The organism is uncultured Sulfitobacter sp., from assembly GCF_947497275.1.
Classification (GTDB): Bacteria; Pseudomonadota; Alphaproteobacteria; order Rhodobacterales; family Rhodobacteraceae; genus Sulfitobacter.
Genome location: NZ_CANMFS010000002.1, coordinates 111,802 through 341,645, shown reverse-complemented (window position 1 = coordinate 341,645; position 229,844 = coordinate 111,802). Strand labels below are relative to the sequence as shown.

At 60.4% G+C, this 229,844-nt stretch carries 209 protein-coding genes, 5 tRNA genes and 4 pseudogenes (2 of these 218 only partly in view); 135 read left to right on the top strand and 83 right to left on the bottom strand.

The window, feature by feature from the left end; all coding sequences use genetic code 11:
* The 4 genes from fabD to Q1A06_RS05580 all read left to right on the top strand — a co-directional run.
* Positions 1–580, top strand: the 3' portion of a protein-coding gene (fabD, locus tag Q1A06_RS05595) for an ACP S-malonyltransferase (RefSeq protein ID WP_299559770.1). Its footprint begins 353 nt before the window's first position; only the last 580 of its 933 coding nucleotides appear in the window; the start codon falls outside the window, past its left edge; its stop codon occupies positions 578–580.
* A 40-nt stretch (positions 581–620) separates the two neighbouring features.
* Entirely contained in the window at positions 621–1,358 is a 738-nt protein-coding gene (gene fabG, locus Q1A06_RS05590; RefSeq protein WP_299559767.1) for a 3-oxoacyl-[acyl-carrier-protein] reductase, read from the top strand.
* A gap of 206 nt (positions 1,359–1,564) precedes the next feature.
* Positions 1,565–1,798, top strand: a complete 234-nt coding sequence (locus tag Q1A06_RS05585; RefSeq protein WP_299559764.1) for an acyl carrier protein — start codon at positions 1,565–1,567, stop codon at positions 1,796–1,798.
* Between the two features lie 164 nt (positions 1,799–1,962).
* Positions 1,963–2,496 carry a GNAT family N-acetyltransferase gene (locus Q1A06_RS05580; RefSeq protein ID WP_299559762.1) on the top strand — a complete coding sequence of 178 codons (534 nt, stop codon included), beginning with the start codon at positions 1,963–1,965 and terminating at the stop codon, positions 2,494–2,496.
* Between the two features lie 10 nt (positions 2,497–2,506).
* On the opposite strand, the gene Q1A06_RS05575 is transcribed toward Q1A06_RS05580, so the two are convergent.
* On the bottom strand, positions 2,507–3,016 hold the full coding sequence (locus Q1A06_RS05575) for a YetF domain-containing protein (protein ID WP_299559760.1): 510 nt from the start codon (positions 3,014–3,016) through the stop codon (positions 2,507–2,509).
* A 165-nt stretch (positions 3,017–3,181) separates the two neighbouring features.
* Here Q1A06_RS05575 and fabF point away from each other — a divergent pair, with 165 nt between their 5' ends.
* The 21 genes from fabF to cysE all read left to right on the top strand — a co-directional run bounded on the left by fabF (position 3,182) and on the right by cysE (position 21,143).
* The gene (gene fabF, locus Q1A06_RS05570; RefSeq protein ID WP_299559757.1) at positions 3,182–4,441 is read left to right on the top strand and encodes a beta-ketoacyl-ACP synthase II; all 1,260 of its coding nucleotides are present in this window, start codon (positions 3,182–3,184) and stop codon (positions 4,439–4,441) included.
* Positions 4,442–5,626, top strand: a complete 1,185-nt coding sequence (mltG, locus tag Q1A06_RS05565; RefSeq protein WP_299559754.1) for an endolytic transglycosylase MltG — start codon at positions 4,442–4,444, stop codon at positions 5,624–5,626. It begins immediately after the preceding gene.
* 213 nt (positions 5,627–5,839) lie between these two features.
* On the top strand, positions 5,840–6,193 hold the full coding sequence (locus tag Q1A06_RS05560; RefSeq protein WP_299559751.1) for a hypothetical protein: 354 nt from the start codon (positions 5,840–5,842) through the stop codon (positions 6,191–6,193).
* Between the two features lie 52 nt (positions 6,194–6,245).
* Positions 6,246–7,472, top strand: coding sequence for a terminase family protein (locus Q1A06_RS05555; protein ID WP_299560561.1), 1,227 nt, complete (start codon positions 6,246–6,248; stop codon positions 7,470–7,472).
* 194 nt (positions 7,473–7,666) lie between these two features.
* Positions 7,667–8,839, top strand: coding sequence for a phage portal protein (locus Q1A06_RS05550; RefSeq protein ID WP_299559748.1), 1,173 nt, complete (start codon positions 7,667–7,669; stop codon positions 8,837–8,839).
* Entirely contained in the window at positions 8,832–9,053 is a 222-nt protein-coding gene (locus Q1A06_RS05545) for a hypothetical protein (protein WP_299559745.1), read from the top strand. Before Q1A06_RS05550 ends, Q1A06_RS05545 begins: the two co-directional genes overlap by 8 nt.
* Positions 9,054–9,079: 26 nt before the next feature.
* On the top strand, positions 9,080–9,712 hold the full coding sequence (locus Q1A06_RS05540) for an HK97 family phage prohead protease (RefSeq protein WP_299559742.1): 633 nt from the start codon (positions 9,080–9,082) through the stop codon (positions 9,710–9,712).
* Positions 9,709–10,884 carry a phage major capsid protein gene (locus Q1A06_RS05535; protein WP_299559739.1) on the top strand — a complete coding sequence of 392 codons (1,176 nt, stop codon included), beginning with the start codon at positions 9,709–9,711 and terminating at the stop codon, positions 10,882–10,884. Before Q1A06_RS05540 ends, Q1A06_RS05535 begins: the two co-directional genes overlap by 4 nt.
* 195 nt (positions 10,885–11,079) lie before the next feature.
* Complete coding sequence (locus Q1A06_RS05530) at positions 11,080–11,676, top strand: head-tail connector protein (protein ID WP_299560559.1); 597 nt, start codon at positions 11,080–11,082, stop codon at positions 11,674–11,676.
* Complete coding sequence (locus Q1A06_RS05525; protein WP_299559736.1) at positions 11,673–12,011, top strand: phage head closure protein; 339 nt, start codon at positions 11,673–11,675, stop codon at positions 12,009–12,011. The genes Q1A06_RS05530 and Q1A06_RS05525 overlap by 4 nt, the downstream gene beginning before the upstream one ends.
* The gene (locus Q1A06_RS05520; protein ID WP_299559733.1) at positions 12,008–12,418 is read left to right on the top strand and encodes a DUF3168 domain-containing protein; all 411 of its coding nucleotides are present in this window, start codon (positions 12,008–12,010) and stop codon (positions 12,416–12,418) included. Before Q1A06_RS05525 ends, Q1A06_RS05520 begins: the two co-directional genes overlap by 4 nt.
* 40 nt (positions 12,419–12,458) lie before the next feature.
* A complete protein-coding gene (locus tag Q1A06_RS05515) occupies positions 12,459–12,887 on the top strand; it encodes a phage major tail protein, TP901-1 family (RefSeq protein ID WP_299559730.1) in 429 nt (142 codons plus the stop codon).
* A 2-nt stretch (positions 12,888–12,889) separates the two neighbouring features.
* A complete protein-coding gene (locus Q1A06_RS05510) occupies positions 12,890–13,204 on the top strand; it encodes a gene transfer agent family protein (RefSeq protein WP_299559727.1) in 315 nt (104 codons plus the stop codon).
* On the top strand, positions 13,201–13,410 hold the full coding sequence (locus Q1A06_RS05505; protein WP_299559724.1) for a rcc01693 family protein: 210 nt from the start codon (positions 13,201–13,203) through the stop codon (positions 13,408–13,410). The genes Q1A06_RS05510 and Q1A06_RS05505 overlap by 4 nt, the downstream gene beginning before the upstream one ends.
* Entirely contained in the window at positions 13,403–14,062 is a 660-nt protein-coding gene (locus tag Q1A06_RS05500) for a phage tail tape measure protein (RefSeq protein WP_299559721.1), read from the top strand. The genes Q1A06_RS05505 and Q1A06_RS05500 overlap by 8 nt, the downstream gene beginning before the upstream one ends.
* Before the next feature lie 15 nt (positions 14,063–14,077).
* Complete coding sequence (locus Q1A06_RS05495) at positions 14,078–14,710, top strand: DUF2460 domain-containing protein (protein ID WP_299559718.1); 633 nt, start codon at positions 14,078–14,080, stop codon at positions 14,708–14,710.
* Entirely contained in the window at positions 14,710–15,597 is an 888-nt protein-coding gene (locus tag Q1A06_RS05490; RefSeq protein WP_299559715.1) for a DUF2163 domain-containing protein, read from the top strand. The genes Q1A06_RS05495 and Q1A06_RS05490 overlap by 1 nt, the downstream gene beginning before the upstream one ends.
* Positions 15,594–16,034, top strand: a complete 441-nt coding sequence (locus tag Q1A06_RS05485; protein WP_299559712.1) for an NlpC/P60 family protein — start codon at positions 15,594–15,596, stop codon at positions 16,032–16,034. Before Q1A06_RS05490 ends, Q1A06_RS05485 begins: the two co-directional genes overlap by 4 nt.
* On the top strand, positions 16,034–19,966 hold the full coding sequence (locus Q1A06_RS05480) for a glycoside hydrolase/phage tail family protein (RefSeq protein ID WP_299559710.1): 3,933 nt from the start codon (positions 16,034–16,036) through the stop codon (positions 19,964–19,966). The genes Q1A06_RS05485 and Q1A06_RS05480 overlap by 1 nt, the downstream gene beginning before the upstream one ends.
* A 17-nt stretch (positions 19,967–19,983) precedes the next feature.
* On the top strand, positions 19,984–20,256 hold the full coding sequence (locus tag Q1A06_RS05475) for a hypothetical protein (RefSeq protein WP_299559707.1): 273 nt from the start codon (positions 19,984–19,986) through the stop codon (positions 20,254–20,256).
* Positions 20,257–20,330: 74 nt separating this feature from the next.
* Complete coding sequence (gene cysE, locus Q1A06_RS05470) at positions 20,331–21,143, top strand: serine O-acetyltransferase (protein ID WP_299559704.1); 813 nt, start codon at positions 20,331–20,333, stop codon at positions 21,141–21,143.
* A gap of 153 nt (positions 21,144–21,296) precedes the next feature.
* Here the strand turns inward: cysE and Q1A06_RS05465 are convergent, their stop codons facing one another.
* The 6 genes from Q1A06_RS05465 to Q1A06_RS05440 all read right to left on the bottom strand — a co-directional run bounded on the left by Q1A06_RS05465 (position 21,297) and on the right by Q1A06_RS05440 (position 27,080).
* Complete coding sequence (locus Q1A06_RS05465) at positions 21,297–22,643, bottom strand: pyruvate dehydrogenase complex dihydrolipoamide acetyltransferase (RefSeq protein ID WP_299559700.1); 1,347 nt, start codon at positions 22,641–22,643, stop codon at positions 21,297–21,299.
* The gene (locus Q1A06_RS05460) at positions 22,643–22,897 is read right to left on the bottom strand and encodes a hypothetical protein (protein ID WP_299559697.1); all 255 of its coding nucleotides are present in this window, start codon (positions 22,895–22,897) and stop codon (positions 22,643–22,645) included. The genes Q1A06_RS05465 and Q1A06_RS05460 overlap by 1 nt, the downstream gene beginning before the upstream one ends.
* Positions 22,898–22,909: 12 nt before the next feature.
* Entirely contained in the window at positions 22,910–24,289 is a 1,380-nt protein-coding gene (locus Q1A06_RS05455; protein WP_299559695.1) for a pyruvate dehydrogenase complex E1 component subunit beta, read from the bottom strand.
* A gap of 3 nt (positions 24,290–24,292) precedes the next feature.
* Entirely contained in the window at positions 24,293–25,312 is a 1,020-nt protein-coding gene (gene pdhA, locus Q1A06_RS05450) for a pyruvate dehydrogenase (acetyl-transferring) E1 component subunit alpha (protein WP_299559692.1), read from the bottom strand.
* Positions 25,313–25,439: 127 nt separating this feature from the next.
* Positions 25,440–25,730 carry a septum formation initiator family protein gene (locus tag Q1A06_RS05445; protein ID WP_299559689.1) on the bottom strand — a complete coding sequence of 97 codons (291 nt, stop codon included), beginning with the start codon at positions 25,728–25,730 and terminating at the stop codon, positions 25,440–25,442.
* 156 nt (positions 25,731–25,886) lie between these two features.
* Positions 25,887–27,080: a phosphoglycerate kinase gene (locus tag Q1A06_RS05440; RefSeq protein ID WP_299559686.1), complete on the bottom strand. Its 1,194-nt coding sequence runs from the start codon at positions 27,078–27,080 to the stop codon at positions 25,887–25,889.
* Between the two features lie 131 nt (positions 27,081–27,211).
* Between Q1A06_RS05440 and Q1A06_RS05435 the strand changes: the two genes are divergently transcribed.
* Entirely contained in the window at positions 27,212–27,718 is a 507-nt protein-coding gene (locus tag Q1A06_RS05435; protein WP_299559683.1) for a peptidylprolyl isomerase, read from the top strand.
* Positions 27,711–28,265, top strand: coding sequence for a peptidylprolyl isomerase (locus tag Q1A06_RS05430; protein ID WP_299559680.1), 555 nt, complete (start codon positions 27,711–27,713; stop codon positions 28,263–28,265). Before Q1A06_RS05435 ends, Q1A06_RS05430 begins: the two co-directional genes overlap by 8 nt.
* 147 nt (positions 28,266–28,412) lie before the next feature.
* Here the strand turns inward: Q1A06_RS05430 and Q1A06_RS05425 are convergent, their stop codons facing one another.
* The 4 genes from Q1A06_RS05425 to Q1A06_RS05410 all read right to left on the bottom strand — a co-directional run bounded on the left by Q1A06_RS05425 (position 28,413) and on the right by Q1A06_RS05410 (position 31,675).
* Positions 28,413–28,919 (bottom strand): polymer-forming cytoskeletal protein, encoded by a 507-nt coding sequence (locus Q1A06_RS05425; RefSeq protein WP_299559677.1) that lies wholly within the window; start codon positions 28,917–28,919, stop codon positions 28,413–28,415.
* Complete coding sequence (locus Q1A06_RS05420) at positions 28,909–30,225, bottom strand: M23 family metallopeptidase (RefSeq protein ID WP_299559674.1); 1,317 nt, start codon at positions 30,223–30,225, stop codon at positions 28,909–28,911. The genes Q1A06_RS05425 and Q1A06_RS05420 overlap by 11 nt, the downstream gene beginning before the upstream one ends.
* A 182-nt stretch (positions 30,226–30,407) precedes the next feature.
* Complete coding sequence (locus tag Q1A06_RS05415; RefSeq protein ID WP_299559671.1) at positions 30,408–31,217, bottom strand: ferritin-like domain-containing protein; 810 nt, start codon at positions 31,215–31,217, stop codon at positions 30,408–30,410.
* A complete protein-coding gene (locus tag Q1A06_RS05410; protein ID WP_299559668.1) occupies positions 31,214–31,675 on the bottom strand; it encodes a peroxiredoxin in 462 nt (153 codons plus the stop codon). The genes Q1A06_RS05415 and Q1A06_RS05410 overlap by 4 nt, the downstream gene beginning before the upstream one ends.
* A gap of 129 nt (positions 31,676–31,804) precedes the next feature.
* Between Q1A06_RS05410 and Q1A06_RS05405 the strand changes: the two genes are divergently transcribed.
* From Q1A06_RS05405 to uvrA, 9 genes are all read left to right on the top strand, one after another.
* Positions 31,805–35,197, top strand: coding sequence for a DUF3971 domain-containing protein (locus Q1A06_RS05405; protein WP_299559665.1), 3,393 nt, complete (start codon positions 31,805–31,807; stop codon positions 35,195–35,197).
* A 10-nt stretch (positions 35,198–35,207) separates the two neighbouring features.
* Entirely contained in the window at positions 35,208–36,263 is a 1,056-nt protein-coding gene (gene queA, locus Q1A06_RS05400; protein ID WP_299559662.1) for a tRNA preQ1(34) S-adenosylmethionine ribosyltransferase-isomerase QueA, read from the top strand.
* Positions 36,264–36,342: 79 nt separating this feature from the next.
* Positions 36,343–37,614 (top strand): MFS transporter, encoded by a 1,272-nt coding sequence (locus Q1A06_RS05395; protein WP_299559659.1) that lies wholly within the window; start codon positions 36,343–36,345, stop codon positions 37,612–37,614.
* 154 nt (positions 37,615–37,768) lie between these two features.
* Entirely contained in the window at positions 37,769–38,347 is a 579-nt protein-coding gene (locus Q1A06_RS05390) for a DUF924 family protein (RefSeq protein WP_299559656.1), read from the top strand.
* Between the two features lie 57 nt (positions 38,348–38,404).
* On the top strand, positions 38,405–38,599 hold the full coding sequence (locus Q1A06_RS05385) for a hypothetical protein (RefSeq protein WP_299559653.1): 195 nt from the start codon (positions 38,405–38,407) through the stop codon (positions 38,597–38,599).
* 83 nt (positions 38,600–38,682) lie between these two features.
* On the top strand, positions 38,683–40,077 hold the full coding sequence (lpdA, locus tag Q1A06_RS05380) for a dihydrolipoyl dehydrogenase (protein ID WP_299559650.1): 1,395 nt from the start codon (positions 38,683–38,685) through the stop codon (positions 40,075–40,077).
* A gap of 107 nt (positions 40,078–40,184) precedes the next feature.
* A complete protein-coding gene (locus Q1A06_RS05375) occupies positions 40,185–40,703 on the top strand; it encodes a methyltransferase domain-containing protein (RefSeq protein WP_366523496.1) in 519 nt (172 codons plus the stop codon).
* Positions 40,703–41,857 carry an MFS transporter gene (locus tag Q1A06_RS05370; protein WP_299559644.1) on the top strand — a complete coding sequence of 385 codons (1,155 nt, stop codon included), beginning with the start codon at positions 40,703–40,705 and terminating at the stop codon, positions 41,855–41,857. Before Q1A06_RS05375 ends, Q1A06_RS05370 begins: the two co-directional genes overlap by 1 nt.
* Positions 41,858–41,938: 81 nt before the next feature.
* Positions 41,939–44,800: an excinuclease ABC subunit UvrA gene (gene uvrA / locus Q1A06_RS05365; RefSeq protein ID WP_299559641.1), complete on the top strand. Its 2,862-nt coding sequence runs from the start codon at positions 41,939–41,941 to the stop codon at positions 44,798–44,800.
* A gap of 179 nt (positions 44,801–44,979) precedes the next feature.
* Here the strand turns inward: uvrA and mmsB are convergent, their stop codons facing one another.
* The 4 genes from mmsB to Q1A06_RS05345 all read right to left on the bottom strand — a co-directional run bounded on the left by mmsB (position 44,980) and on the right by Q1A06_RS05345 (position 49,617).
* Positions 44,980–45,864, bottom strand: coding sequence for a 3-hydroxyisobutyrate dehydrogenase (gene mmsB, locus Q1A06_RS05360; protein ID WP_299559638.1), 885 nt, complete (start codon positions 45,862–45,864; stop codon positions 44,980–44,982).
* A 12-nt stretch (positions 45,865–45,876) separates the two neighbouring features.
* Positions 45,877–46,908, bottom strand: coding sequence for an enoyl-CoA hydratase/isomerase family protein (locus Q1A06_RS05355; protein WP_299559635.1), 1,032 nt, complete (start codon positions 46,906–46,908; stop codon positions 45,877–45,879).
* 4 nt (positions 46,909–46,912) lie between these two features.
* Positions 46,913–48,055 (bottom strand): acyl-CoA dehydrogenase family protein, encoded by a 1,143-nt coding sequence (locus Q1A06_RS05350; protein WP_299559632.1) that lies wholly within the window; start codon positions 48,053–48,055, stop codon positions 46,913–46,915.
* Between the two features lie 62 nt (positions 48,056–48,117).
* Positions 48,118–49,617, bottom strand: coding sequence for a CoA-acylating methylmalonate-semialdehyde dehydrogenase (locus tag Q1A06_RS05345; RefSeq protein WP_299559629.1), 1,500 nt, complete (start codon positions 49,615–49,617; stop codon positions 48,118–48,120).
* Positions 49,618–49,730: 113 nt separating this feature from the next.
* Between Q1A06_RS05345 and Q1A06_RS05340 the strand changes: the two genes are divergently transcribed.
* From Q1A06_RS05340 to coaD, 3 genes are all read left to right on the top strand, one after another.
* On the top strand, positions 49,731–50,654 hold the full coding sequence (locus Q1A06_RS05340; protein ID WP_299559626.1) for a LysR family transcriptional regulator: 924 nt from the start codon (positions 49,731–49,733) through the stop codon (positions 50,652–50,654).
* Positions 50,655–50,717: 63 nt separating this feature from the next.
* Positions 50,718–51,152 carry a CBS domain-containing protein gene (locus Q1A06_RS05335; RefSeq protein WP_299559623.1) on the top strand — a complete coding sequence of 145 codons (435 nt, stop codon included), beginning with the start codon at positions 50,718–50,720 and terminating at the stop codon, positions 51,150–51,152.
* Positions 51,153–51,221: 69 nt separating this feature from the next.
* Positions 51,222–51,716 (top strand): pantetheine-phosphate adenylyltransferase, encoded by a 495-nt coding sequence (gene coaD, locus Q1A06_RS05330; RefSeq protein ID WP_299559620.1) that lies wholly within the window; start codon positions 51,222–51,224, stop codon positions 51,714–51,716.
* Positions 51,717–51,829: 113 nt separating this feature from the next.
* Here coaD and Q1A06_RS05325 read toward each other — a convergent pair whose 3' ends face one another.
* Together Q1A06_RS05325 and gap are read right to left on the bottom strand one after the other, a co-directional pair.
* Positions 51,830–51,973, bottom strand: coding sequence for a hypothetical protein (locus tag Q1A06_RS05325; protein WP_299559617.1), 144 nt, complete (start codon positions 51,971–51,973; stop codon positions 51,830–51,832).
* A 58-nt stretch (positions 51,974–52,031) separates the two neighbouring features.
* Positions 52,032–53,033 carry a type I glyceraldehyde-3-phosphate dehydrogenase gene (gene gap / locus Q1A06_RS05320; protein WP_299559614.1) on the bottom strand — a complete coding sequence of 334 codons (1,002 nt, stop codon included), beginning with the start codon at positions 53,031–53,033 and terminating at the stop codon, positions 52,032–52,034.
* Positions 53,034–53,227: 194 nt separating this feature from the next.
* Here gap and Q1A06_RS05315 point away from each other — a divergent pair, with 194 nt between their 5' ends.
* Positions 53,228–54,208 (top strand): DUF808 domain-containing protein, encoded by a 981-nt coding sequence (locus tag Q1A06_RS05315; protein WP_299559610.1) that lies wholly within the window; start codon positions 53,228–53,230, stop codon positions 54,206–54,208.
* Here Q1A06_RS05315 and Q1A06_RS05310 read toward each other — a convergent pair whose 3' ends face one another.
* Both Q1A06_RS05310 and tkt read right to left on the bottom strand, forming a co-directional pair.
* Entirely contained in the window at positions 54,209–54,394 is a 186-nt protein-coding gene (locus tag Q1A06_RS05310; RefSeq protein WP_299559607.1) for a hypothetical protein, read from the bottom strand. It lies immediately after the preceding gene.
* A gap of 231 nt (positions 54,395–54,625) precedes the next feature.
* Positions 54,626–56,641: a transketolase gene (gene tkt / locus Q1A06_RS05305; RefSeq protein ID WP_299560557.1), complete on the bottom strand. Its 2,016-nt coding sequence runs from the start codon at positions 56,639–56,641 to the stop codon at positions 54,626–54,628.
* Between the two features lie 260 nt (positions 56,642–56,901).
* On the opposite strand from tkt, the gene Q1A06_RS05300 reads away from it, so the two are divergent.
* Both Q1A06_RS05300 and Q1A06_RS05295 read left to right on the top strand, forming a co-directional pair.
* Complete coding sequence (locus Q1A06_RS05300; protein WP_299559604.1) at positions 56,902–57,423, top strand: hypothetical protein; 522 nt, start codon at positions 56,902–56,904, stop codon at positions 57,421–57,423.
* Positions 57,423–57,815, top strand: coding sequence for a cell division protein ZapA (locus Q1A06_RS05295; RefSeq protein ID WP_299559601.1), 393 nt, complete (start codon positions 57,423–57,425; stop codon positions 57,813–57,815). Before Q1A06_RS05300 ends, Q1A06_RS05295 begins: the two co-directional genes overlap by 1 nt.
* Before the next feature lie 315 nt (positions 57,816–58,130).
* Here Q1A06_RS05295 and grxD read toward each other — a convergent pair whose 3' ends face one another.
* Together grxD and Q1A06_RS05285 are read right to left on the bottom strand one after the other, a co-directional pair.
* Positions 58,131–58,493, bottom strand: coding sequence for a Grx4 family monothiol glutaredoxin (gene grxD / locus Q1A06_RS05290; protein WP_299559598.1), 363 nt, complete (start codon positions 58,491–58,493; stop codon positions 58,131–58,133).
* Between the two features lie 109 nt (positions 58,494–58,602).
* Positions 58,603–58,839: a BolA/IbaG family iron-sulfur metabolism protein gene (locus Q1A06_RS05285; protein WP_299559595.1), complete on the bottom strand. Its 237-nt coding sequence runs from the start codon at positions 58,837–58,839 to the stop codon at positions 58,603–58,605.
* 144 nt (positions 58,840–58,983) lie between these two features.
* Between Q1A06_RS05285 and Q1A06_RS05280 the strand changes: the two genes are divergently transcribed.
* The 6 genes from Q1A06_RS05280 (at position 58,984) to Q1A06_RS05255 (ending at position 66,678) form a co-directional block, all read left to right on the top strand.
* Positions 58,984–59,964, top strand: coding sequence for an XdhC/CoxI family protein (locus Q1A06_RS05280; RefSeq protein ID WP_299559594.1), 981 nt, complete (start codon positions 58,984–58,986; stop codon positions 59,962–59,964).
* Positions 59,961–60,956, top strand: a complete 996-nt coding sequence (locus Q1A06_RS05275; protein WP_299559591.1) for a molybdopterin-binding protein — start codon at positions 59,961–59,963, stop codon at positions 60,954–60,956. The genes Q1A06_RS05280 and Q1A06_RS05275 overlap by 4 nt, the downstream gene beginning before the upstream one ends.
* A 114-nt stretch (positions 60,957–61,070) precedes the next feature.
* The gene (locus tag Q1A06_RS05270) at positions 61,071–61,556 is read left to right on the top strand and encodes a (2Fe-2S)-binding protein (RefSeq protein ID WP_299559589.1); all 486 of its coding nucleotides are present in this window, start codon (positions 61,071–61,073) and stop codon (positions 61,554–61,556) included.
* A gap of 128 nt (positions 61,557–61,684) precedes the next feature.
* Positions 61,685–64,048: a xanthine dehydrogenase family protein molybdopterin-binding subunit gene (locus tag Q1A06_RS05265; protein WP_299559586.1), complete on the top strand. Its 2,364-nt coding sequence runs from the start codon at positions 61,685–61,687 to the stop codon at positions 64,046–64,048.
* A 118-nt stretch (positions 64,049–64,166) separates the two neighbouring features.
* Entirely contained in the window at positions 64,167–64,961 is a 795-nt protein-coding gene (locus Q1A06_RS05260; RefSeq protein ID WP_299559583.1) for a xanthine dehydrogenase family protein subunit M, read from the top strand.
* A 160-nt stretch (positions 64,962–65,121) separates the two neighbouring features.
* Positions 65,122–66,678: an OmpA family protein gene (locus Q1A06_RS05255; protein WP_299559580.1), complete on the top strand. Its 1,557-nt coding sequence runs from the start codon at positions 65,122–65,124 to the stop codon at positions 66,676–66,678.
* 72 nt (positions 66,679–66,750) lie between these two features.
* Here Q1A06_RS05255 and infC read toward each other — a convergent pair whose 3' ends face one another.
* Positions 66,751–67,299, bottom strand: coding sequence for a translation initiation factor IF-3 (gene infC, locus Q1A06_RS05250; protein WP_366523503.1), 549 nt, complete (start codon positions 67,297–67,299; stop codon positions 66,751–66,753).
* A gap of 203 nt (positions 67,300–67,502) precedes the next feature.
* On the opposite strand from infC, the gene Q1A06_RS05245 reads away from it, so the two are divergent.
* Positions 67,503–68,516, top strand: a complete 1,014-nt coding sequence (locus tag Q1A06_RS05245; protein ID WP_299559577.1) for a translation initiation factor 3 — start codon at positions 67,503–67,505, stop codon at positions 68,514–68,516.
* Between the two features lie 82 nt (positions 68,517–68,598).
* On the opposite strand, the gene Q1A06_RS05240 is transcribed toward Q1A06_RS05245, so the two are convergent.
* Complete coding sequence (locus tag Q1A06_RS05240; RefSeq protein WP_299559574.1) at positions 68,599–69,447, bottom strand: ferredoxin--NADP reductase; 849 nt, start codon at positions 69,445–69,447, stop codon at positions 68,599–68,601.
* A 208-nt stretch (positions 69,448–69,655) separates the two neighbouring features.
* On the opposite strand from Q1A06_RS05240, the gene Q1A06_RS05235 reads away from it, so the two are divergent.
* Positions 69,656–70,117, top strand: a complete 462-nt coding sequence (locus Q1A06_RS05235; protein WP_299559571.1) for an Lrp/AsnC family transcriptional regulator — start codon at positions 69,656–69,658, stop codon at positions 70,115–70,117.
* Here Q1A06_RS05235 and Q1A06_RS05230 read toward each other — a convergent pair.
* Positions 70,114–71,295, bottom strand: coding sequence for a cytochrome P450 (locus Q1A06_RS05230; protein ID WP_299559568.1), 1,182 nt, complete (start codon positions 71,293–71,295; stop codon positions 70,114–70,116). The two genes, Q1A06_RS05235 and Q1A06_RS05230, sit on opposite strands and share 4 nt — an antisense overlap.
* 60 nt (positions 71,296–71,355) lie before the next feature.
* Here Q1A06_RS05230 and Q1A06_RS05225 point away from each other — a divergent pair, with 60 nt between their 5' ends.
* The 5 genes from Q1A06_RS05225 (at position 71,356) to Q1A06_RS05205 (ending at position 77,715) form a co-directional block, all read left to right on the top strand.
* Positions 71,356–73,104: an ATP-binding protein gene (locus Q1A06_RS05225; RefSeq protein WP_299559565.1), complete on the top strand. Its 1,749-nt coding sequence runs from the start codon at positions 71,356–71,358 to the stop codon at positions 73,102–73,104.
* Complete coding sequence (locus Q1A06_RS05220) at positions 73,101–74,330, top strand: sigma-54 dependent transcriptional regulator (RefSeq protein WP_299559562.1); 1,230 nt, start codon at positions 73,101–73,103, stop codon at positions 74,328–74,330. Before Q1A06_RS05225 ends, Q1A06_RS05220 begins: the two co-directional genes overlap by 4 nt.
* Before the next feature lie 249 nt (positions 74,331–74,579).
* Positions 74,580–75,581, top strand: coding sequence for a DctP family TRAP transporter solute-binding subunit (locus Q1A06_RS05215; RefSeq protein ID WP_299559559.1), 1,002 nt, complete (start codon positions 74,580–74,582; stop codon positions 75,579–75,581).
* Between the two features lie 72 nt (positions 75,582–75,653).
* Positions 75,654–76,334: a TRAP transporter small permease gene (locus Q1A06_RS05210; protein ID WP_299559556.1), complete on the top strand. Its 681-nt coding sequence runs from the start codon at positions 75,654–75,656 to the stop codon at positions 76,332–76,334.
* Positions 76,335–76,338: 4 nt separating this feature from the next.
* Positions 76,339–77,715 carry a TRAP transporter large permease gene (locus tag Q1A06_RS05205; protein ID WP_299559553.1) on the top strand — a complete coding sequence of 459 codons (1,377 nt, stop codon included), beginning with the start codon at positions 76,339–76,341 and terminating at the stop codon, positions 77,713–77,715.
* 68 nt (positions 77,716–77,783) lie between these two features.
* Here Q1A06_RS05205 and tpiA read toward each other — a convergent pair whose 3' ends face one another.
* Positions 77,784–78,533, bottom strand: coding sequence for a triose-phosphate isomerase (gene tpiA, locus Q1A06_RS05200; protein WP_299559550.1), 750 nt, complete (start codon positions 78,531–78,533; stop codon positions 77,784–77,786).
* A gap of 120 nt (positions 78,534–78,653) precedes the next feature.
* On the opposite strand from tpiA, the gene Q1A06_RS05195 reads away from it, so the two are divergent.
* Entirely contained in the window at positions 78,654–79,562 is a 909-nt protein-coding gene (locus tag Q1A06_RS05195) for a 2-oxoglutarate and iron-dependent oxygenase domain-containing protein (protein ID WP_299559547.1), read from the top strand.
* Positions 79,563–79,867: 305 nt separating this feature from the next.
* Here Q1A06_RS05195 and Q1A06_RS05190 read toward each other — a convergent pair whose 3' ends face one another.
* From Q1A06_RS05190 to Q1A06_RS05165, 6 genes are all read right to left on the bottom strand, one after another.
* Positions 79,868–80,230, bottom strand: coding sequence for an iron-sulfur cluster assembly accessory protein (locus Q1A06_RS05190; protein ID WP_299559544.1), 363 nt, complete (start codon positions 80,228–80,230; stop codon positions 79,868–79,870).
* Positions 80,231–80,284: 54 nt separating this feature from the next.
* On the bottom strand, positions 80,285–81,007 hold the full coding sequence (locus tag Q1A06_RS05185) for a DUF3307 domain-containing protein (RefSeq protein WP_299559541.1): 723 nt from the start codon (positions 81,005–81,007) through the stop codon (positions 80,285–80,287).
* Positions 81,008–81,037: 30 nt separating this feature from the next.
* On the bottom strand, positions 81,038–81,658 hold the full coding sequence (locus Q1A06_RS05180) for a hypothetical protein (protein ID WP_299559538.1): 621 nt from the start codon (positions 81,656–81,658) through the stop codon (positions 81,038–81,040).
* Positions 81,659–81,784: 126 nt separating this feature from the next.
* Positions 81,785–82,147, bottom strand: a complete 363-nt coding sequence (locus Q1A06_RS05175) for an SUF system Fe-S cluster assembly protein (protein WP_299559535.1) — start codon at positions 82,145–82,147, stop codon at positions 81,785–81,787.
* Between the two features lie 89 nt (positions 82,148–82,236).
* A complete protein-coding gene (locus Q1A06_RS05170; protein WP_299559532.1) occupies positions 82,237–82,512 on the bottom strand; it encodes a hypothetical protein in 276 nt (91 codons plus the stop codon).
* A gap of 2 nt (positions 82,513–82,514) precedes the next feature.
* Positions 82,515–83,405, bottom strand: a complete 891-nt coding sequence (locus tag Q1A06_RS05165) for an SPFH domain-containing protein (protein WP_299559529.1) — start codon at positions 83,403–83,405, stop codon at positions 82,515–82,517.
* Between the two features lie 110 nt (positions 83,406–83,515).
* Here Q1A06_RS05165 and tgt point away from each other — a divergent pair, with 110 nt between their 5' ends.
* Positions 83,516–84,643: a tRNA guanosine(34) transglycosylase Tgt gene (gene tgt, locus Q1A06_RS05160; protein WP_299559526.1), complete on the top strand. Its 1,128-nt coding sequence runs from the start codon at positions 83,516–83,518 to the stop codon at positions 84,641–84,643.
* Between the two features lie 739 nt (positions 84,644–85,382).
* The gene (locus Q1A06_RS05155) at positions 85,383–85,565 is read left to right on the top strand and encodes a hypothetical protein (protein WP_299559523.1); all 183 of its coding nucleotides are present in this window, start codon (positions 85,383–85,385) and stop codon (positions 85,563–85,565) included.
* A gap of 4 nt (positions 85,566–85,569) precedes the next feature.
* On the opposite strand, the gene pcaF is transcribed toward Q1A06_RS05155, so the two are convergent.
* On the bottom strand, positions 85,570–86,775 hold the full coding sequence (gene pcaF, locus Q1A06_RS05150) for a 3-oxoadipyl-CoA thiolase (protein ID WP_299559520.1): 1,206 nt from the start codon (positions 86,773–86,775) through the stop codon (positions 85,570–85,572).
* Positions 86,776–87,147: 372 nt separating this feature from the next.
* On the opposite strand from pcaF, the gene lon reads away from it, so the two are divergent.
* The 3 genes from lon to Q1A06_RS05135 all read left to right on the top strand — a co-directional run bounded on the left by lon (position 87,148) and on the right by Q1A06_RS05135 (position 90,350).
* Positions 87,148–89,559: an endopeptidase La gene (gene lon / locus Q1A06_RS05145; RefSeq protein WP_299559518.1), complete on the top strand. Its 2,412-nt coding sequence runs from the start codon at positions 87,148–87,150 to the stop codon at positions 89,557–89,559.
* Positions 89,560–89,837: 278 nt separating this feature from the next.
* A complete protein-coding gene (locus Q1A06_RS05140; protein ID WP_299559516.1) occupies positions 89,838–90,185 on the top strand; it encodes an HU family DNA-binding protein in 348 nt (115 codons plus the stop codon).
* A 90-nt stretch (positions 90,186–90,275) separates the two neighbouring features.
* Positions 90,276–90,350: transfer RNA gene (locus tag Q1A06_RS05135), tRNA-Val, on the top strand.
* Positions 90,351–90,396: 46 nt separating this feature from the next.
* Here Q1A06_RS05135 and Q1A06_RS05130 read toward each other — a convergent pair.
* Together Q1A06_RS05130 and Q1A06_RS05125 are read right to left on the bottom strand one after the other, a co-directional pair.
* Positions 90,397–91,263 carry a carbon-nitrogen hydrolase family protein gene (locus tag Q1A06_RS05130; RefSeq protein WP_299559514.1) on the bottom strand — a complete coding sequence of 289 codons (867 nt, stop codon included), beginning with the start codon at positions 91,261–91,263 and terminating at the stop codon, positions 90,397–90,399.
* A gap of 29 nt (positions 91,264–91,292) precedes the next feature.
* A complete protein-coding gene (locus tag Q1A06_RS05125) occupies positions 91,293–92,282 on the bottom strand; it encodes a LysR family transcriptional regulator (RefSeq protein WP_299559512.1) in 990 nt (329 codons plus the stop codon).
* An 86-nt stretch (positions 92,283–92,368) separates the two neighbouring features.
* Between Q1A06_RS05125 and Q1A06_RS05120 the strand changes: the two genes are divergently transcribed.
* The 10 genes from Q1A06_RS05120 to Q1A06_RS05075 all read left to right on the top strand — a co-directional run bounded on the left by Q1A06_RS05120 (position 92,369) and on the right by Q1A06_RS05075 (position 99,938).
* Complete coding sequence (locus Q1A06_RS05120; RefSeq protein WP_299559509.1) at positions 92,369–93,718, top strand: aspartate aminotransferase family protein; 1,350 nt, start codon at positions 92,369–92,371, stop codon at positions 93,716–93,718.
* Positions 93,719–93,746: 28 nt separating this feature from the next.
* On the top strand, positions 93,747–94,778 hold the full coding sequence (locus Q1A06_RS05115; protein ID WP_299559507.1) for a histone deacetylase family protein: 1,032 nt from the start codon (positions 93,747–93,749) through the stop codon (positions 94,776–94,778).
* Between the two features lie 245 nt (positions 94,779–95,023).
* Positions 95,024–96,028 carry a TRAP transporter substrate-binding protein DctP gene (dctP, locus tag Q1A06_RS05110; RefSeq protein ID WP_299559505.1) on the top strand — a complete coding sequence of 335 codons (1,005 nt, stop codon included), beginning with the start codon at positions 95,024–95,026 and terminating at the stop codon, positions 96,026–96,028.
* Between the two features lie 79 nt (positions 96,029–96,107).
* Positions 96,108–96,722 carry a TRAP transporter small permease subunit gene (locus tag Q1A06_RS05105; protein WP_299559503.1) on the top strand — a complete coding sequence of 205 codons (615 nt, stop codon included), beginning with the start codon at positions 96,108–96,110 and terminating at the stop codon, positions 96,720–96,722.
* Positions 96,719–98,011: a TRAP transporter large permease gene (locus Q1A06_RS05100; RefSeq protein ID WP_299559501.1), complete on the top strand. Its 1,293-nt coding sequence runs from the start codon at positions 96,719–96,721 to the stop codon at positions 98,009–98,011. Before Q1A06_RS05105 ends, Q1A06_RS05100 begins: the two co-directional genes overlap by 4 nt.
* Positions 98,012–98,484: 473 nt before the next feature.
* The gene (locus Q1A06_RS05095) at positions 98,485–99,057 is read left to right on the top strand and encodes a histidine phosphatase family protein (RefSeq protein WP_299559498.1); all 573 of its coding nucleotides are present in this window, start codon (positions 98,485–98,487) and stop codon (positions 99,055–99,057) included.
* Between the two features lie 41 nt (positions 99,058–99,098).
* Positions 99,099–99,174 (top strand) — tRNA-Val (locus tag Q1A06_RS05090).
* Between the two features lie 30 nt (positions 99,175–99,204).
* A tRNA-Asp gene (locus Q1A06_RS05085) sits at positions 99,205–99,281 on the top strand.
* Positions 99,282–99,418: 137 nt separating this feature from the next.
* On the top strand, positions 99,419–99,733 hold the full coding sequence (locus tag Q1A06_RS05080) for a hypothetical protein (protein WP_299559495.1): 315 nt from the start codon (positions 99,419–99,421) through the stop codon (positions 99,731–99,733).
* A 128-nt stretch (positions 99,734–99,861) separates the two neighbouring features.
* Positions 99,862–99,938: transfer RNA gene (locus Q1A06_RS05075), tRNA-Asp, on the top strand.
* Positions 99,939–100,009: 71 nt separating this feature from the next.
* Here Q1A06_RS05075 and Q1A06_RS05070 read toward each other — a convergent pair.
* On the bottom strand, positions 100,010–100,798 hold the full coding sequence (locus Q1A06_RS05070; protein WP_299559492.1) for a hypothetical protein: 789 nt from the start codon (positions 100,796–100,798) through the stop codon (positions 100,010–100,012).
* Positions 100,799–100,880: 82 nt separating this feature from the next.
* Between Q1A06_RS05070 and Q1A06_RS05065 the strand changes: the two genes are divergently transcribed.
* On the top strand, positions 100,881–101,753 hold the full coding sequence (locus Q1A06_RS05065) for a glycosyltransferase family 2 protein (protein WP_299559489.1): 873 nt from the start codon (positions 100,881–100,883) through the stop codon (positions 101,751–101,753).
* Positions 101,754–102,086: 333 nt separating this feature from the next.
* On the opposite strand, the gene Q1A06_RS05060 is transcribed toward Q1A06_RS05065, so the two are convergent.
* Positions 102,087–102,830 carry a DsbA family protein gene (locus Q1A06_RS05060; RefSeq protein WP_299559486.1) on the bottom strand — a complete coding sequence of 248 codons (744 nt, stop codon included), beginning with the start codon at positions 102,828–102,830 and terminating at the stop codon, positions 102,087–102,089.
* 7 nt (positions 102,831–102,837) lie between these two features.
* Positions 102,838–104,169, bottom strand: coding sequence for a M48 family metalloprotease (locus Q1A06_RS05055; protein ID WP_299559483.1), 1,332 nt, complete (start codon positions 104,167–104,169; stop codon positions 102,838–102,840).
* A gap of 23 nt (positions 104,170–104,192) precedes the next feature.
* Here Q1A06_RS05055 and Q1A06_RS05050 point away from each other — a divergent pair, with 23 nt between their 5' ends.
* The 6 genes from Q1A06_RS05050 (at position 104,193) to Q1A06_RS05025 (ending at position 112,821) form a co-directional block, all read left to right on the top strand.
* A complete protein-coding gene (locus tag Q1A06_RS05050) occupies positions 104,193–105,335 on the top strand; it encodes an aminotransferase class I/II-fold pyridoxal phosphate-dependent enzyme (RefSeq protein WP_299559480.1) in 1,143 nt (380 codons plus the stop codon).
* A gap of 72 nt (positions 105,336–105,407) precedes the next feature.
* On the top strand, positions 105,408–106,622 hold the full coding sequence (locus Q1A06_RS05045) for an N-acetylmuramoyl-L-alanine amidase (protein WP_299559477.1): 1,215 nt from the start codon (positions 105,408–105,410) through the stop codon (positions 106,620–106,622).
* Between the two features lie 106 nt (positions 106,623–106,728).
* On the top strand, positions 106,729–109,272 hold the full coding sequence (locus Q1A06_RS05040; RefSeq protein WP_299559474.1) for a PBP1A family penicillin-binding protein: 2,544 nt from the start codon (positions 106,729–106,731) through the stop codon (positions 109,270–109,272).
* A 103-nt stretch (positions 109,273–109,375) separates the two neighbouring features.
* Positions 109,376–110,500, top strand: coding sequence for a peptide chain release factor 2 (gene prfB, locus Q1A06_RS05035; protein WP_299560514.1), 1,125 nt, complete (start codon positions 109,376–109,378; stop codon positions 110,498–110,500).
* Between the two features lie 97 nt (positions 110,501–110,597).
* A complete protein-coding gene (locus Q1A06_RS05030; RefSeq protein ID WP_299559471.1) occupies positions 110,598–112,031 on the top strand; it encodes an amidase in 1,434 nt (477 codons plus the stop codon).
* The gene (locus Q1A06_RS05025) at positions 112,024–112,821 is read left to right on the top strand and encodes a DUF2189 domain-containing protein (protein WP_299559468.1); all 798 of its coding nucleotides are present in this window, start codon (positions 112,024–112,026) and stop codon (positions 112,819–112,821) included. The genes Q1A06_RS05030 and Q1A06_RS05025 overlap by 8 nt, the downstream gene beginning before the upstream one ends.
* 388 nt (positions 112,822–113,209) lie before the next feature.
* Here Q1A06_RS05025 and ilvN read toward each other — a convergent pair whose 3' ends face one another.
* Complete coding sequence (gene ilvN, locus Q1A06_RS05020) at positions 113,210–113,770, bottom strand: acetolactate synthase small subunit (protein WP_299559465.1); 561 nt, start codon at positions 113,768–113,770, stop codon at positions 113,210–113,212.
* Between the two features lie 153 nt (positions 113,771–113,923).
* On the opposite strand from ilvN, the gene Q1A06_RS05015 reads away from it, so the two are divergent.
* Entirely contained in the window at positions 113,924–114,250 is a 327-nt protein-coding gene (locus Q1A06_RS05015; RefSeq protein WP_299559462.1) for a hypothetical protein, read from the top strand.
* A gap of 246 nt (positions 114,251–114,496) precedes the next feature.
* Here the strand turns inward: Q1A06_RS05015 and Q1A06_RS05010 are convergent, their stop codons facing one another.
* A complete protein-coding gene (locus tag Q1A06_RS05010) occupies positions 114,497–116,248 on the bottom strand; it encodes an acetolactate synthase 3 large subunit (RefSeq protein ID WP_299559459.1) in 1,752 nt (583 codons plus the stop codon).
* Positions 116,249–116,748: 500 nt separating this feature from the next.
* Here Q1A06_RS05010 and Q1A06_RS05005 point away from each other — a divergent pair, with 500 nt between their 5' ends.
* Positions 116,749–117,027: a hypothetical protein gene (locus tag Q1A06_RS05005; protein WP_299559456.1), complete on the top strand. Its 279-nt coding sequence runs from the start codon at positions 116,749–116,751 to the stop codon at positions 117,025–117,027.
* A gap of 102 nt (positions 117,028–117,129) precedes the next feature.
* On the opposite strand, the pseudogene Q1A06_RS05000 reads toward Q1A06_RS05005, so the two are convergent.
* Together Q1A06_RS05000 and Q1A06_RS04995 are read right to left on the bottom strand one after the other, a co-directional pair.
* A pseudogene (locus Q1A06_RS05000) lies at positions 117,130–117,732 on the bottom strand (response regulator transcription factor).
* Positions 117,729–118,733: pseudogene (locus Q1A06_RS04995) on the bottom strand (cache domain-containing protein). The pseudogenes Q1A06_RS05000 and Q1A06_RS04995 overlap by 4 nt, the downstream one beginning before the upstream one ends.
* A 343-nt stretch (positions 118,734–119,076) precedes the next feature.
* On the opposite strand from Q1A06_RS04995, the pseudogene Q1A06_RS04990 reads away from it, so the two are divergent.
* Positions 119,077–119,365: pseudogene (locus Q1A06_RS04990) on the top strand (TRAP transporter large permease subunit); the annotation flags it as partial.
* A gap of 406 nt (positions 119,366–119,771) precedes the next feature.
* Here Q1A06_RS04990 and Q1A06_RS04985 read toward each other — a convergent pair.
* The 4 genes from Q1A06_RS04985 to Q1A06_RS04970 all read right to left on the bottom strand — a co-directional run bounded on the left by Q1A06_RS04985 (position 119,772) and on the right by Q1A06_RS04970 (position 123,998).
* Positions 119,772–120,206: a PaaI family thioesterase gene (locus Q1A06_RS04985; RefSeq protein WP_299559453.1), complete on the bottom strand. Its 435-nt coding sequence runs from the start codon at positions 120,204–120,206 to the stop codon at positions 119,772–119,774.
* A gap of 103 nt (positions 120,207–120,309) precedes the next feature.
* Positions 120,310–121,485, bottom strand: coding sequence for an acetyl-CoA C-acyltransferase (locus Q1A06_RS04980; protein WP_299559450.1), 1,176 nt, complete (start codon positions 121,483–121,485; stop codon positions 120,310–120,312).
* Between the two features lie 118 nt (positions 121,486–121,603).
* Entirely contained in the window at positions 121,604–122,770 is a 1,167-nt protein-coding gene (locus Q1A06_RS04975) for an acyl-CoA dehydrogenase family protein (protein WP_299559447.1), read from the bottom strand.
* Between the two features lie 13 nt (positions 122,771–122,783).
* Positions 122,784–123,998, bottom strand: coding sequence for a CoA transferase (locus tag Q1A06_RS04970; RefSeq protein ID WP_299559444.1), 1,215 nt, complete (start codon positions 123,996–123,998; stop codon positions 122,784–122,786).
* A 149-nt stretch (positions 123,999–124,147) separates the two neighbouring features.
* On the opposite strand from Q1A06_RS04970, the gene Q1A06_RS04965 reads away from it, so the two are divergent.
* The 11 genes from Q1A06_RS04965 to Q1A06_RS04915 all read left to right on the top strand — a co-directional run bounded on the left by Q1A06_RS04965 (position 124,148) and on the right by Q1A06_RS04915 (position 138,899).
* The gene (locus Q1A06_RS04965) at positions 124,148–124,882 is read left to right on the top strand and encodes an IclR family transcriptional regulator C-terminal domain-containing protein (RefSeq protein WP_299559441.1); all 735 of its coding nucleotides are present in this window, start codon (positions 124,148–124,150) and stop codon (positions 124,880–124,882) included.
* A gap of 465 nt (positions 124,883–125,347) precedes the next feature.
* Positions 125,348–126,970, top strand: a complete 1,623-nt coding sequence (locus Q1A06_RS04960) for a carboxyl transferase domain-containing protein (protein WP_299559438.1) — start codon at positions 125,348–125,350, stop codon at positions 126,968–126,970.
* A gap of 6 nt (positions 126,971–126,976) precedes the next feature.
* A complete protein-coding gene (locus tag Q1A06_RS04955; protein ID WP_299559435.1) occupies positions 126,977–128,965 on the top strand; it encodes a biotin carboxylase N-terminal domain-containing protein in 1,989 nt (662 codons plus the stop codon).
* On the top strand, positions 128,962–130,113 hold the full coding sequence (locus Q1A06_RS04950) for a nitronate monooxygenase (protein WP_299559432.1): 1,152 nt from the start codon (positions 128,962–128,964) through the stop codon (positions 130,111–130,113). Before Q1A06_RS04955 ends, Q1A06_RS04950 begins: the two co-directional genes overlap by 4 nt.
* Entirely contained in the window at positions 130,110–130,967 is an 858-nt protein-coding gene (locus Q1A06_RS04945; RefSeq protein ID WP_299559429.1) for a TIGR03084 family metal-binding protein, read from the top strand. The genes Q1A06_RS04950 and Q1A06_RS04945 overlap by 4 nt, the downstream gene beginning before the upstream one ends.
* 16 nt (positions 130,968–130,983) lie before the next feature.
* The gene (locus Q1A06_RS04940) at positions 130,984–131,793 is read left to right on the top strand and encodes an enoyl-CoA hydratase/isomerase family protein (protein ID WP_299559426.1); all 810 of its coding nucleotides are present in this window, start codon (positions 130,984–130,986) and stop codon (positions 131,791–131,793) included.
* Positions 131,790–133,616 (top strand): acyclic terpene utilization AtuA family protein, encoded by a 1,827-nt coding sequence (locus Q1A06_RS04935; protein WP_299559423.1) that lies wholly within the window; start codon positions 131,790–131,792, stop codon positions 133,614–133,616. Before Q1A06_RS04940 ends, Q1A06_RS04935 begins: the two co-directional genes overlap by 4 nt.
* Positions 133,613–135,703: an acetate--CoA ligase family protein gene (locus tag Q1A06_RS04930; RefSeq protein WP_299559420.1), complete on the top strand. Its 2,091-nt coding sequence runs from the start codon at positions 133,613–133,615 to the stop codon at positions 135,701–135,703. The genes Q1A06_RS04935 and Q1A06_RS04930 overlap by 4 nt, the downstream gene beginning before the upstream one ends.
* An 89-nt stretch (positions 135,704–135,792) precedes the next feature.
* Complete coding sequence (locus Q1A06_RS04925) at positions 135,793–136,896, top strand: hypothetical protein (protein WP_299559417.1); 1,104 nt, start codon at positions 135,793–135,795, stop codon at positions 136,894–136,896.
* Between the two features lie 18 nt (positions 136,897–136,914).
* Positions 136,915–137,394: a TRAP transporter small permease subunit gene (locus tag Q1A06_RS04920; protein WP_299559414.1), complete on the top strand. Its 480-nt coding sequence runs from the start codon at positions 136,915–136,917 to the stop codon at positions 137,392–137,394.
* A 182-nt stretch (positions 137,395–137,576) separates the two neighbouring features.
* On the top strand, positions 137,577–138,899 hold the full coding sequence (locus tag Q1A06_RS04915) for a TRAP transporter large permease subunit (RefSeq protein ID WP_299559411.1): 1,323 nt from the start codon (positions 137,577–137,579) through the stop codon (positions 138,897–138,899).
* A gap of 198 nt (positions 138,900–139,097) precedes the next feature.
* On the opposite strand, the gene Q1A06_RS04910 is transcribed toward Q1A06_RS04915, so the two are convergent.
* The gene (locus Q1A06_RS04910) at positions 139,098–140,156 is read right to left on the bottom strand and encodes an acyl-CoA dehydrogenase family protein (protein ID WP_299559409.1); all 1,059 of its coding nucleotides are present in this window, start codon (positions 140,154–140,156) and stop codon (positions 139,098–139,100) included.
* Positions 140,157–140,167: 11 nt separating this feature from the next.
* Positions 140,168–141,373, bottom strand: a complete 1,206-nt coding sequence (locus tag Q1A06_RS04905) for an acyl-CoA dehydrogenase family protein (RefSeq protein ID WP_299559407.1) — start codon at positions 141,371–141,373, stop codon at positions 140,168–140,170.
* A gap of 343 nt (positions 141,374–141,716) precedes the next feature.
* Between Q1A06_RS04905 and Q1A06_RS04900 the strand changes: the two genes are divergently transcribed.
* Together Q1A06_RS04900 and Q1A06_RS04895 are read left to right on the top strand one after the other, a co-directional pair.
* Positions 141,717–143,858, top strand: coding sequence for an acetate--CoA ligase family protein (locus tag Q1A06_RS04900; protein WP_299559404.1), 2,142 nt, complete (start codon positions 141,717–141,719; stop codon positions 143,856–143,858).
* Positions 143,845–144,333 carry a MarR family winged helix-turn-helix transcriptional regulator gene (locus Q1A06_RS04895; protein ID WP_299559401.1) on the top strand — a complete coding sequence of 163 codons (489 nt, stop codon included), beginning with the start codon at positions 143,845–143,847 and terminating at the stop codon, positions 144,331–144,333. Before Q1A06_RS04900 ends, Q1A06_RS04895 begins: the two co-directional genes overlap by 14 nt.
* 497 nt (positions 144,334–144,830) lie before the next feature.
* On the opposite strand, the gene Q1A06_RS04890 is transcribed toward Q1A06_RS04895, so the two are convergent.
* Complete coding sequence (locus Q1A06_RS04890; RefSeq protein ID WP_299559398.1) at positions 144,831–145,118, bottom strand: DUF2218 domain-containing protein; 288 nt, start codon at positions 145,116–145,118, stop codon at positions 144,831–144,833.
* A gap of 126 nt (positions 145,119–145,244) precedes the next feature.
* On the opposite strand from Q1A06_RS04890, the gene Q1A06_RS04885 reads away from it, so the two are divergent.
* From Q1A06_RS04885 to Q1A06_RS04870, 4 genes are read left to right on the top strand one after another with little or no spacing between them, the layout of a single operon-like run.
* A complete protein-coding gene (locus Q1A06_RS04885; RefSeq protein WP_299559396.1) occupies positions 145,245–146,135 on the top strand; it encodes a siderophore ABC transporter substrate-binding protein in 891 nt (296 codons plus the stop codon).
* Positions 146,136–147,083 (top strand): iron chelate uptake ABC transporter family permease subunit, encoded by a 948-nt coding sequence (locus tag Q1A06_RS04880; RefSeq protein ID WP_299559393.1) that lies wholly within the window; start codon positions 146,136–146,138, stop codon positions 147,081–147,083. It begins immediately after the preceding gene.
* Positions 147,076–148,020 carry an iron chelate uptake ABC transporter family permease subunit gene (locus tag Q1A06_RS04875; protein ID WP_299559390.1) on the top strand — a complete coding sequence of 315 codons (945 nt, stop codon included), beginning with the start codon at positions 147,076–147,078 and terminating at the stop codon, positions 148,018–148,020. The genes Q1A06_RS04880 and Q1A06_RS04875 overlap by 8 nt, the downstream gene beginning before the upstream one ends.
* Positions 148,017–148,769, top strand: a complete 753-nt coding sequence (locus Q1A06_RS04870) for an ATP-binding cassette domain-containing protein (RefSeq protein WP_299559387.1) — start codon at positions 148,017–148,019, stop codon at positions 148,767–148,769. Before Q1A06_RS04875 ends, Q1A06_RS04870 begins: the two co-directional genes overlap by 4 nt.
* 36 nt (positions 148,770–148,805) lie before the next feature.
* Here Q1A06_RS04870 and Q1A06_RS04865 read toward each other — a convergent pair whose 3' ends face one another.
* The 6 genes from Q1A06_RS04865 to Q1A06_RS04840 all read right to left on the bottom strand — a co-directional run bounded on the left by Q1A06_RS04865 (position 148,806) and on the right by Q1A06_RS04840 (position 156,644).
* Positions 148,806–150,746, bottom strand: coding sequence for a TonB-dependent receptor (locus Q1A06_RS04865; RefSeq protein ID WP_299559384.1), 1,941 nt, complete (start codon positions 150,744–150,746; stop codon positions 148,806–148,808).
* A gap of 209 nt (positions 150,747–150,955) precedes the next feature.
* A complete protein-coding gene (locus Q1A06_RS04860; protein WP_299559381.1) occupies positions 150,956–152,896 on the bottom strand; it encodes a TonB-dependent receptor in 1,941 nt (646 codons plus the stop codon).
* Between the two features lie 321 nt (positions 152,897–153,217).
* Positions 153,218–154,501, bottom strand: a complete 1,284-nt coding sequence (locus tag Q1A06_RS04855; RefSeq protein WP_299559378.1) for a TRAP transporter large permease — start codon at positions 154,499–154,501, stop codon at positions 153,218–153,220.
* Entirely contained in the window at positions 154,494–155,021 is a 528-nt protein-coding gene (locus Q1A06_RS04850) for a TRAP transporter small permease (RefSeq protein WP_299559375.1), read from the bottom strand. The genes Q1A06_RS04855 and Q1A06_RS04850 overlap by 8 nt, the downstream gene beginning before the upstream one ends.
* A 53-nt stretch (positions 155,022–155,074) precedes the next feature.
* Positions 155,075–156,055 carry a TRAP transporter substrate-binding protein gene (locus tag Q1A06_RS04845; RefSeq protein WP_299559372.1) on the bottom strand — a complete coding sequence of 327 codons (981 nt, stop codon included), beginning with the start codon at positions 156,053–156,055 and terminating at the stop codon, positions 155,075–155,077.
* Between the two features lie 166 nt (positions 156,056–156,221).
* Positions 156,222–156,644 carry a hypothetical protein gene (locus Q1A06_RS04840; protein WP_299559370.1) on the bottom strand — a complete coding sequence of 141 codons (423 nt, stop codon included), beginning with the start codon at positions 156,642–156,644 and terminating at the stop codon, positions 156,222–156,224.
* A 211-nt stretch (positions 156,645–156,855) separates the two neighbouring features.
* Here Q1A06_RS04840 and Q1A06_RS04835 point away from each other — a divergent pair, with 211 nt between their 5' ends.
* From Q1A06_RS04835 to dmpG, 6 genes are all read left to right on the top strand, one after another.
* Positions 156,856–157,638 carry an IclR family transcriptional regulator gene (locus Q1A06_RS04835; protein ID WP_366523502.1) on the top strand — a complete coding sequence of 261 codons (783 nt, stop codon included), beginning with the start codon at positions 156,856–156,858 and terminating at the stop codon, positions 157,636–157,638.
* Positions 157,639–157,801: 163 nt separating this feature from the next.
* Entirely contained in the window at positions 157,802–158,812 is a 1,011-nt protein-coding gene (locus Q1A06_RS04830) for a TRAP transporter substrate-binding protein (protein ID WP_299559364.1), read from the top strand.
* Positions 158,813–158,944: 132 nt separating this feature from the next.
* Positions 158,945–159,424, top strand: coding sequence for a TRAP transporter small permease (locus tag Q1A06_RS04825; RefSeq protein ID WP_299559361.1), 480 nt, complete (start codon positions 158,945–158,947; stop codon positions 159,422–159,424).
* Positions 159,421–160,704, top strand: coding sequence for a TRAP transporter large permease (locus Q1A06_RS04820; protein WP_299559358.1), 1,284 nt, complete (start codon positions 159,421–159,423; stop codon positions 160,702–160,704). The genes Q1A06_RS04825 and Q1A06_RS04820 overlap by 4 nt, the downstream gene beginning before the upstream one ends.
* A 31-nt stretch (positions 160,705–160,735) precedes the next feature.
* Positions 160,736–161,650, top strand: coding sequence for an acetaldehyde dehydrogenase (acetylating) (locus Q1A06_RS04815; protein ID WP_299559355.1), 915 nt, complete (start codon positions 160,736–160,738; stop codon positions 161,648–161,650).
* Positions 161,650–162,699: a 4-hydroxy-2-oxovalerate aldolase gene (gene dmpG, locus Q1A06_RS04810; protein WP_299559352.1), complete on the top strand. Its 1,050-nt coding sequence runs from the start codon at positions 161,650–161,652 to the stop codon at positions 162,697–162,699. Before Q1A06_RS04815 ends, dmpG begins: the two co-directional genes overlap by 1 nt.
* 615 nt (positions 162,700–163,314) lie before the next feature.
* On the opposite strand, the gene guaA is transcribed toward dmpG, so the two are convergent.
* Positions 163,315–164,892 carry a glutamine-hydrolyzing GMP synthase gene (gene guaA, locus Q1A06_RS04805; RefSeq protein WP_299559349.1) on the bottom strand — a complete coding sequence of 526 codons (1,578 nt, stop codon included), beginning with the start codon at positions 164,890–164,892 and terminating at the stop codon, positions 163,315–163,317.
* A 195-nt stretch (positions 164,893–165,087) separates the two neighbouring features.
* Between guaA and Q1A06_RS04800 the strand changes: the two genes are divergently transcribed.
* Entirely contained in the window at positions 165,088–166,626 is a 1,539-nt protein-coding gene (locus Q1A06_RS04800) for a trimethylamine methyltransferase family protein (protein ID WP_299559344.1), read from the top strand.
* Here Q1A06_RS04800 and Q1A06_RS04795 read toward each other — a convergent pair.
* Positions 166,619–166,927, bottom strand: a complete 309-nt coding sequence (locus tag Q1A06_RS04795) for a DUF6477 family protein (protein ID WP_299559341.1) — start codon at positions 166,925–166,927, stop codon at positions 166,619–166,621. The two genes, Q1A06_RS04800 and Q1A06_RS04795, sit on opposite strands and share 8 nt — an antisense overlap.
* A gap of 237 nt (positions 166,928–167,164) precedes the next feature.
* Between Q1A06_RS04795 and Q1A06_RS04790 the strand changes: the two genes are divergently transcribed.
* Complete coding sequence (locus Q1A06_RS04790) at positions 167,165–168,289, top strand: DUF6456 domain-containing protein (protein WP_299559338.1); 1,125 nt, start codon at positions 167,165–167,167, stop codon at positions 168,287–168,289.
* A gap of 155 nt (positions 168,290–168,444) precedes the next feature.
* A complete protein-coding gene (gene lipA, locus Q1A06_RS04785) occupies positions 168,445–169,407 on the top strand; it encodes a lipoyl synthase (protein WP_299559335.1) in 963 nt (320 codons plus the stop codon).
* Positions 169,408–169,947: 540 nt separating this feature from the next.
* Here lipA and Q1A06_RS04780 read toward each other — a convergent pair.
* Positions 169,948–170,151, bottom strand: a complete 204-nt coding sequence (locus Q1A06_RS04780; protein WP_299559332.1) for a hypothetical protein — start codon at positions 170,149–170,151, stop codon at positions 169,948–169,950.
* A complete protein-coding gene (gene hpt / locus Q1A06_RS04775; RefSeq protein WP_299559328.1) occupies positions 170,144–170,689 on the bottom strand; it encodes a hypoxanthine phosphoribosyltransferase in 546 nt (181 codons plus the stop codon). Before hpt ends, Q1A06_RS04780 begins: the two co-directional genes overlap by 8 nt.
* A 69-nt stretch (positions 170,690–170,758) precedes the next feature.
* Between hpt and Q1A06_RS04770 the strand changes: the two genes are divergently transcribed.
* Both Q1A06_RS04770 and Q1A06_RS04765 read left to right on the top strand, forming a co-directional pair.
* Positions 170,759–171,202: a type II toxin-antitoxin system RatA family toxin gene (locus Q1A06_RS04770; RefSeq protein ID WP_299559324.1), complete on the top strand. Its 444-nt coding sequence runs from the start codon at positions 170,759–170,761 to the stop codon at positions 171,200–171,202.
* Between the two features lie 33 nt (positions 171,203–171,235).
* Entirely contained in the window at positions 171,236–172,507 is a 1,272-nt protein-coding gene (locus tag Q1A06_RS04765; protein WP_299559320.1) for an MmgE/PrpD family protein, read from the top strand.
* A 5-nt stretch (positions 172,508–172,512) separates the two neighbouring features.
* Here Q1A06_RS04765 and Q1A06_RS04760 read toward each other — a convergent pair whose 3' ends face one another.
* Genes Q1A06_RS04760 through Q1A06_RS04750 form a run of 3 tightly spaced genes read right to left on the bottom strand, consistent with a single transcriptional unit; the run spans position 172,513 to position 174,609 of the window.
* Positions 172,513–173,004, bottom strand: coding sequence for a CinA family protein (locus Q1A06_RS04760; RefSeq protein ID WP_299559316.1), 492 nt, complete (start codon positions 173,002–173,004; stop codon positions 172,513–172,515).
* The gene (locus Q1A06_RS04755; RefSeq protein ID WP_299559312.1) at positions 172,991–173,482 is read right to left on the bottom strand and encodes a phosphatidylglycerophosphatase A; all 492 of its coding nucleotides are present in this window, start codon (positions 173,480–173,482) and stop codon (positions 172,991–172,993) included. The genes Q1A06_RS04760 and Q1A06_RS04755 overlap by 14 nt, the downstream gene beginning before the upstream one ends.
* Positions 173,479–174,609 carry a bifunctional 2-C-methyl-D-erythritol 4-phosphate cytidylyltransferase/2-C-methyl-D-erythritol 2,4-cyclodiphosphate synthase gene (locus Q1A06_RS04750; RefSeq protein ID WP_299559309.1) on the bottom strand — a complete coding sequence of 377 codons (1,131 nt, stop codon included), beginning with the start codon at positions 174,607–174,609 and terminating at the stop codon, positions 173,479–173,481. The genes Q1A06_RS04755 and Q1A06_RS04750 overlap by 4 nt, the downstream gene beginning before the upstream one ends.
* A gap of 196 nt (positions 174,610–174,805) precedes the next feature.
* Here Q1A06_RS04750 and dusB point away from each other — a divergent pair, with 196 nt between their 5' ends.
* The 5 genes from dusB to Q1A06_RS04725 all read left to right on the top strand — a co-directional run bounded on the left by dusB (position 174,806) and on the right by Q1A06_RS04725 (position 182,018).
* Positions 174,806–175,783, top strand: coding sequence for a tRNA dihydrouridine synthase DusB (gene dusB, locus Q1A06_RS04745; protein WP_299559304.1), 978 nt, complete (start codon positions 174,806–174,808; stop codon positions 175,781–175,783).
* A complete protein-coding gene (locus Q1A06_RS04740; protein WP_299559301.1) occupies positions 175,780–176,910 on the top strand; it encodes an ATP-binding protein in 1,131 nt (376 codons plus the stop codon). Before dusB ends, Q1A06_RS04740 begins: the two co-directional genes overlap by 4 nt.
* Before the next feature lie 3 nt (positions 176,911–176,913).
* Positions 176,914–178,281 (top strand): sigma-54 dependent transcriptional regulator, encoded by a 1,368-nt coding sequence (locus tag Q1A06_RS04735; RefSeq protein ID WP_299559298.1) that lies wholly within the window; start codon positions 176,914–176,916, stop codon positions 178,279–178,281.
* A gap of 142 nt (positions 178,282–178,423) precedes the next feature.
* Entirely contained in the window at positions 178,424–180,598 is a 2,175-nt protein-coding gene (locus Q1A06_RS04730) for a PAS domain-containing sensor histidine kinase (RefSeq protein WP_366523494.1), read from the top strand.
* Between the two features lie 22 nt (positions 180,599–180,620).
* Positions 180,621–182,018 carry a sigma-54 dependent transcriptional regulator gene (locus Q1A06_RS04725; protein ID WP_299559293.1) on the top strand — a complete coding sequence of 466 codons (1,398 nt, stop codon included), beginning with the start codon at positions 180,621–180,623 and terminating at the stop codon, positions 182,016–182,018.
* Positions 182,019–182,082: 64 nt separating this feature from the next.
* Here the strand turns inward: Q1A06_RS04725 and Q1A06_RS04720 are convergent, their stop codons facing one another.
* On the bottom strand, positions 182,083–182,544 hold the full coding sequence (locus tag Q1A06_RS04720; RefSeq protein WP_299559290.1) for a hypothetical protein: 462 nt from the start codon (positions 182,542–182,544) through the stop codon (positions 182,083–182,085).
* A 132-nt stretch (positions 182,545–182,676) separates the two neighbouring features.
* On the opposite strand from Q1A06_RS04720, the gene trkA reads away from it, so the two are divergent.
* The 5 genes from trkA to Q1A06_RS04695 all read left to right on the top strand — a co-directional run bounded on the left by trkA (position 182,677) and on the right by Q1A06_RS04695 (position 187,781).
* Positions 182,677–184,053 carry a Trk system potassium transporter TrkA gene (trkA, locus tag Q1A06_RS04715; protein ID WP_299559287.1) on the top strand — a complete coding sequence of 459 codons (1,377 nt, stop codon included), beginning with the start codon at positions 182,677–182,679 and terminating at the stop codon, positions 184,051–184,053.
* A gap of 63 nt (positions 184,054–184,116) precedes the next feature.
* Complete coding sequence (locus tag Q1A06_RS04710) at positions 184,117–185,622, top strand: potassium transporter TrkG (RefSeq protein ID WP_299560507.1); 1,506 nt, start codon at positions 184,117–184,119, stop codon at positions 185,620–185,622.
* Between the two features lie 126 nt (positions 185,623–185,748).
* Positions 185,749–185,988, top strand: a complete 240-nt coding sequence (hfq, locus tag Q1A06_RS04705; protein ID WP_007119530.1) for an RNA chaperone Hfq — start codon at positions 185,749–185,751, stop codon at positions 185,986–185,988.
* Positions 185,985–187,283 (top strand): GTPase HflX, encoded by a 1,299-nt coding sequence (gene hflX, locus Q1A06_RS04700; RefSeq protein WP_299559282.1) that lies wholly within the window; start codon positions 185,985–185,987, stop codon positions 187,281–187,283. The genes hfq and hflX overlap by 4 nt, the downstream gene beginning before the upstream one ends.
* A 96-nt stretch (positions 187,284–187,379) precedes the next feature.
* A complete protein-coding gene (locus Q1A06_RS04695) occupies positions 187,380–187,781 on the top strand; it encodes a DUF2177 family protein (protein WP_299559278.1) in 402 nt (133 codons plus the stop codon).
* A gap of 103 nt (positions 187,782–187,884) precedes the next feature.
* Here the strand turns inward: Q1A06_RS04695 and Q1A06_RS04690 are convergent, their stop codons facing one another.
* Complete coding sequence (locus Q1A06_RS04690; protein ID WP_299559273.1) at positions 187,885–188,472, bottom strand: pseudouridine synthase; 588 nt, start codon at positions 188,470–188,472, stop codon at positions 187,885–187,887.
* Positions 188,448–190,916, bottom strand: a complete 2,469-nt coding sequence (locus Q1A06_RS04685) for a penicillin acylase family protein (RefSeq protein ID WP_299559270.1) — start codon at positions 190,914–190,916, stop codon at positions 188,448–188,450. Before Q1A06_RS04685 ends, Q1A06_RS04690 begins: the two co-directional genes overlap by 25 nt.
* Before the next feature lie 77 nt (positions 190,917–190,993).
* Between Q1A06_RS04685 and Q1A06_RS04680 the strand changes: the two are divergent.
* Positions 190,994–191,884: pseudogene (locus Q1A06_RS04680) on the top strand (NAD(P)-dependent oxidoreductase); the annotation flags it as partial.
* A gap of 70 nt (positions 191,885–191,954) precedes the next feature.
* Here the strand turns inward: Q1A06_RS04680 and Q1A06_RS04675 are convergent.
* Complete coding sequence (locus Q1A06_RS04675; RefSeq protein WP_299559267.1) at positions 191,955–192,521, bottom strand: YSC84-related protein; 567 nt, start codon at positions 192,519–192,521, stop codon at positions 191,955–191,957.
* Positions 192,522–192,899: 378 nt separating this feature from the next.
* Here Q1A06_RS04675 and Q1A06_RS04670 point away from each other — a divergent pair, with 378 nt between their 5' ends.
* The gene (locus tag Q1A06_RS04670; protein ID WP_299559264.1) at positions 192,900–194,033 is read left to right on the top strand and encodes a hypothetical protein; all 1,134 of its coding nucleotides are present in this window, start codon (positions 192,900–192,902) and stop codon (positions 194,031–194,033) included.
* A 3-nt stretch (positions 194,034–194,036) separates the two neighbouring features.
* Here Q1A06_RS04670 and hemB read toward each other — a convergent pair whose 3' ends face one another.
* On the bottom strand, positions 194,037–195,035 hold the full coding sequence (gene hemB, locus Q1A06_RS04665) for a porphobilinogen synthase (protein ID WP_299559261.1): 999 nt from the start codon (positions 195,033–195,035) through the stop codon (positions 194,037–194,039).
* A gap of 119 nt (positions 195,036–195,154) precedes the next feature.
* Here hemB and Q1A06_RS04660 point away from each other — a divergent pair, with 119 nt between their 5' ends.
* Both Q1A06_RS04660 and mfd read left to right on the top strand, forming a co-directional pair.
* Positions 195,155–195,682, top strand: coding sequence for a component of SufBCD complex (locus Q1A06_RS04660; RefSeq protein ID WP_299559258.1), 528 nt, complete (start codon positions 195,155–195,157; stop codon positions 195,680–195,682).
* 32 nt (positions 195,683–195,714) lie between these two features.
* Positions 195,715–199,179, top strand: a complete 3,465-nt coding sequence (mfd, locus tag Q1A06_RS04655) for a transcription-repair coupling factor (protein WP_299559255.1) — start codon at positions 195,715–195,717, stop codon at positions 199,177–199,179.
* On the opposite strand, the gene Q1A06_RS04650 is transcribed toward mfd, so the two are convergent.
* The 4 genes from Q1A06_RS04650 to Q1A06_RS04635 form a co-directional block, all read right to left on the bottom strand.
* Entirely contained in the window at positions 199,176–200,375 is a 1,200-nt protein-coding gene (locus Q1A06_RS04650) for an MFS transporter (protein ID WP_299559252.1), read from the bottom strand. The genes mfd and Q1A06_RS04650 overlap by 4 nt on opposite strands.
* A gap of 131 nt (positions 200,376–200,506) precedes the next feature.
* Complete coding sequence (locus Q1A06_RS04645) at positions 200,507–200,938, bottom strand: adenylyltransferase/cytidyltransferase family protein (protein WP_299559250.1); 432 nt, start codon at positions 200,936–200,938, stop codon at positions 200,507–200,509.
* Between the two features lie 308 nt (positions 200,939–201,246).
* Positions 201,247–201,885, bottom strand: coding sequence for a DsbA family oxidoreductase (locus tag Q1A06_RS04640; RefSeq protein ID WP_299559248.1), 639 nt, complete (start codon positions 201,883–201,885; stop codon positions 201,247–201,249).
* A complete protein-coding gene (locus Q1A06_RS04635) occupies positions 201,882–203,396 on the bottom strand; it encodes a class I adenylate-forming enzyme family protein (protein ID WP_299559246.1) in 1,515 nt (504 codons plus the stop codon). The genes Q1A06_RS04640 and Q1A06_RS04635 overlap by 4 nt, the downstream gene beginning before the upstream one ends.
* 66 nt (positions 203,397–203,462) lie before the next feature.
* On the opposite strand from Q1A06_RS04635, the gene Q1A06_RS04630 reads away from it, so the two are divergent.
* Positions 203,463–204,086: an XRE family transcriptional regulator gene (locus Q1A06_RS04630; RefSeq protein ID WP_299559244.1), complete on the top strand. Its 624-nt coding sequence runs from the start codon at positions 203,463–203,465 to the stop codon at positions 204,084–204,086.
* Between the two features lie 22 nt (positions 204,087–204,108).
* Here Q1A06_RS04630 and Q1A06_RS04625 read toward each other — a convergent pair whose 3' ends face one another.
* The gene (locus Q1A06_RS04625; RefSeq protein ID WP_299560503.1) at positions 204,109–205,827 is read right to left on the bottom strand and encodes an extracellular solute-binding protein; all 1,719 of its coding nucleotides are present in this window, start codon (positions 205,825–205,827) and stop codon (positions 204,109–204,111) included.
* Between the two features lie 406 nt (positions 205,828–206,233).
* Here Q1A06_RS04625 and Q1A06_RS04620 point away from each other — a divergent pair, with 406 nt between their 5' ends.
* Positions 206,234–207,019 (top strand): 3-hydroxybutyrate dehydrogenase, encoded by a 786-nt coding sequence (locus tag Q1A06_RS04620; protein WP_299559242.1) that lies wholly within the window; start codon positions 206,234–206,236, stop codon positions 207,017–207,019.
* A 40-nt stretch (positions 207,020–207,059) separates the two neighbouring features.
* On the opposite strand, the gene Q1A06_RS04615 is transcribed toward Q1A06_RS04620, so the two are convergent.
* Positions 207,060–208,694 carry an NAD(P)-binding domain-containing protein gene (locus Q1A06_RS04615; RefSeq protein ID WP_299559240.1) on the bottom strand — a complete coding sequence of 545 codons (1,635 nt, stop codon included), beginning with the start codon at positions 208,692–208,694 and terminating at the stop codon, positions 207,060–207,062.
* Positions 208,695–208,850: 156 nt separating this feature from the next.
* On the opposite strand from Q1A06_RS04615, the gene Q1A06_RS04610 reads away from it, so the two are divergent.
* Positions 208,851–209,885 (top strand): patatin-like phospholipase family protein, encoded by a 1,035-nt coding sequence (locus tag Q1A06_RS04610; protein ID WP_299559238.1) that lies wholly within the window; start codon positions 208,851–208,853, stop codon positions 209,883–209,885.
* Positions 209,886–209,889: 4 nt separating this feature from the next.
* Here Q1A06_RS04610 and Q1A06_RS04605 read toward each other — a convergent pair whose 3' ends face one another.
* The 4 genes from Q1A06_RS04605 to Q1A06_RS04590 all read right to left on the bottom strand — a co-directional run bounded on the left by Q1A06_RS04605 (position 209,890) and on the right by Q1A06_RS04590 (position 213,374).
* Positions 209,890–210,630, bottom strand: a complete 741-nt coding sequence (locus tag Q1A06_RS04605) for a DUF502 domain-containing protein (RefSeq protein ID WP_299559236.1) — start codon at positions 210,628–210,630, stop codon at positions 209,890–209,892.
* A gap of 92 nt (positions 210,631–210,722) precedes the next feature.
* A complete protein-coding gene (locus Q1A06_RS04600; RefSeq protein ID WP_299559234.1) occupies positions 210,723–211,628 on the bottom strand; it encodes a pseudouridine-5'-phosphate glycosidase in 906 nt (301 codons plus the stop codon).
* A complete protein-coding gene (locus tag Q1A06_RS04595) occupies positions 211,625–212,509 on the bottom strand; it encodes a PfkB family carbohydrate kinase (RefSeq protein ID WP_299559232.1) in 885 nt (294 codons plus the stop codon). The genes Q1A06_RS04600 and Q1A06_RS04595 overlap by 4 nt, the downstream gene beginning before the upstream one ends.
* A 46-nt stretch (positions 212,510–212,555) precedes the next feature.
* Positions 212,556–213,374, bottom strand: a complete 819-nt coding sequence (locus Q1A06_RS04590) for a DUF4198 domain-containing protein (protein WP_299559230.1) — start codon at positions 213,372–213,374, stop codon at positions 212,556–212,558.
* Here Q1A06_RS04590 and Q1A06_RS04585 point away from each other — a divergent pair.
* Entirely contained in the window at positions 213,373–214,491 is a 1,119-nt protein-coding gene (locus Q1A06_RS04585) for a HupE/UreJ family protein (protein ID WP_299559228.1), read from the top strand. The two genes, Q1A06_RS04590 and Q1A06_RS04585, sit on opposite strands and share 2 nt — an antisense overlap.
* 10 nt (positions 214,492–214,501) lie before the next feature.
* On the opposite strand, the gene Q1A06_RS04580 is transcribed toward Q1A06_RS04585, so the two are convergent.
* Positions 214,502–215,125, bottom strand: a complete 624-nt coding sequence (locus tag Q1A06_RS04580; RefSeq protein WP_299559226.1) for a thiamine phosphate synthase — start codon at positions 215,123–215,125, stop codon at positions 214,502–214,504.
* Between the two features lie 133 nt (positions 215,126–215,258).
* Between Q1A06_RS04580 and Q1A06_RS04575 the strand changes: the two genes are divergently transcribed.
* The 4 genes from Q1A06_RS04575 to Q1A06_RS04560 all read left to right on the top strand — a co-directional run bounded on the left by Q1A06_RS04575 (position 215,259) and on the right by Q1A06_RS04560 (position 219,213).
* Positions 215,259–216,005: an RNA methyltransferase gene (locus tag Q1A06_RS04575; protein ID WP_299559224.1), complete on the top strand. Its 747-nt coding sequence runs from the start codon at positions 215,259–215,261 to the stop codon at positions 216,003–216,005.
* A gap of 55 nt (positions 216,006–216,060) precedes the next feature.
* Positions 216,061–217,215, top strand: a complete 1,155-nt coding sequence (gene ctaA / locus Q1A06_RS04570; protein ID WP_299559222.1) for a heme A synthase — start codon at positions 216,061–216,063, stop codon at positions 217,213–217,215.
* Positions 217,212–218,687 carry a carboxypeptidase M32 gene (locus Q1A06_RS04565; protein WP_299559220.1) on the top strand — a complete coding sequence of 492 codons (1,476 nt, stop codon included), beginning with the start codon at positions 217,212–217,214 and terminating at the stop codon, positions 218,685–218,687. The genes ctaA and Q1A06_RS04565 overlap by 4 nt, the downstream gene beginning before the upstream one ends.
* Positions 218,688–218,844: 157 nt before the next feature.
* Positions 218,845–219,213 (top strand): hypothetical protein, encoded by a 369-nt coding sequence (locus Q1A06_RS04560; protein WP_299559218.1) that lies wholly within the window; start codon positions 218,845–218,847, stop codon positions 219,211–219,213.
* A gap of 87 nt (positions 219,214–219,300) precedes the next feature.
* On the opposite strand, the gene gyrA is transcribed toward Q1A06_RS04560, so the two are convergent.
* Entirely contained in the window at positions 219,301–222,054 is a 2,754-nt protein-coding gene (gyrA, locus tag Q1A06_RS04555; RefSeq protein ID WP_299559216.1) for a DNA gyrase subunit A, read from the bottom strand.
* A gap of 201 nt (positions 222,055–222,255) precedes the next feature.
* Between gyrA and Q1A06_RS04550 the strand changes: the two genes are divergently transcribed.
* Positions 222,256–222,525 (top strand): usg protein, encoded by a 270-nt coding sequence (locus Q1A06_RS04550; protein WP_299559214.1) that lies wholly within the window; start codon positions 222,256–222,258, stop codon positions 222,523–222,525.
* Between the two features lie 181 nt (positions 222,526–222,706).
* Here the strand turns inward: Q1A06_RS04550 and Q1A06_RS04545 are convergent, their stop codons facing one another.
* Positions 222,707–223,654, bottom strand: coding sequence for a radical SAM protein (locus Q1A06_RS04545; RefSeq protein ID WP_299559212.1), 948 nt, complete (start codon positions 223,652–223,654; stop codon positions 222,707–222,709).
* A gap of 240 nt (positions 223,655–223,894) precedes the next feature.
* Here Q1A06_RS04545 and zwf point away from each other — a divergent pair, with 240 nt between their 5' ends.
* From zwf to pgi, 3 genes are read left to right on the top strand one after another with little or no spacing between them, the layout of a single operon-like run.
* A complete protein-coding gene (gene zwf, locus Q1A06_RS04540; RefSeq protein WP_299559210.1) occupies positions 223,895–225,364 on the top strand; it encodes a glucose-6-phosphate dehydrogenase in 1,470 nt (489 codons plus the stop codon).
* The gene (gene pgl / locus Q1A06_RS04535; RefSeq protein ID WP_299559208.1) at positions 225,361–226,035 is read left to right on the top strand and encodes a 6-phosphogluconolactonase; all 675 of its coding nucleotides are present in this window, start codon (positions 225,361–225,363) and stop codon (positions 226,033–226,035) included. Before zwf ends, pgl begins: the two co-directional genes overlap by 4 nt.
* Complete coding sequence (pgi, locus tag Q1A06_RS04530) at positions 226,032–227,624, top strand: glucose-6-phosphate isomerase (RefSeq protein WP_299559206.1); 1,593 nt, start codon at positions 226,032–226,034, stop codon at positions 227,622–227,624. Before pgl ends, pgi begins: the two co-directional genes overlap by 4 nt.
* Before the next feature lie 42 nt (positions 227,625–227,666).
* On the opposite strand, the gene Q1A06_RS04525 is transcribed toward pgi, so the two are convergent.
* From Q1A06_RS04525 to Q1A06_RS04510, 4 genes are all read right to left on the bottom strand, one after another.
* Positions 227,667–228,149, bottom strand: a complete 483-nt coding sequence (locus tag Q1A06_RS04525) for an acyl-CoA thioesterase (protein WP_299559204.1) — start codon at positions 228,147–228,149, stop codon at positions 227,667–227,669.
* Between the two features lie 53 nt (positions 228,150–228,202).
* A tRNA-Gly gene (locus tag Q1A06_RS04520) sits at positions 228,203–228,276 on the bottom strand.
* 113 nt (positions 228,277–228,389) lie between these two features.
* The gene (locus tag Q1A06_RS04515) at positions 228,390–229,025 is read right to left on the bottom strand and encodes a BA14K family protein (protein ID WP_299559202.1); all 636 of its coding nucleotides are present in this window, start codon (positions 229,023–229,025) and stop codon (positions 228,390–228,392) included.
* Positions 229,026–229,242: 217 nt separating this feature from the next.
* Positions 229,243–229,844: the 3' end of an ASKHA domain-containing protein gene (locus Q1A06_RS04510; protein WP_299559199.1), read on the bottom strand. The gene runs 1,426 nt beyond the window's last position; the window shows 602 of its 2,028 coding nt (coding positions 1,427–2,028); its start codon lies beyond the right edge, outside the window — the gene reads right to left on this strand; the stop codon is at positions 229,243–229,245.

Genomic DNA, 229,844 nt, shown 5'->3' with positions numbered 1-229,844 from the left:
GGGTCGCGCGATGCAGGCGGCTGTACCGCAGGGCGAGGGCGCGATGGCGGCGATCCTGGGCCTTGGCGCGGATGAGGTGACGCGCATCGCAGCGGAGGCGGCGGGCGATGGTGTCTGCGCACTGGCTAACGAAAACGATCCCACCCAGAACGTGATCTCAGGCGATAAGGAAGCCGTCGAACGGGCGATCGCGCTTGCCAAGACAGCGGGCGCCAAACGGGCGCTGCCGTTGCCGGTGTCGGCGCCGTTTCACTGTGCGTTGATGGCGCCCGCTGCCGACGCGATGGCGCAGGCGTTGGGCGAAGTCACGTTGAACGATCCCGCCGTGCCGCTGGTGGCGAATGTCACGGCGCAGGCTGTGGGTACCGCCGGACCGATCCCGCAGCTTTTGGTGGATCAGGTCACGGGTCGGGTGCGCTGGCGGTCGTCTGTGGAGTGGATGGTCGCACAGGGCGTTACCGAGTTTTGGGAGATTGGTGCGGGCAAGGCGTTGTCCGGCATGATCCGACGTATCCACAAGGACGCGACGCTGCGCACCGTCGGCACCGCGGACGAGGTTCAAGACGCGGCCCAAAGCTGATCCGTCGTACGCCGGAGATTACTGGAATAAAGGAATCCACATGTTTGATTTGACAGGAAAATGCGCGTTGATCACGGGCGCATCCGGCGGGATCGGAGCGGATGTCGCGCGCGCGTTGCACGCACAGGGCGCTGTCGTTGGGCTTTCCGGCACGCGTACCGAACCTCTTGAGGCGTTGGCGGCGGAGTTGGGGGAACGGGCACACGTGCTGCCCTGTAACCTCAGTGATATGGCGGCGGTCGAGGCCCTGCCCAAGCAAGCAGTCGAGGCGATGGGAGCCGTTGATATCCTGATCAACAACGCCGGGATCACGCGGGACAATCTGTTCATGCGGATGTCCGAGGATGAATGGCAGTCGGTGCTCGACGTGAACCTGACCGCGACCTTCAAGCTGTGCAAGGGTGTGATGCGCGGCATGATGAAGGCGCGTTGGGGCCGGATCGTGAATATCTCATCCATCGTCGGGGCCACCGGAAATCCAGGGCAGGCGAATTACGCCGCATCGAAAGCGGGGATGATCGGGATGTCGAAAAGCCTTGCCTATGAAGTGGCAAGTCGCGGCATCACGGTGAACGCCGTCGCGCCCGGTTTCATCGAAACGGCGATGACCGACAAGCTGACCGACGATCAGAAATCGGGGATCATGGGGCAGATTCCGGCCGGCCGCATGGGCACGCCGAGCGAAATTGCCAGCGCGGTCGTCTATCTCGCCAGCGGTGAGGCAGGTTATGTCACGGGTGCCACCTTGCATGTGAATGGCGGTATGGCCATGTTGTGAGGGCGCTGTCGTGAAAGCGTTTGCGTCCCTAGCATCATATGCTAAAGGAAGCGCAGATTAACCCAGACGGGCGCTTGATTGTGACCCGCGCCTTGTGCGAGCAAGGAAAACGAGCCGCCCCTTTTGGGGCATTCTCCGGCCCTTCGAAATCTGGGAGGGCGGAAACCAAAAGGGGCCATGTGGCCTGATTGAGCGAGGACCAAAGTATGAGCGATGTCGCAGAACGCGTAAAGAAGATCGTTGTAGAGCATCTGAGTGTTGAAGAAGACAAAGTTGTCGAGAACGCATCGTTCATCGACGATCTGGGCGCTGACAGCCTCGACACGGTCGAGCTGGTGATGGCGTTCGAAGAAGAGTTCGGCATTGAGATCCCGGACGACGCGGCGGAGAACATCCAGACGTTCGGCGACGCCGTGAAGTTCATCAAAGAAGCTTCCTGAGTCCGTTCAGCCGTAATTGTCGGCAGAAAAATTCCAAGACGGCGCCACCCTTTGCGGATCGGCGCCGTTTTTCGTTTTTGGCCGAATTCTTGCTTGTCGGCGGCGCGCGTATCGGGTGAGGGTGACCGCCTGAGCACACTGCAAGAGTGAAGGTCATTCACCGGATGTCACGCACGATACCTACGATAAATACCTCCCGGCTGACGCTGCGCGCGATGCGCACCGAGGACTTTGCCCGATTTGCCGAGATATGGGCGAAGCCGGAAGTCGTGGCGCATATCAGCGGGAAACCCTGGCCCAAGGCGCGCAGCTGGGATTCGTTTCTGCGCAATGCCGGTCACTGGCAGATCACTGGGTTTGGGCAGTGGGCTATACAGGTTCACGGTGAGGCGTTGATGGCCGGGCAGACCGGCTTTTTCTTCGGATCACGCGGATTGGGAGACGAGTTTGATCCGTTCCCGGAAGCCGGCTGGGTTCTGGATCCGGCGGCGCAGGGGCGCGGACTGGGGATGGAAGCCGCGAATGCGGCGCATGATTGGTTCGACCGGGTCGTGACGGGACGAACCGTCTGCATGATCACGAAAGGCAACGTGGCCTCGCGCAAAATTGCGCATACATTGGGCTACAAGGACTTGCGCGACGCGCAGGTCGATGGCGAACAGGTGACGCTGATGACACGCAAGGGGCCGCCGGTTTGACGACGCACTATCATGTTGCCGCGCCACGCTTCACCCCGTCCAGCACTTCATGTGATATCTTTGGTCCGTCCTTCGGGCCGTGCAAGACACTGACGTCACCGGTCGTTTCCATGACAACGGCGCGCACATAGTCAAGGTTATAGGCGTTGGCTTCGCGCAACTTTGCCCAGAGATCGGATTCGGTCATGCCAACACGCTTCATGTTCTCGGCGATCATCCTGCCGTTTTCCATCACAAGCATGGGCGGGTTGTCGACGGCTGCCCGCATGGTCTGGACGCGGACACGCAGTTGCGAAATGACGATCTGGACCACGAATAACGCAGCGAAGGCGCCAATAAATACCCAGAGTTTGGTGCCCGAAGTCGTGACCGCACCTGCAAGAACCGACCCGATTGAAACGGTGATCGCGAAATCGAAACCCGACATCTTAGAAAAACTGCGCAGACCGTGCAGACGGGTGAGCAGGATAATTGCAGCTATGCACGCAATGGCCCTGAGAAGAATATCCAGCACGTCCATGAAGTTCGCTCCTTTTTGTGAAGAGCCAACTGGCAGTGACGCGCAAGGTTCCGTCGCGATTGATTTTGGCGGCAATCCGCGCGCGGGGGATGGCCTGCGCCCTTGAACAAAACCGCTTTTGCACGGTATAGCCGATCAAGCAGTAAACACCGGAAGGCTTAGCAGATGCGCAGAGTGGTCGTGACAGGTTTGGGATTGGTGACACCGTTGGCGGACGGTGTCGAGGAAAGCTGGAAGCGGATCCTAGATGGCCGATCGGGCGCGGGCACGATCACGGGTTTTGACCCAAGCCGCCTTGTCACCCAATACGCTTGCGAGGTGCCCTTGGGCGACGGGACCGATGGTACGTTCAACGCCGATAAATACATGCAGCCTAAAGAGCAGCGCAAGGTCGATACATTCATCATGTTCGGCATCGCCGCCGCGCAGCAGGCGGTGGAAGATGCCGGTTGGATGCCGGAGGACCGCGAGAGTCTGGAGCGCACCGGTGTCCTGATCGGTTCCGGCATTGGCGGGCTCAATTCCATCGCAAACACGGCTGTCATGATGCAGGAAAAAGGCCCGCGTCGGGTGAGCCCGTTTTTCGTACCGGGGGCATTGATCAACCTGATTTCCGGTCAGGTTTCGATCCGGTATGGGTTCAAGGGGCCGAACCATTCGGTGGTCACGGCCTGTTCCACCGGTGCGCATGCTATTGGTGATGCAAGCCGTCTGATCCAGTACGGTGACGCGGACGTGATGGTTGCAGGCGGCGCGGAGGCCGCGATTTGCGAGATCGGGATTGCCGGTTTCAATGCGTGCAAGGCGCTGTCGACCAAACGCGGCGACGCGCCGCAGAAAGCAAGCCGGCCCTATGATGCGGACCGCGACGGGTTTGTCATGGGCGAAGGCGCGGGCATCGTTGTTCTGGAAGAGTACGAGCACGCCAAGGCGCGCGGCGCGAAAATTTACGCCGAAGTGATCGGCTATGGCCTGTCCGGCGACGCCTACCACATCACCGCGCCGTCCGAGGACGGGGAGGGCGGCGAGCGGTCGATGCGGGCGGCATTGCGTCATGCGGGCAAGGAACCGAAGGATATCGACTATATCAACGCGCACGGCACATCGACCATGGCCGACACCATCGAATTGGGTGCCGTTGAGCGAATGATGGGGGAGCATGCGGGCAAGGTAACCATGTCGTCGACGAAATCCGCGACCGGGCATCTTCTGGGCGCCGCTGGCGCGATCGAAGCGATCTTCTCGATCCTCGCGATCCGCGACCAGATCGCGCCGCCGACGATCAATCTTGAGAACCCGGCGGTGGAGACCAAGATCGATCTGGCGCCCAACAAGGCGGTGAAGCGTGAAATCAACGTCGCACTGAGCAACTCGTTCGGGTTCGGTGGGACGAATGCGAGCGTTCTGTTCGGGAAGGTCGATTAAATGTGGCGACACATTGCGGCCAATGCGATCACGTTTCTCATGCTTGGCCTTTTCTTGCTTGGGGGGCTGATCATCTGGGGCAAGTCGCAGTACGACTCTCCCGGGCCGCTGAGCCAGGCGATCTGTGTGCAGGTCGAGCGGGGCTCTTCGATGGGCAGGGTCAGCGAAGACCTCGCGGAGCAAGGGGCGGTGACATCCTCGGCGATCTTTCGCATCGGTGCGAGTTATGAGGAAAAGACCAGCAAGCTGAAGGCCGGCAGCTTTCTGGTAGAGCCGGAAGCGAGCATGCAAGAGATCGTGGATGTCGTGACACGCGGCGGCGCGAGCACATGCGGTACCGAGATCGTCTATCGCATCGGTGTGACCCGCACGAGCGTTCAGGTGCGCGAGCTTGATCCGGCGACGAACCGGTTTGTCGAGCGGGCGGAGTTCACGCCGGGCGAGGAAGAAACACCTGACGAATACACCGAGATGCTGGCGAAAGCGGACACGCGGCTGCGCATAGCGATGGCTGAGGGCGTCACGAGCTGGCAGGTTGTGAACGCGCTTAACGGTATGGAAGTGATGAGCGGTGAGGTGTCGGATGTGCCCGCCGAGGGCGCGCTTGCGCCTGATAGTTACGAGGTGCGCAAGGGCGATGACCGCGCGGCCCTGTTGGCACGGATGGAAGCCGCACAGGAGGCGCAATTGGCCGCCGCATGGGAGGCACGTGATCCGGAGCTGCCCATCGAGAGCCCGGAAGAGCTGTTGATTCTCGCATCTATCGTTGAGAAGGAAACCGGTGTGGCCGAAGAGCGCGGACAGGTAGCGAGTGTGTTCGTCAACCGTCTCAATCAGGGGATGCGGTTGCAGACGGACCCGACCGTAATCTACGGCATCACCAACGGAGAAGGGGTGCTGGGGCGGGGACTGCGGCGCAGCGAGTTGCGGCGTGAGACGCCCTACAACACCTATGTCATCTCGGGTCTTCCGCCCACACCGATCGCCAATCCGGGTCGTGCGAGCCTGATGGCGGCGGCCCAGCCGGAAGAGACAGGATACATCTTCTTTGTGGCGGACGGTACCGGCGGGCATGCATTTGCGACGACGTTGGCCGAGCATAACGAGAACGTCGCACGCTGGCGCCAGATCGAGGCGGAACAGGGTGCTGCGGCCGCAGGGAACGCATCTACAGGCGGCAACTAGAGTTACCGCGCCGAGCGGTCAATTAACGATTTTGTCAAGCAACGCACGGGGTTAGCAGTTTATGTTAACCCCGTTTTTCTTGACTTTTCGTCCTTTTCTCGATAGTAATATTCCTTGCTAGGAGAACTGGCAGAGCGGCTGCGTCATTCCTGTCGTGACCCGCTGTGCCACTTTTTTCGGTTGGAGATACCCAAGCGGAAGGACCGATATCGGATGACTGTTAGCACCCCGGCGTATCACCTCGACGAGCTTGCCGACGCAGAAGCCCTGTTTGCCTCTGTCAAACGCACGTTGGGCGAGTTGAGAGAAGAAATAGAGAGCCTGAAGGAACGGGCCAGAGCCGGGGAGGATATCAATGCAACCGCAGCGGCCAAGACAATCAGTGCTGCCACTGATGTCATCGGGCGCTGCCAGAAAGCGGAGCTGATGCTGTATGACTGCCGAAACAGAAAAGCCGGAATTGCACGTGGCGGGGTCGCGCTTGACCTCGACCGGGTGCGGGCTGACATCGGGTGCAAGCTGGATCGGCTCCGCAGCGCCATCGGTACAGGAACAATTCCTGAATGAGCTGGGGGAGGGGGAGCTTCGTGCTCTCCCTTTTTTATTCGATTTCTGGGCGATGCCGCACCAGTTGCCGCCGGAGGGAGACTGGCGGTCCTGGGTCATCATGGGCGGGCGCGGTGCGGGCAAGACGCGGGCCGGCGCCGAATGGGTGCGGTCGGTCGTCGAGGGATCGCGACCGCTGGACAAGGGCCGTTGCAGCCGAGTGGCGCTTGTCGGCGAGACAATAGATCAAGTGCGGGAGGTCATGATATTTGGAGACAGTGGGATATTGGCCTGCTCGCCCGAAGATCGCAGGCCGGATTGGGAGGCGACGCGCAAGCGGCTTGTGTGGCCCAATGGGGCGATAGCGACCGTTCATTCGGCGCATGATCCCGAAGGCCTGCGCGGTCCGCAATTCGACGCGGCCTGGGTGGACGAGATCGGCAAATGGAAGAAAGCGCAGGAGACGTGGGATATGCTGCAATTCGCGCTGCGGCTGGGGGATCGCCCGCAGGTTTGCGTGACAACGACGCCGCGCAATGTTGGCGTGTTGAAGGACTTGTTAAGGTCGCCCTCGACGGTGGTGACACACGCGCCCACCGAAGCCAACCGCGCCAATCTGGCGGCGTCGTTTCTGGAAGAGGTGCGCGCGCGCTATCGCGGTACGCGGTTGGGGCGCCAAGAGCTTGACGGCGTTCTGCTGGCGGATGCCGAGGGAGCGTTGTGGACATCGGCGATGCTGGAGGCGTGTCGGGTCCGCAATGTACCAAGGCTTGACCGGATCGTGGTCGCGGTGGACCCGGCAACGACCTCCGGCGCGGCGGCGGATGAGTGCGGGATCGTCGTGGCGGGCGTGCAAAGCAGCGGACCGCCGCAGGACTGGCGGGCCTTCGTGCTGGCCGATTGCACGGTGCGCGGACAGGGGCCGAGCGGATGGGCGCGCGCGGCGATTGCCGCGATGGAGCAATTCGGCGCGGATCGTTTGGTGGCGGAGGTCAACCAGGGAGGCCAGATGGTGCAGGAGGTTATCCGGCAGATTGACCCACTGGTGCCGTACAAGGGAGTTCACGCGACACGGGGCAAGGTGGCACGTGCCGAACCCGTCGCTGCGTTATACGAGCAGGGGCGGGTACGTCATCTACCGGATCTCGATGCGCTGGAAGACCAGATGACGCGGATGACGGCACGCGGCTATGAGGGGGGCGGGTCGCCTGACCGTGTCGACGCGCTGGTCTGGGCGTTGCACGAACTGATGATCGCGCCCGCTGCGAAATGGCGGCAGCCCGGCGTACGTACCCTTTAGGGGGGAAGTGTCTTGCGTTTGACGATGGGGAGGGCTTCGGTCCTCCCTTTTTTCGTTTCGGGCAGGGTCCGCCCGCGCAACGCACGGTGTGGTCCGGTGGGTTTAATCCTTTGGTGAGAGATTGTGTTTCGAAGCGTTGAGGCAGTCACGGCTGCTGCGGGACATGGGCAAGACTTGGGCAAGGAGCGAGCGGGATGATGTTTGATTTTCTACGGCGCGGGGCGGAAGAAGTGGCGGAGGTGAAGGCGTCTGCCACGGGGCGGGTCGTGTCGGTGCAAAGTGCCGGGTGCGTGGCGTGGAGCCCGCGTGACACGGTGTCTTTGACGCGGACGGGGTTCTTGGGCAATCCGGTTGGCTTCCGGTCTGTCAAGCTGATTGCGGAGGCGGCTGCGGCGCTGCCTCTGGTTTTGCAAGACACGACGCAGCGGTTCGAGACACACCCTTTGCTGGCGCTGCTGGCGCGGCCGAACGGCGCGCAGGGGCGGGCGGAACTGCTTGAGGCGCTCTATGCACAGCTGTTGCTGTCGGGTGATGGGTACGTCGAGGCGGTGGGCGGTGAAACCGGTGTGCCGCTGGAGTTGCATGTGCTGCGATCCGACCGGATGTCTGTGGTGCCGGGGGCGGATGGCTGGCCGGTGGCGTATGAATATGCGGTCGGGGCGCGCAAGCACCGGTTTGATGCCACCCAGGGCATGCCTGTGTGTCATGTGCGCAATTTCCACCCCCAGGACGACCACTACGGCTTTTCGCCGATGCAGGCTGCGGCGATGGCGATGGACGTGCACAATTCCGCATCGCGGTGGGCGAAGGCGCTGCTCGACAATGCGGCGCGGCCTTCTGGGGCGATCATCTACAAGGGCGCCGAGGGGCAGGGCACGCTGAGCAATGACCAGTACGACCGGTTGGTGAGCGAAATGGAGAGCCACCATCAGGGCGCGCGCAATGCCGGACGTCCGATGCTGCTGGAAGGTGGACTGGACTGGAAGCCGATGGGCTTTTCCCCGTCCGACATGGAGTTCCAGAAGACCAAGGAGGCTGCGGCGCGCGAGATCGCGCTCGCCTTTGGGGTGCCGCCGATGCTGATCGGTATTCAGGGCGACGCCACCTATGCCAACTATCAGGAGGCAAACCGCGCGTTTTACCGCCTGACCGTCTTGCCGCTTGCGACGCGGGTGACCGCGGTGCTGGCGCATTGGCTCTCCGGCTTTACCGGCGAAACGGTCGAGGTGAAGCCCGATCTGGACCAGGTACCGGCGCTGAGTGCGGAGCGCGATGCGCAGTGGGCGCGGGTTGCGGGGGCTGCATTCCTGACCGAGGCAGAGAAGCGCAAGCTGTTGGGATTGCCTGCGGTGGCCGCCGATGAGTGAGCATCCCGTCGAGCGGTTTCAATGCGCGCCGGGAATGAAATTGCAGGCGCACGAGCAGGTCAGTGCGATCCATTTTGCCAACCTTACACACAGGTTGAACCGGATCGAGGTGATGATCGAGCGATTGGAGCGTCGGCTTTGGCTGACGGTCTACGGGGTGGTCGCGGTCATCCTGGCGCAGGCGGTGCAGTCATTTCTGGTGGTCGCACCCTAGGCGAAAAAATCAACAAGGAGACATCCATGATTATGAATGGAAACGACTTCGGGCTGGTCCCGGAGACCGGCGGCGGGTTGCCCGGTCTCGAGCGAAAATTCATTGCGCTTGACGAGGTGGCGAAGGTGGACAGCGGCGTCGAGATAAGCGGCTACGCCAGCTTTTTCGGAGCGGTCGACCAGGGCAATGATGTGGTCGAAGCCGGTGCTTACGGGACGAGCCTGAAGGCACTGGCGGCGGCGAAGCGCGGTGTGAAAATGCTGTGGCAGCACGATCCCGCACAGCCCATCGGCGTCTGGGACGACGTGCGCGAGGACGCCCGTGGCCTGTTCGTGAAGGGGCGCATCCTGAAATCGGTTGGGAAGGGGCGTGAAGCGATTGCCCTGATCGAAGCAGGTGCGATCGACGGTCTGTCGATCGGCTACCGCACGGTGAAGGCGACGAAAAATACCAAGGGCCAGCGGCTCTTGCAGGAACTGGAGCTTTGGGAGGTGTCGCTGGTGACTTTCCCGATGCTGCCCAGTGCGCGGGTGGCGGCGAAGGCTGGCGGTTTTGTCAGTCTTGGTGAGATCCTGCGCGACATGGCGGCAGATTTCGATGCGGCGCGGGCCGAATTGAGATCGCCGCAGACAGCAACCAAACGGGGGAAATGCGCATGAGCATGACCGAAGAGAAGGCCGTGGGAAATGACTTGTCCCCGGCTGAGGACGTGCGGCGGGCCGTGACCGGCTTTGTCCACGAATTCAAAGGCTTTCAAGCCGACATTGAAACGAAACTTCAACAAACAGAAGAGCGAATGAACATGCTGGACCGCAAATCACTGAACGCTGCACGCCCTCCTTTGGCGGCTGCCACCGATGCGGGCGCACCGCATGAGAAGGCCTTTAACGCCTATGTGCGTACCGGCGATGACGACGGCCTGCGCGGTCTGCAGCTCGAGGGCAAGGCGCTGTCCACGGCGGTAAATTCCGACGGGGGCTATCTTGTTGATCCGCAGACATCGGACATGGTGAAATCGGTGCTTAACACCACTGCGTCGATCCGCGCGATCGCATCCGTGGTTAATGTGGAGGCGACGTCCTATGACGTGCTCGTTGATCATTCGGACGTCGGTGCCGGATGGGCCACGGAAACGTCGACCATCGGCGAGAGTGACACGCCGCAGATCGACCGCATCACCGTACAACTGCACGAGTTGAGCGCATTGCCTAAGGCGTCGCAGCGTCTGCTTGACGACAGTGCGTTCGACATCGAAGGCTGGCTTGCGGGCCGTATCGCGGATAAATTCGCGCGGGCCGAGGCGAGCGCGTTCATCAACGGTGATGGGATCGACAAGCCCAAGGGTGTTCTTGCGCACAGCACGGTCGACAATGATGTATGGGCCTGGGGCAATCTGGGTTACGTGCCGACGGGCGTTTCTGGCGAGGTTACAGCCGATGCCATCGTGGATGTGGTCTATGCGCTGGGTGCACAATACCGTGCCAACGCGAGCTTCGTGATGAACTCCAAGACAGCCGGAATCATCCGCAAGCTCAAGGATATGGATGGCCGCTTTTTGTGGTCCGATGGTCTGGCGGCGGGCGAACCTGCGCGTCTGATGGGGTATCCTGTGTTGATTGCCGAAGACATGCCTGATGCGGACGCGAATGCGACGGCGATTGCGTTCGGTGACTTCGCTGCGGGTTACACCATCGCCGAGCGCCCCGATCTGCGTATCCTGCGCGACCCCTTCAGCGCCAAGCCGCATGTCCTTTTCTACGCAACCAAGCGTGTGGGCGGCGATGTAAGCGACTTTGCGGCGATCAAGCTTCTGAAATTCGGCGCTTCCTAAGACGGAAGAACCGAAGCCGGTGCGGGGGCATTCCTTCGTGCCGGTCCGGGCGCGCGTCCCTGTCTAGACCCTTCGTGTTGTCTAGCAAGCTCCCCTCCGACCGAGCAACGCGGAGGGCGGGACGGGCGCCCGGTACTGGGAAGCCTCCCGCATGCGGGGCGGCCGGAGTTGAGCGAAGTTGAGAGAGGCTTTGAGATGTTGATCGAAGAGACAAACGTGCCGGACGATGCCCTGCCGGTGGATACGTTCAAAGCGCATATGCGCATGGGAACGGGGTTCGCCGATACCGAGGTGCAGGACGTCGTTTTGCGTGGATTTTTGCGCGCTGCGATGACGGCGATCGAAGCCCGCACCGGCAAGGCATTGATCGAGCGCGAATTTACCCTGTCGGTCAACGCGCTGCGAAACAGCCAGGCGCTGGCGCTGGGTATGGCACCGGTCACTGTGATAGCTGCGCTGACACTTGTGGCCCACGACGGCGCGAGCCAGGAGATAGATCCGGCTGCGTATTGGCTGGAACGCGACACCCAAACGCCGCGCTTGAGAGCGGCTGGAGCGGCTTTGCCCTGTCCGGATAGGGGTGGGGAGTTGCGGCTGCGTTTTCTGGCGGGTTTCGGACCCGATTGGGACGACGTGCCCAGCGATCTTCAGCAGGCGGTGCTGATGTTGGCCGCGCATTATTATGAATATCGCCACGATACCGGGCTGAGCGGTGGCTGCATGCCATTTGGCGTGACCAGCTTGATCGAGCGGTACCGCAATCTGCGTCTAGGCGTCGGAGAGCGGGCATGAGCGCGCCGCGACTGAACAGGCAGCTCGTGCTCGAAGCACCTGACCTGTTGCATGACGGAGCGGGCGGTTTCGTAGCGGGATGGGTGCCACTGGGCGTCCTGTGGGGTGAGATCGCCGCGCGCACGGGGCGCGAAGCCGCGTTGAGCGGCGCGCCGGTCAGCCGTATGACATTCAGGATAACGGTGCGCGGGGCACCGGTTGGCAGCGCCGAGCGGCCTACTGCCCAGCAGCGGTTCCGCCTTGGCACGCGGATTTTCACGATCGAGGCGGTGGCGGAGCGCGATGTAAGCGGACGTTATCTGACCTGTTTTGCGCATGAGGAGCAGGTGGTATGAGCTATGCGGTTTCAGCGGCACTTCAGACCGCCGTTTTCGACGCGCTCAGCGCAGACGCCGCGCTTGCGGCGGAAGTGGGGGCGTCGGTCTACGATGCGGTGCCCGCCGGCAGCGTGCCCGACATCTACGTCCAGCTGGGCAGCGAGACTGTCCGCGATGCGTCAGATGGCAGCGGCGGGGGCGCGGCGCACACACTCAACGTCTCGGTCATCACGACGCTTCCTGGATTTGCCCGCGCCAAGCGTGCCGCGGCCGCGATCAGTGACGTTCTGCACAATGCCGATCTGGATCTGGTGCGGGGGCGTCTTGTCTCGCTGCGCTTTGACCGGGCAACGGCGCGTCGGATCGATGCGGCGAGCGCGCGACAGATCGATCTGCGGTTCCGTGCGCGGGTGCAGGACGACTGAAGACCCGACTGATTTCAAATTTCTTAAAGGAGTACACAGAATGGCTGTTCAGGCAGGCAAGGATCTTTTGGTCAAAGTGGACATGACCACCGATGGCAATTTCGAAACGATTGCTGGACTGCGCGCGACGCGGATCAGTTTCAACGCCGAGGCGGTGGATGTGACATCGCTCGATTCCGAAGGCGGGTGGCGTGAATTGCTCGCAGGGGCCGGGGTGCGGTCTGCGGCGATCAGCGGATCGGGGGTTTTCCGCGACGAGAGCACGGACGAGCGGGCGCGCCAGCTGTTGTTCGACGGGCTGACGCCGGATTTCCAGATCGTGATCCCCGAGTTCGGTGTGGTCGAAGGGCCGTTTCAGCTGACTTCGCTGGAATACGCGGGTCAGTTGAACGGCGAAGCAACGTATGAGCTGTCGCTCGCGTCAGCCGGTGTGCTGCGCTTTGTTCCCTATATCGAGCCGGTCGTCTGAGGATGGGTAATCGGTGGCGCGGAGAGGTGGCGTTGACGATTGATGGTCAACGCCACCGGATGAAGCTGACGCTGGGTGCGTTGGCTGAGTTGGAGGAGGCCCTTGAGGAGCCGTCGCTGGTGGCGCTGGTCGAGCGGTTTGAAGGGGGTCGCTACGGCACACGCGATGTGCTCGCGCTGCTGGTGGCGGGATTGCAGGGTGGCGGTGTGCGCATCGACGCGCGCACCCTTGCGCGGGCCGACATCGACGGCGGCCCGATGGCCGCGGCGCAAGCGGCGGCGGAGCTTTTGGCGCGGGCGTTCATGGTGCAGGCGTGAGGGCCGGTTTCGACTGGCCGGCGCTGATGCGGGCGGGATTTCACGGGCTCAGGCTGACGCCGGACGCGTTCTGGGCACTGACACCCGCAGAGCTGCAGCTGATGCTGGGGGCAGGCGGCGGCGGTACGGCGCCGCTGCTGAGCGGAGGACTGGATGCGCTGATGGCGGCCTATCCGGACAAGCAAAAGGATCACGATCATGGATGACGAAACCATTGACGCGCTCGGGACGGATGCGCAATCGCTCAACCAGACGTTGGGACAGACCAGCGTTCTGGTGTCCGGCTTCGACAGCGAATTGCGCCGGATGCGGACATCGCTGGCTGGGACGGGCAAGGACGTAGCCGCGCTGGAGCGCGGGCTCAGCCGCGGGTTGCGCAAGGCGTTCGACGGTGTCGTTTTCGACGGTATGAAGCTCTCGGATGCTCTGACAACGGTGGCGCAATCGCTGTCGCGCTCGGCCTACAGTGCCGCGGTCAAGCCAGTGACCGATCACTTCGGGGGGATGATCACGCAAGGGGTCACGGGACTGGTGCAGGGGATACTGCCCTTTGCGAAAGGCGCGCCGTTCAGCCAGGGGCGTGTGATGCCCTTTGCCGATGGCGGTGTGGTCAGCCAGGCGACGCATTTCGGTATGCGGGGCGGCATGGGCGTAATGGGCGAAGCGGGACCGGAGGCGATCATGCCGCTGGCGCGCGGCCCTGATGGCAAGCTTGGTGTGCGCGCAGGCGGGAGCGGCGGTGCGCCGACGGTGGTGATGAACATCTCCACCCCCGATGCGGCGAGCTTTCAGCGATCTCGCGCCCAAATCGCCGCACAGATGACCCGCGCGCTGAGCGCCGGTCAGAAAAACCGTTAAGCGAGGGGATGAGAGATGAATTTTCACGAGGTTCTGTTTCCGCCGGATTTGAGTTTCGGCGCGTTGGGCGGTCCGCAGCGCCGGGTCGATGTCGTCACGCTTGCCAATGGCTATGAAGAGCGCAACACGCCCTGGGCGCATTCGCGCCGGGTCTATGACGCGGGGTTGGGCATGCGGTCGCTCGATGACATCGAGCGGGTCATCGCCTTTTATGAGGCTCGGTTCGGACAAATGTTCGGTTTCCGCTGGAAGGATTGGTCAGACTATAAATCGAGCCGCCCGTCGGCGGCCATTGCCTATGACGATCAGGACATCGGCACCGGCGATGGTACGCGGACGCAGTTCCAGATCATCAAGACGTACCGGTCCGGCGGTCATGCCTATGCGCGGCCCATCACCAAACCGGTGGTCGGCAGCGTCCTGGTTATGGTGGAGCAGGACGAAAAGCGTGAGACGATCGATTACACACTGAACTCAAAGAGCGGAATGATCGTGTTCAATCATCCGCCCGATCCCGACACGCGGGTGTACGCGGGCTACGAATTCGATGTGCCGGTGCGTTTTGACAGCGACAGGATCCTGACCAACATCGCAAGTTTTCAGGCCGGGCAGGTGCCGGATATTCCGATCCGCGAGGTGCGCGTGTGATGGTTGATTTCAATGCAGAGCTGGCGGCACACCTGAAGGGCGGTCCGACCACCGTGTGCCACGCCTGGGCGATCACCCGCCGCGATGGCAAGGTGTTTGCCTTCACCGATCACGATCTGCCACTGTCCTTCGCGGGCATCACCTTTCGTGCGGATACCGGGCTGAGCGCGCTTGCGCTTGCGCAGTCGACGGGCCTGTCGGTGGACAACACCGAAGCCCTGGGTGCGCTGAGCGATGCGTCGCTGCGCGAGGATGAGATCGAGCAGGGGCGCTTTGACGGCGCGGACGTGCGCGCGTGGCTGGTGAACTGGGCTGATCCGTCCCAGCACTGGCTGAATTTTCGCGGCTCCATCGGGGAGCTGACGCGGACAAACGGTGCCTTCCGTGCGGAATTGCGCGGGCTGACCGAAGCGTTGAACCGTCCGCTGGGGCGGGTCTATCAGAAACCGTGTACTGCTGTGCTGGGCGATACCTCGTGCCGCTTCGATCTGGGGCGCGACGGTTATGTGCACGCGTTGCCTGTCGACATGGTAAAGAACGCACGGCAGTTTGTGTGGGATAATTTCCTGTCTTTCGATGCGGATTGGTTTACGCGGGGACGTCTCGAGATCCTGACCGGTCCGGGCGCAGATCTTTGGGGGACGATCCGGAGCGACCGTATCGAAGACAATAAGCGCATTGTCGAGTTGTGGGAGCCGCTGCGCGGGCCGGTCGAGACTGGCACGCAGGTACGGCTGGTCGCGGGATGTGACAAGCGCACGGAAACCTGTCGGCTGAAGTTCAATAATTTCGACAACTATCAGGGCTTTCCGGATGTGCCCGGTGAAGACTGGGTGGTGTCCATTCCGGCGAGCAGCAAATCGAACACTGGCGGATCGCTCCGGTGATCCGTGCGGATCTGATCGCCGCTGCGCGCGGCTGGGTCGGCACGCCCTACGTGCATCAGACCTCCACCAAGGGCGCGGGCTGTGATTGTCTGGGGCTGGTGCGCGGTGTCTGGCGCGAAATCTATGGCCGCGAGCCCGAAGCGATACCGGCCTATTCGATGGATTGGTCTGAACCGCAGGGCGAAGAGCGGCTTTGGGCGGCGGCTCTGCGGCACCTGACGGCGAAACCCGTCGGCGCCATGCAACCCGGTGATGTTGTGCTGTTCCGGATGCGTCAGGGATCCGTGGCAAAGCATCTTGGCTTGCTCTCGCAAACCGATGACCGGCCCCGGTTCATCCATGCCTATTCCGGTCACGGCGTGGTGGAAAGCCCTCTGAGCGTACCGTGGCACCGACGCATTGTGGCGTGTTTCGAATTTCCCGAGGAGGTTACCTGATGGCGACGATATTATTTTCAGCAGCGGGTGCGGCTGTAGGCGGCTCGATCGGGGGCACGGTGGCGGGAATCTCGTCCGTCGCCGTGGGGCGTGCCGTTGGCGCGACATTGGGGCGCGTCGTCGATCAAAAGATACTTGGGTCCGGCGGGCAGGCGGTGGAGACGGGCAAGGTCGACCGATTCCGTCTGACCAGCGCCGGCGAGGGCGATCCTGTCAACCGGATCTACGGGCGGCTCAGGTTGGGCGGGCAAGTGATCTGGGCGTCCGACTTCGAGGAAGTCGTCACGAACAGCGGCGGCGGCAAGGGCGGCAGCCCGGAGCCGCGCACCTCGCAATACAGCTATTCGGTCAATTTGGCGATTGCGCTGTGCGAAGGCGAGATCACAAGCGTTGGGCGTGTTTGGGCCGATGGTGAAGAGATTGCGCCCGATAGCCTGAACATGCGGGTCTATACCGGCAGTGCATCGCAATCGCCCGATCCGCTGATCGAGGCGATCGAGGGCGCGGGCATGGTGCCGGCCTATCGCGGGACGGCCTACGTCGTCATCGAGGCACTGGCGTTGCAGCGTTTCGGCAACCGTGTGCCGCAGTTCTCGTTCGAAGTGATCCGGCCCGAGCAACGCGGCGCACCCGGCGCGTCGCACGCTCTGAGCTACGGTGTGGAGGGGGTCGCGCTCATTCCGGGAACCGGAGAGTACTCGCTTGCGACGACACCTGTCAGCTACGAAGGCGACAACAACGCGCGTTGGAGCGCCAACATCAATTCGCCGTCGGGAAAGACCGATTTCCTGACATCGCTGGAGGCACTGACAGAAGAGCTTCCCGAACTGAAGGCCGCGTCGCTTGTCGTGTCCTGGTTCGGCTCCGACTTGCGGATTGCTGAATGTACCGTGCGTCCCAAGGTCGAAGATACGGAGATAGACGGCGACGAGATGCCGTGGCGCGTTTCGGAACTGCCGCGCAGCGCGGCGGAAGTTATCACGCGCGGGGCCGACGGGCGCCCGATCTATGGCGGTACGCCTGCCGACGCATCGGTTATCGAAGCGATCCAGGCGATGAATGCCCAGGGCAAGGCCGTGATGTTCTATCCCTTCATCCTGATGGACCAGCTTGACGGCAATGATCTGCCCAATCCCTACACCGGCGGGCAGGGACAACCGGCGCTGCCGTGGCGCGGTCGGATCACGACTGAACGTGCGCCCGGACAGGCCGGCTCCACGGACGCAACACCAGCCGCCGCCGATGAAGTTGCCACATTCTTCGGGACTGTCACGGCCGCGGATTTCACGATGGAGGATGGCGTCGTCAGTTATACAGGCCCGGATGAATGGACGCTGTCGCGCTTCATCCTGCACTACGCGGCCCTGTGTCATGCGGCGGGTGGCGTCGATTCCTTCTGCATCGGATCGGAATTGCGCGGCATCACCCGCATTCGCAGCGCGCGCAACGTCTTTCCGGCGGTGGATGCCCTGCGCGCGCTGGCCACCGAGGTGCGCGCGCTGGTGGGAGGCCAGACGAAAATCAGTTATGCAGCCGACTGGAGCGAGTATTTCGGATTCCAGCCCCTCGATGGCAGTGGCGACCGCCTGTTTCACCTTGATCCGCTTTGGGCGGATCCGCAGATCGATTTCATTGGGATCGACAACTATATGCCGCTGTCCGATTGGCGCGAAGGCACCGCGCACCGCGACGCACAGGAGTGGGATTCAATTTATAACCTCGATTACCTGAAATCGAATATCGAGGGCGGTGAAGGGTATGACTGGTATTATGCAGCGCCCGAAGAGCGCGAGGCGCAGATCCGCACGCCGATCACCGATGGTGCACATAACGAGCCCTGGATCTATCGCTACAAGGATATACGCAACTGGTGGGGTAATCTGCATTATGATCGGATAAACGGCGCGCGGCAGAACACGCCGACCGGCTGGGTGCCCGGGCTCAAGCCGGTGTGGTTCACCGAATACGGATGCGCGGCCATCGACAAGGGCACCAACCAGCCGAACAAGTTTCTGGATGCAAAATCTTCCGAAAGCCGTTTGCCACAGTATTCCGACGGTTCGCGCGATGACTATATGCAGATGCAATACCTGCGTGCGATGATCGACTATTGGGCGAAACCCGAGAACAATCCGCAGGGCATCGAATACGAAGGCCCGATGGTCGACATGCGGCGCGCGTTTGTCTGGGCATGGGATGTGCGACCCTATCCATTCTTTCCCGGCAACCGTGATCTGTGGAGCGACGGCGACGCCTACGCGCGGGGCCATTGGCTGAACGGGCGTGTATCCTCGCGCAGTCTTGCCTCTGTCGTCGGCGAGATCTGCCGCCGGGCGGGGGTGGAATCCTACGATACCACGACGCTATACGGCGTTGTCCGTGGGTATGGGGTGGCAGAGGTTGGTGACGCGCGCGCGTCCTTGCAGCCTTTGATGGTGCGATACGGCTTTGACGCTGTCGAACGCGATGGAACGCTGGTTTTCAGGATGCGGGACGGATTGCGCGACACCGCTTTGGATCCCGACACCTTTGCAGTCAGTAGCGAGATTGACGGCACGCTTGTCCAGACACGTGAAGCCGAAGCTGCGCTGTCGGGGCGCGTGCGGGTCCGTTTCATACAGGCGGACGCGAATTACGAGGTCATCACCGAAGAAGCGGTGCTGCCGGATGAGCGTACCCATGCGGTCTCTGCCACGGAATTCACGATGATGCTCACCCGCGCCGAGGGCCGTCAGGTCGCCGAGAGATGGCTCAACGAGGCACGCATTGCGCGCGACACCGTGCAATTTGCACTACCGCCATCAAAGCTTTCGGTGCGGGCCGGCGACGTCGTGCGTCTGCCAGCGGATCAGAACGAGGGGCCATCGCTCTACCGTGTGGACCGGGTTGATCAAGCGGAGTTTCAGCAGATCGAAGCCGTGCGCGTCGACCCGCAGATTTACGAGGCCGCACCGATGGAGGACGATCAGGTGCGTTTGCGGCCCTTCGTAGCGCCGGTTCCGGTCCTGCCGCTGTTCCTCGACCTGCCTTTGCTGAAAGGCGATGAGGTGCCTTTCGCCCCCTATATCGCCGCAACTGCGATGCCCTGGCCGGGGAGTGTCGCGCTCTATAGCAGCCAGACGGAGCAGGATTTCGGTATCAACACGGTCCTGCCAATCCGCGCGACCATCGGGGTCACGCGCTCGCCCCTGCGCGCGGCAGCCGCTGGCTTGATTGATCGGGGCGATGATCTGGAGGTCAGGCTGGTATCCGGTCGTTTGGAAACTGTGACGGAACAGGCGCTTCTGAGCGGGGCGAATCTGGCAGCGATCGGGGACGGCAGTTCGGACAATTGGGAGGTGTTCCAGTTTCGGCGCGCCGAGCTTCTGGCACCGGGGACCTACCTGCTGGGCGGGCGTTTGCGCGGGCAGGCGGGGTCGGACGGGTTGATCCCCGGTGTGTGGCCGGCGGGATCGCAGTTCGTGTTGCTCAACGGTGTACCGCAGCAAATCGAGCTGGGGCGGAACCTGCGCCGGGTCGCGCAATACTACCGGATCGGACCGGCCCAGCGGGCCGTCAGCGATCCGTCTTATCGGCAACTGCAGCGAGCGTTTGACGGCAACGGATTACGCCCCTATGCGCCAGCGCACCTAGCGGCGACGCGGCGGTCGGATGGCGATATCACGTTCGGCTGGATCAGAAGAACGCGCATCGACGGCGATGATTGGGAAGGTCCGGAAGTGCCTCTGGGAGAGGAAAGCGAGAGCTATCTGCTGCGGATTCTGAAAGACGGCGAGACCCTGCGCGAGGTCATTGTTTCACAGCCGGAGTACACCTATTCCGCCCAACGACAGGCATCTGACGGGGCTTCCGGCGAAGTTGCGGTAGAGGTTGCCCAGATCTCCGCCACCTACGGGGCGGGTCTGTCGCAGCAACTTTCCATCGCGATTTGATGCGGCGGATCGGTCTGATGGATCTGCACCACGCTGCGCGCGCGGTGCAGATGGTGCCGCCGCCCGCGCGCCGTGCCTTTAGCGACGGTCTGCTGATGCGTGCACATGCGGCGGATAAATACGTAAAGCGTCTGCGCAAACTGCATCCGCTGTGGGGCGACGGCAGCCTGCGCGCCGCCGCTCTTGCTTGTGCGCAGGCGGATGACAGCGCGCCGCACGATCCATCCTTGCGCGGATGCTATCACTTGGTCCTGCAATCCATTGACTGCAGGGCACCTATGGGCCGATAATTGCGGCTCTTCGTGTTTGCGTTTCGTGACCGCGTGCTAAATAGAAGAGGTAAGTGCGAAAAGGAGCTGCAGTCATGGCTAACCCGAAACCGAACATTGCCTCCGTCGATCCCGTTTGGGAGCGTATCAAACACGACGCGGAAACGGCCGTGGCCGATGAACCGCTGATCGGTGGCTTCGTCCACGCAACCATCCTGCATCATCCTTCACTGGGCAGGGCATTGAGCTACCGCATGGCGGCAAAGCTGTCGTCGAACGAGATGTCGATGATGGTGGTGCGTGAGGTGGTCGATGATGCCTATGCGGACGATCCATCGTTGGTGAATGCCGCGCGCGCCGATCTCCTGGCAATCTACGAGCGTGACCCGGCCTGCCACCGTCTGTTGCAACCGATTCTGTATTTCAAGGGCTATCAAGCCGTGCAGGCCTACCGCGTTGCGCATTATCTTTGGGTTCAAAAGAAATACGATCTGGCTTATTTCGTGCAGATGCGGGTGTCGGAGATTTTCGGTGTCGATATCCATCCGGCGGCGCGGATCGGCAAGGGTATCATGATCGACCACGCCCACTCTGTCGTGATCGGCGAAACCGCCGTTGTCGGTGACAATGTGTCGATGCTGCATTCCGTGACCCTTGGCGGGACCGGCAAGGAAGAAGAGGACCGGCATCCGAAGATCGGCGATGGCGTCCTGATCGGAGCGGGGGCAAAAGTGCTTGGCAATATCACGATCGGTCATTGCAGCCGTATCGCCGCCGGATCCGTCGTGCTCGACTCTGTTCCCGCGTGCAAGACCGTAGCGGGCATTCCCGCGCGCATCGTAGGTGAGGCGGGATGTGACCAGCCTGCAATCTCGATGAATCACATGCTCGGACCGTGGGACGAATAGAACGCGCCCATCATAGTGTTATCCCACGGTCCGGGGGCACTGACTTGGATTAACCGAATATGCGACCAGACGGAAACCTTCGGGGCCGTCTTGTTTACGCAAGATTGCCCTGTAATTGCTGGGCAACGCAACGCGGGGCGACCTTAACGGTGATCAAGCGAGCATGGTCATCGGCGCTTCGAGATTGTCCTTGATCGCTCCGAGCAATTCTGCGCCAAGCGCACCGTCGATAACCCGGTGATCGACCGACAGGGTCACGGACATTACAGTCGCGACGGACAACTCGCCATCCTTGCCCACAACCGGCTTTTTCACACCCGCACCGACGGCGAGGATCGCACCGTGTGGTGGATTGATCACCGCGTCGAAATTGTCGATGCCGAACATGCCAAGGTTCGAGATCGCAAAGCTGCCTCCTTGGTATTCCTGCGGGCTCAGCTTGCGGTCGCGGGCACGCCCCGCGAGATCCTTCATCTCCGCGCTGAGGGTTGAGAGCGACTTGTGGTGCGCGTCGCGCAGCACCGGCGTGAACAACCCACCGTCGATGGCCACCGCCACCGCGACGTCAGATGGGGTAAGCTGCAAGATCCGGTCGCCCGCCCACACAGCATTCGCCGTTGGCACCTGTTGCAGGGCCAGCGCGCAGGCCTTGATGATGAAATCGTTGACCGACAGCTTCACACCCCGCGGCTCAAGTTGCTTGTTCAGCTGCGCCCTGAACGCCATCAGCGCATCAAGCTGGATATCACGGCGCAAGTAGAAATGCGGCACGGTTTGCTTGGCTTCCGTCAGGCGGGCGGCAATCGTTTTGCGCATCCCGTCGAGTTTAATTTCGGTATAATCGCGGCCTTCGTACATCTTGGCCACCGCGTCGGCGGACGGACCCGGCGACATGGCAGCGGGGCTGGATGCTTTGGCTTCCTTTGCCTCCTGCGCCGTCGCCGTCGGCACATCCGATTTGCTTTGCCCCTCTACATCGGCTTTCACGATGCGGCTACGCGGACCGGAGCCTTTGATCCCGGACAGATCCAGACCTTTCTGAGCGGCGATCCGGCGCGCAAGCGGTGACGCGAAAATGCGATCGCCCTTTTCATCCGTGCCCGCAGCCGGGGCTTTCTTCGTGTCGTCCGACGCATCTGTTTCGCCACGCCCGTATCCGGCCGCTGGTTCGGTTTTCGACGAAGCTTCGGCAGGTGCTGGGTCGGACGCCTCGTCCTCTTTCGGTGCCGACGTATCGCCGATATCATCCGCGCTTTCGCCCTCTTCCAGCAGCACGGCAATAGCGGTGTTCACCTTGACGCCTTCGGTCCCGGCCTCGATCAGGATCTTTCCAATGGTGCCTTCATCAACCGCCTCGAATTCCATCGTGGCTTTGTCAGTCTCGATCTCGGCAAGCAGATCGCCGGAGGATACAGTGTCGCCTTCCTTGACCAGCCATTTGGCCAAAGTACCTTCTTCCATCGTCGGAGAGAGGGCGGGCATCAGGATTTCGGTTGGCATCAGTTGATCTCCTCGATCATCAAACGGCCCCACGGAGCCTTCACGATCCCGCCGCTTTGCTTGGCCATGCAGGCCTGTAGGATCTGCGGAAAATTGGCGCGCAAAAAGTCGAAATGCGCGGCCTCGTCCGCATCTCGCCCCAGTTCGTCCGCAATCATGTCCAGCGGGACAGAGATACGGTGGTGCGTGCCGGCTTCCTCGATCGTCATGACATAGGCGTCTCGGGCGGTGTCGAATTCGAACTTGTCTTTCATTTCGCGCGCCTCTTAGCGGTAGGTGACTGTTTTGACGGCCTCGATCACCTCTTGCGTGGTGACAAGCGCGTGCTTTTCAAGGTTCGCGGCATAGGGCATTGGCACATCCTTGCCGGTGCAGCAGATGACCGGCGCATCAAGGTAATCGAACGCCTCCTGCATCACCACCGAAGAGATATAGTTGCCCACGGATCCCTGCGGCCAGCCTTCCTCGACCGTTACCAGACGGTTGGTTTTCTTGACCGATTTGAGGATCGCGCCGGTATCCATCGGACGCAGGGTGCGCAGGTCTATCACTTCGGCCTTGATGTCGTCCTCGGCCAGTTTGTCCGCCGCCTCGAGCGCGTAGGTCATGCCGATGCCAAAGCTCACGATGGTCACATCGTCGCCCTCGCGCCAGATGCGCGCCTTGCCGAACGGCACGGTGTAATCGTCCAGTTCGGGCACGTCGAAAGAGCGGCCATAGAGGATTTCGTTTTCGAGAAAGATCACTGGGTTGGGATCGCGGATCGCGGTTTTCATCAGCCCTTTGTAGTCGGAGGCCGCATAGGGCATTGCGACTTTCAGACCGGGGATCTGCATGTACCACGCGGCATAATCCTGGCTGTGTTGGGCGCCGACGCGCGCTGCCGCACCGTTTGGGCCGCGAAACACCATCGGCGCGCCCATCTGGCCACCGGACATATACAGCGTCTTGGCGGCCGAGTTGATGATGTGGTCGATCGCCTGCATCGCAAAATTGAAGGTCATGAATTCGACGATGGGCTTCAATCCGCCGAACGCCGCGCCCACACCGATCCCGGCAAAGCCGTGCTCGGTGATTGGCGTGTCGATCACGCGTTTCGCGCCGAATTCATCCAGCATCCCTTGGGTAATCTTGTACGCCCCCTGATACTCGGCCACCTCCTCGCCCATGATGAACACGGTCTCGTCCCGCCGCATTTCCTCGGCCATGCCGTCGCGCAATGCCTCGCGCACCGTCTGCTGCTTGAGCGTCGTGCCCTCGGGCCAGTCGGGCGATGTATCCGTCTCAGGCTCGGGATGGGTCTTGCTTTCCGCAGGTGCGGTCTCCGATGACTGCTCCTTGTCGGCGGCGACAGGGGCGGAGGCTGCCTCGGACTTGGCGCTTTCGATGTCGTCCTCGCTTTCGCCTTCTTCAAGCAGGACGGCAATGGGCGTGTTGACCTTCACGCCCTCGGTTCCGGCTTCGATCAGGATCTTGCCGATGGTGCCCTCATCCACGGCCTCGAACTCCATCGTCGCCTTGTCGGTTTCGATTTCGGCCATGATATCGCCGGACGACACGGTATCGCCTTCCTTGACCAGCCACTTGGCCAGCGTGCCTTCTTCCATCGTGGGGCTCAGGGCGGGCATCAGAATTTCAGTTGCCATGGATCAAGCCTCCTGCGGGATTTCTGTGGCGTAGATATCGGTCCAAAGCTCATCGAGGCTCGGCTCGGGGCTGTCCTTGGCAAACTCGGCGCTGTCGTTGACAACGGCCTTGATTTCCTTGTCGATGGCCTTGAGATCGTCCTCCGAGGCGTGCTTGCCGGTCAGCAGCATGTTGCGCACCGCCTCGATGGGATCACGCTCGTCGCGCATCTTCTGCACTTCCTCGCGCGTGCGGTATTTTGCCGGATCCGACATCGAATGGCCGCGATAGCGGTATGTCTTGATCTCAAGGATATAGGGACCCTTGCCCTCACGGCAGTGCTTGACCGCCGTCTCGCCAGCGGATTTCACCGCCAGCACGTCCATCCCGTCGACCGCCTCGCCGGGGATGCCGAACGCCTTGCCGCGCTCCCAGATCTCCGCGCTCGAAGTCGAGCGTTGCTGCGAAGTGCCCATCGCGTATTGGTTGTTTTCGATCACAAAGATCACCGGCAATTTCCACAGGGCGGACATGTTGAACGTCTCATACACCTGACCCTGATTGGCTGCCCCGTCTCCGAAGTAGGTGAAGGTGACGTTGTCGTTGCCTTTGTATTTGTCGGCAAACGCGATGCCGGCTCCCAAAGGCACGTTTGCCCCCACGATCCCGTGCCCGCCATAGAATTTCTTTTCTTTCGAGAACATGTGCATGCTCCCACCCTTGCCCTTGGAATACCCGTCTTCCCGGCCGGTCAGTTCTGCCATGACGCCGTTGGGGTCCATGCCGCAGGCCAGCATGTGCCCGTGATCGCGGTAGGTCGTGATGCGACTGTCGCCATCCTTTGCCGTCGCCTCAAGTCCCACGACAACAGCTTCCTGACCGATATAAAGGTGGCAGAAACCGCCGATCAGACCCATACCGTAAAGCTGTCCGGCCTTCTCCTCGAACCGCCGGATAAGCAGCATGTCACGGTAGTACGCCTTGAGCTCTTCGGCAGAGACATTCGACGGCGCAGCTTTATCGCTGGGCTTTTTAGCGGCCATATGGCGATCCTCCCGGTGGTGCGGCGCGCGGTGCGCCACAAAATAGTTTAACGTTAAACTATAGCTTACCGGATTCGAAACGGGATGGCGAGAGGGGTTCTGCGCCCGCGTTTCGCACTGCGCGAAATCAGCGGATAACGATCTCGTCGGCGCGCACCATGCCTAGGACGCGCCGCGCCTGTTCATCGAGCAAATCAAGATCGAGATAGTCGTCCGACAGCCGCTGTGTCAAGTTTTCCATCCGAGCCACATCCGCGCGCACTTCGATCAGTTGGGCGCGCAGATCGTTCGCTTCACCGATGATTTCCGCACGGCGGAAAAGCCCGTAGTCCCCCTGCACGGCCGCGAACGTGAAATAGAGGCTCAACGCAAATGCGATCGCGAAAAAGAGAAGGGGGCCGAATGCCGGTCTGCTCATGAATGTGCCTCGATATGCCTGTATGAAACGCTGCCCGCGAACCACCTCTTTGCGGGTGATGATGCCACTATGGCACAGGCGATTCGCGATGGGAATCCCCCGCGATTCGTTTCGGCGGAAAAACTGTACGCACGCCATGTATCGTTCGCTGCCGGGCTAGCCGCCCAGTGCCGCAACGCCGGGCAGGGTCTTGCCCTCCATCCATTCCAGAAACGCGCCGCCTGCGGTTGAGATATATGTAAAATCCTCTGCCGCACCGGCCTGGTTCAGGGCAGACACCGTATCTCCGCCGCCCGCGACGGAGATCAGCGCAGCCTCGCGGGTCCGTGCGGCGGCATGACGTGCGGCAGCCACAGTCGCGGTATCGAAAGGGGCGATTTCGAACGCGCCCATCGGTCCGTTCCAGATCAGGGTCTTCAGCCCGTCGAACGCGGATTGGACCAACGCGATGCTGTCGGGACCGGCATCCAGCACCATTTGATCCGGATCGAGAACCGTGTCTGCCCCAAGCTGTACAACCGCGTAATCCGCACCTTCCTTGAATTCCCGCGCGACCAACCCGTCTACGGGAAGCAACACCCGGCATCCTGCAACTTCCGCTTGCGTCATGATATCCCGCGCGACTTCGAAGAAATCAGGTTCGCTCAGCGACGCGCCCAGTCTTGCGCCTTGTGCCGCAAGAAATGTGTTTGCCATGCCCCCACCGATCACCAGCAGATCGAGCCGGTTCACGAGGTTCTCAAGCAGCGCGATCTTGCTTGATACCTTTGCACCGCCGACAACCGCACCTACGGGACGCTCCGGCGTAGACAGCGCCGCTTCGAGGGCCGACAGTTCTGCTTGCATCAGCCTGCCCGCACAGGAGGGCAGGTGGTGGGCCACCCCTTCGGTGGATGCATGTGCGCGATGCGCCGCGGAAAACGCATCGTTGCAATAGACATCCCCCAAAGCGGCGATGCGCGCCGCGAACGCGGGGTCGTTCTTTTCTTCGCCCGGATAGAATCGGATGTTCTCCAGCAAGATCACATCTGCGCCTTGCGCCTCGACCGGCATCTTCTCGGCCCCGTCGAGCGTCTCAATGAACGCGACTGAGCACGCCAGCGCGTCGCGCAGCGCGGGAAGCACCTGCCGCAGGCTCATGTCGAGGTTCACCTTGCCCTTGGGGCGTCCGAAATGCGCCATCAGCATCGGTTTTCCGCCCTTGGCGAGGATGTCGCGCACGGTCGGCACGATCCGCTCGATCCGCGTTGTGTCGCTGACCCGGTCGTTCTCCATCGGTACGTTGATGTCGACCCGTACCAGCACACGCTTGTCGCGCAGTTCCATATCATCGAGTGATTTCCAGCCCATGCCCGCCATCCTTGTCGTTACGTCGGTTCCGGGTGCTGTTTTGCCGTTATATCGCCGAGGGTCAATGGACCCGCTTGGCAAATGTTGCCGCGCACCTTAGGTAAACAGTAATAAAATAATAGGAGCGCCCAATGGCCGAGATCAAAGACCCCGAAAATACCATTCTGATGGAACTCAAGGACGGAACCGTGACGATCGAACTGCTGCCCGACGTCGCCCCGAAACACGTCGAGCGGATGAAGACGCTTGCCCGCGCAGGTGCTTACGACAATGTTGCCTTCCACCGCGTCATCCCCGGTTTCATGGCGCAGACTGGCGATGTCCAGCACGCCAACATGGAAAAGGACTACAACCCCGGTCGCGCCGGTACAGGTGGGTCCGAGCACCCCGATCTGCCCGCAGAGTTCTCCAAGATCCCCCACGCGCGCGGCTCCTTGGGGGCGGCGCGGTCCGCCAATCCGAATTCGGCGAACAGCCAGTTCTTCATCAACTTCAAGGACAATGATTTCCTGAACGGGGAATACACCGTCTACGGTCTGGTTATCGACGGCATGGCCCATGTGGACAACATCGCCAAGGGCGAGCCACCGGCCAACCCCGATCGCATGATCAGCGTCAAGGTAGCCGCAGATGTATAAGCTTCTGACAGGCGCGGTCTGTGCCGCATGTCTCGCCTTGCCAGTGGGGGCCACCGGCATCGAGATCGTGATCGAGGGGGAGGCGAATGGGACTGTTACCGTCGATCTGTTCGAGGAAAAAGCGCCGCAGCATGTTGAACGGATCACCACGCTGGCGGCGAATGGTACATACGATGATGTCGTGTTTCACCGCGTGATCGACGGCTTCATGGCGCAGACCGGCGATGTCGAACATGGCCGTGTAGGCAACGATATGCGCCGTGCGGGGACGGGCGGATCTGACATGCCGGACCTCGCGGCCGAATTTTCCGACCTGCCGTTCGAAAAAGGTGTGATCGGCATGGCACGGGCGCAAAGCCCCGATTCCGCCAACAGCCAGTTTTTCATCATGTTCGATGAAGCGCCGTTTTTGAATGGTCAATACACCGTCGTCGGCAAGGTCACGGACGGGCAGGATGTGGTCGACGCGATCAAGCGCGGCACCGGCCCGAACGGTGCGGTCGTCGGCGCCCCCGACGTCATGAAGTCGGTGACCGTAACCGACTGAACTCAGCCATAACCGAATGAGAGAGGGCGCGCCGGTGCGGTGCGCCTTTTTCTTTGTCTCGCCGCTGATTGCCGCCAGTCAGCGGAACGCAACAAAAAAGCGCCGCACAGAACCTGCGGCGCTTTCGCGTGAACAAAATGCGGTCGCTCAGGACGCCGGGTTGGGCTTTTGCGCCGGTGCGGATTTCGCACCCGGATTCAGCGGATCGTCCTGGCGCTGCACGGAGCCTTCGAAATGCGCGCCGCTTTCGATCGCGATGGTCTTGTGGATAATGTCACCCTCGACACGCGCGGTAGATGTCAGGCGCACTTTCAAACCGCGCACCCGGCCGACGATACGGCCGTTGATCACCACATCATCGGCGACGACCTCACCCTTGATCGTGGCTGTTTCGCCGATGGTCAGCAGATGCGCCCGGATGTCGCCCTCGACCGTGCCTTCGACCTGGATGTCGCCGGTGGTTTTCATGTTGCCGGTAACATGAAGATCTGCGGACAGAACCGAGGCCGGCGGCTTAGCCTTGGGCGCGCTGGCCTTGAATTCATTCTGCTTTTGCGCAGGCGCCGGAGGCGTCGAAGGCGACGCAGGCGAAGCGGTCTTGTTCGCATCACCGGAGCTTGGCGCGGGATCGTTTATTTTGCTCTTAGAAAACATCGTTTGCTGCCTTGATATAGATCATTGGATTGACAGGTTGCCCGCCCACACGCACTTCGTAGTGAAGATGCACGCCGGTGACCCGTCCTGATGCACCCATATCACCTATCCGCTGACCGCGCGACACTCTTTGCCCGACTTTCACACGCATTTTCGACATGTGTGCGTAGCGGGTTTCGATCCCGAATTCATGCTGAATCTTGACCAGACGTCCATATCCTGAACCCCAGCCGGCGTGGGTCACAACACCGTCCGCCGTAGCATAGAGAGGCGTGCCCATACCTGCGGCAAAGTCGACGCCGCTGTGCATCCGGCGGCCCCCTGTCTTGGGGTCGCGGCGAAAACCGAACTGCGAGGTAAAGCGGAACGAATCCTGCACGGGATTCGCGAATGGCGCCTTGGCCGCCGCGATGCGGTACAGGTTCAGCTTGTCCATCTGGTTAAGCAGTCGATTGGCGCGCAGGGTATCCACCGTCGGCTGTTCCCCGCGTGTTGTAAAGCTGAGCGGTGTAAGCGGACCGCCCTGACCGGAATAACCCTTGCGCACGGTGTTCAGGATCCGGTCCGTGGGCATGCCGGCGGCGCGGAACATGCGGTCCAGCGGCGCAACGGAAACGGTCATCGCTTCTTCGAGCTGGCGAAAGATCGCGTCATTCTGTTCTTCCATCAGCGTAATTTTCTGCGTCAGCTCGTCAGCCTGCAACAGCGCATCCTGCGCGTCGATGATGACCTGATCACGCTCCGCTGCGGTGCGCGACAGCGCGTCAGCCAGAAATTCGACAGGGGCCGTACTGGCCGCGACCTGAACGGCGCCGCCACCTTCGTCCATCATGCCCGCGATCTGCGTGCGCGCGGCTTCGCGGTCCTTCATGGTGTCGCGCAGGGTCGTCTGGATCACGTCGATCCCGGTCTCAAGCTCCCGGCGGCGGTTCTCTGAATTGAGCAGTTCGGACTGCATCACTGAAATCTGGGCGAGGGCTGCGTTGAAACGCTCCTGCGCGGCAAGAGCCTCTTCCGCGCGACCGTCGCGCTGTGCGCTCAGATCGTTCAGCCGGGCCTGATAGGTGCGTTGATCGCGTTTCGCCTGTTCGCGGAAATTCCCTGCGCCGATGCTGTCCATCAGCACGATCGCGGTGGCGATGATTGCCCAGGCGACCAATGCTGCCGATCCGGCAAAGGCGACCAGCTGTGTCGCGGGTCGCAGACGGATAAATCGGGTATCGTTGTCTGATTTGAGAAATACGCGGCGTTCCGGGAAGTATTTTTCCAGAATGGCATGAGTTTTAATCGCGAGCTGTGTTCGCACGTCTATTATATCCCCTTGGTCCTCTGACAGAAACATGTGTCCCGCATGCCTCTGTTAGGAATATTGCAATATCTAGGGGGAACTCATCGGGCAACCCTCGGAGACGCACCGGACGATTCGTTGCCGAAAAATGATGCAAATGGGCAAAAATCCGCCGATGTCAGGGCCTTGGCGCACCTTCTTTACCTGCTGTCGGCCAAGGGCCAGTAAAAATCCGGCGGAATCCCCGCCTCGGCACGCTTTTCCTCGTTGAACGGTGGCTTGAGCTGGCCGTGAAAATACTGTCTCACGAGGGCGTGGAATTTCTCAGTCGGGTCAAGCTCGTGGCGACCGCACAGAAAATGAAACCACTTTGACCCGTACGCGACGTGGTGGACTTCCTCCGCATAGATCGTCTCAAGCGCCGCGATGGCGCCTGCGTCTTTCGCACGTTTGAACACTTCGATCATACCGGGTGTCACATCCAGCCCGCGCGCCTCCAGAACCATCGGTACCACGGCAAGCCGGCCCATGAAGTCATCGACCGTGTCTTCGGCCGCCCGCCACATGCCCGCATGGGCGGGCAAAGCACCGTAAAAGCTGCCCGCCGCTTCAAGGCAGTCACACATCAGGTTGAAATGTTTGGATTCCTCGTCCGCCGCCTTGACCCAGTCATCGTAAAAACCGATGGGCATCTTCGTATCGGTAAACCGGGCGATGATGTCCCAGTGCAGATCGACGGCGTTGAGCTCGATATGCGCGACTGCATGCAGCAACGCGATGCGCCCCTCTGGCGTACCCGGACGCCGGCGCGGCACATCGCGCGGGCTGAGCAGTTGCGGCGCGGCGGGCCGCGCGGGATGCAGCGGCGGATCGGCGCGCCCGATCTCGGGCATCCCGCCGTCCGCGCGGGCACTGCGCCACTGCGCGGCAAAATCGTGCGACAGGGCAGTCTTTTCGCGGCCATCCGCCGTGCGCAGCACCGCTTCCGCCATCTGGGCCAGCGCGATCACAGCGCGCGCGCCGCTTCAAGCACTTCATCGACATGCCCGTCCACTTTGACCTTGCGCCAGATCCGCGCAACATTTCCCTGATCGTCGATCAGATAGGTGGCCCGTTCAATTCCCATCGACTTTTTGCCGTACATGTTCTTCTCGACCCAGACACCGTAGTCTTGCGTCACCGAACCTTCCTCGTCAGACAAGAGCGGCACGTCGAGCGCGTGCTTGGCGGCGAAACGGTCGTGTTTGGCCATCGTGTCACGCGAGATCCCGAACACCTTGACGCCTGCGGCATCGAACTCCGCCAGCCGGTCGGAAAATCCCACGCTTTCCCTGGTGCAACCCGGCGTGTCGTCACGCGGGTAGAAATACAAAACCACCGGCGCGCCTGGCAGGTCCGACAGCGTGACAGAGCCGCCACCGGTAACGGGCAACGTGAAATCGGGAGCGGGTTGGGATATCTCGGGCATCAGACTACTCTTAATGTGAGGGGCGCGGCCTTGGACCGCCTGTCGGCCTCTGTCATAGTAGGGTGAGGGGGGCAAAGTCCAACCCCCGCCCAGCGTATCTGTACCGGCTTTTTGAGTGACCCCCGCGCGATGACCGACCCCGCCCCCCCAGAAGAGACGCGGCCCCCGGTTCCGCGACGCAAGCGCAAGCGGTTCTTGCTGCTGCACGGTGCGGCCTACGCGGTATGGACGATGGGTGTGCTGGTCACGGTTCTGATCGTCGCGGGCATCTATTTTATCTATGAACGCCCGCTTGTGGCACCGGACTGGATCGAAGCGCGGATCGAGGCGCGGCTGGCCGAGGATCTGCCGCAGGCGCGGGTGACATTCGGTGAATTGCGCCTGCTGGTGGAGGAGGGCTGGCGACCGCAGATCCGCCTGCGTGACGTGTCCGTGCGCACGTTGGGCGGAGAAGAGATCGTGCGGTTCTCGGAAAGCAAGGCCAAGTTCTCAATGTCCGCACTGCTGGGGGGCAGGATCGCGCCCAGCGAAATCACGATGACCGGCGTCTTCGCCACACTGTTGCGCGAGAGCGACGGCAGTTTTGCGCTGCAATCCGAATTCTCAAGCGCGGGTGGGTTGCGGTTCGAGACACCCGGTGATGCCGTCGACCAGATCGACGCGCTGCTGTCGCAGCCGGGGCTTTCCGGTCTGGACCGTGCCGAGCTGCGCGGGCTGACCCTGCAATTCATCGACAGACGGGTGCAGCGCGCGTTTACCCTGGATGGCGGGCGCCTGATCGCGACGCGCAATGGTGACACCCTGTCGGTCGATGCCGATCTGGCGCTGTTGGGCGAGGGGCCGGGCGTCACGACGCTCGCGGCCAATTTCAACAGCGTGATCGGGACGCCAGAGGCTCAGTTCGGTGTGACTCTCGACAACATGTCCGCTGCCGACATCGCTTTGCAAAGCCCCGCCTTCGGATGGCTCGGTGTTCTGCGTGCGCCGATCTCGGGTGCCGTGCGTGCGGGCGTGCGGCCCGACGGCACGCTTGCACCGCTCTACGCGACGCTTCAGATCGCGAAGGGATCGGTGCAGCCCACGGACCAGACCCGTCCAATCCCTTTCGACGCCGCGCGCAGCTATTTTTCCTATGACCCCGCAGAAGGCGTGCTGCGGTTCGATGAGCTGTCGGTGCAAAGCCCGTGGATCACGGCCCGCGCCGAAGGCACGGCGACGCTCACGGGGCTGAGCGCCGGAACGTTGGAGCAACTCGTCGGCCAGTTCGACATCACCGAGCTCAGCGCCAATCCAGCCGATCTCTACCCGCAACCCGTCAAACTTGACCGCGCCAGCATGGATTTCAGCTTGCGCCTCTCTCCCTTCGTGCTTGAACTCGGCCGGCTTGAGATCACCGATCAAGGCCGGACCAGTCGTGCCATGGGCAAGCTTTCGGCCGAACCGGAGGGTTGGAAACTGGCGCTGGATGCGCGTGCAGAAAGTATCGGTTACGACCGCATCCTCGATCTGTGGCCCGAACAGGTCAAGTTGAAGACCCGAAAGTGGCTGGGAGAGAACCTGACCGGCGGGCGGATCAGCGATGCCGATTTCGCGTTGCGGCTTTTGCCTGGTGAGGCACCGCGCAGTTTTCTATCCTTCGGGTTCGAGGACGCGACGGTGAAGGCGTTGAAGACCTTGCCGCCGATCACGCAAGCACAGGGTCGCGGCAGCCTTGATGCGAACCGTTTCGTCATATCGCTGGACGCGGGCCGGATGACAACGCCCGAGGGCGGCGTGCTGACTATCGACCGCACCGCGTTCATCATTCCCGATACCACCGTAAAAGACGGCGCGCCCGCCGTGGTGCGGCTGAACGTGCGCTCGGACGTCACGTCGGCGCTTTGGGCGCTGGACCAACCCCCGATGCAGGTGATGCGGCGCGCGGGCCTGCCAGTGGCGCTGGCCGACGGGCAGGTGGATATGGCCGGAACGCTCGCGTTTCCGCTGCGGCGGGGCGGAGACCCAAAAGACGTGGTTTTCGATGCGACAGCCGTAATCACCGATGTGCAAAGCGACACGCTCATCAAGGGTCGCGCGCTGCGCAGCCCCCGGCTGGCCGTCACCGCGAACAACGAAGGGGTTGAAATTGCAGGCGCAGGGACCCTTGACGGAGTGTCGTTCGACGCGAGCTGGCGCCAACCCATCGGCGCTGGAAGCACCAAGAGCACGCTGAGCGCAACGGCCACCCTCTCGCCACGGGCGTTGGACGCTTTCAACGTGGCGCTGCCGTCCGGCACCGTTTCGGGGACTGCTGAGGCACAGATCTCCATAGCACTCGAAAAAGGGCAGCCCCCGCGCATGTCGCTGCGATCGGATCTTCGGGGGCTCGCGTTGAATGTGCCGCAGTTGGGATGGCGCAAAGCTGCGGCAACGGCTGGAACGCTCGATCTTGACGTGATCCTGGGGGCCACCCCCACCGTGCCGCGCCTGTCACTTGCCGCCGCCGGTCTCGACGCGCAGGGCAGTGTGACGCTGGCGGCGAACGGTGGCGGCCTCGAACGGCTGCGGCTGGACCGGTTGCGACTGGGCGGTTGGCTGGATGTGCCGGTTGATCTGATCGGGCGCGGCGCGGGGCGCACGCCGCAGGTCGCAATTCGCGGCGGCACGTTGGACCTTCGCCGTGCGCAATTCGGATCGGGCGGCGGAGCTTCTGGACCGGCGGGTCCCCCAATCGAGGTGCAACTTGACCGGCTTCAGATCTCGGAAACGATCTGGGTGGCCGGGCTTTCAGGCACATTTTCTACCCAGGGCGGTCTTTCGGGGCCGTTTCAGGCGCAGCTCAACGGGGGGACGGCGATTCGCGGGACCGTCGTGCCGCGCAATGGCCGCAGCGCCGTGCGCGTGCTTTCGCAGGACGCGGGCGGTCTGTTGCGCTCTGCGGGCGTGTTGCAGCAGGCGGTCGGTGGCGCGCTGGATCTCACCTTGGTCCCGGTGGGCAGCGGCGGCGCCTTCGACGGCAGGCTCAAGATCGACGGCTTGTCAGTCAAGGATGCGCCGGCGATGGCGGCGCTGGTCAACGCGATTTCCGTCGTGGGGCTGGTTAATGAGATGAACGGCGACGGCATCTATTTCACCGAAGTCGAGGCCGCGTTCCGGCTGACGCCGAACCGGATGACCCTCACCAGTGCCAGCGCCGTCGGTGCGTCGCTCGGCCTGTCGATGGACGGCGTATATGCGACGGATACGGGTCAGATTGCGATGCAGGGGGTGATCACGCCGGTTTATCTGCTCAACGGCATCGGCTCCTTGCTGACCCGCAAGGGAGAAGGGCTGATCGGTTTTAACTACGTGCTACGGGGCGATGCGAAATCGCCCGACGTCTCGGTGAATCCCCTCTCGGCACTGATGCCGGGAGGGCTACGCGATATTTTCCGTGCGCCGCCGACCGAATTGCCGCAGGTAGACGGCGGCACGGGCGACGCTCGGACGCCTGCCGAAAAAGCATCGCCAAGCCCCGTTGTGCGCGGGTTCGAAGGTCGCTAGATGCGGCTGCATGAAACTCAGTGAATTCGATTTCGACCTGCCCGAAGACCTGATTGCTGTGCGTCCCGCGCAACCGCGTTCTGCCGCGCGTATGCTGATCGCCGACGGGGACGCGACCCACGACGCGCATTTCCGTGATCTGCCCGACTGGCTGCGCGCGGGCGACCGGCTCGTGCTGAACGACACCCGCGTTATTCCCGCGCGTCTGTCGGGCCTGCGCCACCGCGAGAGCGGGCAGGGCCCCGTGGCCGCCCGGATCGAGGTGACGCTGCTGGAGCCGCAGGCACAGGCCGGGGTGTGGTCGGCGCTGGTCAAACCGCTGCGCAAGCTGAAGATCGGCGAACGGATCGTGTTCTCCGACGCGCTTTGTGCGACCCTGAAGGACACGGCGGATGGCCAGGCGTTTCTGGAATTCAACCTGACGGGCGATGATTTCGACACGGCGCTTAACGCCGCAGGGGCCATGCCGCTGCCGCCGTATATTGCCGCGAAACGGGCTGCGGATGCGCGCGATCACACCGATTACCAGACCGTTTGGGCCAGGAACAAGGGAGCGGTCGCAGCCCCCACAGCCTCGCTTCATTTCGATCTGCCGTTGTTGGAGCAGGTGTCACGGATGGGTGTCGAGATCACCTATGTCACCCTGCACGTCGGTGCCGGTACCTTTCTTCCGGTCAAGGTGGACGACGTCGCCGATCACAAGATGCACAGCGAATGGGGTCAGGTAAGCGCGCAGGCCGCCGCCGAGATCGCGCAGACCAAAGCAGCCGGCGGACGGGTTATCCCGGTGGGAACCACGGCGTTGCGGCTGGTTGAGACGGCGGCACGCGGCGGCACGATTACCGCTTGGGAAGGCGACACCGACATCTTCATCACGCCGGGATTCCAGTTTCGCGTGACGGATGCATTGATGACAAATTTCCACCTGCCGCGCTCCACACTGATGATGCTTGTCTCGGCGCTGATGGGGCAGGACCGGCTGCGCGGGATTTATGCGCACGCGATCACGAATAAGTATCGTTTTTTCTCTTACGGAGACGCGTCTCTGCTGATACCGGCGCGCTAGCGTCCGAAACTGTCGCAAGTGAACCCGACAGGCGGTGCGCGGCACCGGTAAGGCTGGCAAGAGATTAGAGGTAGGCGATATGTTTCAGGTCCTTACAAGCGCGTGGGCACTCCTGTTGGGGATGTGCCTGCTGATGGTTGGAAACGGCATGCAAGGTACATTGCTCGGCATCCGTGGCGGTATCGAAGGCTTTGATACCTTTGCAATGTCCATCGTGATGTCGGCGTATTTCGTGGGCTTTCTCGGCGGATCGCGTTTGGCACCCGGCATGATTCGCCGGGTCGGCCATGTACGCGTCTTCGCGGCATTGGCCTCGCTGATCTCGGCAGTCATGATTCTCTATCCGACGTTTCCCAACATCGTCATCTGGTCGATCGGTCGGGTGCTGATAGGCTTTTGCTTCTCGGCGGTCTATGTCACGGCGGAAAGCTGGCTCAACAATGCGGCGACGAACGACAACCGGGGCCAGGCGCTGTCGCTTTACATGATCGTGCAAACGGCGGGCATCGTCATCGCTCAGGGCCTTCTTCTGGTGGCTGATCCGGGGGGATTTGTCCTGTTTGTCATTCCATCGGTTCTGGTGAGCGTCGCGGTGACGCCGATTCTGCTCTCGATCAGCCCGACACCGGCGTTCGACAGCACCAAACCGATGAGCCTGCGCGCCTTGGCCGGTTTCTCGCCGCTGGGTTGTGTCGGCATGTTCCTGTTGGGCGGGGTGTTTTCGGCCCAGTTCGGCATGGCGTCGGTCTACGGCGCCGAGGCGGGGCTGAGCGTCCCCCAGATTTCAACGTTCGTCGCCACCTTCTTTGTTGGCGCGATTATTCTGCAATATCCGATCGGCTGGATTTCCGACCGCATGGACCGTCGCGGTCTGATCGTTATCGTCTCGGCCATCGGTGCGGGCGGGTCTATTCTGGGCATGGTGATGGGCCATGTATTCCCTTTGCTGCTTGCATCGGCCTTCGTCGTCGGCGGTATGTCGAACCCGCTTTACTCGCTGCTTATCGCACACACGAACGACTTTCTGGACCGTGACGATATGGCGGCGGCGTCCGGCGGGCTGATCTTCATCAACGGCCTTGGCGCGATTGCCGGGCCCGTGATCACCGGTTGGATGATGGGAACGACGCTGGGGCCGGGCGGTTTTTACCTCTTTACCGCGATCCTTTTCGTCGCGTTGGTGGTCTATGCGGCCTACCGCTCCACCCGTCGCGATGCGGTGCCGGTGGAAGAAACCGGCAGTTACGTGCCGATCTATGCGTCGGCCACACCTGTGGCACTCGAGATCGCGCAGGAATACGCGAGCGAGCACGCGCCCGACGACGATAAAAATGTCAGTGAGGCGTCATGACCGGCAAATCACCGCTGCCTATGGGAAACAATTAAACAGATCAGGGCATTGATTGCGCTAAACATGTCCGTTTGTTGCAAAACGTGTGTGTTCAAAGCACCTCCAAACCGGTTAACCTTGGGTAAATACGCGCACAAAGAGAAGGAGTGCGAGCATGGTAGGTCCTGAGACAGTACTGGAATTCTGGCTGGACAAGGTCGGACCCGACGGCTGGTATGCGGTGGACGACGCCCTGGACGCGGAAATACGCGAGACTTTCGCCGGGGCATTGGACGCCGTGCGCGACGGCGGGCTTGGCATGTGGTTGACCTATCCGTCCGGCACGCTGGCCTATCTGATCCTGACAGACCAGTTCCCCCGCAACATGTATCGCGGAAGCGCAGAGGCTTTTGCGTTTGATGCCCATGCGCTTGCTGTCGCCAAATCCGCGATCTTCAAGGGCTGGGACCTGAAAATAAACGCGCCGGCGCGACAGTTCTTTTACCTGCCGCTGATGCATTCGGAAAATCTGTGCGATCAGGACCGGTGTGTGCGTTTGCTGGTCGAGCGGATGCCGGAAGGCGGAAACCTGCTGCACGCGCAGGCGCACCGCGAGGTTATTCGCGAATTCGGACGCTTCCCGTATCGCAATGAAGCGCTGGGGCGCACGGATACCCGTTCTGAAATCGCTTATGCCGAAAAAGGCGCCTACGGGCACACCTTGCGCGAGTTGCAGCAGGCGCACGCCGCCTGAGGTACGGAACAGATGCTGCGAAAGGGCGTTTCTTCCTAAAGTGAGAAGGAGAAAAATATGTCTGGTCGTGTCTTGTTATGGCTTTCAGTCGCGGTTCTTTTGGCGGGCGTGGCAATCGTCACTCTGGCGCCGTCGGTACCTGCGGAAACCGGTCCCGGAGACGGAATTGCATGGCTGATCCCGGTGGGGTACTTCACCACGCTTTTGGGCGCTGTCGGTCTATGCATCGGCTGGTTTCGCAAGCAACGCTGATGAGGCGGGCCCCCATTGCTGAGCCTCGGAATATGGTTTAATGCTAAACCATATTTGCCCGACACTTACCGCGAGGTGCGCCAATGGCCGAAACTAACTATGACCTGATCGTGATCGGTGCAGGGCCGGGCGGATACGTCGCGGCCATCCGGGCGGCACAGTTGGGCAAAAAAGTCTGCATCGTCGAACGGGAAAATCTTGGCGGCATATGTCTGAATTGGGGGTGTATCCCGACCAAGGCGATGCTGCGGACCTCGGAAGTTTTCCACCTCATGCAGAGGGCAAAGGAGTTCGGGCTGAAGGCGGAAGGGGTCGACTACGATCTCGATGCGGTCGTCAAGCGGTCGCGCAAGATCGCCGGTCAACTGTCGGGCGGCATCGGGCATCTGATGAAAAAGAACAAGATCGCCGTGGTGATGGGGGAGGCCAGGATCACGGCAAAAGGCAAGGTCAGCGTCAAGACGGACAAGGCAACCGAAGCCTTGGCGGCCAATGACATCGTTCTGGCGACCGGCGCGCGGGCGCGCGAATTACCCGGGCTGGCAGCGGATGGAAAGCTGGTCTGGACCTACCGGCACGCGCTGCAACCGCCGCATATGCCGAAAAAGCTGCTTGTGATCGGGTCCGGCGCTATCGGTATCGAATTTGCAAGCTTTTACAATACTTTGGGTGCGGAAACCACCGTCGTCGAGGTAATGGACCGTGTCCTTCCGGTCGAAGATGCGGAGATTTCCGCCTTTGCCAGGAAAGCCTTCGAAAAGCAGGGCATGAAGATCATGCAAAAGGCGATGGTCAAGAAGCTCGACCGCGCCCAAGATAAGGTCACTGCCCACATCGAGGTAGGCGGCAAGGTGGAGAAACTTGAATTCGATACCGTTATCAGTGCTGTGGGGATTGTTGGCAACGTGGAAAACCTCGGCCTCGAAGATCTGGGCGTTAAGATCGACCGCACGCATGTCGTGACCGATGAATACTGCCGCACAGGCGTCGATGGTCTGTACGCGATCGGGGATATTGCGGGGGCGCCATGGCTTGCCCACAAGGCCAGCCACGAAGGTGTCATGGTGGCCGAATTGATCGCGGGCAATCATGCCCATCCGGTCAAGCCGGAAAGCATTGCGGGCTGTACCTATTGCTATCCACAGGTCGCATCCGTTGGCTATACCGAAGCCAAGGCAAAGGAGCTGGGGTTCGAGATCAAGGTCGGGCGCTTCCCGTTCATCGGCAATGGCAAGGCCATTGCGCTGGGTGAGGAAAGCGGCATGGTCAAAACCATATTCGATGCGAAAACCGGCGAACTGTTAGGCGCGCATATGATTGGCGCCGAAGTGACCGAGCTTATTCAGGGGTATGTCGTGGGTCGCCAGTTGGAAACCACCGAAGAGGACCTGATGAACACTGTCTTTCCGCATCCGACGCTGTCGGAAATGATGCACGAATCCGTGCTGGATGCCTACGGGCGCGTGATCCATATGTGACGCATACGTCGTCGGCGTTGCGGCCACTGGACGGGAACGGGAGCTGCTGACATAGTTCAGCCATGGGTAGTCTGAACCGAGTTGTCATGGGTCCCGCGTCGCGCCGAATGATCCAGGAGATGAAACCTCAGCGATTGAAAGTCGCTGAGATTTCAGGGAATTATGGCGAGCAGTTCGACTTCAAAAGCTACGAGCAGTTCCGCTATCCGGAGCATGATATCTGCGCCGGTCCCTACATTGATCCACAGACGGGCAAGCCGCGCAAATTTGATCTGATCATGGCCAATCAGGTGTGGGAACACCTCGACAGGCCCTATACCGCGACCAGACACGTGCGCCAGATGCTCAAGAAAGGCGGCACCTTCTGGGTCGCGGTGCCGTTCTTTGTGCCGTTCCATGCGGCCCCGATGGACAATTCGCGCTGGTCGGCGCGCGGCCTTAAGAACCTTCTCGTCGAGTGTGGTTTCGAGGAAGATATGGTTCAGTCCTTCCAATGGGGCAATCGCCATGTGGCGCAGCGCAATCTGGAACAGTCCTGGCCACCCGAATATGACGAGGCCACGGACGACATCGAAAACGATCCCGACATGCCTGTGTGCGCCTGGGCGATGGCTGTCCGAAGCTGATGCGGGGCTCTTGGCCGCTGATCTTTGCGCTTTGGGGCGCAGGACTGGGCGCGGCGGGGCAATACGCGAAAATTTCCGTCATCTACGACCTTCTCGGCGCGGCCTATCCCGATGGCGGGGTGCTTCTGGGCTGGCTGGTGTCTGCCGTCGGTATGGTAGGCATCGTGCTGGGCGTTGTGGCGGCACTGCTCGTGGCACGGATCCGCTACCGGCGTGCGCTGCTGAGCGCACTGTGGCTCGGTGCCATTCTCTCTGCCGTGCAAGCGTTGTTGCCCCCGTTGCCGGTGATGCTGGGTCTGCGCCTGATCGAAGGGGTTTCTCACCTTGCCATTGTGGTCGCAGCGCCCACCCTGATCGCGCAGATCGCAACCGACCGCCAGCGCGGGCTGGCTTTGACGCTTTGGGGGACGTTTTTCGGGGTGGCGTTCGCAGTGATGGCGTGGGGCGGCAGGCCGTTGGCCATTTTCGCAGGATTGCCTACACTGTTTGCGGCGCATGCGGTCTATATGGCCGCCTTCGCGCTGTATCTCGCACCGCGCCTGGTGGCGTTGCCAGACCGAAACAACAGCCCGCCCATGTCCGTGCGCGTCATATTGCGCACCCACGCAATCATCTACCGCTCTCCCTCGATTGCAGCACCCGCGATCGGCTGGCTTTTCTACACGTTCTGTTTCGTCTCCATCCTGACGGTCCTGCCACCCTACTTGCCCGATCAGATTCGTGGTGCCGTGATGGGCGCAATGCCATTGGTCAGCATTGCCGTCTCCATGACACTTGGCGTGGGGCTGCTGCGACTTTTCCGCGCCGTCGAGGTTGTTATTTTCGGGTTCGGATTTTCGGCATTGGCGGTTTTCTGGCTCTGGGCGTCGCCCGCTTCACCGGCCGCATGCCTCGCGCTGGCGGCCGCGATGGGGCTGATTCAGGGCAGCAGCTTTGCTTCCGTCGCACAGCTGAATACCACACCGGAGACACAGGCCCAGGCGAACGGGGCTATGGCGCAAATGGGTAATCTTGGCAATACGTTGGGCACCCCGGTGATGGCGCTCGCCCTCGCACAATGGGGCTATGTCAGCTTGCCTGTACTGGCCGGTGCGGCCTTCTTGATGGGCCTGACGCTGCATCTCTTTTTCGACGCGTGCCGCAGAAACGCATGATGTTTACCATTTGTTCGCTTTTTCGCATTGGAGAATCCCGCCACTGCGCCTATATCGCGTAGGAATGACGGGGGTGTCTGAATGGCCGAATTGAAGAACATCGAAGTGCGCGGCGCGCGCGAACATAATCTGAAAAACATCGACGTGGACATCCCGCGCGACCGGCTGGTGGTGATCACCGGACTGTCCGGGTCCGGTAAATCTTCACTCGCGTTCGATACGATCTATGCGGAAGGCCAGCGGCGCTATGTCGAATCGTTGTCCGCCTATGCGCGTCAATTCCTTGATATGATGCAGAAACCGGACGTGGATCACATTTCCGGCCTCAGCCCCGCTATTTCCATCGAACAGAAAACCACGTCAAAGAATCCCCGTTCGACCGTCGGTACGGTGACGGAAATCTACGACTACATGCGTCTTCTGTTCGCGCGCGTCGGCACGCCCTACAGCCCCGCAACGGGCAAACCGATCGAGGCGCAGCAGGTGCAGGATATGGTTGACCGGATCATGAAAATGGAAGAGGGGACCCGCGCCTATCTGCTGGCCCCCATCGTCCGCGACCGCAAAGGCGAATACCGCAAGGAATTTCTCGAGCTGCGCAAATCCGGTTTCCAGCGGGTGAAGGTGAACGGCGAGTTCTACGAATTGGACGAGCCGCCGACGCTCGACAAGAAGTTCCGTCACGACATCGATGTGGTGGTCGACAGGATCGTCGTCCGCGAAGGGCTTGAAACACGTCTGGCGGACAGTCTGCGCACGGCGCTGGATCTGGCGGACGGGATAGCGATCCTTGAGACCGCGCCAAGCGAGGGGGAGCCGGAGCGGTTTACGTTTTCGGAGAAATTTGCCTGTCCCGTCAGTGGCTTCACCATCCCCGAGATCGAGCCACGGCTGTTTTCCTTCAACGCTCCCTTCGGCGCATGCCCGTCGTGCGACGGCCTTGGCAAAGAGCTGTTCTTTGATGAACGCCTCGTTGTGCCGGATCAGAACCTCAAAATCTACGACGGTGCGCTGGCGCCATGGCGTAAGGGAAAATCACCCTATTTCAAGCAGACCATCGAAGCCATCGCCAAGCACTACGGCTTTAGCCAGAGCGCGAAGTGGAAAGACATCGATCCAAAGATCCAGAATGTCTTCTTGTACGGGTCCGGCAAGGAAGAGATAAAGTTCCGCTACGATGAGGGCGGGCGTGTCTACGAAGTCAGTCGCGTGTTCGAAGGTGTGATTCCGAATATGGAACGCCGCTACCGCGAGACCGACAGCAATTGGATCCGCGAAGAGTTTGAACGCTATCAGAACAACCGTCCATGCGGCACGTGTGATGGATACCGATTGCGCCCCGAGGCGCTGGCGGTGAAAATCGCGGGCCTGCACGCGGGCGAGGTGGTGCAAATGTCGATCCGCGATGCCGCGGACTGGTGCGAAAAAGTGCCTGCGGAACTGTCGCAGCAGAAAAACGAGATTGCACGGGCCATTCTCAAAGAGATCAGGGAACGGCTGGGGTTCTTGAATAACGTTGGATTGGAATACCTTACACTCGCACGTTCAAGTGGCACATTAAGCGGTGGCGAGAGCCAGCGTATCCGGCTTGCCTCCCAGATCGGCTCTGGTCTGACCGGCGTTCTCTACGTGCTCGATGAACCCTCCATCGGTTTGCATCAGCGAGATAACGACCGTCTGCTGCTGACCCTTAAGAACCTGCGCGACCAGGGCAACACGGTGATCGTCGTCGAACACGACGAGGAAGCGATCCGCGAGGCTGACTATGTCTTTGACATTGGGCCGGGGGCGGGGGTGCACGGCGGGCAGGTCGTCGCCAAAGGGACACCTGCCGAAATCGCGTCGAACGAAAACTCCGTGACGGGGCAATACCTGACCGGCGCGCGCGAGATTGCCGTCCCGGCGAAGCGCCGCAAGGGTAACAAGAAGAAAATTCAGGTCGTCAAGGCATCGGGCAACAATCTGCACGATGTCACGGTCGATTTCCCGCTGGGCAAATTCGTCTGCGTGACAGGCGTGTCGGGGGGCGGCAAGTCGACGCTGACCATTGAGACCCTGTTCAAGACGGCGTCGATGAACCTCAATGGCGCGCGCCAGACCCCGGCACCCTGCGAGACGATCAAAGGGCTAGAGCACCTTGATAAGGTGATCGACATCGACCAGCGCCCCATTGGACGCACCCCGCGGTCCAACCCCGCCACCTACACCGGCGCGTTCACCCCGATCCGCGATTGGTTCGCCGGTCTACCGGAGGCGAAGGCGCGCGGTTACAAACCCGGCCGCTTCAGCTTCAACGTAAAAGGTGGACGCTGCGAGGCCTGCCAGGGGGACGGCGTAATCAAGATCGAGATGCATTTCCTGCCTGACGTCTACGTGGAATGCGAAACCTGCAAGGGTGCGCGGTATAACCGCGAGACGCTCGAGATCAAATTCAAAGGCAAAAGCATTGCCGACGTTCTCGATATGACGGTGGAAGATGCGCAGACGTTCTTTGCCGCCGTTCCGTCTATCCGCGAAAAGATGGACGCGCTGATGCGGGTCGGGCTTGGCTATATCAAAGTGGGCCAGCAGGCGACGACCCTGTCAGGGGGCGAAGCACAGCGGGTGAAGCTTTCCAAGGAGCTGGCACGCCGTTCGACGGGCCGCACGCTTTACATACTTGACGAACCGACAACAGGTCTGCATTTCGAGGATGTGCGCAAGCTGCTGGAAGTGCTGCATGAATTGGTCGATCAAGGCAATTCCGTCGTCGTTATCGAGCACAATCTGGATGTCATCAAAACCGCCGATCATCTGATCGACATCGGACCCGAAGGGGGGGATGGCGGCGGCCGCGTCGTGGCGACCGGCACGCCCGAGGATGTCGCGGAAGTGGCAGAAAGCTACACCGGTAAGTATCTCAAACCGATGCTCGCCCCACAAAAGAAAGTCGCGGCAGAGTGACCTTGAAGCCCTGAAGTATACGTGGGGTCGGGAGAAGGGCGTCGCGTTCAGGTTGTTCAACCATGAACCGGCGCCCTCGTCCTTGCTGCGAAGGCATTACCCCGTCGCAGGCGCGAAGAGCTTGCCGTTGCTGTCTTCCGCCATTTGCCAACAGGTATAACGAGAGCCTGCTCGCGGTATCATCCTTGTCGGCTACGGCCCTCCAGCCTCGGAAGCATGGCGGAGAAATCCTTGCCGCGACCGTCTTCCTCTTCGACGAATGTCGCATATAGCTCGCGGGCAAGCGCACCCATCGGGGTGTCGGCATCCGCTGCCTCGGCTGCCTGCTGGCTCAGGCCCAGATCTTTCAGCATCAATTCCGCGGCAAAACCCGGAGCGTATCCGTTATCGGCCGGCGATGACGGCCCGATACCCGGCGCAGGGCAGTAGGCGTTCATCGACCAGCTATAGCCGGAGGAGGTGCTGACCACGTCGAACATCTTTTGGCGATCGAGGCCCAGTTTATCGGCCAGAGCAAAGGCTTCGCAGGTGACGATCATCGTCGCACCAAGGATCATATTGTTGCAGATTTTTGCTGCCTGACCGGCCCCCGCGGTGCCACAATGTACCGCCTTTTGCCCCATGACCTCAAAGAGTGGGGCCGCGCCGGCAAAAGCGTTGTCGGTACCGCCGGCCATGAACGTGAGCGTTCCCGCAGATGCACCACCGACGCCCCCGGAAACCGGAGCATCAACGAATCCTGCACCCTGTGCGTGCGCCATCTCTGCGACATCGCGCGCGCTTTCCACATCGACGGTGGAGCAATCAATCAGGACTGCACCTTGCTTCATCCCTTCGAGAATGTCGGCGGCGACGCTGCGCAGGATCGCGCCGTTTGGCAGCATCGTAATGACGAAATCCGCGTCCCTGACAGCCTCGAGTGCGGACTTCGCAGATGCTACGCCCTCGGCGGTGGTACCTGCGGTGTCGAAACCAACCACGTCATAGCCTGCCTCCGCAAGATTATGCGCCATCGGCGCGCCCATGTTGCCCAATCCGATAAAGCCGATTTTCTGCGTTGTCATATCCGTCTCCTGTCAGAGTTTGAGGGCGTTTTCGCCCAAGGGTAGCAGCATTTTCGACACAGCTGCCAGGGGTACGTTCATGTCCGCAAAACGCCATTTTGGGACGCGATCCTTGTCGATGATCGCGGCGCGAATGCCTTCAAGGAAGTCGCCGTGCTCCATCGCGCGGGCGGTAAAGCGGTACTCGTGATCGAGCGCTTTTTCCATGGTAAGCGACGGCCCGCGCAGGCGGTGGATCATTTCGATCGTGCAGGCCATGGAAAGCGGTGCGTTCCGGCCCATCGCCTTGAGTGTCGCAGCAGCAAATGCGCTGTTGGACACTTGGAGAGAACGCAGGATGTCGCCCAGTGCTTCGCCCCCGAAATGCGCGTCGATCTCTGCCTGCTGGTCGGCGAGCGTCCCGTCGACCGGCACATCGGCAACAACCGCGATGCAAGTTGCATCGCCCGTCCGCTCAAGCTCGGCCATGACTTCTATCCACTTGGACTGTGGGATATAAGTATCTGCAAATCCTGCATATATCGCGTCTGCACCGTTCATGCGAACGGCCGTTGTGCCCAGGTATTCCCCAAGCCGACCGGGCGCCAGTGCTAACATCAACGACCCGCCAACGTCGGGTACAAGGCCGATGCCACATTCCGGCATTGCGATCTGGCTGGTTTCGCCCACGATCCGGTGCGACCCGTGACACCCGATCCCGACGCCGCCGCCCATCGTGAAGCCTTGCAGAAAGGACACGACCGGCTTGGGATAAGAAAATATCTTGTTGTTCATCCGATATTCGTCGGCCCAGAACTTCTGGCCGTAGGCATAGTTCCCCTTCAGACCGGTCTCATACAAATCGGCAATATCGCCCCCGGAGCAGAAAGCGCGGTCTCCGGCAGCGTCGATGACGATCAACGCGACGGCAGGATCATCGCGCCACCCGTCGAGAGCGGTCTCGACGGCGAGACACATGTCGTAGGTTAATGCATTCAACGCTTTGGGCCGGTTCAGCGTGATCCTGCCCGCTTTTCCGACGACGCGGATATCAATGTCACTCATACACTCACCGGTTTTTCAGCATGTCGCGGGAGACGATCACCCGCATGATCTCGTTGGTGCCTTCGAGGATCTGATGCACCCGCAGATCACGCACCAGCTTTTCGATGCCGTAGTCGGCAAGATACCCGTAACCGCCGTGCAACTGCAGACATTGGTCCACAATACGCGAACCGGCCTCGGTCACGAATTTCTTCGCCATCGCGCAGAACTTGGTGGCATCGGGTGCTCCGGTGTCAAGCTTCCACGCGGCCTGCCGCAAAAACGTGCGTGCGGCCTGAAGCTCGATCTCCATGTCCGCGAGGCGAAATTGCAGGCCCTGAAACTGGTCGATCGGCTTGCCGAACGCTTGCCGCTCGCCCATGTAATCAAGGGTTTTGGTCAGTGCGGTCTGTGCCGCCCCCAGCGAACAGGCCGCGATGTTCAGACGACCGCCGTCCAGCCCCTTCATTGCATATTTGAAACCACTGCCCTCCTCGCCCACTAGATTTTCGGCGGAAATGTTGCAATTGTCGAATTGAACCTGCGCTGTCGGCTGGCTGCGCCAGCCCATCTTGTCCTCCAGACCGCCGAAGGACAGACCCGGTGTTCCGTCGGTCACATACACTGTCGAGACACCGGCGGCTCCATCGTCGGAAGTGCGCACCATGCAGACATAGGCATCCGAATAGCCGCCTCCGGAAATGAATGCCTTGGTTCCATTCAGGGTATAGCCCTCGTTGGTCCGCTCTGCCCGCGTTTTCAAGGCTGCGGCGTCAGAGCCGGAGCCGGGTTCCGTCAGGCAATAGCTGAGCACCGTTTTCATCGACAGCACGTCCGGCAATACGCGCGCCTTCATTTCGTCGGATGCAAAGCTGTCGAGCATCTTGGCGCACATGTTGTGGATCGACAGGAACGAAGCGACGGATGGACATGCCATCGACAGGGCTTCGAACACCAGCGTTGCGTCCAGACGCGACAACCCCGATCCGCCCCCTTCCTCGGAGACATAGAGCCCGCCGAAGCCAAGCTCTGCGATCTTTGGCCAAAGCTCTTTGGGAATGCACTCTGCCTTCTCCCATGCCTGCGCGTGGGGCGCGATGTGCTCTTGCCCAAAGGCGTAAGCCATATCGAAAATGGCGGTCTGTTCCTCGCTCAGTGCGAAATCCATCGTATCCTCCCGAACCTGTCAAATGTGGCCTGTGGCGCCCCTTGGGGGGACGCCACCGTGTCTTATTCCATCACCGGGATGGAGAATTCGCCGCCTTCTTTGATGCCCGAAGGCCAACGCGCGGTCACGGTCTTTGTGCGGGTGTAAAATTTGAACGCATCCGACCCGTGCTGGTTGAGATCGCCAAAGACCGACTTTTTCCAGCCGCCGAACGTGTGATACGCGAGCGGCACAGGGATCGGCACGTTGATGCCGATCATGCCCACGTTGATCCGGTTCGCAAAATCACGCGCCGCATCGCCGTCCCGGGTAAAGATCGCGGTGCCGTTGCCGTATTCGTGGTCCATGGCCAGTCCAAGCGCCTCTTCGTAGGTTTGCGCGCGCACACAGGTCAGCACGGGGCCGAAAATCTCCTGCTTGTAGATGTCCATATCCTTGGTCGCGCGGTCGAACAGGTGCGGCCCGATGAAAAAGCCGTCTTCGTAGCCCTGAAGCTTGAAATCGCGCCCGTCGACGACGAGTTCAGCGCCCTGGTCGATGCCGGTCTGGACCAGACGCTCGATATTTGCCTTGGCCGCGGCGGTCACGACTGGGCCGTAATCCACATCCTTGCCGGAGGTATAAGGACCAACCTTGAGCTTTTCGATGCGCGGCACCAGTTTTTCGATAAGCCGGTCAGCGGTTTCGGCACCCACCGGAACGGCTACGGAAATCGCCATGCAGCGCTCGCCCGCCGCACCGTAGCCCGCGCCGATCAGCGCGTCCGCGGCCTGGTCCATGTCCGCGTCGGGCATGATGATCATGTGGTTTTTCGCTCCGCCGAAGCACTGTACGCGTTTGCCGTTGGCACAACCCGTCGCATAGATGTATTCCGCGATCGGTGTAGAGCCGACGAAGCCTACCGACTGGATGACATCGTTATGCAGAATCGCATCGACCGCTTCCTTGTCGCCGTTCACGACCTGCAGAACGCCTTTGGGCAGACCCGCTTCTTCGGCCAGTTCGGCCAACATCAGCGGCACGGAAGGATCACGCTCCGACGGTTTCAGGATGAAAGCGTTGCCACAGGCGATGGCCGGCGCAAACATCCACATCGGGATCATCGCGGGGAAGTTGAAAGGCGTGATGCCCGCCGTCACGCCAAGCGCCTGGCGCATCGAGTACATATCAATGCCGGGACCGGCGCTGTCGGTGTATTCGCCTTTCAGAAGCTGGGGCGCGCCGATGCAGTATTCCACCACTTCAAGTCCGCGCTGCACGTCGCCTGCCGCATCGGGCAACGTCTTGCCATGCTCACGGCTCAGGGCTTCCGCCAGTTTGTCCATATCGCGGTTCAGCAGATCGACCAGCTTCATCAGCACGCGCGCGCGCCGTTGTGGGTTGGTGGCGGCCCAGGCGGGTTGAGCCGCCTGCGCGTGGGCGACGGCCTGCTCCATTTCTTCGACACTCGCCAGCGGGCATTTCGCTTGCACTTCGCCGGTAGCGGGGTTCATGACGTCGGCAAAACGGCCCGAAGTGCCTTTGACGTGCGCGCCGTTGATGTAATGAGTCAGCTCTTGCATGGGATCCTCCGATGGGTGTTCGGGCGCAGTGTAGTCTTGCAAAAAGGTCGCGAAAAGGGGCAGCTTGGCAAAATAGTTTTGCAAAAATGCAAAGCGCGCGATGGAGGCCGACTTTGGAACATAATTGGGACGACTTGCGTCTTTTCCTTGCCGTGGCCCGCGCCGAAAGCCTGTCAGGCGCGGGTAAGGCGCTGCGGCTTGATCCTGCAACGCTGGGGCGGCGCATGGCGCGGCTGGAGAAAGCGATGCAGACTGCCTTGTTCGTCAAATCGCCACAAGGCTATACGCTGACGCAGGCGGGTGCGGATTTGCTCACACGGGCAGGCGCGGCGGAGCAGGCGATGCGCGCTGCGACTGCAGGGGTCGCGGCGCCGACGGAAAGGTTGTCAGGCCAGATCCGTGTCGGCGCGCCCGACGGCTGTGCGAATTATCTTTTGCCGCAGGTCTGTGCCGCGATCGGGCGCGACAATCCCGCACTGGAGATCCAGATCATTGCCTTGCCCCGCGTTTTCAACCTGTCGCGCCGCGAAGCGGACATGGCCATCGGCGTCAGCGCGCCCGCCGCCGGGCGTCTGATGGTTCGCCAGGTCAGCGAATACAAGCTCCACCTTGCCGCTTCGAACGACTACCTTGCGGCGCATGGCCCGATTCCCGATTTTAGGGCGCTGAAAGACCATCCGCTGGTCGGCTACATCCCCGATATGATCTTTGACCGCGAACTCGACTACCTGGCCGATCTGGGGGCGGGTAGGGTGCCTTTCGCGTCCAACTCGGTCTCGGTGCAGATCAACATGATCCGTCAGGGGGCAGGTGTGGGCGTGGTCCATGATTTCAGCTTGCCCTTCGCCCCCGGTGTGCGCCGCATCCTGACCGAGCAGCTAAGCCTGACGCGGGCGTTCTATCTGATCCGCCATGCGGACGACGTGCGCGATGCCAGACTGGCCAAATTCGCCGATCAACTGGTCCTGCGCCTGAAATCCGAGGTCTCGCGCCTCGAAGAACTTGGAAAACAAGAGGGTGGGCAATCGCAGCCTTGACAGGTGGACGCATCGCGCGCGACCATAACCTCCAGCGTACACGGGTCATAGGAGGATGATGATATGCTCGTTTCACATATTCTACAGTCGAAGGCGGACGACCGCGTGGCGACCGCTTTGCCCTCCGTTACCGTGGCGGACGCGGCGCGCATGTTGTCGGAACGGCGCATCGGTACGCTCGTCATTTCGCGCGATGACCGGACAATCGATGGCATCGTGTCCGAGCGAGACATCGTGCGACAACTGGGAAAGGCGGGCGCGGAATGTCTGCACCAGCCTGTGAGCGATATCATGACCACGAAACTTGTGACTTGCACCCGGCAGATGCGCGCCGACGAGGTTCTTGCGCAAATGACCGAAGGGCGGTTTCGCCACATGCCTGTTCTGGACGAAGGCGCACTGGTGGCGCTTATTTCGCTGGGCGATGTTGTCAAGGCCCGGCTGAGCGAGGTCTCGATGGAAAAGGACGCTCTCGAAGGAATGATACGGGGGCATTGAGCCCGCTTGCCTTTCAGAGGACAGCGTGTTTTCTTGCGACGAAATTGACCTGAACCAAGGAGCGCCCCTATGCGCGTTGGCCTCTATCCCGGTACGTTCGACCCGATAACACTCGGGCATATCGATATTATCAGACGCACCGCGTCGCTGGTTGACAAGTTGGTTATCGGGGTTGCGATCAACCGCGACAAGGGGCCGTTATTCTCTCTCGAGGAGCGTGTATCGCTGATCGAAGAGGAATGTGCAGAGCTCTCGGAAGAAACCGGGATGGAGATTGTCGTCCATCCGTTCGAGAACCTGTTGATCAACTGCGCGCGTGATGTTGGCGCCTCTCTGATCATACGCGGATTGCGGGCGGTAGCGGATTTTGAATACGAATACCAGATGGTCGGGATGAACCGTCAGCTGGACGATGAGATCGAAACGGTGTTCCTGATGGCCGAGGCGCAGCGTCAGGCGATTGCCAGCAAGCTGGTCAAGGAAATCGCCCGTCTCGATGGCGACGTGAGCAAATTCGTGACGCCTCGCGTTAATACGGAGTTGATTGCACGGTTCAGCGAATAGGGACAGGTATCGGAAGGACGAAGCGGCCTTCTGGCATCAGGTCCGCCGACAACATCTGCGATCGGGCGGGCGCTGCGTCGTAACATCCCGACCCCCGTGTGAGTTGTGAAATGTCAGCGCCAGAACGCGAGCCATTCGATCAGATCGGCAAATTTCTTCGCCAGGAAGATACCATGCTCCGTCCCGTAGCAGGCGTAGTCGACCAGAACTGCCCCGACAATGAAAAGCCCCAGCACAAGCGCGATACGATTGGTCATAGCGGGTCCTTTGCGGTTGCCAGCCCCTTCTAGGGCAGGCAACCCGCAGCGGCAAGCATTAGCCGAGGGCGCCCATCGCCACGGCCACATCGGCCATGCGCACGGAAAAAGCCCATTCGTTGTCATACCATGCAAGCACCCTTACGGTGCGTCCGGCCACGACAATTGTCTGGTCCGGCGCAAAGATCGAGCTTTGCTCCGTGTGGTTGAAATCGACAGAGACTTTCTGCTCGGGATCGTAGCCGAAGACACGCGCCATCGGACCTTCAGCCGCGGCCTTGGCGGCTGCGTTGATTTCATCCACCGTCACGTCGCGCATGGCGGTAAAGGTCAGATCGACGGCGCTGACATTGGGGGTGGGCACCCGCATCGCGGTACCGTCCAGACGCCCTTTCATGACGGGCATCACTTCTCCCAGCGCCTTCGCGGCGCCGGTCGATGTTGGGATGATCGCAAGCGCCGCCGCCCGCGCCCGGTAAAGATCACTGTGGCGACGGTCCAGCGTCGGCTGATCCCCGGTATAGCTGTGGATTGTGGTCATAAGACCGCTTTCGATGCCCACGGCCTCGTGCATGACCTTTGCCAGGGGCGCGAGACAGTTGGTCGTGCACGATCCGTTCGAAATCATCGTGTCGCTGGCCAGCAGAGTGTCGTCATTGACGCCGAAAACCACCGTCCTGTCCACGTTCTTGCCGGGCGCGGACAGCAAAACCTTCTTTGCGCCACGCTCGATATGCGTGCGCGCCATGTTGCCATCGTTGAACTGCCCGGTGCATTCCAGCACCACGTCGCACCCGGACCAGTCCAGTTCCTGAAGGTCGTACGTCGACATGACTTCGATGTCGTTCTGACCAAGGTTCAGAACCCCGTCGCCGACGGTGATCTCATTTGGGAAACGGCCGTGAACACTGTCGTATTTCAGCAAATGTGCGGCGGATGAGATGGGTCCCGTTGCGTTCAGCTTCATCACTTCGATATCGTCGCGCCCCGATGCCGCGATGTGGTTGAGGGTACAGCGGCCGATCCGGCCAAATCCGTTGATCCCGACTTTGATGGTCATGTGACGCTCCTGAGTGATCTTTTCAGGGCTGCTATATCCGCCCCCATGCCCCGGGGGCCAGACCCAATGGCATGATGGATTCTCATGTTAGCGTTAAAATCAGAGGTTAGCGGTAACGCCTTCACGCCATGCACCATTGGCAATTGCGTCAATCTGTCCTAGCTAGAAACCTGCGTAACGGAAGGATCTGTGTGATGAGTGGTTTGATTGCCTTGCTGGATGATGTCGCGGCGATTGCCAAGGTGGCTGCGGCGTCCGTGGACGATGTGATAGGGCAGGCGTCCAAAGCCAGCGCCAAGGCTGCCGGTGCGGTGATCGACGATGCGGCGGTGACACCGAAATACGTGCACGGGTTCGAAGCCAGCCGCGAATTGCCGATCATCTGGCGCATCACCAAAGGCTCTCTGCGCAACAAATTGGTGTTCTTGCTGCCGGCCGGGCTGGTGCTATCGGAATTTGCGCCATGGGCTATTCCTCCGCTGCTGATGCTGGGCGGGGCATACCTGTGCTTCGAAGGGGCGGAGAAAGTCGCCCATGTGCTGGGACTGAGCGAGGGGCACGAAGATCACCCGGGCAAGGCAGAAAAACCCGACGATCCCGCGGTCCTCGAAGAGCAGAAAGCGGAGGGTGCGATCAAGACCGATTTCATTCTATCGGCGGAAATCATGACGATCGCCCTGTCACAGATCCCCGAAAGCACATTCTGGCTCGAAGCGGCGGTATTGGCGACGGTTGCGGTTATCATCACGGTGGCGGTCTACGGTTCGGTCGCGTTGATCGTCAAGATGGACGATCTTGGGCTGACCATGGCCAATAACGGGCGACTGGGTCTGACCCGTGCGCTTGGGCGGGGTTTGGTCAAGGCGATGCCGCGTTTTCTCAAGCTGCTGACCGTCGTGGGCACGATGGCGATGCTCTGGGTCGGTGGATCCATTATTGTGCACGGCCTCGAAGAACTCGGCTTTGGCGCGATCGGTCACTGGATTCACGATGCCGCAGTCGGGGTGGCCCATCTCGTACCCGCGTCGGTCCAAAACGCCACGGAATGGGCAGCGACGGCTACGATGGACGGTGTGTTCGGATTGGCACTGGGGCTGCTGCTGATCCCGGTCGGCGAGAAAGTTGTTACACCGATCTGGCGCGCCGTGTTCAACCGAAAGGCGCAGGCGGCCTGATCAGGCGTCGGACCGATGCTTGCGGTCGATCAGGGTCGAAGCGACAGTGGCAAGTGCCAGTGTCGCCATACCGAGATGTCCGAACAGGATGTAGTTCCAGAGAACTTGCATGAATCCGCCCCCCGTGAATATGGAGATCATGGCTGCAACACAGCCTGTCATGATTGCTGTCAGAAGATACGCCATGTCCAAACCCCCTAATAAACCGAGTTTAATCGTCCGCAATAATCGTTAAACTAGAATTAACACCGATCAAGATACTTATACGGTACAAGCGGTATGTGGCCGATCTTCGCCCGAAATGTGGCAAAACCGGCGCGAATTGGCTTATTTCCGTGGTTAAGCGGTTTTCATAGCGGAATCAAAACGGCGGACCCCGTTGCCAGGGCCCGCCGTTCCACAAACTCAGGACAGGTGTCAGAGAAGTGCTTTTGCGCGCTCAACCACCGTCTCGGACGTGATGCCGAACTTGACAAATAGCGTGTCCGCAGGCGCGGAGGCACCGAAGCTGTCCATGCCGACAAAATCCGCCTTACCCCATTTACCGCGCTCGCCGAGCAGCCAGCGGTCCCAGCCCTGACGTACGCCTGCCTCGATGCCGATGCGCACCGGGCCGCCCGGCAGCACCCGCTTGCGATACGCTTCGTCCTGTTGCGCGAACAACTCCATGCAGGGCAGGGAGACGACGCGGCAGCCGATGCCCTCGGCCTCCAGCGTCTCGCGGGCGTCCAATGCTACGGACACCTCTGACCCGGTGGCGATCAGAATGACCTGCCGTTTGGCGTCCGCATCTTTCAGAACGTAACCGCCCTGAGCAACCAGGTTCTTGTTCTTGTGCTCCAATCGAACCGTCGGCACACCCTGACGGGTCAGCGACAGCACCGATGGCGTGGCTTTCTCAGTCAGCGCGATTTCCCAGGCTTCGGCTGTCTCGACCGTATCGGCGGGGCGGAACACCAGCGTATTCGGTGTCGCGCGGCTGATCGCCAGATGTTCGACAGGTTGGTGCGTCGGGCCGTCCTCGCCCAGACCGATGCTGTCATGGGTCATCACATAGACGACCGGCTGTTTCATCAGCGCCGACAGCCGCATCGCGGGCCGGGCGTAGTCGGTGAAACACATGAAGGTACCGCCGTAGGGACGCACGCCGCCGTGCAGCGACATGCCATTCATCGCTGACGACATGCCATGCTCGCGGATGCCCCAATAGACATAGCGACCGCCCCGGTTGTCGATGTCGAACACGCCCAGATCGGACGTCTTCGTGTTGTTCGAGCCGGTCAGATCGGCAGAGCCGCCCACCGTTTCCGGCAGGATCGGGTTCACGACCTCAAGCACTTTCTCCGAGGACGCACGGGTGGCGAGTTTTGGCGCGGTCTCGCTCATTTGCTTCTTGAACGCCTTGATCGTTGCACTCAACTTTCTCGGCGCGTCGAGCGCCAGTGCCCGGTTGAACGTCTCGCGCTTGGCGCGGGGCATCTTGTCGAACCGTTCTTCCCAGTCCCTGCGCGCCCCCACACCACGCTGGCCGATGGTTTCCCAGGCTGATTTGATCTCGGACGGGATATCGAACAGGCCGGCGGTCCATCCCCAGGCCTCCTTCGCCTCGGTGATCTGCGCGGGATCGGTAAGCGCGCCGTGGCCCTTGGATGTGTCCTGTGCCGCATGACCCAAAGCGATATGCGTCTTGCAGGCGATCATGCTTGGCGTATCTGTTTTCTTGGCCGCCGCCAGCGCCGCGTCGATCTCGTCGGGGTTATGCCCGTCGATCTCCTGCACGTCCCACCCGGCAGCGCGAAAACGTGCGGGCTGATCGGTGGTGTCCGACAGGCTCACGGGGCCGTCGATGGTGATGCTGTTGTTGTCCCACATCAGGATCAGTTTGCTCAGCTTGTGCCGCCCGGCCAGCGTGATCGCCTCCTGGCTCACGCCTTCCATCAGACAGCCGTCCCCGGCGATGACATAGGTGCGGTGATCGACGACCTTCGCGCCATAGGCGGCACGCTGGATCTCTTCGGCCATGGCAAAGCCCACGGAATTCGCGATGCCTTGCCCCAGAGGACCGGTCGTTGTCTCGATCGCATCGGCAAGGAAGTTCTCCGGATGACCCGCCGTGCGCGCGCCCGCCTGGCGAAAGTTCTTGATTTCCTCGATGGGGAATTGGGTGTCGCCGACAAGATGCAGCAGCGCATAGATCAGCATCGATCCATGACCGGCAGACAGGATAAAACGGTCCCGGTCGGGCCAGTTGGGCTGTGCCGCGTCGAATTTCAGGTGCTTTTCGAACAGGACGGTGGCGACATCCGCCATTCCGATGGGCATGCCGGAGTGGCCAGAATTCGCAGCAGCGACAGCGTCGAGTGTAAGCGCGCGGATGGCGGCCGCCTTTGACCAATGATCGGGGTGGGCGGTTTGGAGGGCTTTGAGATCCACGAGGCTGCGGCTCCTTGAGAATGAGGCAAAAGGGATGGTTGGCAGGTCAATATCAGGGTCGGGGGAAAGTTCAAGCGCGACGGACCACGCGACCGTCACCACCGTTTCGCCCGGCGGATGAAGGCCGCTCGCCAAGCCGCTGTTTTCAAAGAGGGGAAGCAATTCCGCTCGGCTTTGGGTAGGATCGCGCCATGATCCCGGATAAATCGATTCGAATCCGGGAATGGGTGGGCTGTTTGCGCAATGAGGTCAGAGGGCATATGAGCGAAATCGAAGAACTTCAGCGGCGCATTACGGCCGCGATGGATCAGGTGGCGTTCGGCCTTGAGAAACTGGCCGCTACACCCGCCGGGCCGGACCCGGAAACGCTGTCGCAGCTCGAAGAGGAGCGCACCGCGAACGCACAGCTTCAAGAGCGGGTGCGGACGCTGCGCCAGAAATCCGACGGTGAAGCGACGGCCCTGCGCGAGCAGCTCGAAGAGAGCGAAGCGCGCATGGCTCAGCTCGACATAGAGCTTCAAAGGGTGCGCCGCGCCAACAGCCAGTTGTCGGACGCCTGCGTCGCGCTGCGCGAAGCGAACGCGGAAGGGGTCGGAGAGCCGCATTTGATCAACAAGGCGATGCTGGCCGAACTCGAGGCGTTGCGCGCCGCGCGCGCGGCGGATGTCGCCGAAGCCTCTGTTATTCTCGCCAGCCTGCAACCGCTGGTCGACGCCGCGACCGATACGCCCAAACCAGATGCGCCCCAACCGGAAGTGCCGAAATCACAGGAGGACGCTTGATGCCCGAGGTCAAGATTTCCATCGGGGGTCGTCATTTCGACGTAGCCTGCCAGGAGGGCGAGGAAAGCTATCTGCACGCTGCGGCCAAGATGCTGGATGACGAAGCACAGGTGCTTGCCGATCAGGTGGGCCGGATGCCCGAAGCGCGGATGCTGCTGATGGCAGGTCTCATGCTTGCCGACAAGACCGCGAGCGTCGAGGACAAGATCATCGAGGTGCGCGCCGAACTGGCCGAGCGGGAGGCCGAGCTTGAAGGTCTGCGCAACGTCGTTGTGGAGCCAGAGCGCATCGAAGTGCCGGTGGTGCCCCAATCGGTTACCGACACCCTTGCCGAAATCGCTGCGCGCGCAGAATCCCTGGCGGCCGAAGTGGACGAGAAAACCGGCGGTTAGACGCGGCTGATCGGGCCGAGACTGCAGTGCGGAATTGGCGGATGCGTATAAGGTTCGCCGGATTGTTGGTGTTCGATGGGTTCAGCCGCGCATCCGCGACAGCGATCCGCGCGTGGCTGAAAGGCGGACAGGGTTGCCGCACGCGTGCCGCCGCCGCTGTCATATCCCGGACTGAAGATGTGCCGCAAACAGCCATGCGCAGTAAACGGCGTACAATGCTTGTCGGGTAAGCAACCCTTATTAAAGTGCCAATAAGAAAAGCGCCCGCAGTTACCTGCGGGCGCGAACCTCAGTCGCCTGACAACGACATCGGCGTCAGGCGTTGGTTTCGCGGATCTTGTCGGCGGCTTCCTTGTCGAAGCTGACCCCGTTCTCTTCCAACAGCGTGTCGAGCTCCCCCGACAGGGTCATTTCGGTGATGATGTCACAGCCACCAACAAATTCGCCCTTTACATAAAGCTGCGGGATCGTGGGCCAGTCCGAAAAATCCTTGATCCCCTGACGGATGCCTTCATCCGCCAGCACGTTCACATCGGAAAAATCAATGCCCATATAGTTCAGCACCCCCGCCACGCGGCTGGAAAAGCCGCATTGTGGCATGGATTTGGTGCCTTTCATGAACAGGACGACATCGTTTTTGGTAATCGCTTCCTGGATCTGTGCGTTTGCGTCGGTCATCGGGGCTTCCTTGTCGTTACGCGTACGGGCTTTGGTTGCGGAGTGCGGGTGAGGGCGGCGCATGCGCCGACACATACGATTGCGGCCGTGGCGGTCAACAGAAACATCATTATTCGGGTACCTTCGTTGTTAGGGCCAGGGCGTGCAACTCGCCCGTGGCGCCATCCATCTTGCCTTTCAGCGCGGCGTAGACGGCGCGCTGCTGCTGCACACGGTTTTTTCCGCGAAAGCTCTCATCCACAACCATCGCCGCCATATGCACACCGTCATTGCCTTCGACCACGATTTTCGCATCGGGGAAGCTCTCGCGCAGGAGATCTTCGATTTCTCGGGCTTGCATCGGCATCTGGGGCTCCGTCACTGGCTGCGTCTGTTCTAGATGTAGTAGGGGGCGGGGCCGCGTGCAAGGGAGGTTCATCAACGCTTGCGCGCCGCGTGCATTTATCGGACCCTTGCGCAGGCGGGCAGCCACCGAAGAAGGAAAGCGCACATGGACACATCACAGGCAACACGCACCGGCGCGCCGGAACAGGCGCTGGACTGGCTGCGCGCGGACAAGACCGTCGCGCTGGCAACGGTGATCGAGACGTGGGGCTCCGCGCCGCGCCGTGTGGGCGCACAGATGGTGGTATCCGGCGAAGGCGAGATGGAAGGCTCCGTCTCCGGTGGCTGTGTCGAGGGGGCGGTGGTTCTCGAGGCGCTCGAAGCGGTGGAAGATGGCGAAACGAAGGTGCTTGAATACGGTGTCAGCGACGGCGATGCCTTTGCCGTGGGACTGGCGTGCGGCGGGAACATCAGGATATTGGTCGAGCCGGTCGGCGCGGACGGAATGCCGCGCGCAATGCTGGAGGATCTGGTGGCCAAACGCGCGGCCCGGGTGCCGGTTGCCTATGAGGTGGCCCTGGACGGCAGCACACGGCAATTGGTCACGCAGGGCCACGCCGACCGGTTCCGGATGGACCGTTCCGGCGTGGACGGAGACGGCGCAGTTTTCGTGGCGATCCACAATCCGCCGCTGCGGCTGGTCGTGGTGGGGGCGGTTCACATTGCCCAATCGCTGGTGCCAATGGCGCAGATGGCCGGTTTTGATCCCGTCGTCATCGACCCGCGCGAAGCCTTCGGCGCGCCCGCGCGATTTCCCACGGCGCGGGTGCTCAACGACTGGCCAGATTCTGCGCTGGCGGAAGTCGGCGTGGACAGCCGCACGGCACTGGTCCTGCTGACCCACGATCCGAAGCTTGACGATCCAGCCCTGCATCTGGCGCTGAAATCGGACGCATTCTATATTGGCGCGCTCGGGTCAACGCGGACCCATGCGGCGCGGGTCGAGCGGCTGACCGGGGCCGGGTTCGATGCGGACAGCATCGCGCAGATACACGGCCCCGTAGGTCTGGATATCGGGGCGGCGGGACCTGCTGAGATCGCGGTGTCGGTCCTCGCCCAGATGATCGCCGTGTTGCGCAAATCATGAAATTCGGAACTGTGTCACTGGCCGACGCCGAAGGCTGCGTGCTGGCGCACTCCGTCGCGCTCACAAAAGGCCGCCTGCGCAAGGGGCAGGTGTTGACGTCGGCAGATCTGCGCGCGCTGCGTGCATCCGGTCATGACAATGTGATCGCCGCAACGCTGGGTCCGGACGACATGGGCGAGAACGCCGCTGCGGATGCACTGGCCGACGCGATCATGACGCGGGCGCAGGGCGTTGAACGCGGTGCGGCCTTCACCGGCCGGGTCAATCTTGTCGCGGCGCAGGCTGGTGTGGCCGTTCTGGACACGGCGGCGATCGCGGCGATCAACGAGGTTGACCCGATGATAACAATTGCCACCGTGCCGCCTTTTCAACAAATGCGGGCGGGTGGGATGCTGGCCACGATCAAGATCATCTCCTATGCCGTGCCGAAGGATGCCGTGGCGCGGGCCGCGGCCGCCGCACGCGGCGCGGTGACGCTGGCGGGTCCGGTGCTGACGCGGGCGGCCCTGATCATCACGGAGATTCCCGGCGGCGCGGGAGAAAAGGGCCGCGCGGCGATCGAAGGGCGGCTGGACACGCTTGGCGTATCGCTCGGGGTAGTCAAGGTCGTGGCGCACGAGCGCGCGGCGTTGACGGCGGCCATCCGCGATGAGAACAGCCCGCTGGTGCTGATCCTGACAGGCTCGGCCACGTCCGACATCGACGATGTGGCACCGGCGGCACTCGTCGCGGCGGGCGGTCGGATCGAGCGGTTCGGGATGCCGGTCGATCCGGGCAATCTGCTGTTTCTGGGCACCCGCGGCCCGCAACAGGTGATCGGGTTGCCGGGCTGTGCGCGCTCGCCCGCACTCAACGGTGCCGATTGGGTGTTGTCGCGGATCGTCTGCGGACTGAAGGTCACGGGCGCGGACATCGCGGCGATGGGGGTGGGCGGTTTGCTCAAGGAGATCCCGACCCGTCCACAACCGCGCCGCGGAACTTCGCGGGCGTAATTGCGCGCGTTCGGGGTGTGTCGTGGGAGACGGGCGCGAAATTGTGACTTCTCAAGGCGTCTGGCGCGTGTTTAACTCTTGCCAACGCATACTCGAAAGTCTGGGAGGACATTGATGACACAGGTTAAAATGACCGTGAACGGCAAAACCGCGTCGGGCCACGTGGAGGGTCGTACACTGTTGGTGCAGTTTTTGCGCGAGGATTTGGGCCTGACGGGCACGCATGTCGGCTGCGACACCAGCCAATGTGGCGCCTGTGTGGTGCATGTGAACGGTCAGGCGGTCAAGGCCTGCTCGATGTTGGCGGTCGAGGCGGACGGTGCCGACGTAGCCACAATCGAAGGGCAGGCGGCTGCCGACGGAACGCTCAACACGATTCAGCAGGCGTTTCAGGACCACCACGGTCTGCAATGCGGGTTCTGCACGCCAGGCATGGTGATGTCGGCGGCGGCCTTGCTGAAAGACAATCCCAAGCCGACTGTGGCCGAGGTGCGCCACTATCTTGATGGCAATATCTGCCGCTGCACCGGTTATCACAACATCGTCAAGGCGATCATGGCCGCATCGGGTCAGGACATAGGCGCCATCGCTGCTGAATGACGGCGACGCGTGCCCCGCACCGGGGCGCGGAAAAGATCAACGAAAGGGCGCGGGCCGGAGGAGGTCCAGCACCTGTTCGATAAAAACAGTCAGGTGCGGCCATCGCATCATCCCATGGGAGGAATAAAATGCCAAAAGACAGTGGTATCGGCGCCAGCTCGAAGCGGCGCGAGGACATCCGGTTTCTGACCGGTGACGGCAATTACACCGACGACATCAACATTCACGGACAGGCCTATGTCCATTTCCTGCGCTCGGACGTCGCCCACGGCACGCTCAATTCTGTGAACACCGATGCCGCCGCCGCGATGGACGGCGTGGTCAAGATCTTTACCGGCACGGATTTCGAGGCTGTCGGCTCGATCCCCTGCGGCTGGCAGGTGACAGACAAGCACGGCGAAGTGATGCAGGAGCCGCGCCATCCGGTGCTGGCCCATGGCAAGGTCCGCCACGTGGGCGAACCGATTGCCGCCGTGGTCGCCGACACGCCGGAGCAGGCGCGCGACGCCGCCGAAGCGATCGAGGTGGACATTTCCGAGCTGCCTGCCGTGATCGACATGAAAGAGGCTGTCAGAGACGGCGCGCCCAAGGTGCATGACGATCTGACAGGCAACCTGTGCTACGACTGGGGTTTCGTGGAGGAAAACAAGGGCGCCGTTGATGCTGCTTTCGAGAAGGCCGCGCATGTCACGACGCTGGAGCTGGTCAACAACCGCCTTGTCGCCAACCCGATGGAGCCGCGCGTGGCAGTCGGCGATTTCGCCCGCAGCACCGGCGATTACACGCTCTATACGACGTCGCAGAACCCGCATGTGATCCGGCTGTTGATGGGCGCCTTCGTGCTCGGGATCCCCGAGCATAAACTGCGCGTGGTCGCCCCCGATGTGGGCGGCGGTTTCGGCACCAAGATCTTCCACTATCAGGAAGAGGCATTTGTCACCTTCGCCGCCAAGGCCTGCAACCGTCCGGTCAAATGGACCTCGTCACGCTCCGAGGCGTTCATGTCGGACGCGCACGGACGCGACCATGTGACCAAGATCGAGCTGGCGCTGGATGCGGACAACAACTTCACCGCGCTGCGCACCGACACCTACGCCAATATGGGTGCTTACCTGTCGACCTTCGCGCCGTCCGTCCCCACCTGGCTGCACGGCACGCTGATGGCGGGCAACTACAAGACGCCGCTGATCTATGTGAACGTCAAGGCCGTCTTCACCAATACCGTGCCTGTCGATGCCTACCGCGGTGCCGGCCGACCCGAGGCAACATACCAGCTTGAGCGACTTGTCGACAAGGCCGCGCATGAGCTGGGCGTCGATCCGATCAAGCTGCGCCGCCAGAACTTCGTCACTGAATTCCCCTATGCCACGCCTGTGGCGGTGGAGTACGATACCGGTGACTATATCGCCACGATGGACAAGCTCGAAGAGATGGCCGATGTCGCGGGCTTTGCCGCGCGGCGTCAGGAATCCGAGGCCAAGGGTCGGTTGCGCGGCTTCGGCGTGAACTGCTACATTGAGGCCTGCGGCATCGCGCCATCCAACCTTGTGGGGCAGCTCGGCGCGCGCGCGGGGCTATACGAATCCGCGACCGTTCGGGTCAACGCCACCGGCGGTCTGGTCGTGATGACCGGCAGTCACAGCCACGGGCAGGGCCACGAGACTTCCTTTGCCCAGGTAGTTGCCGAGATGATCGGCATCGACGAAAGCATGGTGGAGATCGTACACGGCGATACCGACCGTGTGCCGATGGGCATGGGCACCTACGGCTCGCGCTCGTTGGCTGTCGGCGGCTCGGCAATGGTGCGCGCCACAGAAAAGATCATCGCCAAGGCGCGCAAGATCGCGTCGCACCTGCTCGAAGCATCCGAGACCGATGTCGAGTTGAAGGACGGTGCGTTCACCGTTGCGGGCACGGATAAATCCGTGGCCTGGGGTGACGTGACGCTGGCGGCCTACGTGCCGCACAACTACCCTCTTGAAGAAATCGAGCCGGGCCTCGAAGAAACCGCGTTCTACGATCCGGCGAACTTTACCTACCCGTCGGGTGCCTACGCCTGCGAGGTCGAGCTTGACCCCGAAACCGGACAAGTCACGGTCGAGCGGTTTTTCGCAGCGGATGATTTCGGCAATATCGTCAATCCGATGATCGTGACCGGTCAGGTCCACGGCGGGCTGGCGCAGGGCATCGGTCAGGCACTGATGGAAAACTGCACCTACGATGCGGACGGCCAGTTGCTAAGCGCGTCTTACATGGATTATGCCATGCCGCGCGCGTCGGATCTGCCGTTCTACGATGTCGACCATTCGTGCCAGACGCCCTGCACACACAATCCGCTGGGCGTGAAAGGCTGCGGCGAGGCGGGGGCGATCGGATCGCCGCCGGCGGTGGTCAATGCGGTGCTCGACGCGATGCGGTCAGGCGGCAAGGATGTCAGCCATATCGACATGCCGGTCTCGCCGCACCGTGTCTGGGAAGCGATGAACAGCTGAGAGGGGCAGGGTGGAGGCTCCCTCCGCCCAACCCCAATCCACGCCATGCACGAACACAGGGTTAGAGGCACGATGGTAGACCCACGCGGGACCATCTGCCGAAGAAAAGGAAGAAACGATGTATAATTTTGATGTGGAGCGGCCCAAGACGGTCGCGGACGCGGTCAACGCACTTGCAACGGACGAGGCGCAGCCGATGAGTGGCGGGCAGACTTTGATCCCGACACTCAAAGCACGCCTTGCGATGCCGTCTGTTCTGGTCTCGCTCAGCGGGATTGACGAGATGAAAGGCGTGCGCAAGGGCGACGATGGTCGGTTGTGCATCGGGGGTGGGACCACCCATGCCACGGTCGCAGCGGAAGCGGCGGCGGATTTTCCGGGCCTTGCGGGTCTTGCCGCGCGGATCGGTGATCCGGCGGTACGTAACCGGGGCACCATCGGTGGCTCGGTCGCCAACAACGATCCGTCCGCGTGCTATCCGGCGGCTGTATTGGCCACCGGTGCGACGGTCGTGACCAACAACCGCGAGATTGCGGCGGACGACTATTTTCAGGGCATGTTCGCCACCGCCCTCGAAGAGGGCGAAATCGTTACCGAGGTGAAGTTCCCGATCCCGCAGGCGTCGCACTATGAAAAGCACATCCAGCCCGCATCGCGGTTCCCGCTGGTAGCCGTGTTCGTTGCGAAATTCGCGGATGGCGTGCGTGTCGCAGTGACCGGCGCGTCGGAAAACGGTGTGTTTCGCTGGACCGAAGCCGAAGCGGCGCTTGGCGGCGCGTTCAATTCCGATACGGTAAAGGGACTGACCGTCGATGCCGCCGATATGATCAGTGACCTGCACGGGTCGGGCGCGTACCGGGCGCATCTGGTCGGCGTAATGACCCGCCGCGCAGTGGATGCGATAAACGGCTGAGATAGATACCAATAGCGATAGACGCGCCGCCGACGAAGGCGCGGCTATCGCTTAACGACGGGCATGTTATTGCCTATCAGCGGAACTTTCCCCCTTTGTGATGCTTGAGTTACCGATGTGCGCTGATGTCGCATGGGTGAAGAAGCACAAGGATCACACGATGAAAAAGCTTTTGAAATCGACCACCTCACTGGGTCTCGCGCTTGCGATGAGCCTGCCGCAGATCGCTTCTGCACAGGCCGCACGGTGCCAGGGCAACCTGAACGCTTATGAGTTCCCCTGTGCGATGCCTACCGGAGAGGTGGTCAATGACAAGATGGAAGCCCTCAACTTTCATGAAGCGCACCAGTTGCAACGCATTGATGAATTGAAATTGGCGATCTCCCAGGCCGACCGTGATGTGGTCAAGGATACGAGCGCCTTGATCTCAGAGCTGAAGACGATGCAGGAGCGTCTTACCGTGACGCGCAGCGAGATGGCGAAAGCGCAAGCGGACGGTCAGGAAGCAGCGCAGGCGCAGAATAATGCGGCCGAGAAAGCCCGCAAGGAGGCCGAACGCGCCGCGTCCGAGCAGGCGAAAGCCGACGAAAAAGCTCGAAAAGCCGAGCAACGGGACGCTGATCGCGCGGAGCAGGCCGAGGAGGACCGTCGCGCCGAGCGTCGGGCGGAACGCCGTGCGCGCCGCGCCGAGCAGGATGCCGCAGCAGCCGCAGCGAACGACGATGGTACCGCCGGTGAGGTTGTTACCGAAAGCCTTACGCGGGAGGATGTCAGATCTTCCGATCAGGAGTTTGACACCGACGTTTCCGCAGCGGGCGCGGAAGAGAAGGACGATGACGACGGCCTGAGCAAGTTCGAGAAGGCCTTGATCTTAGGCCTCGGTGCCGTGGCTGTGGGTACCGTGCTGAAGAATGGGGACGAAGTTTTAAGCCGGTCCGGAGACCGCGTCGTCGTGGAACGCGACGGTGAACTTCGGGTGCTCAAGAACGACGATGCGCTGCTGCGTCAGCCCGGAAATGATGTACAGACAGAGACCTTCAACGACGGCTCGACCCGCACGATTGTCACCAAGCCCGACAGCAGCCAGATCATCACGGTCCGCAGTGCCGATGGGACCGTTCTGCGCCGCGTGAGCGTGTCACCGCAGGGTGAGGAAGTGACGCTGTTCGACGATACCCAGATCGAACGCGAAATCGTGGTCAGCGAACTGCCGCAAATACGGGACACGAGCCAGCAGGCAAGTGCGAGCGGCGAAGACGATCTGCGCCGCGCATTGCTCGCAGAACAGTCCGCACGCCGGGGCGATGCCTTCTCGCTGCGCCAGGTGCGAGATGTACCTCAGGTGCGCGCGATGGCGCCCCAGATCGAGCTGGATGCGGTGCGCTTTGAATCCGGTTCCGCCGCGATCGCGCCAGAACAGGCGCGCAGTCTTGCGCGCATCGGGAACACGTTGCGTGATCTCATTGATGAAGACCCGCGCACCGTTCTGCTGGTCGAAGGGCATACGGATGCCGTTGGCGATGCGACCTATAATCTGGCCCTGTCGGACCGGCGCGCCGAGACTGTCGCGCTAGCATTGACGGAATATTTCGATGTGCCGGCGGAAAACCTGATCGTTCAGGGCTATGGCGAAAGCGATCTGAAGGTACAGACCTTGACGGCCGAACAGGCGAACCGCCGCGCCGTTGTGCGCAATATCACGGGTTTGCTGCGATAAGAGTGGTGCCATGAATAAAGCCACCGCCGACAGTCGGCGGTGGCTTTCATCCAGCTCTGCAAATGCCGCTGATTACTTGCTGGGCAAGGGGCCGATCAGCATTACCATCTGGCGGCCCTCCATCTTTGGAAAGTTCTCGATCTTTCCGTATTCCCTGGTATCTTCCGCGACCCGTTCCAGCAATTCACGACCGAGGTTCTGGTGCGCCATCTCGCGTCCCCGGAACCGGAGCGTGACCTTCACCTTGTCGCCGTTTTCCAGAAACTTGAAGACGTTGCGCATCTTGACGTCGTAATCGTTCGTGTCGGTATTCGGACGGAACTTGACCTCTTTGATCTCGATGATCTTCTGCTTTTTGCGCGCTTCGGCCTCACGCTTTTGCGTCTCGTACTTGAACTTGCCGAAATCCATGATTTTGCACACGGGCGGATTGGCGTTTGGTGAAATCTCTACCAGATCAAGCCCGGCCTCTTCGGCCATTTCCATGGCGCGTGCGGGGCTGACGACGCCGACATTCTCACCGTCAGCGCCGATCAGGCGAATTTCAGGAGAACGGATGCTGTCATTGACGCGCGGGCCGGTGTCTCGTTGGGGCGGCGCGTTATGGGGTCTGCGAGCGATGATGGTCGTCCTTTGATTGTTGTCTCATACGAGTTGACAAAATAGACACCCGATGGCTTTCCTTCAAGGCGAAAATCATGCGAGCGGGGGCTGGTTTTGCGCGTTTTCCCCTTGAACAAGGGCGCTCACTTGCGCATTTCAGCCCCAGTGATGGTCCGTTCGGCAGTTTTGTCGTCGCCCATTTACACAAAGGGGAATAAAATATGAAAAATCTTGTTTGGATCGTCGTCGCGGCGATCGTCGCATTCGGTGGATATCTTCTGTATTCCGGACGTAGTGTTGAGGAGATTGCAACCGATGTCTCCGAAACAGCGACGACAGCTGCGGAAGCGACGGCAGAGATTGCGGAACAGGCGGTTGATGCTGCAGCGCAGGCCGCTGAGGAAGCGGCAGACGCCATCGCCGAGACCACGGATGAAGCGATTGCCGCAGGCGAGAGCCTTGCTGAGGACGCCGCCGATGAGACCGACACCACGGTTGACATGACAGAGCAGGCCGGTGTGGACGCCACAGACGCGGCCGAGGAAACGGCAGATGACTTGGTCACCGCGACCGAGAACGCCGCCGATGCCGTTGAGGACACCGCATCCGAGACAACGACAGACGTTGTGACTGCAACGGAAGAGGCGGCGGACGCGACGGCTCAGACCGCTGACGACGCGGCGACGGCTGTCGAGAACGCGGCAGAAGACGCGGCTGAAACCGCAAGCGAAGCGACCGATGCCGCCGAGGCGACGGCGAGTGACGCGGCGCAGGCGACCGAAGAGGCAGCGACCGACGCCGCAGAGGCTGCCGAGGAAACGGCGACTGATGCTGCACAAGCGACCGAAGAGGCAGCGACCGACGCGGCAAACCTAGCCGACGAAACCGCCGAGGAGGCCGCCCAGGCGACCGAAGAAGCGGCGACCGAAGCGGCGGACGCAACGGAAGAAGCGGCCACTGACGCGGCGCAAGCCACCGATGAAGCCGCCACGGACGCAGGGGATGCCACCGAGCAGGCGGTTGACGACGCCGCAAACGCTGGCGACCCGATGGCAGCCGAAGCCCTGACAGTCGAAAACTTCGATCTGCAGAAGGCTGTCGAGATGATCGAGAATTCAGATCTTAGCACGATCCGCAAGGCGGCGCTGGAGCAGGCGATCACCGCCGCGCAGGACAGCCCTGAATTGCTGCGCCCGGCACTTGAGAACCTGCGCGAGGCGCTGAGCGCCCAGTAACCCGTCCGGTTCTGTGCCAACGCGAAAGCCCCGCTTCCCTTTCAGGAAGCGGGGCTTTTTCATGTAATCCATGGTTGGGGTATTATCCGACGAATGCCTTTTCCACGACGTAATGCTTCGGGTCGGAATTGGCACCTTCCTCGAGGCCGAAGCCTTCGAGGATCGCCTTGATGTCGGTGTTCAGACCCAGGGATCCACAGACCATCGCCCGGTCCGTTTCGACGGACATGCCGTCGATGCCGAGATCCCGAAAGACGGTGCCGTTCTCAAGCAGCGTCGTGATGCGTCCCATCTTCGGGCTCTGCTCGCGGGTCGTGGTGGGATAATAGCGCAGCTTGGCCAGATGGTCCGCGCCGATCAGCTCCTGCATCATCTCGTCGGTGCGCAGGTCTTCGATCAATCTGCGGGAGTATTCAAGCTCGGCCACATCCCGGCAGGTATGGGTGACGATGACCTCATCGAATTTCTCGTAGGTTTCCGGATCGCGCAGCAGGGACGCGAAGGGCGCAAAGCCGGTGCCGGTGGCGAAAAACCAGATCCGCTTGCCCGGCAGCAGCGCGTCGTGCACCAACGTGCCCACCGGCTTGGGCCGCAGGATGATCTCGTCTCCCGGAGCGATATGCTGCAACTTCGAGGTGAGCGGACCGTCCTGAACCTTGATCGAGTAGAACTCAAGCTCGTCGTCCCACGCGGGCGATGCGATGGAATAGGCGCGCAGCAGCGGCTTTTGCTTGCCGGTCTCCGGGTGCGGATCCCCCATCAGCCCGATCATCACGAATTCCCCCGATCGGAACCGCAGCGATGGGGGCCGCGTCACGCGAAATGAAAACAACCGATCGGTCCAGTGCTGGACAGAAGTGACGGTCTGGGCGTCGGGCAGGGTGGGAACGGCTTTGGCGGTTTGTGTATTCACGGAAGAACGCTCGGTCATGATTTCTGCGCGCGGCGATCGCGCCCCGCGCTGCTTGTGTAATGAATAGAGGCGCTGCGCGCAACGCACGGACGGTCGCGTTTGCCGTGTTGGAAGGATATCTGTTCCTGACCACCCGATTCGGGATAACGTACCTTTGTGCGCTACCGTCCTGTACTATTTGCGCAAAGAATGCATCGATGGACTGCCCGCAGTAAGGAGAACGGCCATGGGTCTGCGGCTTGACGACATAGACCGGAAGATACTGGCGCAGTTGCAGCGCGACGCAAGCCAGTCGCTCGACGACATCGCCCGCGAGGTCGGCTCGTCCAAGACACCGGTGTGGAACCGCATCCGCAAACTGCGCGAGGCGGGTGTCATCGGTCAGCAGACGGTCGTGCTCGACGCGGAAAAGCTCGGGTTCGAGGCGTGCTTTTTTGTCCTGATCCGCACATCCGAGCACGATGCCGACTGGCAGGCCAGATTCCTGCGCGCACTACAGGCCCGCGACGAGGTGCAAGAAGCGCACCGGCTGGCGGGCGATATCGATTATATCCTCAAGGTGCGCGTCGAGAACGCCCGTGCCTACGACCGCTTCTATCAGGCACTCATCGGCGAGGTGCGCGTGCACAACGTCACGGCGTTGTTGTCAATGGAGGAGATTAAATCGACGACCATGCTGCCGCTTTAGGGCGCGATCATCAGCCGGTCGAGCTTGTGGAAGTGATAGCTGTCGGCAAAGTGCGGCACCTCGGCCAGGCGCATGTCCGGCAGATGTGCGAACAGCGCGGGCAGAGCGATCTGCATTTCCATCCGTGCCAGCGGCGCGCCGACGCAAAAATGCATGCCGCCGCCGAAGGCCGCGTGCGGTTTGGCGGGCCGGTCGGGCCGGAACAGATGCGCGGCCTCGTAAAGGGCCGGATCCCGGCAGGCGGCTCCGAGCACAAGGGCAATGCGGTCCCCCCTGCGCAAGGTGACACCGTTCAAATCGACGTCTTCGTAGGCGTAGCGGTCGAACAGATGCAGCGGCGGGGTGAAGCGCAACAACTCTTCACAGGTCGCGGCGATGCGGTCGGGGGCCAGCGCCTCAGGGGGCGTGCCGTGTGACAGCAGACAGAACACGCTGTTGCCAAGCGCGTGCACCGTCGCTTCGTGGCCCGCGTTCAGCAAAAGGACACAGGTACCGATCAATTCATCCGTGCTCAGCCGCGCGCCATCTTCCTCTGCGGCAATCAGATGGGTGATCAGGTCATCGGCGGGACGGCTGCGGCGTTCGTCGATATATCCGCGCAGAAAATCCCCGAATTCGCTCGCGGCCTGTGCTGCGGCATCTTCGGTCGCGCGGCTGCGGTTTGCCTGGTACATCGCGACCATCGCCGAGGACCAGCGCAAGAGTTCGGGGGCCATGTTTTCGGGCACGCCGAGCAGTCGCGCGATGATGCGCACCGGCAGACCGGTGCAAAAGGCGGGGATCAGATCGAAAGGCGCATCGGGCAGCGACGCCAGCAACGTATTACTTACCGCGTGGATATCGGGGGCCAGTGACGCGATCCGCCGCGATGTAAAGGCGCGCAACACAAGTCCGCGCAAACGGGTGTGGCGCGGCGGTTCGAGATCCAGCATCGAATGACGCTCGACCGCATCGAACGGGGCGAGATGCGCGGGCACGGGCCGGCGCTGATCGGCGGGTACTTCACGACCGAACCTGCGATCGCGCAGCACCGCCTGCACCGTGGCCGCGTCAAAGGCGGCGGCCATGTCGTAGTCTTCCCAGAACACCACTGGCCCTGCGGCGCGCGCGCGGTCATAGAAGGCGTATGGGTTCTGGATAAAGTCGGGATCGAGGGGTGATTGCGCGAGATGTTTCATACGCGCGATGCAAACGCCGTTGCGCTGGTCAATGCAACCGGGCTTGCGTAAATTGTCTGTATGGAGACGGGTTTTTTCAGGCGTGGCCTGATCATCGGCATTTTCGTGGTCTGCGTGGTCGTGCTCGCGCAGGGGGTGTGGCGCTACGCGACGCTGCACGGGTTGGCGCAGCTGTCGGCGCGGGGACAGGCCGATCTGGCGCTGGCCAGCGACAGACTGGTCGGACAGCTGCAACGCTACCGCGATCTAGCCGTGGTCATGGCCGGTCATCCGCAGGTCGCGCGGATCCTCGCGCGCGGAGATGAAAGCCCCGCAGACCGTGCGTTGCTTGTATCGGTGGCGGACCGGGCCTCGGCGCTGGATGTGATGGTTATGGGACCGGATGGCAAGGTACTTGCCGCTGTCGATGGTGCAGGCAGCACGGATGCGCAGCCCTTTGTACGCCGCGCCTTGTACGGCGCTTTGGGGCGCGGATACGGCCCCGGCGGCGGCCAGGGCGCGCGCAGCTACTTCTACGCCGCACCCGTGTTCGACGATCAGGGCCAGGTGCAGGGTGCGCTCGTGGTCTCCACCGATCTGAGCAGCGTCGACTACGCCTGGCGCGGCGACACGCCCCCGGTGTTCTTCACCGACGGCGGCGGTCGGGTACAGGTCTCCAACCGCTCGGAACTCATCTTTTGGCAACGCCCGGAGAGTGGCAGTGCCGGACTGCTGCGGCCGCGCGGGGAAAGCCTGCGGTTCTCGGTCCGCCTGACAGGGCCGCACGAGATCTGGCAACTCGGCTGGGGGCCGTACCTGCCCGACGAGGCGCTGCACCTGACGCAAGAGTTGCCGGTCATCGGCATGACAGGCGAAGCGTTGATGGATGTGGCCCCTGTGCGCAAACTCGCCTTGAGCCAATCGGCGGCGGTGGCTGCACTGTGCCTTGCGTTCGGGGCGTTTCTGTTTCTGGCGACCGAGCGGCGGCGCACGCTGGCCCGCGCCAACGCCCAACTGGAAGCGCGGGTAAAGGCCCGCACGCAGGCGCTGCGCGACATCAACAACGAATTGCGCCGCGAGGCGGCGGAACGCACGCAGGCGCAGGAAGCGCTGGCCCGCGCACAGGCCGATCTGGTGCAGGCAAGCAAACTGAGCGCGCTGGGACAGTTAAGTGCAGGTATCAGCCACGAGTTGAACCAGCCGCTGATGGCCGTGCAGTCGTTCGCCGAGAACGGCGTGCTGTTTCTGGACCGGGACACCCCCGAGCGTGCGCGCGATAATTTCAATCGTATCTCCGACATGACCCACCGCATGGGGCGGATCATCAAGAACCTGCGCGCCTTTTCGAAACAGGAAACGGTGCCGCAAATGCCTGTCGATCTCGGTAGGGTGCTCGCTTCGGCGCTTGAAATGACGCAGGCGCAACGCAAAGCCTGCGATATCACACTTGACTACATACCGGTCGCGGGCCCGGTGTGGGTGCGTGGCGGTGAGGTGCGGCTGGGCCAGGTGTTCGTCAACCTGCTGACCAATGCCTGCGATGCGGTAGCGGATGCTCCTGAACGGCGCGTATCGGTTTCGATCACGCAGGGCGATGCGGTCACCGTGCAGATCAGCGACAGTGGCACCGGCGTCGCCGATCCTGGCAAGGTCTTCGATCCGTTCTACTCGACCAAGGAAGTCGGCGCGGCAAAGGGTATCGGACTGGGCCTGTCGATCAGCTATGCCATCGTGCAAAGCGTGGGCGGTGAGATCCGCGCCCTCAACACGGACACCGGCGCGTGTTTCGCGGTGACGCTGCTGTCCGCTCGAGAGGAGCGGGCTGCATGAGCCGGACGGTACTTTTGGTGGATGATGACGCGGCGGTGCGCGAGGCGCTGGCCCAGACCATCGAACTGGCCGATCTGACCTGCATCGCGGCGGGATCCTTCGTAGTGGCGGCCGACCACATCACACCCGCCTTCGACGGCATCATCGTGTCGGACATTAGGATGCCCGGACGCGACGGTTTCCACCTGCTGTCCCATGTGCGCGGCATCGACGCCGACCTGCCGGTGGTGCTGCTAACCGGCGAGGGGGACATCCCGATGGCGGTAAAGGCGATGGGCGAGGGCGCGTTCGATTTTCTGGAAAAGCCCTGCGCCGCGAAGGATCTGCTGGCAGTGGTCGAGCGGGCGTTGAAAACCCGCAGGCTGGTCCTTGAGAACCGCGAGTTGAAGCAACTGGTGGAAACCGGCGATCCGGCGGCGCGCATGATCTTTGGGGTGTCCGAACAGGCCGCGGATCTGCGCACCCACGTGCGCCGTGTCGCGCAGACCCAAGGCGAGGTGCTGATCTCGGGTGCGCAAGGCAGCGGAATATCAAAAATTGCCGAGGTCATCCATCTCAGTTCCACCCGCTCGAAGCGGCCCTTCCTCAAGCGCGCGGGCAGCGGTATGGATCTGATCGCCCTGTCGGAGGCGCTGACCGAAGCCGGACGCGGCAGTCTTTTCATTGACGAGATCACGATGTTGCCCGCCCAGACACAACTGGCGCTGGCAGAGCGACTGGAAGACGGGGAAGCAGCGCGGCTGATCGCGGGCAGCACCCGCGATCTGAACCGCGAGATGGAAGCGGGACGTTTCAACACCGATCTGTATTACCGGCTCACGGTGATGCCCGTGCGCGTGCCCGCGCTGGCGGAGCGTCCGGAGGACATTCCGGTGCTGTTCCGGCGTTACGTCGCGCAGGCCGCCGAGCAAAGCGGACAGCCCGCCCCGGACGTCACGCCGCAGATCGAAGCGGCGCTGATGACGCGCGACTGGCCCGGCAACGCGCGGGCGTTGATGTCGGAGGCGATGCGGTTCGTCATGGGAATGGCCGAAGCACCGCGTACGGACGCGGGACTTGGCCTGGTCGAGCAGTTGGCACAGGTCGAGCAATCGTTGATCGAGAGCGCCCTGCGCCGGGCGGGCGGGCAGGCGACGGTGGCGGCAAAGACGCTCAAGCTACCGCGCAAGACCTTCTATGACAAATGTGCGCGCTACGGGATCAAACCCGAGGACTACCGTAGCTGAGTCGTCGGACCGGGTGTGCGGAATACCGCACAGATCAGGGGTGAGCGGTGCGAAATCCCGCACGTACGTCGCGCTTTAGTTGCGCTAACACGGAGCAACGCGCCGGGCAAATTACTGATTACGATGAAAAATGTTCTGAGCGTCCGTACACTGCAAGCATATCTTGCGGGGCGGCGGCACTCCGCCAATAGTGCCACCAGCACGGCCATGGGCCGGCGATCATTACCAAGTACTCTGGGAGGAGACACCATGAAATTCATTACCGCGGCCACCGTGGCCCTGACCCTTTCCGTATCCGCAGGTGCCGTTGCGGCGGCCTGTGACGATGGCGAAATTGTCATCAAGTTCAGCCACGTCACCAACACCGACAAGCACCCAAAAGGTCTGGCGGCATCGCTGCTGGAAAAGCGCGTCAACGAAGAAATGAACGGCAAGGCCTGTATGGAAGTGTTCCCGCAGTCCACCCTGTACAACGACGATCAGGTGCTTGAGGCGATGCTGCAAGGCGATGTCCAGATGGCGGCGCCTTCGCTGTCGAAGTTTGAGCAGTTCACCAAGGTTTTCCGCATCTTCGATCTGCCCTTCGTGTTCAAGAACATCGAAGCCGTCGACGAATTCCAGAACTCCGAAGCGGGTATGGCAATGAAATCCTCGATGGAGCGTCGTGGTCTGTCCGGTCTCGCTTTCTGGCACAACGGCATGAAGCAGATGTCCGCAAACAAGCCGCTGGTATCGCCCGCCGATGCCGATGGCCTGAAATTCCGCGTGCAACCCTCCGAAGTGATCAAGGCGCAGATGGAAGCGATCGGCGTCAGCCCGCAGCCGATGGCCTTCTCCGAAGTCTACGGTGCGCTGCAGACGGGTGTTGTGGACGGTCAGGAAAACACCTGGTCCAACATCTACGGCCAGAAATTTTTCGAAGTGCAGGACGGCGTGACCGAAACCAACCACGGCGTGCTTGACTACATGGTCGTGACCTCGACCGACTGGTGGAACGGTCTGCCTGAAGACGTGCGCACCCAACTTGCGACCATCGTCGAGGAAGTCACCACCGAGCGTAACGCAGCGGTCGGCCAGGTCGACATGGACGCGCGCCAGGCAATCGTCGACGCAGGCTCCAGCATTGTCGAACTGACGCCCGATCAGCGCGAGGAGTGGGTGGCTGCGATGAAGCCGGTCTGGGAGCAGTTCGTCGGTGACATCGGCCAGGAAAACATCGACGCGGCGCAGGAAATAAACGCCAAGCACTAAGCGGGGCCGCACTATGACCGCCCGCTCCTGTATCCGGGGGCGGGCGGTATTTGCAATCGGGGGGAGGATCATATGGCGCATCCATATGAAGCGAAGACGGCCCTTGGCCGGATCGTCAACGAGTTCGAGGAAACCGCGATCGCGCTGATCCTCGGACTGATGACCATCATCACCTTTATCAACGTCGTGTTGCGGTATGGTTTTAACACAGGCCTGATCTGGGGGCTCGAAGCGGTGACGTTCCTGTTTGCCTGGCTGGTGCTTTTCGGCGTGAGCTATGCGGTCAAGGTGACGGCGCATCTGGGTGTTGATGCGGTGATCAACCTGTTCTCGCCCTCCAAACGGCGGGTCATCGCCCTTGTCGCGGCGACCATTTGTATCATCTACGCCGCTCTGGTGCTGAAAGGCGCGTGGGACTATTGGGCGCCGTTCGCGGGGCTGGATGCCACGACGGGTCGCTGGTTCCCGACGGGGTTCGCCGACAGCCGCGATCAGGCCTGGTACGAGGTTGTCGATATGCCGATGCCCGACTGGCTGCGCTTTATCGAGCCAATCATGAACGAGGGCGAAGCCTACGAAAAGCTGCCGCGTTTCATCCCCTACGCCATCCTGCCGATCGGCATAGCCCTGTTGCTGTTCCGCTTTATTCAGGCCGGTCTGCGCCTGATCCGGGGCGAGGCGACAAGCCTGATCGTCAGCCACGAAGCCGAAGACGACGTGCGCGATGTCCAGCATATGAACGCGGGGAACTAGGTCTATGGAAGTTGTTGTCCTTTTCGGCATCGTGATCGTGCTGATGCTGGTCGGTGTTCCGATCGCCGTCGCGCTCGGCACCTCGTCGATCCTGTTTCTGCTGGTGCTGTCGGATACCTCGCTGGCATCCATTGCCCAGACGTTGTTTCAGGCGATGGCCGGACATTACACTCTGTTGGCGATTCCGTTCTTCATCCTTGCATCGGCCTTCATGTCGACGGGCGGCGTGGCCAAGCGGATCATCCGCTTTTCCATCGCCCTTGTCGGGCATTTGCCGGGCGGTCTGGCGATTGCGGGCGTCTTTGCCTGTATGCTTTTCGCAGCCCTGTCTGGTTCATCACCGGCCACCGTGGTCGCCATCGGCTCCATCGTTATCGTGGGCATGCGCGAAGTCGGTTATACCAAGGATTTCGCCGCCGGCGTAATCGCGGTCGCCGGCACACTTGGCATCCTCATTCCGCCGTCCATCGTGATGGTTGTCTATGCCTCGGCCACGGATGTGTCGGTGGGGCGCATGTTCCTTGCCGGGGTCATTCCGGGCCTCGTGGCCGGTTTCATGCTGATGCTGACCATCTACATCATCGCCAAAGTGCGCAAACTGCCCAGCGGCGAATGGCGCGGCTGGGGCGAAGTGTGGAGTTCGGGACGCGAGGCGGGTTGGGGCCTGTTCCTCATCGTGATCATCCTTGGCGGTATCTACGGCGGTATCTTTACACCCACCGAAGCGGCGGCGGTGGCAGCGGTCTATGCCTTCCTGATCGCCTGTTTCGTCTACCGCGACATGGGGCCACTGCATGTGAAGGGCGAGGGGCGCAACATCTCGTTGCTGAACAAGCCGCTGGCGCTGGTCACGGTGTTCTTCCACCGCGACACCCGCGACACGCTGTTCGAAGCGGGCAAGCTGACCGTGACCTTGATGTTCATCATCGCCAACGCGCTGATCCTCAAGCACGTCCTGACCGACGAGCAGATCCCGCAACAGATCTCGGCGGCGATGCTGGATGCGGGTTTCGGTCCGATCATCTTCCTGATCATCGTCAACGTGATCCTGTTGATCGGCGGGCAGTTCATGGAGCCGTCGGGCCTGCTGGTCATCGTGGCGCCACTGGTGTTTCCCATCGCGATCGAACTGGGCATCGACCCGATCCATCTGGGCATCATCATGGTGGTCAATATGGAAATCGGCATGATCACACCGCCGGTTGGCCTGAACCTGTTCGTGACCTCCGGCGTGGCCAACATGCCGATGCTTAACGTGGTGCGCGCGGCGTTGCCGTTCCTGGCCGTGCTCTTCGTGTTCCTGATCATGGTGACGTACATCCCGGTGATGTCTACCTGGCTGCCGACGATAATGATGGGACCGGAGCTGATCACCCGCTAGGGTCCTGAGCCGAGAAAATAGGCGGTCCGATCGTTCGGTCCGCCTATTTTACGTCTGCGCCCCTGGCTTCAGGATCTGGCGAGTGCGGCGATGATCGGCGCGAAATCGGCCGCTTTCAGCGACGCGCCCCCGACCAGAGCGCCGTCCACGTTTTCGGCGCGAAAGATGGTTTCCGCATTGTCCGGCTTGACGGATCCGCCATACAGCAACGGGATCGCGTCGCCCACGTCCTGTCCCAGACGGTTAATCAGCTTCTCTCGAATGAAATCATGGACCTGCGTTATCTGCTCCAGTGTCGGAACCTTGCCGGTACCGATGGCCCATATCGGCTCATAGGCGATGACGGTGTTGTGCGCGGTCGCCGCATCGGGCAGCGATCCTGCAAGTTGTCCCGCGATGATGTCGAGCGTGTTGTTCTGCTGGTGATCCGACAACTCTTCACCGATGCAGATGATCGCGGTGAGGTCACAGGCCCAGGCCATCGACACCTTGGCGCGGATGTCAGAGTTGCGCTCTTCATGGGCGTCGCGCCGCTCTGAATGGCCGGCGATGACGTATCGTGCCCCGGTATCCGCGATCATTTCGGCGGAAATGTCACCGGTAAAGGCGCCCTTGGACTGCATGTGGCAATCCTGCGCACCGATGTCGATGCGGGTGCCTTCGGCGGCATGGACGGCACGGTAAAGCAGCGGGGCAGGCGGACAGACCACCACATCGGGACCCTCATCGTCAAGCTGTGCGCCCAGCACGGCAAGCTCGGCAAGGCTCGCGGCGGTGCCGTTCATTTTCCAGTTGCCTGCGGCCAGTTTGCGTCTCATGCGCTGCCTTTCTGATGGGTTCGCAGTTATGTAGCAGCAGCCTGTGGTCTGGGCAACGAAGCTGTTGGCCTTTGCCGCACGGCGGACTAAGAGGGAATACAACGACCAAGGAGCACTGACATGATCCCTGCGATCGACCTTGTGGCGCTGAATAGCGCCACGCCCGAAGCTCTTGACGCCATGCGCGATGCGGCGACCGGTGTCGGGTTCGCGACCGTGCACAACACCGCGCTGTCTGCATCACGCGTGCGTGCCGTGATCGAGACATACCGGACCTTTTTCAAGCTGCCCGAAAGTGAAAAGCGGACCGTTGACATGGCCCAGACCGGCGCGAACCGGGGCTGGGGTGCGTCCGGATCCGAGCAGGTCGATCCCGACGCGAACCCCGATTACAAGCAGTATTACGACAGCGGTTTCGTGCTGCCAGAGGGCGATCCGCGCAGCGCGATGGCCGTTTATGCGCCCAACCGCTGGCCCGCGCAGCCCGCCGATTTCGAGGCGGTGGTCAGCGCCTACTACACCGATGCCTGCGCGGTGGCGATGGATGTACTACGCGGCGTGGCCCAAGCGATCGGCGCGCCGCGCGATGCATTCGACGATGCGTTCGAGGCACCGATGGCGCTCTTGCGCGGCAACTACTATCCCGCACGTCCCCCTTGGGCGGGGGCCAAGGATTTCGGTATCGCGACACACACCGATTACGGCTGCCTGACGCTTCTTGCGACCGATGGCTCGCCAGGCCTCGAAGTGCGCACGCATGGCGGCGGCTGGAGTCCGGTCAGCGCGGATCCCGGCGTTTTCGTGATCAATTTCGGAGAGATGATGGAGGTCTGGACCGGTGGCCGTGTGCGCGCGACGCCGCACCGCGTCGTCGGAACCCCGAACGAGCGGATTTCCGTACCGCTGTTCTTCAACCCTTCGTACGACACGAATGTCGCGCCCGCCGGGGCCGAAACGCCGGTTCTGGCCGGCACGCATCTGGCCGCGCGGTTTGCGCAAACCTACACTCACCTTCGGACCAAAGACTAATTCGGCGCAGCCAGCCCTTGAGGGGTGCGGGCGGCGTACGGAGGGCCGTGCACGGTATCGTGGAAGGTCCAGCAGGGCAGAGACGGTGCCGTACTTCTCTTGTGCATTTTGCGCCATTTCCGAGGGCCGACCGGGCGCTGAAAGCGCCTTTTTGCACCTTGAGCAGCGGCCGGCCGTCCGACGGCATGACTGCAAAGGTCACACGAGCAAACAGAGACTGACACCGCCGAACATGCGGCGGATGGTCAGGGCAGGTATGTCGTGGAAAGGCTCTGCGGCAAAGGCACTGTCTGCCTGCGCAAGGCTTACTTGGCGAAAAGCGCGTCGTCGAACTTGATCGATTCGCCACACCCGCAGGCTTCGGAGACATTGGGGTTGTTGAACTTGAACCCGCTTTCCAGAAGCGTGGTTTCATAGTCGATCTGAGTGCCGAACAGGAACATCTGCGCCATCGGGGCAATCATCACGCAGGCACCGTCCTGTTCAACGACTTCATCATTGGGATCGGCCGTGTCCACGTATTCCATGGTGTATTCCATGCCCGCGCAACCGCCTTTCTTGACGCCGATGCGCAGGCCTGCGTGGCCTTCCGCCTGCATCAATTTGATGATCTGCGCCGCCGCCTTGGGGGTCATGCTGACCGCCTGCTTGCCTGGAATGCCGAACATACGAGTTCTCCTTTGAGACCAAGATAAGGGGCTGACCGTCCGATCTCAAGGGGGTCAATAGACTGTGATGTTTCGCACTGCGATTGTTGCAAAGCTTGCCGCGAGGGCCCAGCCGAACGAGGCCAACGTGCCGATGATCACGTATTCGCTCATCTTCTGATCGCGCGAAACTGTATCGAAGCGCAGGATCGACTTGGCCGCGATGAGAAAGCCGATGCCGGACGGCTCGCCGATCATCACCATCAGAAAGATCAGCCCGCGTTCCATCAGGCCGATCACGCGGCCTGCGTATTCCAATCCCTCCGGTTGGGCGTCCGATTTATAGCGTGCCATCAGGTGGCCCACCGCCGGGCCGCCCGCCAGGGTCGCCGTTATCAGACCGCTGAGCACGAGGGCCGTCTGGATCAAGCCAGCCGACAACGGTGGCCACCACGGCTCCAGCATCCAGACGGGCAGCAGCAGCACCGCCCCGAACAGCAGGGCGATATGGGCGCTTTGGTCGAGCAGGTAGATCCGCAGCGTATCGCGCCCGTATGCCGCCCTGATCGCGTCAATTGCCACATGGCTTAACGCGATGCCCAGCGCCAGCACCATCGCACCGCCCGAAAGCAGGGCCGTGATCGCGAAGACATGGACCCCGTGCATCAGCAATATCAGCGGGCGACGTTTGTTCAGGACCATATGCGTGGTTTGAAACACGAAATCCGCAAGCAGATGTGCCGTGACCAGCGCAATCAGCAGTTCGATATCCAGCGAGGAGAGGCCGGAAAAGGTCATGTTAAAAAGGTTGCTATAGTGTATTGCAACCTATTTGTGTTGCATTTTGGTTTGTTCATATATCTCGCAACTCTCCACCAGCGCGTGAACGGCGGCGGCATCGGCCTGTTTCTGTGTCATCTGTCTGCTGTGGCCCAGCGCCTTGGAAAGCACCTCGTGGGTCGGAGGGACGGGGGCAAGCAACGCCTGCGCCACCTGCGCCTGTTTCGATGTCCAGCCCGCCACGATCCTGTCAGCCAACGGCAGGGCAACGCGCAGCAACGCCCCTGCATCAGGGGCAGACATGCGCGCACCGCGCCGCATTGCATCGAGCGCGCGGCCGGATTGTACGAATACCGGCCCGTCCGCGCGCGCCAGATCTCCACCGTCGATCTGACCTGATCCGATGCCGATGCCGATCCGGGTATCGCGGCCCTTGGCCGTTGCGCGCACGGCCGCGCGCAGCACGAGCGCACCGCGCAGCGCCAAAATCTCCGGAAGTGCCATCTGCCAGCCGTCGCCGCGGAACCGTGCGAAATGACCGGTGCTGTCGGGCCACTGCCGGATGCTGCCCGCCGTTTCTTCAAGCGCGACAAATACCTGCGACAGGCCGTCACTGCCCATGTCCGATGAGCCCACGATATCTCCGGTGAACACGGCCCAGTTTCGCATCAACACCCCTCGCGCGGATTTTCCTGTTGTCGCAGTCTGACAGCCGCCGAAGATCGGGGCAACACCACAAAAAAAGCCGCCCCTGTCAGGAGAGCGGCCGTTCTGCGTGAACAAACGTGGCGTGGCCTACATAAAGCCAAGCTCAAGCCGGGCTTCGTCGGACATCATGTCCATACCCCACGGCGGCTCCCACACCAGATCCACATCCACCTGCTTGACGCCGGCAATCGGTTCCACCGCATCGGCGACCCAACCGGGCATTTCCCCCGCGACGGGGCATCCCGGCGCCGTCAGCGACATCTTGATATGCACCTCATTTTCGGGATTGATGTCGATGGTGTAGATCAAGCCCAATTCGTAGATATTGACTGGAATTTCAGGATCATAGACCGACCGGCACGCTTCCACGACCTGATCGTAAAGCGGGTGATCGGTGGTGGACGGCGCGATCAGCGGCGTACCTTCAAGCGGTTGCGAAGTGTCTGTCATCTGCGCCTCATCTTGTGTTCCTGACAGATTATATAGGGATTGAGACCTGCGAGGTAAAGGGAGGGCAGGGCGGAAAGAACTGCGGCGCGTCAGTTGTCGTTGATATCACGTGTCACGATGCGCGCGCCGCTCGATTGCCGTTTGAACACGAATCTTAGGATGATCCAGGCAAACAGCGACAGGCCCGCGAAAAGCGCGACCAGCGCCGCCGTGTTGGTGAGTGCGAAGAGTGCGACGATACCGGCCATCGCAAGCGCGCCGAGCGCAAAGCCCAGAAAGATCGACCCCGGCAGCACAAGCTCGACCAGCGCGAGAACCAGCGCCGCCGCAAGCCAGATCCACCACAGGGTGATCATCTCTGCCATGCTCAGCGCCCCTTGAGCAGTTTGAACGCATCCCCGAAGGCCGCAAGCGCGTCCGCAGGCAGCACGATCGTCTGGTTTCCGTCTGCCTTGCCCATGGTGTTGAACGCCTCGACCTGTTTGAGCGCGATCTGGTACTGCGCCGCCTCCAGCCCGTTTTCGTTGATCGCGGTGGCGACGACCTGCGTGGCGTAGGCTTCTGCCTCGGCGAGGATCCGGCGCGCCTTGGCGGTCTGCTCGGACGCATAAAGCTCCGCATCCGCTGCCAGTTCGACGGCGCGCTTCTTGCCCTCGGCCTCCGTGACCTGCGCGCGGCGGGCGCGCTCCGCGTTCAACTGCTGCATCATCGCGGCACGGGTGGCGGCATCGAGATTGACGTCGAGGATTTCCGCGCGCGTGACTTCGATGCCCCAGTTCTCGACCGCGTCCACGACGTTGGACTTGATCGTGGCAATCAGCGCCGAGCGGTTGGCCTGCACCTCATCGAGGTCCATCTTGCCGATCTCGGCGCGCACGATGCCCGCGACGGTGGTGGCGATGGCGCTGTCGATGTCACGGATGCGGTAGACCGTCTTTTCCGGCTCGATGATCCGGTAGAAGACGGATGTATCGACCTGCACCAGCACGTTGTCGCGGGTGATCGCGTCCTGGCTGGCGGTGGGCAACTGCCGTTCGAGAATGGAGATCTGGTGAGCAACACGGTCGATGAACGGGACGATCATGTTGATGCCGGGCCCCAGAACCGCGCGCAGTCGACCGAACCGTTCGATCACATGCTGCTCGGACTGCGGCACAATCTTGACCGCCTGGAACACCAGCACGATGAAGAGGACGGCAAGCAACAGGTAGACGATATTGCTCTGGATCAGATCCAGCAAAATCTCTTCGATGGGCATAAGGCGGGCTCCGCGTTATATGGTTGGGATATGTCTGGCGGGTCGGCGGCGCGATTGCAAGATGCCACCGGGTGCGGTAGGGGCTGGCCCAACCACGGCAGGAGCGGCATATGGGCCAGTTTTCGTTCAATAAACAGCACCAGGACGGGGCGGCGCGCAGTGGCGTCATTCACACCCCGCGCGGTGATATCCGGACGCCCGCCTTCATGCCGGTGGGCACCGCCGCCACAGTCAAGGCGATGATGCCCGAAAGCGTGCGCGCGACCGGGGCGGACATTCTGCTTGGCAATACGTACCATCTGATGTTGCGGCCCACGGCGGAACGTATCGACCGCTTGGGCGGGCTGCACAAATTCATGAATTGGGGGGGCCCGATCCTGACGGATTCGGGCGGATTTCAGGTGATGAGCCTCGCCGATCTGCGTAAACTGACCGAACGTGGCGTCACCTTCAAGAGCCACATAGACGGGTCAAAGCACGAGATCACGCCGGAGCGGTCGATGGAGATCCAGCGGCTGCTCGGCTCCGATATCGTGATGTGTTTCGATGAATGTCCCGCATTGCCGGCCGGGCGCGACAGGATCGCCGAAAGCATGGAACTGTCGATGCGATGGGCGGAGCGGTCGAAGGAGGCTTTCGGCGACCGTCCGGGACACGCTCTTTTCGGGATCCAGCAGGGCGGTCTGGAACAGGACCTGCGCCAGCAAAGCGCGCAAGCCCTGTGCGAGATCGGGTTCGATGGCTACGCAGTGGGCGGTCTGGCCGTGGGCGAGGGGCAGGCGGCGATGTTCGGCTGTCTCGACTACGCGACCGATCAATTGCCTGACGACAAGCCGCGTTATCTGATGGGGGTGGGCAAGCCTGACGACATCGTCGGCGCCGTGGCGCGCGGCATCGACATGATGGATTGCGTGCTGCCGTCGCGGTCAGGGCGGACGGGGCAGGTGTTCACGCGGCGCGGCGTGCTCAACATCAAGAACGCACGCCACATGGATGACCCGCGACCGCTTGACGAGGACTGTGGCTGCCCGGCCTGCCGCAGCTATTCACGCGCCTATCTGCACCACGTTTTTCGTAGCCAGGAAATCATCAGCTCGATGCTGCTGACTTGGCACAATCTGCAATACTATCAGGATTTAATGGCGGGCATGCGTGCCGCAATTTCCGCCGGGTCGTTCACGGCGTGGCAGTCGGATTTCCACGCGGCGCGCGCGCAGGGCGATATTGATCCTGTGTGATGGGGACGACGCCCGCGCGGGCGCGAGGCCCCGCCCGCCATCCCGTCAGGCGCCGGGCTACGCAATCATGGCACCGATGACTTTCCGGCGAGACTTGCCTTCTATCAACGTGGTGGAGGCAGCCGGGCAGACCGCAAAATAATTTCGTATGCGGTAATGTTTGCGTGTGGGGCAGCTGCGGCATTGGCCGAACCGACATCGGTTTGGCACAGCGCGCGGTCGTTGCAAACACAGGCGGGCTTTCTGGGGGTACGCAATTTGCTGACGACATGCGCGTCATATTCACTACACTATCGCGCAGTGATCCCTAGACAGCGGACTTTTTCACGGATGGCCGGCGGAGGGTTCTTTAAACCCGATGGTGCTGACCGCGCGTGCCTGAAACAATTATAATGCGACGGCTTTTGGCAGGCGCGGCGACACTGAAAACTCTATTAAAATCGCGCTAGAAACGTACGAGGCCGTCGGTGATCGGGCCCATCCGGCCTATGAGAGCCATCCCGACCTGATCCTTGCGCCTTGCAAGGTGGTACGCGAACGTGCGGACGAACGGATCACAACCTGTTTCTCGCTTGCCGCATTGAAGGCAGTGCTGCCAAAGTATGCCGATTGAGGCAGCATTCATCGTTCTCTGCATAGTGCCTCAAGCCGATCGGCACGGTTGGCGGGTGGCTTTTGCGAAAACACGTCGAATTCCTTTTCTTGGGATGAACAGGAAATGATAGCGCATCGGTGCCTCATGGCAGACGCTGTCTTCTATGGCCGTAAGGATCTGCCCGCGTATGTAACCGCGCTCTGGTGGGGCGATTGCGATCCTGAACCCGCGGTCATTCGGCTGCGAAATTGCGTTTGGCAATCCGACCTTGCGGATGCAACGCTTGAACAGATTGCATGGCCGATGGATCGGATCATCTGTGCATAGGTCTTCAGGGTCTTTCGAGTATGAGGGCGACGCCCTGGCCCACGCCCACACACATGGTGCACAGCGCGTAGCGGCCTTGGGTTCGCTGCAGCTGATAGGCCGCCGTCAACACCAGCCGTGCGCCGGACATTCCCAGTGGATGACCGATGGCGATGGCACCGCCGTTGGCGTTCACATGCGGCGCATCATCGGCAACGCCGAGCGCCCGCAGCGTGGCGATGCCCTGGCTGGCGAAGGCTTCGTTAAGTTCGATAACGTCCATCTGGTCGATTGTCAGGCCCGCCCGTGCCAGCACCTTTTGTGCCGCCGGAATAGGGCCAATGCCCATCACCGGTGGCGCGACGCCCGCCGCCGACATCGCGACAACGCGCGCCATCGGTGTGAGGCCATGTTGACGCGCCGCCTCTTCGGACGCGATCAGCATCGCCGCTGCGCCGTCGTTGACGCCGGAGGCATTGCCCGCCGTCACCGTCTTGTCCGGTCCGTTAATGCCGCGCAGTTTTCCCAGTGCCGCCGCATCGGTCTGCGGCCTAGGGTGCTCGTCGCGGTCCACGACCACCGGATCACCCCTGCGTTGTGGGATCGAGACTGGCACGATTTCCTGCGCGAAGACTCCCGCCTCCTCCGCTGCCGCCCAACGCTGCTGCGAGCGCAGCGCAAAGGCGTCCTGGTCCGCGCGGCTCACCGCGTGATCCTCTGCGACGTTGTCGGCTGTCTGCGGCATGCTGTCGACCCCGTACTCCGATTTCATCTTCGGGTTCACGAAACGCCAGCCGATCGTCGTGTCATACACGGCGTTCGCGCGGCTGAAAGCGGTTGTTGCCTTGGGCATCACGAAGGGCGCGCGGCTCATGCTCTCGACGCCGCCGGCGATGGCCAGATCCATGTCACCGGCCCGAATGGCGCGCGCCGACTGTCCTACGGCGTCAAGGCCTGACGCACACAGGCGGTTAAGCGTAATGCCGGGCACATCCACCGGAAGTCCCGCGAGCAGTGCGGCCATGCGCGCCACATTGCGGTTGTCCTCGCCTGCCTGGTTGGCGCAGCCCATCACCACATCATCGACGCGCGCCCAGTCCACATCCGGATTGCGCGCCATCAACGCGGCAATCGGCGTCGCCGCGAGATCGTCGGCGCGCACCGCTGACAAGGCACCGCCGTAGCGTCCGATGGGGGTGCGTACAGCGTCGCAGATGAGGGCATGAGCCATGAAAAATCTCCCAAGTTGTTTGCGATGCAAAACCTAGCTTAATGGACATGCGCGTTCAAGCATCGCGTTACAGTGGTGCGCAGCAGTCGACTGGTCGAGTAACGCGACGTGCTGTGGCACCGCAAAAGCCGCCTTTGGGGGGCGGGCAAAGTACACCCCTGGTGAAATTTCCCTCGTACTCCGGGCACTCGGAGGTTGCCGAGGGCCAGGGATCGCGCCATGTTGTGTCAAAGTCCGGTGAACGGGCGCTGCGATCCTGCAGGGGTCTATTGAAACAGGCGGGTAGGGTACCCAAGTATCCTATCCATAAGGAAACGGCCGAAAGTCGCCTTGTTAGGGACAGTGTCGTTTTGCCTAGATAAGGAAAAGAGCATGAAAGAGCCTCTGAACGCGAGCTATCCGGTATTGCCGCTGCGCGATATCGTGGTGTTCCCCCATATGATCGTCCCGCTTTTCGTGGGCCGTGACAAATCCGTGCGCGCGCTCGAAGAAGTGATGGCCGATGACAAGCAGATCCTGCTGTCGAGCCAGATCGACCCCGGCGTCGACGACCCCGACAGCGACGGTATCTTCAAGGCCGGCGTGCTGGCAAATGTGTTGCAATTGCTGAAACTGCCCGATGGCACCGTGAAGGTGCTGGTCGAAGGTCAGGCGCGGGTACGCATCACCGAATACCTCGACAATGACAATTTCTTTGAAGCGCGCGCCGAGTACCTGACCGAGATGCCGGGCGACGACGCCACGACCGAAGCGTTGCTGCGCACGGTATCGGAGGAATTCTCCCGCTATGCAAAGGTGAAAAAGAACGTGCCGGAAGAGGCGCTGGCTTCGGTTGCGGAAGCAACCGATCCGACGCGGCTTGCCGATCTGGTCGCAGGTCATCTCGGCATCGAAGTGGGACAAAAGCAAGACTTGCTTGAGACGCTTTCGGTCTCGGACCGTCTGGAGAAGGTTTACGGCCTCATGCAGGGCGAACTGTCCGTGTTGCAGGTCGAGAAAAAGATCAAGACGCGCGTGAAATCCCAGATGGAGAAGACGCAGCGCGAATATTATCTGAACGAGCAGATGAAGGCCATCCAGAACGAGCTGGGCGATGGCGAGGACGGGCGCAATGAGGTGACCGAACTCGAAGAGAAGATTGCCAATACCAAGCTGAGCAAGGAAGCCCGCGAAAAGGCCGACGCCGAGATCAAGAAGCTCAAAAACATGAGCCCGATGTCCGCGGAGGCGACTGTCGTGCGCAACTATCTTGATTGGATGCTGTCGATCCCGTGGGGCGTGAAATCCCGCGTCAAGAAGGATCTTAACAAAGCGCAAGAGGTGCTGGACGCGGATCACTATGGCCTTGAGAAGGTCAAGGAACGGATTGTCGAATACCTGGCCGTGCAGCAACGCTCGACCAAGATGAAAGGTCCGATCATGTGCCTGGTCGGCCCTCCGGGTGTGGGTAAAACCTCGCTCGGGAAATCCGTGGCGAAGGCGACGGGGCGCGAGTTCATCCGTATCAGCCTTGGCGGCGTGCGCGACGAATCCGAGATCCGCGGTCACCGCCGGACCTACATCGGCTCCATGCCCGGAAAAATCATCCAGGCTCTGAAGAAGGCGAAAACCACAAATCCGCTCATCCTGCTCGACGAGATCGACAAGATGGGTCAGGATTTCCGTGGCGATCCCGCGTCGGCCATGCTCGAAGTCCTTGATCCGGAACAGAACTCTACGTTTGTGGACCACTACCTCGAGGTCGAATATGATCTTTCGAACGTGATGTTCCTGACCACATCCAACAGCTACAATATGCCGGGGCCGTTGCTTGACCGCATGGAGATCATTCCGCTGTCGGGCTACACCGAGGACGAAAAGCTCGAGATCGCCAAGGGGCACCTTCTTCAGAAGCAGATCAAGAACCACGGCTTGAAGGACAAGGAGTTTAGGATCGAGGATTCCGCGCTGACCGGCATGATCCGCTACTACACCCGCGAGGCGGGTGTGCGGAACCTCGAGCGCGAAATTGCCAAGGTGGCGCGCAAGGCGCTAACCAAGATCGTGCGCAAGGAAGTCGACAGCGTGGTCGTAACCGGCGACAACCTCGACGAGTTTCTCGGTGTACAGAAACACCGGTACGGTCTGGCCGAACTTGATGACCAGATCGGTGTGGTGACGGGACTTGCCTACACCTCTGTGGGCGGCGAGTTGCTGCACATCGAGGCCTTGCGCCTGCCGGGCAAGGGACGGATGAAAACGACGGGTAAACTCGGCGATGTGATGAAGGAATCCATCGACGCGGCAAGCTCTTATGTGCGGTCCATCAGCCCCAAGATCGGCGTCAAGCCACCGCAGTTCGATACGCTGGACATCCACGTCCACGTGCCCGACGGGGCCACCCCGAAGGATGGGCCCTCGGCCGGACTGGCAATGGTGACGTCCATCGTGTCGGTGCTGACGAAGATACCGGTGCGCAAGGATATCGCCATGACTGGCGAGGTATCTTTGCGCGGCAACGCGATGCCGATCGGCGGGTTGAAGGAGAAACTGCTCGCGGCTTTGCGTGGCGGCATCAAGACGGTGCTGATCCCGCAGGAGAACGAAAAGGATCTTCCGGAAATCCCGGACAACGTCAAGGAAGGGCTGACCATCATTCCGGTAAGCCATGTGTCCGAAGTGCTGGAGCATGCGCTGGTGCGCAAACCTGAACCGATTGAATGGGACGAGGCAGCGGAGGAGGCGGCTGCGGCTGCCGCTCTTGCAGCGAAGTCGGGTCGTACGGACGTCACTGCCACGCACTGACCTTTGTCAGTACCAGACATGGAACGCCCCGCGCTGATCGCGGGGCGTTTCGTATTTATGCCCTTATCTTGTGCATCGGGGGAAATTATCCACCTTATTTTGCGCCAGCCAAGCCCATGGTGGATTTTTCCCACAGTTTGTTGTAGCGTCCATTGCATAATAAGAAATCGAGCAACAGAATTGAGAACAGCATGACGACTACGTCAAAAGCCCCTAGGAAACCCACAGCGACAAAGACTACCCGGAGCCAAACTGCCGCCAACATGCCGGCAACAGGCGTGGATACGACGCCCACGCCCGAAGCCGCAAATGCCGCGCCGATCGTGACGAATACCTTGTCCCCGGTCGTGGTCGGCAACGAGCTTCGAAAGAAAGAGCTGATCGAACTGGTCGTCGGACGGTCCGGGATGAAACGCAAGGATGTCAAACCCGTTGTCGAAGCGATGCTTGCCGTATTGGGTGACGCGTTTGCGGGCCAGCGTGAGATGAACTTGCCGCCGCTGGGCAAGTTCAAAGTGCAGCGCGCGCAGGAGAAATCCGATGGCCGTGCGCTCGTCGTCAAGTTGCGCCAGAAATCCGCAGCCTTGAATGCTGCGCCAGATGCGACGCCTGCCGCAGACATTTAGAACCGCCACCACAAGGCATAAGCTGCGGCTGTGACTTTCGCGGTCCGACCTCTTGCGTGCACTGCCGGAAAAAGCTATCCGAACCGGGAAGGGTGATTAGCTCAGTGGTAGAGCGCTTCGTTCACATCGAAGATGTCAGGAGTTCAAATCTCTTATCACCCACCATTTCCGCCATAGGTACTGACGCGCGCCAATCAGCAGGATGATGGTGTCAGTCGGGGCTGTGCCGTACGGGCGGATATACCGTGCAGGGCATGCCATAGGCGTTCCGGCGGTCTTGCAGAAAAGTGTAGGCAATACGCGCATCGCTGAGCCGGTGACGTTCGATCCGGATGTGCCGGAAATCCGCGTCATGTGCGGCGAACCTCTGCGGGCCTTGGGTTTCGTCCATCCAAGGGTAACAAAAGATCGAGTTTCCATAGCTCGCTCCCGCGCGGTTTAGCGACAGCAGGAAGCACTGGTTTTCAATCGCGCGCGTCGTGGCAAAGGCGTGCCAGGTCGGAAAAGACGGATCCCGGAAATAGGCGCCGCCGTGCAGGATGACATCGACGCTGTGTTGCAAGACCAACGTGCGGACCAGTTCCGGAAACCGGATGTCATAACAGATGATCGGCGCAAGAATTAAGCCTTTGACTTCAAATGTAAAAAGATGATCTCCGGGCGCAAAATACTCTTTTTCCATCGACGCACCGTATTGGCATAGATGCAGTTTGTCATAGTGTCCGGCGAGAACGCCGTCGGGTGTCACGACAGCCACCGAGATTAAGATGCGGGCACCATCACGTCTTGGAAAGCTGTAACAGACGTATACGCCGAATTCGACGGCGATGGCCCGCCACGTCCGATAGGAAATACCGTCCAGAGGCTCGGACAGGGCATCAAGATGATCGAAGGCGGCGCGGGAATAGTCGATGCTGGAAAGCTCAGGCAGCACAACGATGTCCGTGCTCTGCGCCGAAAGCCGGGCGCGCAGCTTTGTGGCCGTATCCGCAAGATGGCTGTCGCGCGCTTTTGGCGTTTCGGTCAGGGGAATGTCGATCTGGCAGGCAAGCAGGTGAAGGGTGTCTCTCGCTGCCATCTGTCGGGGGCGCTCTCTTGTCTATCTGGTCACAGTTTCGCCGGATCTTCGCCATCGCGGCTGCGCTGAGCAAGCGGAATTGTCTCGATCCGGCTATGAAACATCTCAAGAATGGCGCGTTCGGCACGGTTCAGTCGGGTGGTTTGATGCTGCACCAGATGCACATCAATCACCAGCGTGTTCTCGTAGGGGGGCAGACGCCAGAGCTTGCCCGCTTTCACCCACCGCTCTGCCACATGTACGGGGAGCGGCCCGAATCCAAGACCTGTGCGGATCATCCTGTGCGCCTCGCGCAGATCGGAGGTATAGCCGATCACCTTGTCGTCCAACCTGTGTTGCGCACGCAGCAGTGCGACCGGCCGCAGCGCATCCCAAAGCTGGTCCGTCCTGAAAGAGATCGACGTATAATCGCGCATGTCCTCGAAACTCAGATCACGCAGACCGAACAGGGGGTGACCGGGGCCGCAATAAAAACCGAAGTAAGAACGATAGAGCGTCCGGTAGTCCAGATTTGGGTGCGCGTCATGCATCAGGCAGACGCCGAGGCTAGCAGATTTGCCGAGCACCGCTTGCTGAACGGCCTTGCTGGACATCACCTCGATGTCGAGGCTGACGTGCGGATGAGCGCGGTGAAAGTCCGACAGGACAGTATCGAAGAAATCGTTCTCCACCCCGCTGAGAAGCGCCAGCGTCACTTTGCCCGTCACGACGTCCTGGGTGCCTTGGGTGCTTTGAACGGTGCGGACAAGGTTGCCGAAAATCTCCAGACATTCCCGGTATAACGTCTGTCCTGCCGGGGTGACGCGAAACTGTGTCGGGCTGCGGTCGATCAACCGTGTGCCCAGTCGCGTCTCCAACCGTTTGAGGGCCTGGCTGACCGTGGGCTGTCGCAGCATCAGGCGGTGGGCGGCACGCGTGATGCTGCCTTCCTGCACCACGATCATGAAGGTACGCAGCAGGTTCCAGTCCAGTTCCCGGACCAGTTTTTCCGGTTCAGCGGGCGGCTTCATTGGTTTCATCAATGGCGTTCATAACCACTATCTATTTGCTCTATGGCGGAAACAAACACAAGCTCAACAAAACCGCTTTGCGAGGGATAAGTGTCGTGAAGAAATCGAACCTGTTTTACCAAAGCCGCCAGCGTCGTCCCGAAGTGGATCGTGCGGAAGGGATTTATATTTGGGGCAAGAACGGGCAGCGATACATCGACGGATCGTCCGGCGCGATGGTTAGCAACATCGGTCATTCCAATCCAAACGTCCTTGCGGCGATGAAGGCGCAGATGGACAGCGCGACGTTTGCCTACCGTCTGCATTTCGAAAGCGCGGCGGCGGAAAATCTGGCAGGCGCGATTGCCGACCGGATGCCCGAAGGGCTCGACAAGGTGTTTTTCGTTTCCGGTGGATCGGAAGCGATGGAATCCTGCATGAAGTTCGCGCGCCAGTGGGCGGTCGCGGCAGGGCAGGGCAGCCGCTGGAAGGTGATCTCGCGGTTTCCGTCCTATCACGGATCCACCATGGGGGCACTGGCGATCACGGGCTACGGGCCGTTGACGGATGCCTTCGCGCCGTTGTTCAGGGAAATGCCGAAAATCCCGGCTCCTACCTGCTATCTGGACCGCGACAACCTGTCGGATCACGACCGGGGCTTGAAATATGCGCAGATGCTGCGCGACGAAATACTGGCCCAGGGCCCCGACAGCGTGCTCGCCTTTGCGATGGAGCCGGTGGGTGGCGCGTCTACGGGCGCTCTGGTCGGGCCGGACAGCTATTACGCCCGCGTGCGTGAAATTTGCGACGAGTTCGGCGTGTTGCTGATCATGGACGAAGTCATGTCCGGCGTCGGTCGGACCGGCACGTTTCTGGCCTCCGAACACTGGAACATCCGGCCTGATCTGGTCGCCCTGTCGAAAGGTTTCGGCGCGGGATACGTGCCGCTGGGCGCGATGATTGCGGACGGGGAAATGGTCGAAACCGTGCTGGACGCGGGCGGTTTCGCTCATGGGCACACCTACGCGGGCAACCCGCTGGCCTGTGCTGCCGGGCTGGCAGTGTTGGGAGAGATTGATCGGCTGGATCTCATGGCGAACACACGGACGATGGGCGAGGTGCTGATGTCCGGGCTGCGCGACCTGATGGCGCGTCACTCGATAATAGGGGATGTCAGGGGCAAGGGGCTTTTGACGGCGTTCGAGCTTGTCTCGGACCGCGACACGATGGAGCCGCTGCCTGCGGAACTGCGTGCCTTCGAGCGGTTTGTCGAGATTTGCTATGCGCGCAATCTGATTACCTATTCGCGCCGCACGCGCGGCGGCGTTGCCGGGGATCATTTCCTCGTCTGCCCGCCGATGATCGTGACCGAAGCCCAGATCGGAGAGATCCTGAGCATCCTCGACGACAGTCTGGGCGTGCTTGCCAGGGACTGCGGATTGGAGCCGCAGGGTGTCGCGTCTTGAAGGTGCGGTAGAGGGAGGGTTCTAAATCATGAAAGTATTCGCGGATCAGCAGCGGCAAAGCCAACACTACCCCACCGGGTTTCTGGTCAACGGGGTCATGCAACCCAACCCGGAAAAGCCTGAGCGGATGGAGCTTCTGTTGCGGGGCGCTGCGGCGGGGGGGCACGATCTTCATGCGCCCGACGATCACGGGCTCGGCCCCATCGCCGCCGTGCACACGCCCGCCTACGTCAAATTCCTGTCAACCGTCTATGCGCGGTGGCAGCGTATCCCCGACGCCGCGGCAGAAATTTTCCCCAACGTCCATCCCGACCGGCGCACGACGAGCTATCCGTTGTCCGCCGTGGGGCAGGCCGGTTTTCACATCACAGACATGTCCTGTCCCATCGGGGAGCATACCTGGGAGGCCGCGCGCTGGTCCGCCAATTGCGCGGTTTCGGCCGCGCAGGCCGTGGCGGCGGGAGACAAGGTTGCCTATGCGCTGTGTCGTCCGCCGGGACACCATTGCTTTACCGATCTGGCGGGTGGATTTTGCTATCTCAACAACTCCGCTATAGCGGCACAGAGACTGCGCCAATCTCATGAAAGGGTGGCGATCATTGATGTCGATCTGCATCACGGAAATGGGACGCAAGGCATATTCTACGCACGCGACGATGTTTTCACACTTTCCGTCCACGCGGATCCTGCCCGGTTCTACCCATTCTTCTGGGGACACGCGCATGAAACCGGTGAAGGAGCGGGCCTGGGATACAATCTTAACGTGCCGCTGCCCCGTGGCACCTCCGATGATGGCTTCATGAAAGGGCTGGAAGAGGGATTGACCCACGTCCGTTCCTTTGCGCCGGGCGCTGTCGTGATCGCTCTCGGTCTTGATGCGTTCGAAGGTGATCCCTTCGGCGGGCTTTCGGTGTCGACATCCGGGTTCGCACGTATGGGCGGTCTGCTCGCAGAATTGGGCCTGCCGACAGTCATCGTTCAGGAAGGAGGATACCTGTGCGCAGAACTTGGAGACAATCTGCAATCGTTCCTCGGTGGGTTTGAGGAAACCGCCGTATAAAAGCCGATCGGCCAACCAAGGACCAAAGCCGCGTTTCCGCCGTTCTGATCCGCGGTCATTCCTGTTCTCAGGCAACTATACTGGTTAACCAGCTAAAATATGGTCAAATGCCCTAAATACAAGCAAAGAGAGCAAAACAAATTGCTAAAAACTGATTATTTCCCTAGCGTCATTAAACGCCATGGCGTTCTCGGGGAACTGCACGATGCTGAGAGCCGTGAAAAAAATAACAGGGAGAAGACTCAATGAGTTTCAACACGATTACCAGGATTTTGACAGCCGGTGCGATCGGTGCGCTGATGTCGACGGCCGTTTACGCGCAGGAAACCACGCTTCGCTTTGCGGGGGTCTTTCCAATCGACCACCAGGGGACGAAAACGATGGAGCAGGTCGCAGCGGACGTCGCAGCCGCCGATGTCGGACTGAAGATCGAACTGTTCCCAGCAAACCAGCTCGGCTCCGGCGAAGCTCTGTTCGAGGATGTCGCACGCGGCAACATCGATCTTGCGGCGGCCTTCATCTACGCCGACACCGATCCGCGCCTCGAATTTCTGTCCATGCCATTTCTGGTAAGCGGCTGGGACGACATGAACACCATCATGCGAGACATGGATTCCGAGTATAACCAGATCCTTCAGGAAATCACCGACGAGTACGGCGTGCGCGTCATGGCCCAGAACCCCGAAGGATTCGTGGGCGTCGTCGCCACGAAAGAGCCGACCAACTGGAACACCTTCGACGACAAGGGCATGAACATCCGCGTCTGGTCGTCCACGATCGTGAAGTCCATGATGGAAATGATCGGTTTCAAGGCCACGACGATGGCTTGGGGTGACATCTTCCCGGCGATCCAGTCGGGGATCGTCGACGGTGCCATCTGCTGTACCAAGACAGCGACATACACGATCTTCGCCCAATCCGATGTCGGCACGCATTTTGTCGAGTATAACGCCATTTCGGAGCTGACCAGCTTCTACGCGTCCCAGCGCTCGCTCGACAAGCTGACCGAAGAGCAGGTCGAAGTCCTGCAAACGGCGATGACCAAGGCGTCCGACGACTTCTTTGCCTACAATCGCGAGAACGACGACCTCTTCGCGCAGAAGCTGCTCGACAGTGGCTACACCATCCTGAGCCTGAACGATGAGGATCAGACCGCAATGGCGACGAGGGTGCGCGATGAGATCTGGCCGATGATGGCGGACAGCGTCGGGCAGGACATCATCGACCGGCTGAAAGGCGCGATGAACTGATCGCCCGAATGTTGGAAAGGCCGGTGAACTCACCGGCCTTTTTCTTGTGACTGCAACGAAAACGAGAGGGGCGCGCGGCATGTCTAAGGTAATCGACGAGCTGCCGGTCGGCATCGGCGGCGAAATTGACGGACACCCGATAGAAATTACGAAAGAGCTGCCCGGATTTATCGGCAAGCCGATGGACTGGATCTTGATCGCGATGAAAGGCATCGTGATGTTTTCCGGCTTTCTGATGGCGTTCACCTTCGGCGCGGTGGTGGTCATCAGGTACGGATTCGGCGGCGATCTGTTCGCCTACGAGGAATGGCTTCTGGCGATCAGCATCGTGGGCTTTTTCGCGGGCGCCGTCTTGGCGTCCGAGCGTCAATTGCACATCAACGCGGACATCCTCGGCATGGTGATCGAGAACCCCAGGTTGACGTGGTGGCGGGGGTTTGTCGTCCTGTCGATTGAATTGTTCATAACGCTCTTCATGGTCTACGCCTGCTACATTTCACTGCTCGACGACTTCTCTTTCCCGCGTCTGCGCGCGACAACCGTCTTGCGGATACCGTTCGTGTCATGGCGCATCGCGATCATGGTCGCCTTTTCCTTCATGGCCATGTTCATCGGCGCCTATCTCTATGTTCATATCCGCAAGGGGCTCGGCTTGCCGCTCAAGTCCGACACCGCGAAGGAAACTCTACGATGATCATCACTGGAAGTCTCTTGATCGTATGCGCGATGCTGCTGCTCGGTGTCAGCGTCTATGTCGCATTCGGCTCTGTCCTTCTCTTCATCGCGCTTGTCGGGGATCAGTCGATCTCGGGGTATTTGCCCACGGGATCAACGGGCATCCGGTCTCTTGTGCTGCTTGCGGTTCCGCTCTTCATGATCGCCGGCGGGATCATGGAAAAGGGCAAGATCGCGGCCCCGCTCGTCGCCCTTGCCGAGATGTTCATCGGACACATCAAGGGCGGGCTGAGTGCTGCCGGTGTTCTGGCCTGCGGCATCTTCGGCTCCATTTCCGGCAGCGCCAATGCGACATTGACCTGCATCGGCGGCATCATGATGCCCCACCTCAGGCGCGCGAATTATCCGACAGGGCTGTCCGCAGCACTCATCGTGTCGGCCAGCCCGCTGGGCCTTTTGATCCCGCCAAGCGCATCTCACATCCTTTACGGGTGGGTGGCCCAGCAAAACGTGCTGAAATGCTTCTTGTCGACGGTCATTCCGGCGATCATCCTGATCACGCTGCTGATCATCACCAACCAGTTCCAGTTGCGCAAGGTAGACAACATCACACTCAAGGATCGGCCTTCACCGTTCTTTCCCGCCTTCGCCAATCAGGGGCGGCTGGCAGGTCCGGCGCTGATGATGCCGCTGATCATCCTTGGCGGCATCTACGGCGGGATCATGACCCCGACCGAGGCGGCGGGAATTGCGGTGGTCTACGCCATTCCGATCGCGATCTATTTTTACCGGGGTTTGACCTGGAAGACACTGGCGCAGACCATTGCAGGGTCGGGCGTGACCATCGGTGTGGTGATGGTGATGATCTTCATGGTGCTGATCGTATCCGACAATCTGATCGCGCAGGGCGCACCGCAGTTGGCCAAGAACATGGTCTACTCGGTGTCAGAAAACCCGATCGTCATATTGTTGATGATCAATGTGGTGATGATCCTGATCGGGATGCTGATGGACGATATTTCTGGCCTGCTGTTGGCGACGCCGATCCTTCTGCCCATCGCGCAAAGCACCGGCATGGACCCGATCCACTTTGCCGCCGTGATCGGCGTGAACCTCGGGATGGCAAACATTACGCCGCCAACCGCGCCGCTATTGTATCTGGGGGCCCAGATTTGCGAGGTTCCTGTGTCACGGATGCTGTGGCCCACGCTGGTGTTCATCATCTTCGCATGGTTGCCGACACTGATGCTGACGACTTTCGTGCCCGAGCTGGCGCTTTGGCTTCCTGAATTGCTTCTGGGCAAGTGATCCGTTCGTCAGATAACGAAAAAGGCGCCCTTTCAGGGCGCCTTTCTACTTAAATACCGGACACGAACGGTGCGGAGGCGTGCTTACTGGACGTACATCCAGGAATGCAGGCCGATGAAGAAGGCCGTTGCCGAAACCAGCGTGGCGATACCAAGGACGTTTTTTACAACCTGTGCCATAGTGGTGATCCTTCAGGTGAGTTGTCGTTATGACCGGGATATATGGGGGCTGTTTCGCGCTTACCACATCTTCCGGCGCATATGTGATCTGCAAGTCTCGCATAGCTTTGCGCCGCACGCCTGCGTATTCTCAGGGTCGCGCGTCACCCTGAGCCGAAGGGCGTATTTGCGTGAGTACCGCAAGACCGGTAGAGAGCGGGGTATACGGCACCGGCCTGCTGTTGCTAACCCGGGATTTGACAACGGGGACGGCACCGGCGGGCCCGCCAGAACCTGAAGACGAGGCCATCTGACATGGAAATTCCGCCCCTGTATGTTTTGCGCCACGCAGAGACGGAATGGAATGTCGAGGGACGGTTGCAGGGGGCGCTGGACGCGCCATTGACGCCAAGGGGTCTGAGACAGGCCGAAGCGGTCGCCCGGACGCTGCGCGGCATCGGTCTGGACGCCTTCTCAACCTTCTGCAGCCCGCAGGGTCGCGCTGTGAAGACCGCAAGGATCGCCCTTGCGGGGCATCCCGGCCCGCTGCGCACGGATGCACGGCTGCGCGAGATCGGCATCGGCGACTGGGCGGGGCGTTTGCGACGCGATCTTGATCCGGAAGGCCGCTATTGCGGGATTGCTCCACAGGCGCTGCAGTTGTACGAAGACGCACCCGGAGGAGAGGGTTTTGACCGTCTGCACGCCCGCTGCAAGGCGTTTTTGGAGGATTTGCGCGAGCCGTGTGTGATCGTCACCCATTCGATCACCTCGCGGATGCTGCGCGTGATCGCGACGGGCGGGGAGGTGTGCGATCTGGCGCACATGCCGTGCGGGCAAGGTATCGTCTTTCACATCGAAAACAGGGTGCAAAATCGTCTCGATTGACACTTGCCATGCGCCAAGCCTTTGGCTAAACCCCCGATCACGGGTCGTTAGCTCAGTTGGTAGAGCGCTTCGTTTACACCGAAGATGTCGGGAGTTCGAGCCTCTCACGACCCACCATTCCTTCCTTCCGGGAAGGGCAAGCACTGCGCGGTTGTAGCTCAGCTGGTTAGAGTACCGGCCTGTCACGCCGGGGGTCGCGGGTTCGAGCCCCGTCAACCGCGCCACTGTTTTGCATACTCGTCAATGGCGTTTCCAAGGCTACACTCTATGGCAGCTTATCGCCGGTTTGGGCGCGGGTTTTGATAGATCTTGAACGCGTCCGTTCGCGGTTTATCCTGGACGGACCAGCAGGAGGCACATCATGCCACAACTCATCCGTTTCTATATCAAGAATTGCATTATCGGCTTTATTCTTGCCGCTGCCTTCACCCGCGCAATCCTGTGGTACAATGTCGGTAATCTGGGGCACCTGGTCAACACATCCGACATCGGCACATTGGCGGTCATCGTGTTTTGGGTGCTCAACGGTATCGTGTTTGCCGGTGTGCAATTTGCCGTCGCTGTAATGCTCATGGCCGAACCGGAGAACAAAGACAACGGGCCGGGCCGGGGGTTGGGTGTACCGGCGCGCGTTCCCGCCAAAGCCAAAGCCGCACCGCAGATCTTGCTGAAATAGCTGGCTCCGCAGGCTTCGGAAGCTGTGCAAAGAAATGCCCGATCGGGCGAAGTAATCTCTTGACGCCTACTACCCCATCGCATATCCCGCACGAACACTTCGGAGCGTACGCATCGAAGGTGCAGCGGGCGGTTGTAGCTCAGTTGGTTAGAGTACCGGCCTGTCACGCCGGGGGTCGCGGGTTCGAGCCCCGTCAACCGCGCCACCGCTGCTTGTAAAAGGGTCCCCTCGTGGGGGCCCTTTTTCGTGTGCGCCCAAAGATTTACGGGAGGTTCTTCAGGCCGGGTACGGCAGGCCGAACACCTGCTCCAGCTCCGGCGAGATCTGCGTATTCATCCAGTCGACATCGGCGGCATCCCAGGTGTCCGGGGCCGGTGCCCTGTCAACAGACGCGCGCCACTGGTTGCCCATGCGGCGGGTGATGGGGCGGTAACCGCGTGGCGTGTGCGCAAGCCCGTAGGCCTCCCCCAATGCGTGCAGGAACGCGACAGGGTCGGCGTTGAACCGCTCCAATGTCACATAGGCCACCGAACAGCCGCGATCGAGAAAGCTGAGCAATCCGCGGTGTTTGACGTTGCGCATCTCGAAGATATTGGCAAAACGTCGACCGGTGATCGGATGCCGGTCCCATTGCAACTCTTGGCCGAGCGGCTTCAATTCGGGGTGCACGACCTCGAAATGGTTCATGTTGTCGATCTCCCCCTGCCACGGCGTGCGCAGGAAATCACGGAAATCGAGGTTTTGAAGCGATACCTCCGCATGCCAGGGGCGCTTGAACAGCGATGTGGCCCAACTGCGCGCGTTGCGCACCACGCAGACGGTCAGAAACGAGGGCGGAAGCCCGACCATGATCGGCACGCCGTGTTTCCACCCCAGACATTCGGTGCGCGCGATCTGAAGCGTTTTCGTGATGCTCTTGCGCACTACATTGGTGCCGCATCCGCGTTCGCCCATGACCTGAAACCGGTCGAACGGACCGTCGCCGTCGCGGTGAAAATGCCACCCCTGCGTGGCCATATCCTGCGCCAGTGCCGCGAATTCCGCACTTGTCGCTGTGTCTCCCATTGTCATTCCGTGCCTCTCGCGGCTTATTACCCGTCAAGCGGGGAGTTTCGTCAATTCACCCCCGAAAGAAAAGAGGGCAGCGATGCAGACAGTAGCCGCAGTAACGATGGTGCGCGACGACGCTTTTTTTCTCGACGCCTGGCTAAAGCATTACGGCGCGACGCTGGGGCGCAGGAATTGTTATGTCATCAACCACGGATACGGCGATGGTGTGGCCGAGATGGCGGCTGGCTGCAACATCATCGGCATCCCCGGCGACCCGCATCAGAGTTTCGACGTCAAGCGGTGGGGCCTGCTCAACGGGCTGCTGGTGGGGCTGCGCAAATACTACAAGCATGTGATCGTAGGCGACGTGGACGAACTGGTCATCGTGGACCCCGCATACGGCAAGAACCTCCTGCAGTACCTTGAAGACATGCCCGAAAAGCGCGTCCTGACCCCCTTGGGGCTTGAGATCATCCACCGGGTCGATCTGGAGCAGGAGGCGATTGCGGATCATATCGTTGGGCCGCGCCGCTACGTGCGGCCAGCGCCACACTATTCAAAGCCGTGCATCGTGTCGGCGGCATCCAAGCTGTCTCGGGGCGGGCATTTCGCGCAGTATCCCAAATTGCACACACCGCCCGAATTGTACCTCTTCCACCTTAAATTTTGCGATTTCCACCACTACGCCGCTGCGATGGACCGGCGCAACGCCGTGACCGAAGAGGTTGGTGCGGAGGTCAAGGAGGCGTCGATCGGGCGGCACTGGTTCGCCGAGGCGCGCGGCGAGGATCGCGCCGTCTTTGACGCCTTTGCTGATCTGACGTTGGAAGAGGATTTCGACCTGCGCGTCATCCGCAAACGAATGCAGCGGTCCTTCCGCCCGCGCGGCGAGACCGGGTTTTATGAATTTAACCGCCCGGAATACACCACCCAATACAAGCTGCCAGAGCGTTTCATCGGCGTAATCTGACCTGCCGATCTGGATCCCGAAAAGGAGACACGAGATCAGCGCGGCCGCGCCCATCTGATGATCGCGCCAAAGATTGCTTCGCCGCGTCGTTCAATTTCGCGTTGCAGGGTATGATTGCTGCCTTCGTGACGCACGCCCTTGACTATCAGGACGGGCGGCGCGTAACGCCGCCAAGTCCGTCATCCCGACGTCAGTCGATCCCACCGGCATCAGCGCCGGTCCCGGTAAATTCGTGCAACGCAATGACGTGGGCTGTCGGCACTACGCCTTTATCCACCGAGCCGCGAACGTATCCGCCCTTGCGGCAAGGGGCTCAGCGCCCCCATACGAGGTTCAGCCGCGCTTGTCTGCCAGCAGTTGTTGCATCTGCTCGAGCGGCAGGTAGCCGCGCAGCAGTTCGTCCTGAAGCACGAAAGTCGGTGTCCCGGTGATTTCAAGCGCACCCGCTAGCGCGCGTGTCGCGGCGATTTCGGCGGTCACTTCGTCACTGTCCATCTGTGCCTCGACCGCGTCCATGTCCAGCCCGAATGTGCTGCCCAGACGGCGCAGCGTCGGCAGGGTCACATCGCCATTGAGTTCCATGAGCGCATCGTGCACGGCCTTGTAGCTTTCATCGCCCGCGACCTGCTTCACCGCGACCGCGAAGCGCGAAGCAAGCACCGATGCATCCCCCAGGATCGGCAGCTCCTTCACGATCAGCTTGATGTTGCCGTCCTGCGCCAGCAGTTCTTCGACTTCAGGATGGGCGCGTTTGCAATAGCCGCAGCGGTAATCGAGGAATTCGACCAGCACGATGTCGCCTTCGGGATTGCCGCCGACGTATGAATAACCGTCGTCGAAGATCGCGCCGGCATTCTCGGACACCAGATCGAAATCGCTCTGCGCCTGTTGCTGCGCCTCACGGGTGCGCAGGATCTCTACCGCTTCCATGATGATTTCGGGATTCTCGAAGAGATAGGCGCGCACTTCGGCGCGAAATTGTGCGCGCTCTGCATCGCTCATCTCCTGGACGTCCTGCGCCAGAGCTGCGGTGGCAAAGGTGCCCAGAAAGGCGGTAGTGGCAAGAAGACGCTTCATCGGTAAATCACTTTCTTTTGGCTGCGCGTTGGGAAGCAATCAGCACATCCTGCGCCCGCTGCCAAGGGCCGGACCCTGTGGCAAGAAGGCCCGTTGCACGTTTTGCATGAATTCCGGCATCTTTCAGCCGCCCACCCAGCGCATAGCGCTCGGCGGTCACGAGGGCGGCCATGCCGGTCTGTCCCGCCTTGGCATAGGCCGTCGCCAGATCCCGCAGCATGGAGCCGTCGCGAAAGTCCTGCCGCCGCGATTTCTCAAGCACCGGCAGGGCCTGCTGCACCTGTCCGTTGGCCAGAAGCGCACGCCCGTAGCCCGACAGGATCAGCGCATCGTTCGGGGCAAGCCGCACGCCGCGCGCGTAGGCGTTGACCGCCGCGTCGAAATTACGCGTTTCCAGCAGGATTTGACCGCGCTGATCGTGCAGAAACGCATCCTTGGGCCGCGCGGCGATGGCGCGGTCGATGGCGGTGAGGGCGACTTTCGTGCGCGAGTTGCGGTGCTGGGCGATCGCCTCGCGCAAGAGCGCGATGTCGGCATATCCGCTGTCGCCCAACCGGCGCAGCGTCCAGGATGGTGCGCGGGTGTAGGCCGTCAGCTTTCCCTTGAGCCGCGCGAACCAGTATCGCGCGGCAGGATCGGCGGGCAGGGTGCCATAACTGGCGACATACCCCTCGACCGCGCGGATGCGGTCACGGCTCAGCGGATGACTACGCAAATAGGGATCCTGCCGCCCGATGTTCAGGGCTTCCTGCCCCTCGAATATTTTCAGCGTGTCGAGCAGGCCTTGCGGCGAGGCGCCGGCGGATTTCATGTAGCGTATGCCCGATTGATCAGCGGAGGCTTCCTCGGCGCGCGTATGCCCAAGAAGTGCGCGCTGCGCCGCACTGGCACTGCCGATGGCGATGCCACCGGCCGCATCGGACCCGCCCGCCGCTGCCGCCGCAACGGCAAGGGCGAGGCCAAGCCCGGTGACGGTGCGGGCATTGGCCATATTGCCCATTCGCCGTGTGATATGCCCATTGGTGATATGCGCCGCTTCATGCGCGATAACCCCTTGCAGCATCGCGGCGGAGCCGAGCTTGTTAATCAGGCCGTAATGCAGGAAAATCGCATCGTTGCTGATGACGAAGGCATTGAGCGAACTGTCGTCGACGATCAATATCTTGACGCGGTCGGGGCTAAGCCCCGCTGCACGCAGCACCGGTGCAGCCATTTGACGCAGGGCGTATTCCATGTCGGCATCGCGCAGCAGGCTGGCTGCCTGTGCGGGAAGCGCCAGTACAAGAGCGAGCAGCAGGGCGGGGATTGACGCCCGACGGGGAATGCGGTGAAACCTCATGCGCGCACTGTAGGAGAGCGATCATGCGAAATTCAAGCCGATCACGGGTCGATCCCTTTATTGTGATGGACGTCATGCAGGCTGCGGCGCACGCCGAAGCGCAAGGCCGGCACATCATCCATATGGAAGTGGGTCAGCCTGGCACCGGCGTGCCGAAAAAGGCCACCGGGGCGCTTGCGCGCGCGATGGAGGAAGGACCGCTGGGATATACCGTGGCACTGGGGCTGCCCGCGCTGCGGGCGCGTATCGCGCGGATGTACGGCGATTGGTACGATGTCGATCTTGACCCGGGCCGCGTGGTGATCACCTCGGGTTCATCGGCGGGGTTCATCCTGGCATTCACCGCACTGTTCGACAGCGGTGACCGGGTCGGCATCGGTGCGCCCGGCTATCCCAGCTATCGCCAGATCCTCGGCGCACTCGGCATGACGCCGGTCGATCTGCCCACGGCGGCAGAGAACCGTTTTCAGCCGGTGCCGCAGGATTTCGCGGATTTGGATCTGAAAGGCCTGCTCGTTGCCTCGCCGGCAAACCCGACGGGCACCATGCTTGACCGTGGGGCGATGTCCGCGCTGATCGCGGCGTGCCATGACACAGACGCGTCCTTTATCTCGGATGAAATCTATCACGGCATCGAGTACGAGAAGAAGGCGGTCACGGCGTTGGAAATCACCGACGAGGCCTATGTGATCAATTCGTTTTCCAAGTATTTCTCGATGACCGGATGGCGGGTCGGTTGGATGGTGGTGCCGGACGCGCAGGTCCGCGTGATCGAACGGATCGCGCAGAACATGTTCATCTGTGCGCCGCACGCAAGCCAGGTCGCTGCCCTCGCGGCTATGGACTGTGACGATGAGTTGCAGGCCAACATGGATGTCTACCGTGCCAACCGCGCGCTGATGATGACAGGGCTGCCCGAAGCCGGATTTGACCGGATCGCGCCGCCCGATGGCGCGTTCTATGTCTACGCCGACGTCAGTGCCCTCACCGACGACAGCCGCGCTCTCGCCTCGGAAATCCTTGAAAAAGCGGGTGTTTCTGTCACACCGGGGCTGGATTTCGATCCGGTGCGCGGTCATACGACCCTGCGTTTCTCCTATGCCCGCGCCACCGATGATATCCGCGAGGGGCTGGCACGGCTCAAGGCGTTCATGCAGGCTCGGTGAGACGCTGGATTGCCGGACATCGCGATGCTAGTATCGCGGCGAACGGCACCCGCAACAATAGCCGGAGCAGTGATGAAAAACCTTCTTCTCGGCCTCGCTTTCGCGCTTGGCCTGTCCCCGTCCGCCCAAGCTCAGGATCTGACGGCGCTTGCGCGCGTCGATCCGCAGGCGAGCGGGATCACCGACGGCTGGTGGGGACGTACCACGCTGGCGCTGCATCTGAGCCAAGGCGTGCCGTTTCGCGTCTTCACCCTCGATGATCCCGCGCGGTTGGTGGTGGATTTCCGCGAGGCGGATTTTGCGGGGGTCTCCTCCGGCGATCTGCTCGCGCAGAAGGGCCGCGTGTCCGCGGTGCGCTTTGGTGCGTTCCAGCCGGGGTGGTCGCGTTTGGTGGCCGAACTGGCGGAACCCATGTTGCCGCGCGAGATCGGCATGCCCGTGACCGAAGGCAGCGGCCGTGCGATCCTTGAGATCGACCTTGAAACGGTATCGGCAGAAACCTTTGCCGCTGCGTCAGGCGCCCCCGTTGATCCGGGATGGACGCCTGCATTTCTGCGCCCTTCCAGATCGCCGAAGACAGATGATGGCCGGTTTACCGTGGTGCTTGATCCCGGGCACGGCGGCATTGATCCGGGCGCCGAGCGTGATGATGTAGCCGAAAAGGATCTGATGCTGACCATCGCGCGCGCGCTTGCCGACGAGCTGCGCCGTGCCGGTGTCGATGCGGTACTAACGCGGGACGACGATTATTTCGTAGCACTTGAAACACGGGTTGCGATCGCACACCAAAGCGGTGGCGATCTGTTCATCTCATTGCACGCCGACAGCCTGAGCCAGGGCGGTGCGCACGGGGCCACCGTCTATACCCTCTCGGACGCGGCAAGCGATGCAGCCACCGACCATCTTGCGTCGCGTCACAACCGCGCCGATATTATTGCGGGCGCGGATCTGACGGGTTCCGATGATCAGGTGGCAAGCGTTCTGCTGGATCTGGCGCGGCAGGAAACAGAGCCGCGTTCGGCGGCACTGGCCCGCACGCTGGTCGCGCGCATGAAGGCGGCAGGTGGCCCGATGAACCGCCGTCCGTTGCGCGAGGCGGGGTTCTCGGTGCTTAAATCAGCCGACATCCCGTCCGTCCTGATCGAGGTCGGCTTTCTCAGTTCGAAGCGCGATCTGGCGAATCTGCGCGATCCGATCTGGCGTGCGGTCATGGTCGGCGGCATTGTCGAGGCGATTCTGCAATGGCGCGACGAGGACGCGGCCCGCGCGGTCCTTGTGCGGCAATAACGGCGGCTTATCGCTTTATCGTGACCCGCTTGCCTTTTGACCATCCGCGCAATCGCGCGTATAGAAAGGCAAATCCACACAGCCTTGTTCAAGGAGCTGTCCGCGCGTGTTCCGTTTTATCCTGTCTTTCTTTGGCGGTATCTTCACCACCCTGACGATGTCGGTCGGCATGATCGCGCTGACGGTCGGTGCCATCTTCTGGATGTACGGGCGCGATTTGCCAAGCCACGAATCCCTTTCGCAATATACCCCGCCCACGATCAGCCGGATCTATTCGGGGCAGGGACGTCTGATCGACGAATTTGCGCAGGAGCGACGGCTGTTTGCGCCTGCCAACACCATTCCCGACCTTGTGAAGCAGGCGTTCATCTCGGCAGAGGACAAGAATTTCTACGACCACGAAGGCTATGACCTGCGCGGCATCGGCGCGGCGGCCGTGGATGCGGTGAAATCGCGCGGGCGCGATGTGCGCGGGGCGTCCACCATCACGCAGCAAGTAATGAAGAACTTCCTTCTGTCAGGGGACCGCCGTGCGGAGCGCAAGATCAAGGAAATCATCCTTGCAGCGCGCCTCGAAGAGACGCTGGATAAGGAGAAAATCCTTGAACTTTACCTCAACGAGATTTTTCTCGGCCAGAATTCCTATGGTGTGGCCGCTGCAAGCCAGACCTATTTCAACAAGACGCTCAGCGAACTTGCGCCGCACGAGGCCGCGTTTCTGGCATCTTTGCCAAAGGCGCCGTCGGATTACCATCCGGTCCGCCGCAAGGACCGTCTGATGGCGCGGCGCAATTTCGTTCTGCGTGAAATGAAGGAAAACGGCTATATCACCGAGGCCGCCTTTGTGCAGGAACGCGAGATGCCGCTGCGCTCGGTGCAGAATGGTGACTTCGAAAGTTTCAAGGCGGAATTGCCGCCGCGCGATTATTTTACCGACGAAATTCGCCGCCAGCTGTCCGACAACTTCGGCGAGGGTGAATTTTTTACCGGCGGTCTGACTGTGCGCGCCACGATCGACAACGAGATGCAGCCGATTGCCGCCGATGCGTTGCGCCGGCAGTTGGAACAATTCGACCGGGGCATCGGTATCTGGCGTGGCACCCGGCAGACGCTGCCGGCGGAGGCGTTGGTGGATGAGGAAAGCTGGCGCGAGGCCCTCTCTGACGTATCGGTGCCGCGCGATATCCTGCTGGAGACGCAGTGGTACCCGGCCGTGGTGCTCGAAACCGGCCCGCAAGGTGCACGTCTGGGCATCGAAAGCGTCGAAACCGCGCAAGGCGGCAACTGGGTTCCGCGCGAAGACATGCAATGGGCCCGCAAACGTCTGGAAACCGGCAAGCTTGGCAACCGCGGCGATCTGGTCGATGTGGGAGATGTCGTGCTGGTGCGCCGGATGGTCACGGACGACGGCGGCTCGTTTATCCGCTGGACGCTACGGCAGGTCCCCGAAGTCCAGGGCGCATTCGTGGCGATGGACGTGAACACCGGGCGCGTCATCGCGATGCAGGGCGGCTTCAGCTATCAGGCAAGCGTGTTCAACCGCGCGACGCAGGCGAGGCGTCAGCCTGGCTCCAGCTTCAAACCATTCGTCTACGCCTCGGCGCTCGACAGCGGCTATACCCCGGCGACCATCGTTGTGGACGCCCCGATCGAGATCAACACGCCGCAGGGCGTCTGGCGCCCAAAAAACGCTTCGAACCGCTACTACGGACCGACACCCTTGCGCACCGGGATTGAACAGTCGCGCAACCTGATGACGATCCGTCTGGCGCAAGAAGTCGGTATGGACGTCGTGGGCGATTATGCTGAACGCTTCGGCGTCTACGAAAACCTGTCGCCGGTGCTGGCAAATGCGTTGGGATCTCAGGAAACGACGCTGTACCAGATGGTCGCCGCCTACGCGATGTTCGCCAACGGCGGCGAGCGGGTGGAGCCGACACTGGTCGACCGGGTGCAAGACCGGTATGGCCGCACGGTCTACAAGCACGACAAACGCGTGTGCAACGATTGCGATCTGCCGACGCTCGCCGCCGGTGTCGCGCCGCGGGTGATCTCGAACCGTGAGCGGGTCATGGACCCGGTCACCGCCTATCAGCTCACCTCGATGATGCAGGGCGTGGTCGAGCGCGGCACGGCGCGCAAGAGCGTCAACCTCGGCGTTCCGACGGCGGGCAAGACCGGTACAACCAACGATTCGAAGGATGTGTGGTTCGTCGGCTTTACCAACAACATCGTTGCGGGTTGCTATATCGGTTATGATCAGCCGCGCAATATGGGGCGTGGGGCGTCCGGCGGCGGCATGTGCGGGCCGGTGTTCCAACGGTTCATGTCGAAGGCCGTGCAGAAATACGGCGGCGGAAAGTTCGAAGTGCCGCAGGGGTGCGAGTTCATCAACATCGACCGTTTCACCGGGGCGCGTCTGTCGTCAAATACCTCTGGTCCGAATGTCGTCTCGGAGTGTTTCCGCGAGGGCGAGTTCATCAATTTCGGCATCACCTTCGACGGCGGCTTTGCAATGGGCGCGGACCTGCCGCTGGTCGAGGAAGCGGGCGGGCGCAGTCCGCGTGAAGTGACGACATCGACCGGCAAGAAGGCGGTCGTGGGGCCAAAGGCAGGTTTCGGGACGCTCAGCTCGGGCGGTCTCTACTAGGCCATAGTGGCGCTGCATGGCTTGTCGCCAAGGGAGGGCTGGTTTAACACATAAGGCGGCCCTTGCGATGCAGGGGCCGCAATTTATTTCGGGGCAGGACACGATGCGCGCAGAAGCACAGAATACAGCAGACCAGATCGCCAAATCGCTTGAGCTGTTGGCCCAGCGTCTGAACGTGGAGACAGCGCCCTACCGGCTGGAGGAATTCAACGCCCGCGTCGAGGACCCCAACCTGTGGAACGATCCCGAAGCCGCGCAAAAGCTGATGCGTGAGCGTCAGGCGCTGGTCGATGCAATCGACACCTATGAAGGCATCAAGGCCGATCTGCAGGACAACATAGATCTGATCGAGTTGGGCGAGATGGAAGACGACGCCGAAGTCGTCGGCGATGCGGAGAAGGCGCTGGCGGCTTTGGCCGAGAAGGCCGCGCAGAAGGAGCTTGAAGCCCTGCTCGATGGCGAGGCGGATGCGAACGATACATTTCTCGAAATCAACTCGGGCGCGGGCGGTACGGAATCGTGCGACTGGGCGTCGATGCTGGCGCGGATGTACGTCCGCTGGGCCGAAAAGAAGGGCTACAAGGTCGAGCTGCAGGCGGAGAGCGCGGGCGAAGAGGCGGGCATCAAATCCGCGACCTACAAGATCGAGGGGCACAACGCCTACGGCTGGCTCAAATCCGAATCCGGTGTGCACCGGCTGGTACGGATATCACCCTTCGACAGCGCGGCGAAGCGGCATACATCGTTTACCTCCGTGAAGGTGTACCCGGTCGTCGATGACAACATCGAGATCGAGGTGAACCCCAGCGATATCCGCATCGACACCTACCGGTCGTCCGGTGCGGGCGGCCAGCACGTCAACACCACCGATTCCGCCGTGCGGATCACGCACCACCCCACCGGGATCGTCGTGACCTCTTCGGAGAAATCACAGCACCAGAACCGCGACATCGCGATGAAGGCCCTCAAATCGCGGCTCTACCAGATGGAGTTGGACAAACGGTCCGCGCTCGTGAACGCGGCGCACGAGAATGCAGGCGATGCGGGCTGGGGCAACCAGATCCGGTCCTACGTCCTGCAACCCTATCAAATGGTCAAGGATCTGCGCACCAACTATGAGACATCCGATACCAAGGGCGTGCTCGACGGCGATCTGGATGGTCTGATGGGGGCGACGCTGGCGCTGGCGGTTTCCGGCAAGAGCCGGGCGCAGGCACAGGGCGACTGATCCGAAGTTGGAAGGCCCGGTCTGAACGCGCACCGGCGTGAAAGACCGCTACCATAGGCTATTGCGCGGCGCTGGCGTGACGTGCTTTTCTGGCTGTATGAAAATACATGAAATGGATGCGTGCGCCCAATCTGCCGCGCTCGAAAGCGGTGCAATCTCCGCCGCCGAAATGATGCAGGCGACGCTGGCACGGATCGCTGTCATCAATCCTTCTGTCAACGCAATCGTCAGCCTGCGCGATGGCGACAGGCTCATGACCGAGGCGCGCGAAGCCGACAACGCGCCGCGCAGCGGCTGGCTGCACGGGATCCCCATCGCCATCAAGGATCTTGCCAATGCGGCGGGCTTTCCCACGTCGATGGGATCGCCTCTGTTCGCGGACCATGAGGCAGAAGCCGACGATTTGCTGGTCGCACGCCTGCGCGCCGCCGGGGCCATCGTGATCGGCAAGACGAACACGCCCGAATTCGGTCTGGGTTCGCATACGTTCAATCCGGTCCACGGGGTCACGCGCAACCCCTACGACACGTCCCGCTCAGCGGGCGGATCATCGGGCGGTGCCGCAGTCGCATTGGCTACAGGCATGCTCAGCGTCGCGGACGGCTCCGACATGATGGGATCGCTGCGCAATCCGGCGGGGTGGAACAACGTCTACGGGATGCGGCCCACATGGGGCACCGTACCTGCGGAGCCTGCTGGCGATCTGTTCATGCACCAGCTTTCGACCGCCGGACCGATGGCACGGACACCGGCTGATCTTGCCGCCTTGCTGGATACGATGACCGGAGCGGATCCGCGCCAGCCCCTTAGCCGTGAGGGTGCCGATACTCTAGCAGGCATAGATCGCACGCCGAAGGCGCTGCGCATCGGCTGGCTGGGCGATTGGGACGGCGCGTTCCCCTATGCGCCGGGCATCGGCGATCTGTCGCAGTCGGCTCTCTTGCAGATGGCCGAACCGGGGCATCGCGTTGAAACTCTGAAAGCCCCGTTCAGCGCCGATGCGATCTGGCAATCCTGGACTGATCTGCGGTCTTTCGCCGTCGCGGCGGGATCGGGCGTCTACTATGACAACCCCGATCAACGATTGTTGCTCAAGCCTGCGGCCATTTGGGAGATTGAACGGGGCCGCGCAATGGATGCGGCCCGGATACAGACGGCCAGCGCGATCCGCTCTGACTGGTACCGTCGGACCGTGCGCCTGTTCGAGAGCTATGATGTGTTGGTATTGCCGTCGGCGCAGGTCTGGCCGTTTCCGGTGGAATGGGAGCATCCCCAATCCATCGAAGGCCATGCGATGGATACGTATCACCGCTGGATGCAGGTGGTGGTGCCCGCCGGGTTGATCGGGCTTCCGGTCGTCAACGTACCCGCCGGTTTCGGCGAAAACGGCCTGCCGGCGGGTCTGCAGCTGATCGGCCCGCGCGGAAGCGATGCGATGCTGTTACGGCTGGCGCAGCAATGGCACAAGGTGACGCTTTGGCCGCAAACCCGTCCTGCACCCCCGCCCCACGGAGGATACACCAATGGCTGACCTGATGATGGAGCGGGCCCACGGCGCGCCCGCCTTTGCAGCGCCGACGATTCAGACGTTCCGCCATGCACTGCGCGCAGGGTGGTCAGATTTCCGTGCCGCGCCCGCCTTTGGGGTGATCGTAGCCGCGCTGTGCCTGTTGGCGGGGTGGGGGATGACCGCACTGACCGTCTGGGCGGGGCACACGTTCTGGTTGGTGCTGGGGGTATTCGGATTTCCTCTTTTCGCGCCGTTCGCAGCACTTGGCACCTACGAAGTCTCGCGTCTGCGCAGCAGCGGCACCTACGTTACGACGCGCGATGTGTGGCGCGTCCTCTGGCAGGAACGCAACCGACAATTGCCCTGGCTGTGTGCGTTGATGATGGTGATCCTGCTGTTCTGGTTCTTTCTCGGGCACATGATTTTCGCCCTGATGTTGGGGCTCAAGCCGATGACCAACATAATGTCCTCCACGCAGGTTTTCCTGAGCGTCGACGGATTGATCATGCTTGGCCTGGGGTCCTTGGTCGGCGGCGTCTTTGCGCTCTTGCTGTTTTCGGTTTGCGTTGTCGGTCTGCCGATGCTGCTCGACCGCGAGGTTGACTATGTCACCGCCATGATCCGCTCCATCAGTGTGGTTGCGCAATATCCTATGATGATGCTGGGATGGGCGGTCTTGATCGCGTTCCTGTTGATCCTTGCGATGGTGCCTGCGTTCTTCGGGCTGCTGGTTGTGTTGCCTTGGCTTGGCCATTCATCCTGGCACGTCTATGCCGCTTTGCGCGACGGTGGGGCACTACAAACCGGTTAATGGGGGCTTTGTACGGCCTGTCGCACGCCGCACGCTGCGGCCACGTGGCCGCAGTCAGCCCGGCGAAATCGCCATGGGCGAGGAAATGTTCACCGCGCGGGGACGCGACACTGCCGGCCAGTGGTGCACGCCTGATCAGGTGTCGAAAAGCCTCGATAGACGCTCTTGCACGTGGGTGAAGGAGGTGGATCGGTGTCGCGCGCGTCGAACAGACTATGGCCGACGCACATGGCTGGAATTGGTATGGATACCCCCCGATGTTTTTCCTCAATCCAAAGGAGAGAGGGAAAAGAGTTGGAAAGCAACCGCAACGTGGGAAGAGACCCAAACTGTGTGGTGGTTGAGATCAGACGCAGGTCTTTCCCCGCGTCTGCACTATCCTTGCCGCTCAGCTGCCGCGCGAAAGTGCGGCGACACCGGTGCGGGCGACTTCAGCCAAGCCCAATGGTCGCATCAATTCAGCAAATGCGTCGATTTTGTCCGGTGCCCCGGTGATTTCGAACACGAAGCTTTCCAGCGTGCTGTCGACGACGTTGGCGCGGAAAATATCCGCGAGGCGGAGCGCCTCGACCCGCTGGTCACCTTTCCCGGTGACCTTGAGCATGGCCAGTTCACGTTCGACGCTGGCCCCCTCGACGGTCAGATCGTGAACCTCGCGCACCGAAATGATCCGACCCAACTGGGCCTTGATCTGCTCGATAACCTGTGGCGTCCCGGTTGTCACGATGGTGATGCGGCTGAGGTGGCCGGTATGATCGACTTCGGCCACGGTCAGGCTGTCGATGTTATAACCACGCCCCGAGAACAGCCCGATAACCCGTGCCAGAACGCCCGGCTCGTTCTCCACGAGAACGGCAAGTGTATGGCGTTCTTCGACGTCGGAAAAATTGGGACGCAGGTTGTAGGCGGAGTGGCTGGTGGCACCTTTTTTGATTTTCAGGGCAGACATATGGTGGCCTTTCGTAGTGTGGGGACCGCAAGAAATCGGCAAATCTGACGTCTATCGGGGGCACGGACGGAACTCGTGGCACCGTACGGGGGTTTCTCTGCAGAGCCGCGAAAGAGTGATTTGGCTAGCGGCGATGAACAGGAGGAATGACCAATGACGTTGAAGAGATCCATGGCACGCGCCGCAGCCCTCGCAACCATTGCGATCGCAGCGCCTGCGTTTGCTGAAGAAGACTGGGATCGTGATGGTGACGGCGGATATAGCGAAGCGGAGTTCGGTGAAGGATATGGAGCATCCGGTCTGTTTGGACGCTGGGACGAGGATGGTGACGGTACGATCAATGACGCAGAGTTCGTGCGCGGCAATTTCAAACGGTATGACACTGATGGTGACGGAACCATCGACAAGATGGAGCGCGAAGGCGCGGATCGCGAATACGACCGTGAAGTCGCGCGCGAAGGCGAGGAAGACGACGATTGAACGTATACGTTAGTTCGAATTGATCGTATCGGCCGCTGCTGGTACCCGGAATTTTCGAAAATTCCGGATCGAATTATTTGAATAATTCGGCTTAGTGGTGAAGCGTCCCGGCGAGATCCGCCGGGGGCTTTCTTCATTCTACCGATCATAGCACAGCTTCCTTATTGCTATCAGCCATGTCAGCGGTTTTCCGTCTGGTAGGCGAAATGTCCGTACGCGCGGTAAAGTCGAAGAACCAAGCGGATCTCAAACCAGCACCTTTCCTTCAGCGTCGATCGCTGTCGAGGTATCTACCTCGCCCATGATCATCTCGTTATGAGCTTTGCCCGATGGTATCATAGGAAAGCAATTTTCGTGTTTCTCGACGAGGCAGTCGAACAGCACAGGGCCTTGATGCTGAAGCATCTCCATGATTGCGTCGTCCAGATCATCGGGATCCGAACAGATGATACCCTTGGCGCCGAATGCTTCTGCCAGCTTAACAAAATCAGGCAGGCTTTCGGACCAGCTTTGCGAATAGCGCTCGCCGTGCAGCAACTCTTGCCACTGACGCACCATGCCAAGGCGTTCGTTGTTGAGGATGAACTGCTTGACCGGCAGGTTATATTGCATCGCCGTGCCTAGTTCCTGCATGTTCATCAGCCATGACGCTTCGCCCGCCACGTTGATCACGAGGCTGTCGGGATGTGCCATCTGAACGCCGATGGAGGCGGGAAACCCATAGCCCATGGTTCCAAGCCCACCAGAGGTCATCCAACGGTTTGGATTATCGAAATTGAGGTACTGCGCGGCCCACATCTGGTGCTGTCCGACCTCGGTACAGATATAGCGGTCGTGATCCTTGGTGAGTGCTTCAAGCCGCGCCACCGCATGTTGCGGCTTGATCGTCTTGCCCTTCTGGGTAAATTTCAAACAGTCAACCGCGCGCCATTCCTCGATCTTCTTCCACCATTTCACGATGGCTTCCGAATTGGTTTTACGACCGCGCGATTTCCAGACCTTGAGTAGATCCTCAAGCACATGACCGACATCGCCCATAATGGGAATGTCGACGCGGATCACCTTGTTGATCGAAGAGGGGTCGATGTCGATATGCGCCTTTTTGCTATTGGGACTGAATTTTTCGACGACGCCCGTAATACGGTCATCGAAGCGCGCCCCAACATTGATCATCAGATCACAGTCGTGCATCGCCATGTTCGCCTCGTAGAGACCGTGCATTCCCAGCATGCCGAGCCATTTGTCGCCTGACGCGGGATAAGCGCCGAGACCCATCAATGTCGATGTGATCGGGAAACCGGTCGCCTCGACCAATTCACGCAACAACTGGCTGGCGCCCGGACCGGAATTGATCACCCCGCCACCGGTATAGAACACCGGACGCTTGGCTTTCTCGATGGCATCAACAAGTTCGACAATCGCTTCCATGTCGCCCTTGAGTTGGGGTTGGTAGTGCGACACGGACGGAGTCTTCGGGGCATAGGTACCGCTGGCGAACTGAACGTCCTTGGGGATGTCCACGAGCACCGGACCCGGGCGCCCGTGCGTGGCGACATGGAATGCTTCGTGGATTATCGAAGACAGTCTGTCCGTTTCCTTCACCAACCAATTATGTTTGGTGCAGGGGCGTGTGATGCCGATGGTATCCGCCTCCTGGAACGCGTCCGACCCGATCATGAAAGTCGGCACCTGTCCGGTCAGGACCACAATCGGGACGCTGTCCAGAAGCGCGTCCGTCAGACCCGTCACCGCGTTCGTGGCACCGGGACCGGATGTCACCAGCGCCACACCGGGTTTACCGGTCGAGCGGGCGTACCCTTCGGCAGCGTGCACGGCCCCCTGTTCGTGGCGCACCAGCACATGCCGGATATGGTTTTGCTGGAAAATCTCGTCGTAGATCGGCAGGACAGCACCGCCGGGATACCCGAATACGGTATCGACGCCCTGGTCAATCAGGGCTTGAACGATCATTTTCGCTCCGGTCATCTGGCGTGTCATCGTGCTGGTCCTTCTCTTGGCTTCCAGTTTCTCGTTTGGCCCATACCGAGCCGGCGCAATCGTCAGAGTGCCACCGCTGTGTTGTTTGACCGTCGCATAAAAAAGCCCCCGAGAATGTCGGGGGCGCATGGTGTCGGAAAGGGACTACCGTCACCGGCCCATGCGCGCGTTTCCTACGATGACGACCAGGCAAGGCATTGGTCCAATACTCCTTCGATTACGAGGCGACATTATGTTCGTGATCTAGAGGCGTCAACCGGCAATGGGCCAAAAAATGTGTCCCTGCAGTTCTAAATGGAGAAATTTTGTTGCGTGCGGAAGGTTGAAAATGAAATTTCGGCAAAATTCGGGGAAGGTCTGCGGTAGTATCGCAGCAAAACAGCGCCATTTTCTGAACATGAATCGCTTTCGGGAAAATTAATTGTGCAAAACCGCGAACCATTTCCTTCTGCGGCAGTTGGTCACACGAACTGAAAAGTGATTAGCTGGAAGGATAAGAGATGAAAACCGGACCCATTGTTGCCGGCGTTGCAATTGTTGCGATCGTAGCGCTTGCGGCCATTTACATGGTCGATGTGGATCAGACAGAGGAGGGAAGTATGCCCGACGTGGATGTATCCGTTGAAGACGGCAATCTGCCCGAGTACGATGCGGAAGTCGGTAGCGTCAATGTCACCGAAGAAGAGGTGGATGTGGAAGTTCCCGAAGTGGATGTCACGACCGAAGAAAAAACAATCACCGTTCCCTCACTTGACGTCAGCCCGCCCGCGAACGACTGAAACGAACGACTGAAAACTCGGATCAGCCCCTTTCCCTTGCAAAAGGGGAAGGGGCCATCTGTACATCTAAAGATCGACGCCGGTTCCTTGAAGAACACCATGCTACAGCGCATATCGCGTCAAACCGGCGGTAGACGAGATGCCAAGCTTGCTTTTGATGTTCTTCCGATGCGTCTCAACCGTCCTCACAGATATCTCTAGGGCGTGAGCGACCTGTTTGTGCGATTGGTTCTGCACAAGTTAAAGCAATATTGTCTGCTCCCGGTCCGTCAGCACCTCGCGCACAGCTATCCTTGAGTGCCAAAGACCCTTTGGCGCCGGTGCAAAGATAACTATCCCGTTGTATCACTGTGTTGATTGCCGGGTTGATCTCGTCGGTCGGGACATCCTTGAGGATATTTCCCATCGCACCGTGGTTGAGCGCGGATGAAGTGTATTCGGGAGTGTCGTGCATGGACAGGTCGCTATATGGGTGCCGGGACGTCCCTCCAGCACGATTTCGGTCGCCGAGAGGCCGCCGATATCCGGCATGTTAAGGTCCATCAGGATCACGTCAGGATCGAGCGTATCGAGTTGTTCTATGACATTACGACTGTTGTTCAGTGCATCCACCACCACATCATCGTCGCTTTCAAGAATGCTCTGGATACCTTCGGCAACCATCGGATGATCGTCAACAATGGCGATGCGCAGCTTGTAGGTCATGCGGCGGACTTTCTGCTGTCTGCACCGCCGGGGTCGGGGGGCAGCATGTGGGTTAGGGGGGCTATTGCCTTGATCTCTACACCTTTGCCTACCGCGGGTCGCAATTGCGAGCTGCCGCCGAGCTGTTCCATGCGCTCTTGCATGTTGCGCTGGCCCAACCCCGGGGTACCGCCCCGCAATTCGAACCCCATTGTCGGTAATGCGCATCGTCGCCCCCCGTACGGTAGCCGTCGAGGTCAATCGCCACATCGCTTGCGCCCGCATGGCGTTCGATATTGGTCAGCGCCTCCTGCGCGATCCGGTACAGCGCGATCTTCGCCTCGTTATCGAGCCGGTTGCGGAACACCACGCTGTTATAGCTGACATCTATACCCGTGCGTGCGGCAAACTCGTCCGCCAGTGTCTTGAGCGCGGGCCCGAGACCGAGATCGTTGAGGATACCGGGGCGCAGATCGCGGCTGATCCGGCGAACTTCGGAAATGGCCTGCGCAAGAGCGGTGATGCCTTTGGCTAGAGGTTCGGCGGCGGCGACATCTGCGAGCACGTCGTCGATGAGCACACCGGTACCGACCACCCACCGCCAGGACGGAACGAGGTTACATAGCTGATCATCTGCGCTTGCTCACCGGTGAAGGATTTGGGCCACATAGGTGTGATAGCCCGCACCGGCGCGCGCGATTTCGATCAGGGTGTCGACCACGGGGGGTGCCTTCGTGATCATAGACAAAGAACTGACCCTCCTCGCCGTAAATCCTCGCCGACAGAATCTGAGCGACGCGCGCTTTAGCCACTTCGTCGTTCGGGGCGGCGGACCCGTAGATAAAGTAGAAACTGTTAGGGGCGTGCGTGACTTAATTGCGCAACTCGGCCTTTGTCGCTTCGGTAAGCTGTTGTTCAAGGGCGTTTATTTCCCGTTCAGCCAACGCGCGCGACTGTGTCGCGACCAACAGGGCAATGGCAGCTACCGCCAGAACCAGCGGGACGGAAGTGAGAAGCGCCAACTTTTTCGCACAGGGAAATTGCGGAACGAAGAATGGTAGTCAGATCGACGAATCGATACGGCGCATTCCGTTCGGAACCAAAGGCTATGCGTCCGGCGCAGCCTGAAGGTGCATCGCAGATTTTTCGCACACCTTTATATTGAAATTGGAGCATCGCGTGGGCGGGAAAGCACGGGTTGTTGCAAACAGACATCGTCGTCTCCGCAGTTGTCAGTATTTTCAAACGACGCGCCATCGTTAGGGTGACGCCACTTGAAACGACCTGCACGGACCAAATCGCGCGGGCGTACATTTCCGAAAGGATACCTTATGGCTCGCCGTTCATTTATGAAGAAATCTGCGCTTGGCGGCTTCGACCGGTATCGTGGGCGCGACCGTTGTAGCGATGGGTCTGTTGGCGCTGCCCACAATACTGCGCAATAACTATTCGCCTGAAATCGCCACGGGCCTGATCGGCGCATCCGGCACGCTGGGGCAGATCATTCCGCCCTCTATCGTGATCGTTCTGCTCGGCTAACTTGCGGGTGATCTGTACGCCGCCGCGCAGGAGGCACGCGCGGCGGCTGCGGGTTGCGCTAACCTATCTGGGCGAACAGGCGGTCGTTTCCGTGGGCACGCTGTTCCAGGCGGCATTTAGTCACCGATGTTCAAAACGCTCGAAAGTCCAACTTTATTAGACGACGGACAACCCCGACATGGCCGTCCTCGTTTGTGGATCATCGCAGACCGACCTTGGCTTATTGATGCCCTCGGGGGCGGTGACATCATCAGAGCCAGGTGAATACCCGAAGGTCGATCCGCTGCCCTGCAATCCGCCCTTTTCATCCATGACTTAGAGCCTGCGGCAAACCCTCAGCGGTTCAGTTCTTGCGAACGATAGCGACAGGGATGCTGTTCTAAACGCGATCCAGTTTATTGGATTGATCTTGAAACCAATCTTATCGCGCATCAGATTATGATCATCCATCGGCGAAATCTGGTGTTATAACTGCCGCGCCCAGCCCGTATTCGACCGGTAGTCAGGCACAAGTACCTCTATTAGCCATCATCCTTGGTGGCTGGTTTGTTCCATTTCTTCGCGCCGATGCTGCGGAATACGCCGACAGCCTTAGCGAGCAGTTTTTTGGTTTCATCACGCAACTCGGCCTCACATACTACGGATGTTTTTCCACCCCCAAGGACGTGACCCGTACATATCACCCGACCGGGAGTGCAGGGGGCAAGGTAACTGATGTTCATCGAGACTGTAACAATTGAGATCTTTCGATCCTGATCGAAAAACGTCGCCGCTGTGCGACCTGCCGCCGTATCAAGAAGCGTTGCGACTATGCCGCCATGCGCAATCCCGTGACCGTTGAGATGCCGCTCATCGACTTGCAGGCTTATAATAGCATCTCCATCCGGGTTGCTCCGTTCGATTTCATAGCCGATGGTCGTTTTGGCGTTTACTTCTGCCATTGCATCTTCGCTCATGACCGATCCTCGTCGCGTAATGACAGCAATGCGGCTTCGCCGAAAAGGTATCCTGCAGTGTTCGGTTGGCGGGCAGAGCGATGTATCCTAAAATCGGGAAACATCAAAAAATCTCAATCAACGCTGCGGCGCCTTGGCCCCCGCCGACACACATGGATACGACCCCCCACTTGGCACTTCGCCGGCGGCCTTCCAGCAAGATATGCTGCGTCATGCGCGCACCCGACATTCCAAAGGGATGGCCGATGGCGATAGCGCCGCCGTTCACGTTGTATTTTTCCGGGTCGATTCCCAGTTTGTCACGGCAATAGAGGCACTGGCTGGCAAAGGCCTCGTTCAATTCCCAAAGGTCGATATCATCTACCTTCAGGTTTTGTCGTTCCAACAGCCGGGGGATCGCAAAGACAGGGCCAATACCCATTTCGTCAGGGGCGCATCCGGCAACGGCGAACCCGCGCACGGTGCCTAACGGGACCAAGCCCTCTCGGGTCGCAATTTCCTCTGACACGACGACCAGTGCCGCCGCCCCATCCGACAACTGCGATGCGTTTCCTGCCGTTATATAGTTGCCCGGACCGCGCACCGGATCGAGACTGGCCAGTGCTTCATAGGTTGTTCCCGGCCGGTTGCACTCGTCAGCGTCAAACCGAACGGTTTCGATCCGCTGTTCCGCAGTTTCACGGTTGGTTACCGATCGCTCAACTGTAATGGGGACGATTTCGTCTGCAAAAAGGTTGGCTTCCTGCGCGCGGGCCATACGTTTTTGAGATTCGAACGCGTAACGATCCTGCGCCTCACGATCGATGCCATAGCGTTCAGCCACAATGTCTGCGGTTTCGATCATCGGCATGTAAAGTTCGGGGCGATGGGTTTCAATCCATTCTTCCCGGGGGTGGCGCGGGGGCGGCTGGTTCAGACTGATGCTTTCAAGCCCGCCGGTCAGGACTGCCGCAGCCCCTTGTTGCCGCACCATCTCTGAGCCGATGACCAGCGCCTGCAGGCCGGACGAACAAAACCGATTTACCGTCATCCCCGCGATCTCGTCGGGAAGGCCTGCCCGGATGACGATCTGACGACCGATGTTCCCGCCGGTCACATGCTCTGGGTGGCCAACGCCCCAGACGCTGTCTTCGATCAAGGCGGGGTCAATACCGGCGCGCTCTACAGCGATGGACGCAACATGACCACCCATAGTCGCGCCATGGGTCTGATTCAACGCGCCACGCGCCGCTTTTCCAATTGGGGTTCGCGCCAAAGATACAATAACTGGAAGACTCATGTTTCTATCCTTTTCGTTGCGACCGGTCCGATGACGTCAGGGGCCGGGACGATCTGCCAATGTAGGTTGTCCCTCGGAGTGGGCCATCCGCCGATGACCTCTTGTCTCCGACAGCAGCTCAGTAAGATTTGGGCTGGCCGAGTTCTTTTTCTGCGATGAAGCTCAGGGCGAGTTCGCGGCTGACGGGGGCGATCCGGGGGATCAGCGACTCCCGCAGGAACCGCTCCACATGGAATTCCTTGGCATAGCCAAATCCGCCATGGGTCATGACCGCCGTCTGGCATGCATTGTACCCGGCTTCACCGGCAAGGTATTTAGCTGCATTCGCAGCCACGCCTACCGACTTACCATTGTCGTAGCTCCATGCAGCGGACATGACCATCAGCCAAGCGGCTTCAAGCTCTGACCAGCATTTGGCCAACGGATGCTGAATGGCCTGATTTTGTCCGATGGGGCGGTTAAAAACCACACGTTCGGCGGCGTATTTTGAAGCATGCCTTAGCGCGGCGTTGCCTAAACCGATGGCCTCCGAGGCAATCAGAACCCGTTCGGGGTTCATCCCGTGCAGAATATACTCGAACCCTCGGCCTTCTTCTCCAATTCTGTCTTCTTCCGGAATTTCGTAGTCCTCGAAGAACAATTCGTTGGAATCGACAGCCTTGCGCCCCATCTTGTCGATTTCCTTGATCTTAACACGGGTGCGGTCGAGCTTGGTGTAGAACAGGCTGAGGCCCTCTGCCGGTCTCTTGATCTTGTCCAGCGGCGTTGTTCTGGCCAACAGCAGGATCCGGTCAGCCACCTGGGCGGTAGATATCCAGATCTTCTGACCATTGACGATATAGCGATCGCCATCGCGAACAGCGCGCACCTTCAACTGCGTGGTATTCAGCCCGGCGTCGGGCTCGGTCACGCCGAAACAGGCTTTTTCTTTTCCTTCTGCCATTGGTCGCAACATGCGCTGTTTCTGTTCTTCGGTGCCGAAGACGGCGACGGGGTTGAGCCCAAAGATGTTGATATGCACAGCAGAGGCTGCCGACATTCCTCCACCTGACGCTGCGATTGTTCGCATCATGATGGCCGCCTCGGTAATCCCGAGCCCTGAACCACCGTAGGCTTGCGGGATACAGATGCCCAGCCAACCCGCATCGGCCAGACTATTATAAAAATCATCGGGGAAACCGCCGGTTCTGTCCTTTTCCAGCCAGTAGTTTTCGTCAAAGCGTGTGCAAATCGCGGCGACCGCATCACGGATGGCGTGTTGTTCTTCCGTCATGGAGAAATCCATCTAGTGTTCCTTCCTATGCTTCAATCGTTTCATCTGGCTCCAACCAACCGCCAGTATCGGCCAATTCCTGCAATTCCTCAGTGCTGAACCCAGCCTCGCTCAGAATCTGGTGACCGTCTTGCCCCTGTCTGGGAACCGGCTGCGAGGGGGTGGCCGGTGTGCGGTAAAACTGCGTTGGCACCTTCATCTCGCGCAGGCGGCCTTCGCTCGGATGGTCGGTAAATTGAAAGAAATCGGTCGCTTGCATATGAGGGTCGTTCAATATTCCCTCGATGTCGTTCATCGGCATGGCCGGAATATCGGCTTGCCCGAAAACCTCCAGCCATTCGGCGGTGGTGCGCTGAGACAGAAGGTCCGACAACGTCCTGTAGACCTCGTCGAGGTGCTCCATGCGTGCATTGAACGTGGCAAAGCGATGATCATTCTCGATCAGATCGCTGCGCTCGATTGCCATAAAAAACCGTCGCCAGTGCGCGTCGGTGTAGAGCAACGCGCAGATGTAGCCGTCACTGGTTTGGTAGGGGCGCCGCTCAGGTGACAATTGTCTGTGATAGCCGCCGCGATCCAGCGGTGGATCATAGCTTTGGCCGCCTAGATGATCCGACAGGATAAAGCTTGCCATACATTCGAACATTGGTATGTCAATCCGTTGGCCCTGGCCGGAAGAACTACGTTCGTGAATCCCCGCCAATATTGCTGACAGGGCAAACAGCCCAACAACCCTGTCGCTGATCGCCGTTGGAACGTAGTGCGGCTCCGCCGACCCTGCGCGTTGAAACAGATAAGGCAGCGCAGCAGCGCCCTGGATCAGATCGTCGTAGGCGGGATAGGCGGCGTAGGGCCCATCCTGTGAATAGCCAAACATGCCCGCATAGATGATGCGCGGGTTGTGCGCTGAGACCTCTTCGTAGGACAAGCCAAGGCGCGCCATGGCAGCGGGGCGGATATTGTAGACCAGTACATCGGCTCGCTCGGCAAGGCGCAACAAAGCCTTCAATCCCTCGGGCGTTTTCAGATCCAGTGTAATTGAGCGCTTTGAGCGGTTGGAATTTAGAAAAAGAGGGCCCATTCCGCTGTTCCGGCTGGGACCGACCTGCCGGACAACATCGCCTCCCGGAGCCTCGACCTTAATCACATCTGCGCCGAAATCGCCCAGAAACTGCGTCGTATAAGGGCCCATGACTACGGACGTCATGTCCAGCACGCGCAATCCTTCCAGTGGCCCCATTTACCTCACCCCTTCATTTGTTCACATTTCTGCATAATAAATCTTCAAATATGGATTACATGGGGCAAGAAAGGCAGTCAACAGCATTCAACATTTGCGCTGAGAATCTGATAGTGATACATATATATGGATTTAAAGAGGGGGCGTGTGTGGCTCAGGTACGTCAGATTTCGAACGCGCTGGATGTGCTTGAGTTCTATGCTCAAGTGGGAAGGCCAGCGGGCTTGAAGGAGCTTTCCGAACATTTCGGTTGGCCCCGGTCGAGTACTTTCAACGTGATCGATACCTTGGTTGAGCGGGGCTTCCTATATGAACCCCGCACCAGAGCTGGTTTTTATCCAACACCTCGCTGGCTGAGTTTGTCGCAAGAGATATCAACTGCGGAACCTCTACCGGACGAAGTTTTCGAACTTGTTCGCACAGTTTCCGAGCAGATGGGCGAAACGACATGGGTAGCCGCGCCCAGCGGTCAGAACGCGATAATGCTGAGCGTTGCGAACTCACCGCAACCGATCCGCTATGTCGCGGAACCAGGAAAGCGTGTACCAATCCATGCAACCGCAACGGGCCATGCGCTGATGTCCTTGATGTCACCGCAGCAACGTGAATCGCTGCTGAAGCGTGCCATGTTCGTGAAGTACGGTTCCGGCACTCCGTTGAATGCCGCTGAAGTCGAGAACAGGATTACAGAGGGCGTCGAACGAGGCTGGTTCGTCAGCGCATCCAATTTCAGTCCTGATCTGGGCGGGATCTCGATGGCTTTGCCTGTTTTTGGGCGCCATCTCGCTTTTACAGTTGCGGGACCGATGTTCAGGTTTGAAGGAAATGCCTTGCGGATTGCCGAGGCCATGCGGGTCGCGATCGACAAAATCATACCAAAGTAAAGGCAGCGCGGCGCTGCTTCTTGAAGTTGGCGCGGCTTCTTACGATTGAGAGGGCGCTCGGTGGTGTCGCTCAAATCCGGCGCGTCCTGTCCCAAAACTATCAAATTGTAGGTCCCTGTTATCTGCAGGCGGAGCCGGCGCGGGCACCGCCGGATATGCAGTGCGCACACGAGTTTTATTGCATCTGTGCGCGGCAGTTCCGTTGCACGCTGAAATACCTCGTCCGCAAGATCCGACTACCTCCTCCGAGCACAGGTACATATATCTGGATCAAAAATGGCATATTATCCAGATGTGTGAAATTATTGTTGACAGGTAGGTACTGATGCATGACTGTATCAGAGACGCTAACGATAAATCACAGTCGTGGATCACCGCTGGCGTGGGAGGAGCGGTCCTGAAAAGGATCCGCGAGGTAACCCGGTTCGCGCTTGTGACGGGGCCTGATTGCTTGAGGGGGGGGACATGCCAGTTTTTACTTCGCGCATCGACGTGAGCTCAGAGGCTTTTGCCAATGATCGCAGCGATATGCTTGCGCTTGTTGATCGCGTACATACTTTGAAGGATCGGTCGTCTCAGGCGTCAGAACGTCGACGCGCAGTGTTTGAAGAGCGCGGGCAACTGACTCCCCGTGAACGTATTGCGCGGCTGCTGGACCCCGGATTGCCATTTCTCGAATTGTTCGGAATGGCCAACTATCTTATCGATACCTCTGACCCCGAGAAATCGCTGCCCGGTGCCAATACAATTGCCGGGATTGGGTTTGTCAGCGGTACGCGTTGCATGATCTATGCAAGTGACAGCGGAATTAACGCCGGTGCCGGCACCCCAAAGACAGGGGAAAAACTGCGTAACTGTCTGGACATCGCGCTCGACAAGAAGTTGCCGTTTCTGCATTTGGTGGAAAGCGCGGGTGCCAACCTGCTTGAATACCGAGTTGCCGGTTGGGCATGGGGAGGCGGCGCGTTTCGACGTCTTGCGCAACTAAGCGCGGCCGGCGTTCCATCCTTTGCGGTTCTGCACGGTCCGTCGACGGCGGGCGGGGCATACTATCCGGGTCTTTCGGACTATGTTATTGCGGTCAAAGGGCGTGGCCGGGCCTCATTGGGCGGTGCGGCGTTGGTCCGCGCGGCTACAGGCGAAGTCGCTGACGAAGAAGAGTTGGCGGGCGCTCAGATGCATGCTGAGATTTCAGGTGTCGTGGAGCATTTGGTCGAAGACGATGCTCATGCGATGGCTAAACTCCGCCAGTTGGTTGCGCGGCTTGATTGGAACCGAAATTGCGCCGCGCCCGCGCAGGGCAACTACGCACCTCCGCACTATTCACCCGAAGAGTTGGCGGGCGTGGTGCCGGTCGATTACCGCAAGGCCTACGACACCCGCGAAGTAATGGCGCGCTTGGCAGATGGTTCGGATCTGGATCAATTCAAGCCCGATTTCGGACCCAGCTTGGTCTGCATCCAGACATCCGTGATGGGGCATGCCGTTGGTATGATAGGCAATAACGGTCCCATCGACCCAAACGGGGCGGCCAAGGCGGCTCAGTTCATGCAATTGTGCGATCAAGCGGACATGCCGCTGGTTTTCCTAAATAACATCACCGGTTACATGGTCGGTAAGGATTACGAACAAGCTGGCATGATCAAGCACGGGTCAAAAATGATCCAGGCAGTATCGAATGTTCGTGTGCCAAAGATCACCTTTTATATTGGAGCCAGTTTCGGGGCGGGGAATTACGGCATGTCGGGTTTTGCCTACGAGCCTGATTTCCTTTTTGCCTGGCCTAATTCGCGTTCCGGCGTGATGGGCGGCGAGCAGGCGGCGACCACGATGGATATGGTGGCGCGCGGCAGCGCGGCGCGTAAGGGTTTTGAGGTGGACGAGGCGAAGCTGAGTGAGCGTAAAGCAGCTCTTTTGGCGCATTTCGAGCAACAGGAAAGCGCCTTTTACACCTCGGGGCAAATGCTCGACATGGGCATAGTTGACCCGCGCGACACGCGTAAAATCATCGGTTTCGCATTGGACACCTGCCGCGAGGCCCGCGGACGTGAAGTCCGCACCAACACTTTCGGTATCGGGCGGATGTGAGGAAATATGCGTACGTTTAAGACACTACTGATAGCAAACCGCGGCGAAATCGCTTGTCGGATAATGCGCACCGCAAGCAGGCTCGGATACCGGACTGTTGCCGTTCACTCTGATGTTGACGCACAGGCGCCCCATGCTCAGATGGCCGATGTCTCGGTCGAGATCGGGCCCGCACCTGCTGCGCAATCCTATCTGGATATTGAGCGCATCATAGCCGCGGCGCATGAAACAGGCGCAGATGCGATCCATCCCGGATATGGCTTTCTGTCTGAGAATGCAGAGTTCGCGAAGCGCTGCGCCGAAGAGGATATCGTCTTTGTCGGGCCCAAGCCAAGGTCAATTGATCTGATGGGCAATAAGGCAGCAGCAAAACGGCTCATGATTGATGCCGATGTGCCGTGTGTTCCCGGCTATCAGGGCGAGGATCAATCCGACGAGACCCTGATCCGCGAGGCCACGGCTGTAGGCTTTCCGCTTATGATCAAGGCTGCTGCCGGGGGCGGTGGCAAGGGTATGCGTTTGATTCACTCAGTCGATCATCTGGAAGCTGGCCTGCTTGCCGCAAGGTCCGAAGCGCGCAATTCCTTTGGGTCGGGTGAACTGATCCTGGAGCGGGCCATCATCAATCCTCGGCATATCGAAATCCAAGTATTCGGAGATCAGGCCGGCGATATCATCCATATGGGCGAACGGGATTGCTCGGTGCAGCGCCGTCACCAAAAGATCCTGGAGGAATCGCCGTCGCCGATCATGACGCCGGACCTGCGTGAGCGCATGGGGCAAGCCGCAGTGGCAGCGGCTCGTACCGTGGATTACCAAGGCGCTGGCACGGTCGAATTTCTTTTAGGTGCCGATGGCGAGTTCTATTTCCTGGAAATGAACACGCGCTTGCAGGTCGAACACCCTGTGACGGAAGAAGTGACTGGGCTTGATTTGGTTGAACTTCAACTGCGCGTCGCGCAAGGGCTCCCCTTGGGTATTTCGCAAGAGCAAATCGCCCTCAGTGGCCATGCCATCGAGGCCCGGCTCTATGCTGAGGATGCGGCGAATGATTTTATGCCAGCGACTGGCAAGATCGAAATTTGGGTAGCGCCGGAAGGTGATGGAATACGCTGCGATGACGGGTTGAAAACCGGGCTGGAGGTGTCTCCCCACTACGATCCAATGCTCGCAAAAATTATCGGCATAGGACCAGATAGGGAAGCGGCGCGCCTGAATCTTATCAAGGCGCTAAACCAGACCGTTCTGATTGGCCCAAAGGTCAACCGTGATTTTCTTGTTCGTTCGCTTGAGCGCCCGGCCTTTATCGCAGGCAAGGCTACGACCAGTTTCATCTCGGAAGAGTTCGCCGAAGGGTTTGCCGAACTGATACCTACATCAGAGCAAATCGCGGTTGGTGCTGTTCTGCTATACGGCGCACAACGTAAGGCTGCTCGGCAACAAGCGCTGACTATACCTGAGGAATTGCTGAATTGGTCCTCGGGACCGCCTCTTGTTACCAATTACTTGTTGGCCGGGAAAAAGGTTTCCGTCACGCCAAAGGAAAATGGGTACCGGGTTGTCGTCGATGAGGATGTGATTGCCTTGGCGGATGTGTCCGAGGACAGCCACAGTGCGCGTTTCCGGATTGGCAACGTATTAGAGCGGGCGACCTTTCTCGCTCACCCAAGCAGTATCAACCTCATCTTTGAAGACGGAGAATTTGATTTCCACGACGGCTATGCGGACTCTGCGGAAGGCAGTTCGGCAGGTGGCGACGGAATGATCGAAGCACCGATGCACGGTACCGTTATCGAAATTCTCGTGGAACCAAACCAACAAGTCGACCACGGACAGCGTCTGGCGGTGATGGAAGCAATGAAGATGCAACATGACATCATTGCGCCCGCCGCAGGCCGCGTTACCGCAATCCATTGCAGCGTGGCTGCCCAAGTGGCGGCCAATTCTTTGATGATCGAACTCGATTTGGAACTTAACTCAGGAGTAGAAGAATGAACAACGATCTGTGCAAGCGTTTCGGAATTGATTTTCCTCTGTTCGCCTTCAGCCACTGTCGCGACGTCGTCGTCGAGGTGTCAAAGGCCGGAGGGATGGGAGTCTTGGGGGTTGTCCGTTTCTCACCAGAAGAGCTTGAGACCGAATTGAAATGGATCGACGACCACATCGACGGGAAACCCTATGGTGTTGATCTGATCGTTCCCAACAAGATGGACGGCCGTGACGAGGACCCAGCCGCCGATGAAATTCTCAGCAGGATTCCCGAAGAACACAAGGCCTTCACCGACGAGTTGATGCGCAAGTTCAATGTCGACCCATCCGATGTTGGGGACGACGCCCGCAGGGAGACGATGTATCTGAGTGAGAACGCGCGCGTCGCCGGGGCGGAACGGGCGATGGATGTCGCTTTTTCCCACCCGATTGCGATGATTGCAAACGCGCTTGGTGTTCCACCACAGAGTATGCTCGACAAGGCCAAGGAACATGGTGTTCCGGTTGCGGCGTTGGTCGGCACAAAAGAACACGCAGTGGCTCAGGTCAACGCTGGCGTCGATCTCATAATCGCAGCCGGGACCGAAGCAGGTGGCCATTGTGGTGAAATCGGAACGATGGTTCTGGTTCCCGATGTCGTCGAGGCAGTCGAAAAGATCTCAGATGTGCCCGTCCTCGCCGCAGGAGGTATTGTTCAGGGTCGGCAGATGGCGGCGGCCATGTCGATGGGGGCTTCCGGCGCTTGGTGTGGGTCTGTTTGGCTGACGACAACAGAGGCGGAAAACTCGCCCGCGATCAAGGAAAAGCTGTTGGCGGCCGGTACGCGGGACACGGTGCGCTCCCGTGCGCGAACTGGCAAGTATTCGCGCCAACTGCGGTCCGCATGGACCGATGCCTGGGAAAGCGCTGATGCCCCGGAAAAACTGCCGCTTCCGCTTCAGAACGTTCTTGTTACCGCGCCGTTGCGCAAAGTCGAAAAGCTCGCGACTGGCGGTCATGAGGGGGCGAAAGAACTCAACACCTACTTCGTGGGTCAAGGGGTCGGCATGATGAACGAGGTACAGTCCGCGAGGCAAACGGTTCAGGCCTTTCGGGATGACTTCCTCGCTGCTTACGAGCGTTTGCATAATGCGCTTGAGGGAGACGATGCGTGAGCTCCGAAACCACCGGATTTACGACCACCAGCGATGCTCTCTACCAGTTGATCAAATCAGCCGGTGGAGAGGTCTTCGAGCGGCAAACCCAATTCAAGGGGTGGAATGTGGATAACATTGTCCAACATCTCCACTTCTTCAACAACGCGGCCTATCTATCGCTGACGGACGAAGAGGCTTTTGACGCCTATTATGAAAGTCTGAATGCACGCCGCCGTGGCGGCGAAACGCTGATAGAAGCAACGGATCATGAGCTTGAGGGCAGTCGCGGGGACCTCCTTTTGGAGCGGTGGCGCGAAGGTTATCAACGCGTTGGCGCAGCCTTCTCCGCGGCGGACCCGAAGATGCGAGTGAAATGGGTCGGACCGGACATGAGCGCGAGGTCTTCGGTCTCGGCACGTATGATGGAGACATGGGCTCATGCGCAGGCGGTCTATGATCTGCTAGGTGTTTCGCGTCAAGACAATGGCGCCCACCTCAGGTCGATTGCCTACTTGGGTATCAATACCTTTGGCTGGTCCTTTCGCAACCGCAAGAAGCCGGTGCCGGAACCGAGCCCGTATGTGGTGCTTTCCGGCCCGTCGGGGTCGGTGTGGACGTGGAACGAACCGTCAGATGCGGATCGGATAGAAGGCGCGGCAGTCGAATTTTGTCAGGTGGTGACCCAGACACGCAATGTCGCTGACACGGCGCTTGAGCTGCATGGCGATACCGCAAAGCGCTGGATGAATATCGCCCAATGTTTTGCTGGCCCGCCACGCACGCCACCACCGCCCGGAACTCGCGGGCCCAATGCCCCTTCGTGGCAAGGACCACCACGCGACACAATGGTCTCGAGTAGCGTGCGAAATTGAGGATGGGAGAGACGACATGACGGCACTGCCGCAAACCGAATGCCTTACACTAACAGCGAAACCAGGCCGCTTGGACATCATGTTCAATCGTCCCGAAACACGGAACGCGATCAACGCCGTGATGTCGCGCGAACTTAGTGAAACTCTTGACTGGCTTGAGCAGAACCCCTCGACAAGTCTTGTTACCCTTTTTGGTGCCGACGGCAATTTTTGTGCAGGCGGCGACATTAAAGAACGCCGTGAAACCACGATTGGACACGAAGGCGAGGAGGACCCGATCGAGGCACGTAACATGCGTGCAGGCGAAACGTTCCTCCGATTTTCGAAACTGCGCGCGACCACGGTCGCGCTTGTAGAGGGCGCGGCATTTGGCGGCGGTATGGGTTATGCTTGTTTGGCCGATATCACCATTCTCGTCCGGGGCGCGCGGCTGGGTATGCCGGAAACCCGGCTGGGTATCGCGCCTGCCCAGATTGCGCCATGGGTGGTGCGCCGCATTGGGTTGTCCCGCGCCTTGCAGCTGGCCTTGACTGGTCAGCGAATTGACGCACAGCAGGCATACGAATTGGGTGTCGGGCAATACATCTGTGATACTGACGATGCTCAGCACACACTGGAGCAGGTCTGCTCCGAGGTTCTCGCATGTGGGCCAGGTGCGCGCGCAGCAAGCAAGGAAATCATGATGCGGATGGCCAGTTCCGGTTCTCCGGAGGAAATGATCCGATTTGCCGCACGACAGTTTGCTGAACTGAATCGCACTGGTGAAGGCCGCGAAGGTCAAGCCGCGTTTGTAGAAAAACGCGCCCCTGATTGGAGCAAGTCATGAAAGAGGCGAAAAAGATCCGCCTTGGCGGTGCGTCGGGTTATTGGGGCGATACCCCCCAGGCTGCCCGGCAGCTCATCGAAAAGGGAAACATCGACTATTTGGTTTTCGACTACCTGGCCGAAGTGACGATGTCGATCCTGGTCCGCGCGCGCGCCAAGGCCCCCGATGCCGGGTATGCCCGGGATTTTGTAGATCTGGTAATGAAACCCCTTCTTCCGGATATTCAGAAACGCGGAATCAAGGTTATCGCCAACGCAGGTGGGGTGAATGTCGAGGCCTGCGCCAGCGCGCTGGCCAAGGTGGCCGAGGATGCAGGGCTCAACCTGCGCATCGCGACAGTGACCGGCGATGACTTGCTCGGGCGTGCACACGAGCTTCGCGGACAAGATGTGCGGGATATGACAAATGGCATCCCCATGCCTGACGAACTCGTCAGTGCCAACGCCTATCTGGGGGCCTTCCCGATCGCGGCGGCGCTTGACGCTGGCGCGGATATCGTCGTCACCGGGCGCTGCGTCGACAGCGCAACGACGCTTGGTCCGCTGATCCATGAATTCGGCTGGCAGCCGCAGGACTATGACCAATTAGCAGCAGGCACCTTGGCCGGCCACATCCTTGAGTGTGGCGCCCAGTCAACCGGCGGCAACTTTACTGATTGGCGAGATGTCGTTTCGGGGTGGTCAGACATGGGATATCCTATTGCCGAGTGCGACCCCTCAGGCGGGTTTGTCATCACAAAACCCGACGATACCGGCGGCTTGGTGTCACGCCTTACCGTATCCGAGCAGATCGTCTACGAGATTGGCGATCCCGGTGCGTATCTGATGCCGGACGTGACCTGTGATTTTCGGAACGCGCGCATTACCGAGTGCGGGCAAAATCGTGTGAGCATCGATGGGGTGAGAGGCTATCCGCCTCCTGAAAAGCTGAAGGTGTCAGCAACCTGGAAGGACGGTTATCGGGCATCTGCGGGAACGATCATCGCCGGTTTCGACGTCGTCGAAAAGGCCGAGGCCTACAGCCAGGCTCTGCTTGAACGCGTGAGCCGACTGATCGAGGAACGCGGACTTGAACCTTTCCGCAAAACTGCCGTCCATATCATTGGTGCTGAGACGCTTCTTGGCGCCAACGCCCGCCCCGAAGCCCGTGACAGCCGGGAGGTCATGGTACGTGTCGACGTGCGTCACGATCAGAGAGAAGCGCTCGAACTATTTTCGAAAGAGGTGACAGGTGTTGCCCTGTCCATGACCACCGGGCGGACCTCTGGCGGCGCCGGTGGCCGACCGAAAGTCGCGCCCGTCATCGCTCAGTTTGCGTTCTTGGTTGATCGTGACAAAACGAAGATCGAAGTACAGGTCAACGGTAGCAAGATCCCATTTACCTCCCAAACACCGTCTGAGTTTTTCGAACCGGCACAAATGCGCGATTTGCAGATTCCGCTGCCAGCAGAAGGAGAAGCGAACGATTTGGTGGAAGTACCTCTTATTGAACTCGCGGTAGCGCGCAGCGGTGACAAGGGCGACAACGCCAATGTCGGTGTGATCGCCCGCTATGAGGCGCTGCTGCCCTGGCTGAAACAGGAGCTGACAGTCGAACGTATCAATCGCTGGTTCGCTCATGTGCAGCGCGGTAAGGCTGTTCGCTACGAATTGTCGGGTTTGCTGGCTCTCAACTTTGTCTTGATAAATGCGCTTGACGGTGGCGGCACCTCGTCGCTTTTCCTTGATCCACAGGGCAAGAGCTACGCGCAGCAACTTCTGGCGATGCCTGTCAAGATCCCGGCATCCCTCTTGGAACACGCGCGCAGGGGAGGAGAACAATGAGTGCGTCGCTCGAAGCGTTCCTTAATCCGAAGTCAGTGGCGATCATCGGTGCGTCGAATGTGCCAGCGCGTATTGGTGGACGTCCCATCAACAACCTGATCGGTTCCGGGTTCAAAGGAAATATCTACCCGATCAACCCGAAGTATTCCGAAGTTCAGGGATTGCCCGCTTTTTCAAGCATCGCCGACGTGCCGGAGGTCGTTGACTGCGCCATCGTCGCGGTTCCCGTGGCCCACCTGCTCAAGACGATCCGCGAATGTGCCGACATCGGCGTGCGTTCAGTGGTGGTTTTTACCTCCGGTCTGGCGGAAAGCGGCGCAGAGGGGGCTGAAATTCAGGAAGAGCTGACTGCAATCGCGCGCGACTCCGGCATGCGCATAGTTGGCCCCAATTGCCTCGGAGTCGCCGTGCCGGCCAACGACTGGTACGGCACCTTTGCCAATTATCCAGCGACGGGTTTGATGAAGTCGGGCAGCCTCGGCATTATCAGTCAATCTGGCGCCTACGGCTCGCACCTATACATGATGGCCCAGAAACGCGGTTTAGGCGTGCGCTATTGGGTAACGACCGGCAATGAATGCGATGTCGATGTCGCAGAGGTCATCGAATACTACGCGGGGAAACCCGAGGTCAAAGTGATCATTTCCTACGCCGAAGGCGTGCAAGACATGTCGGCCATGAAGCGGGCACTGCGCGCGGCCCATGCGGCACGTAAGCCGGTTATCTTTATCAAGGTAGGTCAATCGAGCGTTGGCGCTGCCGCTGCGGCATCCCACACAGCGTCGCTGGCCGGAAGCGATGCACTGTATAATGCATTGTTCACGCAATATGGCGTCTACCGGGCGCTGACCACCGAAGAGATGCTGGATGTGGCCTACGCCTGCCAGTTCGGCACGTTTCCAAAAAGCCGGAGGATCTGCCTGCAGACTATTTCGGGCGGCGTTGGCGTGTTAATGGCCGATGCAGCCGAGGCGGCAGGGCTGGAAGTGCCGCCGTTGCCGGACGCAGTACAGAAGCGGATCTCAGACCTGATTGCGTTTGCGGGTACGCGCAACCCGGTCGATTTCACTGGCAAAGCACTGGCCGATCCCCGTTTGATCGAGGAAATCACCGACCTGGTCATCGAGACCGGCAGTTGCGACAGTTACCTGGTTTACATGGCCTCGGTTGCATCTTCGCCGCTCACTCGGGATGCGGTAGCGGAGATTTACCGACGGCTACGTGAAAAGCACAAGACCCAGAACCTGATACTAAGCATCATGGCAACAGCTGAAGACCAGGCACACTACGAAAATCTGGGTATTCCATGCTTTGAGGATCCATCGTTGGCTGTGCGGGCGATAGCGGCGCTCAGCTATTTCGGCGAGGCTTTCGAGCAGGTATTGCCCTCAGAAGATAGCGCGCGGCCACAGGATGCGCTCGACGTTCCGATGGGTCCGGTCGATGAATATCAGGCCAAGAAAGTGCTTCAGAGCTGGGGCATCCCAGTGACCGACGATCATCTGGTGCATACACGCGAGGAAGCTGCAGCAGCCTGGTCCACGATCGGGGATGCTGCGGTCATGAAGGTTGTCGCCGCAAGCATCCTGCACAAGACCGAAATAGGAGGGGTGTTGCTGAACATTGCTTCCGCAGAAGCAGCGGCGGATGCTTTTGACACGCTTATCGAACGCGCTCGGGCGGCACATCCCGAAGTGGATGAGGTTGCAGTGTTGGTTGGCCCGATGGTCAGCGGAGGTGTTGAAACTGTCCTGGGTGTCATCAACGACCCCTTGTTTGGGCCGGCGGTTATGTTCGGAATGGGTGGCGTATTCGTTGAGGTGCTGCAGGATGTTACGTTCCGCCTGGCCCCTTTTGATGAAGTTGAAGGGCGTCGGATGATCGAAGAGATACGGGGGCGTGCCATACTTGATGGCGTACGCGGTGCTGCGGGCTCGGATATCGATGCCTTGGCCCGTGCGCTTTCGCGTCTTTCGATCTTTGCAGCCGAGAACGCCGACCGAATTGAATCCGTGGACGTTAATCCGTTTCTTCTATTGCCGGACGGTGCTGTGGCGCTGGACGCTTTGATCGCTACGAAGGTTTAGACGGGACCTGCAAACGCAAATTTATGATCATCTGAAAACAAGACAGGACAAAAGAACAGACAATTGCATGGCAACAGGAGGATAAAACCATGTACAAGGCACTTTCAGCATTCGCAACAAGTGTGGTGGCGCTTAGTAGCGCGGCAAACGCCGAGCAACTTACGTATGGCACGTACTTCAAGAATTCCCACAACATCCTCACAGATGCAGTCCAGCCCTATTTCGACCGCATATCTGAAATGACTGACAATGAGCTTACCTTCAGATTGCTGACAGACGCGACGGTCGTGGGGGCAAGTACAACAGCCAAGGGCATCCAGCAGGGTTTGGTCAGTATGGGTACCATCATCCCGGTTTATACGTCGTCGACGTTTCCCATGACGTCCTTGTTCAGCAACCTGCCGACCTTGGAAACAGATTCCCTGATCGAGTCCGGAACGATCAACGAATTGTTCTTCCTGAATTGTGCAGAATGTCAGCCCGAATGGGGCGCAGCCAACATCAAGCCATTGGCGATGTACGGTAGCTCTCCATATTACCTTCAATGTGTTGAAGATGTGACGAGCCTGGACGATCTCAAAGGTAAGCGGATACAGGGCACCGGCGAATTCGGTGCACTGGCGGCTAAACTCGGCGGTTTGCCGATGGGTCTGACCGCAACCGAGCTCTATACCGGCATGAGCCAGGGTACATTGGACTGCGTTCTGGGCTCGGCTGCCTGGCTGGATACCTATGGCCTCAAAGACGTGGTCAATTACGTAGTCGAGTTGCCAGTTGGCGTGTTCCGTCCGGTTAACCACATGAATATGAACGCCAAAAAGTGGAACGGCCTGAGTGACGAAGAAAAGAATGCCTTCACTTCCGGGGTTGAGAAGCTCATAACTGATGCAGCCTTCGGCTATGCTGACGAAGACCAAAGCGCGCGTGACAACGGTGCCGCCGCCGGTATCAAATTCATTAAACCTTTCGACGATTTTATTGCCGCTTTCGATCAAGTCGGTAAGGAGGGCGGCGAGCGCTTTGTTGAACTCGCAAAGGGCAAGGGCATGAAAGACCCCGAACAATTGCTGGCTCGTTATCTGGAGCTTGGGCAAGAATGGCGCGAGATTGTGGCGAACATTTCATCTCCGGAGGAATATGAACAGGCACTGCATGATCGTATCTTCAGTAAGGTCGACTGGTCTGCCCAATAGGAAAGCACAGGTGTAGGTATGCGACAATTCGCCCTTCAGCTTAATCGAGTATTCTTGATCATAAGCGGCATCGTTCTGGTCATCATGACGTTACAGATCGGACTGGTGGCGCTTATGCGAGGACTGTTCAATATTGCTTTTGACGGCAATGTCGAAATCGCCAAGTACTACTACATGGTGGTGCTGTCGGCCCTTCCGCTCGGCGCTGTTCAGGCGGCAAGGGAGCATGTGTTCGTTGAAGTCTTTACTCAATGGATGAGTGCCAGCGCCAGGGCGGTCATAGACTGGCTGGCTCTGGCATTCACAACGATCTATTCTGCGGTTTTGGCTTGGGGCTGCACACTTGCAGCCATGGACGCCTTTGAGACGCGCGAATTCTATCGGCTCTTTCGTTTTGACTTGATTATCTGGCCATCGCGCTGGGTTCTGGCCTTGGGGCTATTCGGTTTTCTTGTAACGGCCTGCAACATGCTCATCTCTCGACGGAAAAAGTTGTGACCAGTTCTATGGGCGACAGCACCGGCGGCCTTGAATTCGGTCGCGGGGTCCTCCGCGAAAGCGAACTGAAATCACGGATTCGAGATTCTTATGAATTGCACCGGTTCTCTGCTGGGTCGGCACTGTTCGTAACGATGTGTGCAATCGTCCTGAAGTTGACCTTACGTTCACGGAGTGAATAAATGAACGCAGAACTATACGGCTTTCTCAGCCTGCCCATTCTCGTCGTTTTGTTGGCATTTCGAATTCCCATCGCAGTTGCGTTGGGTTCTGTGGCCATGGTCGGGTTGTACCTGATACTGGGTTTCGAACCAATGATCGGAGCCTCCGGAAGCCTCACTTTCGATTTCGTCGCAAGCTGGGAATTATCAGCTATTCCGCTGTTCATTTTCATGGGTGCAATCAGCGCCCATAGCGGGCTGGTCGCGAGCCTGTATCAAGTCGCGCAGGTTTGGCTGGCCCGTGTTCCCGGCGGACTTGCTGTGGCAACGAATTTCTCGGCGGCAGGTTTCGCCGCCGCGTCCGGCTCTTCTTTGGCAACCACTGCCGCGATGGGCGAACTTGCATTCCCGGAAATGCAAAAAGCCCGCTACCAGCCGTCGCTCTCTACCGCTGTCATAGCGTCATCAGGAACTTTGGGTTCGCTCATTCCGCCAAGCATTCTTCTGGTTATCTATGGGCTCATCGCCGAGGTCTCCATCGGGGATCTACTGCTGGCTGGAATTATCCCGGGGGTGCTAACCGCCATGGTTTATGCGACAATGATCATCGTCCGTTGTACTTTCAATCCGGACCTGGCACCTCGGGATACGGAAGCAGTCAGGGTCCCGCTTGTTGAGCGACTCCTTATGCTAAGGAGCATCTGGCCCTTGCCGGTACTGGTATTGGCAGTTGTCGGCACGATTTATTCCGGTTTCGCAACCGCAACGGAAGCTGCAGCGGTCGGCAGCCTCGCGGCCTTCTTGATCGCCCTGGGGATGAGGCGTCTAAACTGGGACGTCTTTCTCGGAAGCATAAAAGATACCCTGCACATGACCAGTATGATATTTTTTATCGTACTTGGCGCAGCGCTCTATTCGAAATTCTTGGCAATCACCGGCACCCCGGAAGTAATCGCGCAAACTGCCGCATTTGGAAGAGACAATCCGTATCTTCTTTTCCTTGTGATGGCTGCGGTTTTTCTCTTCCTCGGAATGTTCGTCGATTCCTTGGGGATGATGCTACTGACCCTACCGATCTTTATTCCCTTGGTGCAGGAAACCGGGTTCAGTCTTATCTGGTTTGGGGTCTTCGTCGTCAAGTGGGTCGAGATCGGGCTCATTACGCCGCCGGTTGGGATGAATGCTTTCGTTGTCAAAGGGGTCGTCGGAGACGAGGTGTCTATCGGCACAATCTTCAAGGGTCTAACGTGGTTCGTGGCTGTGGAATTTCTGATCGTAGCAGTCCTTACGCTATATCCAGAAATTGTTACCTTTCTCCCGGATCTGGCAAACTCCGGCCAGTAACTTTGATCCTGGCTCGGCAAGAGAAAGCGCCGTGGCTTACGAACAAAAACTTTAAGAGAGCGTGCCGGCAGGTGCGGTCTTTTAAAGTTTGGCGACATTGAAGCACGAGCGTGGAACTTTGTCCCAGAACCCTAACGCCAAAGTTTTCAGTTAAAGTCGGGGTGGTGAATGCAGCCTATGCAAACGAGCGCCGGAAGGTCAGATCCCCTGCATTGCAGCGATGTCTTGGCGCAATTCTTCTGGGTTGCCTAGCAAGTTGCGATTGAATGCAGCACGTTTATACCAATAGTGAAGCCCTTGCAGATCAGTATAGCCCATCCCGCCATGCACTTCGATTGCCGTTCTGGAAATGAACCGACCGGCCTCGTCCGCCAGTGCCTTGGCAAGCAATGAATTTAATGGCGACCGGGCCGCATCTTTGTCGAACACATATCCCGCGTACCAGACCAACGAGATCGCCGGATAGAGCTGTGCTGCCATTTCAGCGCACATGTGCTTGATCGCCTGAAAAGAACCGATGGGACGGCCAAATTGGACCCGGTCGGCGGCATATTCGACCGAAGCGTCGAGCAGGAACTCACACGCCCCGATGGTTTGTGCCGCGAGGGCAATGCGGCCAGCCTCGGTCACGCGGTCTACAGAAACTCCGCTGAGAGGTGTCGCAGGCACAGTGTCCAACGCCAGATGGCCTAGGCTTTGCAGGGGGTCAAATGGCCGTTCCAGGGTCAGGTACACGCCACTGGCGTGTGCCTCAACCAGATAAAACACGCCACCGGTTTCTAAAAGAAAGTGTGTCGCCCCGCCCGCGTCAAAAACAAAGCGCGCGTGTCCGCTGATCCGGCCACTATCGACCTGCAACATATCTGCCCCAAGAGCCACCCCGACCCGCATCTCTCCCGCGGCGATCTGTGTGAGCCAGGTTTTATGCTGCTCTACCTCTGCGCTGGCGGTTATCGCCAGAGGGGCCATGACACAGGTAGCGGCAAAGGGGACCGGTGCGGCTGCGCGGCCCAGTTCCTGGCCAACCACCACCGCCTCCAGCATGCCCAGTCCCGCACCGCCATAGGTGTCATCGATCAGCAGTCCAGGCAGCCCCATTTCAGTCAGCTGTTGCCATAGACCTTGATCCGTCGGAGATTTCCCGGCCTGACCCAATGCGGCCTGCGTGCGGATCACGTCGAGTGTTACGTCCCGGGTCAACTGGCCACGGAACGCTTCGGCGATCATAGTTTGTTCTTCCGATAGCGTGAAATCCATCGTCCTGTCCCTTAGTTCCGCCGTGCCTCGCGCGGCATACCCAGCCCGCGTTTCGCGATTATGTTCTTTTGGATCTGTGCTGTGCCTCCGCCGATGATCAGGCCGAGGTCGTACATCGACAACTGATGCCAGATCTCATCGCTGGCCAGTTCGGCATCTGGGTTGTATGCGGCACTTTCAGGTCCCCGCAGGTCCATCGCCAAAATGTCCAGCTGGTGGTTCAACTCACAGCCGAGCAGCTTGCATACCAATGCGCCTGTCCCTGCGGGTTGGTTTTCTGCTGCCATACTTACCAAGCGCATCTCGTGTAGCCGCAACCCTTCTACCCGAGCCTGAAGACCGGCATACCGGTCGCGCAGAACCTCAATCGGCATTGCCAAGGAACCTGCGGCCTTTTGCCTTGCAATGAGATCTCTCAGGCGCGAGAGCCGCCAGGCCAGCCCATGGGCCGCGCCAAGCATCCCGCGCTCATGCTTTAGGGTTGAATTTGCGACGACCCAGCCTTGGCCACGATCACCGACGAGCGCGGTTTTGGGCACGCGAACGTCGGTTAGAAAAACCTCGTTAAACGACGGATGGCCGGTCATGGTCTGTAGCGGGCGTATCTCAATGCCGGGCAGATCCACGGGAAAGATCATATAGCTGATACCAGCGTGGCGTGGCGCATCGGCTTCAGTTCGGACAAGGCAGAACATCATCTGCGCGATATGAGCCGACGAGGTCCAGATTTTCTGACCGTTGATGACAAAATCATCACCGTCCTCTACCGCAGCGGTTTTCAGACTTGTCAGATCCGAACCGGCATCCGGTTCGGAATAGCCCTGACACCAAAAGACCTCTCCAAGAATTGTCTTTTCGATCCAAGCGGATTTCTGCGCTTCGGTGCCGTGTTCCAATATCGTCGGCACCAACATCGAAATGCCCTGGCTGTTCAGTCCTTGAGGTAGGTCGGCGGCAAAGAACTCCTCAGAGATGATAGCGGTTTTGAGAATGTCTTCTTCGGCGCCAAATCCGCCATATTCCGCAGGAACCGTACGGCAGGCGTAACCATGTTCAACCAGCAATTTCTGCCAGCGCAACGTGTCGCGCTCGTAGGGTCGTGGTCTGAGCCGGTAGGATTGTGCAGCCGTCTTTGGAGCAAGGTGGCGGTTTTGTTCGATAAAGACACGAACCTGTACCCGAAACGCCCTGTGTTCCTCTCCATCAGTAAGATCCACTGTTATTGCCCGATTTTAATTCGCATGCTAAGTAAATTACAAAAAACGTGAAAAGGATGCAAGCTGCTTGAGTAGGATGTGTGAATGCTGCTGCCTAAACTTGGAACGCCTGGCCAAAACTAAGAACGCTGCGCAATGGGTCTCTCTTGGCGTTTCGTTCGGATGCGCCAACAACTCTGGCGGCAAAGTTACGGCGATAAATGCCGGAATGCACCTGTCTGATGCCAGCCTTGGTTTTGCGCCAGCAACGGCTCTTGTCGGCGCGCAGGCCGAGTTTTCTGATCGAGACCTTCGGGTGATGTCGTTCTGCGTACCGCCCCTTCCAAAGGATAGCTGAGTTGTTATGACGACCTCTTTAAAACCTCTCTTGAACCCACAGTCCGTTGCGATCATCGGGGCCTCTTCGGCCCCCGAACGCATTGGCGGACGTCCCCTGCATTACATGCTGAAGCACGGGTTCAAAGGTGCCATTTATCCTGTAAATCCGCGCCGCGACCGGGTTCAAGGCTTGCCCGCTTACCCAACCATCGCCGATGTGCCAGAGAAAGTGGATTGTGCCATCATTGCGGTCCCGGCCAAAGATGTGGTGGATACCATGCGGGCCTGCGTGTCTGCGGGAGTAAAGTCAGCGGTGTTGTTCAGTTCCGGGTTTGCCGAGGCAGGCCATGACGGCGCGACCGCTCAGGCCGAGGTGGCTTCCATTGCGCGCGAAGGCAGGTTGCGCCTGCTTGGGCCAAACTGCCTCGGGGTCATCAACAGCGACCACAACTGGTTTGGCACCTTCGCCAACGGCCCTGCCGAGAGCCGTCCGGCAACAGGCGGAAGCGTGGGCATCGTCAGCCAGAGCGGTGCCTATGGCAGCCATATCTACATCTCCGCCCAGGCCCGCCGGATCGGGGTGCGTTATTGGGTCACCACAGGCAACGAAGCTGATATCGACGTCGCCGAGATGATCGACTTCTATGCGCATGACCCAGAGGTCCGCGTGATCATGGCCTATGTCGAGGGCGTCAAAGACGGGCCGCGCATGCGCCGCGCTCTGGCAGATGCACGATCAGCACGCAAACCGGTCATCATCATGAAGGTCGGCGGCTCCGCTATCGGCGCGAAGGCTGCGGCGACACACACGGCCTCAGTGGTCGGGCGTGACAGCATCTATGACGCCGTGTTCCGCCAGTACGGCGCCTATCGCGCACAGACCACCCAGGAAATGGTCGACGTGGCATATGCCTGCCAGTTCGGCCGGTACCCAAAGGGGCGGCGCACCTGCTTGCAGAGCATCTCTGGTGGGGCAGGTGTGCAGATGGCCGATGTGGCCGAAGACACCGGACTTCGGGTACCACCACTGCCGGACAGCTTGCAGGCCAAGATCAAAGCTTTGATCCCACAGGCGAGCCCGTTGAACCCCGTCGACTTTACCGCAAATGCCGTCAACGACCCTGAAATCATGCCGCGCAACCTGGATTATACTCTGTCCAGCGACCTGTTCGACGGACATGTTGTTTATCTGACCTCGGTGCCTGGGTCCCCCTTTACGCGTGTCTCGTGCCTTGATGCCTTTCGCCGGATCCGCGAGGCTCATCCCGACGCGGTGATTGTGATGAGCATGCTGGTTGCCGACGAAGTTATCGCAGACTACGAGGCATTGGGGTTGCCCTGTTTCAGCGATCCGGCTGTGGCAGTTCGGGTGATGGCCACTCTCGCGGATTTTCAGGAACATTTCGAACGCCCGGCGGCCAACGCTGATTTGGCGGCAGCCGGGGAAGAGATGCCCGATGCGCCCAAAGACATTATATCTGAATATGGCGCCAAACGGATTCTTGCCGCTTGTGGCCTAACGATCCCTCAAGAACTGTTTGTGAGTTACGGATCAGCGGCCCGCGACGCGGCCGGGCGGTTTCCGAGGCCTGTGGCGCTAAAGATTGCCTCTCCAGACATCCCACACAAGACCGAAATGGGCGGCGTGTTGCTGAACGTTGAGGGCGTTGATGCGATTTCGGACGGGGTCGATACGCTGCTGGCCCGGGCACGCACGGCGGTACCCGACGCACGCATAGAAGGCGTTCTGATCTCTGAGATGGCCCCGGCGGGCGTCGAAGTGATCGTTGGAATGACCCATGACAAGCTCTTTGGCCCTGTTGTGATGGTTGGATTGGGTGGGGTGTTTGTCGAAGTGCTGAAAGATGTGAGCTTTCGCTTGGCACCTGTTGGGCTTGCCGAAGCGCATCGCATGATTTCGGAGTTGCGCGGCGCGCCCATACTGAATGGCGCGCGCGGAGCGGCACCCGTCAATCGAGAGGCCCTTGCACTGGCCATTTCGCGCCTTTCGGTCTTTGCTGACAAGAACGCGGGGCTCATTGAGAGCATCGACATCAACCCATTGATCGTATCGCCGACAGATGCGATAGCGGTTGATGGCTTGATTGTGCCGTCAACTTCACCCGCGATCGCTTCAGTGGCACATAAAGAGGATGAGCAAGATTAACGGTGTTGATAAACTATTGTCGGAGACTGACCGCAGCATCGGGCTTTTGTTTCACGACATTGCGCGTCTACGTACCAAGATTTACGACAATGCAATTCGGGATACGGGCCTGACCCACGCACAGGTCTTCGTCATCAATCATCTGCTGCGCAGGAACGGGATGAACCAGGCCGAGCTGGCCGATCATCTAGGTATGAGCGCGGTCGGTGTCAGCGGTATTATTGATCGCATGGAGGCCCGCGGTTGGATCGAACGCAAGCCTGATCTCGCAGACAAACGGGCCAAACAAGTTTGGCTGACTGATCGGATCGATGAACATCTGAAGATTGTTTTTTCCGAAATCAGCGCCTTGAACGACATGTCACTCAAAGGGCTGAGCGAAGCTGAGATCATAACACTTGTGGGCACACTGAAGAAAATCCGTCGCAATCTACTCGAAACCGAGGATGTGCGAAATGTGAATTGCGACGTTTGAGCAGGGTTAGTTCGGTGTTTTATGCTAGGCTTCCCAGCTTCTGGATTGACGTTTGCGAGTTCAAACCACAAGGACATTGCTTCGCTTGTTCCGTGACCGACGCGCAAAAATTCCCGCTAGCTTTTGAAAGAGGACCGGCACCGCAAGGGGTTCACCGGGATGCTAACTGCGCGACAGATGCGAATGGGGAAGTACATCCACGGCGAACACGCCCACCGTAAGCAGCTGCCGATAAAGAAAATTTCGGTCGAGAGCATTCTCTGGCCATGCGGCTCATACGTCGCCAAGCTATTCGAATATTAAGGTTTCCATGCGTTTTTGTGTAGCAGAAACGTTCGTGCGCTACGCCGCAAGGGTGCTGTATTCGAAAAAGGGGGCAGGATGGAAAGATGGGGCAACTGCGGCCTGGCTGAGGTCTGGCTGGGGATTGCAGTCTTTCTAATCGAAGTGCCGCATCCAGTTTGAAGTTCAACGGGGCCGGACATTTCGACAAATGGTCACTCCACGGACCATTCCATCGTCTTGACAGGCTCACGGAAGGCGAATTTTTCCAGATGCCGGTCGATCACATCGTGGACCGCGGACACTGCGGCGGCGTCCTGCACCTCGCAGATCAAGCGCAGGCCGGCGTCCGTGGCGGTCATGTGGGCTGTACCCATCTCGAACGCAGCCCAGCCTTTTTCGGCGTCGCAGGACACTTCGATTTTATGACCGAAGTGCTTGCACAGCTGTTGCATGTATTTTGAAGCATTTTCAGTCGCATAGTAGCCTTTTACCGTTGGCATCTCATATCCTTTCCATTTATGTCCGCAGCGCTGGACAAAGAATATATGGCTGCGTAAACAGACAGGAACAACCCATAGCAAAGCCAATCTTCCTGAGCCATGCGTCGATAAACAAGGACGTTCGACATGCTCAGAACAATCGTTTTGCTCCTCGCCCTGATGGCATCGCCTGTTCGGGCGCAGACGGTATCTGTCGATACCTTTACCGGCTCAGTAGACCTGCCGCCAAAGCCGGAGAGCATCGCGGTGTTCGACCTTGCGGCATTCGATACGCTGACCGCTCTGGGAGTGGCTGTCGACGGTGTGGTGCGTCCCGTTTACCTGCAATACCTTGAGGCTGCGGCAGAAGGCACGGTCCCTGTCGGGTCGCTCTTCGAGCCGGATTTCGAAGCGGTTTTTGCCCTCGATCCTGATCTGATCATTGCGGGAGGGCGTTCTTCGGGGCAGGTGGCGGACCTTACGCGGATTGCACCAACCATCGACATGACAATCTGGGAGAATACCGTGGGCGATGGTCTGGCACGGCTGCGCAGCTACGGCGTGCTGTTTGGCAAGCAGGCGGAGGCGACACAGCTTGCATCCACGTTCGAGAGCAGGCTGGCAGAGGCACGCGAAGCCGTAGCGAGACAGGGGGACGCCCTTATCGTGATGACCAACGGTCCCAAGGTCAGTGCCTTTGGCACGGGCGGGCGCTTCGGCTGGCTGCACGATGCGCTGGACCTGCCCGAAGCTGTCGAAAGTGTAGGACACAACACTCACGGCGAAGCGATCAGCTTTGAATTCATCCGCGAGGTGGATCCCGACATCCTGCTGGTGATCGACCGGCTGGCCGCGGTGGGACAGGACGGCGACAGCGCGCGTGCAACGCTGGACAACGCTCTGGTGCATGAAACGAAGGCATGGAAAACCGGACGCGTGATCTATCTCAGCCCTGCGCCGATCTATATTTCAAGCGGCGGCATCCAGTCTATGACCCTCACGCTGGACGAGATTTTAGCGGGCATGAAGGACCGTTAGGTGATCTGTCTCGCTCTTGTCCTGACGCTGGTTTTGCTATGCATCACCTCGCTGTTTGTGGGGGTGGCGGATCTGTCTCCTGCGGCAATTTTATCTGATCCCGCCGCGCTGGACCTGATATGGACCAGCCGCGGCCCGCGCACGGTAGCCGTTGTCATCACCGGCGGCGCGCTTGCGGTGAGCGGTACAATCATGCAGATGATCGTCCGGAACAGGTTTGTGGAGCCTATGACGGCAGGCACAGGCCAGGGTGCGGCGCTGGGTATCTTGCTGGTTACACTGTTTACGCCGTCACTGCCCATTTTGATGAAGATGGCGCTGGCTACAACCGTGGCGCTCGCGACCAGCACCGTCTTTTTGTTTATTGTCAACAGGTTGCCGCCGACGCAGCCGATGCTGGTGCCGTTGGTCGGGCTGATCTACGGCGGTATCATCGGCGCCGGTGTCTTGTTCGTCGCGTATCAGGCGGATCTATTGCAATATATTGATATCTGGATGAACGGCGAATTCTCGGGCGTATTGCAAGGCCGGTATGAGCTTTTGTGGATCGCGGCAGGGGTGGCCGCGCTGAGCTATCTGGCGGCGGACCAGTTTGCGATAATCGGCATGGGCCGCACGGCGAGTGTCAATCTTGGCCTCAATTATACCCAAGTTGTGGTCGTCGGCCTGTTGTCGATCTCTGTCGTCACCGCCTTGACAGTTGTGACCGTCGGAATGATCCCTTTTGTCGGGTTGGTGGTGCCCAATATCGTATCGCGGTTAAGTGGCGACAACCTGCGTGCCACATTGCCGATGACGGCCGTCAGCGGCGCCGCGTTGGTACTTGCCAGCGATATTGTGGGTCGCTTGATCCGCTACCCTTTCGAGATTGCAGTCGGCTCCGTCTTTGGCGTTCTGGGTGCCGCGGTGTTCTTGTGGCTGCTCTATGCCCCCCGTCGCCATGCATAGAGGACGGCTCATCGTGCTTGCGGTGCTGCTCATGGCGTGCATGGCGGGATACCTTACGCTGGGCGCGCGGGGGAATTGGGACTTTGTGCTTCCGTTTCGGGGCAACAAGCTCGTGGCGCTGGTGATCGTTGCTGTGGCGATCTCGACCGCAACGGTGCTGTTCCAGACAATCACACACAACCGGATTCTGACACCTGCGATAATGGGGTTTGACGCGCTTTATGTCCTGATCCTGACGGTCCAGATCTATGCGCTGGGGGCGCAGGAGTATGTGCGGCTATCACAGTCGGGGCAATTCATTGCCAACGTGGTGTTGATGCTTATCGCGGCTCTTGCGCTTTTCGGCACACTCCTGAGCAAAACGCGCAATGATCTGATGCGGATGGTCCTGACGGGGATTATTATTGCAGTGCTGTTGCGCGCCGTCACCGGTTTTTTGCAACGGGTGATAGATCCCAGTGAGTATGCGGTGGTGCAGGTTGCGTCCTTCGCGCGGTTCGCGCGGATCGAAGTAGAGCTGTTGGCTGTTGCAGCCGTCATGACCTGTAGCGCGCTGGCGGTCACATGGCGTATGCGCCACCGTCTGGATGTGTTGGCCCTGGGGGAGACGGCGGCGATCAATCTGGGCGAGACCCCCAAGCGAAGTATGTTCCAGATTCTGGTTGTGATAGCGGTTCTGGTTTCGGTCTCGACCGCTCTCGTCGGACCGATGGGATTTCTGGGGCTGCTGGTCGTCAGCCTTGCGCATCTGGTCACGCCCACGGCATCGCACGCCACGCTGCTGTTGTCCGCCGCGCTTATTTCGGCGCTGACGCTGGTGGGCGGGCAGTTCGTGCTGGAGCGTGTGCTGGGCATGTCTACGCCGCTGATTGTTGTGATCGACGTGATCGGTGGGGTCGTCTTCCTGATCCTTCTATTGAAAAGGAAATACCGATGATTGAAATCTCGGGCGTTAGTTACCGCATTGGCGGGGCCAGGATTCTGGACGGGATAAATCTGACGCTGCCCAAGGGCGGCATATCGGCACTGATCGGGCCGAACGGGGCTGGCAAATCCACATTGCTGTCGCTAATTGCGCGACTGATGCCACACCAGACGGGTACAATCACGGTCGATAATCTGGTGGTGGGCGCCTGTCCGAACAACACGTTTGCGCGAAAGCTGGCGATCCTGCCGCAGGCCAGTGATGCAGCCCCGCTGTTGAGCGTGCGCGAGCTGGTCGGTTTCGGACGCTACCCCTATCACAAAGGCAGACCCTCGGCGGAAGATCACGCCAAGGTGGAACGGGCGCTGGCCACCTTTGGACTGACGGATCTGGCGGCGCGGCGGCTGGATACGTTGTCGGGCGGGCAACGGCAAAGGGCGCAGGTGGCGATGACCTATGCGCAGGACACCGATTACATCCTTCTGGACGAGCCGCTTAACAATCTGGATATCGCCGCGTCACGCTCGCTCATGCGCGTTCTGCGGGATCTGGCGGCTTCGCAGGGGCGCACGATCGTTATCGTCCTGCACGATATCAACTATGCAGCAGCCTACGCCGACCTGATCGTCGCCATGAAAGGTGGACGGATCGTGGCCACGGGCACCCCTGATGACATCGTGACCGAAGCTGTTGTGAGAGAAGTGTTCGAGACCGATCCAAAGATCCACAGGATCGACGGGAAAGTTATCATCGAAGTGTAGGTACCGCCCCAAGAGCAGGGGCGGTACCGGCGCGGCCTAGAACCTGATCGACGCTGTCAGACTGATGGTGCGGCCCGGCTCGGTCAGCGGGACCACGTTGGAAAGGCCCAGACCGTCAGAGCTGCGGCTGGCGTATGCCGCATCAAACACGTTGTGCAGGTCCATGCGCACGCTCAGGTTCTCCATCCGCTGCGGTTTGTATTCTGTGTAGAAGTTGACGACTTCGAAGCCATCGAGCGTTACCTCGGTGTCGTCGTTTTTCAACGCGATCTGCGCGGTCCCGCCAACACGCCATTCCGGCGTCACGTCATAACCCGCTTCCAGACCAAGGATGTGGCCCACGGGGCGGCCCAGATAGTAGGCCGTGGTCTCGGCTGTGGTGTCATTGGTCTTCACATCCGCATAGGTATAGTTCAGTGTTGCGAACCCCTTGGCGGCGGTGTAGGTGACCGAGCCGTCAAACCCGCGCGAGGTTAGATCATCAGTGAACCCACGCGCACCGGATGTGGGCAAAACAGCGTTGATGTCTTTGATCTCGGTGTCAAACAGCGCGCCTTTGGCCGACCATGGCCCGTTGTCGTAACGCAGGCCCAGGCGCACCGCATTGGCACGCGACGTCGCAAACCCGTCATAGTTCCAGACCGTGCGGAAGTTGACCAGGGCGGCTTCACCCAATTCATAGCCGCCCCAACTGGATGCGGCCCCCGCGTTGAGTGTCCATTGGTTGTTCAGCACAAAGTCGATCGAGCCGTTGACGCTGGCGCCGCTTTCGTCGAATTCGGAGCCGTCCGCGCCATCGAATGACGCCCAATCATAGCGCGCGCCGTAGGAGACGGATACGCGGCGGGACAGATCTTGCCGTGCCTGTGCGAACACACCGATATTGCTCAGATCCTCGCGCCCGCTTGAGGTGCGGGGACTGGCCGTGTTTGCAAACCCTTCCGCACTTTCGTCGAAGAAATCGAGGCCGACGTTGACGCTGCCATTGCGCAACTTGAATTCATTACTGAACACACCGCTGAAGCTCTTATTCACGCCGTAGAGCGTGCCCACATCCATCGCCTGCTCGTTATAGCTCAGCTGTGCATAGGGTGCGAAGATGCCTGCCGGGTTTTCCTCTTGATAGGTCAGTGTGTAGGACTTGCGCTGTGACAGCGCGCTGTAAAGTTCAGTGTCACGCCCGATCACAGCTGCAAAGTCGGGACGGATGAAGCCGCCTTGCGAAGCGCGCAGGCCGTTATCGGTGGTCTCGGAGGCCGAGAAGCTGAGACGCTTGCCCGATTTCGAGGTATAGGAAAATTTTGCGATGTAATCTGTCAGGTCTGCCTGAGTCCCTGTAATAGTGTCGCCTGATCCATCGTCATAGTCATCTCCTGTCGCGCGCGTGCCGCTTAGCAGGTAATCAAAGCCTTCAGCCTGACCGAATACGGTCAACGTGTTGCGGAAACCCTGACCGTTACTGCCATAGGAAAGGGTGTAGATACCGCCAAACGGATCGCCTGCCGCTAACAGATCGCGGGCATCCTTTGTGGTATAGGCAATGGAACCCGCCAGTGCGTTTGGCCCTTGATCGGCGGGCGCCAAGCCGGCGCTGACTTCAACAGATTTCAACAGGGCAGGGTCCAGCAGGACATTGCCGGTGTGATGAAACGCCGACTTGTTCTGACGCGCGCCGTCGATGGTGACAGACAGAAGGCTTTCCTCGATTCCGTTCACAAACACCTTTTGCGCAATGGGCGCACCGCCGCTGGCGGTGATCGCGGACTCGCCTGCAAACACGCCGGAAACAGTCGCCGGATTGCGTTCTTCGATTTCGGTTTCGGTAATTTGGTCATTACCAAGAACGGCTTGCGCGCTCGTGGATTCAATGCGGATGGTGCCCAGATCAACACCAGCATTTTCTTGCGCGTATGCAATCGTAGCTGCGGAGCACATGAGGCATGAAAGCGCGACGCGCGAGGCGGTTGTGTGTGTCATTATTTCGTCCCTTCCAGAAATTGGTGGCTGGCTGGGACTCATGAAACCGCTTGCTTGCTTGGCGTATTAACTGAGTGAAATTATCGGAAATGTACAGATGCCGAATTCAAACCAGATTGCTCAGTTCCAATTGTGACCCGATGGACACGAAAAACGCGACCGTCCGGATGGGAGAGCCGCGTTATTTTCGGTGGTACCCGAGAGCCGGATCAGAACTTCAGCGATGCGGAAATCTTGAAAGAGCGGCCCACCTCCTTCAGGCTTTCAACGGTCGCAAAGTCTTGTCCGTAGGTTGCGCGGCTAGAGTAATCCGTATCGAATAGGTTATTGATCTCTGCGCGCAGGGTCCAATTTTCATTCTGTCTGGGCTGCCACTGCACAAACGCATTCACAACCTCGTAGGAGGGCAGGGTGGGGCCGGCACCACCAGTGTCAAAGTCGTAGGTGTCGGTTTCAGACAGAACCAGTTGTGCGTCCGCGCCGACGATCAGGTTGTATCGCGGCATGCGGTGGGCGACCTCTAGTGTGATCACTTCGCCCAGCGGTGTCGTCAGGTAGTTGCCGGTGTAGGAATCCGCCGCGCGCCCGTTCACATCAGAGTCGATATTCGCATAGCCGATCCGCGCAAAACCGTTCTCCCATGCGTAGCCAAGGCCCAGCTCGAAACCGCGTGCCTCCAGGTTGGCGGTCAGGTCGGAGCCACCGCCATAACTCGGTGCGCGCGCGTTATCTATGTCGGTTCGAAAGATCTTGCCGGAAAGGTCCCATGCGCCCAGTTCTGCATTGGCCGCGGCAAACAGGTTGCGCGACGTGACTGCCTCGATCCCGTCTGCCGGATAGGTCCATGCAGGGTTGATGATGAAGTTTTCGGCCAGAAACGTACCGCCCCAGACGCTGGAATACCCGGCACTCAACGTGAGCTGTTCATTGACGTCGAACTCGCCCGAGACGTTACCGGACAGGCCCTCGTCGGAATGAGTGATGTCATCGACGCCGGTGAACCTTTGATAATCCGCGCGCACGCCGTAGGAGACGCGCGTCCGCGGGTTCAACTCCAGCCGGGCCTGCGCATAGATGCCGATGTTGCGAGACTCTTCCTCGCCGCTCTCGTCAAATGTGCTGTCGGCCAGATAGAGATAGTCCAGCGATGCGTTGTCGGAATAGAAATCGATACCTGCGGTGACGCCGCCTCGGGCCAGCGCAAAGCGGTTTTCAACTTTCCCGTTAAAGCTGGTGGTGGTGCCGTTGATGTATTGATCATCATCGTCGATGACCAGATCGGTCTCGCTGTACGCCAGCTTGATCGTCGGATCCCACCAGCCTGTCGGCGCCACTTTTGTGTAGGTAAAGACAAAGTTCTGGCGTGTCAGGTCATAATTGCGTGTCAGCGGCACAGGGCGGCCACCGAAAATTTGCCCGATGTTCGCGCGGTAGGGGCGGGCATCATCGTCGTTGACATGCTCTGCCGAAAATTCGAACCGGTCGCCGCCTTGCGTCTCATAGGCGATCTTGCCCAGACCGGACAGCATGTCGGTTCCCGAGCCGATGATGGCATCACCCGCGCCATCCTCGCGAAAATTCCCGTCTGCGGTTTTCAGGTAGCCAAGATATTCAAACCCGCCCTTGCGCCCGTAGACCGAGCCGCTTTCGGTAAAGATATCACCGTTGCTGTCATATTCCGATTTGAGAAAGCCGCCAAAGCCCAGACCATCGTCCAGCAGATCATCGACATCACGCGTCTCAAAGGCGATCGAGCCAGCAAGCGCCCCCGCGCCTGCGTCCGCCGGCGCGACACCTGGATCCACTCGTACGGCCTTGAGCAGGGACGGATCAATCAGTGTCGTCGCGTTGTGATGGAAAATCTTGTTGTTCTGCCGCGCGCCATCAATAGTGACGGATAGGTTGGTCTCCTCAACCCCGTTAACATAGAGCTTTTGCGACGCAGGGATCGAGCTGCCCACTGATACAGTCGGCTCGCTTTTGAAGAGGTCATCAATATCTGCCGGGTTCTGTCGGGCAATGTCCTCTCCCGTTACTTCGACCGAGTTGTCGTTATCTGCGCCTGCCTCCAGCACAATGGTGTTCAGCTGGAACGGTTCAGTGGATTGCGAAAGCGATGTGGTCGCCCACAGCGTAGCGGTGGCGGTCAATAAGATACGAGATGGGGACATGGTGCAGCGATCCTGAATTTTCTGGAAATTCGGTGGCTACGATCGGAATCATTGGCTGCCTGTCAGGAGGGGTTCAAATCATAGTTTACTAAAATGATCAAGAGTTCCGGGGCGCGTTTGATCTCACGCGCGGCTGCGCATGCCTCGGGGTCCGGCGTGGCGTGTCTTTTTTCCGGCCAGGGGGGCGGGTGATCGGATCGACCGCGACCCGGCAGATGCGGTCGTGGGTCAACCCGGCAGATACCCATTAAGCGAAACTGGACCCTGCCGCCCGGGTGGCAAAAGCGATTGGCCGGCGTCTCAGAAGCCGCTTACCCTGGGCAGCCAGGTCGAAAGCGATGGCACAAAAGTGATCAGCAGCAGCGCGGCAGCCAGCGCGATGAAGAAGGGAGGCATCTCCCTGATCAGTGTCGAGGGCTTGAGATTGACCGTCGACGAGACCACGAAGATTAGGCTGCCTACCGGCGGCGTGGTCAGGCCCAGCGTCAGATTGACGATCACAACGATGGCAAAGTGGTTGGGGTCGATTCCCATCGCGAGGCTGATCGGAGCCAGGATCGGCACCAGGATCATTACGCCCGGCAGGGGATCCATGAACAAGCCGAAGACGAGCAGCAACAGGTTGACCGCCAGCAGGAAGACGATCGGCGAGAGTTCCCAGCCGATGATGGTATCGGCAAGGAGTTGCGGGATGCCCTCGATAATCAGGACCCAGGCAAAGGCACGGGCCGCGCCGAGGATCAGCAGCACCGCCGCCGAGGTCAGCGCGGCACGCAGGATGATGTCGGGCAGATCGCGCAGCCGCAGTGAGCGATAAACGAACATCCCCACCACCAGCGCGTAGAACACGGCGATGACGGAGGCTTCGGTCGGGGTGAAGATGCCGAAACGGATGCCTCCGACGATCAATACGATCAGGAGCAGCGCCGGCACCGCGTAGAAAGCGATACGCGCGATCTCGGCGACCGGCGGACGCGGTGCACCGGAGGTATAACCGCGCAGATGGCTGACGCGGGCATTGGCGAACAGAACCGCGAGGGTGATCACAACGCCGGGCAGGACACCTGCCATGAACAATGAGCCGACGGAAACCTCCTGATCCTGCATGGCGTAGATGATCATGGTGATCGAGGGCGGGATGATCGGCCCGACGACAGAACTGGCGATCGTGAGCGCGCCGGCATAGGGGCGGTCGTAGCCGCCCTTTTCCATCATCCGGATCATCATCGTTCCCGGCCCCGCCGCATCGGCCAGCGCGCTGCCGGAGATCCCGGCAAACATGGCCGAGCTGACCACGTTGGCATGGCCCAACCCGCCCCTGAGGTGGCCGACCAGCGATTGCGCCAGACGCAGCACCGCCAGGGTGATCGCGCCCCCGGTCATGATCTCGGCTGCAAGCACGAAAAACGGCACCGCAAGCAGCGGAAAGCTGTCGAGACCGGAGAACATCTCCTTGACCACGACGAGGTTCGGGTAGGTAGAGCCAAAGCTGAGCGCCGCAAAGACGGAGATTGCCATGGCAAAGGCCACCGGGACCCCAAGCGCCAGAAGCACGAAGAGCGCCGGGAACAGGATTTCAGCCATTGGCGCCCCCAGGCATCGCGGCGGTTTCGCCCGTGTCACCGTCGCGGCGCTTGTAGGTGCCGGCGGTGATGAACGGATGCGCGACCAAAAGCAGGTGCAGGATTAGCAGGCCGAACCCCACCGGCATCGCCGCGTAGACATAAAGGAACGGCAGCCGCAGCGCCGGGGTCACCTGGTACTGCATGCGCTGCGCGTACTGAATGCCGACATAGACCATAAAGCCGAAGAAGATCAGCAGCCCCAGCGCGATTGCCGCGCGCATGATCTTCTGACCTGCGTCGGGCAGCGCGTCCTGAAGATTGGTGATCGCCACGTGCCCGCCAATACGCAGGACCAGTCCGGCACCGCCGAAGGTCATCCAGATCATAAGGTAGCGGGCCGCCTCGTCCGCCCAGGGCAGCGAATGCCCGGTAAGGTAGCGCAGCGAGATATTCGCGCCGACGATCAGCGTCATGGCAGCCAACATCAGGATCAGCGCCCAGCCGTTCAGCACGACGAAGATGTGTTCCAGCCGTTTCACGACGCGACCTCGGATAGGAAGGCCGGCGCGTGATTGGCGCCGGCGGTAAGTGTTTACTCGAAGTTCACGATGGATTCGACGAGCTCCTGACCGTAGGTCTCGTAGTACTCTTCATAGGCCGAGGCGATCGCCTCCTGGAATTTGGCCTTTTCCTCGGCCGAGATCGCATTCACCTTCATGCCGCGCTCTTTCAGCGTCTCTACGCCTGTTGTCTCGACGTTGTCGACAAAACCACGCATTGCGGCCACGGCTTGGGTCGCGGCTGTCTCGAAGATGGCTTTCTGGCTGGCGTCCAGCCCTTCCCAGAACGGCTTGGAGACCAGCAGCATGGCGGGCGAATAGACGTGGCCCGACAAGGTGAGGTATTCCTGAACCTCATCGAGCTTGACGGAGACGATCACCGAAAGCGGGTTTTCCTGCCCGTCGATCACGCCCTGCTGCAGCGAAGAGACCACCTCGGGCCAGGCCATCGGGGTAGGTGCAGCGCCCATCGCGTTGAATGCAGTCAGGTGCACCGGATTTTCCATTGTGCGGATCTTTAGCCCCTGGACATCGGCAGGCGTTTCGATCGCGTTGCGGTTGTTGGTGATGTGGCGAAAGCCTTGCTCGCCCCAAGCCAGTCCGTGCAGACCTACGTCGTCGAACTTGGCCAGGATCTCCTGCCCGATGGGGCCATCCAGCACGGCGCGGGCATGGGCGAGATCGCGGAAAAGGAACGGGATGTCGAACACGCCGGTATCTGGCGCAAAGTTCGCCAGCGTACCCGAGGACACGATGGTCGCCTCGACAGTACCCAGCTGCAGCCCCTCGATGACTTCACGCTCACCGCCCAGCCCCGAAGAGGGGAAATGGGTAAAGGTGAACTGATCACCTGTCTCGGCCAGCACGACCTCTTCGAATTTCTGCGCCGCGACGCCATAGTGGCTGTCAGGGGCAAGGGCATAGCCGATCTTGATCTCTGTCTGTGCAGCAGCAGGGCCGCCGAGCGCAACAATCGCGCTGGCAACGGCCGGCGCAAGGAACGTGAATTTCATGGATCTCCCCCCAATGAGTCTGTGCGAAGACTACAAGAGCCAACTTTCAGTAGCAAGGCTGCGCCGGGGAGTGGTGAGATGGAAACTGTCGTGCTGTCCAGACGGTTGTAGCAAATCTTGCTGATCCAAAGCCTCAGCTTTGCAAGTTCCTTTCGCAACGCGCCCGTCAGCTTGACCACGATGGCTCGCGCGTATTGGGCAGACAATGCGTTTCCCGTACGGTCTCGAACTGTTGCAGTTCTTGTCGCTCGAACGGCGTGAACCTTGACCGCGGCTCTTCATCGGAGTCAATGACAGTTGTTAAGGGCGAGCGGTCCTTGTTCAAAGTGCCGGCGGCGGGCGGCACGAAGGGGGGCGGTGGCGGAACCCGATGAATTCTGCCGAACCCCAGGCTATTGCTTTGTCGTTTTGAAAAACCAGCCACCGCGATCTTCTCTGAAGACCAGTTCAACTTGCGCAGATGATTGATCCTATCGTCTGGCTGGTGGAAATGCTGTCGTGCGTCGGCCTGAGAACCCTCATTTAGATCAGTCCGTTGTACCCAGCTGGTGCCTTGCAGGATCTCCGGTTCAATCGCGAATATTGACACCGGGTAAGCCTGTGAACGAAATCTGAAATTCGTAGTCTTGGCTGTCCGGGTAAGTTTCCGATCCGCCTTCGCTTTTGCTTCTGAATTGCTTGACCGCAAGGCGATCTGCGTTCAGTGGTTCGGTCTGTCCGATCTTGATTTCCAGCGTCGTTTCGATCCGTGGTATCCGGGATACGGGTTCTTGACGCTTGGAATTCGCAAAAAATGCAGGATGTTCTGGATGACCAGTAAAACTACACCCGGTGAGAAACCTATAAAAAGCCAGACACTGGTGCGTGGTCTGGACATTGTCGAGAGCGTTATGGAGTCTCCAAAATCCATATCCGAAATCGCATCCCAGACGAGCATGACATATAGTACGGCGCACCGGATCATTTCCGTATTGGTCGAGCGCGGCTATCTCAGGCAGGTTCCTGACAACAAGCTGACCCTCGGAGCCAAGGTTATCGAGGCGGGCTTTCTGGCCCACCGGCAAATTGAACTGGTAAAGGTCGCCCGTCCGCATCTTGAGAACCTTGCCGCGGCGACATCCGATACCGTACATCTGGCGCGGCTCGAAGGTCAGCATGTTATCTATCTGGAAAAGATACCCAGCCGCCGCCCGGTCGAAATCCGGTCGCGGATCGGTGGTCTCATGCCCGTGGTTACGACCGGTGTGGGCAAAGCGCTTGTGCTGGACTGGACCAAAGATCAACTGGACGCCATGGCTCTCAAGGGGCGGGACAGCCTGATGCCTCCGCAGACGCCGGCGGAATGGGTGCAGCAGGTTCTGGGTTTTTCACGGGAACAGTATGCCTTTGATCTGGGCGACAGCGAACCAGAGCTTCGGTGTGTTGCGGTCCCGGTTCGCGATGCGAGCACTCAAATTGTCGCCGCGATCAGCGTGACCAGCACGGTTCAGTACATGCCGCCCGACCGGATGCAGGAGTTGATCCCCCTTGTACAGGCAACTGCCTGTGCAATCTCAGCTGAATTGGGCCTGCGAAGCAAATGATGTGCCCGTACAAAAGAATCAAACCTCTCACATAGTGAGAGGCTCCTTCATAAATTGACAATGCGTCTTGAAAGCCGTTATCTTCCTGCAGGGCGGGAGGCCGGGTTTAGTGTTGCTAGTGATATGCGTTCCGTTCTGTCGTCGACCCTAGGGAGGATATCCAATGCTACTGAAACAACTTTCTGTATTTTCAACGAAAGCCACCGCAGGTGCGATTGCACTGAGTGCCGCGCTGCTTGGTACGATGGCTGCGGCCGAACCGGACACAATCCTGAAAATGGGCCACGCCGGGTCGACAACGACACCGGGCCACGTCGCGATGGAACAGGTCGACGCCGAATTGCGCGCGCGGACCGAGGGTCGTGTCGGAATAGAGATTTTCCCAAGCTCGCAGCTTGGTGGCGAGCGCGAGTTGATCGAAAGCATCCAGCTTGGCAATGTTGACATGGCCTTTGTATCATCGGCACCTTTGGCCGCGTTCAGCGCGTCGTTCTACGTGATGGACATGCCGTTCCTGTTTAAGGATCGTGAGGCCGTTTACAGTGTTCTTGATGGTGAAATCGGCCAGGAAATGCTGGCCGAACTGTCGCAGGTCGGCATTATGGGGCTGGGGTACTGGGAAAACGGCTTTCGGCAGTTGACCAATGACAAGCAAGAAGTGCGCACGCTTGATGATCTTGCCGGCTTGAAAATGCGGACCATGGAGAATGAAGTGCATATCGCCGCTTGGCGCGCCGTTGGTGCAAACCCGGCGCCGCTGTCCTTTGGCGAATTGTTCACCGCGTTGCAGCAAGGTACGTTCGACGCGATGGAAGGCCCGATCAACCTGTTCCATTCGATGAAGTTCAACGAGGTACAGCACTATATTTCCCGCACAAACCACATCTATTCGCCGCTGGTTCTGCTGATGAACCCGGATGCGGCGGCCCAGCTGTCGTCCGAGGATCTGGCAACACTCAAGGACATAATCCGCGAAGTCACGCCGCAACAGCGCGCAATGACAGCGGAGGCAGACGATCTGGCCATTGCAGCCATGCCCAACGTAAAGATCAGCGACCTGACCGCCGAGGAACTGGCTGCGTTCTCATCCAAGATGGGTCCGGTCTATGATATCGTCAAAGAAAAGGCCGGGGCCGATCTGGTAGACCGGATCGTTGGCGCGGTATCCAACTAAGGCCGCAGTGCTTTGAAAGCTTGATCGCGGCATGTGTTTCGCACGTCTGCCGCGATCTACTGACCGACCCTTCCCAATTTGCACATGAAATGCACGGACGCCGCGTGCGTTTACCGTTCAGTGAGGCCGTTTATGAGACTGATCGACGATCACCTGGAAGAGGTCATTCTGGTTGCCTTGATGGCCATTATGACCACGCTGATTGGCGGACAGATATTCATGCGCTATGTTATGCAGGCCTCGCTGTCGTGGTCCGAGGAACTGGCGCGCTATTGCTTTATCTGGATGGCCTATATCTCGGTAAGCTACGCGGTCAAGAAGGACGTGCATATCTCGACGACGGCTTTTGTCACGATGCTGCCGCCGCGCGGGATCATCATGGCGCGGATCCTGTCACATCTAATCTTTGCGGGTTTCGCGTTCCTGGTGGTGTACGAAGGGATCGCTCTGGTGCAGAAGCTGTTCGGCTTTGGCCAGCGGTCTTCATCTCTGGGATTGCTCATGGGGTATGTGTATCTGGCCCCGGTGGTTGGGTTCACGCTGGTTTTGTTCCGGCTGGCGCAACGTATCCTGATCGAGCTGTCGGCCCTTAAATCAGAGGGCCTACAATGATCTCTGCCCTGCTTTTCGGTATTTTCGCCATATTGCTGGTGCTGGGGGTGCCCATCGCCATTTCGCTTGGCGTGGCGTCAAGCGTGGTGCTGTTCACCAGCGGCAAGGTCTCAAGCAGCTTCATCCCGCAGGGGTTGGTCACGTCGATTGATTCCTTTCCGCTGATGGCGGTGCCGTTCTTCATTCTGGCTGGCGACCTGATGAGTCAGGGTGGCCTGTCGTCACGTTTGCTAAACGTCGGTAAGGTGCTGTTCGGACGTTACAATGCCGGGCTGGCGATCATTGCCGTGGCCACCTGCATGTTCTTTGGCGCGATTTCCGGTTCGGGTCCGGCGACGGTTGCGGCCGTTGGCAGTATCTTGCTGCCGGCAATGGCAAAGGATGGCTACCGGCCTGTGTTTTCCACCAGCCTTGTTGCCTCGGCGGGCAGCCTGGGGGTGATTATCCCGCCCAGTATTCCAATGGTTATCTATGCCGCGTCGGCCAATGTATCGGTCACTGGCATGTTTCTGGCAGGCATCATACCGGGCATGATCATCGGTCTGGCGCTGATGATGTATGCTTGGGTACAGGCGCGGCGTGAAGGCATTGGTGCGGATGCAACGAGTTATACACCGGGCGAAGCATGGGCGGTCGTCTGGGATGCCAAATGGGCGCTGATCGTGCCGGTGATCATTCTGGGGGGCATATACGGCGGTATTTTCACCCCGACCGAGGCTGCCGCCATCGGGGTCATTTACGGGCTGATCGTGGGTCTGTTCGTCTACCGTGAACTGCGCTTGATTGATCTCTACCGGGTGTTTGCCCAATCTGCGCTGACCACCGGATCAGTGATGCTAATCGTCGGTGCCGCGACAATTTTCGGCCGGGTGCTGACGATCGAGCGTATCCCGGTGCTTTTAGCCGAGGCGATGGTTGAGATGGTCAGCTCGCCGCTGGCGTTGCTGATGCTGGTCAACCTGCTGTTGCTAGTGGTCGGCACCTTCATGGAAACGCTGGCGGCGATCATCATCCTGACGCCAATCCTGTTGCCCGTAGCCATGGCGATGGGAATTGATCCGACCCATTTCGGCATCGTGATGATCGTCAATCTGGGCATCGGCATGGTCACGCCGCCGTTGGGCATGAACCTGTTCATCGGATCAAAGGTCGGCAACGTGCCGCTGGAACAGCTGATGCGCGGGGCGCTGCCCTTTGTTCTGGTGATGCTGGTGACACTGGCCCTTATCACATACCTACCCGCGCTATCATTGGCACTACCCACTTGGGTGGCAGGCTAGGGCGACATCCCGACATAACAGGAGACAGACATTGAAAAAGATCAAATGCGCCCTCATCGGTTCGGGCAATATCGGCACCGATCTTATTTACAAGATCCGCCGCAGCGAGGTTCTTGAACCGGTCTGGATGGTCGGCATAGACGCCGAATCCGAAGGCCTGAAACGGGCCCGTGACATGGGGCTGAAGACCACCGCCGACGGCGTTAATGGGTTGTTGCCGCATGTCGCGACAGACGATATCCAAATCGCCTTTGACGCGACAAGCGCCTATGTCCACGCTGAGAACAGCCGCAAGCTGAACGCGCTTGGAGTGATGATGATTGACCTCACGCCGGCGGCGATTGGCCCGCTTTGCGTGCCGCCGGTCAACCTGCGCGAACATGCCGACAAGCTTGAGATGAACGTCAACATGATCTCTTGCGCGGGTCAGGCAACGATCCCGATCGTCAGTGCCGTTTCATCGGTGCAGCCGGTCGCCTACGCCGAAATCATCGCCAGCCTTGCGTCAAAATCGGTGGGGCAGGGGACCCGTGCGAACCTCGACGAATTCACCTATACGACGTCGAACGCATTGGTGAAGGTTGGCGGCGCGCGCACCGGCAAGGCACTGGCGGTGATCAACCCGGCTGAGCCGCCGATGATCATGCGCAACACAATCTATTGCGAAACCGACGACTCGCCGGATCAGGCGGCCATCACCGCATCGGTGCGGACGATGATCACCGAGGTGCAGAAATATGTACCCGGTTATCGGTTGGTGAACGGCCCTGTCTTCGAAGACAACCTGGTATCGGTCTTTATGGAGGTCGCCGGGCTTGGCGACTACCTGCCCACCTATGCGGGCAATCTGGACATTATGACCGCCGCCGCCACCCGCACGGCTGAAATGTTCGCCAGCGAAATTCTGGCGGGCAAATTGACCCTGAAACCGGTGGAGGCCGCATAATGGTAAAAAGTAAACTAGAAGGCCGCAAGGTCACGTTTCATGATATGTGCTTGCGCGACGGAATGCATGCCAAGCGCGAAAAGATCAGCGTTGAACAGATGGTCGAGATCGCCACCGCGCTGGACCGCGCCAATGTGCCGATGTTGCAAGTAACCCACGGGGCCGGTCTGGGTGGCAATTCGATCCAGCACGGCAGGGCGCTTGCCACCAACGTCGAATATATCTCGGCCGTGGCCAAAAAGATGACACAGGCCACGGTTTCAGTCCTGTTGATCCCCGGCCTTGGCACCATGGATGAACTGGACGAGGCCTATGCCGCCGGTGCGCGCAGTGTCCATGTCGCCACCCACAGCACCGAGGCCGACACCTCGCCCCAGCATATTGCCCACGCCCGCAAGCTGGGGATGGATACCACCGGATTTTTGATGATGGCGCATCTCAACGACGCCGCCGGGCTGGTTGAACAGGGCAAGCTGATGGAGAGCTACGGCGCGCAGACGGTCTATGTGACGGACAGCGCCGGGTACATGCTGACCGATGACGTAACGGAGGCCATCACCCGCTTGCGCGACGCGTTAAGCCCCGAGACCGAAATCGGGTTTCACGGTCATCACAACCTTGGTCTTGGCGTGGCCAATTCGATTGCCGCCATCGCCGCTGGTGCCAGCCGGATCGACGCGTCAGTTGCCGGGCTTGGTGCTGGGGCGGGCAATGCCCCGCTTGAGGTTCTGGCCGCGGTTTGCGACCGTATGGGCATTGTAACGGGCGTCGATACATTTGCGCTTATGGATATGGCCGAAGATGTCATCGTGCCGTTGATGGATCATATCGTGCGGGTTGACCGCGAATCGCTGACGCTGGGTTTTGCCGGGGTGTATTCAACCTTTTTGCTGCCTGCAAAACGGGCCTCTGCGCGGTTTGGGATCCCGGCGCGAGATATTCTGATCGAGTTGGGCAGGCAAAAGATGATCGGCGGTCAGGAAGACATGATCCAGGATACCGCCATGACCATGGCCAGAGAGCGCGGCCTGCTGGATGCCGCTGAATAACCGGCCGGAAACCCGCGCGACCGGAGCGAGGAACGGGCCGATGTCCCGCTGGTATTGGACCTGTCGCACTTAAGTGCCGCCCTCGGTGCTCGATTTAGCCACGTTCCGTCCCGAGAGGCGACCGGGCTTTTCAAGCGGGTGCCGGGTGACGGCGTCGCAAGCTATGGAGGCGGTTTATGTATTCAAGGGTCCGCCATACCGGTCTGCCGCCGTATCTCCCATAACCGACGTCAGACCCGCTCGGCTGTGATGGTCTTGAAGAGGGTTTCAACGGCGGAGTGGTCATCCCAATTGCTCCTATCACCCATTGGTCCTTTGAACTTACGGGAAATAATGGCTTCTGCAGGCCGTATGATGGATCCAGCCGTTTGCCGGTGACCTGACGGCGGTCGCCGGTGCGCCGTGATCGTCTACTGTTGCGCATCTCATTCGCAGGTCGTCCGCACTGATCTCCGACAGCAGCTGATTTCGGAACCCCGCGTACCGTCAGGCACACCGCTATGATAACTGATAGCCCATCGATAGATAGTGAACCGTCTCACATGCTATACTATTTATTATTAGATGCTTAACGCGCCCAGTCGAGGGGAATCGAACACGCTGGCGCGGGCGAAATCACTCCCATTCGATCGTACCGGGCGGTTTCGACGTGATGTCATAGGTGACCCGGTTGATGCCCGGTACTTCGTTGATGATACGTGTTGCCGTTTCACCGAGGAAGTCGTGACTGAACGGATAATAATCGGCCGTCATGCCGTCGACGGAAGTGACTGCGCGCAGCGCGCAGGCGAAATCATAGGTCCTGCCGTCGCCCATCACGCCCACGGTCCGCACGGGGAGGATGGCGCAGAAAGCCTGCCAGATGTCATCGTATAGACCATGGCGGCGGATCTGGTCGATGTAGACGGCATCGGCTTCGCGCAGAATCTCGAGTTTCTCGCGGGTGATTTCGCCGGGGCAACGGATCGCAAGGCCGGGGCCGGGGAAGGGGTGACGCCCGATGAAGGAGGGCGGCAGGCCCAGTTCACGGCCCAGAACGCGCACCTCGTCCTTGAAGAGTTCGCGCAGCGGCTCGACCAGTTTCAAACCCATCTTTTCCGGCAGACCGCCGACGTTGTGGTGGCTCTTGATGGTTACGGAGGGCCCGCCCGCGAAACTGACGCTTTCGATGACATCCGGGTACAACGTACCCTGGGCAAGAAAACCGGCGCCTTCGATGTCGTTGGCGTATTTTTGAAACACGTCGATGAAGAGGCGACCGATGATCTTGCGTTTGGTTTCGGGGTCGGACTGTCCTTCCAGTTCGCCCAGGAAAAGCTCGGCCTCATCGGCATAAATGACGCGCAGGTTCATGTGGTCGCGGAACATCGCCACGACTTCCTCGGCTTCATTCTTGCGCAGCAATCCGTGATCGACAAAAACACATGTCAGCTGGTCACCGATGGCTTCGTGAATGAGGGCCGCGGCGACGGAAGAATCGACCCCGCCGGAGAGACCGCAGATGACATGCGCATCGCCAACCTGCTCGCGGATTTTCTCGACAGCCTCATCGCGGTAGGCATTCATTGTCCAATCGCCGGTGAATCCCGCGATGTGGACAAAATTTTCATAAAATTTCAAACCATTGGGCGTGTGGTGTACTTCGGGATGAAATTGCACCGCATAAAATTCACGGTCGGTATCTGCCGTAACGGCGAAGGGGGCATGCGGTGACGTGCCGTAGACCTTGAACCCCGGCGCGAGACGGCTGACGTGATCGCCGTGGCTCATCCAGACCTGTTCGCGGTCGGTCTTGAACCAGCCTCGCAGCAGGTCTGTCTGTTCCTCGGTGGGCGCGATATAGGCGCGGCCGAACTCGGCGGTGCCGCCACCGCCAGAGATCTTGCCGCCTTCGACCAGACCGCCCAGCATCTGCATCATGATCTGTTGACCGTAACAGATGCCGAGGACCGGCACGCCAAGCTCGAATACCGCTGCCGGCGGGCGCGGCGAATTCTCATGGACGACGCTGGCGGGACCGCCGGACAGGATCACCGCCTTGGGGTTGAAACCCTGTAGAAAAGCGTCATCAACGATGTTGAAGGGGTGGATCTCGCAGTAGACGTTCAACTCGCGCAGGCGTCGTGCGATCAGCTGGGTCACCTGGCTGCCGAAGTCGATGATGAGGAGGCGGTCATGGATTTGGTGTGTCATGGGCATTGATTAGGGTGCCGCAAAGGGGCTGGCAAGAGCAGACTGGGGCGCTGCCCCAGACCCCGGGATATTTCGTGCCAAAAGAAATAGCCGGGAGCGGATGTCGCTTTTTACCCACGACCGCCGCAATCCGTGCGGGCGCGGGGATGGCGATAGGGGTATCGGTGGCAAAACATTTATCTGAGGGGCATTCAAATGGCGGAAACAGCACGGCGTGCGCGCGGCGGGGGCGGGGCAGCACGGCGCGCGGAGCGTAGCGCGGTCTCTTTCGAGACGGCGCGGTATATCGCGCGTAATATCCCGAATTTCGAAGTGTTGACCGAAGAGGCGTTGGAGATCATCGAAACCAACGCCGAGACGGTGCTGGAGGAGATCGGTGTGAATTTTCCCGACAACCCCCGCGCCTTGGAGCGGTGGCGCGGCGCCGGTGCGGATGTGCAGGGGGAGCGCGTGCGCATTCCGAAGGGGTTGGCGCGCGAGTTGTGCAAGACCGCGCCGTCGCAGTACACACAGGTCGCGCGCAACCGGGAGCGTGATGTCGTCGTCGGTGGAAACAATCTGGTTCTAGCCCCGGTGTACGGTCCGCCCTTTGTGCGCGATCTTGCGGGCGGTCGGCGGTATGCGACGATGGAAGATTTTCGCAAATTCGTGAAACTCGGCTATATGTCGAAATGGTTGCATCATTCCGGCGGCACGGTCTGCGAGCCCACCGATATTGCAGTCAACAAGCGCCATCTGGACATGTTGCATGCGCATATGACGCTCTCGGACAAGCCATTCATGGGGTCAGTTACCGAGCCGAGCCGGGCGCAGGATTCGGTGGACATGTGCAGCGTATTGTTCGGCGATCGGTTTGTGCAGGAAAATACCGTGATGACCTCGCTCATCAACATCAACTCGCCGATGACCTTCGACGATGTGATGATGGGTGCGCTGGAGGTATATGCGCAGAACAACCAGGCCTGCATTATCTCGCCGTTCATCGTCGGCGGGGCAATGGCGCCGGTTTCCGTGGCCGGCACTTTGACGCAGGTTCTGGCCGAAGTTCTGGCAGGTATCGCCTACAGCCAGTTGATCCGTCCCGGTGCGCCGGTGATCATGGGCGCATTCGTCACATCGATCGACATGAATTCGGGTGCGCCGACCTTTGGCACACCGGAGGCTGCGCACATCACCTACGGGGCCGGTCAGCTGGCGCGGCGGTTGAACCTGCCGTACCGGTCGGCGGGATCGTTCTGTGGATCGAAACTGCCGGATGCGCAGGCAGCCTACGAGACGTCGAACTCTCTTAACATGGGATTGCTGTCCGGCGTGAACTTCATGCTGCACGCCTGTGGCTGGCTCGAAGGTGGACTGGTGTCATCGTTCGAGAAATTCGTCATGGATGCGGATCAGTTGGGCACATTGCACCATCTGGCGCGCGGTGTTTCGGTTGATGAAAACGCGCAGGCGATGGACGCGATCCGCGAGGTGGGGCCAGGCGGGCATTACCTCGGTTGCGCGCACACGCAGGAGAATTTCAAGGCGGCCTTCTGGAAATCTGATCTGCTTGACTACAAGCCTTTTGAGACCTGGGAGGACGAAGGCGCGCGCGACACGCAGACGCTTGCGGCGCTGCGCGTCGAGAAGATGCTGAACGATTACCGCGCGCCCGCGCTCGATCCGGCTGTGCACGAGGCGCTCGATGCCTTCGTCGCCGAACGCAAGGCGGGCGAGCCCGACAGCTTTATGTGATGCCGACTGTCTGCAGGCTACCTTGTGCAGCCCGCAGACGCGCCTCTCCCACGATCGCGATCAGCAGATCGATCTGCCGCATGAGACTGTGGCCGGCGTCTGCGGCTGCGCGCAGGCTTTCCTGCTCGGCTTCCATATCCAGCAATCGCAAGAGCGCCTCGGTGTGGCGCGGCAAAACGCCGTAGCCCAAAAGCCTTGGCAGGTGCGCCAGGCGACGATAATCACGACCACCGATCCGCGCGGCGCGCATCATCAAACGGGGGCGCTGGAGGGCTGCGAGGCGGGTGTGGATATCTTGCATGAAATCAGTCTCCTGTGGGACGTCGCAAGCCGATGCGGTGCGATCCTGGAAACCCATAATGTTCTAGTTTTACGAGTGTTGCGCGATCGCAGGGGTTTGCGTTCGGCATCTTCAGGATTGTTTACCTTTTAGAAACAATGATGTCCTGACTATCTGATCTTAACCAATAGGTAATCAATTCCCTCAAGGGTTGTGTTTGCTTTTCTTAAAGTTTCGCGAAAGGAGGCGTTCATACGCATGGGGCGAGTGTGGCAAAGAATTGAACAAAAGGAACATTCGCTGGAGAGGTGCGCCGAAGCTGTGCCGGAATGGGTACCCAGATCCGTGCAGAATTACCTCGATCATACCGAGAAAGGCGTCTCGATCCGGGCGCTGGCGCGGCAACAAGGCTGCCACGCGTCGACGGTACTGCGACAGATCCGGCGGATCGAGACGCTGCGCGACGATCCTCTCGTTGACGGAATGTTGAAGACACTCGGCGATCCGGTCCCCGAGGGTGCCGGATCCGGGCCGAAGGAGGTCAAGCCCGCGCTAACGCCGCCTGCGCCGGACATTCGCGACCCGCTGCCGGACGATGTGGAACTCTCGGGGCAGGCCGCGCGCGTTTTGCGGCGTCTGTGCGAAAAAGATGCGGTATTGGCGGTCGCCGTCGATATGGAAAAAGCCGTCATTGTGCGCAATGGTCCCGAGGGGCCAGACACCCGCACGGGTGTCGTAGATCGCACGATCGCCGAGGCGATGGCCCTGAAGGGTTGGATCGTTGCGGGACCTGCCGGACGGATCACCCGCTATCGGATCAACGCGGCGGGGCGCGCGGCGCTGACCGACATGATGGCACGAAGCGAGACTGCCGAGGCTGCGGACCGGGACACGACGTTCGGCATCGCCGCACAGAAAAGCGGCAGTGCCCCGCGGCGCATCCGCTACGCACTTGCCGAAAGCCCCCTTGCTGCGCTCGCACGACGCCGCGACAAGGACGGTGAATGTTTTTTGACAACGGACCTTGTGCGCGCCGGAGAGCGGCTGCGCGAGGATTTCGAACTGGCGCAGATGGCCCCGGAAGTCGCGAAGAATTGGGAACAATTTCTGTCGACGTGCGGCGCAAGCCTACCTGCGGAGCCCCCCCACGGCCCGCCGGCCACCATCGCGGCACATGCCCGCGTGCGCGCTGCGATCCGCGATCTCGGGCCGGGGCTGTCGGACGTGACATTGCGGTGCTGTTGCTTTCTCGAAGGGTTGGAAACGGCCGAGAAACACCTTGGCTGGTCCGCGCGTTCGGGCAAGATCGTGTTGCGAATCGCGCTTCAGCGGCTCAAACGACACTACGCGCAGACAGCGGGTGACGACGCGATGATCGGCTGATTCCACGGATTACCGGTCAAGGCATAAAGGATGCTGCCGGCTCTGGCGGTTGCGCCCTCTGGCGTGCGGTACCGACCGCGTCAATCGCACGCCTTGGCCTTTCGTTTGTGGTAAGGCATGTTAGATAGCATGAAACGTCGCCACACGAGGTCCTCATGCGTGATCTGAAAATTCCCGAAGTGCGTCACCCCGAAAAGGCGCGCCGCCCCGACAATCCGCAGCCCAAAAAGCCGGACTGGATTCGTGTGCGTGCACCAGGTGGCAAGGGTTTCGAGGCGACCGCCAAGATCATGCGAGACAACAAGCTTGTGACGGTTTGCGAAGAAGCGGGGTGCCCCAACGTCGGCGAGTGCTGGAGCCAGGGCCACGCCACCATGATGATCATGGGCGAGGTGTGCACACGCGCCTGCACGTTCTGCAATATCGCGACCGGCAAACCGCCCGAAGAACTGGACGCCTTCGAGCCGGGCCGGGTCGCGGATGCGGTCCAGAAACTGGGGCTGAACCATGTGGTCATCACATCGGTCGACCGCGATGATGTCACGGATGGCGGGGCGGAGCATTTTGCCCAGACAATCCGCGCGATCCGGTACCGCAGCCCCGATACCACCATCGAAATCCTCACCCCGGATTTTATCCGGTGCGGCCCGGAAGCTCTTGAAAAGGTGGTGGATGCCCGACCGGATGTGTTCAATCACAACCTTGAGACCGTACCCGGGCTCTACCCCGAGGTGCGCCCCGGAGCGCGCTATTTCCATTCGTTGCGCCTGTTGCAACGGGTCAAGGAACTCGACCCGTCGATGTTCACCAAATCCGGCATCATGGTCGGTCTGGGAGAAGACCGGCAGGCGGTGATACAGGTGATGGAGGACATGCGGGCGGCAGATATCGATTTTTTGACCATCGGTCAGTATCTGCAACCCACCCCCAAACATCACCGGGTGGACCGCTTCGTCCATCCGGATGAATTCGCCGCCTACGAGAAAGCCGCCTATGGCAAGGGATTCCTGATGGTGTCGGCCACGCCGCTTACACGGTCGAGCTATCACGCGGGCGACGATTTCGCGCGCCTGCGGGAGGCGCGCCTGGCAAGACTGGCAGGGGCTCCTGTGGCGTAATGGCGGCCTGATCAAGCCAGCACCCGTCTATAGGTACGCCGGTACCGTGCTATTCTTGCGCGCCACGTCGATGATAGGCGGGCATACCGCCAATTCCCGATTTCAGCGATGATCCGTTTGGGCGTTTCGGTGGAGATGCATGCGCAGACGTTCTGGCGTGTGTTCATGACGGTCAGTTCGTCGGTTTTCACTACGGGATGCCGGACAGCGTGCCGGTGACGCCTGTCGTCTTGTCCGGAAACAAGGCGACGGGCACCGACCTTCTTGCCCAGGAAATCATTCGAACCCCGGCCACTCTTCGCACGCGATGCCCTTTGAGGGCACGCCGCGCGAGGCGGAACTCGCACTGGGCTAGCATCATCTTAATATCAGGTCTCGCACCAGCAGCTGTAAGGGGTATGTGCTGGAACTGGCCGGTCCTGCGCATGGGATCGCCAGCCTGCGCAAATGGGCGACGGGTGATGCAAGCCCGGAGGCGCTTATGTAACTGAGTGAAACGCATCCCATTTTCGTCAGGCGGCGGTACCCGGCGCGGTCGGGTCACGATCCGGCGTTGATCGGTTGTGGAGTCAGTCGGCGCGGGACCCTGTCCGCCTGGGCCCAGTCCGGCCAGAGGCCGAAATAGTCAATCCCCAACACCAAAGCGGCGAGCGCGATGGCCCCGAACACCAGCTTGACCATCCGCATCGACGGAGGTCTGCGCGCCCAAAGCTTGGCCCGCATGAGCCGACGTGGGTCAAGCATCTTCGGTGAACCGCACTTTGCCGATAAAGGGCAGGTTTCTGTTGCGTTGCGCGAAATCGATGCCGTATCCGACGACGAACTCGTCGGGGATCTCGAACCCGGTGAAATCTGCGCGCAGGTCCACCTCGCGGCGGCTGGGTTTGTCGAGCAGGGCCACGGTCTTCAGTTTCGCGGGTTTGCGCGCGCGCAGCAATCCGGTGACATGAAACAGGGTATGACCGGTGTCGACGACATCTTCGACCACCAGCACGTCCCGCCCCTCGATACCACCGCGCAAGTCCTTGAGAATGCGCACTTCGCGGCTGCTTTGCATCGCGTCACCATAGCTGGAAGCCTCGAGGAAATCAACCTCGATCGGCAGGTCCAGTTCGCGCACCAGATCGGCGATGAACACGAAGGAACCGCGCAGCAGTCCGACCACCACCAGTTTGTCGGTGTCGGCGAATTCCGACTGGATGCCGCGGCACAGTTCCTCGATCCGGGCGGCGATGGATTTTGCCGAAATCATCTCGTCTATGACATAAGGACGCGCTGGCATGGTAAACCTCTTGATTGTGCCGCCCTTCGGGCTTTGATACAGCGCTACGCAACTGAGCACAGGAAATCAATGCCCACCCATTCCGAGACCCGCACGCTGCCGTATTCGGCCCAACAGATGTACGATCTGGTGGCCGATGTAGAAAGCTATCCAGAATTTCTGCCATGGACCGCTGCCGCGCGCATCCGGTCGGACGTGGATAAGGGCGACCACCGCGTGATGGACGCCGATCTGGTGATTTCTTTCAAGGTGTTCCGCGAGCGGTTTACCAGCCGGGTCGTCTCGTGGCCCGAAGATCTGAAAATCGACACCGAATATCTGGACGGTCCGTTCAAGAAGATGGTGTCCAACTGGGCGTTCGAGGACACGGATACCGGCTGCAAGGTGCATTTCTTCGTCGATTTCGAATTCCGCAACGTGATCCTGCAAAAGATCATCGGTGTCGTGTTCAACGAGGCGATGCAACGAGTCGTCAAAGCGTTTGAGAAGCGCGCGGATGCGCTTTATGGCTGATGCGCGGGCCTGCGCTTTGCAGGGGAGACAGCCATGGCGATTACCGACAAACTGATTAAATTCTACCGAACCGAGGTTCCCGAAGAGGCGGCGGCGATGATGCGCCTGTCCCTGTTCGACTGGGCGGCCTGCGGCATCGCGGGCGCACGAGAGAGCGCGTTCCATCCGTTCATACGCGCCCAGATGGTCGAGGAGGGGCCGGTTCGTGTTTTTGGCGGTGGTGCCACCGGGGTTGCGGTTGCGGCGTTGGTCAACGGCACGCTGAGCCACGCGCTCGACTACGACGACACCCATTTCGCGCACCTCGGCCATCCGTCGGTCGCAGTCCTTCCGGCAGTGATCGGATTGGCCGAGACGCTGGATATTGCGCTGACCGATGCAGTCGACGCAGCCGCGCTGGGTGTAGAGGCGAGCATTCTGACAGGCATCTGGCTGGGTCGGACGCATTATCAAACGGGCTTTCACCAGACGGCGACGGCGGGTGCGTTCGGGGCCACACTCGGTGCTGCGCGGCTGCTGGATCTGTCGCCCGCGACGACGCGCCACGCTCTTGGGATCTGCGCCAGCATGGCCTCGGGAATCAAGGAACAGTTCGGCACGATGGCAAAGCCGCTCAACGCCGGTCTGGCCGCGCGTAGCGGTGTCGAGGCCGCGCTCTGGGCACAGTCCGGACTGACCGCGGCACGCGACGGTCTGGCCGGTCCGCTAGGCTTTGGCCCCACTCACCACGGTGAGGACGCCGAGATCAAGCTGCCCAAGAAGGTCTGGAACATCAGCAGCATAAGCCACAAGTTCCACGCCTGCTGCCACGGGCTGCACGCGACCCTCGAAGCGTTCGGCGAGGCGGATGTGACGCCGGACCGAATCTCGTCCGTTCGGATCCGCGTCCATCCCCGCTGGATGAGCGTGTGCAACATCGCGGCGCCGGAAACGGGGTTGGAAGTGAAATTCAGCTATGCGCACACGGCCGCGATGGTGCTTTCGGGTCACTCGACGGGCGCTATCGCGAACTTCAGCGATGCTGTGGCACGCGACGCGGATCTGGTTGATTTGCGCGACCGCGTCGAGGTGGTGGCGGATGACAGTCTGAGCGAGACACAGGCGCAAGTCACCCTGACACTCGGGTCAGGCGAGGTGCGACGCCTGCGCCATGATCTTCTGTCGCCCCTCTCGTTGGAGACCCGCAGCGAAAAGCTACGCACCAAGGCCCGCGCGCTGTTGGGCGAGGGGCATGCCGAAACGCTCTGGCAGGCGGCGATCGGCGTCGAACTGGACGGCCTCACAGAGCAGTTTGCACAGCCCTGAGCGGCTCAGGGCGCGGGCCACTCCGCCAGCGCCGCCACAAGCATATCAAGTGCGTGATCGCGCGACGCTGAACGCACCGACGCGCGACCCAGAGCACCGAAATCGCAGGTATGGGCCCGTGTGACACCGGCCATGGCAAGCCCGAAACAGACCCGGCCCTCGGGTTTGTGTTCTGATCCTCCGGGGCCTGCAATGCCAGTGACCGCGACGGCAAGTTGTGCGTGGCTATGCGCCAGCGCGCCTGCGGCCATTTCGGCGGCGACCGCTTCGGATACTGCTCCATTCGCATCCAGCGTGGTCTGAGCCACGCCCAGCATCTCGACCTTGGCGGTGTTCGTATAGGTAACGAATCCTCTCTCGAACACGGCGGAGGATCCGGGAAGGTCGGTCAACGCGGCAGCGAGCATGCCAGCGGTGCAACTCTCTGCGGTGGCGATCATTACCTTGCAGGCCTGGGCGCGGGCAAGGATTACGGCAGCGGCATCAGAGGAGCCCATGCGCGACCCCCGCCAGAATCACCACGCCGATTGCCGCGAATACACCGGCGATCACATCGTCCAGCATGACGCCAAGCGCATCGCCGCGCCGGTCTGCCCATCCGACCAGCCAAGGCTTCCAGATGTCGAACAGACGGAACAGAACAAACGCGGCGATCCATCCCGGCCACATCACGGTGATGTCCAGCCCCATCCGCCAGCTTGCGATGGACAGCGGCAGCAAGGCGATCCATTGGCCAACCACCTCGTCGATTACGATTTCCGACGGATCGTGGTCTGCGGTGCCCGCAGTCATCACCGCCGTGGCCCACCAACCGCCGAAAAACACAAGAATGATCGCAATCGCCAACAGGGGAAAGCCGCCCAGTACATGTACAAGCCACGCCCAGGGCAGGGCAAACAACGATCCCCAGGTTCCCGGCGCAGGCCGGAGATTTCCAACCCCCACAACCGTGCCGACAAGCCGCGCGGGCGTCATGATTTCACCAGCGTTGCTGTGGCCAGACAGGCGATGCCTTCACCGCGCCCGGTAAAGCCGAGCCGTTCCGAGGTCGTGGCCTTGACCGACACCCGCGACATCTCGATGGCCAGCATGCCTGCCACGGCTTCGCGCATCGCGGGACCGTGGGGGCCGACCTTGGGATATTCGCACACCAGCGTGCAGTCGACGTGCGTGATCGCGAAACCTTTGCGCTTTGCCATATCCGCCGCGTGACGCAAAAAGAGATGACTCTCGGCGCCTTTCCACTGCGGGTCGGAGGGGGGGAAGTGGGTGCCGATATCGCCCGTCGCCAGTGCGCCGTAAATCGCATCGGTGATCGTATGCAGGCCCACATCGGCATCAGAATGGCCGCGCAGCCCCTTATCGTGCGGAATTTTCACGCCGCACAACATTACATGATCGCCCGGTCCGAAAGCGTGCACGTCGAATCCGTTGCCGGTGCGAATGTCCATCGTAGTCTCCAATATGCGGGCGGCGCGGGCAAAGTCCGACGCCGTGGTGATCTTCAGATTATCCGCGCTGCCTTGGGTAATGGCAACCGCCAGACCATGCGCGCGCGCCACGGCGACATCGTCGGCGGCGGGACCGTCGTAGGCCGCGTGCGCGGCACGGATCGCAGCCAGATCGAACCCTTGTGGCGTCTGTGCGGCATAAAGGCCGGCGCGATCGCGTGTGCCGCTGACTTTTCCTTCCGCGCCTGTCCATAGCGCGTCGGTAATCGCCAGCCCCGGTGCCGCGCCGTCATGATCGCGCAACGCATCCACGACGTCGTGGACGATCTGCGCGCTGACACAAGGCCGCGCTGCATCATGGATGAGCACGGCATCACACCCGGTGGCCAGATCAAGCCCCGCGCGCACGGAGGCCGCGCGGCTCTCGCCACCCACGCAAACCGCGATGCCTCGGGCCTCGAAACCCGCCGCTTCGGCCATATCGTCCGCGTGCAGGACCAGTGCCATGCGATCTATTCGGGGGTGGTGCGCAAAAGCCGCGAGCGTGTGGTCGATTACACGCGCCCCGGCCAACGGCTGCCATTGCTTCGGGCGCGGCCCACCCGCGCGCAGGCCGCGACCCGCGGCCACGATAAGAGCGCAAACGCGCATAGCTGTCCCTTTTTCATACTCAGGGATCTTTTAGGAAATCGTGCGATCAGGCGCAACATGCGCGGCACGCGAAGCCATGTGATTAAAAAGTAGGCGCATGATGCGACGCGGCGCTTTCGCAGGGCCTGATATCATTGTAGTCCGCGCGTGCCTCCGCTAGATCTGGAGCAACGCCTAAGGATTAAGCACAGTGTTCATGGACTTCCCACTCGATCTCTCCCCGCCAGTACTTCTCGCGCCGATGGCCGGGATCACTGATTTGCCGTTCCGCGCGCTGGTCAGTCGATTTGGTGCCGGGCTGGTCGTGTCCGAGATGATCGCGTCGGGCGAGCTGTTGACCGCGCGGCCGGGCACCCGCGAGAAGGCCGAATTGGGTCTGGACCAGACCGGCACCGCGGTGCAGATCGCAGGGCGCGAGGCCGCACCGATGGCTGAGGCGGCGCGGATGCTGGTTGGGCAGGGCGCTCGGATCATCGATATCAACATGGGCTGTCCGGCCAAGAAGGTGACGCAAGGCGCATCCGGATCGGCCCTGATGAAAACACCTGATCACGCGCTGTCGCTGATCGAGGCGGTGGTGGCCGCAGTCGACGTACCTGTCACGCTCAAGACCCGCCTTGGGTGGGACGATGAGATGCGCAACGCGGCGACGATTGCGCGGCGCGCCGAAGCGGCCGGTGTACGGATGATCACCATTCACGGACGCACGCGGTGCCAATTCTACAAGGGACAGGCGGATTGGGCCGCGATCCGCGCGGTTGTCGACGCCGTTGATATCCCTGTGATCGCCAATGGCGATATCGTCGATCCGGACTCAGCCACACGCGCGTTGGCGCTGTCAGGTGCGGCGGGGGTGATGATCGGGCGTGGGATACAGGGGCGCCCGTGGCTGCTGGCGCAGATCGCGCACCACCTTTTCGGCACGCCGGCGCCCGATATTCCCCGTGGCGCGGCGTTCGTAGAAATGGTGCGCGGTCATTACGACGATATTCAGGCCTTTTACGGCGTTGATCTGGGTCTGCGCGTGGCACGCAAGCATCTGGGTTGGTACATGGATCACGCAGACACGCCACCAGAGGTCCGTCGCCGGGTCCTGACCGCGCGCGACGGCGATACCGTGCGCGCACTTCTGCCATCCGCCTTGTCCGGCGCCCCCGTCGGCATAGCCGCATGAGTACCACGCCCAATTCCGGTCAAGGGGTCCGTGTGGCAGACCGCGCTCTCTGGGCGTCCTTGCCGGTGCCTGCGCTGCTGGTGGCATGCGACGACAGCATCACCGACATGAACGCCGCTGCCGAAGGATTTCTGAATGCCTCCGCCAAGGCCGTTGTCGGCACACCGGTCTGGGACATGATTGCCGTCGACGCGCCACTGGAGCAGGCATTCGCCCGCGCGCGCGCAACCGGAACACCGCTGTTTGTCAATGACGTCGACGTTGGCAGCGGCCACCGCCCGCCCTTGCAATCGCAGCTTCAGATTGCGCCGCTTTCGGGAACGGACGGGGTGATGATCCTGATGATCTCGCCGCGCGAACTGGCCGGTCGGATGACCCAGAACCAATCGGTGAAATCGGCGGCGAAATCCGCGATCGGCATGGCCGAAATGCTTGCGCATGAAATCAAGAACCCGCTCGCCGGGATCACCGGTGCCGCCCAGCTGCTCAGCATGAACCTTCACAAGGACGATCTGGAACTGACCGATCTGATCGTGGCGGAAAGCCGGCGGATCGTGAAACTGCTCGAGCAGGTGGAGCAGTTCGGCAACCTGACAGCACCCGAGCGGGCGGCGGTCAATCTGCACGATGTGCTCGACCGGGCGCGCCGTTCTGCGATCCTGGGTTTCGGCGCACAGATGAAGATCGTCGAGGATTACGATCCGTCGTTGCCACCGGCATGGGGCGACAAAGACCAGCTGTTACAGGTGGTTCTCAACCTGCTGAAAAACGCGTCCGAGGCTGCGGGGCAGGGGGGCGGTACGATCCGTCTGCACAGCTATTACGAACATTCCTTCCGCCTGCGCCGTGCCGACGGCAGCGGGCAGCCCCTGCCGCTGCAGATCGAGGTCATCGATGACGGTCCGGGCCTGCCGGAGCATATAAGAAGCGACGTGTTCGATCCGTTTGTTTCGGGGCGCGAAAACGGCACCGGTCTGGGACTGGCGCTGGTGAGCAAGATCGTCTCGGAACATGGCGGCTGGATATCGGTCACGTCGGTCCCCGGCCGCACTGTATTCCGTATCTCTCTGCCGCGCGCTGACGAGAAGAAAATCAAGGCGACTGAAACGCCCGAGAAGGAGGAGTAGACCATGGACGGCACTGTTCTGGTTGCGGATGACGATCGTACGATCCGCACGGTCCTGACACAGGCGCTGACGCGCGCCGGATGCAAGGTGCATGCCACTTCCAGCCTGACCACGCTGATGCGTTGGGTCGCCGAGGGGAAGGGCGATGTGGTGATCACCGACGTGGCAATGCCGGATGGCAACGGTCTGGAGATGTTGCCGAAAATCGCGGCGGACAGACCGGATTTGCCCGTCATCGTGATCTCGGCGCAGAACACCATCATGACGGCGATCAAGGCGGCGGAGGCCCAGGCTTACGACTATCTGCCCAAGCCGTTCGACCTGCCCGATCTGATGAAGCGGACGGCCCGCGCGCTGGAGCGCACCGGTGCGCCGCGCAGAATTCCGTCCGAAGATATCGCGGCGGATCAGGATGATTTGCCGATGGTCGGGCGCACGGCGGTGATGCAATCGCTCTACCGCGTCATCGCACGGGTGATGAACGCGGACCTGCCAGTGCTCATCTGGGGCGAGAGCGGGACCGGGAAATCGCTGATTGCGCGCGCCGTGCACGACCTCTCGGATCGCCGCAGTCTGCCGTTCGTCACCGTGACAGAGGCCGATCTGCGCGACATCGAAGGGCCGTCGCGCGTTCTGGCGCGGGTGCGTGGGGGCACGCTGCTGATCGACGAGATCGGCGATATATCTTCCGAGGTGCAGGGGCGGATCGTTCGGATGATGGACGCCGAAACCGACAACAAGCCCCGTTTTGTCGCCACGTCGCAAACCGATCTGGGCGCGGAAAAAGATGAAGCAAAGCTGCGGCGCGATCTCTATTACCGCCTGTCAGGGGCGACATTGCATGTGCCCGCCCTGCGCGACCGGGTGGAGGACATCCCGCTTCTCGCGGCGCATTTCCTCGAAAAGTCCGAAAGCAGTGCTGTGGGGCCGCGGGTGCTGTCCGACGGCGCATCGAAGGTCTTTACCAACTATCCATGGCCGGGCAATGTGCGCCAGCTTGAACACGCCATGCGTCAGCTTTCGCTGACAAGCCGCGCCGCCGAAATCACCCGCGCAGAAGCTGAACAGATCGTCGGGGGCCAGCCCGGACCGGAACCCGCGCGCCTGACCGGTACGACCGAAAAGCTGGGCGCGAGCGTCGAGCGGCACATCAAGCGGTACTTCGAATTACACGGTAACATGTTGCCTCCACCGGGGCTGTACCAACGGATCTTGCGCGAAGTCGAAAGCCCCCTGATCGAGGTGGCGCTTGCCGCAACATCAGGAAATCAAGCGAAATGTGCCGAGCTTCTCGGAATTAACCGAAATACGCTGCGAAAGAAGATCACCGATCTTGAAATAGAGGTTACACGCGGTCGAAAAATGATGTAAAACTGCCACATAACCGTGGCCATCAGGGGACTCCCCCGATCAGGACCACATAATATGGCGGTAGGTGCCTTGCGCACCATATCAGGTGAGGGCAGTGCGCGTGGCGCCCCGGACACGGACACTCAGTGCAATGGTGACCCGGATGAACCGTTTGCGGCGCCTGAAACGCGTGCGCACGGCGCTTAACTTCGGTCTGGTCGTGCTAGGTCCGGTGCTGGCGTTGGCGACCTATCTGGCGCTTGGTCCGCTTGATCAGGGCAGCACGAACTTCCTGCGTCTGATCCTCCTGATTGACCTGATCTATATTCTCGTCGTCGCCGCCCTGGTTCTTGGAGAAGTGGCACGTCTGATCGCCGCACGCCGTGCAAAATCCGCCGGATCGCGCCTGCACCTGCGTCTGACCGGCGTTTTCGCGCTGATGGCGCTGATCCCGACTGTATCCGTAGCTGTGTTCGCCGTGCTGACAATCAACGTAGGCATCGAAGGCTGGTTCTCCGAAAGGGTGCGCGAAGTTGTTGGCAATTCACTGCTGGCCGCGCAGGCCTATACCGAGGAAGAGCGCGAAGGATTGCGGGCGGATGCGCTGGCGCTCGCGCGCAGCATCGACCGCGCGCGTCTCGCAGGCATCGACCTGTCGGACAGCGAACTATTGGGCGAGGGGCAGCGCCAGATTCAGCGTGGCCTGCGAGAGGCCTACATGATCGACGGTACCGCCGAGATCCGGGCGCGGGGCGACCGGTCCTATCTATTCGATTACGATCCGCCCACGGCGGAAGATATCGCGGCCGCAACCGAGCAATCGGTGCGCATCATCGAGGACTGGGCCAACAACGAATTCCGCGCCCTCGTGCGTCTCGGTTCCTTCGTCGATCGTTTCTTGTACATCAGCCGGGATGTGGACGGCGAGATCCTCAGCCTGCTCGACGAAACCGAAGAAACCATTCGCCTTTACCAACAGCTCGAAAGCGAGCGCGGTCGGATGCTGTTCGAGTTCGGACTGCTGTATCTCGCCTTCGCGGTCATCATCATTCTGGCGGCGGTCTGGCTCGGCCTGTGGTTCGCCGAACGTCTCTCCGGTCCAGTGGGGCGGCTGACCGGTGCGGCGCAGCAGGTCGGCGCCGGTGATCTGGATGTGCAGGTGCGCGAGGATGACGGCGATGACGAAATCGCGATGCTGGGTCGCTATTTCAACCAGATGACGCGGCAACTCAAGGGTCAGCGCAATACACTTCTGGACAATACCCGCCAGATCGAACGGCGCCGGCGCCTGTTCGACTCTGTGCTGTCGTCGGTGACGTCAGGCGTCGTCGGTCTTGATCCCGAAGGCCGCGTAACCTTTGTCAACCGCTCTGCGATGCGCCTTTTGGACTGGGAGGAAGACCAGCAATCGCTGGCGCTCTCGGTGGCGGTGCCCGAATTCGGACCCTTGTTCAACACCATCACGACAGGCCCCGCAGAATCCGCTCAGGAAGAGATCAAGGTCTCGCGCCAAGGCCGGATGGAAAACCTGCTGGTGCGCATGGCGACTCGGCGCACCGACGACGGCCGCCTCGAAGGCTACGTCGTGGCCTTTGATGACGTGACCGATCTGGTCAGCGCCCAGCGGTTGGCCGCCTGGGGTGACGTGGCCCGACGGATCGCGCATGAAATCAAGAACCCGCTCACCCCGATCCAGCTGTCGGCGGAGCGGATCAAGCGAAAGTTCGGCCCGAAATTGGGCGACGACCGCGACAGCCTCGATCAAATGACGGGGGTCATCATCCGGCAGACAGCCGATCTGCGCCGCATCGTCGATGAATTCTCGAAGTTCGCGCGCATGCCCGAACCCGAACGCAAACCCCAGGATCTACGCCAACTGGCCCGCGATGCGGTACTGTTGCAGCAAACCGGTCGCCCCGACATCAAGGTCACCGCCGATCTGCCGGAAGGTCCGGTACCGGCCCTCATCGACGGCACCATGATTTCGCAGGCACTCACAAATCTGATCAAGAACGCAGGCGAAGCGATTGATACGTTGAAAGAAAACGATGCCCCGGCTGATCTGGAACCACGTGTGCATGTGAGCCTGACCGTCACCGACACCACGGCGCAGATCACCATTGCCGACAATGGCACCGGCCTGCCGGAAGACCGCGCGCGCCTGTTCGAACCCTACGTCACGACCCGCAGCGAGGGAACGGGACTGGGCCTGCCGATCGTCAAGAAAATCATCGAGGAACACGGCGGTAGCCTGATCCTTACGGATGCCCCCGTTTTCGACGGGCAAAGCCATTATGGCGCCATGGCGGTAATCAATCTGCCATTGGGCCAAACCTGATACAACCAAGGAGTATTCGAGCATGGGTGACATACTGATCGTGGACGACGAGCGCGACATTCGCGAGCTGATCTCAGATATTCTCCAGGACGAAGGCTTTGCCACCCGTCTTGCCGGCAACTCCGACGACGCGATGCAGGCAGTCAATACGGAACCCCCGGCGCTGATGATCCTCGATATCTGGCTCAAGGACAGCAAGATGGATGGCATCGACATCCTCAAAACCGTAAAGCGCGACAATCCTGACGTGCCGGTCGTGATCATTTCGGGCCATGGCAACGTCGAAATCGCCGTCGCCGCCATCAAACAGGGCGCCTATGATTTCATCGAGAAACCATTCAACATCGATCAGTTGCTTGTCGTGATCCGCCGGGCGATGGAAACGTCCCGCCTGCGCCGCGAGAACCTCAGCCTCAAACGCCGTGACACGGCCAACACGGACATGATCGGCCATTCCGCCGCCTTCCGGACGTTGGTCGGACAACTCGACAAGGTAACCAAATCCAATGGCCGGGTGATGCTCACTGGCCCCGCCGGGGCCGGCAAGGAAGTCGCCGCGCGCTACATCCACGCCCATTCGGCGCGTGCCTCCGCGCCCTTCATCACGATCAACTGTGCAGGCGTAGCACCTGACCGAATGGAAGAAGTGCTCTTTGGCCGTGAAACGGCCGATCGCGGGGTCGAACCGGGCCTGCTGGAACAGGCGCACGGCGGCGTCGTCTATTTCGACGAAGTTGCCGACATGCCGCTCGGCACCCAATCGAAAATTCTGCGTGTTCTGGTCGATCAGCAGTTTACCCGCGTCGGCGGCAACGACAAGGTGCGGGTCGATTTGCGCGTGATCTCCAGCACGAACCGCGATCTCGCCGCAGAGATCCAGGCAGACCGGTTCCGGCAGGAACTCTACCACCGGCTCAATGTGGTGCCGATCGCGGTGCCGTCGCTCGCGGAACGCCGCGAAGACATTCCGCTGCTTGCAGATCACTTCATCGCGGAATTCAACACCATTCAGGGGCTGCCCCGACGCGCAATCTCAGACGACGCCCAGGCTTTAATGCAGACGATGGTCTGGCCCGGAAACGTGCGCCAGCTGAAAAACCTTGTCGAACGCGTCCTCATTCTGGGCGAGGGAACCGATCCGATCGAAGCACGCGAATTGCCCGGCGAAGAAGACCACGGCGACGAGGAGGGACGCGTCGTACTTTCAGGCGCGATGGCAAGCCTGCCCTTGCGCGAAGCCCGCGAAGCGTTCGAGCGTGAATACCTTCTCACACAGATCAACCGCTTCGGTGGCAACATCTCCAGAACGGCCAACTTTGTCGGCATGGAACGCTCGGCCCTGCACCGCAAACTCAAAAGCCTCGGCGTGGTCACATCGGCAAAATCGGGTACCCGCATCGCCCACGTTGACGACGTCTGATCTCATCCGTCCTATTTCTTTTGGCTGAAAATATCCCGGGGTCCGGGGCTGGCCCCGGTCCGGCCTAACCCGCGTTCACAATCTGAAAACTTCCGTCACTGTTGCGGATCACACATGAGCTGTCGGTCAGACGCGGAAGCCGGGTGGTCACGCGCGCGGGGGCCGCTGCGCGCACGGCATCGCTGCATTGAGGGATCGAGACGGGGGCATAGCCGCGCTCGGCCATGCACTGCTGTCCCACGCGCGCCCGCAGGTTTTCGGTTGGGTCGAATGCGACCGTTTCACCGGGGATCCAATAGCCCGCAATAACACGGCATTTGCCGTTCTTGCGGCAGACCTCGCGGCCAGGAATGTATTCGGGCGGCAAACGCCGGATCTGGACCCGTGAGGGTACTTTACGCTCGGCACGCACGTCGCATTCGGTCTGGTCGCGGTTGAGCTGCGCCACGCTGACCCCGGGCTTGTAGTTGGTCTGCAACGGTGCGCAGGCGAAGAGAAGCGGGAAAAGCCATACTAGTCTATACATGCAGCGATAGTGCCAGAACCCCGTGCATCTGACAATTGAATTGACCCCGTCGCGGCCATCTGCCATTTCTGGCCGCGTTCAAACGCACGCGGGGCATAGGTATTCGCCCACGCAGCAGGGGATCCTCCGGTCATGAAAATCATCGTTTGCGGCGCAGGTCAGGTCGGCTGGCAAATCGCGCGTCATCTGTCGGGAGAGCGCAATGACGTGACGGTGGTCGACAGCAATACCGATCTTGTCCGGCGCGCGACCGATACCCTCGACGTGCAGGGGGTCGCCGGATTCGCCAGCTACCCGGACGTGCTCGCGCGCGCGGGGGCGGCCGATGCCGACATGATCATCGCCGCGACCCATTCCGACGAGGTGAACATGGTCACCTGTCAGGTGGCTCATTCGGTTTTTGGCATTAACCGCAAGATCGCGCGCCTGCGCGCGCAATCCTACCTCGACGCGATCTATTCTGATCTTTACCGGCGCGATCATTTGCCGATCGACGTCGTAATCAGCCCCGAACGCGAGGTCGCGGCCGCGGCGCTGCAACGCCTTTCGGCTCCTGCCGCGTTCGATACAGAAATCTTCATGGATGGCCACGCGCAGCTGCTGGGCATCACCCTGGATGCGGAGTGTCCGGTGCTCAACACGCCTTTGCGTCAGTTGACCGATCTGTTCTCGACGCTGCGTGCGGTCGTGGTCGGTGTGCGCCGTGAAGGCAAATTGTTCGCGCCCGAGCCCGAAGACCAGCTTTTCGCTGGTGATGATTGTTATATCTTCGTGCACCGGGACGACATTTCGCGCACGATGGAGATCTTCGGCAAGACCTCGTCAAGTCAGGAACGCATCGTGCTGGTGGGCGGCGGCAATGTCGGTCTGAGTGTCGCCCTGACGCTGGAGCGGCGGGCCAAACGTGTCCGGGCCAAGGTGATCGAGAAGAACCGCACCAGTGCGGAGCGTGCGGCGGAGGCCCTTGAACGCACCATTGTGCTGAACGGCGACGGTCTGGATGCGGCGCTGCTGGCGGAGGCCGGTATCAGCCGTGCCGATGCGATGCTCGCCGTCACCGATGACGACAAGACCAACATGCTCGCCTGCGTGCGCGCCAAGGCCGAGGGTTGCGACTATGTGATTGCGTTGATCAACGATCCGACGCTGATCCCGCTGATGCAGCCTCTGGGCATTGACGCCTACATCAATCCGCGCGCCACAACCGTCAGCTCCATCCTGCGCCACATCCGGCACGGTCGCGTGCGCGCCGTCTATTCGATCGGCGACGCCGAGGCAGAGGTGATCGAGGCGGAGGTGCTGTCGACGTCTCCGATGGCCGGCAAGCTGGTGAGCGAAATCGATTTTCCCGAAGGCGCGTTGATAGGGGCCGTGCGCAAGGGCAAGGAAGTGATCCGCCCCAAGGGCGACACCCGGATCGAGGAAGGCGATGTGATCGCGGCGTTCGTGTTGACGAAAGATGTGGCACAGCTTGAAAAGCTGATGCAGGTCTCGATCGATTTCTTCTGATCTGCCCGCTTCACCCGCAAAGGAGGTCCTTGCGTGCGCCGACAAAGCTACCTTCGCCGTGAAATGCTGCAGTTACCCCTGTTTTTGCTGATGTTCGGTCTGGCGTGCGCGTCGATGTTCGTGCCTGCGGGCTACGCGCTGGTTATCAACGCGCACAGCACGGCACAGGCTTTCTTCTATGCAGGGACGCTGGGCTGCATCATCTTTCTGTTGATTGGCGTGGCCCACGCAGGACGCGCACCGCGCTACGGGACCATGGGCCCGCTGCTCTCGCTTTTTTCGGCCTTTGTGTTTCTGCCGGCGGTTCTTGCCGTTCCGTTTGTCGAAGCCTTGCCGACGACGCGGTTCGCGCACGCCTATTTCGAGATGCTCAGCGCGCTGACAACGACCGGTGCGACGCTCTTTGACGATCCGAACCGATTGGGTAACCCGCTGCATCTTTGGCGTGCACAAGTGGGTTGGATGGGCGGCATGCTGATGTGGGTCGCCGCCGTCGCAATTCTGGCGCCCCTCAATCTGGGCGGTTTCGAAGTCACCGCACAGGCCGAACCGGGCCACAGTGTTCAGGATGCCAATACGACCGCGCCGGTTAGCGCGCGCCAGCGGATCGGACGCGCGGTTCGCACGCTGGTGCCGCTTTATGCGGGCCTGACCCTGTTCTTGTGGCTGTTGCTGATCTTTACAGGTCAGGGCGCACTCGAGGCGCTCGCCCATGCGATGTCGGTGATGGCCACATCTGGCATCTCGGCCACCGGCGGGCTCGATGGCGGCACCGGCGGCATTCTGCCCGAGGTGATTATGGCGGTCTTCATGCTGTTCGCGCTATCTCGTCTGACATTTTCGTCCGATACGGTCACATCGGCGCAGGGTGGATTGCGTACGGACCCCGAGTTTCGCATCGGTGTGGCCATCGTGGTGTCGGTGCCGCTCATTCTGTTCCTGCGCCACTTCCTGGGTGCCTACGACATCCCCGGCGATGCCCCTTTCGCCACTGCCCTGGCGGGGCTGTGGGGGGGGCTTTTTACGGTCATCTCCTTTTTGTCGACAACCGGGTTTGTCTCCGACTATTGGACAGATGCGCAAAGCTGGTCCGGTCTGCGCACACCCGGTTTGATCCTCATGGGGCTGTCTCTCGTCGGTGGCGGTGTCGCCACCACCGCGGGCGGCGTCAAGCTGTTGCGGGTGTTCGCCTTGTACCGCAACGGAGTGCGCGAAATGCAGCAGCTGGTCCATCCGCATTCGGTCAGCGGAGCGGGGGCCGCAGGCCGGCGGCTGCAATCAGGAGGCGCGTTTATCGCGTGGGTGTTTTTCATGCTCTTCGCACTGTCCTTTGCCGCCGTGACGCTTGCGCTGGCACTCGTGGGGGTCAGCTTTGACAACGCGTTGGTTCTTTCCATCGCCACGCTGTCGACGACTGGTCCACTGACCCAGGTCGCTGCCGATGCACCCATCGCGTTGATTGAGTTGAGCCTCGGGGCGAAGGCCATTCTATGCACCGCCATGGTCCTGGGCCGGCTCGAAACGCTAGCCATCATCGCGCTTTTGACGCCCGACCTGTGGCGCGCGTGACACGAGGCCGGCGCGCAATCCGCCAAATGCCCGATTTTGGGGTGGAAACTTCCCAATTCGGCCTCCATAGTCGGGGTTAAGCGGGCCTATGACGGCAAATAGCAAGAATAATTGAAAGAAACGCAAATGGCGTCTGACAGACAGAATCTTCAGGATGCATTCCTGAACCACGTACGCAAAACGAAAGTTCCGGTCACGATTTTTCTGATCAACGGTGTGAAGCTTCAAGGCGTTATCACATGGTTCGACAATTTCTGTGTTCTGCTGCGACGTGACGGACAATCGCAGCTGGTTTACAAGCACGCGATCTCGACGATCATGCCGAGTCAGCCGATCAGCCTGTATGAGGGCGAAGACGCGTCTTGAGTAAGACGCAATTCCAGATTGACGAGTCCGACGGCCCCGCGCAAACGCGCGCATGGGTCCTGCATCCCGATATAAAGACGGATCAGGACCGGCGGGACGCGGTCCCGGCTCTGGCCGAAGCGGTTGCCCTGGCGCAAGCCCTTCCCAATCTCGAAGTAATCGGCGCGGATGTCGTGCCGCTGCGTGCGGTTAGCGCGGGCCATCTGTTCGGCTCCGGCAAGATCGACGAAATCCGCGACATCCTGCATGACAATGAAATCGAGCTGGTGCTTGTCGACGGCCCGGTGACGCCAGTGCAACAGCGCAACCTTGAAAAGGCGTGGAAGATCAAGCTGTTGGACCGCACCGGGCTGATCCTCGAGATATTCTCGGACCGCGCCGCAACGCGGGAAGGGGTTTTGCAGGTCGAGATGGCGGCGTTGAATTATCAGCGCACCCGTCTGGTGCGTGCGTGGACCCACCTTGAGCGTCAGCGCGGCGGATTGGGGTTCGTCGGCGGTCCCGGCGAGACGCAGATCGAAGCGGACCGGCGCGCAATCGACGAACAGCTTGTCCGTCTGCGACGTCAGCTTGACAAGGTCGTCAAGACGCGCGCGTTGCACCGGGCAGCCCGCGCCAAGGTTCCGTTCCCGATCGTCGCGCTCGTCGGCTATACCAACGCGGGTAAATCCACCCTTTTCAATCGGTTGACCGGTGCGGAGGTGATGGCAAAGGACATGTTGTTCGCAACATTGGATCCCACGATGCGGAGCCTCGAGCTGCTTGACGGACCCGAGATCATCCTCAGCGATACGGTGGGCTTTATCTCCGATCTGCCGACGGAACTGGTCGCGGCGTTCCGGGCGACGCTGGAGGAGGTGCTGGCCGCGGACATCATCCTGCACGTGCGCGACATTTCGCACGCGGAGACCGAGGAACAGGCCCGCGATGTGCGCGAAATCCTCACCTCGCTGGGAGTGCCGGCCGAGACACGCAGTTTCGAGATCTGGAACAAGATCGACCTGCTGCCTGAGGATCGTGCCGAGGCGCTACGGACGCGGGCAGACCGGGATGATGCAGTGCTTGTGATCTCTGCGGTGACCGGTGAGGGGCTGGATCACCTGCAGCACGTTGTGGGCGTTGCGCTGCAGGGTGCGCTGCGCGAGGCGGAATTGACACTGGATTTCGCAGACGGGCGCAGGCGCGCGTGGCTCTACGCACAGGAGGTCGTGGTCGATGAGGTGCAGACCGACGACGGCATCGAGCTGGTCGTGCGTTGGTCGGCCGAGCAGGAAGCGGCGTACCAGCGGCTGTAATATTCTTTGGTCGGTGGTCGAAATCGCCGCGTAACAGGTCATATTCTCTGACACGCGATACCACTGCTTACCAACCGCAAGGACCGGAGCCACGCCATGACCATCTTGATCCTCTTTTTCGCGACCTTCGTCTTCTTTCTCGCAGTCGACTTCGTCGCGCTGAGCTATTTCATCAAACCGATTTTCGCTCGCGATATAGGGCCTCTGATGCTGGACGAACTGCGGCTTCTGCCCGCATTCTTTTTCTACGCTTTCCTGGTAGCGGTGGTGATCTGGTTCGTGTCTTGGCCCGCGATGAGCGCCGGGAAAAGCCTTTGGTGGGTGTTCGGCAATGCGGCGCTTCTCGGAGCCGCGGCCTACGGCACCTACGAATTCACCAACTATGCTGTCTTGAAGGACTGGACTGCGACGCTTGTGGTGACAGATCTGTGCTGGGGGACAGTCCTGACCGGTGGATCGGCGGCGTTTGGTGTTCTGGTTGCGCGTTATTTCGCATAGCGCGCGCGGTTACGCAGCCGCACGGGGGCCAGCCCCCGCCGATTGCCTGCGGCAAACGGCTCCCCCGGGATATTTCTGGCCAAAAGAAATGGCGAGTTGAGGATCAGCTACCGGTTGGGGAGGCAAACCGCCAAGCGCCGGGTTGAAGTTGGTTCAGCTGCCAGTTTCCAACAGACAGGCGGATCAGGCGCAGGGTCGGCAGGCCGACATGGGCGGTCATCCGGCGGATTTGACGATTGCGCCCTTCGGTGATCGTGATACGCAGCCAGGCGTCGGGGATGGATTTTCGAAACCGAACGGGTGGGTCGCGCGGCCATAGATCAGCGGGCGGATCGGTAATGTCGGCCTTGGCGGGGCGGGTACGGCCATGCTTGAGCGACACGCCCTTGCGCAGTGCGTCGAGCATTGCGTCCTCCGGCGCTCCTTCGACCTGCACCAGATAGGTTTTTTCCAGTTTGTACTTTGGATTGCTGATGCGGGCCTGAAGCGGTCCGTGATCTGTGAGGACGAGCAGCCCTTCGCTGTCCCGGTCGAGACGTCCGGCGGGGTAGAAGCCTTTTTCGTCGATGAAAGTTGACAGGGTCGGGCGCGGGGTGCCTTCGGTGCCCTTGTCGGTGAACTGCGACAGCACGCCGAACGGTTTGTTGAACAGGATAATGCGGCCCGTCATGGCGTCTGGGGCCGTAGCCATGTGACGCCGACCGCGGCGGCACGTGCCAATTCCTGATCCAGTGACATTGGGATGTACTCTCCGCGCCGCCAGAGCTGTGCAAGATCGTCGTAATGTCGCGACAACGGGTGGCCGGACTGGCCCGTCGAGGTGACGAAAACGGAACTGTCCGGGTCGGCAAAGTCATAGACGCCGCGATATCCCGCGCCGTGCACGTTCTGGAACGGATCGGGGTCGGTTCCCTTGGTCCGGCCGCGCATCAGCGTGTTGTCGCCGCCCGACGTGCTTTGCCGGATGTTCACAAAATACCTCAGCACTGGCACCGCGCCCAGAATCGGGTGGTCGTGGGTCGCCTGGTGGGCGTCGCCCCAGCGCAGGGATTCGAGCGCCGTGCCGTATTTTTCGTCGATCTCGACCAGCGCATCGTCCAGTGCAAGCCGCGCCATGTCGGCACAGCTCTCGACCGGCGCGGACTGGAACACATCGCACCACGCGCTCGCCTCTTCGACATCGCGGAACACCCGTTCGATGAACAGAGGCTCTACGTGGTCGAACTCTTCTGCCAGCGGACCGAGCTCGTCCTGGATGAGGCGGTCCTGAAGGGCGCGCAGCCATGTTGCATAGATCAGCGGCTCCGGCAGGTGTTCGTTCATCTCGCCGGACCATTCCGCAAGCAGCGCCAACGCGCGTTGACGCAGGCGTTCGGGGGTGCCGTCAGGGGCCGCTTCGCCGGTAAACCAGAGCTCCGCGCCGATCAACGGCAGCAGCGAGCGCGCGGTGAAGCTGACCGTGTCGAGCTGTGCTTCGATGAAGCTGTCGCGGGTATGGACCTGGCGTCCCTGCATCAGGCGCGTCCAACGTTGAACGCGCTGGGTGTCCCCCCAGAGGAACGAGACGTGATTGGGGAAGGCGCGGTCGATCATCTTGTTGTTGGTATTCCCTAGAATACCGCCGGGAGGGGCGACAAAGCCCGGGTTGGCTGTGTAGGGGATGGTCCCCTGCCAGCGGTTCGCGGCGATCCAGCCGGGACTGGGCATGCGGCCCTGGCTTTGGTGGGCGGGGTCGCGTTTGGGGGCGGCGCCTATGGTCTTCATGGCAATTGTGTCGCGATCTACCAGCGTCAGATTTTGAGACGGCGCGACAAAAAGCCTGGCGGCTTCGATGCCGTCAGCGACAGTCTTGGCGCGCATCAGCTCGATTGCGGCCTGCATCGTGGTATCGCGCTGGCTTAGCACAGTCCAGGCGAGCGAGGCTACGTGGCCGGGCGGAGTGATCGCGGCGAGATTGTAATGTGTTCCGGGCAGGACGGGGCCATTGTCGGTCCACCGCAGGGTCAGGGTGACCGGATCGCGGTCTTTCACCGTGATGATCGAGGCGCGGGTGCGGAACCGCTTGAACCCGTCGGGCGTGCGATATTCCTCACGGTTGGCAGGGTTCAGCTCTTCGATATAGACATCCTGATCGTCCATATAGGACGATGTGAGCCCCCATCCCAAGTCGGCGGAGCGGCCTGTCAGGACGACAGGAACACCGGGGATCGTCGCACCGATCACGCCGCCGCTTTGTAACTCGAGCCGGGCGAGATACCAGATCGCGGGCGCGGAAAACCCAAGGTGCGGATCATTGGCCAGCAATGTGCCGCCCGAGGCGGACCGTGACGGAGCGGCGGCCCAAGCATTGGATGCACCGGCCAGAGCGGTATTGCGAAACGGAGAGAGCGGATGTGGATCAAGCGGGATATTGGCGGCAAAGCGGGGCGCGGTCGGGAACAGGCTGGCGTACGCGGGCAGAGCGGCCACGCCGGGACCCGGCACATCAGGGAGGATATCGCGCAGCCGCTTGTCATCCGGCAGAGCGAGCGAGACGCGGGCGCGCAGCACTTCGGAATCGAGATGGCCGGAGAGTTGCAACCCCATGAGCTTGACGACAGCGATGCTGTCGGCCGGACGCCAGGGGGCCATCGGCGCGTTGAACAGGAACATTTCGGGCGCACCGCGCCCAAGAGCTTCTGTATTGATCTGGTCCAGACGTGCATTCACACCGGCAGCGTAGGCCGAGAGCGCGCTGCGGGTGGACGCGTCCAGAGCCTCTACCGACGCGACCGACAGCGAGTAGATATCGAACCGGCGCAACAGCTTGTCCACTTCCAGAGTTGCGGCACCGAACACTTCTGACAGCCTGCCCTGTGCTGTGCGTCGCAGGGTCGTCATCTGCCACAGCCTGTCCTGGGCATGGGCGTAGCCCAGACCAAAGAAAACGTCCTCGTCGGATTGCCCGAAAATATGCGGGACGTTGGCGTTGTCGCGCACGATCTCCACGGGCTGCGAAAGGTTCGGAACAGCGATATCGGCGTCGTACTGCGGCAACGAGCGCGAGGCGAGCCAGTAGACAAGGCCAATCGTCACAACGCTCAACACGACAAGGGTGGCGGCGATACGAACCAGCCAGCGGAAAACCAAAGCCATCAGAACCTCTCGAGCGGGGCACCGGAATTGACCCCGCAGGCCACGGTGTTAGGTATGGTTGAGCAGTAGCGCAACATCAAAGCAAGGAAAAGCAAATGGCAAAGCTGGCGTTTTTGGGTCTGGGCGTAATGGGGGCGCCGATGGCGGGCCATCTGCAAAAGGCAGGCCACGATGTGACCGTATACAACCGCACCGCGACGAAGGCAGAAGATTGGGTGCAAACTTATGGCGGTTCCCGTGCGGCGACGCCGCGAAAAGCTGCCGAAGGCGCTGATTTTGTCATGGCTTGTGTTGGTAACGATGATGACCTTCGGTCCGTCTGTCTGGGTGAAGACGGCGCGTTCGGCGGCATGTCGTCGGGAAGCATTTTCGTCGATCATACCACTGTTTCGGCCGCCGTGACGCGCGAGTTGCATGCCGCCGCCGATGACGCGCAAGTCAGCTTTGTCGATGCGCCGATTTCCGGTGGACAGGCGGGAGCCGAGAAGGGCCAGCTGTCGATCATGTGCGGCGGTGACCGGGGCGCGTTCGACCGGGCGCTGCCGGTGATGGAGGTCTATTCGAAGATCTGTCGCCGGATCGGCGACAGCGGTGCGGGCCAGATGACCAAGATGTGCAACCAAATCGCCATCGCGGGCCTCGTACAGGGGTTGTCCGAGGCGCTGCACTTTGCAGAGAAGGCGGGATTGGACGGGCGCGCGGTGGTCGAGGTTATCAGCCAAGGCGCCGCCGGTAGCTGGCAGATGGTGAACCGCTACGAGACAATGCTCGATGATGAGTTCGAACATGGATTTGCCGTGGACTGGATGCGCAAGGATCTGGGCATTTGCCTGGATACAGCGGACGAGACGGGCGCGAGCCTGCCGATCACGGCGCTTGTGGATCAATTCTACAAGGACGTGCAAAAGCTGGGCGGCGGTCGGTGGGACACATCGAGCCTGATCCAGCGCCTGCGCAAGATGGGTTGAAACGTTCATTCAGTACATGAATATATCCGCGCAACTATTTGTTTGCGCGGATATTTCTTAATTCAACCTATCAAGGAATGATGCGGGAATATTTGGTGCCTTCCAGCGTCGCACCAAGACGCAGACCGGCACGGCCGAACACTGCCGCCAGAACAGGCGCGAGCGCGGTGGTGGTTTCCGCATTTACGCTATCGCCCTTGTCCGAAATCACGTATTCCAGATCCGCCCCCGCGGCCCAGCCCGGCGAGCGGCGAAAGTTCATCAGCGCATCGTCAGTCATGAAAAACAGGACATGCGCGTATTGCTGCGCGCCGATTTGCAAGCCGCCGCTCGCCTTGGTCACCGAATAATAATCGACCGATACATCGTTGACGCGCAGAGCGCCCCGTCCGTATGCTCCGCCGACACCAAGGCCCGCCTCGGTCACCAGTGGCATCACCAGCATTCCGTTCGATTTCGCGGCCAGCGTTTGGGTGTTGGGATAAAGCCGGTACATTTCGTTCAGCGTCGCATTCACGCGCGCGTCGATCATGTTCGCGCCGCTGCTGCCGACGCCATTGCCGCATGCCGCCAGAACGCCGGTGCCAGCCAACGCACCGAACGCAAAAGCGCGGCGCGAAAGAGAAGATTTGTCCATGTGATTTGCCTGTCTTGTTGCACTGCATCTCGCGCCGGTATTGTCCGGCTTGCCCGCAACTATAGGCGGAAAGTCGCGGGGTGTCATGGAATTTGGCACCGTGCGCGAAAAAATGCCCGGAAGCCGACCGGTGCGCGCTTCGCGCACAGCGTTTTGGCATTTCGGACAGCGACATAGCCGCTCTGAGGTTGCCCGACTCTGCATGGACTCCAGTTGTCGGTGCACACCAAACCGCGCTTCAAAATTCACCGGTAGGCGACCCTGAACGGTCCGCACAGAACGGTCGGGATCAGCACGGCTGTTCTAGAACCGGGTTTTTATGTACAATGACACACGCAAGAAGACCGCCGTTGGATCATTAATTCCCGGAGCTTCACTATGTCATACACAAAAACTGTCGCGTCACTTTTGCCATTCGCCTGGGGTCTGGCCATCGCTGGATCGCCGGCACTGGCAGAGGTTTATCCCTTTGATTTCCTTAAATGTGGTACGATTGCATGTGCCGATGTCTATCAGGGTGAGGGCGTCGATCACCCGCAACTGGTTGTACACATCTTTCCCAAGGCCGGCGGGCTGAACGGCATAGACTACACCTATATCGCCGACTTCGATCCATCGGGCGACGGTGCGTTTCAGCTTTATCTTGGGAATACACTGATCGAACACCACGGCCCCAATTCGGTGGTCTACCTGCCCGAAGGTTACGCCGAGGCGATATCGCCTTATGGGATCTATCTGTCCGAGGGGTTGGAGCTGGCCTTTACCGCCCCTTACACCGACGATTATGACTGGTGGCCCGGGCAGAACGTCTTGAACGAGATCGTGGCCGAGGGTGTGGACGACATTCCGGAGGCGTTCCACGCCTGGGATGAGCAGAACGGGACCGGCTCTCCTAAGAGCACGGGATCATCTGGCATGTCCGGTCAGGCCGTGGGCGGATCGCTGGCTGACCCCGATCGTCTGTGCGAGATCATGTCGCTTGAAAGTATTTGTACCGATGTCGAAAGACAGAGCTTTGCGGTGGGCGTTCTGACTGCGACCGCAACGCCCGAGACCAAGGCGACCGCGATACGCGCCCGGTTTGCACCCGTTCTGAGCGCGCCACGCGCGATGTCTCTGCGACGGTTGAACCGGACGATCGCTGCGCGCCCGCCGACCGCCGCAAGCGGGCCGCCGGGCGGATCAAATTGCACGAACCTGGGCTTGGTGAGCGAATATGCGTCAGGCGGCTTGCCCGCCTGCTACGAAAAGTGTGATCTGTGTGCCCAGCAAGATATAGAGGATTGGACCTTTGATGTTGGCAAGCTCTGCGGCGCGACCGGGACAGGCACCGCCTTTTTCGCGACATTGCTGTCGGACGGCCTGGCGCTTCCCGGTGCTGTCAGTATTGCCACTGGGGTCGGAGGTGCCTGCGCAGGTTATTTCCTGCACGATCTATCCTCGACGCGGATCATTCGGCGCAAATCCTGTATGGATACTTGCGACTATCTCGACGCGCTTGCCAATGACTGAACGTCAGCCGCGCAGTAGACGTGCGGCGGCGGGGGCGAAATAGGTCAGGATCCCACTGCACCCCGCGCGTTTGAACGCCATCAGGCTTTCCATCATCACCCGCTGCTCGTCGATCATGCCCGTAGCCGCTGCCGCCTTGATCATGCTGTATTCGCCCGACACCTGATAGGCGAAGGTCGGCGCGCCGAACGTGTCTTTGACCCTGCGGCAAATGTCGAGATAAGGGAGCCCCGGCTTGACCATCACCATATCCGCGCCCTCGGCCAGATCGCGCGCGACGAGCCGCAGCGCCTCGTCGCTGTTGGCGGGGTCCATCTGATACGTTTTCTTGTCGCCGGTAAGCGCGCTGGACGCACCCACGGCATCGCGGAAGGGGCCGTAGAACGCGCTTGCGTATTTCGCGGCATAGCTGAGGATCATCACGTTGCGGTGGCCTTGCGCCTCCAACCCGGCGCGGATCGCCCCGATGCGCCCGTCCATCATGTCCGACGGACCGATGATGTCAGCGCCTGCGCGCGCCTGCTCCAGCGCCATTTGAACCAATGCCGCGACCGTTGTATCGTTGACGATCTCGCCATCGACGACAAACCCGTCATGTCCGTTGATGTTGTAGGTATCGAGCGCCACATCTGTCATGACGACCATGTCCGGCACCGCCGCCTTGATCGCGCGGATCGCACGGTTTGTGTGGTTGTCGGGGTCCCACGCGCCCGCGCAATCCTCCGTGCGCTCTTCGATGCCGGTGTAGGGAAACAGGCAGATTGCGCCGATCCCCAGATCGGCGGCCTCCTGCGCGGCTTCCACGATCCTGTCGACAGACCGGCGCATCACACCGGGCATCGACGGTATCTCCTCGACAATTCCGTCACCCCCGCGCACGAAAACCGGCCAGATAAGATCACCGGCCGAGAGCTCGTTTTCGCGCACCAGAGCGCGGACGCCGGCATTTTGGCGAACGCGGCGCAGACGGGTGGCGGGAAAGGGGGCCTGGATCGGGTTCATGGCAAAAAATCCTCACTCGGGGTGCTGTCGACTGGTGCCATGTATTTTCACACGTCTCAAGGGTAGGAATTACCGCGGCGTCCCGCTATGACACGCCAAACAGGATCAAGAGTATCGCTTTGGACTGGTATCAGACTCTTTTCGAAATCATCGACATGCGCTCGTTCTCGAACCTTTGGTTCTGGATCGTTCTCGCGGTCGTCTGGTCCACGACCAGCCACTATGTGCTCGGCGTGCCCTTTGACATGGTGCTGCGCGCCCGCCGCCACGGCGGCCAGTCCGAGACCGATCTCGAAGATCTGGTGCGGATCAACACCAACCGCATTCTGTTCATCGCCCAGATGTCGGGCCTGTGGATTTCGGGGTTCGCGTGTTTTTTCCTGACGATGCTGATTTTGCTCGGGTTCTGGTACGGCAATGAGTTCTCGCAGGCGCTGGTCCTGCTGGCGATACCGCTGTCACTGGTTGGCCTGCTCAGCATTTCGACCGCGCGCCTCATTCAGGAAGAGGACGCAAAGGGCGAGCTGTTGCGCAAACGTCTGACACGGCACAGACTCTATACGCAGATCATCGGCATGGTGGCGATTTTCGTGACAGCCCTGTGGGGAATGTACCAGAACCTCAGCGTCGGACCGTTAGGCGGTTGACACAGGACGGCGGCGCGCCACATGACGCGGGCATGAAACAGTCCTCTCATATCGTGATGTCCGGCGCCCCTGAGGGGTTTGATGCCAAGCTGCTGCTGGCGGAGATCGAAAAATCTGCCGGTCCCGTGCTGCATGTCGCCCGCGACGACAAGCGGATGGAGGCGATGCGTGTGGCGTTGCGGTTCTTCGCGCCCGACATGCCCGTCGTCGTTTTCCCCAGCTGGGATTGCCTGCCCTATGACCGGGTGTCGCCAAACGCCGATATCTCGGCGCAGCGGATGGCGACGCTCGCGGCGCTTGTCCATACAATGCCGAAGCGGTTCGTGCTGCTGACAACGATGGGTGCGGCCACACAGCGCATTCCGGCGCGCGGGACCCTGCGCGACGCAGCGTTCAGCGCGCGGGTCGGTGACCGGATCGACGAAAAGGGGCTGCGCGCGTTCCTCGTGCGGATGGGGTTCTCGCAAAGCCCCACGGTTATGGAGCCGGGTGACTACGCCGTGCGCGGCGGCATCATCGACATCTACCCGCCCGGCGATCTGGGGCCGGTACGGCTTGATCTGTTCGGCGATGTTCTGGATGGTGCGCGGCGGTTTGATCCTGCGACCCAGCGCACCACCGAAAAACTTGAGGTGATCGAGCTTGCCCCGGTCAGCGAAGTGATCCTTGAAGACGCGGCGATCACACGGTTTCGCCAGAACTACCGTATCGAATTCGGTGCCGCAGGTACGGACGATCCGCTGTACGAGGCGATCAGCGCGGGTCGCAAGCATCAGGGCGCCGAGCACTGGCTGGCATTCTTTCACGCAAATCTCGAAACCATATTCGATTATCTGCCCGATGGAACGATCATGCTGGACGATGCGCTGACCCCGATGCGGCTGGCGCGGTGGGATAGCGTGGCCGACCAATACGAGACGCGCAAGATCGCGATGTCGAACCGGTCGAAAATGGACAGCGTGTACAAACCGGCCCCGGCGCGGGGCCTGTACCTTGACGACACCGCGTGGGAGGACGCCATCGAGGGCAGGCGTGTGATCGACCTGCGCGCGCTGCCGCAACCGACCGGACCAAGCGTTCTGGACGCGCAGGGCCGCATCGGGCGCAACTTTTCACCGGAGAGACAGCAGGAATCACTGAGCCTTTTCGGTGCATTGGCAGATCACGTTAAACGAAAACTTGAAGTCGGTCCGGTTGTCATAGCAAGCTATTCCAAAGGCGCCCGTGAGCGGTTGACAGGTCTGATTGAGGACGAAGGACTGGCCGAGGCGATCCCGATACCCAACGCCACCCGCATCGGCAGGCGCGGCCTCCACATGGCCGTCTGGGGATTGGAGCACGGTTTCGAGACGCCGGATCTTACCGTGATCTCAGAACAGGACGTCCTTGGCGACCGGTTGATCCGGAGACCCAAACGCAAGCGACGGGCCGAGAATTTCCTCAGCGAAGTTCAAAGCCTGACTCCAGGTGATCTGGTGGTGCATGTGGACCACGGTATCGGGCGGTATCGTGGTATGGAGGTGGTCACGGCCCTTGGTGCCGCGCATGAATGTCTGGTTCTCGAATACGCCGAGGCGGCAAAGCTGTATCTACCGGTCGAGAACATCGAACTGCTGAGCAAATACGGCCACGAGGAAGGGTTGCTCGACAAGTTGGGCGGCGGAGCTTGGCAGTCGAAGAAAGCCAAGCTCAAGGAGCGCATCCGCGAAATGGCGGACAGGCTGATCCGGATCGCGGCGGAACGTGCGCTGCGCCGCGCGCCGGTGCTGGAGCCGCCGCCGGGTATGTGGGACGCGTTTTCCGCCCGCTTTCCCTATCAGGAAACGGATGACCAATTGCGCGCCATCGGCGACGTGATCGACGATCTGACGTCCGGAAACCCGATGGACCGACTGATCTGTGGCGACGTCGGTTTCGGCAAAACAGAAGTCGCAATGCGCGCGGCGTTCGTCGCGGCAATGTCGGGCGTGCAGGTCGCGGTGATCGCGCCTACGACATTGCTCGCAAGACAGCACTACAAGAGCTTTGCCGAACGCTTTCGCGGCTTTCCTATCGAGGTGCGTCAGCTAAGCCGGTTCGTATCACAGAAAGACGCCAACCTGACGCGGGACGGGATCACCAAGGGCACTGTGGATATTGTTATCGGCACCCACGCATTGCTCGCGAAGTCCATCAAGTTCAAGAACCTTGGCCTGCTGGTGATCGACGAAGAGCAGCATTTCGGGGTCAGCCACAAGGAACGTCTCAAGGCGATGCGGACGGACATACACGTCCTGACCCTCACCGCGACACCGATCCCGCGCACCTTGCAGCTGTCTTTGACCGGGGTGCGCGATCTGTCGATTATCGGCACGCCGCCGGTCGACCGGCTGGCGATCCGGACCTATATCTCTGAATTCGACGCGATCACCATCCGCGAGGCACTGCTGCGAGAACATTATCGCGGCGGTCAGTCTTTTTATGTCGTGCCGCGTATCAGCGACCTGCCAGAGATCGAAGCCTTTCTGAAGGACCAGTTGCCGGAATTGAGCTATGTCGTGGCGAATGGGCAGATGGCGGCGGGCGAGCTGGACGACCGCATGAACGCCTTTTACGACGGCAAATTCGATATCTTGCTGGCGACCACGATTGTTGAATCCGGTCTTGATATCCCGACGGCCAATACGATGATCGTACACCGGGCCGACATGTTCGGCCTTGCGCAACTCTACCAGATCCGGGGCCGTGTGGGCCGGTCGAAAACCCGCGCCTACGCTTATCTGACCACAAAACCGCGCGCCCGGCTGACGCCGCTTGCCGAAAAACGTCTGCGCGTTCTGGGAAGTCTCGACACACTGGGGGCGGGATTTACGCTGGCCAGTCAGGATCTCGATATTCGCGGCGCGGGCAATCTGCTGGGCGAAGAGCAGTCCGGACAGATGCGCGATGTCGGTTTTGAATTGTACCAGTCCATGCTGGAAGAAGCGATCGCCAAAATCAGGTCCGGGGAATTGGAAGGGGTGGTCGATGACGATGGCCAATGGGCGCCGCAGATCAACCTGGGCGTGCCGGTGCTGATCCCCGAAGATTTCGTACCGGATCTGGATGTCCGTCTGGGCCTTTATCGTCGCCTGTCCGAGCTGACCACCAAGGTCGAGCTTGAAGGGTTTGCCGCCGAGTTGATCGACCGTTTCGGAACCCTGCCGCGCGAGGTGAACACCTTGATGCTGGTGATCCGGATCAAGGCGATGTGCAAGCGCGCTGGCATAGCCAAGCTGGACGCCGGACCAAAAGGCGCCACGATCCAGTTCCACAACGACAAATTCGCCTCGCCCGAAGGGCTGGTCAAGTTCATCGAGGACCAGCGCGGGTTGGCCAAGGTCAAGGACAACAAGATCGTCGTGCGCCGCGATTGGAAAACGGATGCGGACAAGATCAAGGGCGCTTTCGCCATTGCGCGCGACCTTGCGGAACAGGTGATCGCCAAGGAAAAGGCCGCCCGGAAAGCGAAAGCCTAAGCTGTGGCGGCCTCCATGCGGCGGGCCGCCCGCGCCATCATCAGCGTGCCGATGAAGCCACCGAGTGCCAGCACGAGTGCAGCAAGGAAGAGGCCGCGCACGTCACTGCCGATCAGCGTGCCGACCCCTGCGGATATCATCGCCGCGCCGACGGTGGCCACTGCGCCTACTACAGACGCCGCCATGCCGGCAATATGGCCCATCGGCTCCATTGCGACGGCGTTGAGATTGCCGAGGGTCAGACCGGCCTGAAAGAAAATGCAGGTCTGCCAGATCAGGAAGAACATGAACCCGTTCGCGCCCTCACCCAGATCAAAGAGGCCGAACAGCCCCGACAATACAATTTGCGCGCCCAAGGCAAACCCCACGAGCCGGACCATCCCGAACCGCACCACAAGCAGCGCGTTGAGCAGATTGGCCACACCGGCAATCAACGCAATCACGAAGAACCAGTAGGGAAACTCGTCGCCCCGCGCATACACCAGATCATAGATCGGCTGCACCAGCATCAACGTCAGGAACAGCATCGACATCGTCAAAGTCTGGACGAAGATTGAAAGGCGGACGACCGGATGCATCATCATTTCCGACATCGCACCGCCCATGAGCCGCAACCGCAGGGGGCGGCGGTTCTGTACCGGAAGGGTTTCGGGCAATCGCACCGCCATCCATGTCGTGAACGTAATGGCAAATACCATGAATGCCACGAAGATGCCGCGCCAGCCGGTCTGTGCGATGATTACGACACCCAATATGGGGGCTACCGCCGGCACCAGCGTAAAGATCACCATGACGATCGACGCGATCTTTGCCATTTGGCGCCCCGAAAAACGATCCCGGATCACTGCCATGGCCACGATCCTCGGGCCGGCGGCCCCCAATCCTTGCACCAAGCGTGCCGCCAGCATCACTTCTAGCGAAAGACTGATCCACGCGACGGCTGCCGCGAGGATATATAGGACGGCACCGGCGAAGATGACCGGTTTGCGACCGAACGCGTCCGACAAAGGACCGGTAAAAAACGTCCCGATGCCCATGCCAAGCAGAAAGGTGCTTAGGATAAGCGGTACCTTTTCGGGCGCATCGGGCGAAAGTTCAAGTGCGATGTCCGGCAGGGCAGGCAGCATCGCGTCTATGGAGAACGCGATAGATGCAAACATCATTGCTATGAGCGCCACGAATTCGGTACGGCTCATGCGGAACGTGTCAGGGGCGAGGGCCAAAAAATCTCCGATTCAGGCGGGAAGGCCGGTGATCATACCGAACTTGAATGTGTTACTCCGCCCTCCGAGCCGCGACAATATCAAAGGTCAATTTCATTGACGGATCAAAACCCTACCGCAAGCCGCTGCATCTGCTGCGGCACGCGATTAAGCGGTTCGCGCGCGCCGATGATCCGCCCCCGTGGAATATAGACGACCTGGGCGACATCTTCGAGATGATCGAATTGCCCGGTCCAGTCATCGCCCATCGCAAAGACCGAAACGTTGTAATTGACGATATCGGTGTATTTCTGGTCATGGTCCTGCTCTGCGATCACGCGGTCGACAAAGCGACAGCTTTCCAGCAACAGGCGACGCTGCGCGTAGGGCATGACAGAGGGTACGCCCATTTCCGCGTTATAGGCATCGGTCGAGCAACCGACGATCAGCTCCGTGCCCATCGTCGACAGCCGGTGCAACAATCGCACATGGCCCTGATGGAACAGATCGAACGCACCATAGGTCAGTACCACGCGTGCGGGCATAGGAGTAAGCATCAGACACACCTTTCGTTGTCAAACGATGCCTGTCGCGGCCGGGGCGCATCAACGCACGAAATGCGGTAAACCCGCGAAGTCAGCGCACCCGTGCAACCACGTAGCGCCTGCATTTCGCAAAAATGTGAATGAAACGCGCCTGCCGCGCGCAAAACACCGTTCACTGCCTGTACACCCGCTCAATAGGTATCGTTTTTTTGCCGAGGCTTTTTGCCCCTTGAGAGGAATCCTATGCCAGCTTGGCCGATCCGCAAAGCCTGAAATGCGCCGATGTGAATATAATGCGGCGAAACTGCAACAACAGGTCGTTATTCCTGCGCCATCTCCGCGATGACCTGCGCCCAAAGCTCGGGCGGCTGTGCACCCGGTACCGCATGACGCCCGCCGACGATAAAGGTCGGGACCGATGATATGCCCATCGACCGGCTGTGCGCATCGCGTTCGCTTATGTCGTCCAGATCGGCGTCCGTCTCAAGCAGACGCCCCACCACAGAAGCATTCATTTCGATGCCGTCGGCGATATCGGCCAGAACCTCGGCGCTACCGATGTCGCGGGCATCCACGAAATGCGCCTTGAATAGCGCAGAGACAGCGGCGGTCTGCCGTCCCTCGATGCCGGCCCAATGGATCAGACGGTGCGCGTCCATCGTATTGGGCGTGCGCTTCATCGCTTCGAAATTGATGTTCAAACCGGCTTTTTCCGCGTGCTCGACCACGGGCGCGTAGGCTTTGACTGCGCCTTCCTTGCCGCCGAATTTCGCTTCGAGGTAGGCGCGCCTGTCCATCCCGGCCTTTGGCATGTCGGGGTTGAGCTGAAACGGATGCCATTCGATCAAGAACGGATGGTCAGGGTGTTGGGCCAGCGCCCGATCAAGATGCGCCTTGCCGATATAGCACCACGGGCAAATCGGATCGGACATGATATCGAGTTTTACGGTTTCGGTCATAGATCGGCCTCGAAGGTCTGGCGCAGGGATCGGCGCAGGATTTTGCCGTTGGCCCCCATGGGAAGCTCGGCCAGATGGATGTATGTGCGCGGCTGCTTGTACCGCGCGAGCGCGCCCTCGGCATATCCGCGCAAGCGCGCCTCGTCCAGTGGGGCGGGGCCGGTATAGAAGGCCGCAATCACGGTTACGTCCGGCTTTATCTCGACCTCGGCCACGCCCACGGCTGTGATACCGGGCAGGCGGGACAGGCACTGTTCTACCTCGATCGGAGAGACGCGAAAGCCGCCTGCGTTCATCATGTCGTCGGCCCGACCCAGATAGCTGACTTGTCCCTCTGCATCCATCACACCCTGGTCGCCGGTCAAGAACCAGTCTCCCTGAAAGCGTGCGCCGGTTTCCTCAGGCGCGCCGAGGTATTCGAGCATCAGGCCGGGGTCGCTGCGGTGCACCGCGATGGTGCCTTCGGTATCCAGTGGCACCGGACCATCCGGCCCGACGATGGCGATCCGGCGCCCGTCCTGCGGGCGGCCAAGCGCGTGACCGTCGCACGGATGCGCAGGACTTGCGGAGATAAAGGTGGAACACTCAGACATGCCGTACGCCTCAAAAATCGGCGTCCCTGTGGTTTCTTCCCAATGCTTGCGGGTTGCGGCGGGCAGCTTCTCGCCGGCGCTCAGGCCATGACGCAAGGCGGGCAGGTCGCGCAAGGTCGATTTTTGCAGCATCTGTCTGTACACGCCCGGAGCGGCGGCAAAAATCGTCGCTTCGGAGCGCGCGAGCAGCGTCGGCAGATCGGCGGCTTGCGTGCCTTGCTGCGCAATCAGTGCCGTCGCACCCGCTGTCCACGGGTCCATCAGGCCGGTGCCGAGCGTGTAGGTCCAGTTGAATGCACCCGCGTGCAACACCCGGTCCTGCGCGCCCAGACCGTACCAGCCATCGAACATCATCTGTCGCGCCCAGATGGCGCGATGCGCATGCACCACGGCGCGCGGCGTGCCGGATGTACCGGAGGTATAGATGATATACCCCGGACGCTCGGGATCGCCCATATGGAACTCTGCGGGCGGCAGGCTGCGCATCGCGCGCAGATCCTCCAGCAATACTGTGCGCGGATGATCGGGACAGGCGACCTGTGCATCGCGCAGGATCAGGGCCGGGTTCAGCGTTTCGATCATCGGCGCGACTTCGCCAACCGTCAGCGCCGTGGACGTCGGTACCGGCACCAGACCAGCGGCAAGCGCACCGAGATAGGCCAGCGGAAAATCGACCGTGTTGCCCAGACGCATGAGCACGCGGTCGCCGGGGACGCAGCCGCCCGCCAACAGACCCGTCGCAGTGCCAAGAACGGCCTGGAGGATTTCGCTGTGACGCCAGTCCTCGCTGCTTTCGGGGCCGAGGATACGCAGGGCAATCTTGTCGGGTGTTTCCAGGCCACGCGACAGGACATGGGCGGCCATGTTGAAGGGAGCGGGGCAAGGGCGCGCTGCGCCGAGATCGAATACAGATAGCATGGCACGATCGCTACCGCGCCGCGTGCGGCGTTGCAAGGCGCATGGCTTGACCGTATAGAGATTTGCATGACATCAGATGCTGCCAAATCCATGATCCAGATCGCCCGCGAAGACGGTGCCGCGCAGACCGTGCCGCCCGTGGATCTGGGCGCCCGGGTGCGCGAACTGCGCAAGGCGCGCGGTTGGACGCTGGAGCAGGCGGCGACACAGGCGGGGTTGGCCCGATCTACCTTGTCCAAGATCGAGAATGCGCAAATGTCACCGACCTATGACGCGCTCAAAAAGCTGGCGGTCGGCCTTGAGATATCGGTACCGCAGCTGTTCACGCCACCGGCAGCGGGCCAGATCAACGGGCGCATGGCGGTGACCAGATCCGGCGAGGGCACCGCGCAGGCGACGACAACCTACGAACACGAATTGTTGGCAGACAGCCTGCGCAAGAAGAACATGCTGCCGTACCGCGCGCGCGTGCGGGCGCGCAGCATGGAAGAATTCGATGGTTGGGTGCGCCACGACGGGGAGGAATTTCTTTTCGTGCTGACAGGTGTGATCCAGCTTTTCACCGAGTTCTACGAGCCGATCGAGATGCGGCGCGGCGACAGCGCGTATTACGACGCAGCGATGGGGCACAATGTGATTTCGGTCAGTTCCGACGATGCGACCATTCTCTGGGTGACGTCACTGGTCTGAAACGCGAACGCCGCGTGCGGGATCAGGGACTTTCGTCCCACCACCAGACTTCCGGCATCCACTCCGACCCGTCGCCGTAAATCGGTAGTGTCTTGGGGTACTTCATCTGCCGCACATGCGCGATACGCCCTTCGGTATAGGACCAGAACGGGATGACGAAGCGTCCCGCTGTCAACACTCTGTCGAGCGCGCGGGTGGCGGCGATGAAATCGGTGCTGTCGCGCGCGTCGAGCATCGCGTCGATCATCGCATCTATGGCCGGGTTGCGCGCACCCATCAGGTTGCGTGAACCGGGCTGGTCCGCCGCGTCGGCGCCCCAATAGAATCGCTGTTCATTACCGGGGCTGAGGGACAGCGCGCGTCTGAATATCGTCATGTCGAAATCGAAGTCGTTGGTGCGGGCAAAAAACTGGGCGTCGTCGACCGTTTCGACAGTGGCGGTGATCCCCAACCGCTCGAGCGCCTGGACGTAGAGCTCGGCGATGGCGATGTTTTCGCGGCTGCCCTTCGCCAACAGGATGCTGAATCCCAGCGGGGTGCCATCGCTCCGGCGTAGCAGGCCATCGGTCACGTTGTAACCCGCCGCCTCAAGCTGTGCTGTCGCTGCCCGGATTCCGGCGCGGTTGCGCGCAGAGCCATCCGAGACCGGCAGGCTGTAGCCTTCGATGGTGCCGGCCGGCAGTGTGTCCTGATAAGGCAACAGCAACTCTGCCACCCGACCCGACGCAGGGCCGTCGACCATGCCGAGTACCGAGTTGGAGAAATACGAGGTGATGCGTGGCTGCGCGCCCCCTGTGAGCGTGTCGTTGATGTATTCGAAATTGAACGCCTGGATCAGCGCGTCGCGCACCCGCCAATCGTCGAAAGGCGCGCGCCGGGTGTTCATTACGAAACCCGTCATGCCCGAAGGCTTCTTGTGTGGGATGACCGATTTTACGATGTCGCCACGCGCGATCGCGGGAAAATTGTATTGGCTGTCCCAGCTTTCGGCGTTGAATTCGCGAATGGCGGAAATCTCACCCGCTTTGAATGCCTCGAAAAGCACGTTTGCATCCCCGTAGAAATCGAGCTTGATCGTGTCGTAATTGTTCGTGCCTTGCCGGATCGGTATATCCGCGCCCCAATAGTCGCGGTTCCGCTCCAGCGTTACATAACGACCCGCCTCGTAATCGGTGATCCGGTAGGGGCCGGAGCCCAGTGGAACGTCGTGTATCGGCGCATCGGCGAAATCGCGGTTTTCCCATTGTGCCTTGCTGAGGATTGGACGCATACCGACAAGCAGAGCCAACTCGCGGTTCGATGTATTGAAGGTGAATTTCACCTTGCGCGGGCCGGTCCGTTCGATGGTTTCGATCTGGCTCATCAGTGTGTGATACTTGGGGTGTCCCTGTTCGCCCAGCAACTGGTACGAAAAAATCACGTCCTCGATTGTAAGGGGGCTGCCATCGGAAAAGGCGGTGTCGTCGCGCAGGGTAAATTCGACCCACGACCGGCTGTCATCCGTTTCGACCGATTCGGCCAGCAACCCATAAAGCGAGAAAGGCTCGTCCCAAGAGCGTCCCATCAACGTCTCGTGCGTGAAAAACGCCAATTGCCAGGGGGACGTGCCTTTGCGGATGAAGGGATTGAGGCTGTCGAATCCGCCCGTATTGCCTAAAACGATGTTGCCACCGTGCGGCGCGTCGGGATTCGCGTAGGGCAAATGTGCGAAATCGGGCGCGAGCGCGGGCGTCCCGTACATCGAAATACCGTGCGCAGGCTCGGCGAGAGCCGAAAAACCCGAGAGAATCACTGAAGAAACGGCCGCAAAGCCCCGCGCGATCTGGAAAAAATCCCAAGTCATTTTAGAAACAATCCTGCTCTGCCCTTATTTTATTACCCAAATGCTTATCCCCCTCAAGCGGCACGCGCAAACTTTATGCTTGGATTCAAGGCATGAATTCCGTATAAAGGTGTCACTGCTCGATAGGTTTCTTGCCTGTATGAAACCTGCCTCAATAACTTGACGCCCGCCTTGCGCGGGCGTTTTTTTTGTTTGGCATATTCGTGCCGGTTCCCGGAACGTCCCGGCGGGTTTGTGCATTTCCATTCAAGCTGCAGCGCGGCATGATATGCCAGCGCAATACCCATAACCAGGAGACACCGCCATGGCCTATACCATCGATCTGACCGGAAAGACTGCTGTCATCACGGGATCCAATTCCGGCATTGGGCTGGGCATCGCACGCATGCTCGCGCAGGCGGGGGCGGATATCGTCCTGAACTCGTTTACCGACGACGAGGCGGATCATGCGCTGGCCGCCGAGATCGCGGATGCAACAGGCGTGACCGCGCGCTACATCAAGGCGGACATGTCGAAAGGTCCCGAATGCCGCAAGCTGATCGAAGAGGCGGGCGCCTGCGATATCCTGATCAATAACGCAGGTATCCAGCATGTCGCGCCGATTCCCGAATTTCCGGTCGAGAAATGGGATGCGATCATCGCGATCAACCTCAGCTCGGCATTTCATACCACCGCGGCGGCATTGCCGATGATGCGGCGTGCAGGGTGGGGACGGGTGATCAATATCTCGTCGGCCCATGGGCTGACTGCTTCGCCCTACAAAGCGGCCTATATCGCGGCCAAGCACGGCATCGTTGGTCTGACGAAAACCACGGCGCTGGAAACCGCTGAGGAGCCGATCACCGCCAACGCGATTTGTCCGGGCTACGTTCTGACCCCGCTGGTTGAAAGCCAGATCCCCGATACGATGAAGGAATACGACATGGACCGCGAAAGCGTGATCCGCGATGTCATGCTGAAGCGTCAGCCGTCGAAAGATTTCGCCACTGTCGAACAACTCGGTGGTACAGCGACATTCCTGTGCTCTGCCGCTGCCGACCAGATCACGGGCACCACCGTCAGCGTCGATGGCGGCTGGACCGCGTTGTAAATAACTCGCCCCGCGCTGACGGTCGCGCGGGGCTGTCTGCCTATTCAGCGGCCATGCGCACGGCAAGATTCTGTGCCGTCAGAAAATCAGCAATCTGGTCGCGTACCACCTCTGCGATCGGCAGGGTTTGACCAAGATCGGCAAATGTCATCGCGGTGACGGTTCCCGCGCCGTCCTCCTTGTCCTCGGTCCGGCGCCAATCGGCATCCAGATGATCCGACAGATGCACTTCGCCCGCCAGTTCACCGGCACGGTAATGGCGGATGACCGGGTGAATGAACGGGTCCGGCTCTCCCCCGTGGGCGGTGTGCGCCCGTTTGACATGTGTGGGCGTCGCGCCGAAATTTCCGAACTCCAGCGTCACGACAAGGCTGTCCTCGCCCAGCATCTCAGGGGCTTCGGCCAGCCACTGTACCGGAAGGTCGCGGAAATGCCGCCCCGCCTGTTCACCGCCCACGTGGATTACGTCGCCCAGAAACCCGGGCTGCAGGAACATCGCCGATGACAGGCTGATCCGGTCTATGATGGTGTCGACCAGCGGTGCCGCTGTAGTGTCGATCTCTGTCGAGGGCAGGGGCGTCCCGTTGACACGTTGCGCGATGAAATGCGCGAGCATCGCGATGTTGTGGCGAAACCCATGCACAAAGCCCGACATCGTTTTCTTGAAATCGCGGCTTTGCATGATCGTTCCCGCGAACCACAGGTTCGGCGTGGTGCGTGCTTCCCATTGCGGTGTCATGACGGGGAATTTATCGAAGTGCTGTACCGCCGGGCGGATGTCTTCGTCGATGATCGTCGGATCCCACCGGAACCCCGTGCAGCAGATCACATGGTCGTAGCGCAGCACGATCTCGTGATCTTCGGCTGCCGTCATGCGCGCATGGACGAGGTAGGTATCGCCGTCCTTTTCGATGCGTACCGGGTTGGCGTCGACTACGGCGTTCTGCGATTTCAACTGGTAGGTGTCGATGAACTCCGTGTTCACGGCGCGCACATGGCCCACAAAATGGGTGTTCCAGGCGAATTTCAATGGATTGGGGCTCATCACATGGATGGCGGAGGCGTGTTCGATCATCTTCTGAGCGGTCTCGAAGGCCGCGTTGCCTTTGCCTAGAATCAACACCCGCTTGTTGTCGAACCGTTCCAAAGTGGCATCGAAGTCCATGTAATTCTCGGTCAGCTCGATGCCTTCGACATCTGGCAGCCACGGTTGCGTCACTCCGCTGGACACGACCACATGGCGCGCATGAAACTGGTGCCCGTCAGCCACCTCGACACAAAAGACCCCGTCCTGTTTGGAGATCCGTTGCACATCGGCGTTCAGGACAATGTCATCGCCCAAAAGCTCGGCGAACTCTTCGAGATAGCGCACGTACACATCCGCTTTCGGAAAATACCGGGTGGTATGGTCGCCGACGCTCAGACCCTCGTCGTTAAGAAGGCTGTTCCAGTCATAGCGCAACCGGGCATCTGCGTCCGCAAGCCCGGTATTTACCTTGTTGATCGAGATGAAATTCCGATGGCGTGGAAATTTGCGGAAAAAGCCGCTGACACCCGCACCGCGCTCAAGCAGGCGGACGCCCAGCCCCTGCTTGCGCAGGAGATACGCCGCCTGAAGCCCGGCGGGACCGGCCCCGACGATGCAACAGTCCAGTATGGTATCGTTTTGTTTCATTGCGTTTCCTTCACATGTGCTGCAGGTGCACCAAATGTATAGAACATTCGCTGCAGGCGCAGTGTCAACCCTGACGGGTGTTTTCACCCCTCGCGTGTTTTACAAGACACTTGCGCCGGCAGCGTGTGAATGGGCAGAACCAGAAAGAGGTCCGGGATGGCGCTGAAAAAAAAGATAAATCTTGCGTTGCAGGGCGGCGGAGCGCATGGCGCGTTCACGTGGGGGGTACTCGACCGGCTTCTTGAGGAAACTGATATAGAGATCTGCGGTATGTCGGGCACCTCTGCGGGGGCGCTCAACGGGGCCGCGTTGAAGGCGGGGCTTGCCTATGACGGGCGCAGTGGCGCGCGCGAAAATCTGGAGTGGCTGTGGTCGCAGGTGGCGGGCGTCAGCGATCTGCGCATGGCAAGCTGGCTTGCCCCCTTCGGTGTTGGCATCCTGAGCAACCAGATCGAATACAGCTGGCCCTTCGCCCTGAGCGATGTGATCAGCCGCGCGACCTCGCCGTATTCGTTCGGCCCGTTCTACAAAAACCCTCTCTCGGATATCGTGGCAAGGCTGGACTACGACAGGGTCTGTGCAGACACGGCACCTGCGTTCTTCGTCGGCGCGACGCGCGTGCGAAACGGCAAGATCCGCATTTTTCAGGGCTACGAAATTGGACCGGAGGCTCTGATGGCGTCCGCTTGTCTGCCAACGATTTTTCAGGCGGTCGAGATGTACGACGAAACAACCGGCCAGACCGAAGCGTTCTGGGATGGGGGTTATACCGGCAATCCGGCCCTCTTTCCACTTTTCGCCGATGGGTTGCCCGATGATATCGTGATTATCAACATCAACCCGTTGGAACGCGCTGACATTCCGACCACACCACAGCAGATCCAGAACCGGGTCAACGAGATCAGCTTCAACTCAAGCCTTCTGCGCGAACTGCGCGCCATTGATTTCGTACAACGCCTGATCGACGAAGGCACGCTGTCCTCTGATCGGATGAGCCGCGTGCGTATCCACATGATTGCCGACGATGCATTGATGGAACAGCTGTCCGCAGCAACAAAGATGATCCCCAACATCGCCGTCATTTCCGCGTTGAAGGAATCCGGCCGAACCGCCGCGGAAATATTTCTGCGCAACGATGTTGACAAGATCGGCAAGCAAAGCAGCGTCGATCTGCGCGCCATGTTCGACTGAACGATCAGCTTCGGTCCCGCAGGTCCGCGATCGGCGGTTTGCCGTCTTCCATTTCTCGGGCGTTGGGATAGACGAGCCCCGCCGAGATCACCAGTTTTGCGGTGTCCTCGACGGTCATGTCCAATTCGATCACGTCGCGCGCCGGCAGGAACAGCAGAAAGCCGGACGTGGGGTTCGGCGTGGTCGGCACGAAGATCGACAGTACTTCGCCGGACGGGTCCGATTTCTGTGCGATCTCGCCTTTGGCCGCTGTCGACACAAAGCCGATGGCCCACACACCGGGGCGTGGATACTGGATCAGGCAGGCCTTTTCGAAACTGCGATCTGACTGTGCAAAAATCGTCTCCGATATCTGTTTGATGCCGGAATAGATCGACCGCACCACGGGCGTACGTTCAACAAGGCTTTCGGCAAAGCGGATGAGAGAACGGCCGATAATACCCTTGGCAAGCCATCCCACCGCAATTGTGAACAGCAAGAAGATGATCAACCCGACGCCGCGCACGTTGATCTGCATCTCGGGATCGAGGCCAAAGTAATCCTGTATGAGCCGGTCGGGGTGATACCCGCGCGGCACCAACGGCAGCACGAAACCATCGATCCAGCCCACGACGGTCCAGATCAGCCACATCGTCAGCCCGACAGGCGCGATGACCACGAGACCGGTCAGAAAGCTCGCGCGCAGCCTGCCGATCAGGCCGCGTTTGGGCGGCGTGAGGGGGTCGGGATCAAATGGCGTGTTCATGTCTGGGTAAAATCCGACCAATTAAGACTGCTACTATAGCTAAGCGTTGGCATGTGCGGTCACAATGGCCTGAGCCGCCGCAGGAGCTATAATCAGACGAGTTCCAACGCAATTCGTGCCGCCAACGCCGCATTGTTGCGCACCAGTGCGATGTTCGCGTCGAGCGATCGTCCATCGGTCAATTCGAAGATTCGCTGTAGAAGATAGGGTGTCACGTCTTTGCCGGAGATACCGGCGCGCAGCGAATCTGTCTGTGCTGTCGCGATGATCGGGCCCATCTCGTGTGCCGGAATCTCGGCTTCCGAAGGGATCGGATTCGCGACAAGCTGACCACCGGGCAGGTTCAGCAGGGCCCGCGTCCGGTGCGCGGCGGCAATTCGGGCGGGGTCGTCCATGCGCAGCGGTGCCTTCAATCTTGACCCACGCGACCAGAAGGCGGGAAAGGCATCCTGACCGAAAGCAATGACAGGAACACCTTGCGTTTCCAATACTTCGAGGGTTTTGGCGACGTCCAGTATCGCCTTGGCGCCCGCCGCCACCACTGTCACCGGGGTCTGCGCCAGCTCCATGAGATCGGCGGAGATGTCGAAACTGTTTTCGGCCCCCTTGTGCACCCCGCCGATGCCTCCCGTCGCAAAGACATGAATGCCGGCCAGCCGTGCGGCGATCATTGTTGCGGCGACCGTGGTCGCACCGGTGCCACCCGTGGCGATACACGCGGCCATATCGGCCCTGCTCAATTTCTCGACGCCGCGGGCCTGGGCCAGACGGGTCAATTCTTCGTCTTCCAGCCCGATGTGCAGCGCACCTTCAATAACTGCGATGGTCGCAGGAACGGCGCCTGCATCACGGATATCCGCCTCCACGGTGCGCGCAACCTCTATGTTCTGGGGATGTGGCATACCGTGGGTGATGATCGTGCTTTCCAACGCAACAAGCGCGCCGCCCACGCTGCGGGCGTGCGCGACCTCGGCGGAATATTTCAAGGGAAGTGTCATATTTTCGTTTCTCCGGAGACATACAGGGCGGCGGCTTCCAAGGCTTCGCGCAGCGCGGCATCGCGGGTCAGACCGCGCACCTCCGCAGCAACATGGGCCGCCATGAAGGTGTCACCCGCGCCAGTGACGCGGGTCACGGATACGGCAGGCGGCTGTTGGACGCACAGGCTGTCGTGGTCCGCCGCCGTTGCTGGATTGCCGCCGTCTGTGACCACTGCGCGCCGGGCACCGCGCGCAAGCAAAGCCTGTGCCGCCACGTCAGAGCGGTCGAACCCGGTTTGGCACAACAGGCCCGCTTCTTCGAGATTGACGTAAAGCGTGCCGCGGCCTGCCTGCAAAAACGGCCCCAGCCGCAGCGCCTTGCCGGGCGAGGCAGGCGCCACACGCAGATCCGCGTGTTCGAGCAATGGGCTGCGCGCCATCACCGAAAGCAAGTCCACTGTCAGATTTCCGTCCAATGCCACGGCGCCTGGGAAGGGGTGCGCCAGCGCGCCCTCTTCCAAGGGGCGCAGGATCTTGTCGCCGGCCGCTTCGAGTGAATGCGCGTCGGCAATCGCCGCGATCAGCCCATTACTGCCCTCGACGGCCATGTACTGGTCTGTCGGAAGGTCTTCGGAGCGGTAAATCAGATCGGTCCGCAAACCACGCGCCTCGCAGGCCTTGACCAAATCGTCGCCTTCAACATCCCGGCCGACGGCGCTGAGCAGTGCCGGATTCAACCCGAACCGTTTCAGCGCCATCGCGATGTTCAGCGCGACACCACCGGGCAGGCGGGTAATACGACCGGGCATATCTGAGCCTTGGCGCATCGGGGTGTCGCACCGACCGATCACGTCCCAAAGGACAGATCCGATGCACAGAATGTCAGGTGTGTGTGTCATGCCCATCTTTTGGCGGGCCGAGTGTCCGCGCGCAAGGGGCGCGCACCTATTTTGCCGGTACCGCGAACGTCATCGACGCCCAGAGCGTTTCCCATACCGGGCCTTCAGCCACCGTGGTTGCATCCGCGACAGGGCGCAGGACAACGGCATCCAGCAAATACGTCAGACCCGGTTCAACCGGTATCGATGCGTTTCCCTGCGCATCGGTGCGCACAACGCTGACCGTGACCTCTTTTGCGTCGGTCTTGGCATAAACCTCGATCTGGGCATCCGCACGCGGTGCGCCTTTGTACATCAGGGATACATCGAGTGTGCCGTCGAAATCGGCCGCATAGGGATTCTCGCGCGCGATGAATTCAGTCAGCAGACCCATCGGACGGTCCGTCCCCTCGCCGTTGCCGACAGCGATGAGTGACTTCGAGTGCCGGGTATATGTCTCTTCGAAATTCTCTTTATCCCAGTCGCGCGCCTCGTGGATCGAAACGGCATCCGTAAAATCCTTGTGCTCGGTAAAAGCCACGAATTTTGACCATTTCTCGTAGGTAACGCTTGCCGGAGCCGCTTCGTGCGCGATGATCAAGAGCCCGTCGCCCCCCGGTAGGGACAACTGAACCGCTGGGCGGTCGCCCATGCGGCCCTCGATCTTGATGGTTTTCTCGCCCAGCACCGCCTCGAACCGGGTATTGCGCTGCGGGAAAAACGGCTGTGCGCTGCCGGAAAACAATTCGCCGTTACGAAGCTGTGCATGAACCGGTGCGTCACTTTCCACTTGAAACTTTATTGGTTCAATCCAGAATTCATGTGCGAAGGCTGGCACGCCGAAAAGGACCGTGCAGCCAATTGAAAGAAAGTGCTTAATATTCATGAGAAGATTTTCCTGTTTACTGCTGTTCAAGCTGACGTTGGTACTGGCATTGTCAAGCACGGTTGCGCGCGCTCACGAGGTTGTGCCGACGATTGCCGACCTGTCCGTGGCGGACGACACCGTGACACTCTCCTTGCAGATCAATCTCGAAGCGTTCCTTGCGGGCGTCGATCTGGACGCGACCGAAGACACCGACGAGTCACCGCTTGCGCGCGACTACGACACCTTGCGAGCCTTGCCAGCAGGCGAGCTTGCAAAGCGTGCGCCGCAGTTGTTGCCGGGGTGGAACGCCTTACCATTGCTCAGCGTGTCGGACACGTCGCTCGCGTTGCGAACCACATCCTTGACGGTGCCCACGGACGTTGACCCTGAATTGCCGCGCATCACGCAGTGGGTTCTGACCGCGCCGATCGTTGCGGGCGATACTTTGCGTGTGGCATGGCCCGACGGGGGCGGCGATCTGATTGTGCGCCAGCAGGGTGTTGATGCGCCTTATACGGGCCTTGTCAGCGGCGGCACCGCCGATGAAATCACCCTGTCGGGCGGCGATGCGCAAAACGGCTGGCAGGCGTTCGCAAGCTACATCCCCGTTGGGTTCGACCATATTCTGCCCAAGGGGCTCGACCACATCCTTTTTGTTCTAGGCCTGTTTTTCCTGTCGACCCACCTGCGGCCACTGATTTGGCAGGTCTCCGCGTTTACACTCGCGCATACTGTCACGCTCGCGCTTGGTGCGTTGGGATGGGTCAGCGTTCCGGGCAGTATCGTCGAGCCGCTGATCGCCGCTTCCATTGTATTCGTCGCGGTCGAAAACATCTTTGCCCACGGGCTCAATCCATGGCGACCTGTAGTGATCTTTGCCTTCGGTCTGCTGCACGGGCTCGGCTTTGCGTCGGTGCTGGGCGATTTCGGCTTGCCCGAGGACCAGTTCATTCCGGCGCTGCTCGGCTTTAACGTCGGCGTCGAATTGGGACAGCTGACCGTTATCGCCATCGCATTCGCGCTGGTGTTCTGGGCGATGCGCAAATCATGGTACCGTGCCGTAATCGCGATCCCGGCGTCCTGCGTGATTGCCGCGATCGGTGGTTATTGGGTGGTCGAGCGCACGCTGCTGTAGCGCGCGCCGGTCAACCGATTTCGGACCAAAGACCCCTGAGCGCCGCGACAGGATCGTCGTGGCGCCAGATTTCCTCTCCGATGCCGAAGAAATCGGTAACCGGTGCGAGCTTGCGGATCATTGTCGCGTCAAGCTGCCCTTCGGCGACACAAGGCACTTCAATCACCTGCGACCACCATTCGAACAGGTCAAGTTCCGCATAGCTGCCGTCATCGAGCGCGGAAGCCTGTACCGGACCGAATGCAACGTAATCTGCCCCCGCTTCACCCGCGCTCATCCCGTCATGGCGTGATCCGGCGCAGAAGCTGCCGACAATCGCGTCATCGCCCAGCGTCTTGCGGGCGTGGCGCACCGAACGGGCAGCGTCACTCAGGTGCACACCGTCGAGACCCAGCCGTTCTGCCAGAAGCGTGTGATCGGCGATCACGAAGGCGACGTCGCGCGCGTCTGTCTCAGCGCGCAGGGTATCCGCGGCGCGTGAGAGCGTATCTTCGTCGCGCGTGGCAAGTGCAAGACGGACGCAGGCGGCGGGCACTTCGTCGAGCACACGTGCGAGCGTCTGCGCAAAGCTCTCCAGCTCGATCTGCGGTGGTGTGATCAGGTAAAGCTGGGGCTGTTCGGGTGCGTCTGACATGAAATTGGTCCTTTGCGGGTCGGTTGCCTGTGCCTAGCCGATGGCGCGCGAAATGCAAACTTTTAAGAGGGCGTTCCGCAGGATCGCCGCGCGCGTTATTGGCAAGCGCGCGGCGAGGCGGTACACCACGCGGATGATCACCGAACCCCCCCAAATTCCCGCCATCGTCCTTGTCCGTCCGCAGATGGGTGAAAACATCGGCGCGGCGGCCCGTGCGATGCTGAACTTCGGGCTGGACCACATGCGCATCGTCGCCCCGCGCGACGGCTGGCCCAATCCGGCTGCGGTCGCGATGGCGTCGGGGGCGGGCAGGGTGCTGGACACAGCCCTGGTGTCACCCGATCTGCCGGTGGCACTGGCCGATGCAAGCTTTGTCTTTGCCACCACTGCACGCGACCGGGACATGACAAAGCCTGTCTATACACCCGAAGCCGCAATGCAGCTTGCGGCGGAAAAAATTGCGGACGGGCAGCGGGTTGCCGTGTTGTTCGGACCCGAGCGCGCGGGACTGGAAAACGACGATATTGCGCGGGCCAATGCCATCATCTCGGTACCGGTCAATCCACAGTTTGCCTCGCTCAATCTGGCGCAATGCGTTTTGTTGATGGGCTATGAGTGGATGCGCCAGCAGGGGGAGCAGGCGCCCGTTGTCCACGAGATGGCAGGCACCGACTGGGCGAAGCACTCTGAGATCGAGCATCTGGCACGGCATTACGAAGAACGCATGGAGGAGGCGGGTTTCTTCTTTCCCGTCCACAAGTCGCAGTCGATGAAGACCAACCTACGCAACATGTGGAGCCGCCTGCCGCTGACGCGTGCGGACGTGCAGATGCTGCACGGCACGTTGCGGCAGATGGTCCGATGGAAGGAACGCGGCTAGACCCCCGCGCCGCAAAGGCATACCAAACGCAAAAAGCAGATTGACGGAGGGCACGATGGCCACCAAACGCAAGCTTTTCGAAGACGTCGGCGACACCGGCACGACGCGGCCCGTAGCCACCAAAGGCGGGATTGACGCGGGCCGCAAGGGTGCACGCGGCGCAATCCGCATCTGGCTGATGATCCTGTTCGCTCTGGTTTTTCTGATGATCCTCGTAGGCGGCGCCACGCGGCTGACCGATTCCGGGCTCAGCATCACGGAATGGCGTCCGCTGACAGGGGCGTTGCCACCGTTGAACCAGCCTGACTGGGAGAGCGAGTTCGCGAAGTACCAGCAAATCGACGAGTTTCGGCTGCAAAACCAGTGGATGACGTTGACGGATTTCAAGGTGATCTATTGGTGGGAATGGGGGCACCGGCAGTTGGGCCGGGTGATTGGTCTGGTTTGGGCGCTTGGCTTTTTCGGCTTTCTGCTGCTGCGCAAGATCCCCACGGGATGGACCCCGCGGCTGCTGCTGTTGGGCGGGCTTGGCGGCCTGCAAGGCGCGATCGGCTGGTGGATGGTGTCCTCCGGCGTCACCTCTGGCACTGCGACGACGGATGTGGTCAGCACCCGGCTGGCTACGCACCTTGGGCTGGCGTTCGTGATCATGGGGTTCATCACTTGGTACGCGCTCAGCCTGGGGCGCACCGAACGCGATCTGATGCAGGCGCGCCGGGCCAAAGAGACCAAACTCTATGGCCTGTCGACGGGGCTATTGCACTTTACCTTCCTGCAAATCCTCATCGGTGCGCTGGTCGCCGGGATCGACGCGGGCCGGACCTATACCGACTGGCCGCTGATGGCCGGGCAGTTCTTTCCGCCTCAGGCCTTCGTGCTTGAGCCTACGTGGCGCAATTTCATCGAGAACCCGGGCCTCGTGCAGTTCATTCACCGCATGACGGGCTATGCGCTGTTCGCCTTCGCCGTCGTCGTCTGGATGCGCGGACGCAGATCCGCGCATCCCAACACCCGCTTTGCATTCAATGCCTTGTTTGCGGCGCTCACGCTTCAGGTTGTGCTGGGCATTACCACCGTGCTCTATGAGGCGATCCTGCCCGTCGCACTCGCGCATCAGGGGCTGGCCGTTCTGGTCTGGGTCCTGATCCTGCGGGCGCGTCATCTGGCGCTTTATCCCATTGCCACATCGCTCAGAGGAGCACGCACATGACCGCCTACGATAACCTGATGGACCACGTCCGCGAAACCGAAGCTCTGGCGCAAGTCGCTGGCCGGCTTGGATGGGACCAGGAAACGGTGATGCCGCGCGGGGCGGCGCCGCAGCGGGCCGAGGAAATGGCGGCGATGGAAAGTGTACTGCACGCGCGCCGCCTCGACCCGCACATCGGCGCGTGGCTGGAGCAGATCGACGCAAGTGGGTTTGATGCCGTAGCGCAGGCGAACCTGCGCCACATACGCCGCAGCTTTGACCGCGCCAGCAAGGTGCCCGCACAACTGGCGGCCCGGATCGCACGGGTCACGTCGCAGGCACAAGGTATCTGGGCCGAGGCGCGCGCGGCCGATGATTTCAAGGCTTTCGCGCCCACCCTGGCCGAGGTCATCATGCTCAAGCGCGAGGAAGGTCAGGCGCTGGCAGCAGGCGAGGACATCTATGACGCGATGCTTGCCGACTACGAGCCCGGCACCACCGCTGCGCAACTCGACGCGATGTTCGGCGCGCTGCGCCCGGTTCTGGCGGAACTGCGCGCCAAGGTGCGCGATGCGCAAGCACCCCAACGCCTCGAAGGCACCTTCGACGAAGCCGCCCAGATGAAACTGACGCGTCAACTGGCCAAGACCTTTGGCTATGACATGACACGGGGCAGGGTAGACAAGGCGGTGCATCCATTCTCCTCCGGGTCGGGACTTGATGTGCGCATTACCACACGCACCAACCGGGTGGATCCGTTCAACTGCTTTTATTCGACCATCCACGAGGTTGGACACGCCGCCTATGAGCAGAACATCGATGACGCCTATCTGCTGACCCCGCTGGGGAGCGGGGTGTCGATGGGCGTACACGAAAGCCAGAGCCGGATCTACGAGAACCAGATTGGACGCAGCAGGGCGTTCACGGGCTGGCTTTATGGTCAGATGAAGGACGCCTTTGGCGACATAGGCATCGCGGACGAGGATGCCTTCTTTGCGGCGGTGAACCGGGTGAATGACGGGTTCATCCGCACGGAGGCGGATGAGCTACAATACAATCTGCATGTTCTCCTGCGTTACGATCTTGAACGCGCGTTGATGGGCAATGATCTGCAGGTGAGCGATCTGGAAGCAGCCTGGAACGATCGATTCGAAGCCGATTTCGGTTTTGCCGTCGACAAACCGTCCAATGGTGTTCTGCAGGATGTACATTGGTCGGTCGGCTTGTTCGGATATTTCCCGACATACAGTCTTGGCAATGTTTATGCAGGTTGTCTGAACGAAACGATGCGCACGGCGCTGCCGGATCTCGACAGTGCGCTGGCTCAGGGCGACACCAGCCCCGCCACCAACTGGCTGCGCGAGAACGTACAGACCCATGGCGGACTGTATGAGCCGAGGGAGGTGATCGAGCGCGCGAGCGGTCGGAAAGTAAGCGAAAAGCCGCTGCTGAGCTACCTCACAGCGAAGTTTTCTGATCTGTACGGTGTTTAAGAAGGCGAGATACAGCTTATTGCGGGAAACGCTGCTTTAGTTTGGAAACTTTAACTACTATACAACGTTTTTGCATTGAATACGGACATTGTTCGTATGGCTGTTTCCAAGATCTGGGTATCGGACAGCCTTTAACTTTATATCGAAGGGGGAAACCATGAAGAAAATTTTCGCAATCATGAGCATCGCAGGCGTTGCGGCCTTGTCCACTACTGCTGCAACCGCGCAGGTCACAAAACAGCAGGCCGTTCTGGGCGCATCATCCGATCCTGTCTACTCGGTCCGGGTCGAGGGTGCGAACGGTGTTATTTACAAATGCAAACCCGAATTGACGACCACGGCCGATGGCACTCCGGCCCGCGTCTGCGTCCGCGAAAAGGGCGACGGCGGTACGGTTTTTGATTCCGGAACCGGGATCGGCAACGCGGCACCTGCGGCAGCAGCGGTGCTTGTGGCCGTTGCGATTATCGCCAGCGACGACGACAATGACGACGCATCCGGCACGGCAAACGGCACCGGCAACTAGATCTGGACGTTTCAATCCAACTAAACTGAATTTTAAGATGAGCCACTTCGTGCTGAAGTGGCTCATTTTCGTTCATCCCTGACTTGCCTAAGCTCCGGCGTCTTCGGCACTGTCCTCATCGGCAGCATCGCCCTGATCGGCAATACGGGCCACGCTCACGACAAACTCATTCTTGCCGGTGTCGAACACCTTAACACCGCCGGCGCTGCGCGATCGGAACGAGATGCCCTCGACGGGAACGCGGATCGACTGGCCTTTGGAGGTCGCAAGCATGATCTGGTCATCCATCTCGACCGGGAAGGATGCGACAATCTCACCGCCCCGCATGGCCCTGTCCATCGCCGTCACGCCCATGCCGCCACGTCCCCGCACCGGGTAGTCATGGCTCGAGCTCAGTTTACCGGCGCCGCCCGCCGTTATGGTCAGGATGAGGTTTTCGGCGGCGGACATCTCCACGTACCTCTCGTTCGAGAAGTTTGGATCTGCCGGCGCTTCTTCCTCTTCCAGTTCCTCGTCGACCAGGCCCGCCATGGCGCGGCGCATTTTGAGATAGGCGGTCCGTTCTTCAGACGTCGCATCGAAATGGCGGATGATCGACATTGAAACGACCGTGTCATCGTCGCCCAGTCTGATCCCGCGCACACCCACGGAGGCGCGGCTGTTGAACACGCGGACGTCCGTTGCCGGGAAACGGATTGCGCGCCCTGAATTGGTGACCAGCATTACGTCGTCGTCGTTGCTGGCGATGCGCGCATTGATCAGTGTCGTCTGCGCGTGATCGTCCTCGAACTTCATCGCGATCTTGCCGTTGCGCATTACATTGGTGAAATCAGAAAGCTTGTTGCGGCGCACCGTGCCTGCGGAAGTGGCGAACACCACCTGAAGGTCGTCCCAATCCTTTTCGTCGCGATCCACCGGCATGATGGCCGCAATCGACACGCCCGGCGGGATCGGCAGTATGTTGACGATGGCCTTGCCCTTGGACGTGCGTCCGCCCTGCGGCAAACGCCAGGTCTTGAGTTTGTAAACCATACCATCGGTGGTGAAGAACAGAAGTTGCGTGTGGGTATTTGCCACGAACAACGTCGTTACCACGTCGTCTTCCTTGAGCGCCCCACCCGAGACCCCTTTGCCGCCGCGTTTTTGGCTGCGGAAATCAATGAGCGGTGTGCGCTTGATATAGCCCCCCGATGTCACGGTCACGACCATGTCTTCACGCGCGATGAGGTCCTCGTCGTCCATGTCGCCGGACCAGTCGACGATCTCGGTGCGTCGCGGCACGGCGAAAAGATCGCGCACCTCAGTCAGCTCGTCCGCGATGATACCCATGATCCGGTCACGCGATCCGAGAATTTCGAGGTATTCCTTGATCTTGCCTGCCAGTTCTTCAAGCTCGTCGGTGACTTCCTTCACCCCGATCTGCGTAAGGCGCTGCAAGCGCAACTCCAGGATCGCGCGCGCCTGCGCTTCAGACAGATTGTAGGTGCCGTCGTCGTTGGCGGTATGGGTCGGGTCGTCGATCAGCGCGATATACTGGAGAATCGATTCGGCGGGCCAGCGCCGTGTCATCAGCTTTTCTCGGGCTTCGGCCGCGTCTGCCGATGCGCGGATCGTCGCCACGACTTCATCGATGTTGGTGACGGCAACGGCCAGACCACACAGGATATGACTGCGCTCGCGCGCCTTGCGCAGCAGATACGCGGTCCGGCGGGCCACGACGTCTTCGCGGAAGTCGATGAAGGATGTGAGGAACCGGCGTAACGTCAGGGTTTCGGGCCGCCCGCCGTTGAGCGCAAGCATATTGCAGCCGAAATAGGTCTGCATCGGGGTGAAACGGAACAGCTGGTTCATTACGACTTCGGCAGTCGCGTCGCGTTTCAATTCGACCACCACGCGCACGCCGTTGCGGTCGGATTCGTCCTGCACATGGGCAATGCCGTCGATCTTCTTTTCGCGCGCCTGCTCGGCTATCCGTTCAATCATGGTGGATTTGTTCACCTGATACGGGATCTCGTCGATCACGATGGCCCAGCGGTCCTTGCGGATCTCCTCGACCCGGCATTTTGAGCGGATGATGACGCTGCCGCGCCCCTCCAGATAGGCTTTGCGCGCGCCAGACCGGCCCAGCATGATGCCCCCCGTCGGAAAGTCGGGGCCCGGCACATAATCGATCAGCTGCTCGGAGGTCAGATCCGGATCCTCGATCAGGGCGAGACAGGCGTCGATCACTTCACCCAGATTGTGCGGCGGGATATTCGTGGCCATGCCGACGGCAATGCCGCCCGCGCCATTGACCAGCATGTTGGGAAAGCGGGCGGGCAGGACAGTCGGCTCTTTTTGCTTGCCGTCGTAGTTGTCCTGAAAATCGACGGTGTCCTTGTCGATATCCGCCAGCAGGAACGCCGCCGGCTTGTCCATCCGCACCTCGGTATAGCGCATGGCCGCCGCGTTATCGCCGTCCATCGAGCCAAAGTTGCCCTGGCCGTCGAGCAACGGCAGCGACATCGAGAAATCCTGTGCCATGCGAACAAGCGCATCGTAGATCGCGGAATCACCGTGCGGGTGGTACTGGCCCATCACGTCGCCGACCGGGCGCGCCGATTTGCGATAGGGCTTGTCTGCCGTGTTGCCTGTTTCGTGCATGGCGAAAAGGATGCGTCGATGCACCGGCTTCAGACCGTCCCGCAGATCGGGAATCGCGCGGCTCACGATGACGCTCATCGCATAGTCGAGATAGCTGGTGCGCATCTCGTGTTCGATCGTCACGGACGGACCGTCAAAAACAGGCCTTTCGGATCGGTTTTCGTCTTCGTTTTCAGGGGTTTCCGGCGTATCGCTCAAAGTCTGTCCCAGCTTGGCTGATGTGTTCTATATCTTGCGCAAAACTATAGCCCGAAGGGCATATAGGGTGCAATCCAATTGCTTTGACAAGAGGCCGCATCCCTTGGCAGCACTCAGGTGAGAGTGATAACACATTGTTTTCGTTGAAAAGTAATATTTCTGTGGCACTCTGGTCCTGTCGCAGCAGAAAGGAAGCACAAAATGGCTCCGTCGGAAACCAAAATGATGTTGAAGGGCTACGGGCTGACCACCGCGGAATTGTTTTACCGCATGCCCGACTATACGCATGTGCTGAACAGCTATGTCTGGCAGGAATACGATCTGGCTCCGGATCACCGGAAGCTGTTTCAGTTCGTGGAGTTCTGGCAAGAGCAAATCGAAGGACCACTCCATTCCGTCCGTTTCAGCCATCGCAAGCTGATCGGTCCGGGCGAATGGCGCAACGTGGTCGGCGAGTTGACGCTGCACTGACGCATATTTCCGCCGGATCAGAACAAATTTCGCTGCTATTCAGAGCCCGCTAACGCGGCCAGGAGGGCACCCCATGCAACGGCTACTGGTCGATCAATATGTCGGGCAACGGCGCGGTCAAACAACGGGTTCACGCAAGGCTGAATGACCTGCTGAAACATTCGTCCGCCGTCGGGACGCGTTAGGCAGAGCAGCTGGCGCCGCCCAGCACGCAGAACTTGGCGCAGTGGGGGTGGTTCAGGGCTACGTCGCGCTCGGCCTCCGCCAGCGTCGTGCCCAACTCGAATTCGGGCGCGTAGGGCAACAGTGTGCAGGCAAGCACGGCGGGCTTCTGCGCTCCCTTGCGCTTGACCACCATGCGCGAGGACGCACACATCACCGCGTCGGGAGACACATCGAGGATGCTCCAACAGGCGGTGGTAATCTCAGGCACTTCGATATTCTCGTCCATCTCTGGGAACAGAACAGTCATACCGGGGTCCTGCGCGTCGATGTCGAAGCCGTGCCGTGCGAAGAAATCCGCGTATCCCGCGCGGCTGTCGGAATCGCTGTCGCCGAAGATCGAGCGCCCGGCCACCGCCATGCGCACACCGTTGGCGGCGAGCCATTCCATCCCCGCGATTGTCTTGTCGAAGGCACCAGCGCCGCGCTCTGCGTCATGAAGCCCGGGATCGTAATGATCCACCGAAATGCGCATTGTCAGCTTGCCCGGATAGGCCGTGTTGAGCCGCAAGATTCCTTCGCGCATTTTCTTTCGCATCATCGGCATCATCGCGTTCGTGAGAATCAGCACGTCGTACCCGCGCGCAAGTGCGGCGTGCGTGATGTCGATCATCTGAGGGTTCATGAACGGCTCGCCGCCCGTGAAACCGATCTCGCGAACGGCCCATTTGCGCTCTTCGAGCTGATCAAGATACGCGTCCACCTCTGCTGCAGTGATGTACACCAGCGCATCATTTGTCGGGCTCGACAGGATATAGCAGTTTGCACATTCGATATTGCACAGGGTGCCGGTATTGAACCAAAGCGTCTGCGGATCGCGCAGCGAAACCCGCGCGCGCGCCTCGCCCTTGGCGGTCGTGTCGGGATCGGAAAACTTCCCGAGATTGGCAGAGGCGGTATCTTTCATTCGACAGGGCCCTTCAATTCGTACGCAAATTCATGTCGGTGATGGGTTAAGTTAATCCGAAGCACAAGAAAAGAACCCCCGAGGGAAAGCACACTCTTGTGACCGGTGATTATCTTGCTATGTTTGCGCTAACATAATTCTGGAGCGTGCAGCCGGTCAAAGTTGCCCAAGCCGTTCATTGGCAGCCACTGTCAAACCCTCTAGAGTGGGCACAAGCGCCCTCGCAGCCGGAAAGAGATCATGGTTTCACGCGTCATTCCCGTAGATACATTCGATCTGGTCATTTTTGGCGGGACGGGGGACCTTGCCCGACGCAAGATCCTGCCCGGACTTTACCGCAGGTTCTGTGCCGGTCAGGTTCCCACAGACGCCCGCGTCGTCGGCGCTGCGCGCAGCGAACACGACACGGCGGAATACCGCCAGATGGTGCGCGAGGCGATCGAGGAATTCGGCGGACCGGGTACATCGGAGTGCGACCAGCTCGACGCGTTTCTTGCAAGGCTCGAATACGTCACGATCGACGCAGTGGGCGAGCAGGGCTGGAAAGAGCTTGCCGATCTGATGGCGGGTACCGACCGGATAGAGGCATATTATTTTTCCGTAGCCCCTGCGTTATTCGGTGATATCGCGGAACGGCTGCAAAAATGGGGTATGGCCGATGAGTGCGCGCGGATCGTTGTTGAAAAACCCTTTGGCCGAGACCTAGAGACGGCACGCGCCCTCAACAAGACCTTGGCGACCTATTTCAATGAGGATCAGATTTACCGGATTGACCATTATCTGGGCAAGGAAACCGTGCAGAACCTGATGGCTGTCCGCTTTGGCAACATGCTTTTCGAGCCGCTGTGGAACAGCCAGTATGTGGATCACATCCAGATCACCGTGGCCGAGACCGTCGGTGTGGGCGGTCGCGGAGAATACTATGACAAGGCCGGTGCGATGCGCGACATGGTGCAGAACCACCTGATGCAATTGCTGTGTCTCATCGCGATGGAGCCGCCAGCGCGGTTTTCCCCCGATGCGGTGCGGGATGAAAAGCTCAAGGTGATCCGCGCGCTCGATCCGGTGGAGCCACATCACATCGTACGCGGTCAGTATCAGGCCGAGCCATGCAACGAAGCGCAGAACCCCGGATACCGCACGGCGGTGGATAATCCGCGCTCGCGCACCGAAAGCTTCATCGCGTTGCGGGCCGAAATCAGCAACTGGCGGTGGGCCGGCACACCGTTCTATCTGCGCACGGGCAAGCGGATGGCGGAGCGGTCGTCAGAGATTACCGTCGTGTTCAAGGACACGCCGCACAGCATATTCGGTGAGGAGGCCGGCAGGCACCGCAATGTCCTGTCGATTCGCCTGCAACCCAACGAAGGCATCACTTTGGGCGTGACGATCAAAGAGCCCGGTCCGGGCGGTATGCGCCTGATCGACGTGCCGCTCGATATGACATTCGCCGAGACGCTGAAGGCCGATGAGGTGGAGCATGTTGACGCCTACGAGCGGCTTATCATGGATGTCATCCGCGGCAACCAGACCTTGTTCATGCGTGGCGACGAAGTGGAGGCCGCCTGGGCATGGACCGATCCCATTATCGAGGGGTGGGAGGCCCGCAACGACGTCCCCAAACCCTATGATTTCGGCAGCACAGGTCCGATCGCTGCCCATGAAATGCTGCGCCGTGAAGGGCGCGAATGGCGACAGGTGTCACAATGAAACTGATGGAATATGCAGACCGCGAAATGCTTGCCATGGATGTGGCCAACATGCTCGCTTCGGAATTGCGCGCCGCGTTACAGCAGCGCGATACCGTCACATTTGCGGTGCCGGGCGGCACCACGCCGGGGCCGGTGTTCGATTCGCTGTGTGGCGTAAAGCTTGAGTGGGACAGGGTGCACGTCATTCTTACCGACGAACGGTGGGTGCCCGAAAGCAACGACCAGTCCAACGCCGCGCTCATCCGGGGGCGTTTGCTCAAGGACCAGGCCGCCGCCGCGCGCTTTACCCCCTATTTCAGCGCCGAAAGCACGATTGACGCGGTTGCCGCGAACCTCTCTGAAAAATTGTCCGATGGCCTGCCAATTGACGTTCTTCTCCTCGGAATGGGCGCGGATATGCATACCGCCTCACTGTTTCCGGGCGCCGACGGCCTTGCTGCGGCGCTGGCACCGGACGCGCCGATGTTCGTTGCGCTTACGCTGCCCGGCCAGCCCATACGCCGCTTCACGCTCAGCGCACCGGTCTTGCAGGGTGCGATGTCGACCCACGTTCTGATTACCGGCGCGCAAAAACGCCAAGCACTTGATCAGGCCGCCGATCTACCAGTAGATCAGGCGCCGATCAGGACCGTCTTGTCCGAGGGTACCTTTCACTGGAGCGCCGAATGACCGAAACTTGGAAAACGCTTCATGCGCAGGCCGACGCGGTCCGCGACCGCTCCCTCTCCGAGCTGTTCCGGGATAGCGGCAGACCGCAGGTTTTCTCCGCACAAACCGGGGATATGCTGTTCGATTATTCGAAAACCAACATCGACATGGACACGCGTGATGCCTTGTTGGCGCTCGCCCGGGAGGCGCAGGTAGAGAGCAAACGGGACGCGATGTTCTCTGGCGCTACCATCAACGAGACGGAAGGCCGCGCAGTTCTGCATACCGCCTTGCGCAATCTCGACGGCGGCGAAGTGTCGGTGGGTGGCCAGGATGTCATGCCCGAGATTCACGCGACGCGCGCCGCGATGGCCAAGTTCGCCGAGCGGATCCGCAAGAGCGATGTCACTGACGTGATCAATATCGGCATCGGCGGCTCGGATCTGGGGCCCGCGATGGCGGTAGCGGCGCTGGCACCGTATCACGACGGGCCAAGATGCCACTTCGTATCGAATGTGGACGGCGCCGATATTTCGGATACCTTGCGCGGGCTGGATGCGAAAACGACGCTTGTCATCATCGCATCGAAAACCTTCACCACGATCGAGACAATGACCAATGCGCGGACCGCGCGGGCGTGGATCCTGGATCAGGGCGGCGATCCCAAGCGGCAGTTCGCAGCACTCAGCACGGCGCAGGACAGGACCGAAGCGTTCGGCATTGATCCGGTACATGTATTCGGGTTTGAGGATTGGGTCGGCGGGCGCTATTCTGTCTGGGGCCCGATCGGGCTGTCGATGATGATCGCAATCGGATCAAAGGCGTTCGACGCGTTTCTACGTGGGGCGCAAGCGATGGATACCCATTTCCGCGCGGCCTCTCTCGACGAAAACCTTCCGGTTCTGCTGGCGCTGACCGGCATCTGGCACAACCAGATCTGCGGATATGCCACTCGCGCGGTACTGCCCTATGACGAGCGGCTGCACAAGCTACCGGCCTATTTACAGCAGCTGGAAATGGAATCGAACGGCAAGGGGGTGCGGATGGACGGCACCGACAGCCCGCGCCACACCGGGCCCATCGTCTGGGGGGCCGCCGGCACCAACGGACAGCACGCGTTCTATCAGCTGATTCACCAGGGTACCCGCGTCGTGCCATGCGAATTTCTGTTGGCCGCACGCGGTCACGAGCCGGATCTGCACCACCACCATCAGTTGCTCATCGCCAATTGCCTCGCACAGTCCAAGGCGCTGATGGAGGGCCGGTCGCTCGACGAGGCGCGCGCCATTGTCGAGGCGAAGGGCTTTACCGGCGATGATATTGACCGTCAGGCACGCCACCGGGTGTTTCACGGCAACCGTCCGTCGACGACCCTGCTGTACCCGCTGCTCGATCCGTTCACACTGGGCCAGATCATCGTGCTCTACGAGCACCGGGTGTTTGTCGAAGGGGTCATTTTGGGCATCAATTCCTTCGACCAATGGGGGGTGGAACTGGGCAAAGAGCTTGCCACCTCGCTGCAACCACTTGTGGAGGGCCAGACGGACGCCGCGCCGGAGGATCCTTCGACCGCAGGTCTGCTGGCCTTTATCCACACACATCAAGGCTGAGATTGCGAAAATGCACGGGGCAGGGCGCGGGCGCGAGGGCGCTCAGCTTTCGGGGTGCGCCCCGTCGATCTCGGTAAAGCGCGTGCGCACGGCGGTCGGGATCGGCAGCCGTCCCGATCTATCACGCTCCAGCAACACCAGGACACAGTCGAACGTCGCGCGCAGACTTCCTCCGGCCCAGATCTGCTGGTGCAGCGAATAGGACGTGGTGCGAAAGGCGGCGCAGCGGCAGGTGACGATATAATCCTCGTCCATCAGCATTTCCTGGCGGTAGTGAATTGCGCCGGACCGGATTACGATCCGGGGCGCATCTGCTTGCTTGATGTAGTGAGATATGCCCCATTCCTGCGAATAGCGCACACGCGTCCGTTCGAACCATTCGAAATAGCGGGTGTTGTTGACATGGCCAAGCATGTCCAGTTCGGAAAAGCGCACACGGTCCGCAACCGCGAGAGGCTGTGGCGGCGTCACGCCGTGGGCAATTTGCTGATCAAGGCTGAGCGGGGTGAGATAGGTCAGTGTCATGGAACCCATCCCTAGCGCCGTCGTGCGGTGCGGACAAGGACAGGTTGTCAGCGTGGAGCGGGTAACGAGAATCGAACTCGTAACTAAAGCTTGGGAAGCTGCCGTGATACCTTTTCACCATACCCGCGCGCTGGGATCGGAATAGGATAACAACGAAGCACGGTCAAGGCGGGAAACAGAACGTGCGTGGGCATCGACTGATAGGGGGCAGACCAGAAAGTGGTCGCCCCCAGGTACCGGTCAGATCCCGTCGTAGGGCGAATTGCAGTAGCGGCGTGGGCCGTTGTAAGGCTGGAACGTCTTGTCCGACCTACGATAGCTGCGGTATTTCTGGTCGCACCAGGCGTCATGCGCGGCAAGGTTGCCTGCGGGAATATGGCTCCATCCGCGGGTCGTAACCTGGCGTTGAGGCTGATTGTTGTTCAACTCGTTCAAAATCACGGCCCCGAGGGCGAAAGCCGCGAGCGGATACCAAAAGCCGTCACTGTCCCGGCGGTATCCGCGGCGTGCGGCGCGCGATCCGCGATAACCATTCCGGTAGCCGTGACGCTGGCGCTGGACGCGCCGTACGGAGCGGTGGCCGTCGCCGCGCTGCACATTGCGGTAAACGTTCACGCGCGCGCCGCGGTTATCGCGTCTTGCCCCCCGCTGGCGGTCTGCGCTTCGCCGCTGTCGATTATCGCGGTAGCGGCGATCCGAGCGTTGGTCGATCCGTGTTACGCCGACGCTGTCGATCGGGCTACTGTAAGGTACGGACGCAACGCGCATGGCGGCGTGCGTTTGTGCTACGCTGGCCTCGGCAAGGGAGGGCAGGATGAGTGAAAGCGCACAGACGAAGGCGCTGGCAGTCTTTATTCTTTTCCATGCAGTCAGCATTCCGGAAACTCCATTTTGTGGACCATGCGAAAGCCGGTGGTAGGGGGCCGGGGCGAACATTCGTTTTCCGCCGATGGTAGCAGACAGGCGGTGCAACTACCGGCCTCGCTTTCCCACCGCTTTCAGGTGTTTGAAGCTCTACACTCTGCGAATTGGCCGACGTTTGGCAATATCAGCGCCTTGTTATCCAATAACCAACCGACAGGACCCTGCTGCGCTAGCCGCGCCTGCGCCTGCCTGTCTTTGCGCCGCCGGTGTTGAAGGTCTGCGTGGGCAGGGTGACGATGGAATTGAGTATCGGAAACGGCTCCACCGCGTTCGGCAGTGCGGACGCGTTGACAAAATGCTCCTGAAAGCGCGGTTCGATCGCGGTTTCAACCTTGTGGATCTGGCGAACCGTCTCTTCTATTTCGGCGCGGCTCTTGCGATTGAGCAGGGCGATACGCGCACCGGTGCCTGCCGCGTTCCCCGCCGATGTCACCTTGTCTAGCGGCGCATCGGGGATCATGCCGAGCACCATCGCGTGCTTGGGCGAGATATGCGCACCGAACGCACCCGCCAATACCACGCGGTCCACCTTGTCGACACCGAATTTGTCCATCAGCAGGCGGGCACCGGAATAAAGTGCCGCCTTGGCCATCTGGATTTCGCGGATGTCACGGTTGGTCACGGTGATTTTGGGGCCGCCGTTCTCCGTTCCGTCATAGACCAGATAGCTGTTGGTCCGCCCGTCCGCAAACACGGCGGTCGAGCCGGTCTGTTCCGCCGTCCCGATCAGACCGGGGGCGTCCACGATACCGTTCATCCGCATCTCCGCCA

Bases quoted from the DNA above. Each gene is read 5' to 3' on its own strand.
- fabG (WP_299559767.1), top strand. From the start codon at position 621: ATGTTTGATTTGACAGGAAAATGCGCGTTGATCACGGGCGCATCCGGC.
- Q1A06_RS05585 (WP_299559764.1), top strand. From the start codon at position 1,565: ATGAGCGATGTCGCAGAACGCGTAAAGAAGATCGTTGTAGAGCATCTG.
- Q1A06_RS05580 (WP_299559762.1), top strand. From the start codon at position 1,963: ATGTCACGCACGATACCTACGATAAATACCTCCCGGCTGACGCTGCGC.
- Q1A06_RS05575 (WP_299559760.1), bottom strand. From the start codon at position 3,016: ATGGACGTGCTGGATATTCTTCTCAGGGCCATTGCGTGCATAGCTGCA.
- fabF (WP_299559757.1), top strand. From the start codon at position 3,182: ATGCGCAGAGTGGTCGTGACAGGTTTGGGATTGGTGACACCGTTGGCG.
- mltG (WP_299559754.1), top strand. From the start codon at position 4,442: ATGTGGCGACACATTGCGGCCAATGCGATCACGTTTCTCATGCTTGGC.
- Q1A06_RS05560 (WP_299559751.1), top strand. From the start codon at position 5,840: ATGACTGTTAGCACCCCGGCGTATCACCTCGACGAGCTTGCCGACGCA.
- Q1A06_RS05555 (WP_299560561.1), top strand. From the start codon at position 6,246: ATGCCGCACCAGTTGCCGCCGGAGGGAGACTGGCGGTCCTGGGTCATC.
- Q1A06_RS05550 (WP_299559748.1), top strand. From the start codon at position 7,667: ATGATGTTTGATTTTCTACGGCGCGGGGCGGAAGAAGTGGCGGAGGTG.
- Q1A06_RS05545 (WP_299559745.1), top strand. From the start codon at position 8,832: ATGAGTGAGCATCCCGTCGAGCGGTTTCAATGCGCGCCGGGAATGAAA.
- Q1A06_RS05540 (WP_299559742.1), top strand. From the start codon at position 9,080: ATGATTATGAATGGAAACGACTTCGGGCTGGTCCCGGAGACCGGCGGC.
- Q1A06_RS05535 (WP_299559739.1), top strand. From the start codon at position 9,709: ATGAGCATGACCGAAGAGAAGGCCGTGGGAAATGACTTGTCCCCGGCT.
- Q1A06_RS05530 (WP_299560559.1), top strand. From the start codon at position 11,080: ATGTTGATCGAAGAGACAAACGTGCCGGACGATGCCCTGCCGGTGGAT.
- Q1A06_RS05525 (WP_299559736.1), top strand. From the start codon at position 11,673: ATGAGCGCGCCGCGACTGAACAGGCAGCTCGTGCTCGAAGCACCTGAC.
- Q1A06_RS05520 (WP_299559733.1), top strand. From the start codon at position 12,008: ATGAGCTATGCGGTTTCAGCGGCACTTCAGACCGCCGTTTTCGACGCG.
- Q1A06_RS05515 (WP_299559730.1), top strand. From the start codon at position 12,459: ATGGCTGTTCAGGCAGGCAAGGATCTTTTGGTCAAAGTGGACATGACC.
- Q1A06_RS05510 (WP_299559727.1), top strand. From the start codon at position 12,890: ATGGGTAATCGGTGGCGCGGAGAGGTGGCGTTGACGATTGATGGTCAA.
- Q1A06_RS05500 (WP_299559721.1), top strand. From the start codon at position 13,403: ATGGATGACGAAACCATTGACGCGCTCGGGACGGATGCGCAATCGCTC.
- Q1A06_RS05495 (WP_299559718.1), top strand. From the start codon at position 14,078: ATGAATTTTCACGAGGTTCTGTTTCCGCCGGATTTGAGTTTCGGCGCG.
- Q1A06_RS05490 (WP_299559715.1), top strand. From the start codon at position 14,710: ATGGTTGATTTCAATGCAGAGCTGGCGGCACACCTGAAGGGCGGTCCG.
- Q1A06_RS05480 (WP_299559710.1), top strand. From the start codon at position 16,034: ATGGCGACGATATTATTTTCAGCAGCGGGTGCGGCTGTAGGCGGCTCG.
- Q1A06_RS05475 (WP_299559707.1), top strand. From the start codon at position 19,984: ATGGATCTGCACCACGCTGCGCGCGCGGTGCAGATGGTGCCGCCGCCC.
- cysE (WP_299559704.1), top strand. From the start codon at position 20,331: ATGGCTAACCCGAAACCGAACATTGCCTCCGTCGATCCCGTTTGGGAG.
- Q1A06_RS05465 (WP_299559700.1), bottom strand. From the start codon at position 22,643: ATGCCAACCGAAATCCTGATGCCCGCCCTCTCTCCGACGATGGAAGAA.
- Q1A06_RS05460 (WP_299559697.1), bottom strand. From the start codon at position 22,897: ATGAAAGACAAGTTCGAATTCGACACCGCCCGAGACGCCTATGTCATG.
- Q1A06_RS05455 (WP_299559695.1), bottom strand. From the start codon at position 24,289: ATGGCAACTGAAATTCTGATGCCCGCCCTGAGCCCCACGATGGAAGAA.
- pdhA (WP_299559692.1), bottom strand. From the start codon at position 25,312: ATGGCCGCTAAAAAGCCCAGCGATAAAGCTGCGCCGTCGAATGTCTCT.
- Q1A06_RS05445 (WP_299559689.1), bottom strand. From the start codon at position 25,730: ATGAGCAGACCGGCATTCGGCCCCCTTCTCTTTTTCGCGATCGCATTT.
- Q1A06_RS05440 (WP_299559686.1), bottom strand. From the start codon at position 27,080: ATGGGCTGGAAATCACTCGATGATATGGAACTGCGCGACAAGCGTGTG.
- Q1A06_RS05435 (WP_299559683.1), top strand. From the start codon at position 27,212: ATGGCCGAGATCAAAGACCCCGAAAATACCATTCTGATGGAACTCAAG.
- Q1A06_RS05430 (WP_299559680.1), top strand. From the start codon at position 27,711: ATGTATAAGCTTCTGACAGGCGCGGTCTGTGCCGCATGTCTCGCCTTG.
- Q1A06_RS05425 (WP_299559677.1), bottom strand. From the start codon at position 28,919: ATGTTTTCTAAGAGCAAAATAAACGATCCCGCGCCAAGCTCCGGTGAT.
- Q1A06_RS05410 (WP_299559668.1), bottom strand. From the start codon at position 31,675: ATGCCCGAGATATCCCAACCCGCTCCCGATTTCACGTTGCCCGTTACC.
- Q1A06_RS05405 (WP_299559665.1), top strand. From the start codon at position 31,805: ATGACCGACCCCGCCCCCCCAGAAGAGACGCGGCCCCCGGTTCCGCGA.
- queA (WP_299559662.1), top strand. From the start codon at position 35,208: ATGAAACTCAGTGAATTCGATTTCGACCTGCCCGAAGACCTGATTGCT.
- Q1A06_RS05395 (WP_299559659.1), top strand. From the start codon at position 36,343: ATGTTTCAGGTCCTTACAAGCGCGTGGGCACTCCTGTTGGGGATGTGC.
- Q1A06_RS05390 (WP_299559656.1), top strand. From the start codon at position 37,769: ATGGTAGGTCCTGAGACAGTACTGGAATTCTGGCTGGACAAGGTCGGA.
- Q1A06_RS05385 (WP_299559653.1), top strand. From the start codon at position 38,405: ATGTCTGGTCGTGTCTTGTTATGGCTTTCAGTCGCGGTTCTTTTGGCG.
- lpdA (WP_299559650.1), top strand. From the start codon at position 38,683: ATGGCCGAAACTAACTATGACCTGATCGTGATCGGTGCAGGGCCGGGC.
- Q1A06_RS05375 (WP_366523496.1), top strand. From the start codon at position 40,185: ATGATCCAGGAGATGAAACCTCAGCGATTGAAAGTCGCTGAGATTTCA.
- Q1A06_RS05370 (WP_299559644.1), top strand. From the start codon at position 40,703: ATGCGGGGCTCTTGGCCGCTGATCTTTGCGCTTTGGGGCGCAGGACTG.
- uvrA (WP_299559641.1), top strand. From the start codon at position 41,939: ATGGCCGAATTGAAGAACATCGAAGTGCGCGGCGCGCGCGAACATAAT.
- mmsB (WP_299559638.1), bottom strand. From the start codon at position 45,864: ATGACAACGCAGAAAATCGGCTTTATCGGATTGGGCAACATGGGCGCG.
- Q1A06_RS05355 (WP_299559635.1), bottom strand. From the start codon at position 46,908: ATGAGTGACATTGATATCCGCGTCGTCGGAAAAGCGGGCAGGATCACG.
- Q1A06_RS05350 (WP_299559632.1), bottom strand. From the start codon at position 48,055: ATGGATTTCGCACTGAGCGAGGAACAGACCGCCATTTTCGATATGGCT.
- Q1A06_RS05345 (WP_299559629.1), bottom strand. From the start codon at position 49,617: ATGCAAGAGCTGACTCATTACATCAACGGCGCGCACGTCAAAGGCACT.
- Q1A06_RS05335 (WP_299559623.1), top strand. From the start codon at position 50,718: ATGCTCGTTTCACATATTCTACAGTCGAAGGCGGACGACCGCGTGGCG.
- coaD (WP_299559620.1), top strand. From the start codon at position 51,222: ATGCGCGTTGGCCTCTATCCCGGTACGTTCGACCCGATAACACTCGGG.
- Q1A06_RS05325 (WP_299559617.1), bottom strand. From the start codon at position 51,973: ATGACCAATCGTATCGCGCTTGTGCTGGGGCTTTTCATTGTCGGGGCA.
- gap (WP_299559614.1), bottom strand. From the start codon at position 53,033: ATGACCATCAAAGTCGGGATCAACGGATTTGGCCGGATCGGCCGCTGT.
- Q1A06_RS05315 (WP_299559610.1), top strand. From the start codon at position 53,228: ATGAGTGGTTTGATTGCCTTGCTGGATGATGTCGCGGCGATTGCCAAG.
- Q1A06_RS05310 (WP_299559607.1), bottom strand. From the start codon at position 54,394: ATGGCGTATCTTCTGACAGCAATCATGACAGGCTGTGTTGCAGCCATG.
- Q1A06_RS05300 (WP_299559604.1), top strand. From the start codon at position 56,902: ATGAGCGAAATCGAAGAACTTCAGCGGCGCATTACGGCCGCGATGGAT.
- Q1A06_RS05295 (WP_299559601.1), top strand. From the start codon at position 57,423: ATGCCCGAGGTCAAGATTTCCATCGGGGGTCGTCATTTCGACGTAGCC.
- grxD (WP_299559598.1), bottom strand. From the start codon at position 58,493: ATGACCGACGCAAACGCACAGATCCAGGAAGCGATTACCAAAAACGAT.
- Q1A06_RS05285 (WP_299559595.1), bottom strand. From the start codon at position 58,839: ATGCCGATGCAAGCCCGAGAAATCGAAGATCTCCTGCGCGAGAGCTTC.
- Q1A06_RS05280 (WP_299559594.1), top strand. From the start codon at position 58,984: ATGGACACATCACAGGCAACACGCACCGGCGCGCCGGAACAGGCGCTG.
- Q1A06_RS05275 (WP_299559591.1), top strand. From the start codon at position 59,961: ATGAAATTCGGAACTGTGTCACTGGCCGACGCCGAAGGCTGCGTGCTG.
- Q1A06_RS05270 (WP_299559589.1), top strand. From the start codon at position 61,071: ATGACACAGGTTAAAATGACCGTGAACGGCAAAACCGCGTCGGGCCAC.
- Q1A06_RS05265 (WP_299559586.1), top strand. From the start codon at position 61,685: ATGCCAAAAGACAGTGGTATCGGCGCCAGCTCGAAGCGGCGCGAGGAC.
- Q1A06_RS05260 (WP_299559583.1), top strand. From the start codon at position 64,167: ATGTATAATTTTGATGTGGAGCGGCCCAAGACGGTCGCGGACGCGGTC.
- Q1A06_RS05255 (WP_299559580.1), top strand. From the start codon at position 65,122: ATGAAAAAGCTTTTGAAATCGACCACCTCACTGGGTCTCGCGCTTGCG.
- Q1A06_RS05245 (WP_299559577.1), top strand. From the start codon at position 67,503: ATGAAAAATCTTGTTTGGATCGTCGTCGCGGCGATCGTCGCATTCGGT.
- Q1A06_RS05240 (WP_299559574.1), bottom strand. From the start codon at position 69,447: ATGACCGAGCGTTCTTCCGTGAATACACAAACCGCCAAAGCCGTTCCC.
- Q1A06_RS05235 (WP_299559571.1), top strand. From the start codon at position 69,656: ATGGGTCTGCGGCTTGACGACATAGACCGGAAGATACTGGCGCAGTTG.
- Q1A06_RS05230 (WP_299559568.1), bottom strand. From the start codon at position 71,295: ATGAAACATCTCGCGCAATCACCCCTCGATCCCGACTTTATCCAGAAC.
- Q1A06_RS05225 (WP_299559565.1), top strand. From the start codon at position 71,356: ATGGAGACGGGTTTTTTCAGGCGTGGCCTGATCATCGGCATTTTCGTG.
- Q1A06_RS05220 (WP_299559562.1), top strand. From the start codon at position 73,101: ATGAGCCGGACGGTACTTTTGGTGGATGATGACGCGGCGGTGCGCGAG.
- Q1A06_RS05215 (WP_299559559.1), top strand. From the start codon at position 74,580: ATGAAATTCATTACCGCGGCCACCGTGGCCCTGACCCTTTCCGTATCC.
- Q1A06_RS05210 (WP_299559556.1), top strand. From the start codon at position 75,654: ATGGCGCATCCATATGAAGCGAAGACGGCCCTTGGCCGGATCGTCAAC.
- Q1A06_RS05205 (WP_299559553.1), top strand. From the start codon at position 76,339: ATGGAAGTTGTTGTCCTTTTCGGCATCGTGATCGTGCTGATGCTGGTC.
- tpiA (WP_299559550.1), bottom strand. From the start codon at position 78,533: ATGAGACGCAAACTGGCCGCAGGCAACTGGAAAATGAACGGCACCGCC.
- Q1A06_RS05195 (WP_299559547.1), top strand. From the start codon at position 78,654: ATGATCCCTGCGATCGACCTTGTGGCGCTGAATAGCGCCACGCCCGAA.
- Q1A06_RS05190 (WP_299559544.1), bottom strand. From the start codon at position 80,230: ATGTTCGGCATTCCAGGCAAGCAGGCGGTCAGCATGACCCCCAAGGCG.
- Q1A06_RS05185 (WP_299559541.1), bottom strand. From the start codon at position 81,007: ATGACCTTTTCCGGCCTCTCCTCGCTGGATATCGAACTGCTGATTGCG.
- Q1A06_RS05180 (WP_299559538.1), bottom strand. From the start codon at position 81,658: ATGCGAAACTGGGCCGTGTTCACCGGAGATATCGTGGGCTCATCGGAC.
- Q1A06_RS05175 (WP_299559535.1), bottom strand. From the start codon at position 82,147: ATGACAGACACTTCGCAACCGCTTGAAGGTACGCCGCTGATCGCGCCG.
- Q1A06_RS05170 (WP_299559532.1), bottom strand. From the start codon at position 82,512: ATGGCAGAGATGATCACCCTGTGGTGGATCTGGCTTGCGGCGGCGCTG.
- Q1A06_RS05165 (WP_299559529.1), bottom strand. From the start codon at position 83,405: ATGCCCATCGAAGAGATTTTGCTGGATCTGATCCAGAGCAATATCGTC.
- tgt (WP_299559526.1), top strand. From the start codon at position 83,516: ATGGGCCAGTTTTCGTTCAATAAACAGCACCAGGACGGGGCGGCGCGC.
- Q1A06_RS05155 (WP_299559523.1), top strand. From the start codon at position 85,383: ATGGCAGACGCTGTCTTCTATGGCCGTAAGGATCTGCCCGCGTATGTA.
- pcaF (WP_299559520.1), bottom strand. From the start codon at position 86,775: ATGGCTCATGCCCTCATCTGCGACGCTGTACGCACCCCCATCGGACGC.
- lon (WP_299559518.1), top strand. From the start codon at position 87,148: ATGAAAGAGCCTCTGAACGCGAGCTATCCGGTATTGCCGCTGCGCGAT.
- Q1A06_RS05130 (WP_299559514.1), bottom strand. From the start codon at position 91,263: ATGGCAGCGAGAGACACCCTTCACCTGCTTGCCTGCCAGATCGACATT.
- Q1A06_RS05125 (WP_299559512.1), bottom strand. From the start codon at position 92,282: ATGAAACCAATGAAGCCGCCCGCTGAACCGGAAAAACTGGTCCGGGAA.
- Q1A06_RS05115 (WP_299559507.1), top strand. From the start codon at position 93,747: ATGAAAGTATTCGCGGATCAGCAGCGGCAAAGCCAACACTACCCCACC.
- dctP (WP_299559505.1), top strand. From the start codon at position 95,024: ATGAGTTTCAACACGATTACCAGGATTTTGACAGCCGGTGCGATCGGT.
- Q1A06_RS05105 (WP_299559503.1), top strand. From the start codon at position 96,108: ATGTCTAAGGTAATCGACGAGCTGCCGGTCGGCATCGGCGGCGAAATT.
- Q1A06_RS05100 (WP_299559501.1), top strand. From the start codon at position 96,719: ATGATCATCACTGGAAGTCTCTTGATCGTATGCGCGATGCTGCTGCTC.
- Q1A06_RS05095 (WP_299559498.1), top strand. From the start codon at position 98,485: ATGGAAATTCCGCCCCTGTATGTTTTGCGCCACGCAGAGACGGAATGG.
- Q1A06_RS05080 (WP_299559495.1), top strand. From the start codon at position 99,419: ATGCCACAACTCATCCGTTTCTATATCAAGAATTGCATTATCGGCTTT.
- Q1A06_RS05070 (WP_299559492.1), bottom strand. From the start codon at position 100,798: ATGGGAGACACAGCGACAAGTGCGGAATTCGCGGCACTGGCGCAGGAT.
- Q1A06_RS05065 (WP_299559489.1), top strand. From the start codon at position 100,881: ATGCAGACAGTAGCCGCAGTAACGATGGTGCGCGACGACGCTTTTTTT.
- Q1A06_RS05060 (WP_299559486.1), bottom strand. From the start codon at position 102,830: ATGAAGCGTCTTCTTGCCACTACCGCCTTTCTGGGCACCTTTGCCACC.
- Q1A06_RS05055 (WP_299559483.1), bottom strand. From the start codon at position 104,169: ATGAGGTTTCACCGCATTCCCCGTCGGGCGTCAATCCCCGCCCTGCTG.
- Q1A06_RS05050 (WP_299559480.1), top strand. From the start codon at position 104,193: ATGCGAAATTCAAGCCGATCACGGGTCGATCCCTTTATTGTGATGGAC.
- Q1A06_RS05045 (WP_299559477.1), top strand. From the start codon at position 105,408: ATGAAAAACCTTCTTCTCGGCCTCGCTTTCGCGCTTGGCCTGTCCCCG.
- prfB (WP_299560514.1), top strand. From the start codon at position 109,376: ATGCGCGCAGAAGCACAGAATACAGCAGACCAGATCGCCAAATCGCTT.
- Q1A06_RS05030 (WP_299559471.1), top strand. From the start codon at position 110,598: ATGAAAATACATGAAATGGATGCGTGCGCCCAATCTGCCGCGCTCGAA.
- Q1A06_RS05025 (WP_299559468.1), top strand. From the start codon at position 112,024: ATGGCTGACCTGATGATGGAGCGGGCCCACGGCGCGCCCGCCTTTGCA.
- ilvN (WP_299559465.1), bottom strand. From the start codon at position 113,770: ATGTCTGCCCTGAAAATCAAAAAAGGTGCCACCAGCCACTCCGCCTAC.
- Q1A06_RS05015 (WP_299559462.1), top strand. From the start codon at position 113,924: ATGACGTTGAAGAGATCCATGGCACGCGCCGCAGCCCTCGCAACCATT.
- Q1A06_RS05010 (WP_299559459.1), bottom strand. From the start codon at position 116,248: ATGACACGCCAGATGACCGGAGCGAAAATGATCGTTCAAGCCCTGATT.
- Q1A06_RS05005 (WP_299559456.1), top strand. From the start codon at position 116,749: ATGAAAACCGGACCCATTGTTGCCGGCGTTGCAATTGTTGCGATCGTA.
- Q1A06_RS04985 (WP_299559453.1), bottom strand. From the start codon at position 120,206: ATGAGCGAAGATGCAATGGCAGAAGTAAACGCCAAAACGACCATCGGC.
- Q1A06_RS04980 (WP_299559450.1), bottom strand. From the start codon at position 121,485: ATGAGTCTTCCAGTTATTGTATCTTTGGCGCGAACCCCAATTGGAAAA.
- Q1A06_RS04975 (WP_299559447.1), bottom strand. From the start codon at position 122,770: ATGGATTTCTCCATGACGGAAGAACAACACGCCATCCGTGATGCGGTC.
- Q1A06_RS04970 (WP_299559444.1), bottom strand. From the start codon at position 123,998: ATGGGGCCACTGGAAGGATTGCGCGTGCTGGACATGACGTCCGTAGTC.
- Q1A06_RS04960 (WP_299559438.1), top strand. From the start codon at position 125,348: ATGCCAGTTTTTACTTCGCGCATCGACGTGAGCTCAGAGGCTTTTGCC.
- Q1A06_RS04955 (WP_299559435.1), top strand. From the start codon at position 126,977: ATGCGTACGTTTAAGACACTACTGATAGCAAACCGCGGCGAAATCGCT.
- Q1A06_RS04950 (WP_299559432.1), top strand. From the start codon at position 128,962: ATGAACAACGATCTGTGCAAGCGTTTCGGAATTGATTTTCCTCTGTTC.
- Q1A06_RS04940 (WP_299559426.1), top strand. From the start codon at position 130,984: ATGACGGCACTGCCGCAAACCGAATGCCTTACACTAACAGCGAAACCA.
- Q1A06_RS04935 (WP_299559423.1), top strand. From the start codon at position 131,790: ATGAAAGAGGCGAAAAAGATCCGCCTTGGCGGTGCGTCGGGTTATTGG.
- Q1A06_RS04930 (WP_299559420.1), top strand. From the start codon at position 133,613: ATGAGTGCGTCGCTCGAAGCGTTCCTTAATCCGAAGTCAGTGGCGATC.
- Q1A06_RS04925 (WP_299559417.1), top strand. From the start codon at position 135,793: ATGTACAAGGCACTTTCAGCATTCGCAACAAGTGTGGTGGCGCTTAGT.
- Q1A06_RS04920 (WP_299559414.1), top strand. From the start codon at position 136,915: ATGCGACAATTCGCCCTTCAGCTTAATCGAGTATTCTTGATCATAAGC.
- Q1A06_RS04915 (WP_299559411.1), top strand. From the start codon at position 137,577: ATGAACGCAGAACTATACGGCTTTCTCAGCCTGCCCATTCTCGTCGTT.
- Q1A06_RS04910 (WP_299559409.1), bottom strand. From the start codon at position 140,156: ATGGATTTCACGCTATCGGAAGAACAAACTATGATCGCCGAAGCGTTC.
- Q1A06_RS04900 (WP_299559404.1), top strand. From the start codon at position 141,717: ATGACGACCTCTTTAAAACCTCTCTTGAACCCACAGTCCGTTGCGATC.
- Q1A06_RS04895 (WP_299559401.1), top strand. From the start codon at position 143,845: ATGAGCAAGATTAACGGTGTTGATAAACTATTGTCGGAGACTGACCGC.
- Q1A06_RS04890 (WP_299559398.1), bottom strand. From the start codon at position 145,118: ATGCCAACGGTAAAAGGCTACTATGCGACTGAAAATGCTTCAAAATAC.
- Q1A06_RS04885 (WP_299559396.1), top strand. From the start codon at position 145,245: ATGCTCAGAACAATCGTTTTGCTCCTCGCCCTGATGGCATCGCCTGTT.
- Q1A06_RS04875 (WP_299559390.1), top strand. From the start codon at position 147,076: ATGCATAGAGGACGGCTCATCGTGCTTGCGGTGCTGCTCATGGCGTGC.
- Q1A06_RS04870 (WP_299559387.1), top strand. From the start codon at position 148,017: ATGATTGAAATCTCGGGCGTTAGTTACCGCATTGGCGGGGCCAGGATT.
- Q1A06_RS04865 (WP_299559384.1), bottom strand. From the start codon at position 150,746: ATGACACACACAACCGCCTCGCGCGTCGCGCTTTCATGCCTCATGTGC.
- Q1A06_RS04855 (WP_299559378.1), bottom strand. From the start codon at position 154,501: ATGGCTGAAATCCTGTTCCCGGCGCTCTTCGTGCTTCTGGCGCTTGGG.
- Q1A06_RS04845 (WP_299559372.1), bottom strand. From the start codon at position 156,055: ATGAAATTCACGTTCCTTGCGCCGGCCGTTGCCAGCGCGATTGTTGCG.
- Q1A06_RS04835 (WP_366523502.1), top strand. From the start codon at position 156,856: ATGTTCTGGATGACCAGTAAAACTACACCCGGTGAGAAACCTATAAAA.
- Q1A06_RS04830 (WP_299559364.1), top strand. From the start codon at position 157,802: ATGCTACTGAAACAACTTTCTGTATTTTCAACGAAAGCCACCGCAGGT.
- Q1A06_RS04825 (WP_299559361.1), top strand. From the start codon at position 158,945: ATGAGACTGATCGACGATCACCTGGAAGAGGTCATTCTGGTTGCCTTG.
- Q1A06_RS04820 (WP_299559358.1), top strand. From the start codon at position 159,421: ATGATCTCTGCCCTGCTTTTCGGTATTTTCGCCATATTGCTGGTGCTG.
- dmpG (WP_299559352.1), top strand. From the start codon at position 161,650: ATGGTAAAAAGTAAACTAGAAGGCCGCAAGGTCACGTTTCATGATATG.
- guaA (WP_299559349.1), bottom strand. From the start codon at position 164,892: ATGACACACCAAATCCATGACCGCCTCCTCATCATCGACTTCGGCAGC.
- Q1A06_RS04800 (WP_299559344.1), top strand. From the start codon at position 165,088: ATGGCGGAAACAGCACGGCGTGCGCGCGGCGGGGGCGGGGCAGCACGG.
- Q1A06_RS04795 (WP_299559341.1), bottom strand. From the start codon at position 166,927: ATGCAAGATATCCACACCCGCCTCGCAGCCCTCCAGCGCCCCCGTTTG.
- Q1A06_RS04790 (WP_299559338.1), top strand. From the start codon at position 167,165: ATGGGGCGAGTGTGGCAAAGAATTGAACAAAAGGAACATTCGCTGGAG.
- lipA (WP_299559335.1), top strand. From the start codon at position 168,445: ATGCGTGATCTGAAAATTCCCGAAGTGCGTCACCCCGAAAAGGCGCGC.
- Q1A06_RS04780 (WP_299559332.1), bottom strand. From the start codon at position 170,151: ATGCTTGACCCACGTCGGCTCATGCGGGCCAAGCTTTGGGCGCGCAGA.
- hpt (WP_299559328.1), bottom strand. From the start codon at position 170,689: ATGCCAGCGCGTCCTTATGTCATAGACGAGATGATTTCGGCAAAATCC.
- Q1A06_RS04770 (WP_299559324.1), top strand. From the start codon at position 170,759: ATGCCCACCCATTCCGAGACCCGCACGCTGCCGTATTCGGCCCAACAG.
- Q1A06_RS04765 (WP_299559320.1), top strand. From the start codon at position 171,236: ATGGCGATTACCGACAAACTGATTAAATTCTACCGAACCGAGGTTCCC.
- Q1A06_RS04760 (WP_299559316.1), bottom strand. From the start codon at position 173,004: ATGGGCTCCTCTGATGCCGCTGCCGTAATCCTTGCCCGCGCCCAGGCC.
- Q1A06_RS04755 (WP_299559312.1), bottom strand. From the start codon at position 173,482: ATGACGCCCGCGCGGCTTGTCGGCACGGTTGTGGGGGTTGGAAATCTC.
- Q1A06_RS04750 (WP_299559309.1), bottom strand. From the start codon at position 174,609: ATGCGCGTTTGCGCTCTTATCGTGGCCGCGGGTCGCGGCCTGCGCGCG.
- dusB (WP_299559304.1), top strand. From the start codon at position 174,806: ATGGACTTCCCACTCGATCTCTCCCCGCCAGTACTTCTCGCGCCGATG.
- Q1A06_RS04740 (WP_299559301.1), top strand. From the start codon at position 175,780: ATGAGTACCACGCCCAATTCCGGTCAAGGGGTCCGTGTGGCAGACCGC.
- Q1A06_RS04735 (WP_299559298.1), top strand. From the start codon at position 176,914: ATGGACGGCACTGTTCTGGTTGCGGATGACGATCGTACGATCCGCACG.
- Q1A06_RS04730 (WP_366523494.1), top strand. From the start codon at position 178,424: ATGAACCGTTTGCGGCGCCTGAAACGCGTGCGCACGGCGCTTAACTTC.
- Q1A06_RS04725 (WP_299559293.1), top strand. From the start codon at position 180,621: ATGGGTGACATACTGATCGTGGACGACGAGCGCGACATTCGCGAGCTG.
- Q1A06_RS04720 (WP_299559290.1), bottom strand. From the start codon at position 182,544: ATGTATAGACTAGTATGGCTTTTCCCGCTTCTCTTCGCCTGCGCACCG.
- trkA (WP_299559287.1), top strand. From the start codon at position 182,677: ATGAAAATCATCGTTTGCGGCGCAGGTCAGGTCGGCTGGCAAATCGCG.
- Q1A06_RS04710 (WP_299560507.1), top strand. From the start codon at position 184,117: ATGCTGCAGTTACCCCTGTTTTTGCTGATGTTCGGTCTGGCGTGCGCG.
- hfq (WP_007119530.1), top strand. From the start codon at position 185,749: ATGGCGTCTGACAGACAGAATCTTCAGGATGCATTCCTGAACCACGTA.
- Q1A06_RS04695 (WP_299559278.1), top strand. From the start codon at position 187,380: ATGACCATCTTGATCCTCTTTTTCGCGACCTTCGTCTTCTTTCTCGCA.
- Q1A06_RS04690 (WP_299559273.1), bottom strand. From the start codon at position 188,472: ATGGCTACGGCCCCAGACGCCATGACGGGCCGCATTATCCTGTTCAAC.
- Q1A06_RS04685 (WP_299559270.1), bottom strand. From the start codon at position 190,916: ATGGCTTTGGTTTTCCGCTGGCTGGTTCGTATCGCCGCCACCCTTGTC.
- Q1A06_RS04675 (WP_299559267.1), bottom strand. From the start codon at position 192,521: ATGGACAAATCTTCTCTTTCGCGCCGCGCTTTTGCGTTCGGTGCGTTG.
- Q1A06_RS04670 (WP_299559264.1), top strand. From the start codon at position 192,900: ATGTCATACACAAAAACTGTCGCGTCACTTTTGCCATTCGCCTGGGGT.
- hemB (WP_299559261.1), bottom strand. From the start codon at position 195,035: ATGAACCCGATCCAGGCCCCCTTTCCCGCCACCCGTCTGCGCCGCGTT.
- mfd (WP_299559255.1), top strand. From the start codon at position 195,715: ATGAAACAGTCCTCTCATATCGTGATGTCCGGCGCCCCTGAGGGGTTT.
- Q1A06_RS04650 (WP_299559252.1), bottom strand. From the start codon at position 200,375: ATGAGCCGTACCGAATTCGTGGCGCTCATAGCAATGATGTTTGCATCT.
- Q1A06_RS04645 (WP_299559250.1), bottom strand. From the start codon at position 200,938: ATGCTTACTCCTATGCCCGCACGCGTGGTACTGACCTATGGTGCGTTC.
- Q1A06_RS04640 (WP_299559248.1), bottom strand. From the start codon at position 201,885: ATGACCGAAACCGTAAAACTCGATATCATGTCCGATCCGATTTGCCCG.
- Q1A06_RS04635 (WP_299559246.1), bottom strand. From the start codon at position 203,396: ATGCTATCTGTATTCGATCTCGGCGCAGCGCGCCCTTGCCCCGCTCCC.
- Q1A06_RS04630 (WP_299559244.1), top strand. From the start codon at position 203,463: ATGACATCAGATGCTGCCAAATCCATGATCCAGATCGCCCGCGAAGAC.
- Q1A06_RS04625 (WP_299560503.1), bottom strand. From the start codon at position 205,827: ATGTACGGGACGCCCGCGCTCGCGCCCGATTTCGCACATTTGCCCTAC.
- Q1A06_RS04620 (WP_299559242.1), top strand. From the start codon at position 206,234: ATGGCCTATACCATCGATCTGACCGGAAAGACTGCTGTCATCACGGGA.
- Q1A06_RS04615 (WP_299559240.1), bottom strand. From the start codon at position 208,694: ATGAAACAAAACGATACCATACTGGACTGTTGCATCGTCGGGGCCGGT.
- Q1A06_RS04610 (WP_299559238.1), top strand. From the start codon at position 208,851: ATGGCGCTGAAAAAAAAGATAAATCTTGCGTTGCAGGGCGGCGGAGCG.
- Q1A06_RS04605 (WP_299559236.1), bottom strand. From the start codon at position 210,630: ATGAACACGCCATTTGATCCCGACCCCCTCACGCCGCCCAAACGCGGC.
- Q1A06_RS04600 (WP_299559234.1), bottom strand. From the start codon at position 211,628: ATGACACTTCCCTTGAAATATTCCGCCGAGGTCGCGCACGCCCGCAGC.
- Q1A06_RS04595 (WP_299559232.1), bottom strand. From the start codon at position 212,509: ATGACACACACACCTGACATTCTGTGCATCGGATCTGTCCTTTGGGAC.
- Q1A06_RS04585 (WP_299559228.1), top strand. From the start codon at position 213,373: ATGAGAAGATTTTCCTGTTTACTGCTGTTCAAGCTGACGTTGGTACTG.
- Q1A06_RS04590 (WP_299559230.1), bottom strand. From the start codon at position 213,374: ATGAATATTAAGCACTTTCTTTCAATTGGCTGCACGGTCCTTTTCGGC.
- Q1A06_RS04580 (WP_299559226.1), bottom strand. From the start codon at position 215,125: ATGTCAGACGCACCCGAACAGCCCCAGCTTTACCTGATCACACCACCG.
- Q1A06_RS04575 (WP_299559224.1), top strand. From the start codon at position 215,259: ATGATCACCGAACCCCCCCAAATTCCCGCCATCGTCCTTGTCCGTCCG.
- ctaA (WP_299559222.1), top strand. From the start codon at position 216,061: ATGGCCACCAAACGCAAGCTTTTCGAAGACGTCGGCGACACCGGCACG.
- Q1A06_RS04565 (WP_299559220.1), top strand. From the start codon at position 217,212: ATGACCGCCTACGATAACCTGATGGACCACGTCCGCGAAACCGAAGCT.
- Q1A06_RS04560 (WP_299559218.1), top strand. From the start codon at position 218,845: ATGAAGAAAATTTTCGCAATCATGAGCATCGCAGGCGTTGCGGCCTTG.
- Q1A06_RS04550 (WP_299559214.1), top strand. From the start codon at position 222,256: ATGGCTCCGTCGGAAACCAAAATGATGTTGAAGGGCTACGGGCTGACC.
- Q1A06_RS04545 (WP_299559212.1), bottom strand. From the start codon at position 223,654: ATGAAAGATACCGCCTCTGCCAATCTCGGGAAGTTTTCCGATCCCGAC.
- zwf (WP_299559210.1), top strand. From the start codon at position 223,895: ATGGTTTCACGCGTCATTCCCGTAGATACATTCGATCTGGTCATTTTT.
- pgl (WP_299559208.1), top strand. From the start codon at position 225,361: ATGAAACTGATGGAATATGCAGACCGCGAAATGCTTGCCATGGATGTG.
- pgi (WP_299559206.1), top strand. From the start codon at position 226,032: ATGACCGAAACTTGGAAAACGCTTCATGCGCAGGCCGACGCGGTCCGC.
- Q1A06_RS04525 (WP_299559204.1), bottom strand. From the start codon at position 228,149: ATGACACTGACCTATCTCACCCCGCTCAGCCTTGATCAGCAAATTGCC.
- Q1A06_RS04515 (WP_299559202.1), bottom strand. From the start codon at position 229,025: ATGCTGACTGCATGGAAAAGAATAAAGACTGCCAGCGCCTTCGTCTGT.